Source organism: Polaribacter haliotis (assembly GCF_014784055.1).
In the GTDB taxonomy this organism is placed as follows: domain Bacteria; phylum Bacteroidota; class Bacteroidia; order Flavobacteriales; family Flavobacteriaceae; genus Polaribacter; species Polaribacter haliotis.
Genome location: NZ_CP061813.1, coordinates 1,067,918 through 1,298,603 on the forward strand (window position 1 = coordinate 1,067,918; position 230,686 = coordinate 1,298,603).

Here is a 230,686-nt window from a genome sequence, read left to right on the forward strand (position 1 = left end):
ACCTACAGTTTCCCAATCATTTTTAGAAAAACGCATTACTGTAGTTTTTCCTTCATTTGCTCCATCTTTAAAAGCAATATAAGGCGTATCATTTTTAGAAAATTTTATTTGGTTAAAAATTGCAGAACCAGATGTAACTATTTCAGAAGAACCAACATTCACCCAATTTGTTCCATCGAATTTTTTCACAATTCCTTTATTTCCATTTTCTTTATTGCTGTAAAAAATGTAAACTTCATTTTTAGAATTTATAGCAATAGAAGTGTATTGTGCTTCACCATCAATAAAACCTCCATCACCAACATACACCCAGTTTGTTCCATCGAATTTCATAACAGAAATTTTTGCACTTAAACTTCTATCTTGAAAAGCGATATAAGGTGTTTCATTTGTATCAACAGCAATCGTAGTAAATCTTACAATATTATTTGTAAAAGCAAAATTCCCTACAAATTCCCAAGCTCTTGCTGTGTTATTAAATTTTCTAACGGTTGCACGATTTCTATTGGGTTCGTCTGCATAAACCACATAAGGATTATTGCTCTTTTTAGAAACAACTAAATCCATATAATTTGTTCTTCCTGATGAAAAAACGCCACTTCCTCCACCTAAATCTCTCCATCTATCTGAATATCTTTTCCCATAACCTCTTACTGCTTCGTAAACAACAACTACATTATTATCATTATCTGTTTCAATATTTAATTCAGATTCACTTCCTGGACCAAAACCATTTTCTGGACCATAAGCAATCCAATCTGTTCCATTAAAAATTCTTGCTTTTGCTCTATTACTTTGTCTGTCTTCCTTTAAATAAACAATTGGTTTACCATCTTTAGTAACAGTCATATTAAATATGTTTGCATAGATTGCCCCAGAAAAGCGGTCATCTCCAACATATTCCCAGTTTTGAGAAAAAAGGCTGATTGTTGAAAAAAGTGTAATCGAAATAAATAATATTTTTTTCATGATAAATTGATTTAAACTTATCACAAAAATAATTGAGAATTAGACTCTTAGAAATACGTCATATGTCGTATTTTTAAAATCTCCAACAAACAATTCTAGTTACTTTATTTCCTTGACTTAATGGAATTACCTTAAATTCAGTTGCGCCTAATTTTTTGGATGACTTTTCTAAACTTTCTACGTTTTCCTTTTTAGAAACCAAACTTGTAAACCATTTACTTGAAGTTTTATACAAAGAGCTTTCATACAAATAATTATGTAAAAAAGCTTTTTCTCCTCCAACATACCATAATTCGTTGTTGTTTCCAGAGAAATTTCTGACAGCACTATTTCCTAAATTCCTATTCTTACGTTTATTTGCTCCTTGTGCTTCTTCTGCAGATTTGTAAAAAGGCGGATTACACATCGTTGCCGAAAACGAATCTCCTTCTTCTAAGATTCCTTTTAAAATATTATTTTCATCTTTTTGTTGGCGTAAAATAATATTTTGCTCTAGTTTATTATCATCTATAATATCTTGTGCTGTGTCCAAAGAATCTAAATCGATGTCTGTGGCAACAAAATTCCAATTGTATTCAGCAACTCCCAAAAGTGGATAAATACAGGTTGCTCCTGTTCCAATATCTAAAATTTTTATGTTTTCTTCGGAAGAAAGTAAATCTGCCAAATGATGAATATAATCTAATCGTCCAGGAATTGGCGGACATAAATTTTCATCAGGAAAATCCCAAACAGAAATTTTATCAAAAGAAAAAAGTAACCCTTTATTGAGTTCTTTTACTGCTTTTGGATTGGAAAAATCGATGGTTGTTGTACCATATTCGTTTTCGGAAACAAATTCTTTTATGGCTGGATTTACTTTGATTAATTCATCAAAATTATAACCTTTATTAAATTTATTTTTTGGGTGAAGTCCTTTGTCTTTCATTACATTTCAAGTATTGTAAATTCTAATTCTAAAGGTTTTAACCCTTCTTTTAAAGCCTTTATAAAAGCACTTCCATATTCTAAATAATATTCAGAAAAGTTACGTTGTCTTTCTTCTAAACTTTGGTTTGGTAAAATCTGGTTTTGAAGTTCTGTTATTCTTTCAACCAAATCGTTTTGTCTTCTTTTTTCCGCTGTTAATAAACGTTTCTCTAAATTCTTTAATCCTTTTATTTGTTTTACTTCTTGGGCTTTTACAGCTCCAATAAAAGAAACATCTGTCTTTTCTGCGACTTGTTTTAACTCGGCAAATTGCTCTTCTAAATAATTGATTTTGTCGCCAAAGCTAATTTTAATATCAGAATTTTCTACTACTTTTTTAGATAGTAATTTATGTTGATTCATAAATAACTCCTGATGAGAAATATCTAAATTATGTAACTTTTTTTGTTGCTTTTCAGATACAACTTGTACAGAATTTCGCAATAATAAAATGGGAAAAGGCACATTTACTTTTTCGAAATAGTTTTTCAGCTCAAACCAATAAGCCATTTCTCCTCCTCCTCCAATATAACATAAGTTTGGTAAAATAACTTCTTGGTATAAAGGTCGCATAATTACGTTTGGCGAAAATGCTAAAGGGTTTTCATCAACTTCTTTTAAAATTTCATCTTTCGAAAAAGTGATTTCTGTATTGTTTACTTTATAAACTCCATCTTCAAAAATAATTCGTTCACGAGAATTTTCACTCAAATAAAACAAATTGATTTCTCTCGGATTTACTTGTATTTTATATTCCTTTTCTAATTTAGTAATTGTTTTAGAAACTTCTTTAAAAGAAGTTTCATTGTCTAATTCGTCTTTTACAAACGGAATAAATAACTCTTTTAAATGTTTATCATCGCCATCAATAATTACCAAACCATATTCTTTAAACAATTCGTTGGCAATAAAACGTGTGGCATCTGCTAAATTAGTATGCTCTAAATATCCTTTTTTGAAAAGCTCTTTTAATTGTTCTGCATTTTTAGAATTCCCTAATTGATTAGAAAAAACTTCAAAAACAGTTTCTAATCCTTCCGTAGAAAATCTACCAACTGCACCACCATCTTTTCTGTTCCACAATACTTTTTTCCCTTCAAAATTAAAGTAATTAATTTCATCAAAATCATGGTCTTCTGTTGCCATCCAATAAATTGGAACAAAATTTTTATCAGTAAATTTTTCTGATAATTCTTCAGCTAAATTAATTGCAGAGATTATTTTATATAAGAAGTATAAAGGACCCGTAAATAAGTTTAATTGATGTCCTGTAGTTACTGTAAATGTATTTTGTTGTTTTAATAATGCTATATTCTCAGAAGTTTTTTCTGAAACATCAAATTTTTTGTATTGATTTCCCAAACCATTTACCAAAGTCAATCTAGATTGCAATCTGTAAGATTTCTCTTTTTCTTCAATTTGATTATGAAAACCAGTAATATCAGGGAAATTATTGTAAAACGGCTTTATAGCTTCTTTTTGCTCTAAATAATCGAGCATTGTTTTAGAGAAAAAACCAGTGTCTTTAAAAGGAATTTGTGTTAATTTCATTATATACTAACACTTTTATGGCAACAATCAATTTCTGATGTTAAGTTCATTTGGCACGTTTAATTTTTTATAAAAATACGAATATTTTATGCTTTGTCGGAACTTCATTTTCAATCTAACAAAGTTTTAACAAGTTAGAAAAAGAGTTTTAAAAATTAAAAAAAATAATCCTTACTTTTGGTTTTCTAATCCGTTATTTATATGAAAGTTAAAGCATTTTTACTTATTCTTATTCTTTTTACTGGGACACTATGTTCTCAAGCTCTTCAATCTCCATCTGAATTTTTAGGTTACGAAATTGGATCTCGTTTTACCAGACATCATAGAGTTGTAGACTATTTCCAATACGTTAGTAAAACTTTGTCCAACGTTAAAATGGAAAAATATGGAGAAACAAACGAACACAGACCTTTGTATTTGAGTTATATTTCTTCACAAGAAAACATTAATAATTTAGACCAAATTAGAAAAGACAATCTTTCTCAAACTGGAATTGTTTCAGGAAATGCTACTAATAAAAAAGCAATTGTTTGGTTGAGTTATAATGTTCATGGTAATGAAGCTTCAAGTACAGAAGCATCCATGTTAACACTTTACGAATTGGTTACCAACAAAAAAGCATGGTTAGAAAACACAATTGTAATTATAGATCCATGTATAAATCCTGATGGAAGAGACAGATATGTAAATTGGTACAATCAAGTAAAAAGTACGCCTTTTAACGTGGATCAAAACGCAAAAGAACATAGAGAACCTTGGCCAGGAGGAAGACCAAATCATTATTTATTCGATTTAAATAGAGATTGGGCTTGGATTACACAAGTGGAATCTGCGCAAAGAATTAAAATGTACAACAAATGGATGCCACATATTCATGTCGATTTTCACGAACAATACATTAACAATCCGTATTATTTTGCACCAGCTGCAGAACCTTTTCACGAAATAATTTCTGATTGGCAACGTGATTTTCAAACACAAATTGGTAAAAATCACGCAAAATATTTCGACAAAGAAGGTTGGTTGTATTTTACAAAAGAAAGTTTCGATTTGTTGTACCCAAGTTATGGAGACACCTACCCAACTTATATGGGAGCAATAGGAATGACCTATGAACAAGCAGGACATGGAATGGCTGGTTTGGGAATAAATACAGATGAAGGCGAAATTTTAACGCTAAAAGACAGAGCAATTCATCATATGACAACTGGTTTATCTACTGTTGAAATTTCCTCACAAAATGCAGAAAAATTAAATATCGAATTTAAAAAATTCTTTAATAATAACGATTTAAATTATAAAAGTTATGTTCTAAAAAACGATAACGAAGATAAAATAAATCGTCTAAAAACATTATTGGACAAACACGAAATTAAGTACGAAAATGCTAAAAAAGGTTCTGTAAAAGGGTATAATTACGGAAATCAAATAAATGAAAAATTTGATACTTCTACCAACGATTTGGTGATTCATACAAATCAACCAAAAGGTAAAATGGTAAAAGTTTTATTCGAGCCAAAAGCAAAAGTAGTAGATTCTTTAACCTACGATATTACGGCTTGGTCTTTGCCTTACGCACATGGAATTAATGCTATTGCATCTAATTCTATAGTAAATTCGTCTGTAAAAAACAGTAAAAATTTAATTAATAATAGTATTAATAAATCGGCCTATGCTTACATTTCTAAATGGAATAGTATCGATGATGCTACATTTTTAGCAGATTTATTAAAAAACAATATCGTTCCAAGATTTACACAAAAAACATTTTCTGCGGATGGGAAATCGTACAAAGAAGGAACATTAATCATTTTAAGAAACGATAATAGAGATGAAGAATTTGATTCCCAATTAATAAAAATTGCCGATAGAAATATGCGTCAATTAACGGCTGTTTCTACTGGCTTTTCTCAATCTGGAGTAGATTTTGGTTCGTCTTCTGTAAAACCAATCAACAAACAAAAAATTGCGGTTATTTCTGGTAAAGCAACATCATCTTTAAGTTTTGGAGAAATTTGGCACTTTTTTGAAACACAATTAAAATACCCAATCACAAACATAAATTCTGATAATTTTGGCTATACAGACATCTCTAAATACGACGTAATTGTTATGCCAAGTGGTTATTATAGTTCGGTTTTAAATAAATCTACTTTAGAAAAAGTAAAAAAATGGACACGTTCTGGAGGAACTTTAATTGCCATTGGAAATGCTATAAATAGTTTTGCAGATAAAGAAGGTTTCTCGTTAAAAAAGAAAAAAACAAATATTAAAAAAGATAGCAATAACCTTATTCCTTTTGCAGATAGAGAAAGAAAAGGCGTTGCAAATTTAATTACAGGAAGTGTTTTTAAAAGTACTTTAGACAACACACATCCTTTGGCTTTTGGGTATGGAAAAGAATATTTTTCGTTAAAATTAGGCGGAACTTCTTATGAGTATTTAAAGGACGGCTACAATGTTGGTTATTTCGATGAAAACACGAAAAATGTTTCTGGTTACGCTGGAAGTAAAGCTGTAAAAAACGTGCCAAAATCTTTATTTATTGGCGAGCAACCAATGGGAAGTGGAAGCGTAATTTATATGGTAGACAACCCTTTGTTTAGAGCTTTCTGGGAAAATGGAAAGTTATTTGTTGCAAATGCCGTTTTCTTATTGAATTCAGATAAATTGAAATAAAATTTTTATTTGGGCGTTTTAACGGGCTTTCCACTATATCTTTTTGCTAAAAAGCAAAAAGGATGTCGTTTCAATCCCTAACGCATATTGCTTATTTATAGGCTTAATGTAAGATTTAAAAAGTCTTAAAGTTCTAAAATATAAATACAAAAACAGCTCAAAAACTGAGCTGTTTTTTCAATAAAACACATAATAATAGAATCCCCCAATTCTAAAACTACACGTATTAATTATACTAAAACCCACTTCCTGGGGCTTCTGGACTTGCCGCTTGTGCTTTTTGTGGACTTAATATTAAATAAGTACCTAAAGTAGTTAGAGCAGCATACTTTCCGTATTTTCCTATCTCTTTTAAAGCTTCTTTTCTATCTATATTTTTTTTGTCTTTAATGCTCATAAAAATGATTCTTAATTTATTATTATTTTCTTGGTAGCTGATTTCTTTTCTGAAGTAACTTTTACAAGATAAACTCCTTTTGAAAAACTATTTAAATCGATAGGACTAAACTTATCTACAGACTGTTTTTGATTGAATAACATTTTTCCATTGATGTCAAATAAATCAATTTTAATTGATCCAGAATCTATTCCTTTTATTTGTAAGAAATTATTCTGGTTGTAAATCTTAATATCTGCTATATTAGTATCATTTACACTTAAAGCTTTTCTAGAAAAACGAATACTGAAGCGTCCAAAACCACTTGCATTTTTACTTAATGTTAAAGTGTGTTTTTCTGTTTCACTCAATTCATAAAAATTACTTGTCTCTTTATCTTCTAAAAAGACTTTTAAACCATCAGGCAAATTATTATTAAATGACGAAAAAGTAATTACTTCATTTTCTTTTCCTACAAGATTTAAAGCAATTATTTGATTCTCGTAATTATCTTTAGGTATCGACTGAATTGTGTAGAATTTATCTGAAGAATTATCTAATAGCCTCGTAGTTAAATCGAATTCTGAATAGCCAAAATTTACAATATCTTGATTTTCGTCAAATCCTATAGTTGCGTTTTCGGAAAAAATAACATCCGTATTTACTTTTAAGTTCCCTTTTGAAACATATATTTTTATAAAAGGTGTTGTATTAGAACTTTTATTAAAAGTATTATCTCCTGTAAAAGAAGTTTTTGTTCCTCGTTTTTCATTATTAAATGTAACCATTTCATCTGTTCCTGTAGCTTTCATTTTTATAAAAAATCCTTGTCCAGGAGCCAGTATTTTAGTAATTAAGGTAGATGGTAAATTTGTATATGTTACATATTTATTTTGGCTGTCTTGCCAAACACGTATAGTACCATCTGCGAGTTTAGCATCATTTTCTTGTATAAAGTTTCCAGAACCAACTTTATTTGCGGGATAATATGCTGTAAAAGGATTACCAACTGCAACCCATTTATCATGTGCTGCATCTACATTAAAAGAACTTGTTTGTAGTGTTCCTGTAAAAGAAACTGGACCATTCATATCTCTAGATATTGTATACCCAATACCTTTTTCAAATACTACTGCAGCATCAACATTTTCATCGAAATATTCCCATTTAGTTTCAGCTATTACATTAGCATCATTGTACTTACCAATTGCGTATTTTACAGGTGAAGTTCCTTTTGTTCTGATTTCATTACCTGCGTTTGTAGCAAAACTTTTTACTGTTTGACCAATAACTGGAGATGATATTAAGTTCCATTTTTCTGCCATTGGAATTCCAGATAAAATACCACCTCTTGCGTAAGTTACTTTACCTGTACTAGTTCCTTTTACTATTAATACACCACTTTCACCTGTATCTGAATATATGTTTGTAACACTGTTAGCGGAAGTTGAATCAAAATTCTCTTCAATAGTTAAATCTGCATTTTTTTCAATATATAAAAGACCAGTATCTGCAATTTCTATAGACTTTGCAACTGCACCATTAGAATCTATATACACTTCTTCAGCTGCTTTTATAAAAACATCATCTGTTATTGTAGGCAAAGTTTCTCCTTCCCAACTAGAAGTATCTGACCAAAAAACATTTGCAGGAATAGTATTATCAAAATATTTTTGATCATTATATACCCACATTCCTCTACCAAAAGTACCAATATAAACGTTTCCGTTATTTTTACTCACTTTAATGTCTGTAACAATAACGTTTGGTAAACCTGTTCCTAATTTGGTCCAATTTGTTGAAGTTGGTGTTGTTGTATCATCTGTAAAATACAATCCTAATTCTGTTGCAACATAAATTGTTTCATTACTTTTATTTGGATCTAAAATTATTTTTTTCATGATAATATTTGGCATATTACCACTAATGTTAGTCCAAGTATTTCCATTATCTATACTTTTATATATTTTTTTTGCATCTGTATAACTAGATACTGTTGCGTAAACTACATCTGTATTTGGTACTGCATAAACGCTATTAAAAGTTAACCCTAGTTCAACTGGCATTGCTGAAGGGTTTGCATCTATATTAGTAATGGTTGTCCAATTTGCACCATCATCAATACTTCTTCTTAATGTAATATTACCACCTAGTTCACCTATTGCAAATATTCTAACTGAAGAACTGTTTAAAGAAACATCTAAGAAAGAAGTTTGTGTTAAACTAGAACTAAGTGCTGTAAAACTATTAGGATCCATCGGATATTCTTCAAGATCAGTAGTACCTCCTTTATTTGTTGTTTTTTTTACGTCTCCATGACCTACATAAACTATATTAGGATCTGTTGGATGCAAAGCTATTGGAGAAATAAATGCTGCGTTTGTTTTGTCTTCTTTAAGAATTTTTATAGCAGAAGCATAACCACTTGCATAACCATCATCAGTTCTACTTAACTGACCACTTGTACCTCCTAAATATCTAATCTCAGGGTCATTAATATCTATTGCAGTTCCAGTTCCATCTCCTGCTACTGCAGCAACCCATTGTCTAGTACCATCTTTTTCTATTTTAGAAAAACCATCATTGTCTTGGTTTGCCATCATATAATCATCACCATTTAAACCTTGTGTAATAGCAATATTATAAACTTGCGTAATAATTAAACCACTAGATTTATCTGGAAAATCTGCATCTGAATTTGGTACAGCAAGTCCCATTCTAAGACCTGCATCATTTCCGTTAATAACATGATTATCATCTGTATATAATAAAAAGTGATGGTCTGCATGTACGTGAATTTGACCTGCAGAAAAAGGAGGGTTATCATAGGCATTTAAAGCATTAGAAAAAGTAAGTCCATTATCATTAGACCTCCAACCTTGTACACCACCCACCATTAAATTATTTGCATTTGTTGAAGAAACTGCTATACATTGTATATATCCATCTTGAGAATTAAAGCCTACTATAGTTTTAGAAGCATCTAAATCTACTGAAGTATCAGTAAATGCAAAACGATATTTTTCAAAAATACCAGCTTGATTTATTCCATAAAAGTAATCATTATCTGCAGGTGTAGCTGTAATTCTTAAAATTGCTTGATTATTTCCTCCTGGGAAAGCAGGATGGACTTTAAAGTTATCTCCACCATTTGTCGAATAATATAAACCACCAAAAAAATCTGAAACCACTACTTTATTTCCGTCATTAGGATCAAAAACTATTGATTGAAATTTGGCACTATAAGTAAAACCACCATAGTCAACTGCCATATTACTCCAATTAGCCCCACTATCTGTAGATCTTCTTATTTGATCATTTGTTAGAGCGAATATTGTTGATGGATTTATTGTTCCATTAGGATTTCGTCCAAATGCAATGTCTCTGATATATTCATTATCAGACAAAGAAAAAGAAAACTTTGATGCTACATCTGTTTCTTCTAATAATGTCCAAGTTTCACCAGCATCTGTCGATTTAAATAAACCAATAGAACTAATGTAAGAACTATCTCTATCTCCAGTAGCCATATAAAGAGTACTTGTAGTGGTTGGATCTATTAAAATATCGGTAACACCCATACCAGCAAGATCATCCGTTTTTGGTGTCCAACTTGTTCCTCCATTTATAGTTTTCCATAAACCACCAGAAGGAGTTCCTACATACATGATATTAGAATTATTTGGATCTACAGCAACAACATCTACTCTACCAGGACCTGGGTAATCTAAATTACCATTTTTGTTTACAATTGCAGTTGGTCCTATTTGTACCCAAGGTTTTGTTGTAGATGCACTTGTACTTTTAGCTTGTGCATTAGATTTACTTAAAAGAACATTTAAATATTCTTCTTTATTAACTTGGTTTTTCGGAAAAGTTCCATCTGGGTTAACCCTGTCTTTCCAAATATATACCCAACGTTCAAATTGCTTTCTATATTTTTTTTCTAATCGAGACGCTGCTTTATTTGTTGATTTTTTTTTATTAGAAAACTGTTTCCTAGTTTTCTTTACAATTTCAAAGAAATTGCTATTCTCTTTTGATGCTTCGTTTTTATAATCTAATGTTTGTCCATTTATTTGGAAACAAAAAAATAAAATTAAGCAAAAACTAAATTTGTGTATTGTTTTTTTCATTTTAATCAGAAAATTAATTGTTATTACAAATATCTGCTAAAAGCAGTTATTATTTATTAAAAAAAATAAAACAGAGTTAGAATTAACTACGCATTTACTACTCAAAGCTTAAAAACAAGTGTTTTTAAACGGTTTTACTTCTTTTGTAAAAGTTTTTATAAAACTAAAATATCTCAAAAATTCAATCGAAGAATTGAATTTTTGAGATATTATAATTTAAGAATATTAAAAAATGTGTTAATTATTTTTTCCTAAAACTAATAATTACAAATTCTGTTCTTCTGTTTGCTTGATGTTCTTCACTTGTACATTTTTCTCTATTAGAATGTGTATCATTATCTACACAACCATTTACTAATTGAGTTTCTCCATAACCTTTGTCTGATATTCTATCTGGATTTATACCTCTAGAGATAATATAATCTACAGTTGACTTAGCTCTTCTTTCTGATAATTTTTGATTATAATTTGCATTTCCACGAGCATCTGTGTGTGAGTTCCCTGCAATTATCATATTAGGATACTTTTCCATTACAGCAACTACTTTGTTTAACTCTCTTGCTGCATCTGGCCTAATATCTGTTTTGTTAAAATTGAAATATATAGGATTAATTTTAATAATTAACTCATTTACGTCATTTAAAGTAAACTCTTCAGACATAGATAAATTCAATTTAATTTTAGATGCAATATTTGTTGTAAATGAGGCCGTATCATTTTTATAATATTCTTTTAAACCTGTTATGATATAGTTCTTGTTACACGTTAATTTATATTTAAAATCTCCAAACTCATTTGTAATGGTATCTTTAACTATAATTCCTTTAGCATCTTTTAAAACAATTCTAGCATTTGGTATTTTTTGATTCATTTGATCTCTTACAGTACCTGTAATAACTCGCAAACAAGGTTTTTCTATTATTGGTATTGTTTTTTGTAATTCTATAACTGCATAAATATCATCATCTCCTGCGCCACCTTTTCTATTTGAAGACAAGTAACCTTTTTTGGTGTTCGGGTTTATTGAAAAAGCAAAATCATCTAATTGGGAATTTACAGGTGCTTTTAAATTTGCTGGTTTTTGAAATCTTCCGTTTTCTAACTTACTTGAAAAAACATCTAAAGCTCCAATTCCAAAATGTCCATCAGAAGAAAAATACAACACGTCATCATCAGAGATAAAAGGAAACATTTCTCTACCTTCAGTATTTACTTTTGGCCCTAAATTTTTAACTTCTCCATACGTATTATCACCATTAATAGCCACATAAAAGATATCTGTTTGCCCAATGCTTCCAGGCATATTAGATGTGAAATACAAACGTTTCCCATCTTTACTAACAGATGGATGACCAACAGAATATGCATCACTATTAAAAGGTAATTCTATTATGTTTATCCATTTTTTATTTACATATTCAGCTCTGTAAATTTTAAGATTATTATATCCTTTTTCATCTTTTCTATATCTGCCCTCATTATAATTATTTCTTGTGAAATACATTATTTTTTTATCCGGAGAAAATGATACAGAAGATTCGTGATACTTTGTGTTTATTTCATCAGACAAAGGTGTTTTTTCGTTTGCTGAATTCAATTTATCTTTTGATACATAAAAAATATCTAAAAAAGGTTTATTGTTTCTTGTATGAGTATTCTTTACAAATTTACCTACTTTTCTTGTTGATGAAAAAAAGATAATATTGTTATAATCCGTTACTCCAAAGTCTGAATTCTCTGTATTAATATATACTAAATTTGAAACTTCGTATAATGGCTTTTCATTTTTTATGGCTTCAATATTTGCATTTTTATCTGTAAATTCTTCTCCTCTTGAATCTTTTAATTTTGTTTGATGAAATTTTTGCATCCAAACTTTAGATTCTTTAAAGTTACCAACTGCTCTTAATGCTTGCGCATATTTAAACATATATTCTGATTCTTCGGGTGTAAAATTCTTGAATAATTTAGCATACGCTTCAGATGCTTCTTTCATTTTTACATTGTAGTAATAACTATCTCCCAAACGTTTTAGAACATGTTCTGTAGGATTTTTCTCTGCTAATTCTTTATATTTATTTGCAGCATCTACATAAGAAATATTGTCAAAAAATCTGTCTGCAGTTGCAGTCTGTTTAGTTTGCGAAAATAGAGACAAAGTACTTATTAAAAGTGCGAGTGTAAGTTGTATTGTTTTTTTCATGAGTAACATTATTAAAACTAAAAGAATCTTGGAGATTGTATTTTATCTCTTTTGTAGTTAAAATTATAAAGTAAAAATATTTCGTGAGAACCAGAATTAAAGTCGCCAAGGTTACTTAACGTGTAATCGTAAGCATAACCTATTCTTAAATTGTCTGTTGCTCTAATGTTTGCTAACGCAGATACAGATTCTGTTAACCTGTAAGACAATCCAACTTCAAATTTATCATAGAATAAAACGTTTCCAGAAAAATCTAAAGAAATTGGTGCGCCTTCTGCAGCTTTTAACATCATTGAAGGCTTTAACTTAATATCTCCTTCTAAATCGAACACATAACCAGTTGTTAAAAAGTAATGTTTTGTTTCTGATGCTTTAGATATTTGTCCTCCCTTTTTTTCAAAATGTAATGTTTCTAATAAATTAGGAACAGATAAACCAACATAAAACTTATCTGTATAATAAAATGCACCTACGCCAAAATTTGGCAATACTTTGTTTGCGTTTTGATTAACATAAGATTCATCGCCAATATCTGTTCTTGTTAAACAAGGTATGCAGACATTAAAAAATGTTGCTCCAGCTTTTAAACCAAAAGCTAATTTTCCTTGTTCACTAACATCTATTGTGTAAGAAAAATCGCCATATAAATTTTGTTCTTGAACAGGACCAATCTTATCTATTATAACCGATAAACCTAAACCAACATTTTTCCCTATTGGTGCATTTGCTCCTAAAGTTAAGGTTTCTGGAGCCCCTTCTAAACCAACCCATTGTGTTCTTGCTAAAAAATTTAGATTTAAACCATCATTAGAACCAGCGTAAGCAGGGTTTAAAATATTCATATTATACATGTACTGTGTATATTGTGGATCTTGCTGCGCTTTTGCAGAAAAAGTAAACAATATAACTGCAATGATTCCTAAAATTTGTTTCATTTGTATTGCTTTCATCTTAATTATCTGTTTAAATATACCCATCCTGTAATTGGTTTTCTAACACCATCGTTAAAGTTAATTATGTAATAATATGTGCCAGATGGCAGAGGTTTGCTTTTGTTTAATGTTAATTTTCCTGTGGAATAACCATCCCACCAAATTGGGCTTGTTTTACCATTATTGCTATAATTGTAAAGTTGAGCGCCCCATCTGTTAAAAATTTCTAATTTAAAGTTTGGATATTTATACAATTCTGTAATTTCAAACGTATCATTTTTACCATCTCCATTTGGTGAGAAAGATTCTGGAATTAGACCACAAGTTGTTAAGTCTAAATTATCTGAAATACCATCATTATCGCAATCTGACATAAACTCGTCTTTGGTAAGAATTCCATCACCATCATCATCTTCATCTAAATAATCTGGAATACCATCTTTGTCTGTGTCATCATCTGTTGGATCTCCGTTATTATTTATGTCTTCATCTTTGGTATCTATACCATCTCCATCATCATCTTTATCTAAATAGTTAGGTATTGTATCGTTATCAGAATCATCATTTGAAGGGTCTCCATCTAAAGTTACATCTTCATCTATGGTAAGAATTCCATCACCATCATCATCTTCATCTAAATAATCTGGAATTGAATCTCCATCTGAATTATCATTTGTTGAATCTCCATCATTATTAATATCTTCATTTTTTGTAAGTACCCCATCATTATCATCATCTGTATCTAAATAATTTGGAATTGTATCTCCATCAGAATCATCATTTGTTGGATTTCCATCTACTAAAACTACATCTTCATCTACAGTGTTAATTCCATCACCATCATCATCTAAATCTTGAAAATCTGGAATTATATCTCCATCTGTATCTCGAAGATTGTCTTTAGTTATTCCACTATCTGGTGTAGTTTCAATTCCATCAAACAAACCGTTTGTTCCAGAACCTGAAGCTGCTCCATCAATTACACCATCATTATTTGTGTCTGGTGCTCCAAAGCCAGATTCTGTTAAATCTGTAACTCCATCTGCGTCTGAATCTAAATCTAAATGGTCTGGAATTCCATCTGAATCTGAATCTCTATTAGGGTTTCCATTTTGTTCTACTGCATCTGGTATTCCATCATTGTCATCATCTAAATCTGATACGTCTGCAACACCATCTGAATCTGAATCTATTAGCGTATTAATTGTAACTCTTGCTTTATTTGAAGTTGCGCCAAGATTATCATTTATGGTATAATTTACTATTGCAATTCCTGAAAAAGTTGGAATAGGCGTGAAAAGCACATTTCCTAAAGCGTCAACTGTAAACGTTCCAACATTTGGCACAACCAAAGATGTAGTAGAGTTTCCTGTATTTGAAGGATTTCTTGGATCAATTAAAATAATTGTTGATGGAATTACATTTCCATCTAAATCGGTATCATTTGCACCAATTAATGGAATAGTAACAGGTGTATTTTGAACCGTTGTTACTTCATCATTATTTGCAATAGGAGCATCATCTACTGGTGTTACAGTAATATCTAATGTACTTGTTGCTATTAAATTACCATCTGTAATTGTGTAGGTAATTTGTGGAACATTTCCATTAAAATTTGATGCTGGATTGAATGTGTAACTTCCATCAGAATTAATAATTACAACTCCTTCTGTTATTGAAGTTGCTGTTGCTAAAGGATACGTTGTACCTCCAATACTAAATTCAGTTACTGTTAATGTAGTTCCTTCTGTATCTGTATCATTATTTAACAAACCGTTTACTGCAGTTACATTTAATCTTGTGTCTTCTGCTGTTGAATTTGTATCTGGATTCGCAATTGGTGCATCATTTACAGCTGTAACTTGAATGTTAATTGTTGCTACATTTGATGTTACTCCATCATTATCATTTACTGAATAATTTACATTTGCAGGACCGTTATAATTTATTGCAGGTGTAAATGTTACGTTTCCTAAAGGAGTTGCTGTGTAAGTTCCAATATTAGGAATTACCAAAGGAGTTGTAGAATTACCAACATTTGCAGGATTATTTGGGTCAATTAAAATGATACTTGCTGGATTTACTGTGCCATCATCTGTATCATTTGCAGTAATTGTTGCAATTGTAATTGGTTCATCTTCATTTGTAATATTCCCTGAATTGTTTATTGCAACTGGCGAATCATTTACTGGGCTTACAGAAATATCTAATGTGCTTGATGCAGTTAATTGACCATCTGTAATTGTATAATCAATTTGAGGTACAGTTCCATTAAAATCTTTTTCAGGATTGAAAGTGTAACTTCCGTCAGAATTAATTTTGATTGTTCCTTCTGGGATATGAACTGCAGTTCCTGCTGAATAGCTTGTACTATTTGCATTAAACTGGGTTACTTTTAAAGGTAAACCTTCTACATCTGAATCATTATTTAATATTCCGTTTGCAGTATTTACTGTTAATAAAGTGTCTTCTGCTGTTGCGCCAGTATCTGGATTTGCAACAGGCACATCATTTATAGGAGTTACTGTAATTGCTATTGTTGCTTGATTTTCAGAAACTACACCAAGATTATCTTGTGCTGTATAATTCACGTTTGCTGATCCATTATAATTTGCAACTGGTTCAAATGTTACGTTACCAAAAGAATCAATTGTGTACTTTCCAACATTTGGAATTTCTAAAGGAGTTAAAGAATTACCAATATTTGCAGGATTATTTGGGTCAATTAAAGTAATTGTTGCAGGGTTTACTGTACCATCATCTGTATCATTTAAAGTAATTGTTGCAATTGTAATAGGAGTGTCTTCATTGGTAACATTATCTAAATTGTCAACAACAACAGGTGTATCATTTACTGAAGTTACTGTTATATCTAAAGTACTTGTTGCTATGTCATTTCCATCAGAAATTGTATACATAACTTGTGGTACAATACCGTTAAAATCTTTAGCAGGTGTAAATGTGTAACTTCCGCTTGAAGTAATTACCAGATTTCCTTCTGTTAAATGTGCTGTTTCTCCAGCAGGATAGATGGTTCCTCCAATAGTAAATTGAGTTACAGTTAATGGTGTGTTCTCAACATCAGTATCATTATTTAACAAACCGTTTGTTGCGTTTACTGTAAGTGTTGTGTCTTCTAATGTTGAATTTGTATCAAAAACTGCAACTGGAACATCATTTACTGGAGTTACTGTAATTTCAACTTTTGCAACATTAGATGTAATTCCATCATTGTCATTTATTGTATAATTTACATTTGCAAGACCATTGTAGTTTGCAACTGGCATAAATATAACATCCCCAGAATTGTTAACAGTATAAGTTCCAACTCCTGTAATTACTAAAGGAGCTGTAGAATTTCCTATAATATTTGGATGTGCAGGATCAATTAACGTAATTGTTAAAGGGTCTACAGTTCCATCATCTGTATCATTTAATCCAATTGTCGGGATCGTTATTGCGTTATCTTCTAACGTTGTAAAACCTAAATTATCTACTGCAATAGGTGCATCATTTACAGCATCTACTGTAATATTTAATGTGCTTGTTGCTTCTGCTGTTCCATCTGTAATTGTGTAAGTTACTGGAGGAATAGTTCCATTGAAGTCTTTTGTTGGTGTAAATGTGTAACCTCCATCTGCAAGTATTAACAAATTACCTTGTGTTAAATGGGCAACTTCTCCTTTTTGATAAGTAGTAATTCCTATTTTGAATTCTTTTACTGATAAAACATCTCCATCAATATCTGTATCATTCATTAACAATCCATCTGTTGCAGAAACTGTTAAAACTTCATCTTCATTAATTGTTTTAGAATCTGTATTTGCAATTGGTGCATCATTTGCAGGATTTACTGTAATGTTTAAAGTACTTGTTGCATTTGCTGATACAGTTCCGTCAGAAATTTCATATTGAATTTCAGGAGCTTTACCATTAAAGTTTGGTGTTGGTATAAAAACATAACCTCCATTTACATTTACAGTTATAGAACCTTCTGTAACCACAATAGTTTGTCCTGCATTTTTAGTAACGCCACCGATTGTAAAATTGACAACTGTTATTGGGTCTAAATTTGCATCTGTATCATTTTTGATAATGCTTTTTGTATCACCATCTGCAACAGTTAACGTAACCTCTTCATCAGTAATATTTGTATCTGGATTCGCAATTGGTGCAAAAGAAGATTTAGGAACAATAACTGTTACAACAGCTGTATCAAAACCACCTTGTCCATCAGAAACTTGATAGGTGAAAATATCTGAACCATTATTAAATCCAGCTCCTGGAGTATATTTTATTGTTCCGATTGCATTCGTTACTGCTGTACCTTTTGTTGGTTGAATTATAATTGCACTTACTGATAAAACATCTCCATCTATATCTGTATCATTTGTTAACACAGGAATATCTATAGGTGTATTTGGGTCTGTTGCTGCTGTATCATCTACTGCTACAGGATTATCATCTACAGAAGTTACTGTAATTGTTAATGTTGTATGCGCAGTATTTGTTCCATCTGTTACTGTATAAGTAATTGTTGGTACAGTTCCGTTATAGTTTAATGTTGGTGTGTAAGAATAACTTCCATCTGCACTTATTTTTACAACTCCTGAAGCAATTGTTGCTGAAGTTTCTGCTGGATAATTTATTCCATTAATTGTAAATTGAGAAACCGTAATTACATCTCCATCTAAATCTGAATCATTATTTAGAACTCCATTTGTTGCTGAAACATTTAAAGGAGTATCTTCTAAAGTTGTATTTGTATCCGCAACTACAGTTGGTGTATCATTTACATTGGAAACTGTAATATCTAATGTTGATGTTGCAGTTAGAACTCCATCTGAAATTGTGTACATTACTTGAGGAACAGTTCCTACAAAGTGTGAAGCTGGTGTGTACTCATAACTTCCATCTGCATTTATTTTGATAGTTCCTTCTGTAATTGGTGCAGTTGTTCCTGCATTATAATCTGTTCCGTTAATTTGGAATTTTGTTACTGTTATAGTATCCCCATCTGAATCAGAATCATTTTTAAGAACTCCATTTGCTACATCAATATTTAAAATTGTGTCTTCATTTGTATTGTTTGTATCTGCATAAGCAATTGGTGCATCATTTACATTATCAACAGTTATTGTTAATGTGCTATGAGCTGTATGAACTTGATCTGAAATTGTATATGTAATTACAGGAACAGTTCCTTTAAAATGCAATGCTGGAGTGTAAACGTAACTTCCATCTTGATTAATTCTAACAGTTCCTTCTGCAAGTGTTGCAGTTGCTCCTGCATTATAAGGTATTCCGTTAACTTCAAAATTTAAAACATTTAAAGCATGATTTTCTGGGTCTGAATCGTTCTTTAAAACTCCATCAGCAGCTAATACACTTAATATTGTATCTTCATTTGTATTGTTAATATCTGCTATAGCAAGTGGAACATCATTTACTTCAATTACTGTAATATCTAATGTTGATGATGCTGTTTTATCTCCATCTGTAACAGTATAAGTAATTTGAGGAACATTTCCGTGAAAATGTGAAGCTGGTGTATACACATAACTTCCATCTGCATTTATTTTGATAGTTCCTTCAGTTATTGTTGCTGTTGTTCCTGCATTAGAATCGGTTCCGTTAATTTGGAATTTAGTAACTGATAATGGAAGATTTTCTTCATCTGTATCATTCTTTAAAACACCATTAGCTGCTGAAACATTTAAAATAGTATCTTCATTTGTACTATTTGTATCTGCAACTGCAGTAGGTCCATCATTTGTAGCATTTACGGTAATATCTAACGTAGAACTTGATGTTAACTCACCATCTGAAACAATATAATGTACTTGTGGTACGCTTCCATGGAAATGTGAAGCTGGATAAAAAGTATAACTTCCGTCTGAATTTACAACTAAATTTCCTTCTGTTAAATAAGCTGTTTCACCTGCATTATACGTTGTTGTTCCAATAGAAACTTGTGTTATTGTTTTGGTTACGGTTAATGAATTTCCATCAACATCAGAATCGTTGCTTAAAATTCCGTTTTCCGCAGAAACTGTTAAAACTACATCTTCATTTGTTACACCAAAATCTGCGACAGCAACTGGTGCATCATTTACTGGAATAACAGTAATATCTAATGTTGAACTTGCTGTTAAATTTCCGTCTGAAATTGTATAGGTAACTTGTGGTACGTTTCCGTTAAAATCATGTGTTGGTGTAAATGTGTAACTTCCATTGGCTTTTAGATTTAAAACCCCTTCTGTTAAGTTGATGTCTGCACCAACTGTTCCTGCAGTTCCACCAATTGAAATTGCGCTCACTATAATTGCATCACCATCTACATCATTATCATTTTTTAAAACTCCATTTGCAGCTACAACTGTTAACAACGTATCTTCATTTGTAGAGTTTGTGTCTTTTACTGCAACTGGCGCATCATTTACAGCATCCACTGAAATATCTAAAGTACTGCTTAAAATATCAGTACCATCAGTCATTGTATATGTAATCTGAGGAAAAGCTCCGTTAAAATTAGTTGCTGGGGTAAATACGTAACCTCCATCTGCATTAATGTGAATTGAACCTTCTGTAATATTTGCAGTTGTTCCAACAGGATATGTTGTTCCGTTTATTGCAAATTGAGTAACGTGTTCTGCATCGCCATCAATATCTGTATCATTTGCTAAAACTCCATTTGCAGCAGCTACATTTATAGGTGTGTTTTCTGTTGTTGAATTTACATCTGCTACTAAAACTGGATGATCGTTTAAAGGATTTACCGTTATTTTTAAAGTTGTACTTGCATTTGCAGTAGCAGTTCCATCTGTAATTGTGTAGGAAATATCTGGAACATTTCCGTTAAAATTTGCAACTGGTGTAAATATGTAACTTCCATCAAAATTTAATTTTATTGTTCCAACATTTGGAATTACAACTAAATCTCCAGCATTGTTTGTACCGGTAACTCCGTCTATAATAAAACTAACTAAAGTTAAATGATCTAAATTTCCATCTGTATCATTTTTTAGAACTCCATCGGTTCCATTTACAGTTAAAGTTACATCTTCATTTACTGAATTTGTATCTGCATTTGCAACTGGTGGAAATGGCGAAACAGGAATTGAAATATTTACAACTGCTGTTGTATTGTTTCCATTTCCATCAGAAATTTCATAAGTAAATGTGTCTGTTCCATTTGTTACTCCTGCATTTGGTGTGTAGGTTATTGTTCCATCAGCATTTATAACTGCAGTTCCTCTTGTAGAAGCAACTGTAATATTGCTTACTGTTAAAACGTCTCCATCTATATCAGTATCATTTGATAAAACTGGAATTTTAACGGCAACACCAGGATCTGTACCTGCAACATCATTGGTTGCAATTGGCGCATCATTTATTGGGTTTACTGTTAATTCTAAAGTATTATTTGCTGTTTTTGAACCATCAGAAATGGTGTACACAATTTGAGGAACAGCACCGTTAAAATTGGCAACTGGTACAAACGTGTAACTTCCGTCAGCTTTAATAGCTAAATCTCCTTTTCCTGGAATTGTAGTGGTTCCTCCTGTTGTAGCATTTACAGGAACTGTTGTTCCGTTTACAACAAACTTTGTAACTGTTAAAGAATCGTTTTCTATATCTGTATCATTCTTTAAAACTCCATTTGCTACTGAAACTGTTAAGGTTGTATCTTCATTTACAGAATTCGTATCTGGATTTGCAACTGGCGCATCATCTATCGGGTTTACTGTAATATCTAACATTGAACTTGCTGTTAGCGTTCCATCAGAAACAGTGTATGTAACTTGTGGTACAGCTCCGTTATAATTTAATGCTGGAGAAAAAACATAACTTCCATCAGCATTCATTTTTAAAGTTCCAATAGTAGGAATTGTTGCAGTTGTACCTGCATTTGTTGTTCCTGCAATTCCGTTGATTACAAAGCTTACTACATTTAAAGTGGTTCCTTCATCAACATCTGTATCATTTTTTAAAACTCCATTTAGAGCAGAAACAGTTAATGTAATATCTTCATTAGTAACATTTGTATCAGGATTTGCAATTGGGGCATCATTTACAGCATTTACAGTAATATCTAAAGTTGCATTTGCTGTATTAACATCATCTGTAATGGTATAATGTATTTGAGGTACTTTTCCGTTAAAGTTAGCAACGGGTACAAAAGTATAACTACCATTTCTTGTGATTGTTAACGTTCCTTTTCCTGGAATTAATGTTGAAGCTCCTGCTGGATCATCAACTGGAACATCAACAACTACTCCTTCTACAACAAATTGAATTATGTTTATTCCATGTCCATCAGGATCATTATCATTCTTTAATAAACCATCTACTTCTGCAACTGTTAAGGTTGTATTTTCATTTGTAGTATTTGTATCTGGCAAAGCAATTGGCGCATCATTTACTGGAATTACAGTAATATCTAATGTACTTGTTGCCGTTAATATTCCGTCTGAAATTGTATACGTTACTTGAGGTACATTCCCATTAAAATTAGCAAAAGGTGTATAGGTATAACTTCCGTTTGCACTTAATTTTAAAGTTCCAACATTTGGAATTGTTACTGTACCATTTGCATTTGTAGTTCCTGCAATTCCATCAACAATAAAACTTGAAACTACTAAAGTTGTTCCTGCATCAATATCTGTATCGTTTTTTAAAACTCCGTTTGAAGCAGAAACATTTAAAATAACATCTTCGTTGGTTGTATTTGCATCTGGATTTGCTATTGGTGCATCATCTACATCAGAAACTGTAATATCTAAAGTGCTTGTTGCTGTATTTACACCATCTGAAACAGTGTACATTACTTGCGGAATTGTTCCGTGGAAATTTAAAACAGGTACAAAAGCATAACTTCCATCTCTTCTAATTGTTAATTCTCCTTTATTAGCAATTGTTCTTTTTCCTCCAATATTCGGGTCTACAGTAACTGAAACTCCTTCAACAACGAATTTGGTAACAATCATTGTATTTCCATCTACATCTGTATCATTTTTAAGAATTCCATCTACTGAAACAACATTTAATGTAACATCTTCTGGTGTTGTAGCTGTGTCTGGATTAGCAATTGGTGCATCATTTACAGCATTTACAGTTATATTTATGGTTGCTGAATTTGAAATTAAACCTAAATTATCTTCTACTGTATAATTGATATTTGGATTTCCATAATAATTTGCAACTGGTGTAAAAACCAATGTTCCTGAACCAGTAACTGTATAAGTTCCCACATTTGCAATTACTAACGGAGTTCCTGTCATTCCTACATTTGCAGGATTATTTGGATCTATTAAAATGATAGACGTTGTATCTATGGTTCCATCTACATCTGTATCGTTTGATGTAATTGTAGTAAGCGTTAAAACGCCACCTTCATTAATTGTTCCTGAAACATTATTTGCTATAGGTGCATCATTTACAGATGTTACAGAAATACCAATAGTTCCTTCGTTTGAAGTAATGTTTCGAGTATCTTTTACGGTGTATTTTATATCTGCAGTTCCGTTAAAGTTTGGTTCTGGAGTAAAAATAACATCTCCTGCTGGATTTACAGTATAAGTTCCTTTTCCTACAATTACTAAAGGAGTTCCAGATTTTCCTGTATTTGCAGGATTATTTGGGTCAATTAAAATAATTGTTGATGGAACGATTGCGCCATCTGAATCTGTATCATTTCCAGTAATTGTAGCAATTATAATTGGAGTGTCTTCTGGAGTTGGATTGTTTAAATCGTCAACTGCAACTGGTGGTGTATTATTTACTGATAATTTTCCAGCATCTGAAGTTGTAGGACAAACATAATCTGGTTTAGAAATTACGACTCTAAATAAATAATTATTTTCTGCAATTGTAACATTAGAAATGGTTAATTTAGTTGAAGTTGCTCCAACAAATTGTCCGCCATTTGCAACATTTGTATAAGTTGTACCATTATCTATACTTTGTTGCCATTGAAAAACTGAACCTGTAGAAGTCGCTTCGAAAGTTGTACTTGCACCTACAAATACTGTTTTATTTGTTGGTTGAGAACTTACAACAACAGCTGTACCAGCAGTAGTTACATTGATGTTTCTACCCATATAAGCTGATGCAAAACCGGTAACTTTACCATCTCCACCAATTCCATTTCCTTGAACTTCTCCTGGTTTTGTAGTACTTTCTGTATGGCCAGCTTCTTTAACATCTGGACAACCATCATTATCTGAATCTGTATCTTGATGATCTGGTTTTCCATCTGAATCTCTATCAAAAGTAGAAACGATTCCGCTTGCGTTTAAAGTTCCATAATCTGGATCTTTATAATCTGGAATTCCGTCTAAATCTGCATCTGCATCAGGATTTACATTTCCTGGAGTTTCTTGTGTATCTAAAATTCCATCATTATCATCATCTAAATCTGTAACATCTGGAACACCATCAGCATCTGAATCTACATTTAATGTAATTGTTAAAGTTGATGAAGCTGTTCCTCCTGTTCCATCAGTAATTGAATACGTTGCTACTGGAATTGCACCTGAATAACCTGTTTCTGGAACAAAAACGTAACTTCCGTTTGTGTTAATTTTTAACGTTCCAACTCCAGTAATTGTAGCTGTTTGATTTGCGTTATGCATTGTTGCATCTCCAGCAATTACAAATGTTGTAACTGTTAAAATTGCAGACTCCACATCTGTATCATTTTTTAAAACTCCATGTGCACCATTAACTGTTAATGTAACATTTTGAGTTGTAGAATTTGTATCAGGATTTGCAATTGGGTTGTCATTTACAGCAGTAATTGTAATATTTATAGGAGCAATATTTGATGTAAAATTATCATTATCTTTTATTGTATAATTGATATTTGCAGTTCCGTTAAAATTAGGTTCTGGCGTAAAAGTTAAGTTTCCATTTGCATCAATAGTATAGGTTCCTTTTCCTGCAATTACTAAAGGTGTTCCTGTTTTTCCTGTATTTGTTGCATCTGTTGGGTCTATTAATATAATTGTTGCTGGAACTACATTCCCATCTTCATCTGTATCATTTACATTAATAGTTGCAATATTTACTGGATTGTCTTCTGTTGCTGTGCCAGAATTTGCAACTGCAACTGGTGCATCATTTACAGCAGTTATTGTAATATCTGTTGTTCCTGTAACTGGTGGAGAAATTCCGTCTGAAACTGAATATGTAAAATCTCCAGGATTATCTGTACCATTATAAGCAGTTGGAGCATCATAAGTTAAGCCTACTAATTCTGCAGAAGTTAGGGTAGAACCATTTGTAACAACAGTTCCGTTTGCTTTTTTAACAACTCCTAAAGTTGGTAAACCTGTAACTGTAATTGTTAATGTATTTCCATCTGGGTCAGTTGGTATCGCTAAACCTAAAGAAGTATTTTTGCTTTCTTCTTCAACTGTAATTGCAGAACTATTTGCAATTGGTGGTTTGTTGGTTGATACTGTTAATTTAGCTTGATTAGAAACTATTTCACAAACATAATCCGTTTTAGAAGCGTTTAATCTAAATAAATAATTGTTTTGAGAAGCTGTTACACCAGTAATAGTAATTGTGTTTGTATTCGTGCCACTGTACACGCCATTATCTAATATTGTATGAAAACTTGCTCCATTATCTGTACTTACTTCCCATTGTAAAACATTACCAGTTGTTGCTACAGTAAAAGATGTATTATCTCCAGCATTAACCGTTTTATCTGTTGGTTGATTTGTAATAACTTCTGCAATACCAGCAGTTACAACATTTGTATTTGAACCAGTATAAGCAGTTGTAAAACCTTTTACTTTACCATCTGTTGCATAACCAGTTCCTTGAACTTCACCAGCTTTTACAGTACTTTCTACATGCAAAGATTCTCTAACATCCGGACAACCATCACCATCTGAATCTGTATCAAATTGGTCTATTTTTCCATCTTTATCAATATCAAATCTGTCATCTATATTATCTGAATTTGTATCTACAAACCCTGGAGCTGCAGGGTCTTTATAATCTATAACTCCATTATTATTCGCATCAAGAATTGGATTTGTACCATTATTTTCTACGGTGTCTAAAATTCCGTCATTGTCATCATCTAAATCTATATTATCTCCAATTCCATCATTATCGTTATCATTATCAATAACTAAAATACCTAATGTTCCGTTTTCTGCGTGTAAACCTAAAGTATCTTCAACAGTAAATTTTATAGAAGCATCACCTGCAAAATTTACTACTGGTGTAAAAACTAAACTACCACTGTTTGTTACTGTGTATGTTCCTACATTTGGGATTATCAAAGGGGAACCTACTTTTCCTTGGTTAGCGGTATTGTTTGGATCAATTAACTTCACTGTAGTTAAATCAATATTTCCATCAACATCAATTGCGCCCGTTAAAATATTTCCAGAAAAAGTTGTGCCTATATTTATAGTATTCCCTAAATTATCTACAACTGTTGGGGCAGTGTTTAAAGTTGTAGTTTGTGGATTACTAAAATTAATTTCTTTTAAAAAACTTACAGAATGTAATCTTGCATAAGAAGAGGTTGTTGCATCTCCATTTCTAAATCTAATGGTACTTACATTTTCGTAATCGATTCTTACTACTGCTCTTGGATTTGTAGAAATTCCGTTTATACTTCCAGAAGGCGATTGAAATCTTGTAAATGGAGCATGGGGTTGCGAAACTGTTAAAAGAGAATTATTTCCTCCTTCTAAAACATACGATTTTGCCACAACTGCACTAAAAAATTCTCTACCATCTACATCAATTGCTTCAACAGAAAAATTATTTAAAACAATTGGCGTCCCTATATCTGAAGCATTAGTTACAGTTCCGTCTGCAACAAAATTAATTTCCCATTCTACATAACCTCCACCTTGTGTTATACTTGTTGTAGGTTGAAAACGATCATCTGAACCGTAAGTACTTTCGTCAGTTTCACCAATATTTGCGTGTGAAATATTTACAATAGTTACAACTGCATCTACTGTAATTCCATCTTGATTTACAACTACATTCTGGTAAATGTATTTAGCACCAACTGTATTACTTGCTGGACTCCCAGATAAACGAGTAGGACCTTTTGCTGCACTAAATTTAGGTTTTAATTGTGCACTTAAAGTTAATGTAAAGCAAAAAATGAGAATTGCTAATACTTTTGAAAAAGTGTTTTTTTTGTAGGATTTCATATTAACGTGATTAATGTGAATTTTAGTGGAAAAAATAAAATTTAATTATGTACACAAATATGTAGTAATTCAGTTAATAAGGGCTTGTATTGTACTACTCACTTACCACGCAATAATTAAAAAAAAAGTAATTATCTCATAAAAAGAAAAATGCATCTAAAAATATTATATTATTAATAAGAGATAGTTTAAAGTTAATAATAGCTTTCTTTACTAAACCTTTCTTATTTTTGTTATCTTACATTCATCCCCAAGCAATTCTAAAATTTTGAAATCAAAAAATCTATATAAATTTATTTTAATAAACTTTCTTTTTTTGAGTATTGCATCATATTCTCAAAACAAAGCCTCTAATGTTTTTTTAAGATATATTGATTCTGCTGATGTAAATATTTACGATCGACCAGTTATTGCTAATAATTTTTTAGATTCCATACCTAAACCTTTAGAGAATAGTATTAAAGGGCATATTGCTAAATACTATCACTTTAAAGCAGTAATTAGTAGTTTTTTAAGTGATGATGCAGAAGTGTATCATTACAATATTCTTTCTTTGAAATATGCAGAAAAAGAAAAGAATTATGAAATGGCTGGCGCTTCAAGTATCGAATTGTTTTACAACCTTTTCGTTATAAAAAAAGATTCAACTGCGTTGGATTATTTAGAAAAAGCAGAAAAATTTTACACATTAGATAACAATAAAAAAGGTCTTATAGATGTAATGCAAATGAGAGCTTTTACAGAGTTTAATCGAGATAACTACAAAAAAAGTAACGACCTACTTATACCTGAATTAGCATTTTATAAATCTATTGAAGACGATTCTTTTTACTATATGTATGCTTTGTTTATGTTAACTTCTAACTATATTCATTTAAACGAAGATAGTTCTCGTAAAAAATATTTTAACGAATTTAGAAAATTAGAAAATGACACCACTATTTCTTCATCTCTTTATAAAAAACATAGTGTTACTTTAAACATTTGTATGCAACATTTGCATTTAGAAAGAGAAGAATTAGATTCGACTTTTTATTATTTAAAGAAAGTAGATCAATTGAGAAGCTCTATGAATAATACAGATAAAGAAACTCACTTTAAAAACTACGTTTCTTACTATGAAAAAATAAACAATAGAGAAGCAAAAAACAACTACATTGATTCATTAAAACTACATAATGAAAACTTGATTGAAAAAAATCTTAGTGCAAGTTATAACATTAATGAATCTCTTCTAGAAACCTCTAATAGCTTAAAAATTGAAACTGAAAAAAAATTTATAAATAGATATTGGATTTTATTTTTAGCAGTATTATTAATTGCATTAATTATTTTTATATTAGTAAAGCAAAAAACAATTAGGAAGAAAATTGAAGAATTTTCGAAAAGGAAAAAAGAGTATACCTTTTTACAAAACAATCATGAAAAATTAAAAGTAAAAGTTAAAGGTCTCGAAAATTATATTGTAGAAATAAAAAAAGAAGTCAAAAGCATTTCTTCAATTACTACTCTAGAAGAACAAAAGAAAAGGATTCAAGAACTTCATAAAGGAATACACCATAACTCATCTGTATTACTAGCCAAAGGAGAGAGTCATTTAGACTTAATTAACGAATTAAATGTTGAGTTTTTTAATGAAATATCTATAAAACACCCAGAATTAAATTCTTCTGAAAGAATAATATGTTACTATTTGTTTATGGATTTTAAAAGTAAAGAAATTGCCGCTTTTATAAACACATCTGTAAGATCTATAGAAAGTAAAAGATATAGAATTGCAAATAAATTAAATATAAAAGAGACAAATTACAACCTTACAGAATATTTAAAAGAGACATTTAAACATACTTTATCATCATAAATAGATAACTTGAAATAACATTTTTATTTGGGCGTTTTAACGGGCTTTCCATTATATCTTTTTGCAAAAAAGCAAAAAGGATGTCATTACAATCCCTAACGCAAATTGCTTTTTTGAAAACTTTCTACTAGGTTTTAAAAACTTTTAGCTTACTTATTTCGGAATCAAATCGCAATACCAAAAACTAGTATCGTAGTTTTTTTCTTCTTCTATGTCTTTTGATTGATGGCAATTGTCATCATCATTATCATGCAAAGTATACGAACGCAAAGTTTTCTCGCCAATGGTAAAATCTACAGGTTTGCTAAAATTTGGTCCATCAAAAACAAACGTATGAAACTCACCATTTTCTCCACAAACATCTACATTTTCTGGTAAATCTTTTATAAACTGTTCGTCTATAATTCTACCGACAAATTCTTCGCCTAATAATTTTGCATTCACACAAACTGTAATTGCTTTAAAACCCAATTCTAAAAATTCGTTTATTATTTCTTTCGTGTCTTTTTTCCAAAGTGGATACACTCCTTTAATGCCGACTTCTTTTAATTTTGTATCTCTAAACGCTTTTAAATCTTCCAAAAAAATATCGCCAAAAACTGCATGTTCATATTGTTTTTCAACTAAAGAATCCATTGCTACTTTCATGGTTTCTGAATAAGAATCCATGGTAACATTTGCAGGAAAAGAAATTTTATAAAGTGGAAGTTCTAAAGATGCTGTTTGTTTTTCGAGTAGTTCTTCTCGTAAACCATGCATAGAAACACGTTTATAATCTTCATTTACAGTCGTTACCAACAAGTTGACATCATAGTAAGAATTCTGTTGCATTTTAAACAGTGCCAATGCAGAATCTTTTCCTGAACTCCAATTAAAATAAGTTTTTTTCATCATTTCATTAGGCATAAAAAAATCCTACACAAGTAGGATTTTTAATATTTATTTTTTCCTTTGATTTAAAGGAACTGGTCTTTCTTGCTTTTTAACAGGCGTTCCATGTAAATCGTAATCTCCAGCATCGTGAATCTTTACATCTATAAACTCCCCTATTTTAATATAATGTTCTTTTGCGTCTACAATCACATCATTATCTACATCTGGTGAATCCGATTCTGTTCTTCCGTAGAAATACTCTCCATCTTTTCTATCGAACAAACATCTAAATGTTTTTCCTATTTTTTCTTGATTCAATTCCCAAGAAATTTGAGATTGAACTTCCATAATTTCATTCACACGTTTAAACTTCACTTCTGCAGGAACATCATCTTCTAAAACATAAGCACCAGTATTTTCTTCGTGTGAATATTCAAAAGCTCCCAAACGTTCGAAACGCATTTCTTCTACCCAATCTTTCAATTCTTGAAACATTTCTTCAGTTTCTCCAGGATAACCAACAATTAAAGTTGTTCTAATTGCCATTTCTGGAACAGCTTCTCTAAATTTATGAATTAAAGCCGTCGTTTTTTCGTGTGTAGTTCCACGTTTCATCGACTTTAACAACTCTGTATTTATGTGCTGTAAAGGAATATCTAAATAATTACACACTTTTGGCTCACGTTTCATTACCTCTAAAACATCCATTGGGAAACCTGTTGGAAACGCATAATGCATTCTTATCCATTCAATTCCATCTACTTTTGCCAATGCTTCTAACAAATCTGCCAAAGCACGTTTTTTGTAAATATCTAATCCGTAATATGTTAAATCTTGTGCGATTAACATAATTTCTTTAATTCCTTTTTCTGCTAATTTTGTTGCTTCTGTAACAATATCTTCAATAGGTGTAGAAACGTGTTTTCCTCTCATTAAAGGAATTGCACAAAAAGAACAAGGTCTGTCACAACCTTCTGCAATTTTTAAATATGCGTAGTGTTTTGGAGTGGTTGTTAAACGTTCTCCAATTAATTCGTGCTTATAATCTGCTTCTAAAACCTTTAATAAATTAGGCAAATCGTGCGTACCAAAATACTGATCTACATTAGGTATTTGCTCTTCTAAATCTGGTTTATAACGTTCACTTAAACATCCAGAAACAAAAACTTTATCAATTTCTCCAGCTTCTTTTCTGTTTGCGTAATGTAAAATTGTATCAATAGATTCCTCTTTTGCTTTTCCAATAAAACCACACGTATTTATAACAACGATATTTCCATCATCATTTTCATCTTCATGTACAACGTTTTTACCATTCGCTTTCAACTGTCCCATTAACACTTCCGAATCGTAAATATTTTTAGAACAACCTAAAGTAACAACGTTAATCTTATTTTTTTTGATGGTTTTTGTACGCATATCTATAGCTTTTTGCCTTTTGCTCTTTGCTTTTGGCAGATGTATTTGTAATTTTCTATTTCATTTCTTTAAAAATGAAAACGAGTGCAAAAATACGAGTTTTAAAATGATTAATAATTGCTTCTATTGATAGTTTTTTGGCATTTTTCTAACTTTTGTTAATTGCTCAAAAGCATACCCAATTTCTAATAAGTTTCTTTCGGAAAAAGGCAAGCCAATAAAAGTTAGACTTACAGGTTCTCCAGAATCTTTATATCCCATAGGAACTGTTAATGTTGGGTATTTCGCAACTGCAGCAATTCCTGAATGATAATTGTTTATCGATAAAATAACATCTAATTTATCTTCATTTAAAGCTTGTAAATATTTTTGTCCTTCCGAATTTAAGTTTTTCTTTATTTTTCTAAATTCTTCTGAAGTTGTTTTATCATTTACAATTCCCTCAAACAATTGTTGTCCATAAGGCGCTCTTAAAATAGAGTCGAATTTATTAAAGTTTACAACATCGTTTACATTCTTTACTTCAATATTTTTGTTGGCATTATTTTTTAAATATTTTGGCAAGTCGTGTTTCATGTCAATATTTAACAACGTTACAAAACCATCAAAAGAAATTTCTGGAGGTGTAATTTCTACGATTTCAACGCCTACTTTTTTTAATTTTTCCACTGTTGAATTATAAATTGAATCTAATAATAGTGGCTTTAAAACACCTATTCTTCTGTTTTCTAATTTATTTCTAAATCCGTTTTGAATGTAATCTTCTTCTATATTTTTTGAAGCGGTATCACTTTTATCAAAACCTCTCATGGCATTCATAAAAATGGAATTGTCTATGACACTTTTTGTCATAGGTCCTGGCGTATCTAATGTTGAGGAAATTGGAACAATTCCACTTCTACTTAAAACACCAATGGTTGGTTTTAATCCAACTACCGAATTCTGACTTGAAGGAGATGTAATAGAACCTGCAGTTTCTGTACCAACTGCTGCTACTGCAAAGTTTGCTGCAACTGTAACTCCACTTCCTGCAGAACTTCCTCCTGTTTCGAATTTCCCTCTTCCATAAGGATTTAAGGTTTGTCCGCCAATTGCAGAATAACCCAAAGGACAACCAGAACAGAAAAAATATGCCCATTCACTTAAATTAACTTTTCCCAATATAATTGCGCCATTTTCTCTTAATTTTTTAACGATAAAAGCATCTTCAGATGTTTTATTATCTGCCAAAGCAATTGCTCCTGCAGTTGTTTTCATGTCCTTTGTGTTGATGTTATCTTTTAATAAAATGGGCATTCCGTAGATTGAAAATTCAGAAACATCCGTTTTAATCTTGTCTTTTTCTCTTGCGTCGTTTAAAACATTTGGATTTAAAGCAATAATACTATTTAAAGACAATGTAGAATCACTTTCGAATTTTCGAATTCTGTAGAGATAAAAAAGAGTTAGTTTTTCGTAAGATAACTTTCCTTCTTTTACATTTTTTTGAAGTTGAGGAATTTCTTGTTCTAAAATAAGTGGCTTTAATTCTTCGTAACTCTCTTCAGAAAAGTTATTTAATTCCTTTTGAAATGGCTTAAAAACTGCATTCATATCTAAATATTTAGATTGAATTAGTTTAAACTTCATTCGTCCACTTTCGTTTTCTTGCGATTGTGCTAACGCTTCTGTTTCATTGTATTTTTTGAAAGCATCTTTAAAAACAATTTCTTCTTGCTGACAATTGATAAATAAAATACTTAATAATATTAGAAGAACAATATTTTTCATTTTTTATTATTTTACAATCAAATATAACGCTTTAAACCTTTTAAAGGAATAACTGTCTTATTATAAATCTACATTATGAAAATTTCTTTATACTACTTTGTTTTTTTACTAATGATTACTATTTCTTGTTCTAGAAAACATACTGAAGAAATTGTAGTAGCACCAATAAATGAAGAAATCTACTTTCCTCCTTTAAATTCTGAAATTTGGGAAACCACTTCTTTAAGTAATTTAAATTGGAATGAAAACGAATACAAACCTTTATTAGACTTTTTAAAAGAAAAAAACTCCAAAAGTTTTATAATTCTTTACAATGGCAAAATTGTTGTTGAAGAGTATTTTAATAACCATAATTTAAATTCTTTTTGGTATTGGGCAAGTGCTGGTAAAACTTTAACTACAGCAGTTTCTGGAATTGCACAGAATGAAAACTTATTAAATATAAATAATAAAGTTTCTGATTATTTAGGTAAAAGTTGGACAAGTTTAACTATTGAAAAGGAAGATTTAATTACTTGTAAAAATTTACTCTCTATGAATTCTGGTTTAGATGATTCTTTGGGAGATGATATTTCTAAAGAAAATTTAAAATACAAAGCAGATGCTGAAAAAAGATGGGCATACCATAATGTGTATGTAAAAATGCAAGATGTTATTACAAATGCTACCAACACTACATTTACAAATTATTTTAATACAAAATTAAAAGATAAAATAGGAATGAATGGGTTTTGGAGAAATAGTAACAATTTTAATGTATATTGGAGTAATAGCAGAAGTATGGCTCGTTTTGGATTATTAATTGCTGGCAATGGAAAATGGGAAAACACACAAATTATTTCTGAAGATTTTATAACTGAAGCTACAAATACTTCACAAAGCTTAAACCAATCTTATGGTTATTTATGGTGGTTGAATGGAAAATCTAGTTATCATTTACCACAAAGTCAGGCTACTTTTAATGGAAAATTAATACCTAATGCACCAAATGACTTATTTGCAGCTTTGGGTAAAGACGACCAAAAAATTTATATTGTGCCAAGTAAAAAATTAGTAATTATTAGAATGGGAGAAGCTGCAGATTCTAGCAATTTTGCACTTTCAACTTTTGATGTTGATTTATGGGAAAAGTTGAATTTATTAATCAATTAAAAAAAATAATATTTGCTCTTCTAACAAAGAATAGAAAGTGAAATAAGAAATAATGAAATTTCTTTATTCACTTTATTTAATACAATTAAAATGAAATAGATTAAAGAAACTGTTACAAAAATACTATTATGAATATTTTTTTTTTAACAACGTAATAAAATAATTCTTTAGAGATAAGAGGACTATCTATGCTAAATTTAAGATTATAAGCTACACTTAAGAAACAAGAAATTAAAAATATATTTTAAAAGTCATTTAAATTTATTTTTTTCAGTAAAACACCTACTTAAAAAAAGAATCTACAAATTCAATTTTATTAAAGACTTGTAAATCATCTATTCCTTCTCCTATTCCAATATATTTTACTGGGATTTTAAATTGGTCGGAAATTCCTATGACAACTCCACCTTTTGCTGTTCCGTCTAATTTTGTGACAGCCAAAGAAGTTACTTCTGTCGCCAAAGTAAATTGTTTTGCTTGCTCAAATGCATTTTGTCCTGTAGAACCATCTAAAACTAATAAAACATCGTGTGGAGAGTTGTCTACCACTTTTTGCATTACACGTTTAATTTTGGTCAGCTCGTTCATTAAATTGACTTTGTTATGTAATCTACCAGCTGTATCTATAATTACAACATCTGCATCTTGATTTACAGCAGATTTTAAAGTATCGAAAGCCACAGAAGCTGGGTCAGAGCCCATTTCTTGACGAACAATTGGTACATCTGTTCTGTCTGCCCAAACTTGTAATTGATCTATTGCTGCTGCTCTAAAGGTATCTGCAGCTCCTAAAACTACTTTTAAACCTTGTTTTTTAAATTGACTTGCTAACTTACCAATTGTTGTGGTTTTACCAACTCCATTTACGCCAACTACCATTAAAACATATGGCATTTTCTTACCATTTTTGTCTTTAGGAATTTCTGGAATTGTAAATTCAGTTTCGTTACCAAGATTGGTTTCCGATAATAAACCTGCAATTTCTTCTCTAAGAATTTTATTTAATTCGTCTGTACCAACATATTTATCTCTGGCAACACGATCTTCGATTCTAGTAATTACTTTTAACGTTGTATCTACTCCAACATCTGATGCTACTAAAACCTCTTCTAAGTTATCTAAAACATCGTCATCTACTTTAGATTTACCTGCAACTGCTTTGGAAAGTTTATCAAAGAAATTTGTATTTGTTTTCTCTAATCCTTTGTCTAATGTTTCCTTTTTTTCTTTCGAAAATATTTTTTTAAAAAAACTCATTTTTATCTTTTATACTATAAGAACAGTACGTTAAAAAACGTGCCATTTGTTTGGTTTGGTCAAATTGTCACTAAAAATGCCTTTTGCGTTAGGGATTGAAATGACATCCTTTTTGCTTTTTCTGCAAAAAGATATAATGGAAAGCCCGACCTTTTTAGGTAACGCCCAAAAATACATAATTATAGGGCACAAAAAAAACTACTTTCTAAAATTAGAAAGTAGTTTTTATATTTTATTTGTAAACGATTACTTTTTAGCTAAAAAAGCGTCTACTTCTGATGGATCCATAATTGATTCTACAAATGTGTAAGCTCCTGTTTTTGGAGATTTTACCATTTTTATAGCTTTACTTAATCTTTTTGATCCTGTTTGTAACGATGCTACTGATTTCTTTGCCATTGTCTAAATGTTTTAATCTATATGCTCTGTTCTGAGTTCTAGATATTTAAATTACTTAATTTCTTTGTGAACTGTCATTTTATTTAAGATAGAGTTGAATTTTTTAATCTCCATTCTATCTGGACTGTTCTTCTTGTTCTTAGTTGTAATGTATCTAGAAGTACCTGGTTTTCCAGTTGCTTTGTGCTCTGTACACTCTAAAATTACTTGAACTCTGTTACCTTTTTTTGCCATTGTATAAAATTTTAAATTGCTTGAGCTTATTTAGTTAAAAATCCGTTAGCTCTCGCGTCTTTTATAACTGCAGAAATTCCTTTCTTGTTAATATTTTTTAATGCAGAAGCAGATACTTTTAAAGTAATCCATTTATCTTCTTCTGGAATGTAAAAACGCTTTGTCATTAAATTAGCGTCAAACTTTCTTTTGGTTCTATTTAAAGCGTGAGAAACGTTGTTCCCAACCATTGCTTTTTTTCCTGTTAATTCACAAACTCTAGACATCTTTTCGACAGTTTTTTAGTGTTATCTCTAAACGAGGTGCAAATCTACAAATAATTACAATATTGAACAAAACAATTTTGTGAATTTTTTCATCTTTATAAAAAATAATTTAAATAAGTGCTTAATTGTTGTCTTTATTAGTATTTAAACACTTTAAAATTCCAGAAAAACTACTTTAAGACAATTCTTTCTGCAACATTTCTAAAGCTTTACTTACGGTTCTGTTAATTACCTTCTCTCTTGGTTGCCCAAAGTTAAATTCTTCGACGATTTCCTTATCGTCAGAAATTAATGCAATATAAACAATACCTACACTTTTGTCAGTATCATCGGTTGTTGGTCCTGCGTTTCCTGTAACAGCAATTACATAATCGGTTTTTAACTTTTCCTTGGCTCCTTTTGCCATTTCTAAAGCAACTTCTTTACTTACTACTGTGTGTGTTTTAATTGTTTCTTCGGAAACTCCTAATAAACTTGTTTTTGTTTCTGCTGAATAGGTTACAAAACTTCCTTTATAATATGAAGATGAACCTGCAATTGAAACCAATGTTGAGGCTATTTTACCTCCTGTTACACTTTCTGCTGTTGCTATTGTTTTGTTTTTAGATTTTAACAAAGCTCCTATTCTTTTTTCCAATGAAGCATCATCGTCTAAACCTGTAATTATTTCTGGGATTAGTTTGTAAACCTCATCTACTTTTTCTTGTAATTCTTTTTCTAAAATTTCTTTGTTTTCGCCAAAGGCAGATAAACGCAAACGAACTTTCCCAAATGATGGTAAATAGGCTAGTTTTATATAGGTTGGTAAATTGTTTTCGAAATCTTCTATTCTTTCTGCGATGGTGCTTTCTCCTGCACCATAAGTCATAATTGTTTTATGAAGTATAAATGGTAGTTTAAATTGTTTTTGAATTCTTGGTAAAACTTCATTGGTTATTAAACCTTTCATTTCATAAGGAACGCCTGGAAGTGACACAAAAACGGTATTATTTTCGAAAAACCACATGCCTGGAGCTGTTCCGAAATTGTTCATTAACAATGTTGCTTTGGATGGCAATTGTGCTTGTGTTCTTTGAATTTCTTTAAATGGATGATTTATTTTTTGAAAGAGTCCTTTTATATGAGTTACAACATTTGGATATTCTACAATTTTATCATCTTTAAAGAATTTAGCAATTGTTTTTTTGGTGATATCGTCTTTTGTGGGTCCTAAACCTCCTGTTATTATTACAATATCTGCTCTTTCTTGTGCTTCTTTGAAAGCATTTAAAATATGTTGCTCATCATCTTGAATGGAAGAAATCTGATAAACTGAAACACCTATTTTATTTAATTGCTGACCAATCCACTGTGAATTTGTATCTACAATTTGTCCAATTAAAATCTCGTCTCCAATGGTTATAATTTCTGCTTTCATTTATTTTCCTATTTTTTCTATCTCTTTCTTGTTTGTTTTCTTTTTACGATTCCAAAAAAAATTTAAAAGCTGAAAACTTATCAATATACATATGAAACCTATTGCAAAGGATTTGAAACTTACTAGTGTTAATGAATATTCATCTATATCTTCAACATTAAAAAACCTTAAATAAAGTGGATATATTAGTAAGCTAAGAAAATAAATAGCAATGCCAAGAAAACCAAATAACCATTTATTTTTCTTATGATTTTCTGCAAGTCTATAAAAATAAAAACCGATGTAAAAAATAAAGATATAACCTAAAGCTTTCATAAATAATTATACTAATATTATTTTACAATCTAAATAAGTAATGTAAACATTATGTTTTTCAGGATACAAAGGTACTTGTAAATTACTAAATCAAAAAAGCCATTTTAAAACGAAAACATCGAAATAAAATGGCTATTTATTATTTGTGAAAAAACTTTTATTTTAAAACAATCTTTTTAGAGATGTTTCCTTTTTCTGATTGTAAATTTATAACATAAACACCCGTTTTTAAATTTGGAAGATTTAAAGTGTTTAATCCTTTGGCTTCAAACTTCGAAGAAAAAACTTGTTTACCAACTAAATCGTACATTTTAATATCCGATTTTCCATCTTGTAAACCTGCAATTTGTAACGTATTTCTGTTTGTTGTATAAATACTTACGTTTTGTAAATCTAATGTATTTACATTTAAAGCACTTGAAGTTGTATGGATATAAAAACGTCCAATTCCGTTTAAATCTGTATCTAATTGAACAGTATATTCAGATCCACTTTCGTCTAATTGCGAATACGTACCTGTTGTTTTATCTTCTATAAACAATTTAATTCCAGCTGGTAGATTTAAAGTTTTACTCGAAAAAGTAATGTTAGTATCTTTTACAGCTGTTACACCTACAGGAATTACCATTCTTTCGTATCCTGAATTTGGTAAACATTGAAGAGCTATATTATGTCCTTCACTATTTGAAACCAAATGTGTATAAACGTCGAAATTACTAGGTGTTGCAGAGAATGTTCCTGCATCATAACCAAGATCTAGACCAGTTGTAGTATTTTTTTGATATCTTATTTGTGTCTTTTTTGTTACTCCATTAGTTGTAATAAATAAATCTATCTCTGGATTGGTATTCAATGACTTGAAAAAAGACTTTCCTGTTTGGTGACTCTGCATATCTTCTGTAAAATTAATGGTTTCTCCACCATTTTTAGATTGTATAAAGAAAGCTTGTCCAGGAGCTGCATAATGTGCAACAGTACCAGAATGATTTAAAATGTCATAACCTGTTCCATTCCACATATAAATTGCAATTCTTAAAGGATCTAATTTAGTTGCATTTACAGTTAGGAAGTTATTATTTATATCTGCATCGTCGTTTAAATTGATAAATGCAGTAGATGGGTTTCCAACAATGTTCCATTTATTACTTCCAACTGTTGCAGATGTTCCATCTGTAATTACTGCAGGTGTAGCATCAGTTCTTAACGTTCCAGAAAAAGTAAGAACTCCTGCTGTTGTTTTTTTAATAGAATATCCTTTTCCTATTATAAAATTACCTGCAGAAGTAATTGGGTTTGCACCTCCATCTGTATAATAAGTATAACGTAAATCGTCTGCTAAACTATTATTATATGCTGCTAAAGGATATTTATTCCCTTTTTTAGTTAATAAACCTGCAAATGCACTAATATTTTGATCGATTATTGGGGAAGAAACCAAATGCCAATTTGTAGTTACATATCTATCATAATCTACATTTGCTGTTCCTTTAGAATCTCCTTTTAAAATGAAAGAACCATTATTAGTGTCATCTGACTTTATTTTAAAAGTTCCTTCTTGCGTTAAATCTCTTGTAACTGTTAAAGACCCTGTTGGTGCTATATTTAAAGTTCCACCTGCATTTACATATACATCTTTTAAAGAAACACCTGCTGTTGTAATTTCTGGGTAATTTGCTGCTCCTGTTGGAATGTTAATTGCATACGTATTGTCATTTAAAGGAACTCCTGCACTCCAATTGTCTGCATCTGACCAAGAAGCACTTTCAGAACCATCCCACAAAGTTACATTTGCATCGAACTCTAAAGCTCCTAAATCTGGGACTCCATATCTTGGATCTTCATTATAATCTGTTGTTGGTGCGTTAGAACTTGTATCTGCAATTTCTAAACCTCCAGTTGTTGATGTAATTGATGTTCTATCTATTGCTGGAGATGTTATTTTTAATCGAAAATCGAAATTTGTAGGATCTACAAATTGTGGATCTAACTTAATAGTATTTACATCTATGTCAGTTGTAGCTTGACCTTCATTAATTGAGCCAATAGTTCCTCCATAAGTTGTTCCATAAATTAAGTTATTTTTAACCTCTGCATATGGTTCTCCATTTGCAATTTGTGTTGCAGTAACTGTACTTGTTGCTCTTGTATTTTGTTTTACAGATATCGCAGATTTTTTTAATCTTGAATCTATTACAGATATATTATTAATTATTTTACAATCTTGACCATCACTCATACTAATACCAATATTACCTCCATTATTAGAAGTTGGTGGTGTTGTTCCTGTATCTTCTGTAACCGACTTTGTGTAAGAATTAAAATAGGCTGTATTACTAATAAAATCTACTCGATCTCCATCATTAGAATGAATTCCACTAAAACCATTATAGTAAGCAATATTATTGGCTACTAAAATTCTTCCATTTTCCCAATCTACTTTTATTGTAGTTCCATCATCTTCGTAAGTAGTTCTGTTTCTTTGTAAAGAAATTCCTTTACCTTCATCTATATGTGGGGTAATTTTATCTTTATCTGGCGCCCAAGAATATTGTTCATTATAATTATGATGTATTTTATTTCTTAAAATTCTAATTCTATAATCATCTCCAGTTCGTGAACTTGTTGCTTTTGTTACAACCAAACCATGTGTCCCAGAAAAAGACCTTTTAGAAGAATGAGAAATATCATTTCCTATAATATCTACATCTTCAGCATCTGAAACCCTTAAACCACCTCCAGGCATTTGAGTAATAGTATTGTTTAATATTTGAATATTTTTTATACCACTTAAATAAAAACCTCTAGTATCTACATAAGATGGTCTTGCTTGTTTTTTATCGTTAATTTTATAAAGTGTACCTGCATTCTCTGTTCCATCTGCACAATTAGCTACAACACAATCATCTTCATCTCTTTGACGAATTTGAGCTAAAGTTGGGTTGTAACGATCTATATCATCTGATGTATCTAGAGTTGTTCCATCTGCCAAATAATTTTCATTTAAAGACAAATTTAAATATGCAAATTGTAATTCGTTGGCTAATGATAAAGGAATACTTTCTACCTCACCTTTAATTACTAAATCTTTAAAAATTAAATATTTAGAATTCTGAACCCTTAAAATATTACTTCCATTTCCGTTTAATATTGTAGATGAATTATGTGCTCTAATTGTTATGTATTTCCCTGCCTCACCTTCAAAATTACTAAAAATTAAAGTGTTTTCTGAATTCCATAAGAAAGGAGCGTTAATTTGGCCAGAAGTAAAAGTATGTTTTATTTTGTTTGCTGTATCACTGTAATAACCATCATTTATAAATGTTCCCATTAAAATAATTTCGAATGCCACACCATCATTATCTATAAGAGAAGGTGCACTTGCATCTGCAGAAACTCTTTTAGGAACATTTGCTAATGTTTTAAATGGAGTTGTAGCAGTTAAACCATCATTAGAATCTGATCCAATTTCTTGACTTATGTAATATGCTGGACTTTGAGCATAAGTAACAACAGAAATTAATAATAAAATTAGGGTTTTAAAAGAAGAATTTTTATTCATGGTTATCTATAGTTTTAGATATATAAATAACAAATTTGTTTGCCATTTATAAATGGCAAAATTAATTATTATTTTTTAAAATTTATAAATTATAGTTACTTATGAAGTCTAAAAATTGTCTAAATAGGTTATAATAATTGACAATAATCAATAAAACAAAGTAGAAGTTAGTTTATTTCACTCTTATATTAAAAGCTTCTTTACCTTCAATTACTCCTTTTAAGTTATCATTTTCCACAACTTTACCAACTCCAGCTGGAGTTCCCGTAAAAATAATATCTCCTTTTTTTAATGTGAAGTATTGAGAAACATAAGAAATTAATTCATCTGTTTTCCATAGCATTGCTTTGGTATTTCCATCTTGTACAATTTCATCATTCTTGTACAGTTGAAATTTTAAGTTTTCAAAATCGAATTGTTCCTTCGGATAAAACTCTCCAACAACTGCACTTCCATCAAATGCTTTTGCTTTTTCCCAAGGCAAACCTTTCTCCTTACACTTTGCTTGAACATCTCTTGCTGTAAAGTCGATTCCTAAACCAATTTCATCATAATATTTATAAGCAAATTTTGCATCTATATGTTTTCCTACTTTATTAATCTTCACCAAAACTTCAACTTCGTAATGTACAACATCAGAAAAAGGTGGAATAAAAAATGGATTTTTTCTCGGTAAAATAGCCGAATCTGGTTTTAGAAAAACAACAGGATTATCTGGTTTTTCGTTCGCTAATTCTTCGATGTGTTTTGCGTAATTGCGCCCAATACAGATTATTTTCATAAAAATTACTCTCCTGCTTCTGGAAAAACAATAGCTCTATTTCCTGAAACAATTATTTGATTGTTTAAATGATTTTTAACAGCTCTTGCCAATACCAATTTTTCGATATCTGCACCAATTCTTTTTAAGGTTGTTGGCGTACTTTCATGAGTTACAGGTTTTACATCTTGCTCAATAATTGGACCTTCATCTAAATCTTCGGTAGCATAATGTGCAGTTGCTCCAATTAGCTTCACTCCTCTTTCATAGGCTTTTTTATAAGGATTTGCTCCTTGAAAAGCTGGTAAAAAAGAATGATGAATATTAATTATGCGTTCTGGATAATGGTTTATAAATTCTGATGACAAAATTTGCATATATCTTGCCATAATTACTAAATCAACCTTATTAGAATCTAATAATTTCGTAACTTGAGTTTCTTGCTCTTTCTTTGTTTCTTTTGTAACAGGTAAATAATAATAAGGAACATTAAACATCTCTGCAATATGCCTTAACTTATTATGATTACTGATAATCATTTTTACGTTACAATCTAACCTACCTTCTTTTGCACGTTCCAACAAATCATATAAATTATGACTTGTATGCGAAACCATAATGGCAACATTTTGTTTTTTATCTCCATAATTTACAGACCAATTAAACTGTAAAGGTGTTGCCAACTTTAAGAAATTCTTCTCTAAATCTTCTTTAGAGATAACAGTTCCTTCTGCATTTAAACGAACTCTCATAAAATAAGTGTCTTCTATAGAGTTAACGTATTGCTGACAACTTACAATATTGAATCCTTGCTCATAAAAAAAACTGGTTATTTTAGCTACCAAACCTTTTTGATCTGGACATTTTATTAAAAAAGTTACTATTTGTGATTTCATATAAGCCCCTTTTAATTTCCCCAAAAGGGAAAAACACTCTTGTGTTTAATTTATTCTCTTTAAATTAATTAACTATAAATTATTCCCACAGACTAAATACTGAATTACTAAAAACCGAGACTGCAAACTGAATACTTATTTACTGTTAACTGACTATGGTATCCATTTTTTAGGAAAATTAGGCTTTCTTTTTTCAAGAAAAGCATCTCTTCCTTCTTTTGCTTCATCTGTCATGTAAGCAAGTCTTGTTGCTTCACCAGCAAAAACTTGTTGCCCAACCATTCCATCGTCTGTTAAATTCATAGCGAATTTCAGCATTTTTATAGAGGTTGGCGATTTCTCTAAAATTTCTTGTGCCCATTCATAAGCAGTACTCTCTAATTCCTCATGAGGAATAACTGCATTTACCATTCCCATTTCATAAGCTTCTTGAGCTGAATAATTTCGTCCTAAAAAGAAAATTTCTCTTGCTCTTTTTTGCCCAACCATTTTTGCCAAATAAGCAGAACCATAACCACCATCAAAAGAAGTTACATCTGCATCTGTTTGTTTAAAAATCGCGTGTTCTTTAGAAGCTAACGTTAAATCGCAAACCACATGTAAAGAATGTCCTCCACCAACTGCCCAACCAGGAACAACTGCAATTACAGCTTTTGGCATAAAACGAATTAATCTTTGAACTTCTAAAATATTTAATCTGTGATAGCCATCTTCACCTACATAACCTTGGTGTCCTCTTGCTTTTTGATCTCCACCAGAACAGAAAGAGTAAATTCCGTCTTTTGAACTTGGTCCTTCAGCAGACAATAAAACCACACCAATATTTACATCTTCGCCAGCATCATAAAAAGCATCGTATAATTCTTTAGTAGTTTTTGGTCTAAAAGCATTTCTAACATTTGGTCTGTTAAAAGCTATTCTTGCAACACCATTACATTTTTATAAGTAATATCTTCATACTCTTTAACAGTTTTCCATTCGGGTTGTATCATATTTTTGTATTTTGGTCGTTCTAAAAGAGAACAAAACATTCTTGTTTACAAAAATAAACATTCTAAATGATGATTAAGAAATCACTTCCATTAATATTTTTACTTTTTTCGATTTGTACATTTTCACAGAAAATTATCAAAAAAACAATTGTGTCGGATTTTGTAGATTCGAAAAGAACCATACGAATATATTTACCTGAAGGTTATGATGAAACAAAAGAGAAAAATTATCCTTTAGCCATCGTTTTAGATGCTGAATATTTATTTGATGCTTATGTAGGAAACGCTGTATTATTTGCTTCAAAAGACAAAGCTCCAAAACAAATTGTTGTGGGAATTGAAATGGAAAAAACTCGAAAAATTGATACTTATTTCAATTTAAATGAAGAGAAATTAACAACTAATAACGAGAAGTTTTATCAGTTTATTAAAAACGAAGTTATTTTCGATATCGAAAGCAATTATAAAACTTCTCCTTTTATTTCTATTATTGGAGATGGAACTTCAGCAAGTTTAATTACAAATTTTTTAAGAGAAGGGAAGCCATTTATAAATTCTTATATATGTATAAATCCTACTTTTTCTGATTTTATTGGAAACAAACTGCAATCGTTTAATCTAGGAAGATATCAAAATGAAGATAATACCTTTTACTTTTACACGAATAATTCCAATTCTTTTTCTGATGAAAAACAAATAAAGATTGGAGAAGTACAAAGTGCTTTAACAGGATTAGAAATTAAAAACTTCAACGTAATTAACGACACCATAAATACCTCTAGTAGTATTTCTGCGATGTCAGAAGCAATTCCTAGAGCTTTAGATAAAACTTTCGAAATTTATTCTGCAATTTCTAAAGAAGAATTCGACACCAAAGTAAAAGACCTCTCTCCTATTGATGCAATTGCGTATTTAGAAAACAAATACTTGGAAATTGAATTTCTTTTTGGAACTAATTTAGGAATTAGAGAAAGAGATATTTATGCTGTTGAAAAAATTATTATCGAAAAAGAAAATGGAGATCAATTATTAAATTTTGGTAAAATGATTTTAAAATTATTTCCTACTTCTCCTCTTGGAGATTATTATTTAGGTAGATATTACGAAAAAGGAAACGATATTAGAAAAGCCTTAAAATATTACAAAATTGGATATGGAAAAATGGATCCAGCAGACCCAAATGCAGATGCTTTTTATGAAAACATCTTAAGAATTGGTGGAAGATAATTAGATTTTTTTCGTAGGAATTCTCCAAGTAAATCCTGCACCAATAAAAAGACCATTATTATCTCCAATAAGTGCATCTATTTGAAAGTTATTATTTAAAAGATAATACACTCCAGAATCGATATTAAATTGATAACTATTATTTAAGAAATTTCCAAAGGGCTCTAAAAAAACACCCATTTTCGAATTAATTACATAAGATAAATTAAATACGTAAATCCCGTTATTTAATCCGAAATTATTATCAAAATTAATTCCTAAATTAACAGTATAAGAAAGTTTTTCCGATAAAGAACTCGCTAAAATATAAGTTAATTGTGAATTGCTATTTGTTGCGCCAAAATCATGAGAAAATTGTAAAGTAGAAGCGTATTTACTATTAACATCAGATAGGTTATATCTTGCTCCTATTGAAAAAGAAGCAATTTCATTAGCAAATTTATTTCCTGATAAAATAATACCTGAGTTTAATTCAAGCTTTTCTGAAAGTCCATATCTAAAATAAGAATTTGGAAAAAACTCTGAATTATTTTCAGAGAAATCTATCCCAGCTTGAATTTGAAAAACGTTTTTACCAACAGTGTTTGATGACAAAGCTTGTCCTGGTCTGTCAGAAGACAAGGTTTCTGTAAATTGAGCATTTGCGATTGTTGCACTCAACAGTAAAATACATAAAAACAACTTTTTCACCTTTTTACTATTTTACCAATTCAATTCTATCTTCTTTTATTACGATTAGTTTTTGCTTGTATAAATTACCAACTGCTTTTTTAAATGCTTTTTTGCTCATTTTCATATGAAAACGAATAGAATCTGGCGAACTTTTGTCTGTCAACAACAAAAAACCTTCTCTACTATCTTTTAATTTGCTTAGTACTTTATCAACATCTGAATCTATAACATTTCTAAAACCTTGTGGACGAAGAGAAACATCTACTTTACCATCTTCACGAATTTGTTTTATGTAACCAACAACTTCCATGTTTTCTTCCAATTCTTGAAAAACTTCACTTCTAAAAAGTAAGCCATCAAATTCTTCATTAATCAAAACAGTGTAACCTAAACCAGTTTCAGTCTCAATAACTAAATTTACCTTATCTCCTTCTTTAAAATTATAATCGTGTTCTTGAAAATCATTATCATTTTCCTGCGAATTATTTTCAAACTCTTCAGAATTGTTTTCTTCTTCGTGTAAACTCATTATTTTATATATTTAAAATATTCCTTTAAAATTAAATCATTTTCTTCACTTGGTGTAAAGATTTCTAATATTTTTGGTTTTTCAGATGTTACGAAAAAACCTTGCAATCCTTTTTCTACACTTTCTTTTGAATGTGCTTTTACATATTCAAAATTATACATTTTAGCTAAATGTTCCGCAGTTAAATTATGTGGTGTTTCAAAATACTGGTGTGCATTTGTAGATCTTGGCCCAGGAATTATTTTAAAAATTCCACCACCAGAATTATTAATTAAAATAATTCTAAAATTCTTTGAAATGTTGTTATTCCAAAGTGCATTAGAATCATAGAAAAAACTTAAATCTCCTGTTATAAAAACAGTTGGGTTTTTATTTGCAAAAGCTGCACCAATTGCTGTACTTGTGCTTCCATCTATTCCACTTGTTCCTCTATTGCAAAAAACTGTAAATGAATCTTTTATTGTAAAAAGTTGCGCATATCTAATAATAGAACTGTTGCTAATTTGTAACTGACTATTATTTGGAATACTTTCTAAAATCTGCTCAAAAACAGAAAAATCGGAATATTTAATATTCTCGAAATAACTTGCATGTTTTTTTCTTCTTTCATCTCTAATAGCCAACCATTTTGGCTGATAGTTGCTTTTCGAAGGTGTTATAAAAGTATTAAAATGAGAAAAGAAATCTACTGGTTTTGTTTGAATAAATTCCGACAAACAGAAAAACGTATTTGTTGCTTTTCTTTCATCGATATTCCAGTGATGTTTTGGTGCATAATCTCTTAAAAAACGTTTGATCCTTTTCGAAACAATCATTCCTCCAAAAGTGATTAATATATCTGGTTGCAATTCTTTAAACTCAGCATCTTCCAAAGAAAAAATTAATTGATCTATAGAATCTATTGCTTTCTTATGATGTAAATTAGAAGTTGTTTCTGTTAAAATTAATACAGAATCATCTTCTGCATATAAATCCATTAATTTGTGTAAATCTTCATTTGGATAATTAACACCAACTAAAATCATTTTTTTATCTGAAGTATTCCAAATTCCGGCTAATTCTTCATAATTTATATGAGAATTATCCAATGAACTCATAGAAATATGTGGAAAGTGAAATTCTTCCATTTTTTCTACAGTCTCATACAAAGGCTCATCAAAAGGAACATTTACATGAACAGGACCTTGTTGTGAAATAGAAATTTGTAAAGCTTCGCCAATTAATTGTGCGTTTCTAGCTTTAAATTTCGGGTTTTCAATCAAGTTTGCAGAAAACAAAATATGATTCGCAAACACATTTTCCTGACGAATCGTTTGTCCATCACCAATATCAATTAAATGTTTTGGCCTGTCTGCAGAAATTACCACTAATGGAATATTGCTGTAAAAAGCTTCTGCAATTGCAGGATAATAATTTAACAAAGCAGAACCAGATGTACATAAAACTGCAACTGGTTTTCTGGTTTGTTGTGCGATTCCTAAAGCAAAAAAAGCAGCACAACGTTCGTCTACAACACTTAATGTCTTAATTTCTGGATGATTCGAAAAACCAACAGTTAAAGGAGCGTTTCGTGAACCTGGAGAAATTACAACAGTGCCAACATTAAATTGTTGACATGCAGAAATTACAAGTTGAGCGAGTTCTTTTTTGGGAAAAATGGCCTCTCCTAACCTCTCCAAAGGAGAGGAACTCTTGCTGGATTTCTGAGATGAATCTTTTGTACTATTTTTATTATGCAAAAGTTGTTTCGTTTTGCTAAAAGCTTCTAAACAAGTTTAGCCCTGATTGAAACGACATCCTTTTTGCTTTTTTGCAAAAAGATATAGTGGAAAGCAGGAAACAGCTTCTAATAATTAATTTTAAAATTTAGTTTAGTATTTTTTTAAAGCATGAGTGTTCCTTCCCTTTGGGAAGGTTAGGATGGGCTTATTAGTTCCCTTTCTTGTAATCTGCCAAAAACTTAGCCAAACCAATATCTGTTAAAGGGTGTTTTAACAAACCTTCAATTGCACTTAAAGGACCAGTCATAACATCTGCACCTAATTTTGCACAATCAATAACATGCATTGTGTGACGTACAGAAGCTGCTAAAATTTCAGTTTCGAAACCGTAATTATTATAAATCAAACGAATTTCTGCAATTAAGTTTAAACCATCAGTAGAAATATCATCTAAACGTCCAATAAATGGAGAAACATAAGTTGCACCTGCTTTTGCAGCCAATAAAGCTTGCCCAGCAGAAAACACTAAAGTTACGTTTGTTTTAATTCCTTTCGAAGAAAAATATTTACACGCTTTAATTCCGTCTTTTATCATTGGTAATTTTACCACAATTTGCGGATTCAAAGCAGCCAAAGCTTCACCTTCTTTAACCATACCTTCGAAATCTGTAGAAATTACTTCTGCAGAAACATCACCATCTACCAACTCACAAATTTCTTTGTAATGGTTAATAATATTTCCTTCGCCTGTAATTCCTTCTTTTGCCATTAAAGACGGATTCGTAGTTACACCATCTAAAATACCCAAAGCTTGCGCCTCTTTAATCTGTTCTAAATTTGCTGTGTCAATAAAAAATTTCATCTGTATATTTTTAGTTGTATTTATTCTTTAATTATTTGGGCGTTCCCAAAAATGGTCGGGCTTTACGCACTCGCTTCTCGCAAAAAAGCAAGAGAGCTCAAACAAATGCTTCAATCCCTAACGCAAAGATAGTTACTTGATTATAATATTATGAATTGATATAATAACAATTTATTACTACTTATAAACAAAAAACTAACGTTTTTCTTACAATTTATAATGATTCATTAATAATTTCTCAAACCAAGTATCTGGTAAAATTCGTTTTAAAACAATAGAAAATTTCTCTAAAAATCCACCCACTTTATAATGGATTTTCGGGTTCTTCGTATGTATAATTTTATAGACTTTTTCTGCCATTTCAATTGGGTTTTTCCCAGTATCTACGTGAGCATCCATCAAATCTAAATTGGCTTTATAGTTTTCCTTGTACACAGAATCGTCGAAAAGTGGTGTATGATATCTTCTGGAAATAATATCCGTTGCAAAATCTCCAGGTGCCACATTTACCAAATCGATTCCATATCTTTTTACTTCCATTCTTATGGCCTCTGTAACCAATTCTAAAGCTCCTTTAGATGAAGAATAAATTCCTCTAAATGGCAATCCCATATAACCAGCAATCGAAGTTGTATTTATAATTAGTCCGGATTTTTGCTTACGCATGTGAGGTAAAACCGTCTTAATAACATCAATAGCTCCAAAAAAATTGGTATTAAATGCGTTTCGCATTTCGTCTGTTGGTGTTTCTTCAATTGGACCAGTAACTCCAATTCCTGCATTATTTACGAGAATATCTATTTTACCTTCTAATTTTATAATAGAAGCAATTGCAGTTGTAATGGTTTCGATATTTAAAACATCTAAAGCAATTAATTTGAAGTTAAAGTCTTCAATATTTTTAGGATTTCTACTGGTTCCATAAACCTTATATCCTTTTTCAGATAAAAAAGTAGCAATTGCTTTTCCTATTCCAGAAGAAGCACCAGTAACTAAAACAACTTTAGACATATTAAGGTGTAAGATTCAATGTTTTAAGTTTGGCAAATATCTTAAAAGTAAATGAAGAAATCTAAATTTAGAGCACAAAAAATGGCAAGCTATCTACATCACACTGCTACAACCTAATACCTTTGCTGTGTTCCCACCCTGGAGGATTCAAAGGGAGCTAGTTGTGTAGGACTTGCCACTGCAAATTTACAACAGATTTTTATTTTAACAATTAAAAAAACCTTAAATTTTTTGTAACATTTTTAAATCTTTGAATACTAATTAATTGTTAAGGTAGTTTTAGAAAAAAAACTAAAAACTGAATGCTATTTCAACGAAATGAATATATTTGTATAACTAACTAAATCAGTAAAAAAATGGAAAATCAAGCAAGTAGTAAAAGTATTATTTTAAATTATGGATTATACTATGGAATAGTAGCTGTAGTTTTTAGTTTAATAATGTATGCGTTAGGACAACATTTAGAACAAAATTTAGCAACATCGCTAATTGGCTTTGTTATAATGATTGCTTTTATAGTATTGGCTACTAAGAAATTCAAATTCGAAAATGGTGGTTTTATGTCTTGGGGACAAGGTGTTAAAATTGGAATGGGTGTCGTTCTAATTGGAGTAATTATTTCTGCAATATATACTTATCTATTTACTACTTTTATTGAGCCTGATTTTAAAAATCAAATAATAGAAAAATCAATGGTTCAATGGCAAGATGCAGGTATGTCTTCAGATCAAATAGATATTTCTAAAAAAATGACGGAAGATTACTTTTATGTATCTCTATTTGGAGGAATGGTAATTGGTGGTTTAGTTTTAGGATTTATCTTTTCTGCAATTACTTCTGCAATAATGAAACATTCAGAAGAAGAAACATACTAAATCTTAAAGTTCGTTGTTCCATATTTAATAAAATAGTAACTTTGAACATTCAATTAAGAACTTTGAAACTTACATATGGAAATTTCGGTAGTAATACCACTTCTTAACGAAGAAGAATCTTTACAAGAATTACACGATTGGATTGCAAAAGTTATGCAATCCAATCGTTATTTATATGAAATTATTTTTATAGACGATGGTAGTACAGATACTTCATGGAAAGTTATCGAAAAACTATCGGAGAAAAACAACTCCGTAAAAGGAATTCGTTTTCAAAAAAACTACGGTAAATCGCAAGCTTTAGATGCAGGTTTCGAACTTGCACAAGGAGATGTAGTAATAACGATGGATGCAGATTTACAAGACAATCCAGAGGAAATTCCAGAATTATACGACCTTATCATAAAAGAAGATTTCGACCTTATTTCTGGTTGGAAAAAGAAACGTTATGATAATGTAATTACCAAAAATATTCCTTCGAAATTATTTAATGCTGCTGCTAGAAAAACTTCAGGCTTAAAATTACACGATTTTAATTGCGGATTAAAAGCCTATAAAAATGAAGTAATTAAAACCGTAAAAGTTAGTGGAGAAATGCACAGATACATTCCTGTTTTGGCAAAAAACGAAGGTTTTAACAAAATTGGAGAAAAAGTAGTGCAACATCAAGCTAGAAAATATGGTGTTACTAAATTTGGTATGGACCGCTTTGTAAATGGTTTTCTAGATTTAATTACCATTTCTTTTTTATCAAAATTTGGAAAAAGACCCATGCATTTCTTTGGTTTATGGGGAACTTTTATGTTCTTATTCGGAACCACAAGTGCATTTTATATTGGCGTTTTAAAATTATACAAACTATATAATGGTATTAAAACTATTTTAGTGACAGATAATCCTTGGTTTTATATTGCTCTTACTTCTATGATTTTAGGAACATTATTATTTTTAGCTGGTTTTATTGGTGAATTGATAATAAAGACTAAAAGCAACGAAAAACACTATTCAATAAAGGAAAAACTCAACTTCTAAAATGTATATTTGTATATTATTAGTAAAAATCAACTAAAATGAGCGAAATCTTAGACAAAGCAAAAAAGTGGTTATCTGCTACTTTCGATACTGAAACGCAACAAGAAATTCAACAATTAATAAAAACTGATTCTCCTGATTTGGCAGACAGATTCTATAAAGACATGGAATTTGGAACTGGTGGAATGCGTGGAATTATGGGTGCAGGAACTAACAGAATAAATAAATATACGTTAGGAAGAGCAACACAAGGTTTGTCTAATTATTTAATAGATAACGTACAAACAACCCAACTTAAGGTTGTTATTGCTTACGATTGTAGGCATAACAGTAAAAAGTTTGCAAAGATTGTTGCAGACGTTTTTTCCGCAAATAATATAAAAGTATTTCTTTTTGAAGATTTACGAGCAACTCCAGAATTGTCTTTTGCAGTTCGTCATTTAGGTTGCGATGCAGGTATTGTATTAACAGCTTCTCATAATCCGCCAGAATATAATGGTTATAAAGTATATTGGGAAGATGGTGGACAAATTGTTCCTCCACATGATAGTGGAATTATAAACAACGTAAATTCCTTAGATTTTTCTGAAATTAAGTTCGAAGCAAATGAAAATTTAATTGAAGTTATTGGCAAAGAAGTAGATGATGCTTTTATTGATGCTTCTGTAAAAAACGGAAAACTTTCTAATAAAATAGATCGTAAAAACTTAAAAATAGTATTTACATCTTTACATGGAACATCTATTGTTTCTGTACCAGATGCTTTAGAAAAAGCAGGTTATACAGATGTACATATTGTTGAAGAACAAAGAGCACCAAATGGAGATTTCCCAACAGTAAAGTCGCCAAATCCAGAAGAACCAGAAGCTTTAAAAATGGCAACTGATTTAGCAAATAAAATTGGAGCAGATATTGTTATTGGAACAGATCCAGATTGCGATAGATTAGGTGTAGCTGTAAGAGATTTAGATGGTAATATGAAATTGATGAATGGGAACCAAACCATGGTTGTTATGACTGAATTTCTATTAAGAAAATGGAAAGAAGAAGGTAAAATAAATGGAAAACAGTTTATAGGTTCTACGATTGTTTCTACAGAGTTAGTAAATGAATTAGCAGAAAATTTTAGTGTTGAAACAAAAGTTGGTTTAACTGGTTTTAAATGGATAGCTAAAATGGTTCGTGATTTTCCTGAACTTGACTTTATTGGTGGTGGAGAAGAAAGTTTCGGTTATATGGTTGGCGATTTTGTTCGAGATAAAGATGCTGTTACAGCAACACTTTTAGCTTGTGAAGTTGCTGCTTTGGCAAAACAAAATGGAAGTTCTTTTTATGAAGAATTATTAGCTATTTATGTTAGAAATAATTTCTACAAAGAACATTTGATTTCTATTACAAAAAAAGGGATGGATGGAGCTGCAGAAATTCAGCAAATGTTAAGCGATATGCGTAACAACCCTTTAACTGAAATTGATGGGGAGAAAATAGAAACACTTACTGATTACGATTCTTCTATTCAGAAAAATCTAATTACTGGAAAAGAAACAAAAATCGACTTACCAAAATCGAATGTTTTAATTTATCAAACAGAAAAAGGAACCAGAGTTGCTGCAAGACCAAGTGGAACAGAGCCTAAAATTAAATTTTATTTTAGTGTGAATACTTCTTTAGATACAAAAGAAAATGCAGAGAAAGTAGAAGCTGCATTGGATGCTAAAATTCAACGTATTATTAAAGAAATGAAATTGAATTAATGGGTTATTTTAAGGACATTTTAAAATATGAAAAAAAGTACAGAAAGTTTACTGTTTTAAACATTCTATTTAATATTCTGTATGCTATTTTTAATGTGCTTTCTGTTTTAGCTTTTATTCCTGTTTTAGGAATTCTTTTTGGAACAGATAAAAAAGTAACAAGCAAACCTACTTACGAAGGAATAACAAAAATAGGTTCGTTTTTAAAAGAAAATTTCAATCATTTTATTTCTCAAAAAATTGAAACTAATGGAGAAATAAACACGCTTTTTTTTATATGTCTATTAGCATTATCTTTATTTTTTCTTAAAAATTTATTTCGCTATTTAGCTTCTTATGTAATTACTTTTCTAAGAACTGGAGTCGTAAAAGATTTACGTGATAAATTATACCGTAAAATTATCGAATTACCAATTGCTTATTTTTCAGAGAAAAGAAAAGGAGACATTATTGCAAGAATGACTTCTGATGTGCAAGAAGTGGAAAATTCTATTTTAACTTCTATAGAAGTAATGGTAAGAGAGCCATTAACAGTTATAATTTCTATAAGTATTATGCTGTTTATGAGTGTGAAGTTAACACTTTTTGTATTTGTTTTATTACCTGTTTCTGGATTTATAATTTCTTCCATCAGTAAAAAATTAAAAGCAAATTCTGTAAAAGCTCAAAAAGAAACTGGAAATTTTTTATCATTTATCGAAGAAACTCTTACAGGTTTAAGAATTATAAAAGGATTTAATGCCGAAAACGTAATTGAAAAGAAGTTTAATAATTCTACAAGTAGTTTTAAGCAATTAATGACGAGTGTTTTTCACAGACAGTCGTTAGCATCTCCTATGAGTGAATTTTTAGGTTCTGCAACCATAATTGCTATTCTTTGGTATGGAGGAACAGAAGTTTTGTCTAAAACAAGTGCACTTCAACCAGATGAATTCATGGGATATATTGTATTGTTTTACACTGTTTTAAATCCGATTAAATTAATTACTACTACTTTTTACAACGTTCAAAAAGGAGAAGCATCAGCAGAAAGAATAATGCAAGTTTTAAATACTGAAAACAGTATAAAAGACAAACCAAATGCAATTGTAAAACAAGATTTTACAGATAAAATTGAGTTTAAAAATATTTCTTTTAAATACAAAGACGACTTTGTTTTAAGAGATTTTTCTTTAACTATTAATAAAGGAGAAACTGTTGCTTTGGTTGGGCAATCTGGAAGTGGAAAATCTACTCTAGCAAACTTAATTACTCGTTTTTACGATGTAAATAAAGGCGACGTTTTTATCGATGGCGAAAACATAAAAGACATCACTAAAAAATCGTTAAGAAATTTGATGGGAATTGTTTCTCAGGATTCAATTTTATTTAACGATACTATTGAAAATAATATTAAATTAGGTGCACAAAATGCAGATGAAGCACAAATTTTAGAAGCTTCCAAAATTGCAAATGCTTATGAGTTTATAAAAGATTTACCAGAACAATTCAACAATAATATTGGCGATAGTGGAAACACTATTTCTGGAGGACAAAAACAACGTTTATCTATTGCAAGAGCAGTTTTAAAGAACCCTCCTATTATGATTTTAGATGAAGCAACTTCAGCTTTAGATACAGAATCTGAACAATTAGTGCAAGTTGCGTTAGAAAAAATGATGCAAAACAGAACTTCTTTAGTAATTGCACACAGATTATCTACTATACAAAAAGCAGATAAAATTGTAGTAATGAAAAAAGGAAAAATTGTAGAACAAGGTAAACATGAAGAGTTATTGGCTGTAAAAGGTGAATATTATAAATTGGTTACGATGCAATCACTTGCATAATTTTAATCAATATCTTGGTGCGTTTTAAAACCTAACTTCTTAAAAATCATTTTTTTTGCAATATTAGGAATATCTCTATAAGCCAAGACAGACAAAACAGCTTGGTCTTGCCTATGATTTTCTCTACTACTGCCTTCTGGAGCAATGCAATCTTTGTTTTTAGCACAATCGCTCCAATTTTTAATTAGATTTCGAGCATTTAAATTATTGTAATCTGCGCAAACACAAGCTCCATTTAAATTGCGTTTTTTTAATAATTCTTTATCATTTAAAAGACCTAAACACTTTAAAGTTTTTGGGTGTGTCCAATCTGCAATAATTCCTTTAGAAAACGGAGAATAGAAACCATATAATTCAATGAGCTTTCTAATAGAATTTAAAGGTTTTATCACTTTATTACCTCCATCTAACCAACAAACGGATGTTTTAAATTCATTTAGAACATCGTTAATAATAACTGGTTTCCAAGCATATTCTCCTGCACTTATCTTAATATTAAAATAGGATGGATATTTTGAGTAATCGAACTCTCTAACATCAAATTCAGGAAATTTATTTTTTAAAATCTCATTTTCTTCAACAGTTAAACCTAAATCGTAAACAATTCTTTTAGTGTTTTTTTCGTGAATTTTTAAGCTCTCTAAAAGTTGTAGTAAACTTTTAAAATGAGAGCTATCTGAACCAGTGACAATTATCAAATCTTGTGAAAATGAATGAAATGATAATTGAGCTTGTAAAAAAAGACTTCTAATTTCAGTTAGTAATTTCATAATCTTTTAGCTATTCTCTTTTAAACCCAATTCCTTCCCTTTTTCAATCATAAAATCGTAACAAGCTTTGTGCTCATTTGGTATTTTACCATCCAATATTGCTTCTTTAATCGTTTCTTTTATTTGACCAATTTCTCTACATGGTTTTAAGTTAAAAGCTTTCATAATTTCTTCACCAGAAATTGGTGGCTGAAAATTACGGACTTTATCTCGTTCTTCTACCTCTTTAATTTTAGAGCGAACCAAATCGAAATTACTATGATATCTTTTAAATTTCTTCGGGTTTTTTGTGGTAATATCTGCTTCACAAAGTGTCATTAAAGAATCTATATCTTCTCCTGCATCAAATATTAAACGTCTTACTGCAGAATCTGTAACTTCAGTTGCCAATACAATTGGTCTAGAACTTAACAATACCATTTTCTGTACAAATTTCATTTTGTTATTCAATGGCATTTTTAAACGCTTAAATATTTTGTATACCATTTTAGAGCCTACAAATTCGTGTGCATGGAAAGTCCAACCTACTTTTTTACTGAATTTTTTAGTAGGCGCTTTTCCAATATCGTGCAATAAAGCCGCCCATCGTAACCAAACATTATCTGTATTTTCAGCAATATTATCAACTACTTCAAAAGTATGATAAAAATTATCTTTATGTTTTTGCCCCTCCACTTCCTCTACTCCTTTTAAAGCAACTATTTCAGGAAGAATTTGTGGCAACAAACCTGTTTCATGCAATAACAAAAAACCTATTGAAGGTATAGGAGAAGCCAATATTTTATTCAACTCATCTACAATTCGTTCTCGAGTAATTATTTTTAATCTATTAGAATTTTTAGAAATAGCGGCAAGTGAATGTTCTTCAATTTTAAAATGCAATTGTGTTGCAAAGCGAATGGCACGCATCATTCTTAAAGGATCGTCTGAATAGGTAATATCAGGATTTAAAGGTGTTCTAATAATCTTATCTTCTAAATCTTCAATTCCGTTAAATGGATCTAATAATTCTCCAAAATTAGCTTCATTTAAACTTAAAGCCAATGCATTTATGGTAAAATCTCGTCTATTTTGGTCGTCTTGTAAAGTTCCTTCAGTAACTTCAGGATTTCTACTTTCTTCTGAATACGATTCTTTTCTTGCGCCAACAAACTCAATTTCAACATCTTTAAAACGCAACATTGCTGTTCCATAGGTTTTAAAAACTTGTACTTTTGGTTTGTTTGGTAATAAGGAAGAAACTTTTAGAGCTAATTCAATTCCACTTCCAACAGCAACAACATCAATATCTTTTGCATTTCCTCTTTTCAACAGGAAATCACGTACAAAACCACCAATAACATAGCTTTCGATACCTAATTGTTTGGACGCCTTTGAGATGATTGTAAAAATTTCTGAAGATATTGCTTCTTTGTAATTCATAATTATTAAAAAGTGATGGCAAATTTATTGTTTATATTCCTTTAAACATAAAATTGATGAAAGAAAATTATAATAACATTTGTACTTTTGTTTTTATCTTTTAAAAAGATTTATTTATAATGATAATTGTAAGAATTCTTGGTGGTTTAGGAAATCAAATGTTTCAATACGCATATGCTAAAGCATTGGAACAAAAAGGATTTGACGTGAAATTAGACATTTCTGGTTTTAAAAATTACAAACTTCATGGTGGTTATCATTTAAACAACTATAAAATAGATTTAAAATACGCTTCTAACTTTTCAAATTTTCTATCGAAAATCAACTTTTTTCAATATAAAAAAGAGAAAAACTTATTATTTGACGCCTCTTTAAAGTCTTTAAAAGGAAACGAATATGTAAAAGGATATTTCCAAACAGAGAAATATTTTAAAGAAATAAGAACTATTTTATTAGAACAATTTACAATTGCTGCAGAACTTTCTACAACAACCAAAAAATATAAGAAACAGATTTTGGGGTCTCATATAAGTTGTTCTTTACATATTCGAAGAGGAGATTATGTTTCCGACAAAAAAGCAAATACCATTCATGGAACTTGTAGTTTGGAATATTATAAAGAGGCTATTGAGTTGATAAAAACAGAAAACAAAGGCGTGCAATTTTTTATATTTTCTGATGATATTTCTTGGACGAAAGAAAATTTATCTTTAGAAAATGCTATTTATATCGATCATAAAACAATTCCTCACGAAGACATGTATTTAATGAGTCTTTGCAACCATAATATTACCGCTAACAGTAGTTTTTCTTGGTGGGGAGCTTGGTTGAATAAAAATAAAAGTAAAACCATAATTGCACCAAAACAGTGGTTTGTTAATAAAGAAAATGAAATTGCTTGCGAAAATTGGATAAAAATATGAGTTCATACAAAGTATATTATATCAATTTAGACAAAAGTTTGGAGCGCAGGAATTTTATGGAAAATCAATTTAAAAAATTGAATATTCCATTAACAAGAATGCCTGCAGTTTATGGAAAAGAATTGCCACAAGACTTTCTGAAAAAAGCAAAGAATCAACATAATCTCTTAACACATTATCCATATTTAAATGATGGCGAAATCGGTTTAACAAAAACATATTTCGATTTGTGGAAAATAATTGCTAAACAAAAAGAAGATTTTGCATTGGTTTTAGAAGATGATGCTTTATTAACTGAAGATTTTTTTACGGATTTAAATTCGCTTTTAAAATCAATTTCTGAAAATACTTTTTTAGATATATCTGGGAGAAAAGGTTTTTTTAAGATGAAATCAGATTTATTAACAAGTACTTTTTTAATTCCTTCATTACAAACAACAGGACAAATTATTGGTAAAAAAGCAGCAACAACACTTTCTAAAAATCTAACAACTTATTATTCTCCCATTGATGTTTTAAAGCAAGATGTTTTTAAACACAAAACACCTGTTTTAACAACTAATAAAAGGTATGTAAGTAGTAATGATAAAAATGTTGGTGGAACTACGATTCAGCAAAAGAAAATGCCAAAATTCAAGAAAATGTTCCGAGAAATTATTCGTCCTTTTTGGCAATTAATTACTTTAGTTACCTATAAAACATATAGATTTATTGGTAATTATGCTTTTTACAAAAGCAATTAACTCTCTTTAATTCCTTTATTTAAAAGCCACAATTTTATATATCTGGTTAGCACAGAATATGCTAAGGTTTTTGCTAAAATAAGACCAGCAAATCCATCTAAAAAACCTAGTCTAATTATATAATGAATAAAAAATCTGGCTGGTGGTTTTACCAAAATATGAAACAAACCAACTTTTTTGCCTTGTTTATGTAAATCTTTCGCTTTTAAAGAAGCATAATGATGAATTTTAGCAATAAAATGGTCGTAACTTCTGTACCCAAAATGGTCTATTTTGTACTTAAAAAAACCTAGTTCTCCTGTTGTTTTAATCGTTTCGTGAACAACTCCAACATATTTGCAATGATCTTTTAAAAATAAACGAACTACTTTATCTCTTTGCCAACCACAATAATTTATTTTTTCGCCAGCAAAATAAAAAGTTCTGCGAACATAAAAACCAACAAAACCATTTGGATTTTGCACAGCTTCTAAAATTTCTTTTTCAACTTTTGGAGTTACTCTCTCATCAGCATCTAAAAGATAAATCCAAGAATGGGAAGCTTGCTCTATTGCAAAGTTTTTTTGAGAAGAAAAATCATCAAACTTTCGCTTGATGATTTTTACATTGTATTTTTCTGCTATTTCTACAGTTTTATCTGTACTAAAAGAATCTATAACTATAATTTCATCAGCAAAACTAACAGATTTTATTGCATCTGCTATATGAATTTCTTCATTTAGTGTTGGTATAATTGCCGATATTTTTGTCATAGCATTTTAACTCTTAAACTGCAACGTCATATTCACGTAAAGCATCGTTTAAAGAGGTTTTCTTATTTGTACTTTCTTTTCTTTTTCCAATAATTAATGCACAAGGAACGTTAAATTCTCCAGCTGCAAATTTCTTTGTATAACTTCCTGGAATTACTACAGATCTTGCAGGAACTCTACCTTTCATTTCCACAGGTTCGTCTCCAGTTACATCTATAATTTTAGTGCTCATTGTCAACACAACATTTGCGCCTAAAACAGCTTCCTTCTCTACTCTTACACCTTCCACAACAATACATCTAGAACCAATAAAAGCGCCATCTTCTATAATTACTGGAGCCGCTTGTAATGGTTCCAAAACACCACCAATTCCTACTCCACCAGATAAATGTACATTTTTACCAATTTGTGCACAAGAACCAACAGTTGCCCAAGTATCTACCATGGTTCCTTCATCTACATAAGCACCAATATTTACATAACTTGGCATAAGAATAGTTCCAGCAGAAATATAAGCTCCATGTCTTGCAACTGCATTTGGCACAACTCTAATTCCTCTTTCGGCAAAATTTCTTTTTAGTGGAATTTTATCGTGATATTCGAAGATACCAGCTTCTAAAGTTTCCATTTTTTGAATTGGAAAATACAAAACAACTGCTTTTTTAACCCATTCGTTTACTTGCCAACCATCAGTTGTTGGTTCTGCAACTCTTAATTCTCCTTTATCCAATAAATCGACTACTTTTCTAATGGTATCTATTGTGTTTTGTTCTTTTAACAAATCTCGATTTTCCCAAGCCGATTCTATAATTTCTCTAATTTCTTTCATGGTAATAAATTAATTTCTGCAAATATAAATCTATCTGTAAAAACTGAAAGCGAAGATACATTTTTTAAACAGATATTTCTGCTTTGTTTAAAAAACGTATTTTTGCATCAAAAATTATAAATGTCAAGAATTTTAGCCATAGATTTTGGAAAAATACGAACAGGAATAGCAGTTACAGACGAGATGCAAATTATCGCTTCTGGTTTAACTACGGTTAATACTTCCGAATTAATTCCGTTTCTTAAAGACTATGTTAAACAAGAAAAAGTAAGTCTTTTTCTTGTTGGAGAACCAAAACAAATGGACAATTCCGAAAGTGAAAGCGAAGCCTTAATTCTTCCTTTTTTAAAAAAACTGACACAACAAATCCCTACAATTCCAGTAACAAGAGTAGATGAACGTTTTACTTCTAAAATGGCTTTTCAAACAATGATTGATAGTGGAATGAAGAAAAAACAACGCAGAAATAAAGCTTTAGTAGACGAAATTAGTGCAACCATAATATTGCAATCGTATTTATACAGCAAATAAATGTGTAATTGGGTAATTTTAACTTAAAAAAGCTAGAGAATAATTAAGAGCAGATTTTTAACATGTTTAATTTAAAATTTTGAAACTCTAAATAAACAATTCAAAATTCGTAATTAATTATTCTAAGTTGTACTTTTGCATTCTTTAAAAAAATAAGAAAATGATTTTACCAATTGTTGCTTACGGAGATCCTGTTTTAAGAAAAGTAGCTGTAGATATAGAACCAGATTATAAAGATTTAAACAAATTAATCTCCAATATGAAGGAAACTATGTACAATGCTTCTGGTGTTGGTTTAGCAGCTCCACAAATTGGAAAAGCGATTCGTTTATTTATTATTGATGCCTCGCCTTTTGCAGAAGATGAAGATTTATCTGAAAAAGATAGAGAAACATTAAAAAACTTTAATAGAGTTTTTATTAATGCGCAAATTTTAGAAGAAGAAGGAGACGAATGGGCATTTAACGAAGGTTGTTTAAGTATTCCTGATGTTAGAGAAGATGTTTTTCGTCAACCAAAAATAACCATTGAATATCAAGATGAAGAATTTAAAATGCATACAGAAACCCTAGAAGGTTTGGCTGCAAGAGTTTTTCAGCATGAATACGATCATATTGAAGGAATTTTGTTTACAGACAAACTTTCTTCACTAAAGAAAAGAATTATAAAAAAGAAATTAGACAACATTTCTAAAGGAAAAATTAACGCAGAATATAGAATGCGTTTTCCGAATATCAAAAAAGGTAAATAGTCTTTTTAAGACCTAAAAATATACACATGGAATTTAATAAAATTATCTCTGTTACTGCTAAACCAGGTTTATACCAAGTAGTTTCTCAATCTAAAAATGCAATTATTGTAGAATCGTTAACAGACAAAAAACGTTTGGCAGTTAATGCAACACAAAATGTTAGTTTGTTAGAAAATATTGCAATTTATACTTTCGAAGAAGACAAACCTTTGTTAGAAGTTTTTAAAGCAATGTTCGAAAAAACAGAAGGAAAAGAAGCAATTTCTCACAAAGAAAGTAGTAAAAAACTAGAAGCTTTTTTTGCAGAAGTTTTACCTGATTATGATGATGAGAGAGTGTATACTTCAAATATTAAAAAAGTAATTCAGTGGTTTAACTTATTAGTAAAATCTGGAATGGATTTTTCTAAAATTGAAGCAACTTCTGCTGAAGCAAATTCTGAAACAACTTCAGAAGATAGTGAGTAGTTTTTAGTCTCAGTTTACAGTGTTAATAGAAGTTTAGAGTTTTAAATTCAGTTTACAAAAAAATGGTAGGCTAAAATTTTAGAAATCTTATTTTTAGTTTTTGAGCCTTTATTAATAAACTTTGCGACTTTGCATCTTTGCGTTAGAAAAACACCAATCATGAATACAAGAAAACAGCAATTAGCCGCATTCAATCGTTTGTTAGATATTATGGACGAGCTTCGTGAGCAATGTCCTTGGGATAAAAAACAAACTTTAGAAAGCCTACGTCACTTAACTATTGAAGAAACGTATGAATTAGCGGATGCTATTCTCGATAATGATTTACAAGAGATTAAAAAAGAATTAGGCGATGTATTATTACACATTGTATTTTATGCAAAAATTGGAAGTGAGAAAAAAGCTTTTGATATTGCTGATGTAGCCAATTCAATTTGCGATAAATTAGTTTCCAGACACCCACATATTTATGGAGATGTAAAAGTTGAAAATGAGGAAGATGTAAAACGCAACTGGGAGCAATTAAAACTAAAAGAAGGCAAAGTATCTGTTTTAGAAGGTGTTCCTAAAAGTTTGCCAGCAGTTGTAAAAGCAAGCAGGATTCAAGAAAAAGTAGCTGGAGTAGGTTTCGATTGGGAAAAACCTGAACAAGTTTGGGAAAAAGTACAAGAAGAACTTGGCGAATTAAACGAAGAAATTAAAGCAGGAAATAAAGAAAATACCGAAAAAGAATTCGGAGATGTTTTATTTTCCATGATAAACTACGCTCGTTTTATAGATGTTAACCCAGAAAATGCTTTAGAAAAAACAAATAAAAAGTTTATCAACCGTTTTCAATACTTAGAAAAAGCGGCAAAAAAAGAAGGAAAAAACCTATCTGATATGTCTTTAAATGAGATGGATATATACTGGGAAAGATCAAAAGAATTCTTTAAATAATTTCATCTTAGTATTTTTTACTTAATTCTAAATAAAAATTCTATTTCATTTCCTAAAATTTAGTTTTCATAGAATATCTACATTTATATTTTTTGGTACAAAATCATCAAAAAAGGGTCTTTTTTCGTTAATCTTTACTTTACGACTTTCCATAGTTTGTAACTACATATTTTTTGCAGTAAGTTAGCTTATATTTTTAAAAATATTTAATCATAAAATATTTTTGTCTTTTAGATATATATAAATCAATCCTAACAAATGAACACCAAAAAATCAAACTTTCACTTATTAAAATTACTTACAATTAGCTTTTTACTATTCTTAACTGCTTGTAAAAAAACAGAAAATACAGAAGATTACAATTCACTTAAACTTTGGTACAAACAACCAGCACTTGCCAGTGCAGTAGATAGTCCTAATGGATGGAAAGACGACCCAGAATGGCTAAAATCTTTACCTTTAGGAAATGGTGCTTTAGGTGCAATGGTTTTTGGAGATGTTAATAAAGAACGTATTCAATTAAATGAAGAAAGCATGTGGTCTGGAAGCCCAAATAACGATGACAATCCTGCCGCTTTTCCAGCTCAAGCTGAAATAAGAAAACTACTTTTTGAAGGTAAATATAAAGAAGCTACTTTATTAACACAACAAACTCAAGTTTGCGTAGGTCATGGGAGTGGTCATGGAAATGGAGCAGAAGTTCCTTTTGGTTGTTTTCAAACCATGGGAGATTTATGGATCGATTTTAATAAAAATAGCGATTATGAGGATTATAATCGTGAATTAGATTTAGATGATGCTGTAGTTAGAGTAAGTTATAAACAAGATGGTGTAAACTATAAAAGAGAAATTTTTGTTAGTGAACCAGATCAGGTAATGGTTGTAAAATTAACTGCAGATACCCCTGGTAAAATCTCGTTTAAAAGTACAATGTCGAGACCAGAAAAATTTGAAACTTCTGCAAATGGAGACCAATTAATTATGAAAGGAGCTCTTTCTGATGGAAAAGGTGGAACAAATTTAGAGTATTTAACACGTTTATCTGCAGTAAATAAAAATGGTTCTATTAAATACGAAGGCAAAAATTTAATCGTAGAAAACGCAGATGAAGTTACTTTATTTTTAACTGCTTCTACAGATTATCTATTAGAATTCCCTACTTACAAAGGAAGAGATTATAAAAATATTACAGAAACAAATTTACAAAAAGCTAAGAAAACTAGCTACAAAGAGCTTTTAAAAAGACATAAAAACGAATATCAAAAATATTATAAAAGAGTCGATTTTAAAATAACTTCTAGTGCCTTAGACACAATACCTACAGACGTTCGACTTAAAAATGTAAGAGCAAAGAAAGAAGATTTACGTATGGTGGAACTGTTATTCCAATATGGTAGATATTTATTAATTTCTTCTTCGAGGCCTGGAACTTTACCTGCAAATTTACAAGGAATTTGGGCCAATAAAATTCAAACTCCTTGGAATGGAGATTTTCATACAGATGTTAATATTCAGATGAATTATTGGTTGGCAGAAAGCACCAATTTAGGGGAAATGCATTTGCCTTTATTCGATTTAATGGAAACTTTAAAAGACGCAGGAAAAAGTACAGCAAAAATACATTATAATGCAGATGGTTGGGTTTTACACCCAATTACAAATGCCTGGGGTTTTACTGCTCCTGGAGAAGAATCTAGTTGGGGAATGCATTTAGGTGGTGGTGCTTGGTTAACTACACACCTTATGGAACATTATTATTATACTTTAGATAAAAAATTCTTAGAAGAAAGGTTTCCTATTTTAAAAACTTCCACTCAGTTTTATTTAGATTGGTTAATTCCAGACCCTAAAACTGGTGAATTAATCTCTGGACCTTCTGTTTCTCCAGAAAACAGTTTCTTAGCACCAGATGGTAGTAATAGTAAAATTTGTATGGCACCATCTCACGACCAACAAGTTATTTGGCAACTTTTTAAAAATTACATAGATGCTTCTGAAGCTTTGGGTATTAATGACGAATTACTACAAAAAGTAAAAAAAGCACAGCAAAATTTAGCACAAACACAAATTGGTTCAGATGGACGTTTAATGGAATGGCAAGAAGAGTTTAAAGAATTAGAACCTGGCCATAGACATATATCGCATTTATTTGCTTTACATCCAGGTTATCAAATTGATGTTGTTAAAACCCCAGTATATGCAGAAGCTGCTAGAAAATCTTTAGATTATAGAATTGAAAATGGTGGTGGACATACTGGCTGGAGTGCAGCATGGTTAATTAACCAATATGCAAGGTTAGGAGATGGAGAAAACGCAAATAAAAGTTTAAAAACAGTATTATCAAAAAGTACAAGTCCAAATTTATTTGGTTTACACCCTCCTTTTCAGATGGATGCGAATTTCGGAACATCATCTGGAATTGCAGAAATGTTATTACAGAGTCAGTCTGGCGAAATTAGATTATTGCCAGCGTTACCAAATGACTGGAAAGATGGTTATGTAAAAGGATTAAGTGCTAGAGGTGGTTTTGTTGTTGACCTTAGTTGGAAAGTAGGAAAATTAGAAAGTGTACGTGTATTTTCTAAAAATGGAGGTGCTTGTATCTTAGAACATAATGGAAAGCAAATTTCTATAGAAACTGAAGCTGGTTTAGAGTATTTCCCTTTGAAAGATGGAAAAAATTTCGGAGCTTAATAACGATTTTGAATATCATTTATCTTATATAAAATTAATTTTATGAGAACGCTTTTTGCATCTTTTATAATTACCCTTTTTCTGATGAGTTGCAACTCTTCATCAGAAATTAAAATAATTAATGTGAATGATTTTGGAATTCAACCAAACACAAAAGAAAGCATTACTTCAAAAATTAATAAAATTATTGAAGGTTTAGATAACGAACCTGTAACCATTGTTTTCCCAAAAGGAAGATATGATTTTTACCCAGATTCAACGTATTTTAAACCTTATTTTGAAACAAACACGTATGATATCAATCCAAAAAGATTGGCAATATTTATTCAGAATAAAAAGAATATAACGATTGATGCTAATCATTCGGATTTTGTTTATCATGGACATATACAGCCTTTTACTATTGATAATTCAGAAAATATAGAAATCAAAAATTTAACCATTGACTGGGATCAACCTTTAACTGCAGAAGCAAAAGTTTTAGAAGCAGATTCCGAACATCTTTTAGTAGAAATTGATACAGTTCAATTCCCTCATAAAGTCTTAAAAGATAAAGTTGTTTTTAGTGCGGACGATTGGAAAGCAAATTGGAGATTGTCTGGAGGTTCTTGGTTAATAGAATATGATAAAAACCATATTATACCTGCGTTTACTGGAGATCATGGAACTGTAAATGGAAAATTAAAAGAGGTTGTATATTCTAAAGTTGGTACAAATAAATTGTTAATGAAAGGGGAATTTACAAAAACACCTGCTGTTGGTAATTATTTAATAATGAGACATAGTGATCGCGATCACGCAGGAATTTTCTTATTTCATAGTAAAAATTTAAAGTTAGAAAATATTGATGTGTACCATACTTCTGGCTTAGGAATTCTTTCTCAGTATTGCGAAAATATTACCATGAAAAAGGTTAATATGATTCCGAATCCAAAGAAAAACAGATATTTAAGTGGACATGATGATGGTTTGCACTTTATGGGTTGTAAAGGAGATATTATTGTGGATAATTGTGATGCGCAAGGTTTAATGGACGATGCAATAAACATTCATGGAACTTATGTACCCGTTTTAGAAAGAGTAAATGACACCGTTTTAAAATGTAGTTATGCACATGATATGAGTTTAGGTTTAATTTGGGCAAAAGAAAATGATAAAGTGAGTTTCGTGAATAAGAAAAACATGATTTCATTAGGAACAAGCGTTGTAAAAAGTTTTACTCAAATTGATGAAAAAACATTTACGGTTGAGTTTAAAAATAAAATCCCAGAAGAGCTATCGAAAGATTTTTCTCTGGAAAACATGAGCTGGACACCAACTGCGACTATTACAAATTGTTTTATTGGAAGCAACAGAGCCAGAGGTTATTTAATTTCGACACCTAAAAAAGTGGTGATTGAGAACAACATTTTTGAAACTAGTGGTTCTGCGATTCTTATTGCTGGTGATGCAAATTATTGGTACGAAAGTGGTGCTGTAACAGATATTACCATTCGAAATAACGAATTTAAATACCCTTGTAATTCTTCTGCTTATCAGTTTTGCAAGGCAATTATTAGTATTTACCCAGAAATTCCTGAGGCAGATGCGAACCAACCTTATCATAATAATATTACCATTGAAAATAACAGTTTTAATCCTTCAGATTATCCTATTTTATTTGCAAAATCTGTAGATGGCTTACAATTTAACAACAACAAAATCACAAGAAGTTATGCCTATACACCTTGGCATTCTCAAAAACAAAACTTCTTTTTAGATGCTTGTAAAAATGTAGAAATAAGTGGTAATACTGTTGATAAAAACCTATTAGGAAAAAACATCATATTAAAAAACATGTCTAGCAAAGAACTAGATTTAAAAAATAAAGAATTTAGTTTAGAGCTGTTTAAAGAAGTGAAAAATAATTTAAAATAGTTGATAAAGAGTGGTTACAATTACACCTTTCGAATCTTTTAAAACTGTTGATAGTAATTGCTCTTCTTCTTTCACTTTTAAATTAAAAGGTGGCATTAAAATGTTTAAACCACTTTGTTTTTTCAATCGAATTCCTTGTCCAGAAATAATATCTTTATTAGGAATAAAATCGGCATTTGGTAAATGCTCTGTTAAAATAATGTATTTAAAATTAGAAAATTTTGTTAGTATTCTTGAGACTTCTCCATTAGATAAATGTTGTAAAACTTGTCTCAATATTATACAGTCTCCAGAAGGTAATTTATCTTTTGAGATATCTAAACAATGGAATTCTAAGTTTTCTGCATTAAATTTTACTTTATTTCGATGGATTAAGTTTTCAACAATATCTATCGCAAAATATTTTTTAGAAAATTGCACCAATTCTTTACCAACATTAAAATCGCCACAACCTAAGTCGCAAATAATAAGTTTTTTTTCAAATGATTTTAAAAACGATTTTACAACAGTAATATATGGAGCTAAAATTGCAGAATTATGAGAACCATCTCCAGAATAAAAATCGGTATTATTATCGCCCCAAAGTTTCATTTCATAAACTTGTTCCATCGCATTTTTAGTAGGCCAAGGTTTCTTTAATTTTTTATTTTTATTACTATTATTCATTAAAATTAACACTATTTCAATATAAAAACAAACTTACAAACTATATAATTTTAAACCTATGAAATCCACATTTTACATTTTTATCAGTTTAACACTACTCCTACTTTTCTCATGTACAAAAGAAGATAACAGCCGAAATCCAAAATATCGTTTATTGTACGACCAACCAGCAGGAGACGACTGGATGAAAGCACTTCCTTTTGGAAATGGAAGATTAGGAGGAATGGTTTTTGGAGGAGTCGAAAATGAAAGAATAATGTTGAATGAAAGTAGTATTTGGAGCGGTTGGTACAGAGAAGATAATGACAGAAAAGGCACGTACAAATCTTTAGAAAAATTAAGAGGAATTCTAAGAGAAGGAAAAACTGATGGAGTTAATGAATTAATGATGGACAGTATTTTTACAGATAAAGGATATGGAAGGCCAGATTTTGGACAATATCAATCGTTTTGTGATGTATTAATTAATTTAGACAATCATAAAGGTGAATTAAAAAATTACCAACGAGATATAGATATGTCTAAAGGAACAGCAGTTGTAACTTATGAAATCGATAATATAAAATATCGTAGAGAATATTTTTCGAGCTATCCAGATCAAGTAATTGTTATGAAACTATCAACAGATAGTGATGCTGGTTTAAGTGGTTCAATTGGGCTAAGTTCTTTGCATAAAAAAAGCAATGTAAAAGCAAATGAAAACAAATTAATTTTTAATGGTGAAGTAGACACGAAAAGTAAAGAAAATAAAGGTTTAGAATTTGAGGCACAATTAATTACAATACCTAATGGCGGTTCTATTAAAAGTAAAAATGAAAAATTATGGATAGAAAATTCTAAATCAGTTACTATAATTGTTGCTGGTGCTACCAATTACCAAATGACGTATCCTAATTATTATGGTACTTCTGCATCAATAAAAAATAATAAAACTTTAAAAGCAATTGCTGGCAAAGATTTTAAAGAATTAAAAGAGAGACATTTTAAAGATTTTTCGAACCTATTTTCTAGAGTAGATTTAGATTTAGGACAAGATACTACTTACTTAAATATGCCAATAAATAAGCGTTTGGTTAAATATAGAAAAAATAAAGAAGACAGACATTTAGAAACTTTATTATTCCAATATGGTCGTTACTTATTAATAAGTTCTTCACGACCTGGAGGTTTACCTGCAAATTTGCAAGGTTTATGGAACAATTCTAATACACCACCTTGGAATAGCGATTATCATTTGAATATTAATTTAGAAATGAATTATTGGCCAGCAGAAGTTACTAATTTATCTGAATGTAGTTTACCACTAATCGAATGGACAGACGATTTAAGAAAAGCAGGTGAAAAAACAGCAAAAACCCATTTTAATACAGAAGGTTGGGTAACAACACATACTTCTAATGTTTGGGGTTTTTCTGCTATGGGTCCTGCAAGAGGTATACATATGTTTGAGCCACAAAGTGCAGCTTGGATTTCTTTAAATATTTACGAACACTTCGCATTTACCAACGATGTAGAATTTTTAAAAGAAAAAGGATGGCCTATTTTAAAAGGTGCTGCTCAATTTTGGTTGGAAAATCTACAAGAATATCCAGGTGGAATATTAGTTTCTTCACCAACTTATTCTCCAGAACATGGCCCACTTACAAAAGGTGCTTATTACGACCAACAAGTAATTTGGGAATTATTTACAGATATTATAAATGTTCGTGAGCATCTACCTGAAGAAAAAGAGTTTATAAATAAAGTTACGGAAGCTAGAGACAGACTTTGGCCACTTAAAATTGGTAAATTCGGTCAATTAGCAGAATGGATGGATAACGAAATTATTGAAGAAGATAGCTCCTTAGCAACGTATGTTCCTAATAACAAGCACCGTCATTTATCTCATTTAGTTGGTTTGTACCCAGGATCGCAAATTACAGTTGAAGAAACTCCTGAATTGGCAGAAGCAGCAAAAACCTCTCTAAATTATAGAGGAGACAGTGGAACTGGTTGGAGCAAAGCTTGGAAAATAAATTGTTGGGCAAGATTAAATGATGGAGATCGTGCTTGGAAAATGGCAAGTGAACATTTGGCTAAAAACATGTATGACAATCTTTTAGACATTTGCCCTCCTTTTCAAATTGATGGAAATTTCGGGTACACATCTGGGATTGCAGAAATGTTAATACAATCGCATAATGGAACCATTAAATTATTACCTGCTTTGCCAAAAGCATGGAATAAAGGAAGTGTAAAAGGGTTAAAAGCTAGAGGTGGATTTGTATGTGATATCACTTGGAATAATGGAACAATTACAGAAGCTGTTATTAGATCTGAAAAAGGTGGTAAAATTCCTGTTGTTTATGGAACAGAAAAATTTGTTGTGGATGTAGAAGCTGGTGGAGAATATACTTATCAAAGCAAATAAAATATTGTAACATATTCAATTACCCAACGTCTAATTTACATAGACATTTAAAATTATTATAAAATGAATAAAAAAACAAGTTTCGTAGTTGGGTTATTATCCGGTTTTATAGGTCTTTTAATTTTAACAATACTATTATTAGTGGTCTTTGCAAATCTTACAATAAAATAAACTATGGATAAAAAATCATTTTGGAAAGGTTTCGCTGTTGGTGGAGTCTTATTAATAGCAACACTTACAATTTTATATTTTAAAGTATTTGTACAGCCAGATGTTTCTTTACAACAAGTTGAAGTAGAAAAATTAGATGGAACAAAAACTGAACTAGCACAATATTTAGGAAAACCTTTAGTCGTAAATTATTGGGCAACTTGGTGCCGACCTTGTATTAAAGAATTTCCTTATTTCGAAAAAGTAAAGCAAGAATTAGGAGATGACGTAAATTTTATAATGATTTCAGATGAATCTTTGGAAAAAATAAATAATTTTAAAACGAATAATCCTTATACTTTTAATTTTCTAAGAAGTAAAAAAAGCTTGGGAGATTACGATATTATATTACGACCAACCACTTATTTTTACGATGCAAAAGGCAATTTAATTACAAAACATACTGCAAGTTTAGATGTTGCCAAGATTAAGGAATTAATAGGGAAGATTAAGTAATTAAAATTTAATAGAATCCCCAAGTCTTTGTTATTGCAATGTCTTGGGTATTTTTTTTTTGTGTACACCAAAACATCGAATAGTTGCGAATAATTTAGTTTGTTTCTAAATCTTAAAAAATATAACTTCGCTAACTCCTGATATAAATCATTAAAACGATATCATATCAATATGAAGTTGTAGCCAATTAAAAAAACTGAACTAATTAATGAAAAATGAAATTGAAAATATAACTTTTTCGCGTTTTGTAAAACAAAAAATTCCTTTTGATTTTGTTACAATACAAGAATTATATGAAACAATTTCAGGAAGTAAATTTGATTTATCTAAACCTCATAGAATTGAATTTCATGCTCTAATAATAATTTTAGAAGGAGAAAGCAAACACTTTGTAGATTTTAAAGAAGAAGTTTTATCTTCTGGAACAATTTTACCAATAGCAAAAGGGCAAATTCATTCGTTTAATAAAGAAGTAAACGTAAAAGGTTACGTAATTGGATTTGAAGAAAGTTTTATTACGCAGAATATTAATGAAAAAAACTTATTCCATTTTTTACAAATTTATAATACTTCAAATATTCAAATAGCAAAAAAAAGTATTGATACTTTAAAACCTATTTTACAATTAATAGGAAACTTACATAAAGATATAGACAATAATTTAAAGTCAGAAATTATTCATTCTACTTTTATGACTTTACTCTTTCAAATCAAAAGATTGGCATGTAATGAACATGTTTTTTTTGATAGTGAAAGATTAAAAAATTTCTATCTATTTAAAGAATTAATTATTAAACACTATAGTGAAATACATAATGCAAAAGATTATGCGAAAAGATTAAATGTATCCTACAATTATCTAAATGAAATAAGTAAAGAGATTACAAATAAAACAGCTAAAGGTTTTATTGACAGCTGGTTATTGTTAGAAATAAAACGAAATATTTTAGAAAAAAAATACACTTCTCAAGAAATTTCTTTTAAAATGGGATTTAAAGAACCATCTAACTTTATTCGATTTTTTAAAAAACACACTCAACTAACCCCACTTCAATTTCAAGATAAACTTTAAAAAAATAACTCGATTAGATATTGACTATCTAAAAAAAGAGATTGATAATCCATTCAGCCATATCACTGTCGACATTTGTATTAAATAATAAATGATATAAATTAAAAATAAAGACATGATAGAACAATCAGAAAAAACATTAAAACAAGCAGGTGAAAATTTAATAAAAGCAGGAACAACTTTTGATATAGAACAACTAGATTTAATTTACCATAAAAACCTTAAAGTTTTTATGGTTGACACTAATGGTCAAAGTAACATGTTAGACAAAAATTCCGTTTTAACAATGTTTCAATCAAAACGAGATAATGGAGATGCTCATTTAAATAATTGGGCTGAGTATAGTAATATCGATTTAAATGGCGATTTAGGCCATATAATTGTTGTGCGAAAAGTCAACTTAACAGGTATTGAACAAAAGTTTGTATTTAGTCTTGAATTGGTATGGGAAGAAAATCGTTGGCAAGTAACTAGAGAAGTTGCTGTTATGCAACCTGAAAATTAGTAGATAAATGATAGCCTAAAGTCATCTAAAAAATGACATGAAAACTGGCTACAACAAAGTATATAAAAAATAGCAGTTAAGAGCTTAACCTAAAGTTAGGCTCTTTTCTATTATATTTGTTTTAAAACTGAAAATTAGTCTATATAAATCTGCCACTTTTCATATACAAACCGTTAGCGAAAAACAAAAAAGCCTCCTTTTTTCAAAAAAAAGGAGGCTTTTCAATTCAAAATAAAAAAGTAAAAAGTTACACTAATTTCTTAGCATTTTTTACTTTCTGCTTTGTAAGCGCGATATCAATTACTTGTTTCATATCCGAAACATAATGGAACGTAAGTCCTTTTAAATAACTTTCAGTAATTTCTAAAATATCTTTTCTGTTGTCTTCACACAGAATAATTTCCTTGATATTTGCTCTTTTTGCTGCTAATATTTTTTCTTTAATTCCACCAACTGGCAATACTTTTCCTCGTAAAGTAATTTCGCCAGTCATTGCTAACTTGTTTTTTACTTTTCGTTGCGTGTAAGAAGAAACCAAAGAGGTTAACATGGTAATACCTGCACTTGGGCCGTCTTTTGGTGTTGCGCCTTCAGGAACGTGAATATGGACATTGTACTTCTCCATAATTTCTGGTTTTATACCAAATTCTTCTGCATTAGATTTTATGTATTGCAAAGCAATTGTTGCAGATTCTTTCATTACATTTCCTAAATTACCAGTAATAGAAAGTGTTCCTTTACCTTTCGATAAAATAGATTCTATAAATAAAATATCTCCACCAACGCTAGTCCACGCTAATCCAGTAACCACACCTGCTACTCCATTATTTTCGTATTTGTCTCTATTTCTTGGAGTTCCCAAGATTTTTTCGACATCTTCGCTTGTAATTGCAATGTTATATTCTTCTTCTAAAGCAATCGATTTTGCAGCAAAACGCACCACTTTCGCTACTTTCTTTTCCAAACCACGAACTCCAGATTCTCTTGTATAGCCTTCAACAATTTGTTCTAATTGTTTTTTACCCAACTTTAAATGCTCTGTTGTTAAACCATGTTCTTTTAATTGCTTTGGTAACAAATGTCTTTTCGCGATTTCTACTTTTTCTTCAATTGTATAACCAGTTACATTTATAATTTCCATTCTATCACGCAAAGCCCAAGGAATTTGCCCTAAATTGTTTGCTGTGGCAATAAAAAGGATTTTCGATAAATCGTAACCAACCTCTAAATAATTGTCGTAAAAAGATTCGTTTTGTTCTGGATCCAACACTTCTAACATCGCAGAAGATGGGTCTCCTTGATGACTTTGCCCTAATTTATCAATTTCATCTAACACAAAAACAGGATTCGAGCTTTCGGCTTTTTTCAAATTCTGAATTAAACGTCCAGGCATCGCTCCAATATAAGTTTTTCTATGCCCTCTAATTTCTGCTTCGTCTCGCAAACCACCCAAAGACATACGAACGTATTTTCTTCCTAAAGCTTCTGCAACCGATTTTCCTAACGAAGTTTTACCAACTCCTGGAGGTCCATACAAACATAAAATAGGAGATTTCATATCGTTTCTCAACTTTAAAACCGCCAAATGTTCTATAATTCTGTCTTTTACTTTGTCTAAACCAAAATGATCTCTATTTAAGATTTTTGTTGCTCTTTTTAAATCGAATTTATCAATTGTGTATTCGCCCCAAGGCAATTCTAATAAGAGCTCTAAATAACTTCTTTGAACACCATATTCCGCCATTTGCGGATTCATTCTCTTTAATCGACCTAATTCTTTTTCAAACGTTTTCTCAACCTCTTTTGTCCATTTTTTAGCTTTCCCTTTTTTACGCATTTCTTCCAACTCTTGGTCGTTAGAAACACCACCCAATTCTTCTTGAATGGTTTTTAATTGCTGGTGTAAATAATACTCTTTCTGTTGTTGGTCTAAATCTTCTCTTGTTTTAGACTGAATATCATTTCGTAATTTTAATTTCTGAAGTTCTTTGTTCAGGTTTGTAAGTGTTAACAATGCACGTTCTTTTAGATTGTCTTTTTCTAAAATTACTTGTTTTTGCATCACACTTAAATCCATATTCGAAGAAATAAAATTCACCAAAAAAGAACTCGATTTTATATTTTTTATCGCAAAAGATGCTTCTGAAGGCAACATCGGGTTTTCCTTAATTACCTCTAATGCTTGTTCTTTTATCGATTCTATTATTGCTTCAAACTCTTTTTCATCTGTAATAATTTTATCTTCTACAGCTTCTTTTACAGTCGCTTTTAAATACGGTTTATCTTGTATAAGTGTATCTATTTCGAAACGTTTTTTACCCTGTATAATAACAGTTGTATTTCCATCTGGCATTTTTAAAACACGTAAAATCTGTGCTACAACTCCTGTTGTATGGATATCTTTTAAACCAGGTTCTTCTATTTCTTCATTCTTTTGTGCAACAACTCCAATAACTTTATCGCCTTTGTTTGCATCTTTTATCAACTGAATAGATTGGTCTCTACCAGCTGTAATAGGAATTACAACACCTGGAAATAAAACCGTATTTCTTAAAGGTAATATTGGTAGAATTTCTGGTACACTTTCGTTATTAATAATCTCTTCATCTTCTGGCGTCATTAAAGGAATTAACTCAGAATCTTCATTTAGCATGCTATGAAGCGACATATTGTCTAATCTCATTACTTTTGGTTTGCTCATCTTCTTTATATCTGTCATACTGACATTGATTGATTTTCAACAAATAATCAATATCAAATTTATTTTTATTAAAAAACTGATAATCAGAAATTTAATTATAAAACTTCTTCTTATCTATAATTATTAAGTCAATTGTTATGCCAATATTTATCTTTCAAAGGAATACTTCTGCATCGCAAAACGACTTTATAAATATTAAACACCCCTAAAATGAATGTTATAAAAGATAAACTTCCTAAAATCTTATAAAATCTTATATTTGTTTGAATTCTAAAAATAATATTAAATGCTTTTAGTTTACATATTTCTTGGTTTAGCAGGCGTAATTTTATTATTAATTTCGATTAAGGGAAAAAATAAACGTTATACTAATCTTGTAAATTTCCTATTAACAACAATTGCTACTCTAATTGGTGTAATTATGGCAATAAATGTGAGTGTTAATAATGAAATGAAAAAAGAAAAGGAAGATTTGGTAAAGATTTTAGAATCTGGTGTTTATGTGGTTGAAAAAGTTTCGAAATATGTAGAAAGTACAGATTCTAAAAACACTGATTACAAACAAATCGCCTCTGACCTTACTAAAGCTAAAAATACTAAAGAGAAAGATTCTTTAAAAAATTTAATGTCTTATCAAATAGAAAATGTAAAACCAAATAAACAAAACCATTTTCTTGATTCTATTAAAAAAAGAATAGACAGCTTAAAAATTGTATTCAAAAAAAATACAATAAAACCTGTAGATACCGAAAATGAAAACAATATAGGTGCTATTATATTAGGCGATATGAAATTACCTTTTCCAGATTATATTGGTGCTTTACTAAACAACCCAGATTTTTTAAAGGGTTTAAGTAAAAAAAGCTTGTTAACACTTAATGAAGATTATATTAATTTACAACGTACTTATGAATTTACGAAAGAGTCTGATGGCGAGACACTATTTTATATGATGGCATTAGATAAAGTTAAAAGAACACTACAAATAGAAACCGCATTTCAAGAGGAAAGAATTACTGAAAAACAATTATATAAAAAATTTAATTTGGCTGAGAAAATAAATTCATCTGAATTAATATATAAACATTTACAAAGTAAAAACAAGCCAAAAAAAAACGCTATTCCTTTGGATGAATAATTTTTTTTAAAAATTAAATTTTCTTCAAGATCATCTAAAATATTACCTAAAAATAAAAAGTTTACTTTTATTTCCAGAAAAGTGTCACAAGTTAAAGATAGTTTTGTCTTTAACATAGAAACGTTTTATTGGAAGCTAATCAACCACATATAACCAACCTTATAGAACGCTGCAAAAAGTCGGATAAAAACGCGCAATTAGAAATTTACAAAGCTTATTACAAGGCAATGTACAATGTTTCTTTTCGTATTTTAAAAGATGAATTTGAAGCAGAAGATATAATGCAAGAAGCCTTTTTAACGGTCTTCACAAAAATGCATACCTATAAAGGAGAAGTTACATTTGGGGCGTGGTTAAAGAGAATTGTAATCAATAAAAGTTTAACTCAGTTAAAGAAAAATTCTAGATATAAAGAGGTGAAAATGGAAGTAATTCCTAATGATGATGTTGTGCAGGAGGAAGTAATGGAATACTCTGGTTTAAAAGTAAACACCGTTTTAAATTGTTTGCAAGGTTTAAAAGAAAATTACAGATTGGTATTAAATTTGCATTTAATTGAAGGTTATGATTATGAAGAAATTGCACAAATATTAAATTATACCAACGAAAATGTAAGAACAACAGTTTCGAGAGCAAAGAAAAAATTAAAGCAAGTTTTACTTGCAGAGAATATACAAACACAAGCATATGGAAGATAAATTACATCAATTTTTTTCTGAAAATAATTTTGATTTACAAGAACCACATTCTGGACATTTAGAACGGTTTGAACGTAAATTAAATCGACCAAACAAGAAAGCAAAAACTTCTTGGAAATGGTTAAGTGTTGCTGCTTCTGTGGTTTTAGTTTTAGGTTTTTGGTTAGGAAGCAACCATCAGAAAAAACAAATGGATTTAGCAGATGTTTCTCCTAAAATGGAGGAAGTTCAAAATTATTTTGTTTCTACCATTAACCAAGAAATAAAAACTTTAGAACTAAATAGAAGTTTAGACACCGAATCTATAATAGAAAGTGCCTTAGAAGAATTGGAAGAATTGGAAGATAATTACAAGCTTTTTGTACAAGAACTTACTAAAAACGGAAAACATAGACGCATTATAGCTGCAATGATTAAAAATTATCAAAGACGTTTAGACATTCTAGAACGTACTTTAAAACAAATCGATAAAATTAAAAATTCTAATAATTTTAATAATGAAATCTATATATAAAATTACATTTTTATTGCTCTTACTTCCACTCATTTCTTTTGCAAATGATAACGATAAGAAGCACGAAAAATCGAAAACAATTACAAAAAAATATACCGTAAATTCTAATGCATTAGTAGCCTTAGATAACAAATATGGTGATTTAAACATAACTACTTGGGATAAAAATCGAGTTGAAATTGAAGTGAAAATTACAGTAAAAGGAGATGATTTAGAGGATGTAGAACAAAAATTAAATTCTATAAATATAGAATTTAATGCTAGTAATTCTAAAGTAAGTGCACAAACAGTTTTTGGCGAAAAGAAAAGCAATTGGTCTTGGTGGAAAAGAAGCAAAAATGTAAACTACAAGATTAATTACATTGTAAAAATGCCCAAAACAAACAGTGTAGATTTAGACAACGATTATGGTAGTATTTACTTAGGAAATATTTCTGGATCTGCAGCAATTAATTGCGATTATGGTAAAATAGTTGTGGGCGAATTAACTTCTAATAAAAATGATATTAATTTAGACTACTGCTCTACTTCTACTATTTCTTATATGAAAAACGGAGATGTAAATATCGATTATTCTAAGTTATCTATTGATAATTCTCAAAACATTAGAGCAAATGCAGATTATTCAACATTAAAGTTTGACAAAGCTGGAACTGTCGATTTTAATGCTGATTATGGTTCTATAACCATAAACGAAGCTGATAATATTAATGGAAATTCCGATTATGTAAGTTTGCGTTTTGGAACTGTTAGAAAAAATTTAACAATAGATACAGAATATGGTTCGCTTACAGTAAAAAATTTGGCAAAAAATTTCGAAAAAGTAGATGTTTCTGGACAATATACAGGTATTAAAATTTATGTAGAACCAAAAATTTCTTTCAATTTTGAAATTGATTTACAATATGGAAGTTTCAAAAGAAATAACGATAACATAGAACTTTTTAAAAGCAACTCTAAATCCACAAAAAAATATTACGAAGGGAAATATGGAAAAGGAAATCCAAGTGGAAATTTAAAAATAAATTCTCAGTATGGAAGTGTTAGAATTGAAGAAAACTAAATAAAACAACTACCTAATTTTATAAATCATGAACAATAAAATAATTTTTACCTGTCTAATTTTTGCCATTTCATTTTCTATGAATGCCCAAAATTGGTGGGGAAATAATAAGAAAATAAAAGGAAATGGAAAAGTGGTAACTGTAAATAGAACCACAACCGATTTCGATGGAGTATCTGCTGGCGGTTCTTTTGATGTACAACTAATAAAAGGTAAAGAAGGAAACATTAAAATTGAAGGAGAAGAAAACATAATACCTTATATAGAAACAGAAGTGAAAGGAAATACTTTAAAAGTAAGCTATAAGAACAACACCAATATTAGAACCACAAAAAGGCTAACTGTAACCATTTTTTATAATGATATTGAAAGTGTTGGTTTGGGTGGTTCTGGAAATATTTCTTGTAAAGAAAAAATTGAAGCTAAGAATTTTAATGTAAGCTTAGGAGGTTCTGGAAAAATAGATTTACATATTAATGCCCGAGAAATTAGAGCTTCTATTGGTGGTTCTGGAGATATCGATTTAAAAGGAAATACTACAGAATTTACTTGTTCAATTGCAGGTTCTGGAAGCATAAGAGCTTTCGAATTAAAAACTGATGAAGTAAAAGCAACTGTAGCAGGTTCTGGAAGCATTAAAACAACTGTAAAATCTAAAATTAATGCAAAAATCGTAGGTTCTGGAAGTCTTTATTATAAAGGAAACCCAAGCCATATAGACACAAAGTCTGTGGGTTCTGGAAGTGTAATTGATAGGAATTAGATTTTAGACTTTTAGGCAAATTTAAAAAGCGTAAAAATGATTTTCATTCTTACGCTTTTTTATTTCTTTATTCTTGTCTCTTAAATCAAAAAAACTAGTAATTTCTATATTCCTTCGTAATCTCAAAAACATGATCTAAAATTCGTTGATCTTTATCATCGAAATCTAAATTTTTACGTTTCATTACTGCAGATGCAACTTCCGATACTTTTTTCATTTGAAATGTTGTAAAACCTGCAGCTCCTCCCCAACTAAAAGAAGGTATAAAATTTCTTGGAAATCCGCTTCCAAAAAGATTTGTACTTACACCAACAACAGTTCCAGTATTAAACATGGTATTAATACCACATTTGGAGTGATCTCCCATCATTAAACCACAAAATTGCAAACCTGTTTTTGCAAAACCTCCAGTTTCATATTTCCATAAACGAACTTCTGCATAATTATTTTTAAGATTCGAATTGTTTGTATCTGCACCTAAATTACACCATTCTCCTAAAACGGAATTCCCTAGATAACCATCATGTCCTTTACTTGTAAAACCAAATAAAACAGAATTATTTATTTCCCCTCCAACTTTACAAAAAGGGCCAAGTGTAGTATCTCCGTAAATTTTGGTTCCCATTTTTACAACAGCATTTTCGCTCATAGAAAATGGACCTCTAATGGAAGAATTTTCCATAATTAAAGCATCTTTACCAATATAAATGGGGCCTTTAGATGCATTTAAAGAAGAAAAAATAATCTCTGCTCCTTCTTCAATAAAAATATTTTCTTTATTTATTACTTGAACTCCTTCTGGAATTGGTTGTGAGGTTCTATCTTTTGTAATTAAATCGAAATCTTCTTGAATCGCTTTTCCGTTTAAAGAAAAAATATCCCAATTTTCTTTAATTTGAATTAAATCCTCTTCGAATTCAATTTGAGTATATTCATCAAAATTTACTTCCTCTTGAGAATCGGAAGTAAAAAATGCAATTACATCTTCACCTTTAAAAATGGCTTCGTTTTTAGATAAATTCTTAACTTTTTCTATTAGAGAATTTGTTGGGCAAAAAGAAGCATTAATTAAAATATTTTCTTCCATTTCTACCATTGGAAATTTCTCTTCCAAATATTCTTCAGTAATTGTTGTAGTAGTTAAACCTAAGTGCTTTTCCCATTTTTCTCTAATGGTTAAAATTCCAATTCTAATTTCTGCAACAGGTCTTGTGTAGGTAAAAGGTAAAAGCGAATTTCTAACATCGCCATCAAATAAAATATAATTCATTATAGAATTTTTTTTGCAAATATATAAGAATGCTTGTAATTAGTGAAGAAAAATTTATGCTATATCAATTTAACAATATCGACTAAATACATCTGTGAACATATAAACAACATTTACAAAAAGACGAAATACATATTAAAACACTCTCCAAATATTAAAACCTAAAAAGATTTCTCCCTTGGACCATTCTCCAGTAGAATTCGCTAAATATCCTGCCTCATTCATTAATCTAGAATTAGAAAGATGTAGTTGAAAAACGTGTCCCCCAGTTTCAATATCAACCCCTAAAGAAAGTGGGTTTCTAAAATTCGAATTTTCGGCTCTATTAAAATGAGCATGATACTCTAAGTTAATTGTTATTCGCTTACTAACTTTATATCTCGAACCAAAACCAAGTAAAAATTGCGAATTATTTTGTGTGTCTTCTTCTACAAAGTTCTGATGTAAATAAATAGGCGCAATTTGAAGTGAGAGATTATTATTAATTTTTCTAGAAATTAACAATTCCATTGCATATGAGAAACGATCTTTATTTTCTATTAAAGGATAATTAACTTCTTTTAAACCTGTGTTATATTCTATAGAGTTAAAGCCTACAATATTAAAAGGAAATCCATCTTTCTCTTGTTGAAAAAGCCTATATTTTATATGACCATCATACGTTTTATTAAAGGAGCTCCTAGAAATTCCAGCAGTTAACCATTCAGAAAATCCATATATAAAACTAAAACGAATATTAGAATTATCTAACCCAAACAAATCATCTATACCCGATTTTATAGAACCAAATCTATGAGAAATCATAAAATAAAAATCCTCTTTTGCAGCCAACTTTGTAGACTCCATATTTATAATTTTTATTCCTTTAAAAACAGAAGATACTTTTGTATCGTCAATTAAATCGTTATCTAATTCTTCTAATAAATCTTCTTGAGCAAAAGTTATAAAACTAAAGAAAAATAATGCTATTATGGAAAAGTTGATGTTTTTCATGTGGAAATTTACTAAAAAAAGTCAACCATCTAAAAATGATTGACTTTTGTTTGAATATAAAATAAAATTAATTTTTGATAAATTGTTTTGACCCAACTTTATTATCGGAAGTTATTTTAAGCGTATAAATTCCTTTATTTAAATTAGTTACATCTACATTTTTATCCTTAGAAGTAATTTTTTTCGATAAAATCATTCGCCCAACAACATCAAAAAACTCTACTTTTCCATTAAAATTTTCAGCTGGTAATTGAATATTTAACATTGTCGAAGAAGGATTAGGAAACATTTCAAAATTTAAACGTTTCGCTTCAGGTATTCCTAAAACATTTATAGTATTTGTAGAAGTTAAAACAGTTTGGTCCGAGCTATCAAAAGCACTTCCATTACCATTTGCTGCATTTACTGCTGCATAAAATTTTATTTGTCCTTCGTCAGTCGCAGGAGAATTCCAAGTAAAAGTCCAAGATTTATTATTTGGGCTGTTATGAGTTATCGATGTATTTCCTGCATTTATAGTTCTTGTAGTACTTCCAGGAGTAAAAGTTCCTATTTTAGAATTATTGCTTTCCTTTTCTGCTGTTAATTGAAAACCATGTGCTGGCGCAGAAGAATTTGCAGTTACAGTTATTGTATATGCTGTATTAGTATCGTAACCAGTTGCAGGAATATTAGTAGAAATAGCTGCAGAAGCACCAAAATTACCTCCATTATGGCAAGAGATACAAGAACCTCCATCACCAGGAGAACCTGTAGAAGTTGCATTTACTTTTCCTCCAGCATTAGACATTAAAACTAAAGCTATAAAAGGGATTGACAGTAAAAAGATTTTAAAAATGTAGTTTTTTTTCATATTTTCTATTATTTAGTTAGTAATTGTTGTTTGATCTATTTTAGGGTTTTCCAATAATTCATCATATCCAATACTTCTTCCTTTTACAGTAATTTTTTTTCCAATAAAAATGGCCTTAATAACCAAACTATCTGTGTAAAAAATTACTTTATCGTCCATCATAAAATTATCGGATTCTATCTCTGTTACTGTACCAGTTAACTCAATAGTTTTATCTAAAAATTTTTTAGTCGCAATTTTTGGGCTTTCCTTATAATTTTTATAAAAATTTTCTACATTTAATTTATAGTGTGCATTTTCATTAGAAATGTTCCTATGATTTTTATACATGTAATTATAGCCAAAAAAAACGACTACAAGTAAAACTAATAATGCTATTGATAAATATTTATGTTTCATTTACTTAGCAATTTAATGTTTTTTTAACAATAAAATTGGTACTATTTATTTTTTATTACCTTAACAAATTAAATAATAATTTTTTATGAAACTAATTTACACACTTTTTATAATTCTTTTAGCCTTTTCTAATTGCTCAAATTCCAGTACAGAAGACCTAATAGAACCAGAAAAACCAACGGATACAAGTATAACATACAATAAAGATGTTAAAAAAATTATAGACCAAAGTTGTGCTACTAGTGGCTGCCATAATACTAGTGGAAATTCTGGTGGATTAATTTTAGAAAATTTTAATCAAGTAAAAACTGCTGTACTAAATCGAGGTTTAATTAATAGAATGGAAAGCTCTTCTGCTCCAATGCCAGCATCTGGAAACCTTCCACAAACAACTATAAATATTATTAAAAATTGGCAACAACAAGGTTTTATAGAATAAATTATGCAAAAAAATATTTTAATTTTAATCGTTTTTTTTATATCATTTTCTTTTTTTTCGCAGGATAAATATTATACAAAATCTGGAGAAATAACTTTTGAATCTTCTGTGCCTTCTTTTGAAGAAGTTAAAGCTGAAAATACTAAAGTAACTGCCATTTTAAAAAATAATGGAGAAATTGCAGTATTGGCATTAACTAAAGGTTTTCGTTTTAAAATATCTCTTATGGAAGAGCATTTTAACGAAAATTATATAGAATCAGATAAATTTCCTAAAGCAAAGTTTACAGGGGAAATTATAAATTTTGATGCTAATTCCATCAATATCGATAATAATTATCAAATTAAAGGTAATATAACTTTACATGGAATTGAGCATGAAGTTATAATTAAAGCAAACATAAAAAAGAGTGCAAACGTTATAACATTAGTATCCAATTTTAAATTAAAACCAGAAGATTTTAATATTAAAATTCCGAACATTGTTAGAAAAAAAATTGCACAAGAGGTAGATGTTTATCTTAATTTTCAGCTCTTAAAAAAATAAATACTCTTTTATTTTAAATAAAATCTACTTAAAAATACTAAATTATAATTGTATTTTTGAGTATGAAAAAAATTATAGGAATTTTACTAACTGTTGTAATTTTAATTACGTTATTATATTACGCCTTTATTTATAACATTACTTTTAGTGAAGGTGTTCGTTCTGGCGAATTAATTAAAATAAGCAAAAAAGGTATTATAGTAAAAACTTGGGAAGGAGAAATTAGTCAAGGTATTTCAGGAGCACAAATTTTTGCTTTTTCAGTAGAAGACAAAAACGAAAATGTAGTCGAAAACTTAAAAAAATATCAAGGACGATATGTAAAACTAACCTATATAGAAAGATATGCCACATTTTTCTGGTTAGGTGACACCAAGTATTTTATTACAAAAGTAGAAGAAGATCAATCTCCACATTTTAGAAGAAATTAAACGATGAAAAAGAAATTTAAACATATTAAAGAATCTCAATTAACCATTACTGAGTTAATGTTACCTTCTCATTCTAATTTTAGTGGAAAAATTCATGGTGGACATATTTTAAACCTAATGGATCAAATTGCGTTTGCATGTGCTTCGAAACATTCCGAAAATTATTGTGTAACTGCTTCTGTAAACAAGGTAGATTTTCTAAATCCGATTGAAGTTGGTGAATTAGTAACCTTAAAAGCCTCCATAAATTATACTGGAAGAACTTCTATGGTTGTAGGTTTACGAGTAGAATCGGAAAATATTAGGACTGGCGAAAAGAAACATTGTAACTCTTCTTATTTTACAATGGTTGCCAAAGATGAAGCTGGAAAAAGCGCACCAATCCCTGGAATTATTTTAACTACTAAAGATGAAATAAGACGTTTTGCAAGATCTATTACAAGACAAAATGAAGGTAGACACAGAACATCTCGTTTTAGTAGTAAAATTTTTAAAACGGACGCTTATATTCATTTATTAGAGGAAAGTAATTCTAAAATTGAGTTGAAATAATTATTTTTAAAAATTAGCTATTACTTTCAAATATAAGTATATGTTACTTTTTAAATCATTCTTATAATTTTAATTATAGACACTAAAAAAACATAATACATTCAAAGCAAACATATTGGCTTAAATAAATCTTGTATAATAATTTCAAATATTTTATTTTTAACAAAAAATTAATATTTGTTATGAAATTAATATTTGCAACAATCTTTCTTACGCTTTGTATTGCACATAAAACCAATTCTCAAATAGTTATTATCGAAGCTACATTACAATCTCCTTGTGCTTCACTGAAAATAAAAAATCCTTATATTGAGGAATTGAATATTTTTCCAAATCCTACAAATGGAAAAATCTCTATAAAAGGTATAAATAAGTCACTAACTTCTCAAGTAAAAATTTATGATGTTAAAGGTTCTTTAGTATTCACTAAAAAAATTAGCTACAACAATATTTTAGATGTAAGTAGACTTAATAATGGTTTTTATTTTTTGAAGTATGAAAACTCAGAAAAAAAAGTTACAAAAAAATTAATCATCCAAAAGTAAAAATAGACTTATGAAAAAAAGAAATCTTTTACTTAATTTAGTTTTACTAATAAGTTGCTTTAATATATTGTCACAGGATGTTATAACTTGTACAAATGACACAATAAAACTTAAAACAAAGAATTACAAATACGGCATTATAGAGTGGGAACAATCTATAGATGGAAAAAATTGGCAAAAAATAAAAGGTGAATTTGACACAACTTTTATTTTTAAACCTATAAAGACATCCTATTACAGAGCAGTAAATAAACTGCCAAATTGCGCCCCAATATACTCTTCAAAAACTTTGGTTCAAAGACCTCCTGTTGCAAATGCTGGTAGTGATAGAGCTATTAATGATAATTTTTTATTCTTATCTGGAAATACAGAAGCCAACAGTAAGGGGAATTGGACTGTATTAGATGGAACAAATGGAACTTTTGACGATAAAACAAATGCCGAAACAAAATTTACAGGAGAAAGTGGGAATTATAAACTATTATGGAAGTTAGAAAACTCTTGCGGTTTTAGTACAGATACAGTTTCAGTAGAAATTTTAGAAAACACCTACTATGATAAAATCGTTATTGTAGATGAAACCGATAAAATTTTATCTTCCCAAAATGAAATTGAAAATGGAAATTATACAATAGAATTTAATGACCCTGTTCCAGAAATAGATACAGAAACAATTTTAATTGGAACTACCGGTAATGGCTATTTAAGAAAAGTATCTTCAGTAACAAAAACAGATAATACTTTTACAATGACAACGACTTTGGGGAAATTAGAAGATATTTTAATTAAAGGTGGTTTTGATTTAAGTAAAATATTAAGCTTAGATGCTATTACTAAAAAATCTAAAACAAGTTTTAAACAACTAAGAACACTTCCTACTCGAAAAGATATTCTATCAAAAAAAGAATTAAAATCTGGAATTCATTATTTTTTAATTGATGAGGAAGTTAAAAGTTTAAATAATAATGTCAGGAAGAAAGCCTCAAAAGAAACTGATAAAAAAACTGTTTTAGATTTTACATTAGGTGGAGATTTGGTAGACAAAGATGGTATAAAAATAAATCTGAAAGGCAATTTAAATTTTACTCCAAATTTACGAACTGAATTTAATGAAGATATTTTCAGACCAGATTTCTCACTTCTTTTAGAAAACTCTAAACTAAAAAATACATTTACTTTTAGTTTAACTGGAGACTATGAATCTAATACGCTAAATAATTTTAATTTATTTAGTTATACAAAAGTAGTTTATATATTGGTTAGTGGTGTTCCATTACTGATAACAACTGATATCGATTTTGAAGGAAAAATTACAGCCAACACAAAAGCGAACTTATCATTTGTACACAAATTCACGAATACAATAACTACTAACGCAAGTATATCTTATAAATCTGGTAAATGGGACAAAGAATTTAACAGCTCTACAGTTAATTCTTTAGATAATAATTTAGATATATCAGGAAATTTTATACAGAGTTTAGAAATTGGACCAAAAATTGGGTTTAAAGTTTATGATGTTGTAGGCCCTTATGTAGAGCTTAAACTAACTGAAACATTTAAAATTTGTGCTAAAAGCAATAATTTAGAGCCTATTAATTGGAATGGGAACTTTGATTTAGGAACTAAAGTTACTGCAGGTATAGAAGCTAGGGGTTTTGGTAGAAAACTATTTGATTTTAGTGAAACTTGGGAAAATAGTGGTCTTTATAGTTTAAAATTTCCATATAAATTAAATTATATCCAAGGCAGTAACCAACAATACATTAAAGGTACTACTTTAGTCCATTCTCCAGAGGTTAGAATAACGGATAATAAAGGAAATCCAATTCAATTTGTTTCAGTAAAGTTTGAAACAGATCCAAACAGCTCTGATACTGTTTCTAATGAATATGTTTTAACTGATGCTGATGGTTACGCGATAACAGATTGGACTCCAACTGTAGATAATAGTTCTCAACTTAAAGTTTCTGTGGTGGATTGTAATGATCAAAACATATCAAACTCTCCATTAATATTTAACGCAACAGAAGTAAAAGCTATTGATTGTTCTGAAACTACACTTTCTGCAAGTTACAAAATTGAGGATAATATATTAATACCTTATGCACATAGAGGTAAATCACCTTATACATATTCTATAGATAATGTAAGTTTTTCTAATGAAAAACCAGAAATAGCTTTAGTAGATGGACGAACTTATACTATTTATGTTAAAGACAATAATGGATGTGTAGCTTCTAAAAGTTATATAAGTATTCCTTTTTCTTGTGATGATTCTGATTTAGATCTGGAAATAAGCACTTATGGTAAAAATATTGATGTAAAAGCAACTGGGGGAAAACCTCCATATGAATACTCCACTGTTGCATTACCTGGAACTGGTTTTAAAGCTCTTGGAAACTCTAATTCTAATAATTTTACTTCAGCTACTACCTTTTATAATTTGCCATTAGGTAAACATCAAATTACAATAAAAGACGCAAATGGTTGCGAAAAAAGTAGCACAATAAATTTAGAAACAACAAACACAGAATTATCAGCATATTTTGAGTATGAAAATGACAATGGTTTAGTAACATTTAAAAATTTATCTAATAATGCTGAATCTTATGAATGGGATTTTGGGAATGGTACTACTTCAAATGAACAAAATCCAATAATTTATTTTGAAAATTTAGGTAATTATGAAGTTTCTTTGACAATTATTGATAAAGAAAATAAAGTAGCAAATTTAAAAAGAACGATTGATATTCAGAAAAGTAATTCTCAAAAAATATTTAAAGGAAATTTAGTGCTTAGTACCCAATTTGATATAGATAATTTCAATTATAACGTAATTAAAGGTAATCTTGAAATTAATTTATTAAAAAACACAAATATTACAAACTTAAAAGGGTTGAAAAGCTTAAAAGCCGTTGAAGGCTTCTTAGGTATTGGAAATAGAAATAGTACTGGTTTTTCTCAGGAAAATACAACTTTAAAATCTTTAGATGGGTTAGAAAACTTAATATCAATTAATGAAGGGTTATGGTTAGGTTACTCTCAATTTGCTTTTCCAAACTCCGTACTAACATCTATTAGCGCTTTAAAAAACCTAAAAACTGTTGGAGGTATATATTTATTTGGAAATAGTTCCTTAAAATCTATTGAAGTATTTAAAAATATTTCCTTTTTAAAGTCAGATTTAATAATATCGAATAATTCAAATCTTATCTCCTTAAACGGTTTAAATAATATAAAAAAAATAGTTGGTCGCTTAGAAATTTCGAATAACCCTAATGTCAACTCTTTAGAACAACTAAAAAATCTGAATAATATTGGTAGTAGTTTATGGGTTATTGGAAATGGTAATATTAATTCTATTGAAGTTTTTAAAAATTTAAGTACAATAAATGGTGATTTATATTTTTCAGATATTAATATTAAAAATCTTATAGGGCTCGAAAATATTAAATCTATTAAAGGTAAACTAATATTAACGAATAATAATTTATTAGAAAACATCGAAGATCTTAGAAACATAGTGACAATTGGTGATTTTATAACAATTTCTAATAATAATTCTTTAACTTCCTTTAAAGGTCTTAACATAGAAAAAGTAGAAGGAAACCTATCAATTGAAGATAATTTACTTTTAACTTCCTTATCAGGTTTAGAAAACATAAAAGACATAAAAAAAGATATTATAATAAATAGTAATACTAATCTAAAAACCTTAAAAGGTTTAAGCTCATTATCAAATATTGGTGGCAAACTCTATATTGGAAGAGATTCGAGAGATAATAAAACTGGTAATCCAAAATTGACAAATTTTTGTGAAATATCTAATCTAATAAGAGATGGTATAATATCTATAGATGAATATTTTATAAAAAATAATCTTTATAACCCAACATATCAACAAATACAAAATAATTCTTCTGATGGTTGTAAAGGATAATTCAAAATTATTGTTATGAAAAAATTATTACTCCTATTTATATTAATTCACACTTTGAGTTATTCACAAAATAAAAAAATTGAAAATTTAAGTTGTGCTACAGAATGGACTTCTGAAAACGAGATTTATTTTAAAAATGTAAAAAAAGTAAGAAAAAAACAAACCTTCAAACTTACTTCTAATGCAAATATCCCAATAAAAGTTCATATTGTTAGAAACTCAGATGGAAGTGGTGGTATTAGTGAAACAGGTTTTAACACTATTTTAAGCGAATTAAACGCGGCTTATCTGCCAATGAAAATGTCTTTTTATTTGTGTGAAGATATTAATTACATAGATAACAGCGAATATTACACATTTGATAAAAGCGAAGAAAATGATTTAGCAAATTCTACTGAAGTAATTCAAGTAATTAATATTTACTTTGTAAATTCAATAGCGAAAAATGGAGATTCTGTTGGTGGTTATGCATATATACCTTACTCCTACTTACCTTATAAATCTTCATTAAATAGAATATTCATAGCCAATACAAATTCTAGTACTTTAATTCATGAAATTGGTCATTTCTTCTCTTTACCTCATACACATGGTACTAGCAATTCTACACTAACAAATGAATTGGTTGATGGTTCTAACTGTTCATCTGAAGGTGATAAGTTCTGTGATACTCCAGCAGATCCAAATTTACTTAATAAAGTAAACAGCGAATGTAAATATAATGAAACTACAATAGATGCAAATGGAGATTTATACAAGCCATTAACTAATAATTATATGTCTTACAGTAGAAGTTCTTGCAAAAATTCATTTACACCAGAACAGCAATCTGCAATCGTTGAAACACTTTTAAATGAAAGAAGTTATTTAGCTTATAACAATAATTTTTCAGTACAATTTAATGCTGAAAAATGTGATGAAGAAAATAATCTTGAACCACAAAATAATACACGCCCTTTTCCATTTTACAATTCTGATATAAATAATATTAAAACTTGGGACTGTCTATCATCTTCTAATGATATTGACTGGATTGCAGAAATAAAAGTAAATAATATTAACTATGCAATAAAGGTAGAAAGTGCAAATAATTCTGTTGGTAGATATTTTATAGATATTGAAACCTCTAATAATGTTATAACTATAGAAACAAGACCTGGTGTAATGTTAACTGACACAAAACTTTTTTTATACGACGGAACTAAAACTAAAATTTTAGCTGAAGATGATAATAGTGGTTTATATAATTTTTCTAAAATAGTTTATGACACATCGAATTCTTTAAATTTGATGGAAAATTACTTTTCAGAAACGGTTATTTATCCAAATCCAGCAAAAAATAGACTTTACATTAAGAAACTTCCAAAAAGTTCATTTTATCACATTGAAATTATAAATATTTTAGGAAAGAAAAAAAGTTTAAAATTTAAAGAAGAAAATATCAAAATTAATTTAAACAACTATTCTAAAGGTTTTTACACACTAAAAATAAAGACTGAAATTGGAATAATTACAAGAAAAATAATTATTCAATAATAGTTAAATAACTATTGTAGCCACAAGTATATCAAACAAAAAAGCATCCAATTTCTAAACTGAGAATTGGATGCTTTTTAAATATAAATTAAACCTTACTTATTTATTCAAGTACATTTTTCGTCTTGCATATAAATCGTAAAATTCATCGTCTTTTAAACTATCTATAAATAAGATACTTTCTCCAGTAGATTTCATTTCTGGTCCAAGTTTCTTATTTACATTCGGAAACTTATTAAAAGAAAAAACAGGTTGCTTAATTGCATAACCATCTAATTGCGGATTGAAAGTAAAATCTGTTACTTTATTATGACCCAACATTACTTTTGTTGCATAATTTACATACGGTTCTTTGTATGCTTTTGCGATAAAAGGAACTGTTCTTGATGCTCTTGGGTTTGCTTCAATAATATAAACAATATCATCTTTTATAGCAAACTGAACATTTATTAAACCAACAGTTTTTAATTCTCTTGCAATCGTATGTGTGTGATCTTTAATTTGTTGCATTACAAACTCACCTAAATTAAAGGCAGGTAAAGTTGCATTAGAATCACCTGAATGAATTCCACAAGGTTCTATATGCTCCATTATACCTATAATGTACACATTTCCATCAGCATCGCAAATTGCATCTGCCTCTGCTTCAATTGCACCATCTAAATAGTGATCTAACAATAATTTGTTGCCTGGCATTCTACCTAGTAAATCTACAACATGCTCTACTAATTCTTCTTTGTTGATAACGATTTTCATTCCCTGTCCTCCTAAAACGTACGAAGGTCTTACCAAAATTGGGAAATCTAATTCATCCGCTAATTTTAAAGCCTCGTCTGCAGTTTCTGCGATTCCGAATTCTGGATAAGGAATTTTATTATCTTTTAACATTGCTGAAAATCTTCCTCTATCTTCTGCTATATCCAAAGCTTCAAAAGAAGTACCGATAATTTTAATTCCGTATTTCGTTAACTTTTCTGCTAATTTTAAAGCAGTTTGCCCACCTAATTGTACAATAACTCCTTCTGGTTTTTCATGACGAATAATGTCGTAAATATGTTCCCAGAAAACTGGTTCGAAATATAATTTGTCTGCAGTATCGAAATCTGTAGAAACCGTTTCTGGATTACAGTTAATCATAATTGTTTCATAACCACATTCTGCAGCTGCTAAAACCCCATGCACACAACAATAATCGAACTCAATTCCTTGTCCGATTCTATTTGGCCCAGAACCTAAAACAATAATTTTCTTTTTATCTGTAACAATACTTTCGTTTGCAATGATTATATCTCCATCTGCTGTTTCAATTTCATTTTCAAACGTTGAATAATAATAAGGAGTCTTCGCTTTAAATTCAGCAGCACAAGTATCTACCAATTTAAAAACACGTTGTACTTTTAATTCTTCTCTTTTCGTATATACTTCACTTTCCAAACAGCTTAACATGTGTGCTATTTGTCTATCTCCATAACCTTTTTGCTTTGCTTCTAACAATAAATCTCTCTGAATTGTATCAATTGTATAAGTAGAAATTTCTTTCTGTAATTGAAATAATTCTTCATATTGTTTTAAATACCACATGTCAATTTTTGTGATATCATAAATTTGAGTCAATGGAATTCCTATTGCAATTGCATCGTAAATTGCAAAAACACGATCCCAACTTGCGTTGGTTAATTTCTCTATAATTTGGTTATAATCTGTGTAGCCTTTTCCATCTGCACCTAAACCATTTCTTTTAATTTCTAAAGACTGTGTTGCTTTGTGCAATGCTTCTTGGAACGAACGCCCTATTCCCATTACTTCTCCAACTGCTTTCATTTGTAAACCTAAAGTTCTGTCTGAACCTTCGAATTTATCAAAATTCCAACGTGGTATTTTTACAATTACATAATCTAATGTTGGCTCAAATAAAGCAGATGTAGATTTTGTAATTCCGTTTTCTAATTCATCTAAAGAATAACCAATGGCTAATTTTGTTGCTACTTTTGCAATAGGGTAACCTGTTGCTTTTGAAGCCAATGCAGATGAACGAGAAACTCTTGGATTAATTTCAATTGCAATAATATCTTCTTTTTCGTCTGGCGAAACTGCAAATTGAACGTTACAACCACCTTCGAAATCTCCAATAGAACGCATCATTTTTATTGCCATGTCACGCATTCTTTGATACGTTTTGTCAGACAATGTCATTGCAGGTGCTACTGTTATAGAATCTCCAGTATGAATTCCCATAGGATCCATATTTTCGATAGAACAGATAATTACTACGTTATCGTTTTTGTCACGTAATAATTCTAATTCATATTCTTTCCAGCCCATCATGGCTTTGTCAATCATCACCTCATGAATTGGAGATGCTTCTAAACCACGACTTAATAATTCATCAAAATCTTTTGGATCATAAACTATAGAAGCTCCTGCTCCACCTAAAGTATAAGAAGAACGAATTACTAATGGAAAACCAAATTCTTGGGCAATTTCTTTTCCTTTTAAAAATGAAGTTGCTGTTGCTTGAGGTGCCATTGGCACATCAATCTTTAACATTAACTCTCTAAACTGCTCTCTATCTTCTGTAATATTAATAGCATCTATATCTACACCTATTAATTTAACATCAAAATCTTTCCAAATTCCTTTATCATCTGCTTCAATACAAAGATTTAATGCAGTTTGCCCACCCATTGTTGGTAAAACAGCATCAATTTGCGGATGTTCTTTTAAAATTTGAATGATTGATTTTGTGGTAAGAGGCAACAAATAGATATGATCTGCCATTGAAGGGTCTGTCATAATTGTTGCAGGATTAGAATTTATTAGAATTGTTTCTATTCCATCTTCTCTTAATGAACGTAAGGATTGTGAACCTGAATAATCGAATTCACAAGCTTGTCCAATGACAATTGGTCCAGATCCAATAATTAAAATTGATTTGAGGTCTTTTCTTTTTGGCATGTTAAGTTACTGTGTTTAATGAGTTTGTAAAAATAGTTAGCAGTTAGGTATAAAAAAAGGTGTTACTAAAAATAGTAACACCTTAATTATTAACAATTGTTAATCATTATATTATCTTTTATGTCTTGTTTCCGAAGACACAGAAATTTTCTTTCTTCCTTTTGCTCTTCTACGAGCTAAGACTTTTCTTCCATTAGCAGAAGCCATTCTTTCTCTGAAACCGTGTTTGTTTCTTCTCTTTCTTTTCGATGGCTGATAAGTTCTTTTCGGCATTATATGTATTTTTAAATGACTTCTTTAATATTTTTTTTGCTCAATGAATTTTACCTCATTTAAAGCGTGGGCAAATATACAACTGTTTTTATTTTTGACAAACACAATTTGAAAAAAAATTGAAATATTTTTTACTTGTACAAAACTACAATTTTTAGAAATGTTTTTACCTTTTTTATTTGACAGAATTTTTAGAGTTAGTACTTTTGCGCAAACCTAAGAATACCATGAGTAATACTAAATACGTTTTTGTAACAGGAGGCGTAACTTCATCACTTGGAAAAGGAATTATTGCAGCATCTTTAGCAAAACTATTGCAAGAAAGAGGCTTTTCTGTAACCATTCAAAAATTAGACCCGTACATTAATATAGATCCAGGAACACTAAATCCTTACGAACATGGCGAATGTTATGTAACTGACGATGGTGCAGAAACCGATTTAGACTTAGGTCATTACGAACGTTATTTAAACATCCCAACGTCTCAAGCAAACAATGTTACTACTGGTAGAATTTATCAATCTGTAATAAATAAAGAGCGAAAAGGAGAGTTTTTAGGAAAAACAGTACAAGTTATTCCTCATATTACGGATGAGATAAAACGTAGAATTCAGCTTTTAGGTGAAACTGGCGATTACGATATTGTAATTACAGAAATTGGTGGAACTGTAGGTGACATCGAATCTTTACCTTATGTAGAGTCTGTTAGACAACTTCTTTGGGAAAAAGGAGAAGAAAATGCGATTGTTATTCATTTAACTTTGGTGCCTTATTTAGCGGCTGCAGGTGAACTGAAAACGAAACCAACACAACATTCAGTAAAAATGTTGATGCAAAGTGGTGTGAGTCCAGATATATTAGTTTGTAGAACAGAACACGAAATCTCTGACGATATTAAACGTAAACTAGCATTATTCTGTAATGTAAAGAAAGAAGATGTTATACAATCTATAGATGCAGAAACAATTTACGATGTACCTAACTTAATGTTAGAGCAAGGTTTAGACACAGTTGTTTTAAATAAATTAAAACTTTCTTCGAAAGGTGAGCCAGAATTAAAGGTTTGGAATAACTTCTTAAGAAAACATAAAAACCCAAAACACGAAGTAGAAATTGCTTTAATTGGTAAATATGTAGAGTTGCACGATTCCTACAAATCAATTACAGAAGCATTTATTCATGCAGGTTCTTCTAACGAAACGAAAGTAAAAGTACGTTGGGTGCACTCAGAAAGTTTAACTCCTAAAAATGCCGAAAAGAAATTAAAAGGTGTAAACGGAATTTTAGTGGCTCCAGGATTTGGAGACAGAGGAATTGAAGGAAAAATTAGAGCTGTAAGATATGCTCGTGAAAACAATATTCCTTTCTTCGGAATTTGTTTAGGTATGCAAATGGCGGTTATAGAATATGCTAGAAATGTTCTTAATCTTGAAGGTGTTTCTTCTTCAGAAATGAATAAAAGTGCAAAACACCCTGTTATTAATTTAATGGAAAGTCAAGAAAATGTAACCGAAAAAGGTGGCACAATGCGTTTAGGTGCTTGGGATTGTGAATTAAAGCAGGGTTCTAAAGCATATGATGCATATAAATCAGAAAATATTAGTGAACGCCACAGACATAGATATGAGTTTAACAATGCTTATTTAGAGCAAATTGAAGCTGCTGGAATGAAAGCTGCAGGAATAAACCCGAAAACTGGTTTGGTAGAAGTAGTAGAGATTCCTACACACCCTTGGTTTGTTGGGGTGCAGTATCATCCTGAATATAAAAGTACGGTTTTAAAACCTCATCCTTTATTTGTAGATTTTATTAAAGCTTCTTTAAAGCAGTCGAAACTATAGTTTGTTAGATCGAGCACAGTCGAAACCTAAACTTTTCGACTGCGCTCGAAGAGACATTCTAAAACGGAATACTATTTGAACTATTAAACTCATCAACAATAATCACAGCAAAATCAACATAAAACAATACTGTTTTGCTACATTTGTCGCTTTTTACTTTATTAAGAAGTCTAAAAATGACAAATTGACATTTTAAAATAACACATGGAACAAAAAAAATTCGACTTCAATTCTTTTATTGGAATGATTTTATTAGGAGGAATCATTCTTTGGTGGATGAACACCAATAGTCCTGAACCTGAAATAACTACAGACACAAACACCACACAAATTGTAGATTCTACAAATGCCATAAATAACACAACTACAAGTACAACTGTTAACGAAACCGCTTTCGAAAACGATTCTATAAAGCAACTAGCGTTAAAAAATAAATTGGGTGCTTTCGCTCAAAGTGCAATTAGCGCTACTGAAGGTGTTACTGTTTTAGAAAATGAAGTTGTTAAACTAACAATCGATAATAAAGGAGGACAAATTAAAGAGGCTTTAATTAAGAACTTTAAAACCTACGATTCTCTTCCTTTATATATGATTAAAGACAATAATGCGTCTTTTAACATTAATTTTGGAACGACAGATAATAGAATTTTAAACACGAAAGATTTATTTTTCCAACCAACAGTTACTAAAAATGGCGAAAACCAAGTTGTTTCTTTAAAGTTGAAAGTTTCAGAAACTCAGTTTTTAGAATACAGATACGAAATGAAACCTAAACATTATTTGGTGAATTTTTCTATTCGTTCTCAAGGTTTAGGAAATGTAATTAACTCTTCGAACCCTATTAATTTAGACTGGACTTTAGACGGTTATCGTCACGAAAAAAGTTTAAAAACAGAGAATACCATGTATTCTTACTACTACTACAAAGCAGACGACGAAGTAGATTATATAAATGCTGGAAAATCGGAGGTAATAAACGATTTAGATTGGGTAGCATATAAGCAACACTTTTTTGCTTCGAGTTTACTTTCTGACAAACCTTTTAACAACGCAACAATTACTTCTACAGATTTAGTTAAAAATGAAGAAATTGATACTGTTTTTACAAAAAGATTCGAATTAAAAACACCTTTAGAGCTATCTAATGGAGAGTTAAATTATAATATGAAATGGTTTTACGGACCTAATGATTATAATTTATTTAAATCAAAACAATTCGAAGGAACAGATTTGGCAGATTCATCTGATTTAGGTTGGGGAATTTTCGGTTTTTTAAACAGAACCATCTTTTATCCTGTATTTAATTTCTTAAAAGGATTTTTAGGAAACTATGGTTTAATTATCATTTTAATGACCATTGTTGTTCGTTTAATAATGTCTCCTTTAGTTTATAAATCTTATTTATCTAGTGCTAAAATGAAGGTTATTCGTCCTGAATTAACAGCATTAAATGAAAAATATCCTGGAAAAGAAAACGCAATGAAACGCCAACAAGAAACCATGGCAATACAGCGAAAAGCAGGAGTTAGTATGATGTCTGGTTGTATACCTGCATTGTTGCAAATGCCAGTTTTCTTTGCATTATTTAAGTTTTTTCCAACAAATATTGCTTTAAGACAAGAAAACTTTTTATGGGCAAACGATTTATCTTCCTACGATACTATTTTTAAATTACCTTTTAAAATTCCATTTTATGGAGATCATGTAAGTTTATTTCCAATTTTGGCATCTGTTGCTATTTTCTTTTATATGAAAATGAACCAGAGCCAGCAAGCAAACATGCAAGCACCACCTCAAGAAGGTATGCCAGATATGAGTAAGATGATGAAGTACATGATTTACTTCTCTCCAATTATGATGTTGTTTTTCTTTAACAACTATGCAAGTAGTTTAAGTTTGTATTATTTTGTTTCTAACTTATTAACCATTGCAATTATGTTGGTAATTAAGAATTTTGTTATCGATGAAGATAAAATTCATGCACAAATCGAAGAAAATAAAAAACGCCCAGAAAAGAAAAAAAGTAAGTTTAGAGAACGTATAGATTCTGCTATGAAACAAGCGCAAGAACAACAAGCACAACAAAAGAAAAGAAAATAATTTTCTGCAAATAATGAAAGTCCAAACGTAAAAGTTTGGACTTTTTTTGTGTTCAAATTTTATTGTTTGAAAAAAATGAATATATTAGCATCAATTATAGGATTGTAAAATCTGGTAATAACCCCTAAAATAATTACTTTATGACCCCTAAATCTAAAAGTAAGTGGTATTTCGTACCATTTATAATGCTATTTATTAGTTTAAATAGTTACGCTCAAACAACAATTTTATCGGAAAATTTCTCATCTGCCTCTGGCACAAATCCTCCAACTGGATGGACAAATGTTAGAAACAGTGGAAATACCGGACAAATATGGAATTTCAACGATACAAACCCTAATATAACCACTGGAGGTTTTAGTGGTAATTATGCGATTTTAGATAGTGATGGTTATGGAAATGGAAGCTCTCAAAATGTAACATTAACTTCTCCTTCATTTAACGCAAGTTCTTACAACACTCTAACATTAAGTTTCAATAATCAATTTAGATTTTATACTAATGGAGAAAGTGGAACTATAGAAGTTTTTAATGGTTCTAATTGGATTACAGTCGATACATATACATCTAATACAAATTACCCAACCCCAGCATTAAGAACATATAACATTTTAGCAGCAGCAAATGGAGCAACAAATGCTAGAGTTCGTTTTACATATGTAGGTTCTTGGGGCTATTGGTGGGCGATAGATAATGTTAAAGTGGAAGGCACCTCTTCTACACCAAAAATACCAATTACAATAACTGCAACAGCAAATACAAAGCAAGAAGGAGATGCAGACCCTACTTTAAATTATACAATAACTTCTGGAACTTTAGATAGTGGAGACACTTCATTAACTGGTAGTTTATCAAGAACTGCTGGCGAAGCAATTGGTGCATACAATATTACCCAAGGAACTGTAACTAATGCAAATAACCCTAAATATAACATAACTTTTGTATCTGCATTGTTTACAATTACTGCAAAAGATACTGATGGAGATGGCTATGAAGACAGCGTAGATATTGATGATGATAATGATGGAATATTGGATACAGACGAAAATTGTGTGATTCCAGGAGCAGCAACTCCAACTGTAGATGCTGAAACTTGGGTTGATGGTGATTATAGTATTTTTGGAATTGGAAACAATACAAACGGATTAGGTTATAGAGAATCTGGTTTTCAACAAGCAGCGTATCAAAGAGGAATTGGTTTGACTGTTTTAGACGATTCTTCTACAAATTATGTAACAGAAAGTCCAACCTCTTCTTCTTCTCCCCTTTCTCTGAACGATAAGGTTTATTTTGGAACAAACCCAACAACATCAAGTAACGATGGTGTGGTTACTTTTACCTCTACATACTATTCTCCAGATTACGTAAACAACCCTGGTTCAACACCAGACATTGGTTGTTCTTCAACTCCAAATGGAAGAAATTCCGAATTAAGAACAACTACAAGTAGCGAATTTTCTTCTGGGAATTCATCTAGAGCAATTTATGTAGTTCCAGAAAGAGCCTCAACAACTGGAGATTCCTATTCCGTAAATATTGCATTTAGCACCCCTATTTATGCTTTTAGTTTCGACATAAATGACGTTTTCGATACAAATGGTTCGTCTGACTTAGAATATACTTTAGAAGTTTTTGCAGACGGAAAGTTATTGGCATTTATGAAAGCAGATAATTTCGGAAACGATGTTGCAGGAACAATGGAATTATACAGAGGAAATAAAACAACTTTAGAAAATGGAAGTATAAATATTGGAAATCAAACAGAAGCAACCATCGGTTTTATAAACTCAACAGCAATTAATAATGTTGAAATTAGAACAACTATTGTTAATGGTAGTACAGATGTTTGTGCAAGAGACGCACATGGTTTAGACAATTTTGCATACGGAACTTCTGGTCAATCTTGTTTTGCAGACGATTTAGATGTAGATGGAGATGGAATAACAAACGATAAAGATTTAGATTCCGACAACGATGGTATTCCAGATAATATAGAAGCACAAACAACAATTGGTTATATCGCTCCAAATTATGCATACACTGCAAATGGTTTAGACACTGCTTATGGCACAGGTTTAGTTGCACAAAATACAGACGGAACTGGAAATGCAGATTATGTAGATTTCGATTCTGATGGAGATACTGTTTTTGATATAGTTGAAGTAGGTTTAGCTGCAAAAGACACAGATAGCGATGGTAAATCAAATGGAACTGTTGGAGACAATGGTTTAGATAACAGCCTATATGCTGCAGACGATTTTAGTGATGTAAATGCAAACATAAATAACCCAACTCTTTTACAAGACTCAGATAATGATGCTTTAACTGTTGGAGATGTAGATTATAGAGATGCTCATAGCTCAGGAATTCCTATGATTACTCAAATTTATAACGATGGTACAAGTCGAGTAATAGAAGTTACCAATATTCATACAACAAATTCAATTTTAGCAAACACTGTAAAATTGAATCTTTTCAGAAATAAAAATGGAGATCAAACAGGTATAGTACCAGATGTTACCTATTCAATTCCAACTCAGTTAGCACCAGGCACATCATTTTTAATTACAAATTCAGCTTCTGTATTTTCTGGAACTGTAAATAACGCGATTACGAATTTAAGTGGAGCAAACGATATATTAATATTTTCACATCCAAAAGGAATTTCATCTGGTATTAACGATTGGAAAAATAGATATGAAACAACTTCTAATTTTGCAGATAATACAATTTATGTAAGAAATGATGAAGCTACAGAAAATAATAAAACGTTTACAGAAAGCGAATGGATTGCATTTGTAGAAGACGATTTAAACCCATATAGAGATATAGCTACTGGTGGTCCAGAAAGACATCCACATGCACCTATAATTTCTGAAGTAACAAGTGCTGTTTCCACATCTAATCTAAGTTTAGGAACACATAAAGTAAATCCTACAATTCGATTTGGTAATACTTGGTCTAATGGTTTTCCTGATAAAACTAGACGTGTTATTATCAATCAAGATTATGCAACTACAACAGGTTTAACTGCAAGAAAACTTACCATAAATGCAAATCGAAAATTAACAATTACAAATAATTTATTAGTAGTTACAGAAGATATTGAGTTTGGTGCAGCTTCAAGTGAATTACGGCTTGCAGGAAGTTCTCAACTAATTCAAGTACATAATAATAGTAGTGGAGTTACTGGAAATGGAAAAATGTTTATAGACCAGAATTCTCCTATTGCAAGTAAATACAGATATAATTACATGAGTTCTCCAGTTGGAGGAACATCTTACACATTAGCAGATGTATTAAAAGATGGAACAACACCTACTTCTGCAAATTCTACAGCAACAAATATCGATTTTGTAAGTGGTTATGATGGAGCAACTGATTCTCCGATAAAAATTTCGGATTATTGGATTTATACATATGCAAGTGCCAATGGAAATAGATCTAATTGGAATCAAAAGAAAAGTACTGGAAGTATCCCTGTAACAGACGGTTTTACTCTAAAAGGAAGTGGTGCTGCACAAAATTATACTTTTGTAGGAACACCAAATGATGGTAATTTAAACACTGCAGTTGGTGGAAATGAGTCTTATTTAGTGGGTAATCCTTATCCATCTGCAATTAGCGTACAAAGATTTATAGAAGATAACAGAAATTCTATAGATGGTACTTTATACTTCTGGCAACATGCAGGAGAAAAAGATTCTTCTAGCTCTAATGAAGCTGGGCATTATTATACAGGTTATATTGGTGGTTATGCAACTCGAAATATTTCTATGGGAATTGCTGCAAATTCAGTCTCTAATTCTGGGGCTTTCGATATTTCTATGGAAGCAGAAAATGCATCTCATAATGCTACCACTTCAACAGATTTAGAAAATACAACAGTGGTTTTAGATGCAGCTACAGAATATGTAGATTTTGGATTAATTCCTAGAGGAATAGAAAATTTAAGATTGAATTATAAATCTCTAACTCCAAAAAAAATAAGAGTGCTTGTTAATGGAAGCTCAATTGGCGATTTCGATGTTCCAATTTCTGTACCATATACAGATTTCGATATTCCTGTTTGTATCGAAAGAAATAGCTCCGTAAGAATAGAGTCTTTAGATCTTAATATCTTGTATTTAAACAAAATTGTAATAAAAGACGATGATGGTAAAATACCTTGTGCTCCAAGTGTTGGAACAGGATACACTTACACTTCTCCTCTAGAATACATTGCAATTGGGCAAGGTTTCTTTATAAGTGGAGATACAGATGGTGGGGCAATTCAATTTAATAATAGCCAAAGAGAGAGTATTGCAGAAGGTGCAAAATCTACCTTCTTCAAGCCGAATGCAAAACATAAAAAAGGAACAAACAGAAGAAAAAAATTACCAATTATAAAATTAGGATTAAATTATACAGATCACTTGAACTCTAAAATGCATCGTCAAATTGGTATTTCTTTTAAAGGAAGTAATAGTTTTAAATTCGATAAAGGTTATGATAGTTATCTTTTTGATTTATCTGCAACAGACTTTTATTGGAAATTTCCAAAACAAGACCAACCTTATGCAATTGCTGGTGTAGAAAATATTTCGGAAGATTTACAAATACCTTTAGAAATTGTTCTTGCTAAAAAAGACAGTATTAGCATAGAAATTGATGAGTGGACTTTAGAAAACACATCATTATATATTTTAGATAAACTAACAAATATTAGTTACGATTTAACAAATGATAAAGTAAACTTAGAATTGGAGAAAGGAACGTATTCGGATCGTTTTTATGTGACTTTCAAAAAAGCACAGACATTAAGTACAGACGATGAAATTGCAAATAAAAATGTTTCTATCTACTATTCGAAACCAAATCAAGAAATTCACATTAATACAATTAACGGAACAATAGTTCAAAAGGCATTTTTATATACAATTTTAGGACAAGAAATTAATTCTTGGAAATTAATAAAAGATGAAGCTCTAGAGAGTAACATTCTTAAAGTAAATAATCTTTCTAAAGCAGTGTATATCTTAAAATTAAAAACAGATAAAGGAGATGTTTCCAAAAAAATACTTATTAACTAGTATTTAATTTTCCTTTCTTAAAAGAGAGCCAATTATGGTTCTCTTTTTTTTTTCATTTTATTGCATTTTTTTTAAACCATAACTTACTTTTTTGCGTAGATGTTCATAGTAACAAACTATACATTATTTATGCAAACAAAAATTACATTAAAAAAATATAACCTATACTTATTATTAGTTCTTTTATATTTCTTACCTAAAACTACTTTAGGGCAAGAAAACAACATAGAATCAAATACTTATGAATTCAGTTGGAATAGAATTTCCAATAATGTAGATAAATTCGATTGGAAAGATGGGCAGTTAGAAAAATCTTTAATAAACGTTAATAATTCTAATGTTGATATAGATTTTGCTTTAACAGGAGAAACAAATACACTTTGTAAATGGCCATACAGTAAAACTACAAGAGATGCTCCAGCAGTTGGAAATGACGCAAATGGTGAAAACAATTTACAGTTTTACACAAACGGATTTTACAAAAAACAAGGTGTAACTATAACTATTAATTTTAGTAAACCCTTAGAACAAATCTCATTTAATCTTTTGCATGTGAACAAATCTTACAAAAATGGAGATAAATTTATCATTAAAGGAATTACTGAAAATAATAAAGAAATCGTTCCAAAGTTCATAAGCGCTTCTTATCCTTCATATAAAACTTACGAAAACGGAATTGTAGATGCTAAAAAATCTAATACTGGTGATAAAGCACAAGTTGGTGTTGAATTTTCTTCAACAGATAAAATTAAATCAATTAAAATTCAATGGAAAGATTGTGATACTTGTTATTCTCGAAAAAATCATGGTTTTGGAATGTCTGGTTTGACTTTTTCAGTTGAAAAAGCACCGAAATTAGATTCAGATAATGATGGTATTTCAGATGATGTAGATATTGATGATGATAATGATGGAATTTTAGACGAAATAGAATCTAAAATAACTACCATTCCAAAAGGAACAGCAATTGGAAGTCCTTTATTTACTGTAAACAATGGTGTTAGTTATTCAGAAAACATAATTGATGGAATAAATTATAAAGGAGCTAAATTCGATAGAAATAAAGATGAATTGGTTATTAATTTAGGAAAGAAAATTCCTGCAAATACCTATATAAGATTCAAATCTTTTGCAAGTGGTTATAACTTTAAAGCACTTTCTATAACAGAATCTAATGCTTCTGGAACTAGTAATTCTAACAAATCTTACATTTTACATTATGGATATTATGGATGTTTTCCAAAATACACCTATTATAAATTAAAGGAAACAACTCAATATTTAAAAATTGAAATGGTTCGTAATTTTGGAGGTTCTATTGTTATAGATTATATGGAACACCAATCTTATACTACTCTTACAGATATAGATACAGATAAGGATGGCATTCCAAACAGATTGGATTTAGATTCCGATAATGATGGTTGTTCTGATGCTGTAGAATCTTGTGTGCCAGATATTTTAGTTGCTTCAGAAAATACTGAAGACTATTTAACTGAAGCTTATATCAATGGATCTTTTGGTAAAAATGGTTTTTCTAATAATTTAGAAAATTCTGATGATACAGACACGAATCCTAATTTCAGAAACGCATATCATTATGCTTTAGATAAAGATATTAATGCATGTGGAATTCCAATGATAACTCAGGTATTTAAATCTAAAACAGATAATTCTATCGAAATTACAAACATTCATCCAACAGCAATTATACCTGCAAATGCAATCGTAATTGCTCTATTTTCTAATGCTGAAGATAATTTAACAAAAACAATTCCAAAAGCTTCAACAAGAAATTCAGAAATGTTGAATCCTGGAGAATCTTTAGTCATTCAAAACAGCAGTGCTTTAATTACATTATTAAAAGGATTGCCTGTAATTAATAACTCTCTAACAAATTCATTAGATAATAATAGTTTAATTACAACTTCTAGAGCATCAGGAAATTTAACATGGGAAAGTAGAATCGATGTTTCTAAAAATTTCGATACATATACATCTTATGTTAGAATTGATGAAGTTACAAAACCAAATAGAGATTATATTGAAAATGAATGGGTTGTGTTTGTAAACAACAATCTAAATCCTTATAAAGATTTATCTATTGGTGGACCTGAAAGGCATCCTCATGCACCACTTTTAACTGAAGTAATTACAGCAAATCCAGAATCTAATACACTATTAGGTTTGCATAGAATTCTTCCAACAGAAAGAATAAATGGAGCTTGGAGTAATGGATATCCAGACAGATCTAGATATGTAATTATTAAAGAAGATTACAAAGAAAACAATACCTCTTTAAAAGTAAGAAAATTAAAGGTTGAAAATAATAGCACATTAGTTATTGACAATAATAACTTATTAATTGTTTCAGATGATATTAATTTGCCACAAACTAATGATGAAATTAGATTGGCAGGAAGTTCTGAGTTAATACAAGTACATAAAGATTTTAGTGAATATGCTGGATTAGGAAAAGTATTGATAGACAGAAAAACAGCAGTAGCAAGTATTTATAGATATAGTTATTTAAGTAGTCCTGTAAATACTATTGGTAAAAATAATTATGCAATTGCAGATGTTTTAAAAGATGGTACAAACCCACTTTCTATGGACTCTAATATTGTGGATATTAATTTTGTTTCTGGTTTTGATGGAAGTGCAACAAGCCCAATATCTATTGCAGACAATTGGATTTATACGTTTTCAAGTAGTAGTGGAACAAGATCTAATTATGTTCAAAAAAGAAGTACTGGAATTATAAAGGAAACCAGCGGTTTTTTAATTAAAGGAACTGGTGTAAAACAAAATTATACGTTTGTTGGTAGCCCAAAAGATGGAAATTTAGCAACAAATATTGGTGCAGAAGATTCTTATTTAGTTGGTAATCCTTACCCATCTGCAATTAGTGCAAAAAAGTTTATCGAAGACAATATTAATTCTATTAGTGGAACGCTTTATTTTTGGCAACATGCAGGAGAACAAGATATTGCTTCTTCTAATAATGCTGGTCATACCTTTGGTGGCTATGTTGGTGGTTATGCAACTAGGAATATTGCAATGGGTATTGCTGCGAATCAAGTTCCAAGTAATAATAATCAAAACCCAAATACTCCTTCAGTTGGCAACGAAGCTTATGTAAGTCCTGGAAACTATATTCCTGTAGGAACTGGTTTTTTTATTGGAGGTAGCAAAACTGGTGGACCTGTTGTTTTTAATAACAGTCAACGTGAGTTTAGAAATAATGAAGTTAAAGAATCTGTGGAAGAAAATACTGGTATAAATGGAGGTTTATTAAGTAATATTTTAGACATCATCCCTATTATCGATTTTAAAGATCCAAACGAATTACCAATTATAAAATTAGGTATGGATTATAAAAACGATTCAAACGTTATTCTTCACAGGCAAATTGGTATTTCTTTTAATGAGAATAATTCGTTTAGTAACGAAGTTGGTTATGATAGCGAATTGTTCGACCAAAACACTACAGATTTTTATTTTAAATTCGAAGGAAATGAAACAAAGTATTCGATTGCTGGAGTACAGAATATTACATCTAATTTAGAAGTTCCACTTGAACTTATTATGAATTACGATGGAGAAATTACAATACAATTAGATGAAGTAAAAAACGTAGATTCATCTATATATTTAACAGATAAAGTAACAGGAGCTGTATACGATTTATCAGAAAATGCAACTTTAACGCTAAATTCTGGAACCTATTCTAATAGATTCTATTTAACTTTTTCTAATAATGAAAGTATAATAGATAGTGTTGTAGATGTTATTTTACCTGAAAATTTAATTTCATTTTATTACAATTCTCAAGAAGGTACTATAGACGTTAATAAAGAAGGTGATATAAATATTACTAAAATAGGTCTTTATAAAATATTCGGAAGCGCTTTAGGAACTTGGGATATAAATAAACAAAAAGAAACCTATAAATTAAACCCTAAATCGGAAATTAAAAATGGATTATACATTGTTAAACTCGATACAGATAAAGGAGCAATAAATAAAAAAATAGTTGTAAAAAGATAAACCATTTTAGGTTAGTGTTGGTTGATTGCGAAGGAGTTGCTTTTTTATAAAAGCAACTCCTTTATTTTTGAAATCGTAAAATCTAAATCTTCTTTGGTGGTAAATTTAGAAAACGAAAAACGAATAGAGGTTTTATCTTCTTCTCCATTAAATAGTATTTCTGATAAAACATGCGACCCTTTATTACTTCCACTTTGGCAAGCACTTCCTCCAGAAACTGCAATTCCTGCCATATCTAAACTGAACAACAACATATCGTTTTTCACTGGAAAACGAACATTTAAAATGGTGTAACTACTTTTATCTAAATTTGAAGAAAGACCGTTAAACTGAATATTTTCTGATACTTTTTTAAGCTCAGAAATAAAGTAAACCTTTAAACTTTCTATATAATTTTTGTCTCTATTCAAATTAGAAATCGCAACATCTAAGGCTTTACTCATTCCTAAAATAGCGTGCACATTTTCTGTACTCGACCTTGCTCCTCTTTCTTGATCTCCTCCATGAAGCATTGGTAAAATGCCAAATCCTTTTCTAAAAAATGCAAAACCAACTCCTTTTGGCCCATGGAATTTGTGTGCGCTTGCAACTAAAAAATCAAGATTTAGTTTTTGTAAATCTAAATTGTAATGTCCAACTGCTTGTACAGCATCTGTGTGAAATAATGCATTATTCGATTTACATAAATTGCCAACTTCTTCTACAGGAAGTACATTACCTATTTCGTTATTTATCAACATTAAACTAACCAATGTTTTTTCTTTTGTAGATTTTAAAATACGTTCTAAATCTGTTAAATCAATAGTTCCAAACTCATCAACATTTACAAATTCTAAAGAAATATTATTTGTTTTCTGTAAATATTCACAGGTATGTAAAACTGCATGATGCTCTATTTTCGAACTTATAATTCGAGTAACTCCTAAATTTAAAACAGCGTTCTGTAAAATTAAATTATCGGCTTCTGTTCCACTAGAAGTAAAAACAATTTCGCTGGCAGTTACATTAAAGTGTTTGGCAATGGTTTTTCTAGCAGTTTCCACAGCAGACTTTGCTTTTCTACCAAATTGATGTGTAGAAGAAGGATTACCAAAGTTTTCTGCCATTGAAGTTTGCATTACTTCTATTACTTCTTTGGCTATTGGTGTTGTGGCAGCATTGTCTAAATACACTGTTTTCATCTTACAAAAATACGTTTTCTATTTTACTGCTGTACATTTTGATATATATAAACTTCAGTTGCGCCCAAACCATATTTTTTATAGGAAGCATCGTAATATTTTACAGGATATCTATTTAAAAGCGATTGCAATTCCGATTTTAAAACCCCTTCTCCAACTCCATGAATAAAGACAATTTTAGAAATACGCTTGTTAATTGCGTATTCTACTTTTCGTTTTGCTGTATCTAATTGAAGATTCATCATATCGTAATTATCTAAACCTCTGGTAGATTTTATAAGCTGATTTATATGCAAATCGACTTCCATAATTACTTCTTGTTTCTCTTTTTTAAAATGAGTCGGTTTCTTTTTTACATGAGAAATTTTCTCTTGTAAAATTGGGTTATTAATGTCGGAAAACTTCGATAGATTGTATTGTTCTGTATCGATTCTAACCAATTCTTTTTTATCAAAAATAAAAACCATACCATCTTCTGTTTCAACAGAAATGGTATCTTTAGCAATACCAACAACTTTTCCTTTTAAAACATCGTCTAAAACAGCTACTTTATTTCCAATTTCTAAACGCATCCTTAACTTTTTATTAATTTAGGCTAGCCTAATAATCTTTATTTTTGTTGCAAAAATAGTCATATGCTAAGTACTTCTAGAGTTTCCACCGAAAATTTCTTTAAAAATGCAGTAAAAAATGTGCATATAACTGAAGAAAGAAAAAATTTACTCGTTAAAATTTCGGAAGGAATTGCAAAAGAATACTTAAAGAGTGGCGTTGTAAATCTTAATTTTATTTGCACTCATAATTCTAGAAGAAGTCAGCTTGGGCAAGTTTGGAGTTTTTATACAGCACATTACTTCAAATTAAATATCCATTCTTTTTCTGGAGGAACAGAGGTTACTGCATTTCATAGAAATACTGTAAAAACATTACAAAAAGCAGGTTTCGATTTTCAGGTTTCAGATTTTTCACATCAAAATCCTAAATATTTAATTTCATTTGCTGGCAACAGAAAAACCATTCTTGGGTTTTCTAAGAGATTCGATCATCCAGAAAACAACGAGCCTTTTATAGCAATTACAACATGTAATAATGCTGACAAAAATTGTCCATTTATACCTACTGCCATTGAAAGATTTCATTTACCTTTTGTAGACCCAAAAGCGTCTGACGATACTCCTGAGAGAAAAGAAACGTATTTAAAAACGAATCGACAAATTGCTACAGAAATACATTTTATCTTTAGTTTCGTTAAAAAACAAATCTCTTAAACTTCTAAATCTCTATCGTAAGGAATGCTATTTAAAACGTGATTTATAACGTTTACTCTGGCTTCTGTTTTTCTATTTGCTCTAATAATTTTCCAAGGCGAATTTTCTGTATTTGTTTTTTGAAACATTACATTTTTGTATTCTGTATATTGGTCCCACAAATCTTGCGCTCGCTCATCTAACTTCGTCATTTTCCATTGTTTTAATGGATTACTTTTAATTTCTGCAAAACGTTTTGCTTGTTCTTTTTTAGAAATAGACATGTATATTTTAACTAAATGAATTCCAGATTCTAAAATCATTCTTTCGAAATCGTTTACCTGATTCATAAAAATATCGTACTCTTTTTGTGTACAAAAACCGTTAACAGGTTCTAAAACAGCTCTGTTGTACCAGCTTCTATCGAAAAAAACAATTTCTCCTGCTTTTGGAAATTGCTCTACATATCGTTGGAAATACCATTGAGTTTCTTCGTCTTCTGTAGGTTTAGAAAGCGCTACAATTCGCATATGACGTGGATTAATACGTTCTGTTAATCTTCTAATCGCTCCTCCTTTTCCTGCAGCATCTCTTCCTTGAAAAACAATTATTATACGTTCGTTATTATTAATTGCCCATTTTTGTAAACGGATTAATTCTACTTGAAGTTTTTTTAATTTCTTCTGGTAATCTACATATCGTAAACCTCTTTCAATATTTAAAGGATCTTTAGACAAAAGTGCTAAAAGTCCTTTTTTTGTATTTAATTTTTTTACTTCTTGTGTTGTTAACTTGTCTTCCATTACTTAATCTATATTGTTATTAGAACGATAAAATCTCATTACTACATTAGGATCTGGTGTAATGGCCGTTTTTGCATCTTTTTTTCCATCATAATCAAACTGAGAAATTACATGTCTAATCGCTTCTAATCTTGCTACTTTTTTATCGTTTGTTTTCACCATCATCCAAGGACTGTAAGATGTGTGGGTTTTAGAAAACATTTCTGCCTTATAATGTGTGTATTTATCCCACAGATTTTGCCCTTGTTTATCAACAGGGCTAAATTTCCAACGCTTTAATGGGTTTTCTTTACGTTCTTCGAAACGTCTTAATTGTTCGTCTTTAGATATCGATAACCAAAATTTTATAATTATTAAACCATCTTCGTACATCATGTGTTCGAACTCTGGAACTTGCACTAAAAACTCTTTATACTGTTCTTCTGTACAAAATCCCATAACTGGTTCTACAACTGCTCTATTGTACCAACTTCTGTCGAAAAAAGCAATCTCACCTGGGTTAGGAAGTTCTTTTATATATCTTTGAAAATACCATTGTCCTTTTTCTACTTCTGTAGGTTTATTTAAAGCCACTAATCTACTAGATCTAGGATTTAAATGCTCCATAAATCGTCTAATATTACCTCCTTTTCCAGCAGCATCTCTTCCTTCGAAAATAACAGCTACACGTTTATTCTCTTTGGAAATCCATCTTTGCAACTTTACCAATTCGATTTGAAGTAATCTTAACTCTTCTGTATAGGAAAGTGTTTTACTTACCTTATTATATAATTCACTTTTACTTTCTATAAGCGATAATAGTTCTTTATTAGTAACAGTATTCTCAAAATCTTCGGCAGTTAAACCTTTCTTCATATTCATCTTTATTATATATTGGTCTAAAAATAACTATTTTTTTTATTTAGAGAGTTAAAAATACATCAATTAACAGAAGTTTTATCACATTCAATTATATTTGCTTATTATGAAAAAAATTAGCTTCATTCTCTTTCTTTTAACAACTTTAACTATTTGTTCTCAACAGAAATTTTCTCAAGAAATTAGTTTTATTACAGAAAACGATTTATATACTTCGTTAATTGACGATCACTATTATACCAATGGAATGTTTTTATCGTACAAATACCTCTCAAAAAAGAAAAAAAAAAAATTAGAAAAGCGTATTTTAGAGTGGAGTATTGGACACGAAATGTATTCACCTTACAAATCGGTTATAGCTTCAGTAGAAGAACATGATAGATCTTTTGCTGCTTATTTGTATGGAAGTTTTGGTATTAATAGAATTTATAATAATAACCAAAATTTTAAAACTTCTGTTCAATTAGGTATCCTTGGTTCTTATGCTTATGGAGAGGAATTACAGGATTTTATTCATAATATTTATGGTTTTAGGGAAGCTGTTGGTTGGGAATATCAAATAAAAAATGCTTTGGGATTAAATTTTAATCTAGAATTTAATAAGCATTTACTAAAAGACAATTCTAATCATTTCGATGTTTCTTGGATAAACATGGCAAATGCAGGAACAGTTTATACAAACATTTCTACTGGAGTTTATGGTAGAATTGGTTTTAAACCTTTACAAGATTTAGCAAATTCTATTGGTTTTAATTCTAATATTAATAATACTGACACGAATTATTTTAGAGAAATAGAATCTTTTTTATTTATAAAACCAACGATAAGATATGCACTTTATGATGCTACACTTCAAGGAAGTTTTTTAAATAAAAATAGTGAAGTTACAAGCGAACTCGTTCCTATCGTTTTTGATTTAGAAATCGGTTTAAAATTTACCTCAAATAGATTTAATTTTGGGTACACATTTAACTATAACACGAATAAATCTAAAGGGTTACGATTTGATAATGGTCATAAATATGGCTCTATAAATATTGCTTATTTGTTGAAATAGAGATGTTGGAAGTTGGAAGTTGGAAGTTTGATTTTTTTTTTTAGATTTTCTTTAATAAACTCTTTCAGGAATTTAGTAAATATTTTGAATTACGATTTAAAAAGATAAACATTTAAAATAAAACTCTTTTCGACTTTAAAAACCCAAACCTTTTTAAATTTGAGACTTTGCGAGAAAATTTTGAACCTTTATACCCAGAAACCTAAACCCTATTCAATAAAAAAATCATCCTTAAAACCAATTAAATACAATTTTTCTTGTGCCCTTGTCATGGCAGTGTATAACCATCTAAAATATTCTTTAGAAACACCATCTGGTAAATAAGGCTGCTCTATAAAAACGGTTTTCCATTGTCCACCTTGAGATTTGTGACAAGTCATAGCATAGGAGAATTTTACTTGTAAAGCGTTGAAGTATTTGTTCTTTTTAATGGCTAAAAATTGTTTGTATTTCGATTTTTCATGTGCGTAATCTTCTTTTACAGCTTCATAAAGCTTATTAGATTCTTCGTATTTTAGAGACGGACTTTCACTGGTTAGTGTATCTAAAAGCAACACAGTTTCGAAAGGTTGCATGTCAGGATAGTCAATCATTTTTATTTCTACTTCTGCAAACTTAAAACCATATAGCTCTTTGATAGAAAAGATTTTTAAAACTCTGCAAATATCTCCATTTGCAATAAAACCAGCTTTCGACGATTCATCTAACCAATAATAATTATTTTTTACAATCATAATATAATCTCCAGCAGAAATTTCATTTTCTTGCCCTCTAATATTATAACGTATTTGTTGGTTGTATTGATTGGCTCTTTTGTTTGAACGCACTATAAATGCAGTATCTTCTACACCTTCGTTTTCGTAAGCATTAACAATAGCATCCTCAATATCATAACCATCTTCCAATCTTTTTATGTCTGGAAAATTCACATCAAATTGAAAAGAATCTCCTTCATTTTGTAATAAAAGCCTTAAACTAGTTGCATTGGCTAAAATTCCTGAGTTTTCATGTTGACGCATTACTTCGTCTAACTCTATTTCTTCTACATTTTTTTGATAATCGTACGTTAGTGTATCTAACTCCAAAGCAGGGCTAACATCTAATTTAACTGGTGGAAGCTGTGCTGTATCTCCGATAAAAATAAGTTTACAATTTTTACCAGAATATACATAAGAGATTAAATCGTTTAATAAAGATTTCGAATCGAACAAATTCTGATTCTGTTTCCCATCTGGAATCATAGAGGCTTCATCTACAATAAAAATAGTATTTGTGTGCTTATTAATTTGTAAAACAAAATCTACAGAACCATTAGATTGCTTTTTTGGGAAATATATTTTTTTATGAATTGTAAACGCAGGTCTTTTCGAATATAAGGCAATTACTTTTGCAGCTCTTCCTGTTGGTGCTAATAAAACCGCTTTTTTACCTGCAGACGACAAACAATTTACAAAAGTACTTATTGTAGTAGTTTTTCCTGTTCCTGCATATCCTTTTAATAGAAATAGGGCATCTTTATCTTCATTAAAAATAAAGTCGCTTAAAAGTCTTAATAATTTCTCTTGCTTAAAAGTAGGCTCATGTGGAAATTTTAGAATAAGTTCTTTATTAAATTCACTAGGTTTCTCTATCATATAGCATTTAAAACATCAAAGATACATCGATTTGTAAATAAAAGTTTTTATCATTAAAAAAAAATTGTAGATTTGCGATAAGACTATTAAAAAAATATTAAAATGGGATTAATTGGAATGATTTTAGCAGCAGTATTAGTAGCTGTGCTTTTAGCTATAGTTATAGTTAAGTTTTTACCTTTAAAGTTACGTTGGTTAGCTTCTTTATTATTGCTATTTTTAGCAATATTTATAGGGTCACAAATTTATAATGGAATTATGGAACCCATTAATTTTAACAAGGGTAAAGTAAAAAAATATGCTAAAGTTGTAGAAAATCTTAAAATAATTAGAGATGCTCAAGTAAAACATTACGAAGCAACTGGAAGTTACACAAAAAATAAAACTGCTCTTATTAGTTTTGTAGATACTGCTAAATTAGCATTAACAAATACAAGAACTGAGGTGGTAAAAGAAAATAGAGGTGGTGGTATTATTGTAGATGTAGAAAAAAGAGTTACAGACACAATTGGTTACGAACCAGTTTTAAAGTACTTTAAAGGTAAAGATTATAAAAATATGTTTAAAGTTCCTGGTCTTGAAGGAAAAGAGTTTGAATTAGAAGTTGGAACCGTAGAAAAAGTACCTGGTTTAGTAGTACCTACTTTCTTAGCAAAAACACCTAAGGCAGATCTTTTAAAAGGAATGAACGAATCTTTAATTAAACAAGAATTAGAAGCAATTGCTACTGATCAAATTAAAGGTGAATATATTTCTGTAGGTTCTTTAGATGAAGTAACTACAGGAGGTAACTGGCCTACTTATTACGATAAAAAAGGTGAGAAAAAAGAATAGTACTCCTATTTTGAAAAACACAAAAGATAATAAATTATCCATCCAATTTAATTTGGATGGATTTTCTTTTTCTATCCAAGATAGTATATCTAAAAAGGATATTTACTTTTGTGCTTACACTTTTAAAGAAACACAAGCAACTCCAGAAAATTTATTATTAAAAATTGATGATATTTTTAAAAATGACACTCATTTACAGCAAGATTTTTCTACTGTAATCGTAATTCATCAAAATAACCTTTCTGCTTTAGTACCCAACCAATATTTTAATGAAGATAAGTTAAGTTCTTATTTAAATTTTAATATAAAAACGCTCTCAACTGATTTTATAACATTTGATGAAATTTCTTCTATAGATGCAAAAAATGTTTATGTACCTTATGTAAATATTAACAATTATTTATTTAACAATTTTGGGGAGTTCGATTATAAACATCATAGCTCTGTTCTTATAGATAAACTAATTCTACGAAACAAAAACGAGTCAAAAACTATGTATGTAAATGTTTCTAAAACAACATTCGACATTGTAGTTTTGGAAAATAAAAAACTAGTATTATACAATTCGTTTGCATATACTTCTAAAGAAGATTTTTTATATTATATTCTTTTTGTAGCAGAACAATTACAATTAGACACTAACGAATTTCCTTTATATTTAATGGGAGATATAATTTTTAATTCGGAATTATACAAAATAACCTACACTTACATTAAAAATTTGAACTTCTTAGGAAGTAAAAACCCTATTTTTAAAGAATTAAATTTAGAAACACACACGAATTTTATACTATTAGGCTAATGAGAATTATTTCTGGAAAATTAAAATCAAGACGTTTATCTGCGCCTAAAAACTTACCTGTTAGACCCACAACAGACATGGCCAAAGAATCTTTGTTTAATATTTTAAACAATACTTATTATTTCGACGGTATTTCTGTAATCGATTTATTCGCAGGAACAGGAAATATTAGCTACGAATTTGCTTCTCGAGGAACCAAAACTATTTATGCTGTAGATGCACATTTTGGATGTATAAAATATATTAACGAAACCTCTAAAGCTCTTGATTTAGACATTAACACGTTAAAAAGTGACGTTTATAAGTTTTTAGAAAAAACTTCTTTAAAGGCAGATGTAATTTTCGCAGACCCACCTTATGATTTCGAAGAAGAACAATTTTTAAAAATTGTGAATTTAGTTTTCGAAAAAGAAATGCTAAATAAAGATGGAATTTTAATTGTAGAACATTCTAAACATACAGATTTATCTAAGCACGAAAGACATAGTTACGATAAACGTTATGGAGGAAACGTGTTTAGTTTCTTCGAAAATGAAACAACGGAAGAAGAATAAATTAAATTTTAAAGCAAAAAAAAAATACGGACAAAGCCGTATTTTTTTTTTATTATGTAATAATTCGTTTTTATAATAACGAATTTATAATTTTTTGAATGGTTACCCCTTCTGCTTCCGCTTTATAATTCTTTACAATTCTATGAGATAAAATAGGAATCGCAACCGCTTTTACATCTTCTATATCTGGAGAAAACTTACCATGAACTGCTGCATGAGCTTTGGCTGCCAAAATTAAATTTTGTGAAGCTCTTGGTCCTGCACCCCAATCTAAATAAGATTTCACTAATTCTGTAGCTTCTGGAGATTTTGGTCTTGTTTTACCAACCAAACGAACTGCATATTCTATTACATTATCTGCAACCGGTATTTTACGAATTAAATTCTGAATTTCTACAATTTCTGCTCCAGAGAAAATAGAATTTATTTTATTTTTAAAACTTGAGGTTGTATTTTTTACAACTTGTACTTCTTCATTAAAAGTTGGGTATTCTAAATTAATAGAAAACATAAACCTATCTAACTGCGCTTCAGGTAAAGGATATGTTCCTTCTTGCTCAATTGGGTTTTGAGTTGCCAATACAAAAAAAGGCAATTCTAATTTATAATGATTTCCAGAAATTGTTACAGAACGCTCTTGCATTGCTTCTAATAAAGCTGCTTGGGTTTTTGGTGGTGTTCTATTAATTTCGTCTGCTAAGATAATATTAGAAAAAATAGGGCCTTTTATAAATTTAAACTGTCTGTTTTCATCTAAAATTTCACTTCCTAAAATATCTGAAGGCATTAAATCTGGTGTAAACTGAATTCTCTTAAAATTTAAACCTAATGCATCTGAAACCGTATTTACCAATAATGTTTTTGCCAATCCTGGAACACCAATTAATAAAGAATGTCCACCACAAAAAACAGATAACAAAGTAAAATTTACTGCTTCTTGCTGTCCAATAATTACTTTTCCAATTTCAGATTGTAGTTGTTCATATTTACCAACTAAATTCTTAACTGCTTGCACGTCTGACATTACTTATTATTTATTTCTTTTTTCCAATTCTTTTTAAACTTACATTTAGCATGATCTTCCGAAATTTTAATATAAGTATCTTTAATTTTATCTTTAGACCATTTCTCTATAATTTCTTCCTTCTTTTTCTTTAAAGCTAAATCTTGTATTTTTACATAATCATTTACAATATCTGCAGTATGCGTATCTGTTCTTTCTTTCATTAAGATAAACTTATACATTTTTTCTCCATTTCCAGACTCATCATAAAAAACATCGGTAATTTCTCCTGTTTTTAAATCGTTAACTCTTGCATAAAATGCAGGATCCATTCTTGTTAAATCGAATTTAGATTCTCCTGTATATGGATTTAAAATAAGACCTCCATTATTTTTAGAATCTTTGTCTTCGGAATATTTTTTAACAGCATCTTCGAAACTAATTTTACCATCTTTAATCTCTTGCTTAATTTCTTCTAATTTATCTTGAGTTTCTTTTAACTTACTATCTGGTATTAAAGGTTTCATTAAAATATGTGAAGCAACTCTAGTATTTCCTTTAATTTCGTGTAATTGCATTAAGTGATAACCAAAATTAGATTTAAAAGGCTCCGAAATTTCGCCAACTTCTAAACTAAATGCCATTTCTTTAAATTCTTTAATAAAGTTAGATTCTTTTGTGATTGGGTATCTACCTCCATTTTGTACAACTCCAGGGTCTTCAGAATTAATAACGGCTTTCATTTTAAAACTTGCGCCATCTTGTATTTCTTTTTTAATTGCATTTAACGATGCAATAACTCTATCTACTTCTTCTTTCGTTGGTTCCGCATTTAATACAATTTGAGCCAATTCTATCTCTGCTGTAAATTCTGGTAATTCTCCAGCATCTTTTAAGCCATTATAATACAAACGAACTTCTTCTGGAGTTACATCTACTTTTTCTGTTATATTTAATTGTTCTTTTTCTATTAATGCATTCTCTTTTTGTACGTTGTATAATTCTCCTTTTAAATCATCTAAATCATTAAAACCATAAGATTTTATAACTTTATCTATGGATCCAAGTTGCTGTGTAAAATATTGTATACTTCTATCTACTTTTGCATTTACTTCTGCATCTGAAACTGTAACACTATCAATTACTGCATGATGAGATAATAGCTTTTGCTGCATCAACTCCTCTAACATTTCACAATCTGTAAATGTAATTTTTCCTTCGCTTCTAAGTTCTACTTCTTGTTTAAATTTGGCAATGTCGGAATCTAAAACAATATTTTTACCAACAACAACTGCTACACCATCTATTTTCACTTTCTGTGCGTGTAACGTTTGTGAGCTTATTAAAAGAAAAGCTATAATTGGTAAGAATTTAATATATTTTAAAATTGTTGTTTTGTGTGGCATCTTTTACTATTATTTTTTCAATATCTCTAATTAATTCGATTTTACGCTTGTGCAAAATCATTTGTTTTATTTTAGATTCTATATAACTTAATGGTGCTATTTCGTTTCTAAGTAAAACATCTTTTATAGCCACCAAATATAAACCTAATGAATCTTGTTTTTGAGTGAATTTTGTTTTTTTTAACAGATTTTCTTTAGAAAAAGGCACTTTTAACAAAATCTTATCTACTTCTGTCCAAACTGAGTCATTTAAACTGTAAATTTTAAAACTTAATTGCTTTCTTTCTAATTCCTCTTGGTCTTCAATTTCATTTGATTGAAAGAGTTTTATAATTTCTTCTTTGTTCTTTAAATCTTTATCAAAAGTTAAATATTTGGCTTTTATCAACTCTTCATTTAACTTAAAGTTTTCTTTGTTTAAATTATAATAGCTCTCCACTTCTTCATCAGATATAATAGTATCTAATTTTTGATTTATAATTTCTGATTTATAATTATTTATCAACAAACTTTCCTTATAATCGTTTACTAAAACATCAATTTCCTTTAAGTTTTCTAGCGAACTATTGTTTACTGCTTTTTTTAAAAGCAGTTTTTTAATTGCCCAATCTTGGATATAGCTTTGTACCAACACCAAACTGTCTTCTTTAGAAATATTTGTTGGTAAAATGTTTTTTAAATCTTCTCTAAATAGCTTATCTGTATTTACAATGGCAACGATTTCCGAAGAAGAAGTTTCCTTTTCTTTCACGCCAAAATAATCGCAAGAAATAAACGCAAATACACAAAAAACAATTAGTAAAAATCTCATTATTTTTTCTCGTAAAATTTAATTAGTTTTTTTAACTCCCTTTTCTTTATATTAATTTTACTCTTCTTTCTTAAATCTGCAATCCAATTTTTTTCTAAAAAGTTTTGGTAATCATTCATTACCTCTCCTTTATTATTTTTCAATTCTTTAGATGGATATTTATTTCTATTGGCTTCGAAATAATTTTTTAATCCTAAAGTATCTTTAGAAGAAGCATTCCAAATTTTTTGTTGCATTAATTCAAACAATAATAAACCATCTTCATATTCTTTTAAAGTATATGCATATTCTGGCTCTGTATTTACCAAATTCTCTTTATAATAAGATAAAATTTCGTCATTTTTAAACATATCAAAGAGCAAATACACAGGTTTATGCCTTCTATTTCGAATAAAATTGATAAAAGATTCTTGGGTAAGTTCTTTATCGTTAATTTTTAAAATAACATTTTGTAAAGAATCTTTCGGAATTGCTCTTATGTTTTTTCTATCCAATATTTTCTTTGCTTCTTCATTTTCTTTAATCGAATATGTTGCTTTTAATTTATTGATAACAGCAATTTCCGATAATTGCATTCTAGAACTTCTTTTAATTTTATTTGTAAGTTCGTTTTTCAATTCATTAAATGGTTTTACTGGATACTTTCCAACTAATTTTATAATGTGCCAACCAAAACGAGTTTTTACAGGTACTGCATATTCTCCAACATTTTTAAGCGAAAACCCAGCATCTTCTATAGGTTTTAACATCTTTCCTTTTCGAAACTTCCTTAATTTCCCTCCACTCTGTTTTGTATTTCCATCATCTGAATATTGTTTCACTAATTCTTCGAAATTTCCGTTATTTTGAAGTTTTGCATACAATTCGTCAATTTTCTTTTTACCAATTGCTGTTGTATCAGATACTAAAATATGTGCAACTTGTATTTCTCCTAATGATGGTCTTTTTGCATCTACTTTTAAAATATGATACCCAAATTGTGTTCTAAATGGTTCTGAAACTTCACCAACTTTCGTTTTATAAGCACTGTCTTCGAATTCTGAAACCATATCAAAAGCAGAAAAATACCCCAAATTTCCTTTGTTTCCTTTTCTACCAGATTTAGGGTCGTCTTTGGCTGAGTTGTCTTCAGATGCTACAAAAGCAACTTCTTCAAAATCTTCGCCATTAATAATTCTATTTCTAATATCTGTTATTTTTTGATAAGCTATTAGAGTATCTTTTGGAGTCGCATCTTTTGGGATTCTTACCAAAATATGCTTCGCTTTAACCTCATTTTTAGTTCTTACATATAATTCTTTTACCAAATCTTCGATAAAAGTAGTGTCTTGTAAATAAGGTGCAGAAAGCTGGTTTCTATACGTTTCTATTTCTCTTTTATAAGATGGTAACGTATCTAATTTTATTTGATAAGCTTCTTTTACTTTTAATTTATAATTGATAAAAAGCTCTAGATTTTTAGTAACATCTTTAGATTCTTCATTATCTATGGCATCTAAATTCTTTTCGTAAACACGTTTAAAGTCTTCGATTGTTATTTTTTCTCCATCTATAGTTAATAAAGTTTTTGACTTATCTTGTCCTAAAGTTGTTAAGGTTAACAATAAAAAAATAATTGATAAAACACTGTTTTTCATAATAATAACATTATAAAGATATAATTCCTTCTATTTTTTCTGCTTTTTTGTAAAACGAAATTACTTCGTCTGAATTTGCTACTTTTAAGATAATAGAAACACTTACGTATTTCCCAGTTTTCGATTTTTTCGTAGTAATTACTGCTCCTCTATTATCAAAAATATCTTCTACTTCAGTAACCTGATTTTTAGTAGTAGGCACAATAAATTTATACAAGTAATCTGCAGGAAAGCTTGTAGTATCATCTAATTGAACTTTTAATTTGCTATAAAATTCGCTTTTTTCACTCATAATTTTCTTAAAAATTTATTAAACTATTTACAAATAGCAAGCCACAAAATTACATTAAAAATTAGTTTTATAAAGGGAATGATTTATTTTTGTAAAATGCAGAAAAAAATTGTGCTTATTGGAGGCCCTGGAACTGGCAAAACAACTGTTCTTAACAACCTTATTTCCAGAGACTTTTTTTGCATGGAAGAAGTTTCTAGAGAAGTTATTCTAAAAGCAAAGGAACAGGGTGTAGATCAGCTTTTTTTAACAGAACCACTACTTTTTAGTACTATGTTACTAGAAGGAAGGGAAGAACAGTACAAAACTGCTTATAAAACAAAACACGAACTTGTTTTTTTTGATAGAGGAATTCCAGATGTGCATGCATACATGAATTATTTTAAAACTTCGTATCCACCTGTTTTCTTAGAAAAAAGTAAAAAATATAAATACGACTGCATTTTTCATTTTTCTCCTTGGGATGAAATTCACACCACTGATAACGAACGTTACGAAACTTTCGAGCAATCTGTAATCATAGATAAATTTTTAGTAGATGCCTACAAAGAATTGGGTTACAAAATTATAAATGTTCCTTTTGGAACTATTGAAGAAAGAACAAATTTCATTTTAAATTCGCTTTCTTGCGATTTATGATGTCTCCTGAAAAAATACTCGCCCAATATTGGGGTTTTTCGGAATTTAGAACACCTCAAAAAGAAATAATTACAGCAGTTCTAGAAAAAAAAGATGTAATTACTTTATTACCAACTGGTGGTGGAAAATCTTTGTGTTTTCAAGTTCCTGCCTTAGCAATAGAAGGTACTTGTTTAGTAATTTCTCCATTAATTGCTTTAATGCAAGATCAAATAGAAAATCTTAAGAAGCTAGATATAAAGGCGGTTACAATTCCCTCTGGAAATAGCCCAGATGAAATAATTACACTTTTCGACACAATAAAATTTGGGAATGTAAAATTTCTTTACATTTCCCCTGAAAGATTGCAATCTCACTTAATTCAGCAAAAATTAAAGGAAGTAAATTTGAATTTGGTTGCGATTGACGAAGCACATTGTATTTCGGAATGGGGCCACGATTTTAGACCTTCTTACAGAAACATAAAAATTCTAAGAGAAATAAATACTAAGGTTCCTTTTATTGCCTTAACTGCAACTGCAAATAAAAAAGTTCTAAAAGATATTGAAGAAAATTTAGAACTAAAAAATGTAAATATATTCCGAAAATCTTTTTCAAGAAAAAATCTAGCTTATCAAATTTTTAGGGTTGAAGATAAATTACAACGCTTGTTACAAATTTTTACTAAAACAAAATCGCCAGCGATTGTTTATGTAAATTCTAGAAAAAAAACAGAAGAAATCTCCAATTTCCTAAACGCAAACGGATTTAAAAGTAGTTTTTATCACGCTGGTTTATCTAAGATTGAAAAGCAAATTTCTTTTGACAATTGGATGACAGAAAAAAAACCCATAATTGTGGCTACTAATGCTTTTGGAATGGGCATAGACAAACCAAATGTTGGTTTGGTAATACATTATAATTTGCCTTTTAGCATAGAAAATTACGTACAAGAAACTGGTAGAGCTGGTAGAGATAATAATAAATCGTTCGCAGTACTTTTGTATAACGAGCACGATATTTTAATGTTTAAAGAGCAGTTGAAAAAATCGCTTCCAACAATTAAAGAAATTAAAGAAATTCATAAAAAATTATATCAATATTTTAGAATTTCAAATGGCGAAATTTTAGAAACTGCTTTTGATTTTAATATTTTAGAATTTTCTAAAAAATATAATTTTTCTGTTTTAAAAACAGATGCTGTTCTTAAAATAATTTCTAATTACGGTATTATAGAACTAACAGATAATTATAACAAAAAATCTACATTAAGATTTACTACACACCATTCTTCTATTTTAAAACTTGGAGAAAAAAATACTTATTTAAAGAATTTTATTGGTGTTTTGTTACGAACTTATGGAGGACTTTTCGAAAATGAAATAAAAATTGATGAGTTCTTTATCGCTAAAAAAGCAAGTATTACTTCAAGAAAAGTAATCGAAAATTTAAAAAAATTACAAGAACTAGAATTTGTAGAATATGTTTCTGTGCAAGCAGCTTCTTCTCTTTTATTTCTAGTTCCTAGAGAAGATGATATAACAATTAATCGCTTTTCGAAAGACATGAAACAGTTTCTAGTTCAAAAAAGTAAAAAAGCTACAGATTTACTCAGTTTTATAAAGAACGACAAACTTTGTAGAAGTATACAACTTCTCTCCTATTTCGATGAACATACCTCAGAAAAATGTGACGTTTGTGATGTTTGTTTGTCAGAAAGAAAAACAATTAAACGAAAAGATCTTTCAGAAAAAATAATTAATCTTTTAAAGGTTGAAAAAATGCTGACTTCAAAAGAAATAAGCGATTCTTTAAATAGTAATGAGAAAGACATTTTAATACATTTGCGAAACCTTTTGGCTTTGGATAAGGTATTTTTAAATCATCAAAATAAATTTCAAAATAAATAGCATGAGAGATATACGCATCGTTTTTATGGGAACTCCAGATTTTGCAGTGACTATTCTTAAAAATTTAGTTGAAAAAAATTATACAATTGTTGGGGTTATTACTGCTCCAGACAAACCTGCAGGTAGAGGAAGGAAACTAAATGAATCTGCAGTTAAAAAATATGCGAAGTCTCAAGGTTTAAACATTTTACAACCTACAAACCTTAAAAATGATGAGTTTACACAAGAATTAAAAGATTTAAATGCCAATCTACAAATTGTAGTTGCATTTAGAATGTTGCCAAAATCGGTTTGGCAAATGCCAGAATATGGTACTTTTAATTTGCACGCTTCTTTATTGCCAGAATACAGAGGTGCAGCTCCAATACATTGGGCAGTTGTAAATGGAGAAACGAAAACTGGGGTTACCACCTTTTTTATTGATGATAAAATAGATACTGGAGAAATTATATTACAACAAGAAATTGAAGTTGCCAAAGACGAAACTGTTGGAACGTTACATGACAAATTAATGTTCTTAGGTGCAGATTTGGTTACAAAAACTGTGGACATAATAAAGGAAGGAAATGTAAAAACGACAAAACAACCAGGTTTAAAAGAAAAATCTGCTCCAAAATTAAATCCTGAAAATTGTAGAATCGATTGGAACGATTCCTTAGACAATGTTTACAATAAAATTCGTGGTTTAAATCCATTTCCAGCTGCTTGGACAATTATATATAATAATAACGAAGAAATTTCTGCAAAGATTTATGGAATTCAAAAAGAAGAAGAAGAAAACCATAATTTTGAGTCTGGAAAAATAATAAGTTCTAAAAAACAGTTGAAAGTTGCTGTAGATAAAGGATATATTATTATAGACGAAATTAAACTTTCTGGAAAGAAAAAAATGGATGCAAAAAGTTTGCTAAATGGGTTTCATTTTAGCTCAGAAGCAAAAATGATGTAAAGCCTTTATTCGTAAGGTTTTTAGGGTTTTTGGAATTTCAACACTTGCTTTATTAACAATTTGTATACTTTTATTAACAAAAAGGCACTTTTTTAGGGGGCAAATTTGCGTAAGCCCACAATCCGTCTATATTTGTTAAGCTTTTAAGCGAAAAAATATTTTATTCAATTAATTTTAAAAATCAATTTATTATGAACAAGTCAGATTTAATCGATGCAATGGCTGCAGATGCAGGAATTTCTAAAGTAGCAGCTAAAGCAGCTTTAGAGTCTTTTACAGGTAACGTAACTTCTTCTTTGAAAAAAGGTGAAAAAGTTGCTTTAGTAGGATTCGGAACTTTTTCAGTATCTAACAGAGCTGCAAGAAGTGGAAGAAACCCACAAACTGGAAAAACTATCCAAATTGCTGCTAAAAATGTAGCAAAATTTAAAGCTGGAGCTGGATTAAGCGATGCTGTAAACTAATTATTATAGTTTCAAATAATATAAAACTCTCTTTTTAAGAGAGTTTTTTTTTTGCCACATTTTTCCTATCTTACATATCAAATATAATTGATGAAAAAAGTAAAACTACAAAAGGGTAAATTATTAGTTGCTGAGCCTGCCATTTTAAACGATAGTTCTTTTAATAGAGCTATAATTTTGCTAGCAGAACATACTAAAAGTAATACAGTAGGTTTTATTTTAAATAAACCTTTGGAATATACTGTTAATGACTTAGTACCAGACGTTCGTTGTAATTTTAATGTATATGAAGGTGGACCAGTTGAACAAGATAATTTATATTTCGTTCATAAAATTCCGGAATTATTGGAAGATAGTTTAGAAGTTGCGAATGGTATTTTCTGGGGAGGTAATTTTAAACAACTTAAAAACTTATTAAACGAAGGTTTGTTAGAGGAAAGTGATATTCGTTTTTTCTTGGGTTATACTGGATGGAGTGAAGGCCAATTAGAAAATGAAATTAAAGAAAACTCTTGGTTTGTTTCCGAAAATGATTTTGAAAACGTTTTTACATTAGAGGAAGAAAATCTTTGGAAAAATAAACTCCTTCAAAAAGGAGGGAATTACAAATTGTGGGCAAATGCTCCTGAGGATTTTAATTTAAATTGATTGTTTTTTTCTTTATTGTTTTGAGAGAGTGCGTTAGGGATTGAAGCATTTGTTTGAGCTCTTTTATTGCCCAAAGGCAAATAAAAAGCGAGTGTGTAAAGCCCGCTAGAACGCCCTAAAAATTTTAAGAAATTAATTTCCTGCTATTTGTAACACTTTTAAATTATTATTCAGTTTCTTTCCAAACTCAGTTGTAAAAGATTTCTTTTTGTAATTGGTTATTGGTTGAACTCCCATAATTGCGTTCGTAATAAAAACTTCGTCTGCTTTTTGAATTTCAAATGGAGAAATTACTGTTTCTTCTAAAGTAAATTCTTTATTATTTGTAATGATTTCTATTACTTTACTTCTTGCAATTCCTTTAATGCAACCCTCTGTTAATGCAGGTGTTTTAACAATATTTCCTTTAACAACGAAAATATTTCCGTTCGTAACTTCTACGACTCCTTTTCTTTCGTTTAGTAAAATGCAATTATCTAATTCGTTTTCTTCTGCAAAAATACTTGCCAAGGTATTTACCATTCTGTTATTGGTTTTTACTGTTGATAAAAGTCCAGAATAATTATAAAAATCTTTAAAAACATCTATTTGATATGTTTCTTTCGTTTGGTAATTGCTTGGAGAAACTTCGATTATATAATCTATTTTATTAGTTTTTGGTGTGTACAAACCACCCTCTTTTCTATATACATTTAATCGTGCTCTAAAGGAAAACGCTTCATCTTGTACTTTTACGGTTTTTAAAATTTCTTTTTCTAAAAATTCTAAGGTAAATTCCATAGGAATTTTCATTCGCAACATTCTCATAGAAGCCATTAATCGAAAATAATGGTCTTCCCAAAAAACAACTTTTTTGTTTACGATTTTAATGGTTTCGAAAATTGCGTCTCCATATTTAAACCCTCTATTATCAGTAGATAACTGTACGTTTTCTTTAAAAAGTAATTCGCCGTTAAAATTAATCATTGGTAGTTTTTTACAGATGCAAAACTACTATAATTTAGAAGATTTTTTGCATAAAAAAACCAGCAATTCTGCTGGTTTATATATTTGTAAAAGCTAACTAAGCTCCTATAGTATGTCTTAATTCATCTATTTGATTTTCCCAGAGTTGTTTTGCTTCTTCTACTTCATCTTCGTCATCTGCAAAATCGGTAACAATTATAGAAACATCTTTGGTTAATGGATCTACTTGAATCTTTAATTCGAAAAAACTTTCATCATCTTCGCTTTCTAACCATTTCCAACGGATTCTTTCGTCTGTTTTTTTTGTAATTAATTCTGCTTCTTCTTCTACTCCATCCCAAATAAAACTGAATATTTTTCCTCTAGAATTCACTTTATCTGCAAACCATTCTTGCAAATTAGAAGGTGAAGATACATACTGATACAGCATGTTTGGCGAGGCATGAATAGGAATTTCCAATTCGAATTTTACTTTTTCCATTATTGATTTTGTTAGGTTGACAAGATAGGTATTAATTCTATTTAAAAAAAATTAAAAACACCTCTTGCTTATCTATAAAATTCAATTATATTTGCACCCTCAATAAATTAGGCGAGGTAGCTCAGTTGGTTAGAGCGCAGGATTCATAACCCTGAGGTCACGGGTTCAAATCCCGTTCTCGCTACAGATTTTAAATAAAAAATGCACTTTAAAAAGTGCATTTTTTTGTCTTAAGTTATTTTTAAAAGTAAATTCACTTCTCATCTCCATTCACAAAAAAATACCGAATTCGACAGGCGTTTCCTTTACTAGATGGATTTTTTTCTGTTAAAACTTTTATTTTTAAAGTATGGTTTCCTTCATCTAAACCAGCTACCAATGTTTTATACCAAGGTAAGTGTAATCCAGCACTCCATTTTGTAAATAGGTCTTGTTTTATCCAAGGACCTCCATCAACTTTCCATCCAATTATTCCTGCATCTGGCCCTGCTGCAATTGCAATTCCTACTGCATCTCCTTTAAATTTGAACTTCAGTATTTTTCCAAAACCATCATTTACCAACATTGGTACATTTGTATAATTTTCTCTAGTTCCTTTTCCGTCAGAAGGTTTCCAATTCTCTATATATTTCCAACCTTTTTGTTTCCTATATTTTTTTGTTGAAAATAAGTTTCCACTATTATAATTACCTTTTATTAAAATGTTTGGTAATTTATATGAAGTTATTTTTTCATGAACATTAATATTTTTTTGCCAAGCGTTTTCTAGAAATTGCTTAATAGAATTATAGTAAATTCCTTGTCCAAATGGTGATGGATGTAAATTTATAAAATCTTCTTTCCAAGTGAATTCTTCATTATCGATTCTTTCAGTTACTTCTTTTGCTAAATTGATTGAAGGAATGTTATAATGAATTGCTATTTTTTCATGATTTTGTATTACTATGGGTGTTTTTCCATTTCTGTAAACTTCCATTTTTCTAGGGTTTACAAAATGCATCAATAAAATATCTACAGCAGGATTATCTTCTCGAACATGTCTTACAATGCCTTCCATGGCTCTTATTTGTTCTGCTGAAGTTCGTCCATTTAACTCGTCGTTAACTGCAGCTTCTTCGAATAATAAATCTATGTAGCCTTTATTTAAAACATCTCGATTTAATCGAAATGCTGCAGGAGTACTTCCCATTGAACTGATACCAGCTGCGATAAATTCGAATTTGGTATCTGGAAAACGTTGTGTAAGATAATTACAGATAGAATCTCGCCAACCTCCATTATACGTTATTGAGCCTCCTACAAAAGCGACACGTCCTTTTTTTTGTTGTTTAAATTTGATAAACGAATTTCGAATGCCTCCACGTAAATTATGGTAATTAGAGGCTTTTAACTTTAATTGAGAAATATTATTTTCGTCTTTTACAACAACTTCGACTTCTTTTTGTGCCAATATTGTAAAAACACACATAGAAAAAATGAGTGCTAATAATATTTTATTATTAATGATTTTTTTAAATTTTATCACTTCAATTTTACTTTTCGTTAAATTAATTATAATATTTATTGAAGAAAAAACACTCATAAAACAATTAATATTTTAGTAAATCTGCACTCATTCCTGGTTCTTGAGGTACTTGATAATAACCACCTTTTATATTTACAGGGTTTTTAAAATACTGTTGTAAATGTGGTATATGCTCTAAAAAAATTGCTTCATGATCCATTGAAATATGGTTGAATAATACTAAATGTTGATGAATTTGACCCATATCTCCAACATGAGGAACTACTGGAACACCAAATTTCTTAGACATTAAACTAATGGTAATAAATTCCGAAATACCTCCAACTCTTACAGCATCAACTTGATTAAAGCTCATACAGCCAGATTGTAAAAAGTTTTTGAATATGATTTTATTTGGTACATGCTCTCCGAGTGCTAACTTTATCGGTGCTAATTTATTTGCCAATTTTACGTGTGCTTCCACATCATCTGGATGTGTAGGTTCTTCAATCCAGTAAGGATTTATTTCTTTTAACTGAGTACAAATCTCTATAGCTTTGGGTAAATTCCATTGTTGGTTGGCATCTAACATAATTGTTGCTTTATCTCCAGCAACTTCTCTAACCAAATGTGCTCTTCTAATATCTCTTTTTATATCTGCAGAACCCACTTTTAGTTTCATTGCTGTAAAACCAGCATCCATAGCTTTTCTGATATTTTCTTTTACTTTATCATCACTATAACTAAACCAACCTATTGAAGTATCGTAACCTTTATAACCAGTTTTAAGAATTTGTTCTCTGTTTTTTTTTGTTTCTGATGCTTTATTTAGAATTTCTAAAGCTTCTTCTCTTGTTAAAACATCTTCTAAATAAGAGAGATCTAATGTATTTACAATGTCTTTAGGAGGTAAATCTATTAATAATTTCCATAATGGTAAACCCTTAGATTTTGCCCAAAGATCGTAACATGCATTGGTTACTGAAGCCAATGCTAAATGCACCACTCCTTTGTGAGGACCTAACCATCTAAAATTAGGATCGTCTGACATTGCTTTGTAAGTTTTTCCGAAATTAGCCATTAGCTCGTTAATTTCTTTACCCTCAACATGCCTTACCAAATAATCAATCGCTTGACAAACCAAATTATTTCCCACACCTAAAGTAAATGAGAGTCCAATTCCTTCTATATTTCTATCGGTTTGTAATTTACAAACTGCATATGCATAAATTGGTGTGGTATGAATGGCATCTGAACCTGCACCATCTTTCAGTTTAAATTGACTGTCTGAAGAATATGCTTTTGTAATTGTTACTGTTTGATTCATTATTTTGAATTTTTTCTATTTTTTTTTAGTTAATCTTTAAATAAAACTCCTCCTTTTTCACTTGATTGATATGCTTTTTCTACTAGTTTCATTGTATCAAAAGCGTCTTCTGTACTGTGTAGAAGTGGAATATTTTTATCTAATACATGATTTTGAAGTCCAGCCATTGTACCTATAAATGCTTCTGGAAACCAACCACCATTTATTTTAATTTCTTTCCAGTCTTTACTTTCATTATCTAATAATTGATACTCAAATTTTGCTGGCACACCTTTTGGATAATCCATAGACAAACCAATTCTTATTAATATTACACCATTTGTACCTTCTATTTTAAAATAAGATTGTTGCTTTTCTAAACCGAAATCGTGTCCGTGATTTGTAGTAATTCTCGCTTGTGTAAACTCATTATAATCTAAAATTATTGTGGATCGAGTAGATGCTAAATCCCTCATTTTTGGGTGCTTAATTGTACTTGCATATATTTTCTTAGGATTTCCTAAAAAACTTCGAATTAAATCTAAATAATGCACACTATGATATAATATCTCTACTCTTGGTAGTTCGAACAAAAAAACCCACAAATGCCAAGGTGTGTAGACACAAACTTTAAGCTCCATATCATATATTTCGCCAATTAAACCTTTGTCAATCATCTCTCTTGCTGCGATTATGTAAGGTGCATATCGCAATTGAAAATTTACTGCAGATATAAGCTTTTTTCTATTACAAATCTCTAAGATTTGCTTGGCATCTTCCAAGTTTTCGCCCATAGGTTTTTGCATTAAAACTGCTGCACCATCAGGAAGTTGTTCTAATATTTTTACGTGAAGATTTGCAGGCAATGCCAAATCGAAAACTGCTTTATACTTTATAGCATCTATTATTAAATCTTCTAAAGTTTCATGAACTTTTTCTATAATATCGAACTCGTCTTTTAAGGCTTTTGCTTTAGATTTTACTTTATCATAAATACCAATAACCTTAAAATTTGCTAAAGTATATGCAGGCAAATGTGCATCTTTAACAATACCTCCAGCTCCAATAATAACAATTGGAAGTGGATTTTTAGGTAGTTTTGGTTGTTGATTTAACTCCATTACTTTAGATTTTTTTATTTTTCATTATAAGTTATTAATAAAAAATAACATAAATAACGATCATAATTCCAACGAGTAAAAAAGTTAGATTATTAACTATCTTTGATGGTGCTTTTACTTTTAAGTAGAAAGAATCTGGAATGTTTTGTTCAGACTTATCAAAATAAGAAATCGTTAAATAAATTAATGTTGAAATTATAAAATAAATATACGTTTGTCTTAGCCAGTTAATTCCTAAACCATTTGCACTTGAGATATAATTTTGAATGCCATGTATTGTTCCGTATTTTTCAATTAAAAATACAATTCCAGCAAATAAACTTCCTAATAGAAGTGTCCAAAAAGATGCGTTTGCAGTTCCTTTTTTGGTTAAAATTCCCCATAAGAAAACAACAACAATAGAAGGTGCAAAGATGCTAAACATTTGATTTATCAATTCGAAAATACCACCCAAATCCCCCAAAAAAGGAGACCATATAACTGCTAAAATTAATACGGATATTCCTGTTATTCGACCAATTTTAATTTTAGTTTTATCTGATAATCCTGGTTTTAATTTATCAAAAACATCGTAAACAATTAAGGTAGAACAACTGTTTAAAGCGGCTGCAACACTACTCATAACTGCCGCTAATAAAGCTGCAATCATTAATCCTTTTAAACCAATTGGCATTAATTTCATAATCATTATTGGTAATACACTTTTTGTGTTTTCTCCAATATCGTCCTTAAAAAGTGCAAAAGCTAAAATACCAGGAACTACCATAATGAATACTGGAAGAATTTTTAGAAAACCTGCAAATATTGCTCCTAATTTTGCTTGTTTTTCCGACTTTGCTCCCAATACTCTTTGTACAATTGTTTGGTCTGTACACCAATACCAAATACCCAAAATTAAATGTCCAAAAAGCATGTCTAAGAATGTAAATCCTTTTTTAATTTCATCGAAACTTACTGCTTTTAAACGGTCTGGATCTACTGCTTCTTTTAACGCTTCATAAGAATGAACTCCAACTTCTGGAAGTTTAATTATTGCTAATAATGTTATGATTAGTGAGCCTAAAATTAAAATAACGGTTTGTACAGATTCTGTAATTACAACCGAAGTTAAACCTCCAATAACTGTATAAATCCCTGTTGCTATTGCAATTATTACGATAGAAACTAAAATATTTATTCCAAATATTTCTTCGAAAACCACGGCTCCTGCATAAAAACTTACACCAATATGCATAAATAGTGCAGCCATAATACTAAAAATGGCTAAGACCACTCTAGAACGACTGTCGTATCTTTTTTCGAGAAATTCTGGTAATGTGGTTATCTTGGTTCGTAAATAAAATGGAATAAATATAAATGCTAAAATAATAAGTTCGAAAGCAGAAAACCACTCGAAATTACCCCAAACAATACCATCTTTAAAACCAGATTCGGATAAACCAACTAAATGAACCGTAGAAATATTAGACGCAAATAATGAGGCTCCAATAACTCCCCAAGTAAGAGATTTACCAGCTAAAAAATAACCTTTACTTGTTTTATTTTTCTTTCGAGAAAACCATAAACCAATAAAAACAATACCTAAAATATATACTGTAATTACTAAGATGTCTATTATAGAAATATTATTCATATTTTATTTTTTTGAAAAATTTTTATAGGCAATTAATCCTTTTTCAGTCATATGAGGTAATAACAGTTCCCAGATGTAAAATGTCATATTTTCACTTTCGCTTACTGTATAATTGGATAAAATTTCTTGTTGAGATCTCCAAAATGTAATTAAGATTCTCATGGTATGTTGCAATCGCATATACATACCTTCGTTTTTTTCTGGTTTAAAGTAATCATATTCTTTAAATAATTTAATAAAATAAGTTACTTGCTCTTTACGTACTAAAAGTGTTTTTTTAAGCAAGGCATCCACTTCTTTAAAGTTTCTGGAAATTTCTAATAAATCTAAATTGAAGAAAGAATATTTATTATGCGACTCCTCTAAGGCATTTAAAAGTTCGTTAAAATGTAAAAAAGGATCGCTGTTGTCTATTTGGTAAATACCAGAAACATCTTTAACCATTTGTTCGTAAATAGCAATTAAGAGTGCTTCTTTGTTCTTAAAGTGGTAGTCTAAATTACCAACACTAATATTTATAGCTTTTGCAATATCTCTGTGGGTTACATTTTTAATCCCATGAATATTGAAGGACTTTATCGCCTGATTAATTATTTTTTGTTTTGTTTTCAAAAATCTAAAGTTTGAAAAACAAATATACAAAATTAGGTCTAATGACCTAATTTTGTATTAAATATAGTTTTAAACGCCACTAAAAGCACTAAATCCTCCATCAATTGGAATGACAACTCCTGTTACAAATTTAGAAGCATCTGAACATAAAAAATGAATCGCCCCATTTAATTCCTCGGCTTCACCAAAACGTTTCATTGGTGTATTATTTATAATTGTATTTCCTCTATCTGTGTAAGATCCATCTGGTTTCAATAATAAATCTTTATTTTGTTTTCCAATAAAAAATCCTGGAGCAATTGCATTTACACGTAAACCATCACCGAATTTTAAAGCCAATTCTACAGACAGCCATTTTGTGTAATTATCTATCGCAGCTTTTGATGCGGAATATCCAACAACCCTCGTAATTGCACTTTGAGCCGCCATTGATGAAATATTAATAATAATTCCTTTCTTATTTTTCACCATTTCCTTTCCAAAAACTAAAGAAGGCTGAATGCTACCAAACAAATTCAGGTCAACTACTTTTTTGAAATCGTCCATTTTCAAATCAAAAACGGTTTGATCTTCTCTAATCGTTGCGCCAGGCATATTACCACCAGCAACATTAAGTAGCACATCTATTTTACCAAATTTATCTACAATTTTTTTAGAAACTTCCTCTAAACTTTCTTCGTCTAAAACACTACATGTATAACCAGCTACAGTAGCTCCTATTTTTTTCAACTCTACTAAACCATTGTCTACAGTACTTTTGTTGTGACCTAAAATAACTACAATCGCTTTATTTTGAAGTAAATGTTTTGCCATTGAAAGCCCTAAAACACCACCTCCACCAGTAATAATTATTACTTTATCTTTTATATTGAATAAATTCATATTTTCTATTTTTAATCTTTAAACTATTAACCTTTAAAAAAATCACTCATAAATAAAATTTGATATTTAAGAGAATTTCTCCAATAATTAGGGCTGTGACCTCCAGGACGTTCTATATAATCGTGTGGAATATTACGCTCTAATAATTTTTTATGCATTCTCTTATTGGCATCGTAAAAGAAATCTGAAGTACCACAATCGAAAATTAATTTTAAATGGCTTCCTTTTAAAAGATGAATCATATTTATGACTGTGTTGTTTTCCCAAACTTCTTTGTTTGTTGCATAATCGCCCAAACGTTTGCTCAAATCCCAATTTTTCGGAAAGGGTCTAATATCAAGTCCACCACTCATACTACCTGCTGCCCCAAAAACATCTTGATTTCTAAAGGATAAATAAAAAGCTCCATGACCACCCATGCTTAAACCCAAAACTGCTCTTCCTTTTCGGTCTTTTATTGTATTGTAATTAGCATCGATATAATTTACCAATTCCTTAGTTACATAGGTTTCGTATTGCACGTTTTTGTCAATAGGACTATCGAAATACCAGCTTGTAATTGCATCCGGACAAACAATAATCATATGATGTTCGTTCGCATATTTTTGAAGGTTTGGAAACCTCTTTACCCAAATTGAAAAATAACCTCCAGCTCCATGCAACATATAGAGCACTGGTAATTTTGCGTTTTGTTTTTGATATCCTTTAGGAAGAATAATTAAGTTTGAAATCTCTTTATTCATCACCTTACTTTTAACAGTAAGCGTATCTATTTCTGCTTTTGCAGTAAAAATATTTACTAAAAGAAATAAAAATGTAAATGCTACTTTCATTAGTTGTTTTTCTTATTTAATTGGAACTATTCTTATCGCATTTCCACCACCAGATGCTAATTTTAATTCTAAAATAGTTTTAGAATTTACTACTAATTCTTGGGTTGTATATGCTTCTCTATTATTTATATAATGGGTGTCTGGAGCATCTTCATATAAAAATGCTTTGTACTTTGTATTTGGTTCTAAAAAATTAAAATTTAAAGTGATTGTTCTCGGTTCACGAGTTGTTAAACTCCCTACAAACCAATTTTTTCCTTGACGACGAGCGACAGAAATATAACTTTCTATATCTCCACCTAAAACTTTATATTCATCAAACTGATTAGGGATATGTTTTACAAAATCGAATAAATCTGCTTTTTCGTTATAATTTTCTGGAGCATCTGGTAAAACCGATAAACCACTAAAAATAACAACCAATTTTGCATTTTCTGCAGCAACTGTTCCTGGAATAAACTTAAATACTCTTGGGCGAACCTCATTTCCCTCAAAACCATACCAACCATTACACATATCTATCGGGCCAGAAATCATATTGATAAAAGCCTGAGAAACCACAGTTTCTGGATAATAAGAATACTTCGCATCTGCCTGACTGTGGCAATATTCACGTGTAAATGTATTTGGCCACGTACGTTCATCTCCACTTGGAGGAATTGGGCTGTCGTGAAAATTAACCATTAATTTATACTTGGCACATAATTCAATTACTTTTCGAGTTTGCAACACTTTTTCTTGCCCGCCAGAAGTCATAAAACCATATTTTACGCCAACAGCACCCCAATCGCTAAATTGTTTTAAAACACGTTCCATACCAAACTTTTTTGCTCCAATATCATTCAAATATAAAATAATTCCGACTCCTTTTTCTTTCGCGTATCTTAAATTTTCTTCAATATTAATTTCTTTGTTAGATTTTGTTGGGTCTGAATTATCACTAAATTCTGGCCCATACCAATCTGCATCCATTAAAAGAAAATCTACATTATTTTTAGAGGCAAAATCAATTAATTTTTTATGTGAAGGTGTATTTAAACCATACGTAAAACCGTCTTTATTTTTGAAACCCCAAACTCTCCAGTCCCACATAGAGACTCCAGATTTTATCCAGGAAGTATCTTCTATTTTTGAAGGTGGATTCAAATTAACTAACAAATTGCTTTCCACCAACATTCCTGGACTTGTACCTATAAAAAGGGTTCTCCAAGAAGTTTTCATGCCAGTTTTTGCTTTTGAAGCCCCTTGAACTTCACATTGAAAAGTATCTGGTTTTCCATTTTTTCTCAATTTAAAGTTTGAAAAATCATAAATACCTGCTTCATGAATCGCTAAATATAGGTTTTTTGAAGCTTGTAAAACCAGTGGCGTATGTATAGAGCTTTCAATAGTAACTGCTGCATTGATGGATAATGGTCCTAAATTATCACGTTCTGCATTTGCAGACCACCAAGTAAAATCATCCGTAAAAGAAAACTCGGAATAATCTTTTTCAATACTAAATTCTGATAAATTTTCTTGTTTTGGAACCCCATATCTAAACGCAATACCATCGTTATAAGCTCTAAAAATGATATTTAGTTTTTTAGGGTTTTCTGATACATCTTCTAAACTTACTGTCAGTTCATTATAATGATTTTGAATATTTTTATTCTTCCACCATTTCATTTCATAGTTTTCAGTAAACTCCTTAGAACTACTTTTTAGTGCTTTAAACTCATCAGCAAAAGCGGTATTTAATTTTAAACCCAGTTTAGAATTCTGAATAATTTTAGTACCATTTACCACTACATTATAAGTAGGTGTTCCTTTATTTAGATTAAAAGTTATTGCTATATTTTTATCTGGAGAATTTACCTGATAACTTTGAGAGTTTGCAAAAAAAGGTAACCCCAGTAAAAGGATATATATAAATTTCATCTACTATTATTTTTTGATTAAGCTAATCGCAAATCCACCACCTTCAGCTAATTTTAAAGTCAGTTTTGTTTTATTATTGATGCTTATTTTTTCAATAGCTAAATCTAAAGGGTTTTTATTCCAATGTGCATTTTTTCCATCTTTATAGATTGTTGCTTCATATTCTTGGTGATCATCTAAGAAACTAAAAGACATATCTATATCTCGTTTATTTTGATCTGTAATACTTCCAACAAACCAATTTCCTGTTTCGCGTTCCTTTCTTGCAATCGTAACAAAATCGCCCACTTCTCCGTTTAAAACTTTGGTTTCTTCCCAATTAACCCCAACATCTTTAATAAATTGAAATACTGCAGGATTCGCTTCATAATGCTCAATTAAATCTGCTGCCATTTGCACAGGGCTGTAAATAACAACGTACAAAGCCAATTGTTTCGCTAAAGTTGTATTTACTTGATTATTTGGTCGAAAACCATCTAATTTTATGTTGAAAATCCCAGGTGTAAAATCGATAGGTCCAGAAAGCATTCTCGTAAATGCAACGATTGGCAAATGTTCTGGCGGATTTCCTCCATCTGGACTCCAAGCATTAAATTCTTGTCCACGAACGCCTTCTCGAGAAATTATATTTGGGTACGTTCTTCTTAAACCTGTTGCTTTAATAGGTTCGTGGGCATTTACAGCTATTTTATATTTTGCCGCTTTTATAGCTGCATTATTATATTGATTCACCATATATTGTCCATGATGATAACCGCCTTCAATTTTACCAACATAACCAGATTTTAGTGAATGCATACCATGTTTTTTCATTAAAGCATAGGCTGTATCTTGTTGTTTTTCGTAGGTTGCTACTGCTGCTGAAGTTTCGTGATGCATAATAATTTCTACTCCTTTTTCTTTTGCATATCGAGAAACCTCTTCTAAATCGTAATCTGGATATGGAGTTACATAATCAAATAATCCTACTTTAATTTTACGATCCCAACCTGTATTCCAGCCTTCTACTAAAACACCTTTCATGTTATTTTTTGCTGCAAAATCGATAAACTTTTTAGTGTTTTCTGTAGTTGCTCCATGTTTTGGATTTCTTTTTCCAGTATCTATCCAGTTTTCGTTCTCATCTAAACTCATTCCATAAGCCCAAGAAGATTTTTTCAAATGCATTTCCCACCAAATACCAACATATTTCATCGGTTTTACCCAAGAAACATCACCCAGTTTATTAGGCTCATTCAGGTTTACTATTAATTTAGATGCTATTAAATCTGGAGCATTATCTGCTATTTGAACAGTTCTCCAAGGTGTTGTAAAAGGCAAACTTCGTTTTACTTTATAATTTGCATTTTTAGCACCAACTAAATGACTTTTTAAGTCTAAATTTTTAGTATCAATACTTAAAGTCATTCCAGAATAATCCACTAATGCTGCTTCGTGAAAACTTAAATGCAATCCGTTTTTACCCACCATTGTTACAGGCGTATTTACAGCATTTACAGGAACTGTAACTACTGGCAAACCTTCTTTTTTTGCTACTTCTACTGCATTCACCTCAGAAAGTTGTGTTGTTTGATATAAATTCTCATAACTATCCCAATTTGCAGGAATCCAAAATGTTTTAAAATCTTGGGTTAAATTGAATTCTGTATTTTCTTCCCTTATTAAAGCTTCTTTCCAATTTTCTTGTTCTGGAAATTCATATCTGAAACCTATACCATTATTATAAGCTTTAAAAACAATATTTAACTTTCTATTTGGAGTTGATTTTTCTTTTAATTCAACCTTTAATTCGGTATAATTATTTACAACATCTAATTGCTCTCCCCAAGGCATTTGCCAAGTTTCATTAAAAGTACTTGTTTTAGTATTTACAATTTCGAAATTGTCTTTTAAAGATTTTTTATCTATAAAATCGAAACCTAAAAAAGAGGTATCAATTACAGTTTCATTTTTAAATTTGACATAATAAAATGGGCTACCGTCTTTTGATACATTAAAATTTATTTCCAAATTATTATCTGGAGATGCTATTTTACTTGTTTTATGCTGAAGATTATTGCAAGAAACTAAACAAAATACTGCAATTACTAATGTTACTATTCTCATGATTTTATGGTTCATAATTTAAATTTGAAAAGTGTTTTCTCCCTTTTTAACGATTATTTCTTTTGCTATTTTGCCATGATTAATTTGTAACGTGTATTTTTTATCTGAAGTTACTTTTAAAGTCAATTTATTATTATTTGGTATGGCAATCAAACTTGTTAAAACACCATTAAATTTATAGTTTTTACAACCTGATTTCTGCTCCGAATTAATGTTCCAAACCAATGTATTTGTTTCTGCATTTGGTTTTAATCCTATTGCATATTCCATTAAATATAAAATAGGGCCAATTCCAGACCAACCTACAAAATCTTTTCTTGAAGGACGACCTTGAGTGATGTCACTTGCAGCATAATTTTCCCAAATTGTTCCAGTGTTTTTGTAGACTGTATTTACACTTGTTAAATGGTTTAAAGCGATTTCACGTGCTAATTCTTTGTAACCATAATTCTCTAAACCTCTTAAAACCATGGTTTCGGTTGGTGCCCAAACAGATCCTTTCCAATAACCACCATCTGGATGATACCCTTCTTGGTCTGCTGCCAATGTAGGTACTCTATGTTTTGTTTTAAAAGTTTTTGGATTGTTTAACTCATCTACAAGTAATTGTGCTCTTTCTTTTGTTGGAATTTCGGCAAGCATTGTCCAAAAACCTGCAATTGTTTTTACAGGGACCAATTCTCCTTTTAATGTTAGGTCATAATAGAAGTTTTCTCGTTCATTCCACATTAAGTCGTTTACTTTCGAGGCTATTTCTTTATATTCTTTTTGATAAGAAATAGCTTCTTTTGATTTCCCAATAATTGTTGCAATCGTGGATAAATCTTTGGCAACCATCGCCATTTCCGAAGAAATATCGATTCCACAACCTCCACCTTTTAAATAAGGATTTCTTGTGGAATTATCCATACTTGCCCAATCTGTAATGTAAAGTCCATTTCCTTGTTTCAAATACAGTTTTAATGCTTCAAAATATTTAACCAATGGTAAATACACCATTTTTAAACGTTTTACATTTCCACTATATTTAAAATGTTCTAATTCTGCCCAACTTGTAATTGGATGATCTAAACGATCTAAAGTAAGATAAGATGGTGGTGGAACTTCTCGTCCAACATAAGTTACAGGATTATAACCTTCTACTTTATTTTCTAAATCCCAACCAGTGTAAGAGTAAAAAGGTCGTTTTAATTTATTTAGATTGTGTTCAGGCACACCTCCATTTGTTTCGTAAAGCTGACAAGATATTTCTCCGTTTTCGAACTGATGTGCGTAAAAATTATCCAAACTACTAATTCCAGGAACTAAATCGTAAGCTACATTGCAAAACATGGTCATAAAAGAAGTATCCCACAAATAAAAGCGTTCGTTAAAAGCTTCATCTATATAATTGGATACATTTCCAGAACCTTCCTGTGGTTGTCTAAAATGATCGAAGGCCAGTTTCCAAGCACCCCAATATAAATCGACAAACTCTTTTTGCTCGTCAAAAATAGGACTTGGCATTTGATCCTTTATTCCAACAAAAGTTGGAATGCTTTTTTCTACATATTCTTTTTTGCTGAAATACAATCCTCCTTTGGGTAAATCTGGATGATTTTTTTCAATATAAACTTGTTTATTTGAGGAACAACTCACAAACAAACTAAACATTGATAATAATATAAAACCTACTTTTATCTTTTTTGTTACACTCATTTTTTCTAACTACTATAATAGATTTAATTACTTTACTTTCTCGAAATCACAAGTGCCAAACCAGAATCCTTTTCTAATTTTCTACTGAATGTTGTCGTTTTATCAATATTCATTTTTTCTATTGCAACTTTGTTTTCTTTTAATCCTTTTGAATCTTGTGAATACAAAATAGCTTCGTAAATTGCATCAGCTTCTAAAAAATCAAAAGTAATGTTTAAGGTTCGCTCTTTATTGGCTGCTAAAGAACCTACAAACCAATTATCGTCACTTTTTCTTGCAATGGTTGCATAATCTTCCATGTGACTTTCTAAAATCTTAGTATCATCCCAAACTGTTGGTAAAGCATCATAAAATTTAAGTGCATCACTTTCGCGTAAAACTTTATCATTTTCTCCTGCACCACCTACTTTATGAGGTGAATTTTCTGGACGATCGTACCAAAACAAAAACTGCCAAGGCGAATACAGCATAATAGACTTTGCCATTTGTGCTGATTTTCCTCCCATTTTTTCTGATACTCGTGCTGCTAAAAAGCAATTGGTATTATCTCCTGCTCCTACTAACATTCGTGTAAAAAGCGTAGTAATACTGTGTGAAACTGACGGACTTTCCTCATCTCCTCTAATGCCTTCTTGTGTCATTAAATTTGGATACGTTCGTGAGTAACCTGTTGGTCTATAATCGTCGTGAATATCTACCATTAAATGATGTTTTGCCGCTTTTCGAATCGCTTCATGTAACCAAATTGTCCATTTTTGCGAGCCTACATTTACAAAACCATATTTTACACCTGCAATTCCCCAAGATTCGTATAAAGGTAAAACTTGGTCTAATTGTTTTGACATCGCTCTTTGGTTGATGTATAGTAAAACGCCAATTCCTTTTTCTTTTCCATAAGCAATCACTTCATGTAAATCTAAAGGCCCAGGAGACCTATCTGGATCTACAGTTATGGTTGATGCATCTTCTGCATCGTCATATTCGTGGCCATACCAACCAGCATCAAACTCTATATATTGCAAATTATGTTTTACTGCAAAATCTACACAAGCTTTTCCTCCTTTTGTGGTTAATGTTACTTCGCGAATAACCTTTCCTGGCTTTATCCAAGAAACATCTTCAATTTGATTTGGCTCATTTAAATTCTCTAAAAAGTAATTGTTTTCCAATAAATTTCCTGGAGTTTTGCCTACCATTACATAACGCCAAGGTGACTTGTAATTTGCTTTTTTCAAATCTACTTCTCCATCTAATTCTATTTGTAATGCGTGCGATTTATTTGCATGTTTTTTAAACTTTCCTCTTGCATAATTTACCAATGCAGCTTCTCCTAACGCTAAATACGAAGAATCGTTTTGTTTGATTACAAAAGGTCTTTCAGCAACAGTTCCAATGGAATTAATTGTTGTTTTTGAGTAATGCCCTTGAGATACATCTGTTGCCCAAGTTTGGTAATCTTTATCAAACTCAAAGGCAGTCGATTCTTGTTTTAGCACCACATTTTCAAAAGCTTTTCCTTTAAAAATATAGCGAAAAGCAACACCTTCATCATACAAACGACATTCTATTTCTAAATCGCTGTTAGCATTATTTGTATCAGCGATTGTTATTAGTGCATTGTTATAATTGTCGATAATTTTGTTGCGTTCTCCATACAAAGGTTCCCACATTTCTTTGTGTGAAGTTTTTGTAATTTCCTTTACTTCGAAACCATTTTTAAAAATCTCAGTATCTTTTAAAATACCTGCTAAATCAATATTTAATTTTTCTAAGTTTGATTGCTTTAGAACTAAGTTTAAAGTTGTTGCTTCTTTATGAATTTCTAAAGACAAGTTCTCAGAAGGACTTGTTAATGAAATTTCATTTTTATTCACTTTCTCTGTTTGACAAGAAGTGAAAATTAGCATCGCTAAAACTAAAATGGTTGATGAGATATATTTCTTCATTATTTTTATTGATTTAATAAACGTTTACCAAAAATTGTTGCTGTAGGATTCGTTTTTAGGTGATTTTTTAACTGCAATTGACAAACTATAAAACTTCCTTTTCCGCTTTTTAATTCTACTGCTGCTGCACTCTCACCAGCAATACCAACCCAAGTTGTTTTTCCTGATTTTAAAATAGGAACCCAACCGTCTTTTACTTCTATTAAAGTTGATAAAAATGCAGACGCAAAACCTTTAGATTCGTTATACCAAAATTTAAAATCAAAAGGTTTAAATCCTTTCGTTAATGGATGTCCACTAAGTGGATTGACAAAATAATATTGCCCCATCACAGTTTTTTCTATAAGAATATTTTTGTTCCCAATTTTATGTTCTCCAACTGGAAGCTCTAAAAACACCAACGTTTTTCCTTGACTAACCATTTTATCTAAAGCTTCTTTGTTTTTGTTATAATCTTCTAAATTATCAATAACAATTGTGCTTGCTTCATCAGCATTATTTACTGATTTGACATCTAAATCTTCAAATAAATGTGTCGATAAACCATTTTTTGAAGGGGAATATACTTTAGATGTCTTCTTTTTTTCTGGCTCTGGAAAAACATCTAAATCAATCATAGATTCTGATACTGCTTTTCCGTTTTCGTCAAACAAGCCTAATCTTAATTGGTATTTCGCTCTTTTAGAAACTTTTGGGGCTTTTATATCGATATACCCTTGAAATTCCGAGCTATTTAACGAATTTTTAGGTTCTTTTTGTGCTGTAGAAACTACTTTACCATTTTTTTCCAATTGCCATTTTAGCATATATTGTTTTGGAATTTTATTTAAATCGTTACTTAACCAAGCTTCAATAGAAATATTTTCGCTTTCGTAAAAATGATAACGATCTGTTCTAAGGCTTACCATTAAGGGAGCCAATGCATCTCTATAAGCATAAAATGCTTTTTTAGGGTTACGATCTACATCCATAATTGCTTTCATCCAACCTGCAGGCCACGCATCAATAAATAAATGGATTGCAAAAGACATCATTCTATTGTCTCTACGAAATGCTTCTGTTACAAAACGTGTTGCCCAAGCTTGATGATTCTGACTCGCATCAATCCAATCTTTTACAGTAACTGGTGTTGGATACCACATGTAATGGAATCTATTCGTTTGTGCTTTTGACACCTTGTCTGGAAACCATTGTTGATTTTTATTCTTTGGCAACCATTCTTCTGGCCAATATTTTTGAACTGCTGTATAATTGTCGAAACCTTCTGCCCCAAATTCTCCACAAGCATAATACCAATCTGGTTTTGTTTTTTGCCAATATCCTTTGTGTAATTCACCCAAACCTAAAGCATGTCCATTGTACCAAACATTGTACATGTGACTGTCTGGTAATCCTGGAGTTGGTGGATCGTAATCGCCATCTCCTGGTTTTATAACACGATCTGGGTTCCAGTAATTTACTATTTGGTCGCAAGCTTTAAAGAATTTCATATAATCGTCTGCACTTGCCATACTTCTTTGCGGATGCCCTTCCCCATTTGGGAAACGCTCGTTAATATAAGTAACCATTATATTACTAGGATGATTACGCACCAAACGTTCCATTTCTCCTGCTTGCTTCACCCCTTCTGCAAATAAATTCTGACGAATACTACCAAATAAAGGCAAATCCGTTTGTAGCATAATTCCCAACATATCTGCATAATCATAAATTTCTGATTGTACAGGACGTTGTGTTAATCTTATAAAATTCATATTGCTGACTTTCGCCAAAAGAATATCATCAATTAGTTGATCCCATTTTTTATTTTTGACATCTTGTTGTAAAAAGCCCATTGTATTGGCTCCCCTCAACTTTATTTTATCGCCATTCAAATACATCTGTCCTTTCGGAATTGAAATGGTATCTTGTGTAAAAGAACGCATTCCAAAATGTGTTGCTTTTGCATCGGTTAAGTTTCCATTTTCGTCAAGAACTTCCGTTTGTAATTGATATAACCAAGGTGTTTCGTTATTCCATAATCTTGGCGATTCAATTGGAATTGTTACTTTTAGATAATTGGTTTCATAGCCCATCATCAAACGACTTTTTAAGCCATCTTGTGGTTTTGCCAAATCTCCAACTCCAGGAATATAGGTTGTCATTGGAATGTATTCTAAATCCTTAATTATAGTTTCCTTAAAATTTTGTCCATATAAATTAAAACGTAGTTTAATATTTTTAAAATCTTCGTAATAATTGTTGATTTCTAACCAAACCTCAGCTTCATTTTTATCTAACATTGGCCTTACAAAAACATCATTTATGTGTAACGGATCACGAGCTTCTATATAACAATCTTGATAGATTCCCATTCCTGCAGGGCAATGATGCCAACCTAATTTTGGGTCGTCCCAACCTAAACCAGAAGCAGCGTAAATTTTATTTCCGATTTTACGTTCGTTTCCACCATCAAAAGAACCTAAGGTTGTATAATCATTATCAACTTGAACGATTAATGTGTTTTTTCCTGGTTTTAGGTATTTTGTAATATCAAATTCAAAAGGTGCAAAAAAACCAGTATGTTCTCCTACTAAATTACCGTTTATAAAAACCTTTGCCCAATAATCTACTCCTTTAAAATGTACAAACTGGCTTTTATATTGTAACATTTCTGGAGTCAATTCAAACTCTTTTCTGTAGTATGTTGTTGCTTTTCCTTCTGGTGGCCCATAATGTGGAACACTAACAGATTCCCAAGAACCATTTCCTGCAATTACTTTAGAAAAATCTGTTTTATCTTCAGCAGTTCCAAGACGCCAGTCGAATTTTGTTAAATCTAATCGTGCTCTCGTTTTTTTAACTTTGGGTGCGTAATTTTTCATAAAAGGAATAAATTTATTCCTCATTTTCTGTAATTCCGCTTGCAGTTCTGCTTTTGTGTCCATTTTATTCATGGGACTAAAAGCAGCTTTTTTTCCTTTCATTTTAGGCAAGTGCAAATCTGGAAGTACAGGTGGTAATTTATCTTCTAATAAATGTAATCTGGTACCTTGAACTTTGTTTCCTATTTGTGCAAATTGATCCTTTTCCTGTGCCATAAAAGCACTAAAAGATAAACACAATAGTAGTGTAATTAGCTTACAGTTTTTATACATCTTCTTCTTATTTTATTTTGATTCTTTTCTTTTTTGAACACCAATTTTATCAAATGGAATGTTTTTAAAACCTGGAATTTTTTCAAATGCTTTTGCATCTTTCTTCAAATTGAAATTCTGTGCTTCTTCATTTACAAATCCTGGGTTTTCATCTGTAATCCAATTATCATCTAAAAATGGCATCCACTCCTCTTTACCATTATGAACTTTCTTCACTTTATAAAAAATATTTTTAGAAAATGTATTGCGTTTTGGCAAGGCAGGATTATCCTCCCAATATTTCGCTAAATTCGGGTAAGCAACACTGTAAGGTGGATTTTTAAAATTAACTGCCTGTAAACGTTTATCGTAAACTGCTCCTTTATCAAGAGTTCCTTTCGACCAATTTTGTAAACGGTTATCTATATGAACTGCAAGATTCATATCTACAAAAATATTATTGGTGTATGGGTTGTCCATTCCACCTCCAATTAAAATAGGAAGACTTCCTGGTTTGTAGAAAATATTTCCGAAAACTTCCATTCCACAAGCCCCATCATCATGATAAACAGCTGATGTAGCATGCTCTCCATCTATATGATGAAAATAGTTATAATAAACTTTATGGCCACTTTCAGCAGGATCTCGACCATAATACAAAGCTCCTTGATCGTGTACTTCTTGACACACATCATGGATGTTATTATATTCAATTAAATGGTTATTACCATGCAATAAAATCGCCATACTTGGTGCGTTATAAAGCTCGCAGTTAGAAATCCTATTCCCAACACCTGTAATTAATATTCCTGCTCTATAAGATTTTTCAATTCGATTAAAATCGTGAATTGTTGTGTTTTCTACATAATTATTAGCAGGTACTAAGGTTAATCTATCTCCACCACCCAAATGTACTCCACCTGCACCTGTGTTAAAAATTGTACAATTTACAACTCCGTTATTATGACCTCCCATTCTATTAAAGGTTGCGTCTTCATAAATATGTTGTAAATAACTACCAATAACTTCGGATGCAGCTTTACCAGTTCCATCGTGCCTTAAAGTTTCGAATGGTGCAATTCCTTTACCAATACAAACACCTACAATTCCTAAATTGGTAAATGTACAGCTGTCCACAAGGTTATTTTCTGTCTGTTCCATATAAACTCCCATTCCTCTGGAACATGTAAAAGTTATATTCTTAAATTGAATGTTTGAAGCTTTTATTAAACTAACCATTGGTCTTTCTAAAATTGAAATTTCCAATAATTTTATTTCTTCTGAAGGATAAAAATATAAGATGCCTTTTTTGCGGTCTAAATAATATTCTCCAGGAGCATCCACTTCTTCCAAAACATTATAAACAAACCATTTTTGAAACTTTTTACCACTACCAAAACCGTATAAAGAAGGTTGTTTGGTGGTAAATGTTTTATTTTTGAAATCAATTTCTTTTAACTCTACAGCATCTTCTGCCCAACCTTCTTTAAAATACCCAGAAATCCAAACATCTTCAAACGTTTTCCAAGTTGAAGGACGATCGTTATCATACGTAAATTTACCTCCTCTATTGCTATGATCTCCATTTCTTGGAATTGAGCCAGCATCAATAATTTTACCCATTGCAAGTGTAGAATCATTTGGCCATTTTGCTAATGATAATGGTTTTCCGTTTACAAATAACTCAGCCCAAGTAGGTCCAAATGGCCTTGCAAAACCAACAGGACGCAAAGTTCCATAATCTGTTACGTTTATGTTTTTTAAATTTATTTCTCTAATTTTTGATCTTACAGATGCTGAAAATCTCTCTAAAGTTTCAGTATCTTTTACAGGTAAAGCTTTATCTGTTGGAATAGAAAGTCCTCCATGAAAAACTACTTTTTCGTTTTTATAAGCAGTATAAATAATTGGGTATTCTTTGGAGCCAGAATCTTCGTTTCCTAATTCTAAAGTTTGTGTTCTGTAATAAGTTCCTTCACGAAGATTTACATGAAAACTTCCATAGCTTTTATCCTCGTTTTTTAATTTTCTAATTTCGTCTCTTGCTCTTTCTATAGACGCAAAAGGTTTTGATATGGAACCATCTCCTGAAGTATCATTTCCTGTGGTCGCTACAAATATCTCAGTAGTTTTTTTTGTACAAGCAGTAAAAGACACTATTGTAAAGAACAATAAGAATACAATACTAAAACTTGTTATTTTTTTGAATGGTGATAAGGTGTTTTTCATTTTGATGAGAATTTATAAAAACGATATAAAGTTAAAATGATGAATTTAAGAAGAATGTTTTAAATATAAAGGTGCCATAATTTTTTACTTTTATGACACCTTTAACAAACTAACTCAAATAATATTATTTATATAAAAGTATATTAATTATTGTAACCAGGGTTTTGCTCTAATAGAGCTTCTTTATTCCTTTCTATTTCTCCATTTGGAATAGGCCATTTGTTTATATAATCTGGAATTGTTCTTCCTTTAACAACAGTTTCTTCATGATATTTATTCAAATATTCTACCAGTTTACCTGTTCTTAATAAAGTATTTAACCTAAACTCTTCTACATGTAATTCTCTTGCTCGTTCATCTAAAATTAAATCGATATTAACATCACCTGCAGCAACTAAAGTTGCGTTTACTCTTCTTCTTATTGCGTTAATGTCATTCGCTGCTAATCCTGTTGCTCCATTTAACATATGAGCCTCAGCTCTAAGTAAGTAAACTTCTGGTAAACGCATTATATACCAATCTTTATAAATAGTACCTCCATCGTGTTTTTGCTGACTAGAAGTTTCAAAACGGAAACCATAATGATCTACCATCGTATTTTTCTGAAAATATGGTCCAACATATCTTTTATCCCAATTTGATTCTACATTATCTTCTGTAATTGGCTGTCCATAAAAAGCACTAGCTGGATTTGTCCAATAATGCGTTCTTTGAATATTATATTTTGAATTACGCATGTCTCTATCAAAATCTCCTTTATAATTCCAAATCTTTTTGTCTAAATATGGGTTTGCTAACCCATGACCTACAGGACGCCCCATTAAAGTATCTTTCAAGAAATTTGAAGTTGCATTTTTATCTTTTAAAGCCCAAGGAATTGGCCCCCACCATCTTTCTAAGTTAAAACTTGTACTACCTCCAACAAATCCACCTCCTTCAACTCCAACATCGAATTGAGTGTTCCAAATAGTTTCCATGTTTCCATCTCTTCTATTAAAGTTTCCATCACGAAATAAATCCCAGTATACATCGCCCCAAGCCTCATCATTTGGCCCTTTATGATCGTAACCTTGCCATTTGAAATCTTTATATTTTCCAAAACGTGCAGTCATTAATTGTAATTTACCTCCATTAATTACTTTATTAGCTGCTGCAATCGCTGCAGGATAGTCACCTAATTGTATGTTAACTTCTGTAAGTATTGTATATGCTGCTTCCTGAGATGATTGCCCACCTTTTACCTGATCTACTGAAGGCATCCAAGTTATAGCAAATGTTAAATCTTCTTTACACTGTTGGTAAACTTCTTCTTTAGTTGCGCGTACATAATCGAACTTAGGTTCTGTTGTTTCTTTAAGAACAATAGGCACTCCACCCCACATGTTCGCTAAAAAACGATATGCAAAAGCTCTTAAAAACTTAGCTTCACCTACAATTGCATTTTTTTCTGCATCGGATTTCCATTCAACTCCATCTTGCTCAGCTCTATCGATAATTACGTTTGTCTTACCAATTATAGAGTAAAATCTACCCCACCATTTACTAACAGTACCATTATCTGCGTTAAAAGTATCCCAGTTGTATATTTGTCTTTCGTAATTTCCTTGTTCAACAAGTACAGTTACTAAATCTAAATCCATTCCTAACATATCAAAATTATCCCAATTATCTCTATTTGCGTAGAAATAAGATCTAACATCTAAATAAATATGAGCTAAAGCTCCTTCAAAACCTTTTTTATCTTTAAAAGAATTTTCTGGACTTAAGAAATCTTTAGGCTTTTCCGTAAGGAAATCGTCACTATTACAAGATATTAATCCTGATAGCATAAGCGCTAATACTATTAATATTTTTGTTGTTATATTTTTCATTTTTTATATGTTTAAAAATTAAATGAGCATGTCAATAAATAGGTTCTAAGTGAAGGCCTAGAAGTCCAAGTATTTCCTTGATTGGTTTCTGGATCTAATCCTTTCCAATGAGGAGCATATGTAAATAAATTATCTCCACTTAAAGTAAGTCTTAATCCTTGTAGTCCAATTGGTTTTACAATTTCAGACATATCATATGATAAAGCAACTTTTTGTAATTTTATAAAACTTCTGTCTACATACTTACTTGCTCTATATCTTGCTGTATTTCTATATCCTGGTCTTGGATAATATGCATTTGTGTTAGTTGGTGTCCAATAATCATAGACTGGATGATTTAAATCACGACGTCCTGCAGTAAAATCGAAGTAAGGTGTATCGCTATTAGATAAGAAATGTCCATTACCACCCCAAATTGAATAAAAATAAGTTAACAAAGAAAATTTCTTGTATTTAAGAGTATTTGTTAAACTCCATCTAAAGTTAGGGTTTGTATCCCCTAAAAATTGACGATCCTTGTCTGAAGTAATTCTTCCATCGCTATCTACATCTTCTAATATGTAATCTCCAGGACGCATTCCGTCTAAGATTGTACCATTATCTACATCACTTTGTTGATAAATACCTTGATTTTCATACCAATAAACTGTCCCTAGTGTTTTTCCAATGAAATAACCACTATTAATCAAATCATCTTCTACTCCATCACCATCATTATCTTCACCTAAAATACTTACTACTTTATTTCTGTTTAAAGAAAAAGCGAAGTCAGATGTCCATCTAAAATCTTCTTTATCAACATTTATAGTACTTAAAGCTATTTCAAGTCCTTTATTATCAATTTGTCCTATATTAGATAAAATACTACCTGCACCAGAAGCGGCTGGTAGCCCTAAATTGAAAATTAAGTCGTTTGTTTGGGTTTTATAACCCTCTACATATCCCGAGATTCTATCATTAAAAAAACCAAAATCTAATCTTAAGTTTAATCCTGTAGTTTTCTCCCAACCTAAGTTGTTTTGAGCTAAAGATGAAATTCTTTGTGTTACTGTATAAGAGTTATCACCTGCATATACAAACTTACTTGTAGCAACTTTTGCTAATGTTTGGTAAGGATTAATCGCTTGATTACCTGTTGAACCATAAGAAGCTTTTAAAGATAATGCGCTTAAAACATTAGAATTATTTAGGAAACTTTCTTTGTAAATATTCCAATTTGCTCCTACAGAATAGAAGTTTCCATATTTTTTATTCTTACTAAAACCTGAAAAACCATCTCTTCTAAAAGTTCCTGTAAGAGAATATTTATCGTCATAAGTATAATTAAGTCTTGCCATTTGACCTACTCCTCCATATTCTCCACCACCTGTAGATACTGATTGGTTTTGTGCGTCTTCTAATTTATAATCACCAAGAACAGAATTATCAAAACCAGAACCTGAAGCATTTACACTTTCGTACTTAGTTGATTCTTTAGAATGTAATAATGTTAAATTGATTCTGTGTTTATCAAAAGTTCTGTTATAATTAATAATATTATCTAATAATTGATCGCTTGTTCTGCTATAAGATCTACTTCCTGTTCCTCTTGGACTTAAACCTTGCACTGTCTTTTCATTGTAAAAAACATTATTTTCACTCCATCTTAAAGAGTTGGAAAAATTAACAGTATACTTTAAACCTTCTATTCCTGGTATTTTAAACACTCCAGAAACTAAACCTGTAAGATTGTTTCTAAAATCTCTGTCCGATGTTGGAATAAATAATAATGGATTACGTAAAGAAGTAGTTGTTTGTGGAAAAAACACTGGAGTAGTCCCATCTTCTTCATATAAACTAGCATATGGACTTAATGATGTAGCTTGGTCTAAAGGTGGAGAAATTCCTGAAAAATCTCTAAAACTGTAAGATGTTTTTACACCTAATGTAAACCAGTCTGTTAAATCGCTATTTAAATTTATTCTACCCGTTAAATTCTTAAAATTATCATTTAAAACAACTCCTTGTTGATCTGTAACTGAAGCAGAAATATAATAATTAGACTTTTCTGTACTGTTAGAAATACTAAGATCTGCTTTTGTACTAAACCCAGTTCTAATAAAAGGGTCAAAAGGCTGAGATAATGTTGGAGTATGGTTTGGTGTAGCTTCATAATTTTCTCTTTCAATATCCGTTAAATAGGTATTGATTAAATTAGGATCTGCATCTAAACCTGCATCTGCACGCATATCCAAAACTCTTTGCAAATATCCTGGTCCATCATATAAATCTAAACGATTTAATTCTTTAGTGACACCAGTAGTTACATTTACACTAAATAAAGGTTTACCATCTTTACCTCTACCTCTTTTTGTTTGAATTAAAATAACTCCATTTGCAGATCGTGAACCATAAACAGCAGCTGCACTTGCATCTTTTAAAACTGTGAAACTTTCAATATCATTCGTAGGTACGTCTGATAATGATCCATTGTAAACAACACCATCCAATACTATTAAGGGTCCATTTCCTGCACCAACAGAGTTTTGTCCTCTAATACTTAAACTTGCTACAGCTCCAGCACTATTGATAGAACCAACATTTAATCCTGCCACAGTTCCTTTTACCGTTTCTAAAATGTTATTTACAGGAACATCTTTATACGTTTTTAAATCTGCAACAGCGACTGAACCAGTTACTTCTTGTCTCTTTTGAGTACCATACCCAACTATAACAATTTCGTCTAGTTGTGAAGCATCTTCCTTAAGAGTAACATTAATTTCCTGCTGATTAGATACTGTTACCTCCAAGGTCTTATAACCTATATAAGAAAATACTAAAACAGCACTTTCTTTAGTGTTTATGGTATAGTTACCATCAAAATCTGTAGACACACCATTTAAAGTCCCTTTTTCAAGAATATTAACTCCTGGAATTGGCACTGAGAATTCGTCTACAACCGTTCCTTTTATTGTCTTGTTTTGTGCAACTGTATTAGTTATTGCTAAAAAACAAATACCAATAAATAGTAGATACATTTTTTTCATAAAATTGAATTGATTTTAGTTAACGTTTATTTAACATTACAATAGTACACAATATGCTAAGCCAACTATAATACGGATTCCGTTTTCCATAACACTTTTTCGTTTTATTAACACATATTCGAAATTTTATGACACAAATTCGGAATTTTATAATAAATGCTGATTAAATTCTTAATTTAGCAATTAACATAAATTTTCATGCGTAAGACAGTTCAAATATTATTTTTATTCTTATTAATATGCTTTGAAGGAAACTCTCAGTTTCTTAATTATGATATTCAAGACGGATTATCTTTCCACATTGTAGATGATGTATGTGAAGATGATGAAGGATATGTTTATGCGGCTACAAGTGAAGGATTAAATGTTTTTGACGGAAGTAAATTCAAAATCTACAATCAATTTAATACCAATGGTTTTAGCAACAAAATATCCAGTGTATTGCCTTTAGAGAAAGGTTATGTGATTATAGGTAGCCAAGATAAGGGACTGTTTCTATTTGATAAATTCAAAAACATCATTATACCTTTAACATTAGTGACAGATATATTACAAAAAAACCTCTCTATTTCTTCGTTAGCTTTAAGTTCTGATAAAAAGACCATTTGGGTCGCAGATAAAAGTGGCAAACTATTTTCCTTTAAAACGTCTGAAATTGATTCTTTAAAATTAGCACCATATACTGTAAAAGCAACTAAAGTCACAGAAATAAATACTGGAATATCTGTTATTTATCCTTTAGAAGGATTTATTTTAATTGGTGGAGGTCAATCAGAAATTACGAGAATAGCTACAAATTCTACTAAATATATTATTGACACACCTTTTGAAGCGGAAGGAGCCACAAGAGTTCATAGTATAAATTCTACTAATAATAGTTTATTTATAGGTACGAATGTTGGAGTATATAAGTTTGAAAACAACCATACAAACTCTAAACAAATTTCTAAAAAACCTTGGACTTTAGCTGAAATTATTATTAGAACCATTACCAGTTACAATAATTTTGTTTGGGTAGGAACTGAAGGAAATGGACTTTATAAATTTTCCATTGATGGTGGTTTAATAGAACATTATATAAACGAAAAAAATAAAAAAAATGGTTTAAACTCTAAATATATATTATGCTCTTTTGTTGATAGCAATGAAAACCTATGGTTAGGAACTTGGCTTGGAGGCATGCATGTATTGGATCTTAAAAAATATAATCATTCTTTTGTTTATGATAAAGACAATGAAAATGATCTTTTTTCTAATATTATATGGGCAATTGCCAAAACTTCTGACGGAGAAATAAAATTAGGAACCCATGGAAACGGTTTAACAACTTATAAATATGCTGATAAAAATTATAAATCTATACTATCAGATATTGAAAATAAATCTATTAGTTCTCTTTATTGGGATGCTGACACCAGTTATTTATTCATTGGGACTTGGGGATTTGGCGTAAAAATTTATGATACTTCTAAAAATAAACTTGTTACCAATAAATTCAATTTTAACAAAGTAAAAAACAACCGAATTTACTCAATAGCCAGAGGTCCAAACAATCAAATATGGATTGGTACTTTTAAAAATGGACTTTTTAGATATTCTGAAAAAAAACAAGAATTAGAGTCTATAAGACTACTAAAAAATATGCTTCCGGAGGACGATAATGTAGATATAAGACAAATTTTAATTGACAAGAATAACAAAAGCCTATGGGTTGGTTCTACAAAAAAAGGGTTATTCCATGTAAACATGTCTAATAATGGCGAAATAAACACGGTTACTCATTTTGAGAAATTTAAAAATACAAATGAAAAAATACAAGTAGACAATTTATATAAAGACAAAGAAGGTACTATTTGGATACTTTGTAGAGATGGAATTGGTATTTTAAAAGGAAAAAGTAACCCACAACAACTATCCATATTAAAAGGATATGTTGCTACAGGAATGATTACCGATAATCATAAAAAATTATGGGTAAGTACTTATAAAGGGTTACACAAAATTAACTCAGACACTCTTGTGGAACAATCATTTATAAAGGATTATACTTTTTATGATATATTTTATGATGAAGAACAAGATATTATTTTAGGAGGCTCTAACCATGGTTTGTTAAAAGTGAATCCGAATTTTACTAAAAAAACATCAAATTCTCCACGAATTTTATTCTCCTCTTTAAAAATATTAGACCAAACAATACATCCTGATAAAAAAATAAAAAACACCAACGTACTCTCAAAAAAACTTAATTATAACGATTCTATCGTTTTGCCACATTTTGCACAAACCTTTTCAATAGGACTTAATATTTTACCAGATAATAAAATTAATAATTATAAACTTCGGTATAGATTAAATGGTTTTGAATCGCTTTGGAATGAAGTAGATAATATTGCAACAACAGCTTCTTACACGAATGTTCCACCTGGTTTATATGAGTTAGAAGTTCAAGTTGCCAACCAAGAAAACATTTGGCTTCCAACTGCAAGAAAGCTCACAATAACAAAAGCTAAACCTTGGTGGACAAGCTATTGGGCGTTTTTTGCATACATTTTAATTTTTGCAAGTATTATTTATTTTATTGTAACTGAAATAAATTCCAGAGTACAAATAAAACAAGAATTAAAAATTGAAAAAATAAAACACGAGCAAGACAGTGAACTTCATGAACAAAAATTAGCCTTTTTTACTAATATATCTCACGATTTAAGAACGCCTTTAACCTTAATTATTGGCCCTATTGAAGAAATTATAGAAAATAATCAGGGAGATAAAATTGTTCAAAAAAAGCTAAAAAGGGTTTTAAAAAATTCTAAAATGTTGATGAATCTTGTAAACCAGATTTTAAATTTTAGAAAAGCAGAAACAGAAAACTTAACACTTAACACAAAACAAATAGAACTTAATTGTTTTATTAAAAACGTATATAAACAATTCCACGAACTATCGAAAACAAAAAAAATAGATTTAGAACTTTCTTTATCCGAAAAAAATATAATACTTACAGCAGATCCTGACAAATTACAGTCTATACTTTTTAATTTATTATCAAATGCGATTAAGTTTACTCCAAAATATGGAAATATTAATATTGAAACTCGTTTAGATGAAGACCATATTATAATAAGTGTTAAAGATTCTGGCATCGGTATTTCTAACAGTGATTTGAAAAATATTTTTACCCGATTTTTTAGAGCCAAAAACAACAAGGCTAAAGGTACAGGAATAGGTTTAGCGCTCACAAAAAAATATATCGATGCTCATAATGGTCACATAGATGTAATCTCTCAAGTAGATGTGGGGTCTGAATTTACCATTTATTTTCCCATTTTAAACGCTTTAAATTCTAATAAAAATACGCCAACATTTAACACAAATGAGATAGAAAACAGTATTCCTTTTAATAAAAGTAACAATAAACACAAAAAACCAAGAATTCTAATTGTAGATGATAGTGAGGATATTAGAGATTATTTAAGTGAAATTCTACAAGAAGATTATAAATTATACACTGCAGAAAATGCAAAAGATGGGTTGGCCATAACAAATAAAAAAATACCCGATTTAATTGTAAGTGATGTTATGATGGATGGTATGGACGGAATTGAAATGTGTGGTATCATAAAATCTAATATAAACACCTCTCACATTCCTATTATTTTATTAACCGCCAAAAATAGTATCGAATCTAAATTAGATAGTTTTCAAAAAGGAGCCGATGCTTATATTGAAAAACCATTTAATAGTAAATTATTACTGCTTAGAATCAAGAAAATTATAGAACGTAGAAGTTTATTAAAAAAGAAATTTCTTTTATCAGATAACCTTGAATCTGCAGAAGCGCCAACTTCGGTTGATAAAGAATTTTTGAAAAAAATAATTAGTGTTATAGAAGAAAACTTTACAGATTCTCAATTTTCAGTTCAACATTTAACTAAAAAATTAAATTTAAGTCAAGATCAACTTTATAGAAAAATCAAAAGTCTTACTGGATTGTCTATCAACCATTTTATACGATTAGTGCGATTGAAAAAAGCAGCTAAATTATTGGTAGAAAACAAACACACAGTTAGCGAAATAGTTTACCTCGTTGGTTTTAATAATGCTTCCTATTTTACCAAATGTTTCAAGTTAGAGTTTGGTGTACTGCCAAGTGATTATAAAGAGGAGATTGGTATATCTGAAGTCTTTTAAAAATATTCTTCAAACTTTACATTAAGAAAAAACAACTATATAACTTACTGGTTTTAATCGAGGTGGCAGTTCCTAAGTTCCGGAAGAACCAGCTAACTTCAATTTTATTTTACTTCCTAAGTAAATTTATTCCATAAAAAAAACCAGTAACAAAAGTTACTGGTTTTTAGTCGGGGTGGCAGGATGATAACTCAACCGCCACTATGCAGTAAAATCAATACTTTAGGAAAAAGACTAAAACAGTGTGAACCGAATTGTTGACCTATTAGTTAAATTGAAATAGTATATTTTGATAGAACGTCTTTAACAAATTTACGAATTTAACTTCATTAAAACCAGATAAATAGCATCAAATATTATGGTTAATCTATTAAGTATTTATTAATAATTTCTTCTTCAATACCACTATAAATAGCAAAATCCTTTACTGTTATAAATTGATGAGGTTCTTTGTCTAAATACTCTTTTATGATGTTAATAAGCTTGCGACAATAACGCTCACTTCGTCCTGTGATACGTTGAATGTCCTTTGGGTATATACAAGCTCTTTTTGTAATCATCATACTTTATCTATGCTTTAACCATACTTAAAACCAGTAGTGTCATTTTAGGAGTATTTAGGTTTAATCGGTAAGAATGGTTTTAATCGGTTTCTCTTTTTCTTTAGTAAGTCATAAAGTTACGTGATTTGAAAGATTAATCATAAAAAATGTAAAATTATGGCAAAACAAACAGGAATTATTAAACTAAAAGGAACTATCGGAGGTATTTCTTTTTACAAAACAGCAGATGGACATTTAGCTCGAGAAAAAGGCGGTGTGGATAAAAATAGAATCCAGAATGATCCTGCGTTTCAAAGAACTCGTGAGAATGGTTCTGAATTTGGAAGAGCTGGTAAAGGTGGTAAAGTATTGCGAAATGCAATTCGTGTGCTTTTGCAAAATGCAAAGGACAAAAGAGTTGTCTCTCGTTTGACAAAATCTTTAGTGGCTATCACAAAGACAGATACGACTAATGAAAGAGGTTTAAGAACGTTGCAAGATGGAAATTTAAGCCTTTTAGAGGGTTTTGAATTCAATTTGAATGGAAAGTTAGGAGCAACTTTATTTGCTGCATTTACAAAAACATTTGACAGAGTTTCTGGAGATGCAACTTTAGATTTGGCTGCATTTTCACCAACTGTTAGAATTGCTGCACCTGCAGGAACTACCCATTTTAAAGTAGTAATGGGGGCTTCTGAATTAGATTTTGTAAATGAAACTTCAACATTTGAAAATGATGAAACAGCAATTTTGCCTTATACTGCTGCAAATACTGCTGCAATTGCATTATCTGCAACAATTACTGCTAATTCTACATTACCAGTAGTACAGGTTTTAGGTGTAGAGTTTTATCAAGAAGTAAATGGAGAAATGTATGCCCTTAAAAATGGTGCTTACAATGCTTTATCTGTTGTTACAATTGATACTCCATAATAATGGAGTTAGTGCTTCAAAGAGCTTATTTTAAAGAGGGTACTAACGGTACTCTCTTTTCTTCTGATAATTTTCTTTGTCATACCATTGAGTTACCCTGGTTAAATAATAAGAGAAATGTTTCTTGTATTCCTGAAGGAGCCTATGAAGTTGTTCCTAGATTTTCGAAACGATTTCAACATCATTTGATTTTGAAAAATGTCAAAGGGAGAAGCTATATTTTATTTCATCCAGCAAATAATGCCTTAAAAGATTTACAAGGCTGTATTGCTCCTGTAACTTACTTAAATGGTATTGGTAGAGGTGTATATTCCAAGGATGCACTACAGAAACTATTATCATTAGTTTATCAAGCTAAAGACCGAAAAGAAAAAATAATATTAAAAATTAAATCACAGAATTATGAAAATTATAGAACGTTATAAAAAACCAACTCCGAAATTTTTTAGAGTATTAAGAAATATAGGCATTGCATTAGCTACTGCAGGAGGTGCTATTATTGCAGCTCCTGTTAGTATACCTGCTGCAATAATTACTGTGGCAACCTATATGACTGTTGCTGGAACTGTAGCTACAGCAGTTAGTCAAGCTGTTGTTTCTGACGAAAAAAAGGATGAATAAAATATGTTTCAGAACGATATTCAAATAAAGTCAGGTGTTGTTGGGGGAACATTACTTTCTACAGTTTTTACTATTAGTTTAGACGATATCCTTTTTACTGTTATTATGGCTGTTATTGGAGCAATTGTTAGTTTTTCTGTTTCTACATTATTAAAGTGGTTGTTTTTTAGAAAGCAAAAAAAGAATACCTAGTTTTAGTACTGGGTATTTTTTGTTTTCATTGACTAGATAGTCAGAATTTCGTTTTCAAAGAGAATTATTCTAGTTTTTAAATGTCTTTGTTTAGCAAGTTGAATTATGTTTTTTGTTCCTTTACTTTTTCCATCCCAAAAAGCAATTAATACGTCTGCATATATTGCCATTTGATTATTTCTTTTTGGACCAGCAACTTTTCCGTATTTTATCCAATCAGCCGGAAATTTTATGATTTTGATTTTTTTTTCGGATGCGTATTTCTCTCCTAATTTGTCTGCACCTTTGTAATGAGCTCCAGATACAATCTCGATATTTTTATAATCCTGGAGAAATTTATCACATTCTTGTTTTAATTTTTGATAGTTGTTGAAGTTTCTGCTCCCAGCTATAATTATTTTCATAGTTTCATTTGTTAAGATCTTAGTAAGGCTATTTTTAGTTTTGAAATAGTTGACAATTGTTGTTGTAAGTTTTCTTCGAAAGCAGTTATTTTTTTGAGTTTTTCAACTTTCAATTGCCATTGTTGTTCTTCATAGTTCTGCAGCGCAGTATTGATTACTTTTTTTACGTCTGAAATACCTATAAATGGAATGACAGAACCTTTTAAATAATACCCAAAGTATTGACCAACTTTTAAGGATAAACACAGGTAATACAAAGACTCTCTATTTGCTCTAGAAGTTGTGGAAATTACAAAGCAGTTTGGACAAGGTTTGTCTAATGGTTTTCCAGAATTTAATCCTTTATTCAAAATAAAAAAATGTGGGTTTGGGTAAGTTCGTCCAATTTTGTGGGTTTTGATTTCAAAAATTTGCATAAGTATCCATTTTTAGGTTTAGATTCTTTTGCTATTTTTTTTGCCCATAAAATTTTGGAAAGGAAAACAACAAAAAGAAAGCTGTTTCTAAATGGAGAGGATAGACTATCAAGGTTTTTGAAAAAAATACTACCAACTGCTGAATGTTGAATTTTAAGTATTAAGTTGTTAGTTGGTGGAGATTTTTTTCAAAACCCGAAGGGCTTGACCTTTATAGGCTAAAAGCGGAGGCTTTTAAATGACAAATTTTATACAATTACATTTTTTCTTGAATGAAACAGATGCTGAAAGTATTGCAACATTAAGGGAGCCATTTGTTTTGCTGTCTTTTTTTTGTTTTTCTTTTTATCCTTTACTTTTTATTATATCTAAAATGATAGATTTTATCTGGATTTTTTTGTGATTACTTAATGAAATGAAACAAACAAAGACTTGAGATAAGGAATGCTTGGACTTAGCGATGGTTTTGTGCAGTTGAATGAGGTAAGGAATTATAAAAAATTAAAAGACCTAGTGCGTGGGCAGAAGCGAGAATAAGTGTATTGTTTTTTATTTGTTTTGTTCCAATTTCCTTGATTGGTTTTGTTAAAAGTGAATGCTTTATATTTTTTTTTGCAAGACTTAATGTTGAGATTTTATACGTAATTTTAATAAAACACTATTTGCATTTGCTTTTAGTGAAACCAATATTAACTTCATTTTATAGCAAATAAAAAACAATAATCTTATTGGTTTTTTTTGATTTTATGGGTGCTTTATAATTGTAATATAAACTGAAATTATAATAGTTTTAGTAATGTTAATTTAAAATTACAAATAAGCACTTATAAAAACAATGCAACAATTACGGAATATTGTTAAAATAACTAAATTTTATTATTAATAAAGGATTTGCGAGATGGAAGAGCGGCTATTTTACATAATGGCGTTATAGACCAGAAAGTGAATGAATGTGTATATAACTGCGCATTATGTAAAGATAGCTTTGGGGAGTTTTGTGTTTTATGAAATAATAAAAACGTGTTGCTTTTTAGAGTTATGCAATGAGAGTGCGAATGAAATAAGCTTTAAAATGCAACTACCTATAGCGTTTTAAAACGCTAAACTTGAGTTGGTGCGCGGAATAAACTAAAAGACAGCCATTTTTTGCTTTTGCAACAAACTGGATTTTGGTTTGTGGGGAATTTTGAAAAGACTATTTACGATGTCTTTTGTTTACAAGCTTTTTCCTTATTAATTCAATTTTATTTATCTCTCTAGTGTCAAGATTTAGTGAATTATTTAAAATCTGATGATTGTACTTTTTTAAAACATCTTCAATGTTTTTCTTGTTTTTAAAATCTTTTTTATAGGTGGTAAAATTATTATGCAAAGACATTGGTATAGGTAGAATTCTAAATTCATTTGGAGTAAGCTCCAAAACACCACCACCATAATAACGACCTTCTAACTCAGCAAAAGCTAAAGTTAACGAATTATAAAAAGAGAATATAAAATCATTTAATTTAAAATCATCTTTTATAGCTATGTTATAAGCGCTATCAGTTACAAAAACATTGGCTTCATTCTTTAATAATTTAGGGTATTCGTGAGCTCTTTTAAAAAAGAAAGCTTGCGATTGTTTTGCAATATTTGGAACTTGATACCAGTTATTACGTTGTTTACATTTAAATCTATTTTGAAGTTTTTCTTCTTCACCTAATAATATATATTCTTTTACATTAGTTGGTAAATTACAAGTATCTAAATTGTTAAAATCTAATAAATATGCAGGTTTATTATCTTCTATTAATTTGGAATAATCATATTTATTAAAAGCTACAGAACCATTCACAAAAACTCCTTTTTGAACAATAGGTTTAGCATATTCTTCTAGTGCATATTTACCCAAGGTATCTTTATCAATTATAAAATAATTATTAGCAGCTGTAACAATACCAGCTTTATTATCTACATAGTCTGAAACAGTGAGTAATTCTTTTTTTACATTCTCTAAAAAAGAATGTTCTTCTGGAGTAATATAATGATGAGTCCATTTTTTGTTAGACTCAGATACTGAAATATTCTGCATCAATACAAAATTTCTAGTTTCTAAATCAATAAGATTTTTGATAGTTGTATAAAAAGTACCTGGAGTAATGTGTTGCTTATAACCTATAATAAGCACAGTGTCTTGACCTTTACATTCTTGAAACTGTAGCTCGTCAAACATAAAAACTTCTAAACGTTGAAAGCTTGATTGCAATAAATCTCTTATTTCTTCTGAAAACTTAACCTGCAGTAGTTCTAGAGGTAAGACAAATGCTAAAATACCGTCTTCTTCAAGTTTTTGAATACTACTAACTAAAAAAGCAGTCCAAATATTATTTATTCTCTTATCTTTTAAACCACTATTTGTATGAATTGAATTACATATATCTCTTTGTTTTTCTGAAAGTAAATTACTCTTTATATAAGGCGGATTACCAATAATAAGTGAAAATAAGTTAGTATTTGAATTGTGAAAATCTAAGTAATCACAATTGAATGAATGTAAATTAAACTCTTTATTACATTTTTTGATAGCTTTATTTAATTCATCAACCTCTCTTTCTACAATAGTTAATGATATATTTTGAAACCTTTCTATTTGATTATTTTTAGAAATAGCAGCAACAAAATTACCATCACCTACACTTGGTTCAAGTATAGAAATGGTATCTTGATTTAAGCTTTCAAGACAATAATCTGCAATGAAATCTGACAACCTAATTGGTGTATAATATGAGCCTAAATTTTTTTTATTCATTTCCTAATTTCTGCAAGTTTATATGGACGAATTTGACTACGTTTTTGTAAAGTTTTGTTTAATGCTAATATCCCAGATAAAGATTCTTTTAATAGATTTATATCGTCAATCTTTTCTTGAAGAAATTCAATTGCTTTAGAAACTTCTTCCTCTCTTTGTTTTAAAAATGATTCTCTTCTTTCATATAAGAGTTGTGGTCTATTTAAATATAATCTTTCTGTCATATATCGTGTACTAGCATAGATGCCACTAACTTTGTAATTTATTGGACTGACTGCAAATAAATCAGAATAATTATAAACTGAAGGATTGGGGTAACAAACTTTTTCTAAATCCTCTTCATCATTAGGCCAATCATAACTTTTAAACCTATTGCAAATAGGACAACTGTAAAATAAATTACAAATGTCATTTTCTAAAGCCTTAAATCGCTCAATTGATTTAGGTTTATAATGCTCAATATGATAATGGTCTATACCTCCAAATTGAGCCTCATTAATAGAGCAATAAATACATTGATAAAAGCATTCTTCTGCAATTTGTTCTTTCCAATCTGAATATGTTCCAACTGTTGGTTGTTTTTCTTTATCTTTTATAATCTTCTGCCAGTTCACTATTCTGTGATTTTTGATTCAATTTTTTTCTGTAATTCTTCTAAAAATTTGATTTGATTTTCATATTCGTCTAACCAATCTTTCCTTTCACCAAGACCACTATCTAAAGGCAGGTTAAGTTTTAATTGTAATGCACGTAGCCTAATTAAATCTTTTTTATCGTTCTTCCCAGATGCTACCAATTCTGATAGTTGTTGAAACTCTTCAAGTTCACTTGTATTCTCGTCTAGATACCTTTGTGAAGCCCTAATAAACCTATCTACATATCTTTCTCCTTCATCTGTAAATTCTTGTCGATCAATAATGTCTTCAAATTCACTAAACTTTTCTTGCAAATCTTCATCACTTTTGTTTGAAGTAATTACATAGATTGGAATATCTTTAAATTTGTTTCTGACAATGGTAACTAATTCGTTGCCTCTATATCCTACGGGACCAATATTATTCTCAGACTCATTATGCATTCTTTCGTCGAATATTAGACAACAAATGTCATTTTCTTGAATCCATTCAAAATATTCCGTAAAGTCTTCAGTATCAAAAGGGAAAATATCAACAACTTCTAAAGAAGAGTCCCTGTTTTCTAGGTGTGCTTCTAAAGCTAATTGTAAAGTTTCTCTTTGGTCTTTATTATCATCAATAATTCCTATCTTATTCATTCTTTTTTTCTAATGGTAGCCACACTTTAAAACGAGCCCCTTTTAATATTGGATCTTGATCAAAGGATATTTCCCCTTTCAAATCCCTAACAATTGAACTAACTACAGTTAAACCTAATCCTGTACCAATACTTTTACTACCTTTTGACGGATTAAGTTTAGTTGAAAATAAGGGTTCAAATACTCTATGACTGAATTCTTTTGAAACTCCTGGACCAGAATCTGAAACAGTTATCATATAACCTTCTAAATATGTTTTTTTTGATTTTTTCTTATCTTCGAAAGAAAGAGTGATTACTATTTTTCTTTCTCCAGGTTTTTGAGTAGCAGCAGTATAAGAATTAGTTAATAGATTAATTAGAATAGTTTCAATATCCATTTGATAAGTATTAGAAAACATATTCTTTAATATGGTGTTTATTGAAATAGAAGCTGCTGAAAATGCAGGTTTTAATTCAGTTACAACTGACTCTATTGTTCGTTTTATATTAGTGTTTTTTTTGTTTCTTTTTTCACGTTGAACTCTTGTTAATGCATATGCACCCCAAGCTGCTACTCTTTTAGAATAACGGATTGCTTTATCTAATTCAGAAACAGCCTTTTCAATATTTGGCTCTTTTCTATTTAATAATAATTTAGCTGTAGAAACAGACCCTTTAAATTGAGTTATTGAACCTTCTGTTTCGTGACCAAATACAGCTGATGATATACCAATTGTGGCTAAACCACTTAGAGTTCTATTCCAGTTAAGTAAATCTGTAATAGTTTTTTCAACTTTACTAGTTGTACGGCTTAAGTTTGTAATGTTCTTTTGAACTTTAACCTTTGTTTCATTGTCAATATCTTTACTTCCTTGAATATTTGAATTAATATCATCTAAATCTTGTTCTATATTAGACAAGGCTTTTATTAATTTATCTGTTTGAGTTTCTGTTGAAACTTTTTTGTTTAATGCTTTTGAACTTTTAATTTTAGGAATTAGTTTTGTTCTATATGATTCAAGCATATTGATTGAACCTAAAGTTAAACTTCTTAAATCATAAAAAGCCTCAGATTCTACTAACCCTTCTCTTGCTGCGCTATCTGCTAACGCAACATTAGAGTCTCTTGTAATGAAAACACCTCCTACCAATTGATTAGGTGTTACTCTATAATTTTCAGCTCTACTTAAACCTGCAGGGTCTTTTGCCTTTCTATCTGCTAATTCTAACCAATCATAACCAAATTGAGAGCTAGGAAAACCATAAGGTTTGACGACAATTTTATCTCTATAAACCTTGATTCCTGCATTATTATCTAAAAATTCTCTAAGAGAACTTAGATTAAAATCCATATCTCTAACAGATGCTGATTCTCTTAAAAAGAAATATAATTTTAGCGTGACTGGACCACATCTTAAAGAGTCTGATAACTCTTGCTTGTCATTAAAATTTGACTTTGAAATAAGATTTTGCCAATCTATTTTTTCAATTATTTCTTTTTTATTGTATTTATCCCAATAGGTATAAACTATTTCCGAACCTTTTCCATCATAATAAGCTTCGATTTCAATTTCTGCTGCATTTAAATAGTTAGTGTCTATTTTTTCAGAAATGGTTGGTTGGATATCATTAGTTAATGAAATACCAAAATCAACAACATCTTCAAATGGTGGAGTTAAAGCTGATAATTCTTGATATAGGTTTTCAATATTATTTTTACTCCAAGGTTGTCTTTGTTTAGAGATAAGAATTTCAGTTCCAGTTTTAGCAACCTCTCCTAATAACTTAGGTAAATTTATTGAGTCAGGTTTAAATAATTGTACTCTAATATCAGATATGTTTTTACCTTCAACATCGAAATCATCCCAATTTAATTTTATACCAGTAAGTTCAGAATCTTTTGATTTTGTTCTTATTTCTAGTTGAGAACCTAGTCTATCAGTTGAAATTCTTCCAATACCTTTTTCTCCAGTTTTTCTTCTTCCTAATTTGCTTTTTTTCTGCTGACGTTTCTCTGAAAAACCAATTCTTAACCAATTATTTTTCAACTCATCTTCGGTCATTCCGAAGCCATTATCAGCTACTCTTATCAAATCTGTTGTTATAGAGAATATTTCAATGTCTACATTTTTAGCATCTGCATCATAACTGTTCTTTACTAATTCTAGTAGCGCAGTTGAATGATCTTTAATACTATCTCTTCCTAAGTGTATTAGAGTTTTTGCATCAACAAAAAATCTTTGATGTTCTGGATCTAATTTAGCTAATTCATTAGAAAGAGATAAAATTTTACCAAAATCAGGAGGATTTTTAGATAGCAAAGCTGTAAGCTCTAATTTTACATTGTCAATTTTACTACTCATTAGTTTTCATTGAATTAATTAATTCTCTTACGTCCACATCTATAACATTAGCTATATCAATAAGGGTTTCTAAAGATGGTTGACTTTCATTAGTACACCAATTTGAAATGGTAGATTGACTTTTACCAAGTTCTTGAGCTAACCATTTATTCTTTTTATTTTTTTCAGCTAAAACTACTTTTTTACGATTTATAGTCATAGAAGTACAATTAATTAGTGTATTAGACAAATATATTGAGTTGAAACCGAATAGCAATGCAGGTTTATAATTCTTTTAAACTCTCTTATCAATACTTTCCTTTTCAAAAGCAACTAAATTAAATAATTCACGCATTCTTGAACGTACTCGAATACCATATCTATTTTCTAATTCCTGAGCGTTTAAGTTAGTCGTAGCGTGAGTTCTTAGTTTTCTTTTTAGGAATAAATCGTAACGTGATAAAAGGATTTCTCCCATTACATTGCAATCTTTACCAAAATGACGACCTGTAGTTTCTACTCCTAAATCATCAAAACAATAAAAGCCATTATTGCCATAATCTTCAATAATTTTATAACCATTTTTATTAAAACTGAACGTGATATTTCTTGCTGGGATTAGACTATGTTGATTTTGATGAGGTACTATGAATGGTAATAATTTCATTAAACTAGTTTTGCCACAACCTACTGGACCAGATAATAAAATTCCTTTATTAGGATCTATTTCTAATTTCTTACAAGTTTCGATATCACGAATAAAGTAAATACACAGTTTGTATAAAATTATTTCGTCTTCTGGGTAAATTTTAAAGTTTCTACCAAATAATAACTTCCCTTTTGCTTCTAAATAGATTAACATTTTTGGAAAATCGTATATTATTTGATTTCCTTTTTGATTTCCTATTTGGTACTGGACACTTCCTTCTTGAATTATGTGGGGTGTATTATTCATAGTTTTTGATAATGAGATTGCCACGTCGTAAACGCCTCGCAATGACATTTAGAGAGGTTCATTGTAATTTTTATTTTTACTTGTCTTTAGGTTGTCTTGATTTTGGCTAACTGGATTTTGGTTTTCTTTGTTTTTTATTTCTTCTGCTTTTATCATCCAATTTTTTGCTGTTGCTTGCCAATTGACAATTTTTGTTTTTCCGCCAACTTTCCATCCTATTCCTTGGTAATGGTTGAAGAATTTTTGAGCTTCAATTGTTGGCCATTTTTCTTTTTTAAAAAAATCAATTACTATTTTTTCATTTTTTGGCTGGTCAAGTTTAATACTGTTTTTATTGTTTCTATTAGTTTGTATATGTTTATTAATAGATACCAGTGCTTGTCCAGTACTTGTCTCATTTTTGGTACTGTTGTGTACCACAACTTGTCCAGAACTTGTCTCGAATTTGAACATCTTAATTTTACTCCCTTTGTAAGGATTGTGTGAAGGGTAGTAAATGATATATTTCCAATGACTTAAATCTTTTATGCATTTATGATATGTTGATTTTGAGCCAATTTTAGAAAAGCACATTACCTCTTCACGATTGATATAAAATTCTTCAGGAAATCGATTATTATTCCAGATTTGGAATAACCCTACATACAAGCTTATATGTGTTGGGTTTAAACGATTGTCTTTTGAAAATTGAAAGAGAACTCCTTTTAGGTGTTTTATGAAGTTTACGTTTTGCATAATTTATATCAATACTTTTTTGCTTGATCAAAAAGTATTCAAAAAATCAAGACTCACTTTCATTTTCTTTGAATTCTACTTTTTATTACACTTACGAATCCAGACCGTAAACTCTTTGGATTCACCAGTTCCATAAAAATTGAATTTCTACTAAAAATAAAATAGGTCGGATTTAGATTCTGACTATATATAATATATTCCTTTTTTTTATGATGAGATTGCTTCACTTTGTTCGCAATGACGTTTAGAACTTGTTGTGAATGCGATTTTCTTCTAGTACTTTTTGAATTTCTTCGTAGTCGTAATAAATAACACCACCAACTTTAGAATAGGGGAGTGTTCCATTGATTCTTAAATTTTGTAATGTACCTGGAGAAATACTTAACAAGTCTCTAACCTCTGGAGATTTTAACCATTTTTTAGGTGCGAAACCTGATTGATGGTTAATCATTGCTTTAATGTCTTCTAATAATTCTTCTTTGAACTCTCTTAAATCTTCTGTAGTAATAATAGTTGCTGCCATTTTCTAACAATTTTAGTAAAGAAGCTGTTGAATGCCCCCACATTCAAGCAGCTTCTTTTGGTTAATTTAGTTCACGATTTTTCTGTTATTATGTGAGTGTGAACCAACGATTTGACTTTCGTTAGGCAAATATGATATGATTTATTGAAGTTTATACACAAGTAAAACCCAACTTGGGTAATTTTATATCTACATTTTTAATACGTTGTATTGACATTGATTGCTATTCTCATTATTTTTTTTTGGTAACAAAAAAGTGCAAATTATATGTAAATAATTTGCACTTAAAAACACCCAACTTGGGTATTTATTCATCAGAATCTAACATCTTATTTTCTAAGGATTGTTTAAGTTTATCTATGAATTTGGTTTGATTAATTTTGCGTGAACGAATTTCTAAAAATGTCCTATAATAATCACCAAGGTCTATATTAAACATTTGCTCGCAAGCTGATGCCATTTCTTTAATATCTGCAGTACCACTATTTACGGAACCAGAACTATGAAGTGCATAGATAAGCTCTATTAAATCGGTTTTATTTCCAGTCCAAAAAAGTTTTGACTGCTTTTTAAATGCATTGAAATTGGTTTCCATACTATTATTGTTTTCAAGTTTATCTATTTCTCTTTTTAGATAGATGATTAACATATCATATGCCATAATAGTAGCCACAGTTGTATCGTGACTCGTAGAAAATTTATCATCTGTAAAAAATGATAATGAGTCTGGAAATAGCCTAATATCTGCTTTACCTCTCATAAAATATTCTTCATCTAAAAAAATGGCTCCTCTTCTGAAATAATGATAAAATTCTAGATTATCATTAAAATAGTTTTGAAGCCTATCTATGTGATTATTGAAGTATTTTACTTGAGATTTATTACTACTTCTTGGTCTTTTACTTTCTATACTAAATAATTTGACATAATATATTAATTTACTAAAAACATAAGGTTTAATGCTTTTGAAAAAACCAATCTCTTCGTTTTTCGGGATTAATTTTTTCCTTAAAAAAAGTATTCTTATTTGTTCTAATGCTCTTTTTGTTATTCTAATACTTTCTTCTGCTTTTTCTAATACTCCTTCTGTTTCTTTTTCTAAAAAATCTAAATTATAGTCTAATTCTTTAACAATTTTTTCAATCTTTTTCAATTTTTTTCATCTGTAAAAAATCATACCAATATCTAAATTAGTATGATTTTAGTTATCACTTTATTTATCGCACATATTTATATTTCATTAATATTTAATTTATGGAGTTGTTTTTTAATTCACACTCCATTTCATTTTCTGTAATCTCACAGCATTTAAAATAGCTAATAACGCAACACCTACATCTGCAAAAACGGCTTCCCACATTGTAGCTAATCCACCAGCTCCTAAAATTAACACAATCACTTTTACACCAAATGCTAATCCAATATTTTGCCATACAATTTTTCTTGTAGAACGACCAATTTGAATTGCTTTTATCACTTTTGAAGGTTGATCTGTTTGAATAATAACATCTGCTGTTTCAATAGCAACATCGCTACCTAAACCACCCATTGCAATACCAACATCACTTGCAGCCAAAACAGGCGCATCATTAATTCCATCACCAATAAAAGCAATCTTATTTTCTGAATTTTGTTTTAATTTTTCTACTTCATTCAATTTATCTTCTGGCAATAAACCGCCTTTAGCTTTTTCAATATTTAATTCTGCTGCTACTTTTTGCGTAATAGAATCCTTATCCCCAGAAAGCATCATTATTTTTTTAATACCTACTTTATGTAAATTGGTAATTGTTTCTTTTGCATCTTCTTTTAGTTCATCTGCTATCACAACATAACCTGCAAAAGCGTTATCAATAGACACTAAAACAATAGACTCTACAATCGTCTCAATTTCTTTGAAAACTTCGATATTATTTGTTGTCATTAAGGCTTTATTACCCACTAAAACAGGTTTGCCATTTACGTTTCCTTTTAATCCTTTACCTGCAATTTCCGATACTTCTGAAGCTTGAAAATCTTTACCATCTGCTTTATATTCTAAAATAGCTTTTGCAATAGGATGTGTAGATTGTTCTTCCATTGCCATTAGGTATTTCATAAACTCTTTTTCTTCCCAATTAATGGCTTTAATTTCTTTAATTTTAAACACTCCTTTTGTTACAGTGCCAGTTTTATCCATTATCAATGTATTTATCTTGGTCATAGCGTCTAAAAATGAAGCGCCTTTAAACAATATTCCATTTTTTGAAGCTGCTCCCAAACCACCAAAGTATCCTAAAGGAATAGAAATAACCAAGGCACAAGGACAGGAAATTACTAAAAATATTAATGCACGATATAGCCAATCTCTAAACACATAATCATCTACAAAAAAGTATGGTAAAAATGTTATCGCAATAGCCAAATAAACCACAATAGGAGTGTAGATACGAGCAAATTTTCTAATGAATAATTCTGTTTTAGATTTACGAGCTGTTGCGTTCTGCACCATATGTAGAATTCGAGAAATTGAACTATCCTTAAATTCTTTTGTAGTTTCGATTTCTATTACACCATCCATATTAATGCTACCGGCAAATACTTTTTCACTTTTTGAAATCGTATCTGGCTTGCTTTCACCAGTTAAAGCTGCTGTATTGAAAGACCCTTTTTCGGATAATAAAATACCATCTAAAGGAATTTTCTCACCAACACGAACCTTTACTTTTTCGCCTATTTCAACTTCTTCAGGGTTAACAGAAACATAATCATTATTCCGATAAACCAAGGCTTCCTTTGGACGAACGTCGAGTAAAGCTTTGATATTACCCTTGGCTTTATTTACTGCTGCAGCTTGAAATAGTTCTCCAACTGCATAAAAAAGCATTACTGCCACACCTTCAGGAAATTCGCCAATTACAAATGCGCCTATTGTTGCTATCGACATTAAGAAAAACTCAGTAAAAACATCGCCTTTTTTTATGTTTTTCCAACCTGCTTTAACCACAGGGAAACCAACAGGGAGATAAGCAACTCCATACCAAATAATTCGTTGCCAATCATTAAAGAATAATACCTTAAAATAATCTAAAGCTATCCCTATTATTAGCATTGTAAAACTAATTATGGCAGGAAAATACTCTTTGAAATTATTTGATTGATTATTATGGTTGTGACCATCATTGTGATTATGTTCTTTTTCTGAATCAGGTTTTAAGTCATTTAAACTAACTTTCTTTTTATTTATCATTTTTTAATTCTTTAGATTAGAAAAATTTATAACCAACGTCTTACTTTTTTTGCATACTCTAAATAAACGTTCCCAAATTCTCGTTTTAAAAACTCTTCTTCTAATCTAATTTGCGTATTAATGCTTATTGTAGATAAAGAGAGTATCAATAATGTAAAGGCATTTGGAATTACTAAAAACAAGCCAATATTTGCCATCATAATTCCGAGAAAAATCGGGTTTCTTGAAATTGAAAAAAATCCTTTGGTTACTAATTTTGTTTTGTTCTTCTCATCAATACCAATTCTCCAGGAATTAGCCATTTGTGATTGAGCAAACCAAACTACAAATAGAGAAATAATTAATAATATCCAACCTACTTTAAATAAGGTATCACTTTCTAAATACCAAAAAATTAGTAAATACTTGTACCATTCAATTTTAAAAGCATAAATACCTACAACAAATAGTTCCAATAAAGATATTATAGTAAATACTTTACCGTTATAACCGTGTGCATCATCTGTTTTGTTAAAAGTTAATGGATTGATGCCAGTCTTTATCTTTAACAAAACTGACCTAATTACAAAAACTAATAAAAAATATATTAGAAAGTATATAAATAACATCATTGCGTTTTTATTTAAATATTAAAAGGTAAAAATGCTTAAAAAAAAGATGCAATGGAAGTGCAATTATTGTCCACTACATTTATCGCAAACCCCTTTTACTACTAAATTTACATTTTCTGAAACAAAACCATCTGGCACTTTTATCTGCGGTATTTTATGTTCTGTTAGGCACACTGTTTCGTTACAATTATTGCAATGAAAATGTAAGTGTAAATCTGTTTCAATTTCACAATTGCATCCGTTTTCACATAAGGCATATTTAGTAATACCTGTACCATCATCTATTTGATGTACAATCGCTTTTTCTTCAAAGGTTTTTACTGTTCTATACAATGTAGTTCTATCTGCTTTTTCAAAAGCATTTTCTATATCACTTAATGTAACTGCTACTTGTTTATTAGCAAGGAATTTATAAATTAATAGACGCATTGCTGTAACCCTTATCTTTTTTGATTCTAAAAGTTGTTCTATTGTTTTCATAGTTTAATGTTCGTGTTCTGCGTCTCCTTTTTTCATTTCAGCCATTAAATAATATGCATTGTTGTATGCAAATTTTGTGGATTTGTCTAATTTTCGAGTAAATTGAACAGCTAGCCAATTACCATCTTTAGCTCCTAAAATTACTTCAACAGGCTTAAAACTCCAATCATCATTTTCTTTTTTTACTGAAAAAACATAAAATTTATCACCTTCTTTTATGACAGCACTTTCTGGTAATGCCCTTGATGCTGTATTGTCGACTTGAATTTTACCTTTTATATACATACCTGGAATTAAATTTCCTTTTTTGTTTTCAATTTCTGCGTGAACGTGAACAGCTTTAGGATTATCTTCAAATGTTTTACTTACAGAATAGATTTCTGCAGATAAATCTTCTTCTGTATTGGATTGTAGATTGAATGTCACTTTCTGACCTTTTTTAACTTTATAAACATCTTTTTCAAACACCATTAAATCTGCGTGCACGTGATGTGTATTTACAATTTCGAAAAGCTCTGTTTGTGGTTCTACATATTGCCCTGTTTTAACTTCAACTTTTTGAACAAAGCCTTCTATTGGACTTCTTAATGATATTCTTTGAGCAATTGTACCATTTTTTACCAATGATGTATTTACATTTAATAGTTTTAATTGTGCTTCTAAGCCGTTTGCCATCGCTTTAGAAGCATCATATTCTGCTTCAGCTTTTTGAAAATTTGCACCAGAGCCAACTCCTGCATTATATAATTTTTGTTGACGTAAGTAGTTCTTCTTTAAAAAATTACTGTTACTATAAGCATTCAAATAATCAGTTTGCATTTTTATGATATTAGGATGTGATAAATAGGCAACTACTTGACCTTTGTTTACTTTGTCGCCTTCAATAACATTTATAGATACTACATTTGCACCAACTACTGAAGTTATTGCAGCTTCGTTTTGAGGAGGTACTTCTAATGTACCATTAGCTTCTACATACCCAACCAAATTTCTTAAGGCTATTGTGTCAATTTTCATTTTTAAAGTTTCAAATTGCTTTTGTGAAAGCAGAACTTCTTCCTCATCACTATGAGCTTCTTTGGTTTCTGACTTTATATTATCGCTGTGCAAATGTGCATCTTCATTCTTTTGATTCTCCTTATTTCCACAAGCAGTAAGTAAAAAAGAAACAGTTAGTAATGTTAAGATTATATATCGTGTGTTTTTCATTTTCTTAAAGTTTAAAATATTGTAATTGGAATGTGCTTTCTAAATAATTTATTAATGCTTCTTGTGCTTCTATTTCAGATTGAATAGCTTCTTTTATGAGTAGTGTAAACCTCGTGTAATCTATCTCTCCTTCTTTATAAGCAAATAAAGCTCCCACTTTTTGTTCTTTTACAAGAGGTAACACCTCCATTTTATAGAAGAACCAAGCTTTTTTCCATTTTTGATAATTCTCTTTTGATTGTTTAAACTTCGATTGTACTTCTTGTTTTTTAAACTGAATGTTGGTGTCAGCAATTTCCTTATCTATTCTTGCAGTTTTAACTTTTGCTTTATTTGTACCTGATAAAAAAGGAATTGAAATACCTGCTTGATATGTGTAAAAACCTGAATTTCCATTTACTTTTTGTAAACCACCTTGTAGGTTTAGTTTTGGTAAATTATCTGCTTTTGCTGCCTTATAATTTGCTTCTGCTTCTGCAAATTGTGATTGTGCCAAAGCATACAAAGGATGTTTTTCTGGGTTAAAAGCGTCAACATCTATTTCAGGCGATATTTCAAAATTATTAGGAACGGTATAGAAAGTATTAGTAACTAGCCATAAATTTAGTTGTTGTAATGCAATCCTAAATTCTCTTTTTGATTGCATCAACTTGTTTTTAATCTTTAGTACTTGAGTTTTAGCTGCAGAGTATTCTAATTTAGAAATAGCTTCTACTTCATAATTTAATGCTACTGCTTTTTCAAAAGTTGAAAAAATAGAATCTAACTCTTTGAATAAATGATAATTCCTTTTACTTTGTAGTGCATTTGCCCACGCTTTTTTTACTTCCAATTCTAAATCTAATTCTGAAAGAATAAATGCTTTTTGAGCTAATTGAATGCGTTGTTTTTGCAAATGTTTTTTTACAGAAATACCAAACACATCAATGTTGTTTTGACCAATACCTATAGTTGTATAAATGCCATTCCCATTATTAACTTCTTCACCTCCTGTAAAAATTTGAGTAGTACCAAAATCGTAAGCTGTATTTTTAAGCTGCTCTTGTTTGTTGATTTCTAATTGCTTTTGTTTCAATAAAGGGTAGTTTTCTTTGGCTAAATTCACAGCTTCTTGCATCGAAATAACTGGCAACGTATCATTGATATCTTGTGCGTTTCCTTTTGTAGGTAACAAAAAGAGAAAAACTACCATAGCTGTTGCTGCAATCATTTTTTTGTTAGCTCTCAATTTGAATGATTTGTTTTCTACCCAATGATATAAAATTGGTAAAACGAATAATGTTAACAGTGTAGAAGTTAGTAAACCACCAATTACAACCGTTGCTAAAGGTCGTTGCACTTCTGCACCAGCTGATGCCGAAATTGCCATCGGTAAAAAACCTAAAACATCTGTAAAAGCAGTTAACATAATTGGTCTAATTCTTCGTTTTGTGCCTTCTATAATTCTATCTTTTAAATTGGTTACACCTTCTTCTTTTAGTTCATTTAAACCACTAATCATAACCAATCCGTTTAAAACTGCAACACCAAATAACACAATAAAACCTACACCTGCAGAAATACTAAAAGGCATATCTCTTAACCATAATGCAAAAACACCTCCAATAGTTGCCATTGGTATTGCGATATAAATCATTAAAGTTTGAGGTAATGATTTTAAGGCAAAATAAATAAGTACAAAAATTAATAATAATGCAATTGGTACCACTGTTAGTAAACGATTACTTGCGCGTTCTAAATTCTCAAAAGCACCACCATAACGTATAAAATAACCTGTTGGTAATTCTAATTGGGCATCTAACTTTGATTTTATTTCCATTACTAATGATTTTACGTCACGTCCTCTAACATTTATTCCAACATAGGTTCTCCTATTTGTATTATCTCTACTTATTTGCATTGGGCCAGCTTTATAACTTACATCTGCAATTTCACGAAGAGGAATTTGATTTCCAGAAGGTAAATTGATGTATAAATTTTGAACATCAGAAATATTTTTACGATTGGTAGCATTTAATCTTACTACTAAATCAAATCTTTTTTCTCCTTCAAAAATGATACCTGCAGTACCACCAGCAAAAGCAGATTGTACCAATTGGTTCATTTTATTTATTTGAAGGCCATATTGAGCTAATTTATTTCTATTATACGTTATTGTAATTTGTGGTAAGCCAGTTGTAGCTTCGGCTTTCATATCTCCAATACCTTCTGTACCTGCAATAATTTTAGATATTTCTTCTGCTTTTTGAGATAATACATTTATATCTTCACCATAAATCTTTATAGCTATATCTTCTCTAACACCTTCTAATAATTCATTAAAACGCATTTCAATTGGTTGGGTAAATTCGTAATTTACACCAGGAATTATTTCAACAGCTTCTTTCATTTGCTCAATGAGTTCTTCTTTAGAATTAACTGAAGTCCATTCACTTTTTGGTTTTAAAATCACAAAAATATCTGCAATATCCATAGGCATAGGATCTGTAGGTATTTCTGCAACACCAATTCGACTTACAATTTTTTCAACTTCTGGAAACTTTGTTTTAACAATTTGCTCAATCTTTGTTGTCGTTTCAATAGTTTCAGTTAATGAACTACCAGGTTTTAAAATAGCGTGAAAAGCAATATCGCCTTCATCAAGTTGAGGTATGAACTCGCCCCCCATTCTTGTAAACATAAAAACAGTAATTCCAAATAAAATAACAGAAACACCAATTATTAGTTTTCCCTTTTTTAATGCTTTTTCTAATATAGGTTGGTATTTATGTTCAACCCAATGCACAAATTTATCTCCATAAGATTTTTTTTCTGATTTTGGAGCTCTTAAAATTAATGCGGACATCATTGGTACATAAGTCAAACACAGCACCATTGCACCAATCATTGCAAAAATGAAAGTCAATGCCATAGGTTTAAACATTTTCCCTTCAATACCCTCTAATGCCAATATTGGCAGAAATACGATTAGAATAATAAGCTGACCAAAAAAGGCAGCATTCATCATTTTTTTTGAAGCATCTGCTGCAACGCCATCACGTTCTTTGGATGTTAATTTCCTTTTCTTTAATATTTTTGATGCAATGAGAAAAACGGTGCTTTCTACAATAATTACTGCGCCATCTACAATAATACCAAAATCAATTGCACCTAAACTCATTAGATTCGCCCAAACATCAAATCCATTCATCAATATAAAAGCAAATAATAATGATAGCGGAATGGTTGATGCAACGATTAAGCCACCACGCCAGTTTCCTAATAAGAAAATAAGGACAAAAATGACTATCAATGAACCTTCAATAAGGTTTGTTGCTACAGTTGATGTTGTTTCAGCTATTAGTTTACTTCGGTCTAATAAAGGTTCAATTATCACACCTTTTGGCAAAGATTTTTCAATTTGAGCCATTCTAACTTTAACATTTTCTATTACATCATTAGAATTAGCGCCTTTAAGCATCATTACCAAACCACCTACAACTTCTCCTTCGCCATCTTGTGTTAATGCACCATAACGAATAGCAGCACCAAATTGTACTTTGGCAATATCGCCAATAGTAATAGGAATATTATTAGTGTTTTTTACAACAATTTTTTTTATATCATTTAAACTACGAGCTAATCCTTCTCCACGAATGAAATTAGCTTGATGATTTTTTTCGATATACGCACCACCAGTATTTTGGTTGTTATTTTCCAGTGCTTCAAAAACGTCGGTAATGGTTAGTCCAATCGCACGTAATTCGTTAGGGTCAACAGCGACTTCATATTGTTTTATTTTACCTCCAATTGCATTTACTTCTACAACACCTTCTACCATCGCCATTTGACGTTGTACAATCCAATCTTGCATCGTACGTAAATCAGTTACAGAATATTTATCTTTAAATTCAGGTTTTACTTTTAATGTATATTGATATATTTCGCCTAAACCTGATGAAATTGGACCCATAGAGGGTTCACCAAAACCAGCAGGTATTTGTTCTTTGATGTCGTTCAATTTTTCAGCAACTAATTGACGAGGTAAATATGTCCCCATATCATCGTTAAAAACAATAGTAACTACAGACAAACCAAAACGAGATACAGAACGAATTTCTTGAACATTAGGTAGGTTACTCATAGCAATCTCTACAGGATAAGTAATAATTTGCTCAATATCTTCTGTACCTAAATTTGGTGCTTGAGTAATGACCTGTACTTGGTTATTTGTAATATCTGGAACTGCATCTATTGGTACTTGGGTCATACTCCAAATACCAGCTCCGATAATGGTAAGCGTTAGCAAACCAATTATAAATTTGTTATTGATTGAAAAATCAATGATTTTATTAATCATAGTGAATATGTTAATTCAGTTAAACTTATTGATATAATTCGTAAAAAAAATAGAATTACACGAGATTTAAAGAACCTTTAGGTTCTAAATTGGATATAATTATCCTTTGAAAAACTGAATTAAGCCCTTGGTGGCTGTAAAATTGAAGAAGTAAAGTCTTTTTCTGTACCATTTTGGTAGAAAAAGTCTTGGGTAGAAATGTAGTATGAGATAATATTTACATCTACAAATTTGAAATCTATTGTATTAATATGACAACATTGACAAATACAAAAAGGAGAGCATAAGTCTAAATCTTGATGTTGATGATCACTGTTTGTTGCTTGTAAATTTTCTGTTTTAACCTCATTATCAAGCGCAGCATAATCTTCGCAAGGTGCTAAATTAAGAGCTAAAATATAAAGCGATAATATGAAGGTTAAATATTTCATTATAGCAAAGATATAAATAAATTAATGCAATGGTTGTGCAAATAATAAAGCTTAACTAATAGTTTTGGAAGAAGTGCTTTTTTATAAAAAAAAATACACTTCTTCCCTAAACAGTTTTATTGGTTCATTTCCATAGAATGATCATATTTACAACAACCAGGTAGCCCCTCATAAGCATCTAAATCTCCATTCACTTTTTCAGTATCATAACCAGAAGCTGCAATTGCTTTATGAATTGACATTACATCTGTTTTTCCTTCATCAAAGGATACTTTTATTAGCTTTTTATCTTTATCCCAATTTGCATTTGCTATACCCTCAACACTATTTGCTGCTTTTTCAATTGTTCTTTTACACATTCCACAGTTACCTCTAACACCAAAAGAAATATCTTTCATTGCCATTTCTTTAGACATTGTAGTAGTTGCTGAATTTGATTCTTTTTTGGCTTCGTTTTTACAACTAGTAAACACTATTGCTATAATAACTACCATACTTAAAATTACTTTCTTCATTGTTTTAAAATTTAATTATTGATTGACTTTATTACTCTAATATTTGTTTTACTTCTCCACAGCTTAACATTGCCTGACCATAATAAGGATTTGTTATTTTTTGCTGTTTGCTTAACCAATATGCCCCTTTATTGTTATTTGCCATTGGGCAAAATTCTACAAAGACTTTTTTATTAACTCCAAATAGTTTTATTGCACTAATTAAGTGCGATGAAAGATGCTTAAAATGCTCTCTTTGTATTTTGATATCAGAATTTTTTGAAATTGAGTTGGCAGAAGTTTTTATTTCTTTTTCTAATGACATCCAATGATTATGAGCGTTCTTATCCGTTAATTGTTTCATATCAACTTTAGATATATTTTCTAATATTTCTGTTGATGCTATGATTGCATTATTAGCATCCTCATTAACCAATTCATCTTTTAATTTTATGTAGCTATTAAATACATTTTCTAACTGATTTTGAAAAATCTTTGAAACTTTGATACGCTCATTCATTTTAGAGTGGTCTTTTTTATTGGTTTTGGTAGTTTCCATACCTAAATGACCTTCGTGACCTGTCATTACTTTACCACCCACTTTATTCATCATAGATTTCTTACCTTGTAATTGCGCTGCTGCATCAATAGTGAAAACACCATTTGTTACAATTTCATCACCATTACTTAAGCCCTCTAAAACTTCATAACTATCACCTAATTTTTTTCCTAACGTAATTTCACGCATTTCAAAAACTGGCTTAGTTGTATTTTGTTTTATATAAACAACAGATCTTTTTCCTGTCCATAAAACAGCAGAAGAAGGTATGCTTACAGTATTATTTTTGTTACCTGTTCTATTTTTGATTTTAGCTTCAACAAACATTCCTGGTTTAAACTTATTATGCTTGTTATTTAAAACAACTCTTAATGTTACTATTCTTGTTTTGGTATTTAAAATTGGGTCTATAAAATCTACTTTCCCTTTAAACTCTTCATTAGCATAAGCATTTGTTGATACCATAACTTCTTGCCCTTTTTTAAAGTTGTTTATTTGATTTTCATACACATCAAAATTACCCCAAACTGTACTTAGTTTTGAAATCTTTAAAAGTGGTTGCCCTTGTTTTATATAATCACCTTGCTCTACTAATTTTGCTGAAACTGTACCAGAAACTGTTGCATACACAGGGAAGTTCTCTATTACTTTTCCTGAAGCTTCAATTTGGGTTATTTGCATATCATTTAGTTTCCAAAGTTTTAATTTACTTTTTACAGCTTTATATAGAGTAGGTTGTGATTCTTTTAAATTAGCTGCAGTAATTAGTTCTTGTTGAGCGGCATATAACTCTGGAGAATAGATAGTTGCCAAAAGTTGTCCTTTATTAATTTTTTCACCAGTAAAACTGACATTTAATTTCTCTATCCTTCCAGAGAAATAACTAACTTGAACTGCATTTGATTCTTCATTTTCTACAATTTTTCCTGACAGTTTTATAAAATTGTCTTGCTGATTGCCTTTGTCTACTATTGAAGTTTGAATGTTTGCCAGTGCCATTGCATTATTTGATAACATAAATTGATCTGCCAATAAACCATCTGAATTACTTGCAGCTGGAATTAAATCCATACCACAAATTGGGCAATCTCCAGGTTCTGATTTCATAATTTGAGGATGCATAGAACACGTCCATTTTTGGTTTGTATTTGTTGTTTCATTATGATTGTGTTGAGGTTCTTGAGTTGATGAATTACCAAAAAGTATCCACCCTAATACTAGACCAATAGCTAATATTCCGATATAAATTGCGTATTTTTTCATTTCTAAATTGATTGTTTTTTTAATTTTTTTCTAATTGTAGGGGATGAAGTAAACCATAATAAAAACCCACTTAAAACTGTGATTAATCCTAAAAGTGAAAAGGCTCTTAAAACGATAGTATTAAAATTATCTCTACCTTCATAATCCATTGTGTGAGTCATCCATAAAAAATCAAACCATCTCCAACTTTGATGTCTAACAGTTTGAAATTTTCCATCTTTTATGGATACATAGGCTTTTATGTTCTCATCATTTGCGTAGGTAATTACATAAGCAGGTAGTAGTTTTTCTCTGTATTCGTGATGTTTTCCTGTTTTATCAATTAAATTGATGTCAACTACTTCTAAACCCTTTTTCATATAGTTTTTAGCTACATAAAGGGCTTCTTCTTTAGTGATTTCAGCTTTTAAACTACCATCAATAGCATTGTATAATTGTTCTTTGTTAATCCAATAAAATGGGGAATTATTAATGTCTCTCAACTCTATAGAATTGATACCATTTTGAATTTTTAAATCTGATGGACTAATAAGATTGTTAAATGCCTGTGGTTGATATTTTAAATTTTTGAATTGATCTCCGTGAATTTCATCAATATCTGACCAACTAAAATATAAACCACTAATTGTCCAAAATAAAAATTGAACTCCTAAAAACAAACCTAAGTAACGATGTGTCTTTCTAATTTTTAATGCTGCTCGTCTGTTTACCATTGTTATAATTTAATATTTCTTAACCTTAAAGAGTTTACAATTACAGAAACTGAACTAAAACTCATAGCTGCAGCAGCAATCATTGGAGATAGTAAAATTCCGAAAAATGGAAATAATAAACCTGCAGCTACTGGAACACCCAGAATGTTGTAAATGAAAGCAAAAAACAGATTTTGTTTGATATTTTTCATTACTCCTTTACCTAGGTTTATTGCTTTGACAATACCGAGTAAATCGCCTTTAACTAATGTTACTTCACTACTTTCTATAGCTACATCAGTACCTGTTCCCATTGCAATACCTATATTAGCTTGTGCTAATGCAGGAGCGTCATTAATACCATCACCTGCCATTGCAACTATTTTTCCTTGAGATTGTAATTCTTTAATGACATTTAATTTATCTTCGGGCAAGCATTCTGCTTGAAAACTAGCTAAATTTAATTGGTCTGCAACATATTTTGCAGTTCGCTTATTATCGCCAGTTAACATAATTACTTCTATGCCTTGTTTTTGTAATAAGCTTATTGCTTGTTTACTGGTAGCTTTTATAGCATCAGTTATGGTAACATAACCTACCACAATTTGATTAATAGCTATGTAAGAAACTGTTTTACCTTGTTCTTGTTCTGTAATAATTTTAGTATCAAATTCAGAAGTAATTTTTGCTTTTACTAACTCCATTAATTTTTTATTACCAAGCGCAATTTTCTTATTTCTAACCGTACCAATAACACCTTTGCCCATAACAGCTTCAAAATCTTTTGATTCTAGAAGTTTTATATTTTTTGATTTTGCAAAATTTACAATAGCTTCAGCCAAAGGGTGTTCACTGTATTGGTTTAAGGAAGCAATACCTTGTAATAAGTTTTCATCAAATGTGCCAGCTGTATTTATTACTTTTTCTACAGATGGTTTACCTTCTGTTATTGTTCCTGTTTTATCAGTGATTAGTACATCTACTTTATTTAAGTTTTCTAAAGCTTCAGCATTTTTGATTAAAACACCATTTTGAGCACCTTTACCCACACCTACCATTACTGACATTGGTGTTGCTAAACCTAAAGCACAAGGACACGCAATAATTAATACTGCAATAGAATTTACAAAAGCAAAAACCATTGCTGGTTCTGGTCCAAAATAACGCCAAATGATAAAAGTAATAGTGGCAACAAGAATAACTACTGGCACAAAATATTTAGATATTTTATCTGCTAATTTTTGTATAGGAGCTCTTGAACGACTTGCATTGTTAACCATATGGATAATTTGAGATAACAAGGTTTCTGACCCTACTTTTTCTGCAATCATCACAAAAGATTTTGTACCGTTAATTGTACCAGAACTAACAGCATCATCTATCTTTTTATCCACAGGAATAGGCTCTCCAGTTATCATAGATTCATCTATATTACTATGACCTTCTGTAATTTTTCCATCAACAGGAATTTTATCTCCTGGTTTAACACGAAGGAAATCTCCTTTTTTAATATTATGAATTGAAATAATCTCGTCACCTGATTCTGTAACTAAAGTTGCTTCTGTTGGTGCTAATTTTAATAGTTCTTTAATTGCACCATTTGTTTGACTATGTGCTTTCGCTTCTAACAATTGACCTAATAAAACAAGTGTAAGAATTACTGTTGTAGCTTCAAAATAGACGAATACTGTACCACTTTCCGTTTTAAATTGATCTGGAAATACATCTGGAAAAAACATTGCGACTAAACTGAATAACCAAGCAACCCCTGTACCTATACCAATTAGTGTGAACATATTAAGATTCCAAGTTTTTATACTTTTATAGGCACGTTCGAAAAACATCCAACAAGTATAACATACTACAGGTAGGGATAGAATTAACTGTATCCAATTCCAAGTAAATTGAGAAAACATTTTTGTTAATGGGTTTCCTGGAATTAAATCTGCCATTGCAATTATGAAAATAGGCACAGTAAATAGTACAGAAATTTTCATTTTTTTAAGCAAATTTTGGTAGGTTTTATCTTTTTCGTTTTCTGAAGGTTCTATTGCGACTAAATCCATTCCACAAATAGGACAGTTTCCTTGTTTATCCTTTATAATTTCAGGATGCATAGGACACGTATATTTAGTTGTTACTTGTAGTTTTGGTTGTTCAACTAAATCCATTCCACAAACAGGGCAACCTACTTGAGAATTATATGTTTTATCATCTTCACAATGCATTGGACAATAAAAAATACCATTACCTTCTTCAATAATTTTTACTTCTTTATGCTTTTTATGACCAGGCATTTCAATTGTATAATGTAACCCAGCATTCAATAAAGTTTCTTGTAATTTTTCTAAAGAAATATGTGAAGACATTTCTATAGCAACTGTTTTTTCTTTTAAAAATGCTTCTACTTTTGTAATCTCCTTTAGATTACTTAAAGCATTCTCTACATTGGTTTTACAACCATTGCAAGTCATTCCTTGTATATTATATGTATGTTTCATAATTTTTAAAGTTTTACATTTTCATCATTTCTTCATCACCCATTTTCATTTCCATATGCATATTCCCATTTTTATCTGTATGAGATTTCATAAAAATAAATTGAAAAAGAAAAACAAGAACAAATCCTATACCCGCTACTATGAGTACAAAAGGATCGTTTACATATTTTAAATAAATGAATGCTGATAAAATAACGATATCCATAAATATTGCTATTATTGGAATAATTGGATTAAATTTCACTTCTTTTTTAAGGTACCTGAAAAGCCCCCAATGAATTGCAATATCCATTATTAGATAAAAGATAGCACCAATAGAAGCTATTCGAGTTAAGTCGAATAGAATTGTTAAAAGTATTGCCAAAGAAACCGTAAAAATTAGCGCAGGGTTTTTGAGATTTTTAATTCTATTTAGGTTATGTATTTGTTTCATTTTACTTAACATTCCTAACATTCTTGAAGCAGAATAAACGCTAGCAATTACTCCAGAAACTGTAGCAATAATTGCAAGAAAAATAGTTAAAATAGAACCCCATTCGCCAAATATTGGTTTTGCAGCCGCTGCCAATGCATAATCTTTTGCTATAATAATTTCATCAATACTTAATGCACCTGCAACTGATAATGCTAAAATAACATAGATAATTGTACAAACTGCAATTGAAATAATTATAGAGCGACCAACATTTTTGTGTGGGTTTTTAATATCTCCTCCTTGATTTGTAATCGTAGTAAATCCTTTAAAAGCAAGAATTGATAGTGCCAATGCAGCTACAAACCCAAATCCTTCAGGTAAAGGTTGACTATTGGTTGGTAAATAATTTCCTGTTATTGTAGGTAAGCCTGAAATAATCAATCCAGAAATTGCTAATAATGCAATACCCACTATTTTAATAATTGCAGTAAAAGTAGCAGTTGCTTCAATAATTTTATTACCAGAAATATTTATGATATAAGCTGTACCAATAAGAACTACTCCTAATATGGATGTATACCCTGTATATTCTTGTGGGAATAAACGTAAAGTATAAGCACCAAAAGTACCAGCAACTAAACTTTCTGCAACCACCATTGATATATACATTAATAGAGAGAAAGAACCAGCAGCAGTTCCAGGCCCATACGCTTTTGTTAGAAATTTTGCGACACCACCAGAAGATGGATAGGCATTTGAAAACTTAACATAAGAATAAGAACTAAAACCTACTACAACTGCACCTGCAATGAATGCAATTGGAAACAAATCACCTACTAATTCTGCAATTTGCCCCATTAGTACGAATATACCAGCGCCAATCATTACTCCTGTACCTAACGAAACAGAGCCTAATAAAGATAGTTTTTGAGTATTTTCTTTTAACATTTTAAAGATGTGTTATGATTATCGGTTTTTTTGAATGGTTTGTCACACTTTCTGCAATGCTTTTAGAAAAAACACTGAAAACACCATCCCTCATATGACTATTCATTGCAATTAAATCCATATCATTTGATTCTTCAAAATTTTCAATACCACCTAGTACAGTAGATGAATTATAAATATGCATTTCAAAATTTTCTAATTTTGGAAATTGTTTAACAAATTTCTTTATGGATTGTAATCCATTATTTACGTTATTAGAAATTGAATCTGTATTTATATGAAGTAAATGAAGCTTAGCATTGATTTTTTTTGCTAAATTCAAAACCCTTTCAAAAGCATTAACCTCATCTAGGTTGTAGTCTGAAACAAAGACTATATTTTTAAAAGGGAATGTTACTTGTTCATCTTTCACAATCAAAATAGGCACGTGTGCTTTACGAATAATTTTTTGGACATTACTACCTAAAATTTCATTCAGAAAACCTTTTTCTGTTCCTTTACTACCAGTTATTATAAAATCGTGCTGAAAATCGTGCGTATGTGTGGCAATAGCATTGTTATCTGAGATGAATTCTAAAAAAGTTCTAGAGGTTAACCCCTTATCTACTGCTTCTTTATTAAATACTCTTAGGTTATTTTTAGCTTTCCCAATTTTTTTAAGTATTTCTGGGTAATTATGTTCATCAGTTTTATTAAGTTTCACCCAATCTACTGGTGTATGTAGTTGGTGTAGAAAATGAATTTCAGCCTTGTAAAGAACAGCCATTTTTATTGCTAAATGTGCTGCTTTTTGACAGTTATCTGAAAAATCTGTTGGAACTAAAATGTTTTTCATAATCAATTAGATTTTTAGTTTTTTAAACGAAGTATGAGAATGGATTATCTTCCATTTTCCATCAATTTTTTGCAATATTGATGTAGCTACTCCCTTACTTTTAATGGTTCTTTCTTTTGTGCCTTTGGTTTTATTCCCTTTTAGAACTATAGTATAGATATAATTTTCAGTTGTATAAGCGTATGGCGAATTTACAGTTGTCTGAATCTCATAATCAGAAAAAATAAAACTTTTAAAATGTCCTAATTCTGGCCCCAAATGGTGAGATATGTATTCTTTGTATGTACCTTCTAATTTTCCTTGTTCAAATATGATAGCATCTGGTGTAAAGAGTTCAAAAGTACCTTCTGTTGTTAAATTTTGTATTGCATCTTTATAAGCTTTCATTACAGCTTTTACTTCTTTTTTGTCTTTAGTGTAAGAGGTGTCCTGTGCATTCGTAAGATTAACTGTTAAAAGGAAAACAGTTAATAGTGTAATTAATTTAAGTATTTTCATGATTTAAGTTTTAAAAAGGATTATTTATTTACGTGAATTCTATTAATGTTTGCAATACCAAAAACTAAAACGAAAAAGCTTAAAACAACTTCTAAAATAACAATTAGTTTTCCTGCTATAGAAATGGGTACAATATCTCCATAACCAACAGAAGAAAAAGTTATAAAACTGAAATACAAAAACTCGAAAAATTGTAAGAAAAACGAGTTATTGGGAATCGTTTCGAATTTAAAATTTTCTGAATTTACTATATATAATGCCTGGTAATCTGCTGAAAATGATAGCACAATTAAAATAATTAAGATTCCAAATAAAGTAAGAATGTGTGTCAGTTGATGACTTTCTCCTATTATTTTACTTAATTGTGTAAAAGTTAACTTTACAATAAAAATGGTTTTAAAAAATGCCAAACTAACAATTAAAAAAGGTAGAAATATACTGTCAGAATCTACAACAATCCATAAGGTATAACTTAAAGATGAAGCAATAACTATACTGGTTGTAAGTATGACTTTTTTAAATAGTTGTTTATAAAAGTCTGTACTTTTAGATTTTTCTACAGTGTTTTCTTTAGGCATTTTAACTTATTTATTAACTAAATAATTGAAGTACAAATGCACCACCAACTATTAAAAATAATATTATATATACTATATAATTGAACCATTTTTTTATATTAGACTTATTTTCTGTGTCTTGAAAACCGTTTTTACAACATTCTTTCATTTTAATATTTTATTAAAATAATACCCAAAAATGAGAGTTAGACTGTATCCAATCAACCAAAAAAAATAAGACTTTCTCTCAAGTTCAAGTATCTTCTACTAATTTTTTATTTTTATAAACTATCTTTTAATTGGGCGATAAAATTGATTATTTCATTCGTTTCTTCGCTTGAGAACTTTGCATCTTTATGAATTAACGTGTAAGAATTTAATGGCATTTCTCCGCTTTCTATTTGTTTAATAATTGATTGTAATTTGCTGGCTTTTCTTCTGCTTGACAACGAACCCCATTCACTAAAATTCAATTCTGCTTTTCCGTTTTTAACATGATTTTCTAAAAACCAAGCCACTGGCTGTATTTTATTATACCAAGGATAGGCAGTATTATTACTGTGGCAATCATAGCAAGAAACTTGCAACTTATCTTGAATTTTTTTTGGCACATTATGAACCAACATAAAATCTGTTTTTGGCACAATATCACTTTGGTTGCGTTCTGTGGGAATAAATTGAATTCCCAGAAGAACTACCAATGCAACAATTGCTATGATTTTTAGAATTCTCATCTAGTTAAATTCTCTTTGCACTTTTCCGCATTTAAGCATTTTACTACCATAATAAGGGTTACGTACTTCTTTATTCATACTTAACCAAGCACTTCCTTTGTCATACATTGGGCAATATTGCTCATATAATTTATTAGAAGCACCAGTTATAGCAACCATATCTATAATGTCTTTACTTAAAACCTTAAAGTGTTCTCTTTGATGTGCTATTGGGCTTTTTGAAATATGCTCTGCGTGTTCTTTAGCATCAATAATAATATCTTTTAATTCTAATTTTTGAGCATCCGTATATTTAGAAACATCAAAATTGCTTAAACTTTTTTCTAATGAAGCACCCAATTCTTTTGCTTTTGATTCATCATCTGCAACTAAAGCATCTTTTAAATTGAAATAAGCGGTTAAAATTGCTTCGGATTCGATGTTTTCTTTTTGATTCACTGAAATTACGGTTTCTTTTTTATCCTTACTATGATGACCATCATTAGCATTGTGATTCATTTCTGAATGATTTACTTCATTTTTACTTTGTTCTTTCTTGTTGTTTTTACAAGAAATTGCTGTAAATGTTATTAATACAAGTGCTAAAATTGCTGTTGTTGTTTTTACTGTTTTCATTTTATTTGTTTTTAATTTTATATTTGATTTACTACTATTCATTCTTAAAATCTTACTGACAATCCACCTCCACCGCCAAAACGATTGTCGTAACTCGCCATTAAAGAGAAATTTCTTGATAGCATATATTCTGCTCCTGCGCTCCAAACTGTTTCTGAAGTAAAGTCTTTATTCATTGGTAAAGTGTCCACAAAGCCTAAATCTATTTGATATTCATAATAACCGAAAACAGATAGTTTAGGGAATATCATTATACTTCTTCCTAATCCAATTCTTGGTCTTAATTTATTATCTACTCTAACATCTAAATTGAATAAGTAAGGTGTTAAATAACGAAGACCAACAACTGCTGTAGTATTTAATTTATCTAAACTACCACGTGTTTCATTTTCTATATTTACCCCACCAAATACTCTTAAATAATCGTGTAGATAGCGTACATAAGTAAATTCTCCTTCCAAATTTTTGTTCCATCCGTATTCGAAAGATGCATTAAATTGATTTCTTAAATTAGATGTTGTTAAGTTAATTGCTGTGTTATTTGAAGCAATATCTGCCAATCCCCAAGAATACCATTTATCTGTTTCTGCGATAATTTTTGAAGCTGGAAATTCATCCATTCGTGGGTCTCTTGGCGTGTCATAAGACATTACTCTTGCCATACCACCCATCATATGGTAAAGAATATGGCAGTGGAAAAACCAGTCGCCAGCTTCATCTCCATTATTTCCATAAAACTCTAAAGTTACTTTTTGCATTGGTGGCACATTTACTGTATGCTTTAATGGTGAATAGTCTCCATTTTCATTTAATACTCTAAAAAAGTGACCGTGTAAATGCATTGGATGGTGCATCATTGTAAGGTTATTCAACGTAATTCTTGTTACCTCTTTATTATTTATTTTGATATTATCAGCTTCAGATAACGGAACACCATTCATACTCCAGATATAACGATTCATATTTCCTGTAAGGTTCAATAGAACTTCTTTTACAGGAACATTTTTATCGTAGTTGGTTTTCTCTGGCGACTTCAAATAATCGTAATTATATTCAGCAAATAAATCCATTCCTTCCATTTTCATTGCTGGCATAGTATTCTCTTTTTTCATACCCATTCCTCTCATATTAGAATGGTTCATTTTACTCATTGCTATAGTATCTTTTGGTTTGTTCATTTCCATCCCAGACATCTTTGAATGATCCATCTTCATCCCTTCCATTTTAGAGTGATCCATTGGCATAGTATCTTTAGGCATCTCCATTTTCATTTCAGGCATAGTCTTATCTTTCTTCATATTCATTCCTTTCATTTTATCCATCTGCATCCCATATTCATCTTTCATTTTAAATCGTTCATCTTTATTTGGATGATATTTTAATGCGTGTGCACCCATTTTCATATCCATTTTAGCCATTTTCATCATCATTCCAATTTTGTCTGGCTTCGGAATTTCTTGTGCTTTTAAAACTTTACCAGTACCCAAAAATGCGGATGCTGTTCCAGAACCATCTTGTGCTGTAATTCTGAATTCTATTTTTCCTTCTTCTGGAATAGTTACTATAAAATCATAAGCTTCTGCTATACCTATAAAAGTTTTATTCTTTTTAATAGGTACTACATCAAGGCCATCCGCCGAAACTAATAATGGATCTCCACCACCAAAAGTCATCCAAAAAGAAGTTGAAGCACCACCATCAATAATTCGTAATCTTACTTTTTCGCCCTGTTTAAATTCTGGATACTCAATGCTTTCTTCCCCATTAATTAAAAATGCTGGATAATAGACATCTGCAATATCTGCACCTTCCATACGTTGTCTCCAAAAATTAAGTTGTGCACCAAATGCACCACGAGCAATTACTTTGTTCAGCGGAGTAGCTGTTCCTTTTTTAACACCATACCATTCGTTTCCTCTTTTCAAATTTCGAAGCACGCTCATTGGTTTTTCATTTGTCCAATCTGATAGCATCAAGACTAACTCTTTGTCATAGTCTAAGACTTTTTCTTTGGGCTGAATAACAATGGAACCATAAACACCACTTTGCTCTTGTAACATTGTATGCGAGTGATACCAGTACGTTCCTGATTGTTTGATAGGAAATTCGTATTTCTGTGTATGTCCTGGTTCTATAGGTGGTGTATTTAAGTACGGTACACCGTCGTAAAAATTAGGAAGTAAAAGTCCGTGCCAATGTACAGAGGTTTCTACACGCATTTCATTTTTTACATAAATAACTGCATATTCTCCTTCTGTAAATTCTAAAGTTGGACCAGGAATTGTTCCGTTCACAGTCATACCCATAACATCTTTTCCGGCTTTATTTACGGTTGCTTCACGCAAAATTATTGTGTGCTCTTTTACTGGAAGGTTATTTATATTACCTTCTGTTGCACGTTTCTCTTGTGCAAAAACAACTGTAGTTAAAGCAATAAGAAAAATTGTAATTATTTTAGTTTTCATTTTAGTTTTCATTTTATAAGTAATCAAAGTTACTACAGAACAAAAAGGTGTTTTATTCTAATTATGGTTTATGTTTATACAATTTGGTCTAAAGATTTTCTATACCAAGTTTGTGATTTTTTATAAGCTGTCATAGTAATTCCAGTGCTATTTTTAAATTGTTTTGCCAAATGACTGCTATTTTTATAATTTAAACTGTATGCTATTTCAGAGAAATTCAATTGGTTTAACTGTATGTATTCTTTTACTTTTTCAATTTTAAGGTCTATAAAATATTTTTCAAGTGTTATGCCTTCAGATTTACTAAAAGACTTACTCAATAAAGAATAGGTTTTCCCCAATTCATTTGCTAATTCAGAAAGTATATAATCTGTATCATTTATATCTATATGCTTAATAAGTGCAATTTTAATTTTTTCAATCAGTTCTACAGAAGTTTCTTTTATAAGTTCAAAACCTTCTTTCTTTAAAGCTTCTTCAAGTTTGATAAAATTGTTGTTTATATTTTCTTCAACTACCACTTTACCAAGTTCTAAAGTTATAACCTGAAACCCTTCATTATTAAGTGTTTGTCTAACAACTGTTTTACAACGATTACAAACCATATTTTTTATATTTAATGTTTGCATCATCTTAATTTGTTAAATAATTAATAATTGTCGATTGTATGTAATACTTTCTAATAGACTCTACTTGATTTAGTTGAAACTTTAATTGCAATTCCTGAATGTCTAAAACATCATTGAAATCTATTTTTCCTGTTTCGTAGCTCTTCATTAGAATGTCCTGAGCATTTTTTGCTTGTTTTAAATTTTTTGATTGTGTTTTGTAACTAATACGAGCTGAAACTCTATTATTAACAGCTTTATCTAAACGAGTTATAAGTTTATTAAGACGTTCTTGCTTTTGTGATAATATCTCTTCCTGTTGTAATAGATTTTGTTTTGTTTTCGATTTGTATTTGTTGTTGAATATTGGAATTGATATAGACACCATTGGCATTATAATATCCTTACCATTGTCGCCAAAATCTAAATTTGGGCGTTTTTCTACATTTATATAATCTAATCCAAAACCAATCATTGGACTGCTCTCTTTTTGGTTTAACAATTCAGATTGTTCTACAGAATAATAAAGCTTATCGAATTTTAATAACTCTGGATGTAACTCCAAAACTTTCGAATTATCCTCAAAAGATTCTGAAGGAATTATTAACTCATTAATAACAGTAACTTTTACTGCTTTCTCACGATTTAAGAGTTTGTTAAAAACAGTCTGTTCTGCAATAAATTGTTGAATCAAAACATCTAGTAATTGCTGCAATTCGTTTTGACGCATTTGTAATCTTAAAACATCAACTACAGAAGCATTACCAACTTCAACCGATGTTAAAGCTAATGTTTCGTAGGTTTTTAATAATTCTATATTTTCTATCAATACTTTTTGTTTCGCTTTGTTAGCATACAAATTGTAATACGATTGTGATACAGAAGTCATTAATTTGCGCTTTGCAATTACAATATCTTCATACTTTGCTTTGGCTAATGAACCTACATAATTCTCACGAGCAGCAATCGTGTTAAACCAAGGTATCATTTGCTTTGCAGATACCTTAAAGCGTTGAGCACCTGTTCTTGTTTCTGGTTCACTCACAAAATAACCTACACCAAATTCAGTATTCGGAATTGTATTCACTTCATTTATTTTTTCTGAAGCAATTTTATACCTCAATTCAAATTTTTGAATTTCTGGATTATTGGCCAATGCTACTTCTATAAGGCTTTCTAACTGTTGTGCTTTTACAGACACAGAAACAAATAGAACGAATATTAAAATTTTTATATGTTTCATTTTGCTGATTTTTTAAGTTGAATTTCAGCTTTCCAGCTGTATAGTACAGGAACAACAAATAAGGTAATTAGAGCAATTAACATTCCTCCAAAACTTGGAATAGCCATAGGAATCATAATATCACTACCACGACCTGTTGAGGTTAAAACGGGTAATAATGCTAAGATTGTTGTAGCTGTAGTCATCAAACAAGGTCTGATTCTTTTTTCTCCAGCTTCTACAATAGATGCTCTAATTTCTTTTTTGTTTTTAGGTGTATCTCTATCAAAAATTTGAGTTAGGTATGTTGCCATTACAACACCATCATCCGTAGCAATACCAAACAGGGCTATAAAACCTACCCAAACGGCTACACTCAAATTAATTGGGTGCATTTGGAATAGTTCTCGTAGATTCTCACCAAAAAAATTAAAGTTTAAAAACCAACCTTGACCATATAGCCATATCATTATAAAACCACCTGCAAAAGCAACTGCAATACCTGTAAAAACCATTAAAGATGTTCCTACTGAACGAAACTGGAAATACAAAATCAGAAATATAATTGCTAACGCAAGAGGAACAACTACAGACAATGTTTCTTCTGCTCTTAATTGATTTTCATAGGTTCCTGTGAATTTGTAGTTAATACCTTTTGGTACAATTAGCTCACCATTATCTATTTTTTCTTGAATTAGTGCTTGTGCATTTTCTACTACGTTTACCTCTGCAAAACCATCTAACTTGTCAAATAAAACATAACCTACCAAAAAAGTATCTTCACTTTTAATTACTTGTGGTCCTTGTTCATATCTAATAGTAGCAACTTCACTTAATGGAATAGAACTTCCTTTTGCAACAGGTATGTAAATTTGTTTTAAATCTTCCGGATTGCCACGTAATTCTCTAGGATATCGAACACGAATACCATAACGTTCTCTACCTTCAACAGTTTGGGTTAATACCATACCACCAACAGCTACTTTAAGAACGTTTTGGACTTCTTCAATAGTAATACCATAACGTGCTATTTTCTCTCTATCTATATCAATCAATAAATAAGGTTTACCAACAATACGATCTGCAAAAACGGCTTCTTGTTTAACACCTTCAGCTTGCTTTAAAATATCTTCCAATTGAATGCCAAAATCTTCAATTTGTTTTAAATCTTGCCCTTTTACTTTTATCCCCATTGGTGCACGCATACCAGTTTGTAACATTACCAAACGTGTTTCAATAGGTTGTAATTTTGGAGCAGAAGTAACACCAGGAAGTTTTGTTACTCTAACAATTTCTTTCCAAATATCATCAGGTGATTCAATTTTTGGACGCCAGTTTCTATAAAATTCCCCATCATTATCTTCAACTAATTGAGAGCTTTTAATACTACTGAAAGTAGTATTCTCAGAATTGTTTGGGTTTGCTATGAATTGACCATTTTTTAAAGCGAATAAACCTTCTTCATTTACTTTATATCGTTGTCTTTTTCCGTTCTCATTCAATGCGTATTCTGATTTGTATTGAATAACGTTTTCATACATTGATAATGGAGCAGGGTCTAAAGCAGATTCTGTTCTACCCGATTTACCAACAACGGTTTTTATTTCTGGAATAGTTGCAACAGCCATATCTAATTGTTGCAATACTCTTTTATTCTCTTCAACACCAGAATGAGGCATTGAAGTTGGCATTAAAAGAAATGAACCTTCATTTAATGATGGCATAAATTCTTTACCTGTATTTTTCATAATGAAAACACCTGCAATTACGATAGCAGTAGGAACAGATAAGAATAATAATTTATGATCTAAACACCACTTTAAAATACGGGTATAAAACTTTATGAATAATGAGAAAAGACCTAGTAAACCAAAACAAATAATACTTACAAAAATGAGGTTCCAAAAGATACTTTTATCAACTCCTAATGGTCTCCAATATTCAGCTAATAGAATTACAATTGCTGAAACAGAAATAATGATGTTTGCAAGGTTAGCATTCTTCTCATTTATTTTTTCTTGAAGTTTTAATACTCCAGTAACTCCAAAACTTATTAAAATTACACCTAACCAATATCCATAGAATAGAGCTATAAAACCGACAATAATTAGGGCGCTATTTACTACATAATTAAAACTCTTTTTTAGAGTCTTCTTTCTGAATAAAAATGCTGCAAAAGGTGGAATTAAAAATAGGGCAACAATTATTGAAGCCGTTAAAGCAAAGGTTTTTGTGAAAGCTAAGGGTCTAAATAATTTACCTTCTGATCCAATCATTGTAAATACAGGAATAAAACTGATAATGGTTGTCATTACTGCAGTAATAATTGCACCAGAAACTTCTGCGGTTGCATTATAAACAACTGTATTTATGGGTAGTGTGCCATCATCTTCATCTAGGTGACGAATAATATTTTCTGAAAGTATGACGCCGACATCAACCATCGTTCCAATAGCAATTGCAATACCTGAAAGTGCTACAATATTTGCATCTACATTAAAAAGTTTCATCGCAATAAATACCATTAACACAGCAACAGGAAGTAGGCCAGATATTAGAATTGAAGCTCGAAGATTAAAAACCATAATCATAATCACCAAAATTGTTATTAGAATTTCTAATGTTAAAGCTTCGTTTAACGTTCCTAAGGTTTCTTGGATAAGTTCTGTTCTATCATAAAATGGAACAATAGTTACTTGTGAGGTTCTACCATCTGCTAAAACTTTGGAGGGTAAACCTGCACTTAATTCGTTAATTTTTTCTTTAACGTTATTAATAACTTCCATAGGATTTGCCCCATACCTTGCTACTACAACAGCACCAACAACCTCAGCACCTTCCTTGTCTAATAATCCTCTCCGAGTTGCTGGACCTAAAGAAACTTTTCCTATATCTTTAATTTTTATAGCTGTAAAGTTTTCGGAAGTTACTACTGCATTTTCAATATCTGAGATTGATTTGACATAGCCTAAACCACGAACTAAATATTCAGCTTGATTGATTTCTAAAGTTTGAGCACCTATATCCTTATTACTTTGTTTTACAGCTTTTACCACTTGACTTAAAGTAATATTATACTGTCTCATTAATTCTGGATTGACATCCACTTGATACTCCTTTACATACCCACCAATAGAAGCTACTTCAGAAACTCCACTTGCAGATGATAAAGCATATTTTACATAGTAGTCTTGAATACTACGTAACTCTTGTAAATCCCAACCACCAGTAACATTTCCTTTTTCATCACGACCCTCCAAGGTGTACCAAAATATTTGACCTAAACCTGTTGCATCTGGACCCAAAGCAGGGTTTACACCTTCGGGTAATAATCCGCTAGGTAATGAATTTAGTTTTTCTAGAATTCGGCTTCTACTCCAGTAAAACTCAATATCTTCTTCAAAAATGATGTAGATACTAGAGAAGCCAAACATAGAAGAGCTACGTATTGTTTTTACTCCTGGAATACCCAATAAAGAAGTTGTTAAGGGATAGGTAATTTGGTCTTCAATATCTTGAGGTGAACGACCATCCCATTTGGTAAATACTATTTGTTGATTTTCGCCAATATCGGGAATTGCATCAACAGCAACAGGATCACTTGGTAAAATTCCGGTCTCCCAATTAAAAGGCGCATTTACAGTTCCCCATCCTATAAATAGGAAAAGTAATAGAACTGCTACTAGTTTATTTTCTATTAAAAATTTTATACTTTTATTTATCATTTTTTGATAATTAAACAATTAGACTATGGTGTTTAAAAAAAACACCGAATACAGCAAATTATCCTTATAACTATGCAGTTATAGGATAAAACGGTCTATTGTTTAAAAATCAAATTAAATAACTCTCGTCAATCTTGTAGATATGATTCGTGACGATGGGTGGGACGTATTCTTGAAAAGAAGATACATTTTTATCTAAACCTTCAAATAGATTTACATAAGAATAAATGAATGAAGCAATAAATACTTTTTGCTCAAAAGAAATTTTATCAAATTGAATTTGAACTTCATCTTGTCCATCAATTAAAATTTGTTCATCATTGCAACAGTTTTCTTTTATTACAGAACAACCCTCAACAGTAGAAGCGAGGTCCATTTCCATACCACAGGTTTCAGCTTTGTTAAAAACTGCTGTATCAATAAGAGTATCACCACAATAATGTTTTGTGATTGCAAATGAAGTTGTAGAAAATAAAACTACAAACGACATTAAAATAGCTAATATTTTATGAGAAAACTCTTTCATTCGTACTGCAAAGGTACAATAATGAAATAAAAAAGATTAAATTTTATGTTAAAAAAAAGAACAACTCACTTTGTTTGACTATTTATTGATTTTGAGACTTGTAATCTTTATACACTGATTTTTCTAATTTATTTCTTAATGAAGCCATATCATCACTAACTTTTCTTTCGATAACTTTAGCATAAATTTGAGTAGTAGCAATTTTAGTATGTCCTAATAATTTTGAAACAGTTTCTATTGGAACACCATTGCTTAAGGTAATAGTAGTGGCAAAAGTATGTCTAGCAATATGGAATGTAAGGTTTTTCTTTATTCTACATAAATCTGCAATTTCTTTCAAATAAGAATTTAATTTTTGATTTGAAATGTTAGGAAATAGCGTTCTAGTTTTCTTAGTTTTAATGTGACCATTATATTTGTTAATTAACATTTCTGCTATTGGTAGTAGAGGTATTTTTACTTTATTATGTGTTTTTTGTCTGTAAGTAATAATCCACCTACCACCATCTATTCCTAAAGCAATATTATCCTCATTTAATTGCATAACATCAATATATGATAAGCCAGTATAACAACTAAAAATAAACAAATCTTTGACTAGGGTTAATCTTTCTATGCTAAATTCTTTTTCTATAATATCTTGCAGCTCATCTTCTCTTAAAAATTCACGTTCATTTTTAATATAAGTAGGCTTGAACTTTATGAAAGGGTCTTTTTCAATCCATTCCATTTTATAAGCTAATGTTACCATTTTACGAAGTCTTTGAATATGTTTCATAACTGTATTGTTTTCCATTTGTTTTTGATGGTCTTCAGGAGCATAAGAGCGAAGGAACTTTTCAAAGTCAACTATAAAACGATACGTTAATTGTGATAAATAGACATCTTGAATTTTCCTTTTCTTTGTTAAAAATAACTTGATGTATTTTTGAGTTGTAAAGTAATTTTTTAAAGTACCGTAGGTTAAAGATTCACTCATTTGGGTGTTATGATAATCAACTAATGTTAGTAATGAGTATTCTTCATTATCTTCTCCTAAAAAACGAGCTTTGATACTTTGAGAACAAATGAAAGCTTTTTCTTTTACTAATTCTTGATGGGCTTCATAGATTCTATTTTTTACATTATCTAAATAACGATTTAATAATCGAGAATCTTGTTTAGTTCCCCTAGCTCTTCCTTTGTTAGAATTCCATTCAGAAACTGTTACTTTTCTTTTTAGGCTAATATTAGCTCTTTTACCATTTACTGTTATTCTTGCGTAAACTGAAACAAGATTATTTTTAGCACGTGAAGCATTAACCCAGAATAATAGGTTGAAATTGGTTTGTGGTTGCATAGTTGTCGTCTTTTAATTAAACATTCATTTAAGACGAAAGTCAAATCAACTATTTCAATTACAGATTTTTAAGTTTTCATTCGGTTCACACTTTTGGTTTTTAAAAGTGTGAACCGAATTGTTAACCGAATTAAATCATTTTGATTCAATTCTTATGATAGCCTAAAAACTACAAAACCTTGTAAATCATACGATTTACAAGGTTTTAGTTTCTATTGGTATTACTTTTAGTCGGGGTGGCAGGATTCGAACCTGCGACCTCCTCGTCCCAAACGAGGCGCGATGACCGGGCTACGCTACACCCCGAAAGTGTAAAAAAAATTGCGGAGAGACAGGGACTCGAACCCTGGCGACAGTTACCCGTCGACAGATTAGCAATCTGCTCCATTACCACTCTGGCACCTCTCCTATTTTATTTAGAACTTAACATTTCCTTAAAAATGCGAGTGCAAATGTAATATTAGATTTACAATTTAGCAAGATGTTTTTAAGTTTTTTTATTTTTTATTTATTCAGGATATTCTACTCTTAAATGATAGATATTCATTAGCTTTTTCTTTATCACTTTTTTTATAGTTTCTATCTCTTTTAAAGTAATATTTGAGTTTATAAATTGGTTATCTGCCATTTGTTTATCCGTAATTTTATCAATTAAATCGCTAATAGATTGAGCAGTAGGTTTTCCTAAACTTTTAGATGCCGCTTCTGCAGCATCACACATCATTAAAATAGCTGTTTCTTTTGAAAAAGGTAAAGGCCCTTGATATTGGAATTTTTTAACATCAACCATAATATCTGGGTTTTGTTCTTGCTCTTTCATATAAAAATAATACGTTGTGCTTGTTCCATGATGAGTTCTAATAAAATCTATAATTCTATCTGGAATATTATATTTTTTTGCAACCTCTACTCCTTTAATAACATGATCTGTTATTATTTTTGCACTATCTCTTGGCGATAAATCGTTATGAGGGTTTACTCCAGTTGTTTGATTTTCGATAAAATACATTGGATTTACAATCTTTCCAACATCGTGATATAATGCACCCGTTCTTACCAACATCGAATTTGCGCCAATTTCGTTAGCTGCTGCTTCTGCTAAATTAGCTACTTGCATAGAGTGTTGAAAAGTCCCAGGAGCTTTTTCATTTAATTCTCTTAGTAATTTAGAATTTGTATTTGAAAGCTCTAATAAAGTAACATCTGAAACTAAACCAAATACTTTTTCGTACATATAAATTAAAATTATTGCTAAGAATGATAAAAGTCCATTAGCTGCGAATAACATAAAATAATCTAAATTTATTTGAGAAGCATTTCCTTCTTTAATAATAGAAAATGCAAAATAAGTAATCATATAAATTAAAGTAATCTGTGCCACTGAAATAAACAAGTTAGCTCTCTTATAAAGTTCGGAAACTGTTAAAATGGTAACAATACCCGCAATTATATGTAAATAAATAAACTCAAAACTATTTGGTACAATATATCCTAACAATAGAACGGTTAATACATGTGTAAAGAGTCCTAAACGTGCATCAAAAAATGCTTTCAAAACTATTGGCAATACACTTAATGGAACTACATATAAATAATCTGGATTGTATTTTATAACCAATGTTTGTATAAAAATCATCGAGAATACATTAAAGAATATAAATGTTACTATGTTATTATTATTGTAAATTTCAACTCTGTATTTCTTCAAAAACAATAACAACATTAACATCGCTAATGCCACCAGAATTGTATAACCTAGAATAATCCAATTGTAGTTGGAATCTGTCCAAACTTTAGATTCAGATTCACTTTTTAGAGAATTTAACATCTCTAATTTTTTTCCTTCGACAATGCCTCCTTTTAGAATTATTAATTCTCCAGCAGATACTTTTCCCTTTGTGTAGGTAATATTTTTAGTTTCTGTATCTATAATTTTATTGGTAAAATCGGCATCATAAAAAACATTGGGCTTTATAATTTCTGATAAAATATCTAAAACCTGAATTTGCTCATTGGAATAAGTATTAACACCTAAATTCTTTTTAATAATATTTAAAATTTCTGAGGAATTGTATAAGTTTTTAAACAATACATCTTCAACAACATTATTCTTTCGAATGGTAACCAATTCATTTTTATTTGAAACCCTATCTTGACTAATAACTTCTAAAAAGCCCGTTTTATAAACTTCCTCAATAGTATTTAATCCGCTTGTTTTTAGCTTATTAATTTCTCCAAGAGATAAAGAATCACTTTTATTTAGCAAAGTCATTCTTTTACTAAAGGCTATTTTTACTTCATCAATTACATTAGAATCAAAATTAAAATACAACTTTGCATTTACTTCAATTTCTTTTTTTTCAATTGCTATTTCCTCTTCCGATTTCTGAATAGCAAAATCGAATGGCGCATATAAATTATCATATTTCCATAATTGCCCATTGTTAAAATCGTATTTAAACTGCCCTCCTTTTGGAAATAAGTAAACAATCGCAATTGTTGTAAGTAAGAATAGGATTACTTTATAAATAATCGTGTTATTCTGATATAATTTATTGACTAAGTCCTTCATATGAATTCTCTTCAAACAACAAACTTACTGTAAAATATTTTAGATGAAAAATTCAACCTATAGAATCGCAGAAAAATTGATTAAAAATGGTTAATTTAGCCTCATAAATCTTACACGAAAAAAACTCAAATAATATATGAAAGAAGTAGTTATTGTATCGGTTGCAAGAACACCAATTGGAAGTTTTATGGGAAGTTTATCAACAATTTCTGCCACAAAATTGGGAGCTGTTGCTATTAAAGGAGCTTTAGAAAAAATTAATTTATCTCCGAGTTTAGTACAGGAAGTTTTTATGGGAAATGTAGTTTCTGCTGGTTTAGGACAAGCCCCAGCAAGACAAGCAGCGATTTACGCAGGAATTCCAGACACAGTACCTTGTACAACCGTTAATAAAGTGTGTGCCTCTGGGATGAAATCTATAATGTTAGCTGCACAAACTATTGCTTTGGGAGACGCAGATATCGTAGTTGCTGGTGGTATGGAAAATATGAGCTCAATTCCTCATTACCAACATGTAAGGAATGGTGTTAAATTTGGACCAATTACAATGGAAGATGGAATGCAGAAAGATGGTTTGGTAGATGCTTACGAGAATGTTGCAATGGGTGTTTGTGCAGATGCTTGTGCTACAGAGTATAGCTTTTCGAGAGAAGACCAAGATGCATTTGCTATTCAATCTTATAAAAGATCTGCGAATGCTTGGAGTGAAGGAAAATATGCAGATGAAATTGTACCAGTAGAAATTCCTCAAAGACGTGGAGAACCAATTATTTTTTCTGAAGATGAAGAATATAAAAATGTTAAAATGGAGAAAATTCCAGCATTAAGAGCTGCTTTTACAAAAGACGGTACTGTAACAGCTGCAAATGCTTCTACAATTAACGATGGTGGAGCTGCATTGGTATTAATGTCTGCCGAAAAAGCAAAAGAATTAAATATTACTCCATTGGTAAAAATAAAAAGCTATGCAGATGCTGCTCACGAACCAAAGTGGTTTACAACTGCTCCTGCAAAAGCATTACCAAAAGCTTTAGCAAAAGCAAACCTTTCGATTAACGATGTAGATTATTTCGAATTAAATGAAGCTTTTTCTATTGTTGGTTTGGCAAATATGAAAATCTTAGGAATAACAGACGATAAAGTAAATGTAAATGGTGGTGCAGTTTCTTTAGGACATCCTTTAGGTGTTTCTGGAGCAAGAATTGTAATTGCTTTAACGTCTATATTAAAACAAAATAATGCTAAAATTGGTGCTGCAGCGATTTGTAATGGTGGTGGTGGTGCAAGTGCATTAATTGTTGAAAGAATTTAATCTTGAATTTAGCATTTAAACTTTGAGTAATTTATTTGGTATTTGTAATTTGAGCATTGTTCCTTTGAGAGCAGAAGCATCCGACATTTCTGAAATGACGAATCAGCTTTTATTTGGTGAATATTTCGAAATTATTGAGAAACAAAAAAATTGGAGTAAAATCCGTTTAAGTTTCGATAATTTTGAAGGTTTTATAGATAATAAACAGTACCTAGAAATTACCGAAGATTTTTATAAAGAAGTTTGCAATGAAACGCCTAAATATTCTGCAGAAATTTTAGATTTTGTAACAAACAAAAATAACGAATTAACAACAATACCAATTGGTTCTAATTTACCATTATTTAACGATGGAAAACTAAAATTAGGAACCTCCGTTTTTTCTTATGAGAATGCTATATTTTCTGATAAAAAAACGAAAAACGAAATTTTAAAAATTGCATTTACTTTTTTAAATTCTCCTTTTCTTTGGGGAGGAAAAACACCATTTGGTATCGATTGTTCTGGTTTTACACAAACAGTATACAAACTTTGTGGTTATAAATTATATAGAAATGCTAAAGAACAAGCTACACAGGGTGAAGTTTTAAGTTTTATCGAAGAAAGTGAACCAGGAGATTTGGCTTTTTTTGATAATAAAGAAGGTGAAATTATTCATGTTGGTATTATTTTGAATGATTATAACATCATTCACGCACATGGAAAAGTTAGAATAGATACATTAGATCACAGTGGTATTTTTAATGCAGATTTACAAAAACATACCCATAAATTAAGAGTCATAAAAAAAATGATATAAAAAAAACCGAAACTTAAAAGTTTCGGTTTTTTTTTATGTTTTATAGGAAATGAAATTAGTTTCCTGATCTCATTTTTTTATAAATTTCTCTTAATGGACTTGATTTATCTTCCATTTCTAAAGTATCGTAAATATTTAATAAAGAACGAACTGTATCTTCTGTTCTCTGAATTTCATCAGCTTTCACTAAAAAAGGTAAGGCCTCTTTATATAATTCTTTTTGTTTTGTTTGTAGTTCATCATACTTTTTAAAGTTCGATAAATTTTTATTCATTTCTTCTACAATCTCTTTTTCTTTACTTAATATAGTTGCTGCAATATTCATGTAAGCATCCCCATAATTAGGATCTAATTCGATAGCTTTTTTGTAATAATTAATAGCTTCCTCTACTTTATTTTCGTTTGCATTTACTACACCTAAGTTAAAGAATAAGACAGGGTTTGTAGGGTCTAATTTTACAGCTTCTTCCATTAAAGCACCAAACTTATCCATTTTATCTAGCTTTATATACATTTGAGCTTCATTCAATAATAAATTTATGTCTTTTGGATTCGATTTTCTTGCCTCTTGTAAAGCAAGAATAGCTTCTTCTGTTTTTCCTTGGTTCACATAAATATATCCAATATTTTTAATAATATCTGCTTTTTTAGATTCAGAAACTTTAGTAGTTGGATTAATAAATTGACCAAACTTAACCATAGAATCTCTATTCGATTTTGACCCCAAATTTTGCACCTCTCCAGAAGCTTTATTCGTTGCTAAATATTGTGTTTCAATTCCAGTATACCCAACATCTTTCAACTCTTTATAGTATTCTAAAGAAGTATCGTAATCTTTAGCTAATGAAGCACTAACTGCAGCATTATAAAGAAAAGAAGTGTCTTTAGGACTTAATTTATAAGTAAGGTAAAACTGTTTTGCAGCATCTTTATAATTTTTATCTTTATTGTATAAATTAACAGCAAGATTAGAAACTTTTTCCACCAAACTATTTAACATTGGTTTTGCCTCTTTTGTATATTTACTTTTACCTATTTCTTTTTCGTATGAAATTAACTTATTAAATGCTTCTGCAGCTCCTTCGTAATTATTTTTACCTGCTAAAACTTGTCCTTTTAAAAAGTAATATTGTGCTTTGTATTTAGAATCCATACTAGATAGCATCCCTTCTACTGAGTTCACTTGAGCCATGGCAGTTGCAAAATCATTTTTCTTTATTGCTTTCTCAGCAGCTCTAAGTTCTTTTTTTTGCCCAAAAGCTATCACAGACATTAATCCTAATGAAAGCGCTATGATTTGTTTTTTCATTTTATTCGTTTTTAATTATTATTTTTATTCTTCTGTTTTATCATTTTCAATTTCCGTGCCATTTTCTGATTTACCTTCAGATTCGTCTAAAGAGTCGTCTTCCACTTCTTCGTCTTCATGCATTACTTTAGCAACAGCTGCAATACTATCGTCTTCTTTAATGTTAATTAAACGAACACCTTGTGTTGCACGTCCCATAACTCTTAAATCTTCTACAGCCATTCTAATAGTTAATCCAGATTTGTTAATGATCATTAAATCATTAGAATCATCAACATTCTTAATTGCTACTAAATTACCTGTTTTTTCAGAAATGTTTAAAGTTTTTACACCCTTACCACCTCTATTGGTAACTCTATAATCTTCTAATTTAGAACGTTTACCATAACCTTTTTCGGAAACAACTAAAATATTACTTTCCATGTCGTTTACAGCTACCATACCAATTACCTCATCTTTGTCATGCTGTAAAGTAATTCCTCTAACACCAGATGCAGTTCTTCCCATTGGTCGTGTTTTCGCCTCTTCGAAACGAATAGACTTCCCAGATTTTAATGCCAACATTACTTGGCTATCTCCGGTTGTTAATTTTGCTTCTAATAATTCATCACCTTCTTTAATGGTAATTGCATTAATACCATTTGTTCTTGGGCGAGAATATTGCTCTAAAGAAGTCTTTTTAACTTGACCTTTCTTTGTTGCCATAATCACATAATGGCTATTGATGTATTCTTCGTCTTTTAAATCTTGTGTTACCAAAAATGCTTTTACAGAATCGTCTTGTTCAATATTGATAAGGTTTTGCATTGCTCTACCTTTGGTATTCTTCCCACCTTCTGGAATCTCGTAAACGCGCATCCAGAATACTTTTCCTTTTTGTGTAAAGAACATCATATATTGATGATTGGTTCCTACAAATAAGTGTTCTAGGAAATCTTCATTTCTAGTTGTTGCTCCTTTTTGACCTCTTCCTCCTCTATTCTGAACCTTATATTCATCTAGATTTGTACGTTTTAAATAACCCGCATTCGAAATTGTAACTACAACTTTGGTATCAGGAATCATATCTTCAATACGCATGTCTCCTCCAGCATATTCTATAACAGATCTACGCTCGTCTCCATACTTTTCTTTGATATGTAGTAATTCTTCTTTTATAATTTCGTAACGTCTTGGCTCGTTTGATAAGATATCTTTTAAGTCTGCAATCGTTAACATAATTTCGTCATACTCTGCACGTAATTTATCTTGCTCTAAACCTGTTAACTGACGCAAACGCATTTCTACAATTGCCTTCGCTTGAATTTCTGTCAGTTCGAAACGCTCAATTAAGCTTTCTCTTGCTTCATCTGCATTAGAAGAAGCTCTAATAATTTTTATTACTTCGTCTATATTATCAGAAGCAATAATTAATCCTTCTAAAATATGGGCTCTTGCTTCTGCTTTCTTTAATAAAAATTCTGTTCTACGAACAATAACTTCATGTCTATGTTCAACAAAATAATGTATTAATTGTTTTAAATTTAATTGCTCTGGCCTACCTTTAACCAACGCAATATTATTTACACTAAAAGAAGTTTGTAATTGTGTGTATTTGAATAGTTTATTTAAAACGATATTTGGAATTGCATCACGTTTTAATATATAAACGATACGCATTCCATTTCTATCAGATTCATCACGAATATTGGCAATTCCTTCTAATTTCTTTTCGTTAACAAGATCCGCAGTTTTTTTAATCATATCTGCTTTATTGACTTGGTAAGGAATTTCTGTGACAATAATACACTCACGTCCCTTTACCTCTTCAATAATTGCTTTAGCACGCATTACAATACGTCCACGACCAGTATGAAAAGCATCTCTTACACCATCATAACCATAAATAATTCCACCTGTTGGAAAATCTGGTGCTGTTACGTGTTGCATTAACTCGTCTATTTCAATATCATTGTTTTCGATATATGCAATGGTTCCATTGATAACTTCTGTTAAGTTATGAGGCGCCATATTTGTTGCCATACCTACTGCAATACCAGAAGCTCCATTTACTAATAGATTAGGAATACGAGTTGGTAATACAGTTGGTTCTTGTAAAGTATCATCAAAATTTAAACGATGATCTACAGTATCTTTTTCAATATCAGCTAACATATCTTCTGATATTTTCTGCATTCTAACCTCTGTATAACGCATTGCTGCAGGCGAATCTCCATCTACAGAACCAAAGTTTCCTTGGCCATCTACCATCATGTAACGTACACTCCAATTTTGCGCCATACGCACCATTGAATCGTAAACAGAAGTATCTCCATGAGGGTGATACTTACCTAAAACTTCCCCAACAATTCTTGCTGATTTTTTATACGAGCCTGTCGCTTTAATTCCTAATTCATGCATCCCGAACAAAACCCTTCTATGTACTGGTTTTAAACCATCTCTTACGTCTGGTAATGCTCTGGAAACAATTACTGACATCGAATAATCGATGTATGCAGCTTTCATCTGCTCTTCAATATTAATCGGAATTAACTTTTCTCCGTCTGCCATATATATTTTCTATTAATATTTAGTCATTTTTTTAAAACAAGGCAAGATACTATTTCTCTTAGTATTTACAAAGATTTCTGGAAGCTCAATTAAAGAGAGTTATCAACATTTTTTGATAATTTTTAACAGTATTTTATTTGGCTGACTTTCAATTGTTTTATAATTTAGTTTCGAAGTCAAACTGTCAGATATACAGCCTTGGCATCTTTTTTGTAATTATTCACAAAAAAAAGGACTAAATTTACATCAATAAGATAAAAATATGGACGATAATTTTTCACCGAAAGTTAGAGATGTTATTGCTTTTAGTAAAGAAGAGGCACTTAGATTAGGGCACGAATTTATTGGAACAGAACACTTAATATTAGGTCTAATAAGAAAAGGAGAAGGAAAAGCAATGGAGATTTTAACTGCATTTGATGTAGATACAACTTTATTACGTAAGAAATTAGAACAATTAAATCCTGCAAATCCTGCTTTTACAGAAACTTCAGAGAAGAAAAGCTTGCATTTAACAAGACAAGCAGAAAAAGCGCTAAAAACTACGTTTTTAGAAGCCAAACTATACCAAAGCGATTCAATTGACACTGCTCATTTATTACTTTGCATTCTTAGAAATGAAAATGACCCAACTACAAAGTTGATTCATAAATATCATGTAAACTACGACGAAGCAAAAGCATTGTACAAACAATTGCATGTAGATGATGTAGATTTACCTACGAATCCTATTGCAGAAACTCCGTCTGATGATGAATTTGCATCAGAAAAACCAAATCCTTTTGAACAACCTCAAAAAGGAAAATCGGTTAAAAAATCGAAAACTCCAGTTTTAGATAATTTTGGAAGAGATTTAACTTTATTAGCCGAAAATGGAAAGTTAGATCCTGTTGTTGGAAGACAAAAGGAAATTGAACGTGTTTCTCAGATTTTAAGTAGACGTAAAAAAAACAATCCAATGTTAATTGGAGAACCAGGTGTTGGAAAATCTGCCATTGCAGAAGGTTTAGCTATAAGAATTGTAGAGCGTAAAGTTTCTAGAATTTTGTTTGACAAAAGATTAGTTTCGCTTGATTTAGCTAGTTTGGTTGCAGGCACAAAATACCGTGGGCAATTTGAGGAGCGTATGAAAGCGTTAATGAATGAGTTAGAAAAGAATGACGACATTATTCTTTTTATTGATGAAATTCATACCATTGTTGGTGCAGGTGGAGCAACTGGCTCTTTGGATGCCTCCAACATGTTAAAACCTGCTTTAGCTAGAGGAGAAATACAATGTATTGGTGCGACTACGTTGGATGAGTATAGAACAAACATCGAAAAAGATGGTGCTTTAGAACGTCGTTTTCAAAAAGTAATTGTAGATCCAACTTCTGTTGAAGAAACAATACAGATATTACAAAATATTAAAGGTAAATATGAAGAACATCATCATGTAAATTATACAGACGATGCCTTAGAAGCATGTGTAAAATTAACAAATAGATACATGACAGATAGATACCTTCCAGACAAAGCTATTGATGCATTAGATGAGGCTGGATCTCGAATTCATATTACCAATATTGTAGTTCCTAAACAGGTTTTAGAGTTAGAAACACAATTAGAAGTTATTCGTGAGCAAAAAACGAAAGCGGTTAACGGACAAAAATATGAAGAAGCTGCTAAATTACGTGACGATGAAAAGAACATGGAAGCCGCTTTAGATTCTGCCCAAAAACAATGGGAAGACGATTCTAAATTAAATCGCGAAGTGGTTACAGAAGACAATGTTGCAGAAGTAGTTTCTATGATGACAGGAATTCCTGTAAATAGAGTTGCAGAAGCAGAAAGCCATCGTTTACACGAACTTCCTGCAATGATTAAAGGTAAAGTTATTGGCCAAGATGAAGCAGTAACCAAAGTTGTAAAAGCGATTCAAAGAAATAGAGTTGGGTTAAAAGACCCCAACAAACCAATTGGTTCTTTTATTTTCTTAGGACAAACTGGTGTTGGTAAAACGCAATTGGCAAAAGTTTTAGCGCGTGAATTATTTGACTCAGACGATTCTTTAATTAGAATTGATATGAGTGAATACATGGAAAAATTTGCAATTTCAAGATTAATTGGAGCACCTCCAGGTTATGTTGGTTATGAAGAAGGTGGACAATTAACAGAAAAAGTTCGTAGAAAACCGTATTCTGTTATTTTGTTAGATGAGATTGAAAAAGCGCATCCAGATGTATTTAATATGTTGTTACAAATTTTAGATGATGGACATATTACTGATAGTTTAGGTCGTAAAATTGATTTTAGAAATACCATTATTATAATGACTTCTAATATTGGTGCTCGTCAATTAAAAGATTTTGGTGGTGGAGTTGGTTTTGGAACCGCTACAAAAACTGCACAAGCAGACGAACATGCAAAATCTGTTATTGAAGGGGCTTTAAAGAAATCTTTTGCGCCAGAATTCTTAAACAGAATAGATGATGTTATTGTATTTAACGCATTAGAACGTGAAGACATCCACTCTATAATAGATATTGAATTAGATAAATTATTGCTTAGAATTTCTGATTTAGGATACACTTTAAATTTAAGCGAGAAAGCAAAAGATTATATTGCAGACAAAGGTTTTGACAAAAAATATGGTGCAAGACCATTAAAAAGAGCCATTCAAAAGTATATCGAAGATGCTTTAGCTGAAGAGATTGTAAATTCTAAACTTTCAGAAGGCGATACAATTGCCATGGATTTAGATGAAGAGAAGAACTCTCTTACTATTAAAATTGAAAAAGGCGATAAAAAACCTGAAACTCGAACAGAAACTGAGTCTTAAAAGAATAAAATTTTGAACATAAAAAATGCAAAGCTTTAAAAAAGCTGAACCATTAAATAATTATAAAGAGCTCGATATTTTATCGGGCTCTTTTCATTTAAAGTTATTTTACTATTTGTATAATTATATTATAATAAAAAAGGCCCTTAAATTGTTGAACACAATTTAAGGGCAATTACTTTATAATAAATATTTATTTTCTATCTAAATGCGTAACGTTCTGTTTCTCCTTTTAAATTAATTACTTCAATGTAAACTGGTGCTCCTTTACTTGAAGAAAAGTCTAATCTTCTTGATGCATCAGCTGCGTTTTTCACCGCTTTTTTATTAATTTTAGTAATTATAAAGCCTTCTTTCACACCATAATAATCTAAACTTTTATTCCCATTTTGGATTATTTTAGCTCCGTAAGAAATATCATATTTTTTCTTTTCTTCTTTCGATAAATCTTTTAAAACTACTTTAAAAACGTTAGATATAAAAGAATCTTTTTTACTTAATTTAACTTCTTTTATTAGTGATTCTCCATCTCTATCTACAGTAATATTAACAGATTCTCCAGGTCTTTTCGCTGTTAATTGCCCTCTTAATTCAGAAAATTTAGATATTCTTACATTATTTACTTTCGTAATAATATCTCCAGATTGTAAACCTGCTTTTTGTGCTCCTCCACCATCTGACGTAGATTTAATTTTTACACCATCAATATCTGCATCACTTGCATCTATATTAATTCCTAAAATAGCTTCTTGTACAGCACCAAATTCTAAAATATCATCAATAATTTTTTTAGCAATGTTAGAAGGCACTGCAAATGAATATCCAATAAAAGAGCCTGTTTTAGAAGAAATTGCAGTATTTATTCCCACTAATTCTCCACGAGTATTTACCAAAGCTCCTCCACTATTCCCTGGATTCACTGCAGCATCTGTTTGAATGAAGGACTCAATATTTCTGTTTCCTTCTAAATCTCTACCTTTTGCAGAAACAATTCCTGCTGTAACTGTAGATGTTAAATTATAAGGATTACCAACTGCTAAAACCCATTCTCCAACTTTTATATTATCAGAATTTGCAAAGGGCACATATGGTAGATCCATATCTGCATCGATTTTTAACAATGCAATATCATTCTCTGCATCTGTTCCTATTAATTCTGCTTTGTATTTCCTTTTATTATTCAATGTTATTTCTAGTGCAGTTGCTCCATCAATTACGTGATTATTCGTAACAATATAACCGTCTGCAGAGATAATTACACCACTTCCTGTTCCTACTTGCTCATATTTTCTCTGTCCATTTCCATTTCCAAAGAAAAGATCTAGTGGATTGGTTTGCGTTCTTACAGCCGTATTTTTAACATGCACAACAGCATGAATACTATTCTCTGCAGCCGTTGTAAAATCTATTGTATTTGCAACTGCATTTGCTTTATTTAAAGCTGGATTATAACTTGCTGTAACTGTTTGCATAGGTTGCGAGATTGTTCTCTCCACAACTACTTCTTCGTCGAATAACATTTTGTAGCCACCTAATGTAATTGCACCTCCTAAAAGTGCCATTCCTAAAAAACCAAAAAATTTCTTCATAATTTTAAATTTTATTTACTCAAATATACAATTTTAACAAATCCACAAAATCTGTTTAACTTGTTTTTAACGGACTTTAACCGCTTTTTAACAAATCGTTTTTCCTATTGAAATTCTTATCTTTGTCTTATGAAATTGACTTTTTTTAAATATCAAGGAACTGGAAACGACTTTGTAATGATTGATAATAGAACAAAAATCTTTCCAAAACAAAATACTGACAAAATTTCACAAATTTGTGACAGACATTTTGGTGTTGGTGCAGATGGAATAATTCTAATTGAAGAAGATGAGAACTTTGATTTTAAAATGATTTATTTCAATGCAGATGGAAGTGAAACTTTCTGTGGAAATGGAGGAAGATGTGCTGTTGCTTTTGCAAAACAATTAAATTTAATTGAAAACAAAACTACTTTTCTTGCTTTTGATGGAAAACATTATGCAGAAATTAATAATGATATTATTTCTCTACAAATGATAGATGTTGAAGAAATTCAAGTAAAAGAAAACTCTGTTTTTGCTTACACAGGAACGCAACATCATGTAGAATTGGTTGACAATTTAGATGAGTATCCAGTTTTCGCAAACGGAAAAAAAATACGTTATTCTTACAGTGACCCTGGAAGTAATGTGAATTTTGTTCAGCAAATAAACGAAAACACTTTTAGAGTAAGAACTTATGAAAAAGGTGTAGAAGATGAAACTTTAGCTTGTGGAACTGGTGTTACTGCAGTTGCAATTGCAATGCACAAAACGAATAAAACGAGTAGCAATTCAATTTCTTTACCTGTTGAAGGTGGGAACTTAGCAGTTTCTTTTACTGAAGAAAATGGCGTTTATAAAAATGTCTTTTTAAAAGGTCCAGCTGCATTTGTTTTTGAAGGGATTATTGAAGTATAGTTTTTTGCCTAATTAAGTTAGGAATATGACTCTTAAGATAAAATAACTTGAGAATTAAAAATTTTCATAAAATTACTGAAGATTTATTGAGTTTTTTATTTACTCTCTATGGATTCCTGTTTTCACAGGAATGACAAACTTGAATTTTATAATATGCTATTAAAAAATAAAAACATCAACTTAAGAGCCCTAGAACCAGAAGATTTAGAATTTCTATTTCAAATAGAAAACGACGAGTCTTTTTGGGAGGTAAGCCATACCCAAACACCATTTTCTAAATTTGTTTTAAAGCAATATTTAGAAAATGCGCATTTAGATATTTATGAAGCAAAACAATTACGTTTAATTATCGAAGAAAATTCTTCAGAAAAAGCGATTGGAACCATCGATCTTTTCGATTTTAATCCACAACATAAAAGAGCAGGAATTGGAATTTTAATTCATCCTGATTTTCAGAAAAACGGATTTGCTTCTGAAGCTTTATCACTTTTAATTAGCTATGCTTTTTCTCATTTAAACCTACATCAATTGTATGCGAATATTACTGTTGATAATGCAAAAAGTATTTCATTATTTAAAAAATATCACTTCAAAAAAATTGGGGTAAAAAAAGATTGGATTTTATCTGAAGGAAAATATAAAGATGAAATTTTATTTCAGTTGATAAAAGAGTAACTTTGTCATCTTTTAAAACCAAAAAACATTGAGTAAAAAAATCATTTATATTATAGCATTCTTCCTTTTATTAGGTGGGATTTTAGCTTATAATTATTATCAAAAAATATTTGGTGCAGCAATTACAAAAGATATTGAACTTTTTGTGGATTCATCAGACAGTTTAATAGACGTTAAAAAGAAATTAGAAGATTTCTCTAAAAGCCCCGAAACATTTCTTTGGGTAGCTGCGAAAAAAAACTTTGAGAAGCCAAAAGCAGGACGTTATCTTATAAAAGAAGGAACATCGAATAACGACCTTGTAAATATGTTACGAAGTGGAAGACAAACTCCTTTAAAAGTCTCTTTTAACAACCAAGATACATTAGAAAAATTCGCCGGAAGAATTTCGGAACAAATTCAAGCAGATTCCATTTCTTTATTGGAAGTCTTTAAAGATGAACAGTTTTTATCAAAAAATATACTGACAAAAAAATCGGTTCTACAAATTTTTATGCCCAATACATATGAAGTGTATTGGACGATTTCACCAGAAAAATTCAGAACAAAAATGTTGGTTGCATATAAACGTTTCTGGAATGAAAGTCGTTTGAAAAAAGCGCAAAAATTAGGTTTAACAAAAGACGAAGTAATTACATTAGCTTCTATTGTTCAAAAAGAAACTGCTCAAAATTCCGAAAGACCAATTGTTGCTGGTTTGTATTTAAACAGACTCGAAAAAAAATGGCCTCTACAAGCAGATCCCACAATAATTTATGCAATTAAACAGTTAAAAGGGCAAGATTATGTGGTAAAAAGAGTGTTGACTGTAGATTTAGAAATAAACTCTCCTTATAATACATATAAAAACAGAGGGTTACCTCCAGCATTAATTTCGATGCCAGATGTAAGTGCTATTGACGCAGTTTTAAATGCAGACAATCACGATTATTTTTACATGTGTGCAAGCGTAGATAAAATTGGTTATCACGATTTTGCAAAAACGCTTACACAACACAATAGAAACGCAGCTAAATATCAAAGATGGTTGAATTCGCAAGGTGTAAATAGGTAAGTTGGAAGTTGGAAGTTGGAAGTTGGAAGTTGGAAGTTGGAAGTTGGAAGTTGGAAGTTGGAAGTTGGAAGTTGGAAGTTAAAAACTATGAAATTGAGTTACACAAAAAATATAATTTTCTGTTTTTTAATCGTTTTTTTGGTCTCTTGTGGAGATAAAAGTGCCAAAGTAAAGAATAGTAAAAAAATTGAATTTTTCAAGAAACTTGAAAACCTAGACGAATTTAAAATTGCCGAAAAAAGAATTGATTCTTTGAAAAGTGAAGGAATTGAAGCAGAAATTTCTATCAGTATTTTAAAAAAATCTTATTACAAAGAAGATTCCTTAAAAAACATTTCTTTGGCTTTTATAAATGAAGGTTTAGACTATTCAAGTAATATTTTATACACCATAAAATTTAACAGAGACAATTACAAAATACTCTCTATTATTCCAAATTAACGCAAATGTTTGCTATTTTAAAAAAAGAATTCAACTCGTTTTTTGCTTCTCCAATCGCCTACTTAGTGATCGGAGTTTTTTTGCTGATAAATGGGTTATTTCTTTGGATTTTTAAAGACGATTTTAATATTTTAAATGCTGGTTTTGCAGATGTAAATCCGTTTTTTTATTTAGCTCCTTGGGTATTTTTATTTTTGATTCCTGCAATTACTATGAAAAGTTTTGCAGATGAATTCAGCAATGGAACCATCGAACTTTTAAAAACAAAACCACTTTCCGATTGGCAAATTGTAATGGGCAAATTTTGGGCTTCACTCCTATTGGTTGTTATTGCTCTAATTCCTACTTTAACGTATGTTTATACGGTTTATCAATTAGGAAGTCCTGTTGGAAATCTCGATTTCGGAAGCACCATTGGTTCTTACATTGGGTTACTTTTTTTTGCATCCACATATACTGCTATAGGTTTGTTTACCTCAACGATTTCTAAAAACCAAATTGTGGCTTTTATCTTAGGCGTTTTAATTTCGTTCTTATTGTTTTATGGTTTTGATTCCATTTCTAATTCTTTTGGAAGTAATTCTTTAACTATTAAAAAACTCGGAATTAACGAACATTTTAAAAGTATTTCACGAGGCGTAATTGATACAAGAGATATCATCTATTTTTTAAGTATTACTTTTTTCTTTTTATTCATTACTAAAACAAGATTAGACAATGAATAAAAACATAAAATACATCGCATTTTTAATTGTTGGTTTGGTTGTTTTAAACATTGCAAATCAATCTTTTTACAAACGTTTCGATTTAACTGCAGACCAACGTTACACACTTTCGGAAACAACAAACAATATAATTTCTAATGTTGATAGAAACTTATTTATAACGGTTTATTTGGAAGGAGAATTTCCTTCAGAATTTAAAAGACTACAAGTTGAAACGCGACAATATTTAGAAGAATTGGCTTCTGAAAATTCATTGATACAAATCAATTTCGAAAATCCTGATGACCAAAGAGAGGCTTTAATCAAAAAAAGAATGATGCCAAGCCAATTAACGGTTGAAGAAGATGGCAAACTTTCGGAAGCAATTATTTTTCCTTGGGCTGCACTTTCTTATGGTAAAAAAACAACCATTGTTTCTTTGTTACCAAACGCAATTATGGCTTCGCAAGAAGCACAATTGACAAAAGCAATCGAGAATTTAGAATATAGTTTTTCGAATGCAATTAATTCTATATCAAGAAATAATGAGAAAAAAATAGGGATTATCACTGGAAATGGAGAGTTGGAAGATATTTACCAATATAGTTTTTTAAGTGAAGTGGCTAAAAAATATCGTTTAGCGAAATTTACTTTGGATTCTGTGGCTATAAATCCGCAACAAACTTTGCAAGATTTAACAGGTTTAGATTTGGCAATTATTGCAAAACCAACTCAGAAATTTTCTGAGAATGAAAAATTTGTTTTAGATCAATTTATTGCAAATGGAGGAAAAACTTTGTGGATGATAGACAATGTGCAAGCAGACCAAGACAGTTTATTTAATGGTGGAAAAATGCTAGCATACCCAAGAGATTTAAACTTAACAGACTTGTTTTTCTCTTACGGAATTCGTGTAAACACAACATTGATAAAAGATTTATACGCATCAAAAATTCCTTTAGCAACTGGCGCAAGTGGAAATCAACCTCAGTTTCAAAATTTAGATTGGTATTTTCATCCCTTGGTTGGAGGAAACCCAAATAATCCAATTACCAAAAACATATCTCCAGTAAGGTTACAATTTGCAAACCAAATTGATACACTTAAAAACAACATCAAAAAAACACCTTTGTTAGTTAGTTCTGTTCTCACTCAAAAAGTAGGAACTCCTACATTTATTGAATTACAATCTATTGCTGAAGAAGTTGTAGAAACGGATTATAAAGATGGAAATCAATTATTTGCTGTTTTGTTGGAAGGGAATTTTAATTCAGCTTATAAAAACAGAATAAAACCTTTTAAAACGCCACTTTATAAAGAGAATGCAACTAACAATAAAATGGTTTTTATTGCTGATGGTGATGTTGGGAAAAATCAGATTTTAAAAGGACAACCTTTCGATTTGGCAAGAGACAAATGGACAAACGAACAGTTTGGAAATAAAGATTTCTTACTAAATACAGTCGATTATTTATTAGACGATGCTGGTTTAATGAACTTAAGAAACAAGTCTTTAAATATTAGAATGTTAGACAAACAAAAAGCATTTAAAGAACGTACTTTTTGGCAATTTTTAAATGTTGCTTTGCCTTTAATTTTGTTGTTCGGATTTGGGATTATTTTTAATTATTTGAGAAAAAAGAGGTATAGTAAATAGTGGTTAGTGGTTAGTGGTTAGTGGTTAGTGGTTAGTGGTTAGTGGTTAGTGGTTAGTGGTTAGTGGTTAGTGGTTAGTGGTTAGTGGTTAGTGGTTAGTGGTTAGTGGTTAGTGAAAATAAAAAGTTCTCGATACAATTTTCTCAAAAAAATGGAAAATCACTAAAATTAGCAAATCCTGAAACTTTGAAACTTAAATAGAAAGCAAATTATCATGAATAAACTCATACCCCAAAACATTCTCTAATTTACTTGAACTAATAATTTTCCATTCGTATTTTTCATTTTCCTCAAAAACTGGAGCTTCTAAACCTTTACTCATTCTTGCATTTACGTAAAACTCTTCTCTTGTTGGATGATGTGTTGAGCACGCATTAAATGTTTCGTTCCAACAATTCTGATTGATAATTGTATGAATAATCTCCATGCAATCTTCTCTGTGAATCATATTTACAAAACCTTTTGGTTGTGGGATTTTCTTTCCACCTTTAAACCAATTTGCTGGATGTCTTTGTCCCCCAAATAATCCTGCAAAACGAATTATTGTGGTTTCAAAAAACGTGTTTTCTTTGAATAAATTTTCAATTTCTACTAATGGATTGTTCTCTATAATTGCATCTTCTTCTGTCATTATTTTATTAATCCTTGGATATACAGAAGTAGAACTTATAAAAATTACTTTTTGGATAGTCGAATCTTGAATTTGAGAAATCAGGTTTTCAAAACCATCTACATCTTTAGAAGTGATTGCAATTATTAAAATATCAGAATTTAAAAAATCGTCAAACTCTTCGAATTCGGAGATATTTACCAAATAGGGTTCAATTCCAACAGACTCTAAATCAGTTATTTTTTCTTCTGAAGTTGTAGAACCTTTTACTGTAAAACCATCTTCCAAAAAAGAAACTGCTAATGGTTTTCCTAACCAACCACAACCTAAAATACTTATATTTTTCAATATTAATAATTTTTAAAATTCAATAATTAAAATTAGCAGTTTGGAGTGTCGCAACAATTATCGTCCTTAATTAATTTACAAGATATAACTGCCAATATTGCTCCTAAAATTGGCGCTAAAATATACATCCAAAGATGTTGTAAATTCCCTGAAACTACATTTGGTGCAATTGAACGAGCAGGATTCATGGATGCATTTGTTATTGGGCCAGCAAACATTGCTTCTAATAAAACAACTGCTCCTACTGCAATTCCAGCAATAATTCCCATTTCTTTACTTCCTGTGGAAACGTTTATAATTACAACCATTAAGAAAAAAGTAAGTAACAATTCCAATACAAAAGCACGCCAAACATCTACAGTTGGTATGGTTGCTCCAAGGTTTTCACTTGCTGGAAATAAAAACCATAAAATGAGACTTGCTAAAAATGCTCCTAAAATTTGAGCAACAATATATTTAGGAACTTCTTTCCAAGAAAACTTTTTGGCATATGCAAAAGCGATGGTAACAGCAGGATTAAAATGTGCTCCAGAAGTTTCGCCAAAGGCATAAATCATAGCCATAACTATTAAACCCCAAGTAATTGCAATTCCTACATGTGTAACTTCTCCACCAGTAACTTCGTTAATGGTCATTGCTCCTGTTCCACAGAAAATCATGGAAAATGTTCCTATAAATTCAGCGATGTATTTTTTCATAATTTGTCTTAAAAACGCAAAGATACATACCTTAATTTAAGATTTTGTTAACATTTGCCGTTTTTTGAAGTCGTAATTTTGATGTTATTACTAACTAATTATAATAACGAATCATGAAAAAAATTTCAATTAAATTTTTAAGTACACTTACTGTACTTACTTTGGTTTTCTTTACAAGTTGTCAAAATAAAGAAACAAAAGAAGAAACTCCAAAGGTGGAGACTAAAGAAGAAACCAAACCTGCTCCTGCTGCAAGAATTGCGGCTCCTGCACCAAGTCCGTTTTCGACTTTAGAGCAAAAAGTAGGTTTAACTGATGTTACTGTAGAATATTCTAGACCAAACATGAGAGGACGTACTATTTTTGGAGATTTAGTGCCTTATGGAAAAACTTGGAGAACAGGTGCCAACGCAAATACAAAAGTAACTTTTGGAACAGACGTTACTGTTAACGGAAAAAATGTTGAAAAAGGTACGTATGCATTATACACAGTTCCTAACCAAAAATCTTGGGACATTATGTTGTACAAAGATGCTGACAATTGGGGAAATCCAAAAGAATGGGATGATGCAAAAGTTGTAGCAAGTGTTGCTGCAGACGTTGTAAAAATGCCAATGAAAATTGAAACATTTACAATTACATTAGACGATTTAACAAACAATTCTGGAGTAATTGGTATTCTTTGGGAAGATGTGTATGTAGGGCTACCAATTGAAGTTCCTACAAGTAAAATGGTAATGGCTTCTATTGACGAAGTAATGAAAGGTTCGCCAAATGCAAGAGCATATTACGATGCTGCTGTGTATTTAAAATCTGAAAATAAAGATATCGACAAAGCAGTTACTTGGGTAGACAAAGCTATTGAAATGTCTAAAGACGATCCTAAATTTTATATGTTAAGACAACAGTCTTTAATCCATGCAAAAGCAGGAAAAACAGCAACTGCAATTGCAGCTGCAAAACAATCTTTAGAATTGGCTAAAAAAGCTGGTAATGACGATTATGTAAAAATGAACGAAGATTCTTTAAAAGAATGGGGAGCAAAATAAATTGATTTCCTTTCTTAAAATATTTAAAATCTCAAGTTTCGACTTGAGATTTTTTTTTTAATTTATGATAACTGAGTTTCGCTAGGAAGCTTTACAATCCTCAACTCCCCACTTATCTAAACTTCTCAAAATACTTTCAAGTGATTTCCCTCTATCGCTTAAACTGTACTCCACTTTAGGAGGAACTACAGGAAATATTTTTCTAAAAATAAGACCATCTTTTTCTAAATCTCTTACAGTTTGAGTAAACATTTTATTTGAAATACCCAGAATTTTCTTTTGTAATATTCCTGAACGTAAACCACCTTCTAACAAGTGAAACAGAACTAAAGGTTTCCATTTAGTCCCTATTAAATTCATGGTATAATTTAATGGACAACTATTTTCTTTATTCAAAATTTTATATTTATTATACTGATTTTCATTATTTTACTCGTTTTGGTAACTATACTACTTTTAAGTAAGTTATTGCCAACTAAGCAAATATAGATTAATTTTGTAATCTAAAATATAAATTATGACAATTAATAAAAATTATCCAAAATCATTTTCACATATCGGAATAACAGTTCCAAATATAAAAGAAGCTGTAAAATTCTATTCAGAAGTAATGGGTTGGTACATAATTATGGAACCTTCAGTAGTTAAAAAAGAAAAAGAAACCGCTATTGGTCAAATGTGTATTGATGTTTTTGGGAATGACTGGAAAGAATTTGAAATTGCTCATTTAGCAACTTCAGATGGTATAGGAGTAGAATTATTTTCTTTTTCAAATGGAATTAAAGAAGCACCTGAATTCAATCCTTTTAATACTGGTCTATTTCACTTTTGTGTACAAGACCCAAATATTGAAGAACTTATAACAAAAATTTTGTCCTATGGAGGAAAACAAAGAATGCCAATAAGAGAATATTACCCAAATGACAAGCCTTTTAAAATGTGTTATGTAGAAGATCCATTTGGAATTGTTTTTGAAATATATACACATAGTTATGAACTTACATATTCTTCTGGTGCTTATTCAAAATAGCGTACTTAATTACTCAAATATATAGAAATACTCAAACGAAAAAATCCCAAGCAAAGCTTGGGATTTAGTATATTTCAAAAAAGAAAAAACTCTACTGCACTTTAATAGAACAACCAATAGCTCTCGTCTCAGTTTTTTCTACTTTTTTTCCAGCTAATAAAGCATCCACAGCATTTTCTACATATTTTTCTGTAACAGAATCTTCATCTCTAGAACTGTTATCAATCGCTCCAATATATTGTACTTTCATATCTTTTTTAGTAACGATATAAACATGTGGTGTTTTTGTGGCTCCGAATTTTGGATACACTTTTTGTCCATCATCAAATAAATACGGAAATGTAAATCCTTTTTCGTCTGCTCTTACTTTCATTTTCTCGAAACTATCTCCAGAAACTGCTACAGGATCATTTGGGTTAATGGCAATTACAGGAAAACCTGCCTTTTTATATTTTTGGTCTAAAGAGATAATTCTATCTTCATTTGCCACAGAATAAGGGCAAGTATTACAGGTAAATATGATAATAAAACCTTTCGCAGAAGAATAATCTGATAAAGAAACTATTTTATTATCGATATTTTTTAGGCTAAAATCTTCAATTTTATCTCCGACTTTATAACCGTCTTTCTTGTCTGTTTTTAGGGTAAATGCAGTCAATGCAAATACACAGATTATTAATATTACTTTTGTAAATTTCATTTTCTAAGGATTTAAAAAGGTTTGTACTTCTTTCTCTAAAGTGTCGTATTCAAAAGATTGTTCGTAAAACATTCTTTTATTTTTATTATATATTAAAGTTGCTGGAATGGCTCCAGACCAATTTTTGTCAATTGCTTTTATCCAAACATCTTCGTTAATATCGTCTAATAAAATAACTTCCGATTGTAAATTTTTCTTCTGAATAAAAGGAATCAGTTTTTTATCTACCTGTTTTGGGAAATCTAAACTCACTAAAATAACTTCTACATTTTTATTAGCATATTCTTTTCCTAACTTTTCGAAAGATGGCAATTCTTTTACACAAGGTCCACACCAAGTTGCCCAGAAATTTATAACGTAAATTTTATCGTCATTTTTTTCTAACAAAGGTTTTAGTTCGTTGTAAGAATAGGATTTTACTGTCGTTTTGTTTTCTTGAACAACAGCTTCCTTTTTCACTTCTTTTTCTGTTACTTTTTCTTTTTTACAAGAAAATGATACTGTTACTAAAAGTCCAATAAATAATGCTTTCCACTTCATGTTTTAAAATTAATCATAAATAAAATAGGTTGTTAGTATTTAACGCATTCTTAACAAAAAAAGCTTCAAAAATAAATTTTGAAGCTTTTAAATATTGTATTAAAAACTGATTAACAAAAAATATCGTTCAATATTTTTGCCAAACGAATTCCTCCTATTTGTAGTTGATTTCTAACGGTTCCAAAATGGTCGTAAGAATATTTGTAGCGCAAGTTCTCTCCTACTTTAACAGACTTGTAAATTTCTTTGGTTAGTTCGTGCACTTCATTTACCCAATCTTCAATAGTTCCTTTTTCAATGGCTTCTATTTGTTTTTTAGATAAATATTTTGCGTTATCTGCCAACTCTAAATAACTCATATTCCATTCTTCAATCATTTTTGTGTCCCAAACTGCGTGTAAGTTTGTTCCATTTCCAAACCACTGAACCTGTATTGTATTGCCTCCTTTATCTTCTCTTTGACCAATATGCATTGGCTGATGCAAGTCTCCAATAAAATGAACCAACATTTTTAAATAGAAAACTTTGTCTGCTTCCGAGCTATTTTTGTTTTTTAAAACTGCGATACTTTTTTTAATCCCTGTAACCAAATCTCCTTCTGGATTCTTTTCTGCTTCTGCATATGTTTGGTCTAAATTCATATTTACATAATGCCAAGGATAAAATTCGTTATATTTTCTGTCGGATTTTATTTCGTCTGCAAATGTAGATACGAATGCCAAACTTTGCCCTTTTAACAATTTATCTATTTTCTTTTTTGCTCTGCGATTTAAATGATTTTCAGCAATTTTCCCTGTAGCTCTATGTCCATTTTGCCCCCAAAAGAGAGTTTCTTCTTTTGCAGATTTCGAAAAGAAAAGGAAAGATAAAAGAATAATTATTTTAAGCTTCATTTATAGGAATATTTATAATTCTGTGCGAAGTTATAAAAATAAATAGCATAATTATTTGGAAATATCAAAAATTTATTCATATCTTTATGATATCAAATTAACATCACTTTAAATCAACAACTCATGAAAGCAGAAAAAATCATCAAATTAGCAAACGGTTACTTAATGTTAGTAATTATTGCACTTTTATTCTTTGGAGGAATTGCAATGGTTATAAATACCGAAAACCCTATTTTCCTATTAGCGACATTGGTCGGTTTTATTGGTTTCTTTGGATTTATCCTTGTAAACCCAAATACTTCTAAAGTTATTTTATTATTTGGAAAATATGTTGGAACGATTAAAGAAAACGGATTATACTGGGCAAATCCTTTATATAGAAAAAAATCTATTTCTTTAAGAGCGAGTAATTTCGATAGTGAGCGTTTAAAAGTAAACGACAAATTAGGAAACCCAATTATGATTTCTACCATTTTAGTTTGGCGAGTTACAAACACATACAAAGCCGCTTTTGATGTAGATAATTACGAGAATTTTGTTCGTGTACAAACAGATGCAGCTGTTCGTAAATTGGCAAGTATGTATCCTTATGATAATTTTGCAGACGAGGGTCATGATGAAGATATTACTTTACGTTCAAGTGTAAACGAAGTTTCGGAAGCTTTAGAAAAAGAAATTGACGAACGTTTAACTATCGCAGGAATAGAAGTTTTAGAAGCTAGAATTGGTTATTTAGCCTATGCAAATGAAATTGCTTCTGCCATGTTAAAAAGACAACAAGCAACTGCAATTGTAGCAGCAAGACATAAAATTGTGCAAGGTGCAGTGGAAATGGTAGAAATGGCTTTAGAAGAATTAGATAAAAAACAAATTGTTGAATTAGATGATGAAAGAAAGGCTGCAATGGTTAGTAATTTATTAGTAATTTTATGTGGAGACAAAGAAGCTTCTCCTGTTGTAAATGCTGGAACTTTAAGTCATTAATTGGATTTTAAATCCCATCTTAATTTTCCCAAAGGGAAGAAACACTCAAAACTAAAAATATTAGAAATGTTATTTCGACCTTGTGGAGAAATCTCAACTTTGAAACTAAATTAAATTAAAAAATGAAAGAATATAAAGTAGTAACCTTAAAATTAGGTTTTAGAAATAGAGTTCAAAATTTTGAAGATTTATTAAACCAGTATGCAAGAGAAGGTTGGACTTTAAAAGAAATGCCAACAAATTGGAATGCTATAGTTTTAGAAAGAGACAAAAATAGATAAAAATGAAAGTTTTTAAAGAAGAACAACGTTTTACGCAAACTTGGCTAATTGTCTTAATGGTAGTGAGTTTAATTGTTCCTGTTGCTATTATTGTTCAAGAATATTTAAAAGATAACACTAAAATGACAACAACTTCTTTTGTATTAACACTAACAGGTATTTTTGCTTCAGCTCTTTTTATTTTTGCTTTTAAACTAAAAACAAGAATAGATGAACAGGGAATTCAGTATCAGTTTTTTCCTTTTCATTTTAAATACAGAAAAATTAATTGGACAGAAATAACTTCTGCAAAAGTTAGAATTTACGATCCTATTGGAGAATATGGTGGTTGGGGATTAAAAGGTGGCTCACTTTGGAACAAAGAAAAAGGAAAATGTATTAATGTTTCTGGTGATATTGGCATTCAATTAATATTTAAAAATGGAAAAAAATTATTAATTGGAACTCAAAAAAAAGAGGACGCAATTAATGTTTTAAAAACATATTTAACTAAAATCGATGCTTAAAAAACATAGGAATATTATTATTTTCTCTGCCATCATTAACATATTGTCTTGGTTTTATGTTATTTTTTCATACAATTCTTTACCAAATAAAATTGTTGGTCATATGGATTTTTCTGGACATGTAACAAGATATGATGACAAGAGTATAATTTGGATTTTATTGCTAATTTTTACTGCTTTAGGAATTTTTATTTTTTGGATCACCAGAAATCAGAAACAAATTAATTACAATATGAAAAGTTTAGATTCACAAAAAACAACAACACTCATCTCACTTCCTTACATATCAATATTAATGTTTTTATTAGTTTTTTCTATTATTAAAAAATCTAAATTTCCGTCTATAACTATACAATGGTTATTTCCTTTAATAATAATTATTACTATAATATTCTTAATTTTTTTATTTTCTGGTGTTTATAAAAATTTAAAATCATGAATAAATTTATATTACATATCGTTTTAAGCATTCTGAATACTTTTGTTGCATTTAACCAAATAAATACAGAAGAAATTCTAATTAAAAATGATAGTATACAATTACCAGGAACGTTAACATTTTCAGCAGAAAACCAACCTTTAATTATTTGGGTACATGGTTCTGGACCTATTGATAGAAATGGAAATCAGCCAGCGCAAAACGTAAAAGCAAATTACATTCAACAATTTCGAGAAGCTGTAAATAAAGAAGGAATTGCATTTTTTAGTTATGATAAAAGAACTGCAAATCCTAAAAACAGCAATTTTCTAAAAAATACCCTAGTTCGAGATTTTGCTTTAGATGCAGAGGAAGTTGTAAATCATTTTAAGAATGATAAGCGTTTTTCCAAAATCGTTTTAGCTGGGCACAGTCAAGGTTCGTTAACTGCAATGTTGGCATCTAAAAATGTAGATAAATATATTTCCATTGCTGGTGCAGGAGAAACAATTGATAAAACGATTGTTAAACAAATAAGTAAAAACAACCCAACTTTAGGTGAAGCTGCAAAAAAACAATTCGATACACTTAAAATCAAAGGAAAAATTGAAACTGTAAATCCGTTTTTAATAAGTGTGTTCTTAAAGAGAAATCAGCCCTTCTTATTATCTTGGATGGAAATTAACCCAATTACTGAAATAAAAAAATTAGAAATCCCTGTTTTAATTTTAAATGGTGACAAAGACATACAAGTAAAAATTGAAGATGCAAACGCATTAAAAAGTGCAAAACCAAATGCAGATTTTGCAATTATAAAAAACATGAATCATGTTTTGAAAACAATCGAAAAAGAAGAAGATAATTTGAAATCGTATTTTTCTCCAGATTTTCCAATCTCTGAAGAATTAATTAAAACAGTGGTTTCATTCGTAAAAAAATAAGATGGCAAAGAAAAAAGCTTTCGCATTGCGAGTTAACGAAGATATGATTAAGGCTATTGAAAAATGGGCAGCAGACGAATTTCGTTCCACAAACGGACAAATAGAATGGATGTTAATGCAGGTTTTAAAAGATGCTAAAAGAGATCCTAAAAAAAAGGAAGAATAAACCAAACAAGGTTTTAAATTTATAGTAAAAATAGAGATTTCTCAATTCCACTTCATTTCATTCGAAATGACATAATAATTGTCATTTCGACCTTGTGGAGAAAACTAATTAAACAAATTTGTTAAAATAATCGCTCAATTTTTATTGAGCGTTTTCTATTTTGTATATTGTTGGCTATTATTAAAAATCTACAAACTTATTATAATGAAAAAACTAATCACACTACTTTTTTTATGCACCACTTCTCTACTCTTTTCACAAGAGTTTTCTATGGATTTGGTAAAAAATATGAAACCAAGAAATATTGGTCCTGGAGGAATGTCTGGACGTGTAACTACAATAGATGTTGTGGAAACTAACCCAGAAATTATGTATGTTGGAACAGCCTCTGGTGGAATTTGGAAATCTACTTCTGGTGGCGTAAAATGGGAACCAATTTTCGAAAAAGAGTTAACAGCTTCTATTGGTGCAATCGCAATTCAGCAATCGAACCCAAGTGTAATTTGGGCAGGAACTGGAGAAGGAAACCCTAGAAATAGTTTAAATGGTGGTTTTGGAATCTACAAATCTTTAGATGCTGGAAAAACTTGGAAAGCAATGGGTTTAGAAAAAACACGTCATATTCATAGAGTTATAATCGACCCAACAAACCCTAATGTTGTTTACGCAGCTGCAATTGGCTCTCCTTGGGGCGAACATAAAGAACGTGGCGTTTACAAAACTGTGGATGGTGGAAAAACTTGGAAACAAATACTATTTACTAATATTAGATCTGGAGCTGCAGATTTAATTATGGACCCAAAAAATCCGAATAAAATAATCGCTGCAATGTGGGAACATAAACGTGATCCATGGTTTTTTAAATCTGGTGGAGAAGGAAGTGGATTATATATTACACATGATGGTGGAGATAATTGGAAAAAAATTACAGACAAAGAAGGTTTTCCAAAAGGTGAATTAGGAAGAATTGGTGTTGCAATTGCACCAAGTGAACCAAATGTAATTTATGCTTTGGTGGAGGCTAAAAAAAATGCACTTTATAAAAGTGAAGATGGAGGTTTTAAATGGAAAAAAATAAACGACAAACCTGGTATTGGAAATCGTCCTTTTTATTATTCAGAAATTTATGTAGATCCACAAAACGAAAATAGAGTTTATACGGTTTTCACTTACGTAAACGTTTCTCAAGATGGTGGAAAAAACTTCAACCAATTAATGCCTGCTTATGGTGTAGATAATGGTGTACATCCAGACCATCATGCTTGGTGGATTCATCCAAATAATGGGAAATTTATGATCGATGGAAATGATGGAGGATTAAATATCACAAAAGATGGTGGAAGATCTTGGCGATTTATAGGAAACATTCCTGTGGCACAATTTTATCATATTAATGTGGATAATGAATTCCCATACAATGTATATGGAGGAATGCAGGATAATGGTTCTTGGAGAGGTCCAGCTTATGTATGGAAAGCGCAAGGAATTAGAAATTCGTATTGGCAAGAAATTAGTTTTGGAGATGGTTTTGATGTAGTTCCAGATAAAGACGATTCTAGATATGGTTGGACAATGAGCCAGCAAGGTTCAGTTTCACGATTCGATTATTTAACAGGAAACAATTATGGAGTAAAACCAACTCATAAAGATCCTAATGTAAAATTACGTTTCAACTGGAATTCTGCCATTAATATCGATCCTTTCGATAATAGTACATTATATTTTGGAAGTCAATATGTACATAAATCGACAGACAAAGGGTTAACTTGGAATGTTATTTCACCAGATTTATCTACCAATAATCCAGAAAAATTAAAACAAAGCGAAAGTGGTGGTTTAAGTATGGATGCAACTGGTGCAGAAAACCACTGTACAGTTTTAGTAATCGAACCTACTCCTTTAGAAAAAGATGTTTTATGGGCTGCTACAGATGATGGGCAGGTTCACATAACAAAAAATGGTGGAGAAAGCTGGACAAATGTTGCCAAAAACATTAAAGGTTTGCCTGAATTTTCTTGGATTACACAAATAAAAGCATCCAATAAAAATAAAGGTGAAGCACTTTTAGTTGCCAATGATTATAGGCGTTTTAATTATACACCTTATGCATACAGAACTAAAAATTACGGAAAAACTTGGGAACGTATAGTAGATGAAAACGATGTACAAAGTTATACTTTATCTATTATTGAAGATCCTGAGAACGAAAATTTACTGTTTTTAGGAACTGACGATGGTTTGTATATTTCTGTAAATGCAGGAGAAAAATGGACAAAATGGACCAATGGTTTTCCAACTGTTCCTGTAAAAGATTTGGTAATTCATCCTAGAGAACAAGATTTAGTAATCGGAACTTTTGGACGTGCAGCATGGGTTTTAGATGATATTCGTCCTTTAAGAGCACTCGCAACGAATAACAAAACTTCAAAAAGGTTACAATTGTTTCAACCTCCAATCGCATACCAAGCAGCATCTCAACAACCAACTGGAAGTAGATTTGGTGCAGATGCTTTGTATCAAGGAGAGAACCGAAAAAGAGGCGCTATTATTTCTTATTATA

At 30.2% G+C, this 230,686-nt stretch carries 177 protein-coding genes, 3 tRNA genes, 1 other RNA gene and 1 pseudogene (2 of these 182 cut by a window edge); 70 read left to right on the plus strand and 112 right to left on the minus strand.

Annotated elements, in window-relative coordinates:
- From H9I45_RS04510 to bshC, 3 genes are all read right to left on the minus strand, one after another.
- Positions 1–969 carry the 5' portion of a T9SS type A sorting domain-containing protein gene (locus H9I45_RS04510; protein WP_088352878.1) on the minus strand. 384 nt of this gene lie to the left of the window's left edge, so the window shows 969 of its 1,353 coding nt (coding positions 1–969); the start codon lies at positions 967–969; its stop codon lies beyond the left edge, outside the window.
- A gap of 73 nt (positions 970–1,042) precedes the next feature.
- Positions 1,043–1,897: a 23S rRNA (adenine(1618)-N(6))-methyltransferase RlmF gene (gene rlmF / locus H9I45_RS04515; RefSeq protein ID WP_088352879.1), complete on the minus strand. Its 855-nt coding sequence runs from the start codon at positions 1,895–1,897 to the stop codon at positions 1,043–1,045.
- On the minus strand, positions 1,897–3,489 hold the full coding sequence (gene bshC, locus H9I45_RS04520) for a bacillithiol biosynthesis cysteine-adding enzyme BshC (RefSeq protein WP_088352880.1): 1,593 nt from the start codon (positions 3,487–3,489) through the stop codon (positions 1,897–1,899). The genes rlmF and bshC overlap by 1 nt, the downstream gene beginning before the upstream one ends.
- A 201-nt stretch (positions 3,490–3,690) precedes the next feature.
- On the opposite strand from bshC, the gene H9I45_RS04525 reads away from it, so the two are divergent.
- Positions 3,691–6,168 (plus strand): M14 family metallopeptidase, encoded by a 2,478-nt coding sequence (locus H9I45_RS04525; protein WP_088352881.1) that lies wholly within the window; start codon positions 3,691–3,693, stop codon positions 6,166–6,168.
- Between the two features lie 235 nt (positions 6,169–6,403).
- Here the strand turns inward: H9I45_RS04525 and H9I45_RS04530 are convergent, their stop codons facing one another.
- The 5 genes from H9I45_RS04530 to H9I45_RS04550 form a co-directional block, all read right to left on the minus strand.
- Positions 6,404–6,565 (minus strand): hypothetical protein, encoded by a 162-nt coding sequence (locus H9I45_RS04530; RefSeq protein WP_176397524.1) that lies wholly within the window; start codon positions 6,563–6,565, stop codon positions 6,404–6,406.
- Positions 6,566–6,576: 11 nt separating this feature from the next.
- Positions 6,577–10,680, minus strand: a complete 4,104-nt coding sequence (locus tag H9I45_RS04535; RefSeq protein WP_088352882.1) for a DUF8693 domain-containing protein — start codon at positions 10,678–10,680, stop codon at positions 6,577–6,579.
- Between the two features lie 241 nt (positions 10,681–10,921).
- Positions 10,922–12,883 (minus strand): OmpA family protein, encoded by a 1,962-nt coding sequence (locus tag H9I45_RS04540; RefSeq protein WP_088352883.1) that lies wholly within the window; start codon positions 12,881–12,883, stop codon positions 10,922–10,924.
- A gap of 17 nt (positions 12,884–12,900) precedes the next feature.
- Positions 12,901–13,833 (minus strand): PorP/SprF family type IX secretion system membrane protein, encoded by a 933-nt coding sequence (locus H9I45_RS04545; RefSeq protein WP_228455043.1) that lies wholly within the window; start codon positions 13,831–13,833, stop codon positions 12,901–12,903.
- A 5-nt stretch (positions 13,834–13,838) separates the two neighbouring features.
- Positions 13,839–27,014 (minus strand): cadherin-like domain-containing protein, encoded by a 13,176-nt coding sequence (locus H9I45_RS04550; protein ID WP_088352884.1) that lies wholly within the window; start codon positions 27,012–27,014, stop codon positions 13,839–13,841.
- Positions 27,015–27,330: 316 nt separating this feature from the next.
- On the opposite strand from H9I45_RS04550, the gene H9I45_RS04555 reads away from it, so the two are divergent.
- Positions 27,331–28,875, plus strand: a complete 1,545-nt coding sequence (locus H9I45_RS04555) for a helix-turn-helix transcriptional regulator (RefSeq protein WP_140422722.1) — start codon at positions 27,331–27,333, stop codon at positions 28,873–28,875.
- Positions 28,876–29,028: 153 nt separating this feature from the next.
- Here H9I45_RS04555 and H9I45_RS04560 read toward each other — a convergent pair whose 3' ends face one another.
- From H9I45_RS04560 to H9I45_RS04570, 3 genes are all read right to left on the minus strand, one after another.
- A complete protein-coding gene (locus H9I45_RS04560; RefSeq protein WP_088353029.1) occupies positions 29,029–29,766 on the minus strand; it encodes a Dph6-related ATP pyrophosphatase in 738 nt (245 codons plus the stop codon).
- Positions 29,767–29,814: 48 nt separating this feature from the next.
- Positions 29,815–31,167, minus strand: a complete 1,353-nt coding sequence (rimO, locus tag H9I45_RS04565; protein ID WP_088352886.1) for a 30S ribosomal protein S12 methylthiotransferase RimO — start codon at positions 31,165–31,167, stop codon at positions 29,815–29,817.
- Positions 31,168–31,290: 123 nt separating this feature from the next.
- Positions 31,291–32,937 carry an amidase family protein gene (locus tag H9I45_RS04570; RefSeq protein WP_088352887.1) on the minus strand — a complete coding sequence of 549 codons (1,647 nt, stop codon included), beginning with the start codon at positions 32,935–32,937 and terminating at the stop codon, positions 31,291–31,293.
- A 75-nt stretch (positions 32,938–33,012) separates the two neighbouring features.
- On the opposite strand from H9I45_RS04570, the gene H9I45_RS04575 reads away from it, so the two are divergent.
- Entirely contained in the window at positions 33,013–34,089 is a 1,077-nt protein-coding gene (locus H9I45_RS04575) for a serine hydrolase domain-containing protein (protein ID WP_088352888.1), read from the plus strand.
- A gap of 282 nt (positions 34,090–34,371) precedes the next feature.
- Here the strand turns inward: H9I45_RS04575 and ftsY are convergent, their stop codons facing one another.
- From ftsY to H9I45_RS04625, 10 genes and pseudogenes are all read right to left on the minus strand, one after another.
- On the minus strand, positions 34,372–35,346 hold the full coding sequence (gene ftsY / locus H9I45_RS04580) for a signal recognition particle-docking protein FtsY (protein ID WP_088352889.1): 975 nt from the start codon (positions 35,344–35,346) through the stop codon (positions 34,372–34,374).
- A gap of 246 nt (positions 35,347–35,592) precedes the next feature.
- On the minus strand, positions 35,593–35,745 hold the full coding sequence (locus H9I45_RS04585) for a DUF4295 domain-containing protein (RefSeq protein WP_088352890.1): 153 nt from the start codon (positions 35,743–35,745) through the stop codon (positions 35,593–35,595).
- Positions 35,746–35,796: 51 nt separating this feature from the next.
- Positions 35,797–35,979: a 50S ribosomal protein L33 gene (rpmG, locus tag H9I45_RS04590; RefSeq protein ID WP_077809620.1), complete on the minus strand. Its 183-nt coding sequence runs from the start codon at positions 35,977–35,979 to the stop codon at positions 35,797–35,799.
- Between the two features lie 26 nt (positions 35,980–36,005).
- Positions 36,006–36,245: a 50S ribosomal protein L28 gene (gene rpmB, locus H9I45_RS04595; protein ID WP_088352891.1), complete on the minus strand. Its 240-nt coding sequence runs from the start codon at positions 36,243–36,245 to the stop codon at positions 36,006–36,008.
- A gap of 175 nt (positions 36,246–36,420) precedes the next feature.
- Entirely contained in the window at positions 36,421–37,662 is a 1,242-nt protein-coding gene (locus H9I45_RS04600; RefSeq protein WP_088352892.1) for a competence/damage-inducible protein A, read from the minus strand.
- Positions 37,663–37,977, minus strand: coding sequence for a hypothetical protein (locus H9I45_RS04605; RefSeq protein WP_088352893.1), 315 nt, complete (start codon positions 37,975–37,977; stop codon positions 37,663–37,665).
- A 157-nt stretch (positions 37,978–38,134) separates the two neighbouring features.
- Positions 38,135–41,536, minus strand: coding sequence for a T9SS type A sorting domain-containing protein (locus H9I45_RS04610; RefSeq protein WP_088352894.1), 3,402 nt, complete (start codon positions 41,534–41,536; stop codon positions 38,135–38,137).
- A 172-nt stretch (positions 41,537–41,708) separates the two neighbouring features.
- Positions 41,709–42,317, minus strand: coding sequence for a fumarylacetoacetate hydrolase family protein (locus H9I45_RS04615; RefSeq protein WP_088352895.1), 609 nt, complete (start codon positions 42,315–42,317; stop codon positions 41,709–41,711).
- Between the two features lie 5 nt (positions 42,318–42,322).
- The gene (purU, locus tag H9I45_RS04620; RefSeq protein WP_088352896.1) at positions 42,323–43,192 is read right to left on the minus strand and encodes a formyltetrahydrofolate deformylase; all 870 of its coding nucleotides are present in this window, start codon (positions 43,190–43,192) and stop codon (positions 42,323–42,325) included.
- 153 nt (positions 43,193–43,345) lie between these two features.
- Positions 43,346–44,184: pseudogene (locus tag H9I45_RS04625) on the minus strand (1,4-dihydroxy-2-naphthoyl-CoA synthase).
- Between the two features lie 66 nt (positions 44,185–44,250).
- Between H9I45_RS04625 and H9I45_RS04630 the strand changes: the two are divergent.
- Positions 44,251–45,411, plus strand: coding sequence for an alpha/beta hydrolase-fold protein (locus H9I45_RS04630; protein ID WP_228455046.1), 1,161 nt, complete (start codon positions 44,251–44,253; stop codon positions 45,409–45,411).
- On the opposite strand, the gene H9I45_RS04635 is transcribed toward H9I45_RS04630, so the two are convergent.
- From H9I45_RS04635 to ffs, 6 genes are all read right to left on the minus strand, one after another.
- Positions 45,412–46,101, minus strand: a complete 690-nt coding sequence (locus H9I45_RS04635; protein ID WP_140422723.1) for a transporter family protein — start codon at positions 46,099–46,101, stop codon at positions 45,412–45,414. It lies immediately after the preceding gene.
- Positions 46,102–46,108: 7 nt separating this feature from the next.
- Positions 46,109–46,612 carry a S1 RNA-binding domain-containing protein gene (locus tag H9I45_RS04640; RefSeq protein WP_228455049.1) on the minus strand — a complete coding sequence of 168 codons (504 nt, stop codon included), beginning with the start codon at positions 46,610–46,612 and terminating at the stop codon, positions 46,109–46,111.
- Positions 46,612–48,270 carry a 2-succinyl-5-enolpyruvyl-6-hydroxy-3-cyclohexene-1-carboxylic-acid synthase gene (gene menD, locus H9I45_RS04645; RefSeq protein ID WP_088353032.1) on the minus strand — a complete coding sequence of 553 codons (1,659 nt, stop codon included), beginning with the start codon at positions 48,268–48,270 and terminating at the stop codon, positions 46,612–46,614. Before menD ends, H9I45_RS04640 begins: the two co-directional genes overlap by 1 nt.
- Before the next feature lie 271 nt (positions 48,271–48,541).
- Positions 48,542–49,195: a fructose-6-phosphate aldolase gene (gene fsa / locus H9I45_RS04650; protein WP_088352899.1), complete on the minus strand. Its 654-nt coding sequence runs from the start codon at positions 49,193–49,195 to the stop codon at positions 48,542–48,544.
- Between the two features lie 207 nt (positions 49,196–49,402).
- Entirely contained in the window at positions 49,403–50,206 is an 804-nt protein-coding gene (locus H9I45_RS04655; RefSeq protein ID WP_088352900.1) for an SDR family oxidoreductase, read from the minus strand.
- Positions 50,207–50,285: 79 nt separating this feature from the next.
- Positions 50,286–50,384, minus strand: an RNA gene (gene ffs, locus H9I45_RS04660) — signal recognition particle sRNA small type.
- 178 nt (positions 50,385–50,562) lie between these two features.
- On the opposite strand from ffs, the gene H9I45_RS04665 reads away from it, so the two are divergent.
- The 4 genes from H9I45_RS04665 to H9I45_RS04680 all read left to right on the plus strand — a co-directional run bounded on the left by H9I45_RS04665 (position 50,563) and on the right by H9I45_RS04680 (position 55,696).
- Positions 50,563–51,081, plus strand: a complete 519-nt coding sequence (locus H9I45_RS04665; protein ID WP_088352901.1) for a DUF4199 domain-containing protein — start codon at positions 50,563–50,565, stop codon at positions 51,079–51,081.
- A 75-nt stretch (positions 51,082–51,156) separates the two neighbouring features.
- Complete coding sequence (locus tag H9I45_RS04670) at positions 51,157–52,113, plus strand: glycosyltransferase family 2 protein (protein WP_088352902.1); 957 nt, start codon at positions 51,157–51,159, stop codon at positions 52,111–52,113.
- Positions 52,114–52,151: 38 nt separating this feature from the next.
- On the plus strand, positions 52,152–53,867 hold the full coding sequence (locus H9I45_RS04675; protein WP_088352903.1) for a phospho-sugar mutase: 1,716 nt from the start codon (positions 52,152–52,154) through the stop codon (positions 53,865–53,867).
- Positions 53,867–55,696 carry an ABC transporter ATP-binding protein gene (locus tag H9I45_RS04680; protein WP_088352904.1) on the plus strand — a complete coding sequence of 610 codons (1,830 nt, stop codon included), beginning with the start codon at positions 53,867–53,869 and terminating at the stop codon, positions 55,694–55,696. Before H9I45_RS04675 ends, H9I45_RS04680 begins: the two co-directional genes overlap by 1 nt.
- 2 nt (positions 55,697–55,698) lie before the next feature.
- Here the strand turns inward: H9I45_RS04680 and H9I45_RS04685 are convergent, their stop codons facing one another.
- Both H9I45_RS04685 and H9I45_RS04690 read right to left on the minus strand, forming a co-directional pair.
- Entirely contained in the window at positions 55,699–56,466 is a 768-nt protein-coding gene (locus H9I45_RS04685; protein ID WP_088352905.1) for a DUF1647 domain-containing protein, read from the minus strand.
- A 6-nt stretch (positions 56,467–56,472) separates the two neighbouring features.
- Positions 56,473–57,888 carry a CCA tRNA nucleotidyltransferase gene (locus H9I45_RS04690; RefSeq protein ID WP_088352906.1) on the minus strand — a complete coding sequence of 472 codons (1,416 nt, stop codon included), beginning with the start codon at positions 57,886–57,888 and terminating at the stop codon, positions 56,473–56,475.
- Positions 57,889–58,007: 119 nt separating this feature from the next.
- On the opposite strand from H9I45_RS04690, the gene H9I45_RS04695 reads away from it, so the two are divergent.
- Both H9I45_RS04695 and H9I45_RS04700 read left to right on the plus strand, forming a co-directional pair.
- On the plus strand, positions 58,008–58,811 hold the full coding sequence (locus H9I45_RS04695) for an alpha-1,2-fucosyltransferase (RefSeq protein ID WP_088352907.1): 804 nt from the start codon (positions 58,008–58,010) through the stop codon (positions 58,809–58,811).
- On the plus strand, positions 58,808–59,554 hold the full coding sequence (locus tag H9I45_RS04700) for a glycosyltransferase family 25 protein (RefSeq protein WP_228455052.1): 747 nt from the start codon (positions 58,808–58,810) through the stop codon (positions 59,552–59,554). Before H9I45_RS04695 ends, H9I45_RS04700 begins: the two co-directional genes overlap by 4 nt.
- Here the strand turns inward: H9I45_RS04700 and H9I45_RS04705 are convergent.
- The gene (locus H9I45_RS04705) at positions 59,551–60,306 is read right to left on the minus strand and encodes a glycosyltransferase family 2 protein (RefSeq protein WP_088352909.1); all 756 of its coding nucleotides are present in this window, start codon (positions 60,304–60,306) and stop codon (positions 59,551–59,553) included. The two genes, H9I45_RS04700 and H9I45_RS04705, sit on opposite strands and share 4 nt — an antisense overlap.
- A gap of 13 nt (positions 60,307–60,319) precedes the next feature.
- Positions 60,320–61,135, minus strand: a complete 816-nt coding sequence (locus tag H9I45_RS04710; RefSeq protein ID WP_088352910.1) for a 2,3,4,5-tetrahydropyridine-2,6-dicarboxylate N-succinyltransferase — start codon at positions 61,133–61,135, stop codon at positions 60,320–60,322.
- A 120-nt stretch (positions 61,136–61,255) separates the two neighbouring features.
- On the opposite strand from H9I45_RS04710, the gene ruvX reads away from it, so the two are divergent.
- From ruvX to H9I45_RS04740, 6 genes are all read left to right on the plus strand, one after another.
- A complete protein-coding gene (ruvX, locus tag H9I45_RS04715) occupies positions 61,256–61,666 on the plus strand; it encodes a Holliday junction resolvase RuvX (RefSeq protein ID WP_088352911.1) in 411 nt (136 codons plus the stop codon).
- Between the two features lie 160 nt (positions 61,667–61,826).
- Positions 61,827–62,417 carry a peptide deformylase gene (gene def, locus H9I45_RS04720; RefSeq protein ID WP_088352912.1) on the plus strand — a complete coding sequence of 197 codons (591 nt, stop codon included), beginning with the start codon at positions 61,827–61,829 and terminating at the stop codon, positions 62,415–62,417.
- 26 nt (positions 62,418–62,443) lie between these two features.
- On the plus strand, positions 62,444–62,884 hold the full coding sequence (locus tag H9I45_RS04725; RefSeq protein ID WP_088352913.1) for a DUF5606 family protein: 441 nt from the start codon (positions 62,444–62,446) through the stop codon (positions 62,882–62,884).
- Between the two features lie 159 nt (positions 62,885–63,043).
- On the plus strand, positions 63,044–63,823 hold the full coding sequence (gene mazG / locus H9I45_RS04730) for a nucleoside triphosphate pyrophosphohydrolase (RefSeq protein WP_088352914.1): 780 nt from the start codon (positions 63,044–63,046) through the stop codon (positions 63,821–63,823).
- 258 nt (positions 63,824–64,081) lie between these two features.
- Entirely contained in the window at positions 64,082–66,517 is a 2,436-nt protein-coding gene (locus H9I45_RS04735) for a glycoside hydrolase family 95 protein (protein ID WP_088352915.1), read from the plus strand.
- A gap of 42 nt (positions 66,518–66,559) precedes the next feature.
- The gene (locus H9I45_RS04740; protein WP_140422724.1) at positions 66,560–68,434 is read left to right on the plus strand and encodes an alpha-1,3-galactosidase-related protein; all 1,875 of its coding nucleotides are present in this window, start codon (positions 66,560–66,562) and stop codon (positions 68,432–68,434) included.
- Here the strand turns inward: H9I45_RS04740 and H9I45_RS04745 are convergent.
- The gene (locus H9I45_RS04745; protein WP_088352917.1) at positions 68,426–69,100 is read right to left on the minus strand and encodes a class I SAM-dependent methyltransferase; all 675 of its coding nucleotides are present in this window, start codon (positions 69,098–69,100) and stop codon (positions 68,426–68,428) included. The genes H9I45_RS04740 and H9I45_RS04745 overlap by 9 nt on opposite strands.
- A gap of 154 nt (positions 69,101–69,254) precedes the next feature.
- Between H9I45_RS04745 and H9I45_RS04750 the strand changes: the two genes are divergently transcribed.
- From H9I45_RS04750 to H9I45_RS04765, 4 genes are all read left to right on the plus strand, one after another.
- A complete protein-coding gene (locus H9I45_RS04750) occupies positions 69,255–71,510 on the plus strand; it encodes a glycoside hydrolase family 95 protein (RefSeq protein WP_191141248.1) in 2,256 nt (751 codons plus the stop codon).
- A 174-nt stretch (positions 71,511–71,684) separates the two neighbouring features.
- Positions 71,685–72,176: a TlpA family protein disulfide reductase gene (locus tag H9I45_RS04755; RefSeq protein ID WP_088352919.1), complete on the plus strand. Its 492-nt coding sequence runs from the start codon at positions 71,685–71,687 to the stop codon at positions 72,174–72,176.
- Between the two features lie 208 nt (positions 72,177–72,384).
- Complete coding sequence (locus H9I45_RS04760) at positions 72,385–73,248, plus strand: AraC family transcriptional regulator (RefSeq protein WP_088352920.1); 864 nt, start codon at positions 72,385–72,387, stop codon at positions 73,246–73,248.
- Between the two features lie 115 nt (positions 73,249–73,363).
- Positions 73,364–73,753, plus strand: coding sequence for a hypothetical protein (locus tag H9I45_RS04765; protein ID WP_088352921.1), 390 nt, complete (start codon positions 73,364–73,366; stop codon positions 73,751–73,753).
- Positions 73,754–74,000: 247 nt separating this feature from the next.
- Here the strand turns inward: H9I45_RS04765 and lon are convergent, their stop codons facing one another.
- A complete protein-coding gene (gene lon, locus H9I45_RS04770) occupies positions 74,001–76,472 on the minus strand; it encodes an endopeptidase La (RefSeq protein ID WP_088352922.1) in 2,472 nt (823 codons plus the stop codon).
- Positions 76,473–76,740: 268 nt separating this feature from the next.
- On the opposite strand from lon, the gene H9I45_RS04775 reads away from it, so the two are divergent.
- The 5 genes from H9I45_RS04775 to H9I45_RS04795 all read left to right on the plus strand — a co-directional run bounded on the left by H9I45_RS04775 (position 76,741) and on the right by H9I45_RS04795 (position 80,630).
- Positions 76,741–77,592, plus strand: a complete 852-nt coding sequence (locus tag H9I45_RS04775; protein ID WP_088352923.1) for a hypothetical protein — start codon at positions 76,741–76,743, stop codon at positions 77,590–77,592.
- Positions 77,593–77,720: 128 nt separating this feature from the next.
- On the plus strand, positions 77,721–78,290 hold the full coding sequence (locus H9I45_RS04780) for an RNA polymerase sigma factor (RefSeq protein WP_088352924.1): 570 nt from the start codon (positions 77,721–77,723) through the stop codon (positions 78,288–78,290).
- A complete protein-coding gene (locus H9I45_RS04785; protein ID WP_088352925.1) occupies positions 78,280–78,804 on the plus strand; it encodes a hypothetical protein in 525 nt (174 codons plus the stop codon). Before H9I45_RS04780 ends, H9I45_RS04785 begins: the two co-directional genes overlap by 11 nt.
- Complete coding sequence (locus H9I45_RS04790; protein WP_088352926.1) at positions 78,788–79,867, plus strand: hypothetical protein; 1,080 nt, start codon at positions 78,788–78,790, stop codon at positions 79,865–79,867. The genes H9I45_RS04785 and H9I45_RS04790 overlap by 17 nt, the downstream gene beginning before the upstream one ends.
- Positions 79,868–79,895: 28 nt before the next feature.
- On the plus strand, positions 79,896–80,630 hold the full coding sequence (locus H9I45_RS04795) for a head GIN domain-containing protein (RefSeq protein WP_088352927.1): 735 nt from the start codon (positions 79,896–79,898) through the stop codon (positions 80,628–80,630).
- 94 nt (positions 80,631–80,724) lie between these two features.
- Here the strand turns inward: H9I45_RS04795 and H9I45_RS04800 are convergent, their stop codons facing one another.
- The 4 genes from H9I45_RS04800 to H9I45_RS04815 form a co-directional block, all read right to left on the minus strand.
- Positions 80,725–81,900: a GlmU family protein gene (locus H9I45_RS04800; protein WP_088352928.1), complete on the minus strand. Its 1,176-nt coding sequence runs from the start codon at positions 81,898–81,900 to the stop codon at positions 80,725–80,727.
- A gap of 135 nt (positions 81,901–82,035) precedes the next feature.
- Positions 82,036–82,893, minus strand: coding sequence for a DUF5777 family beta-barrel protein (locus H9I45_RS04805; RefSeq protein ID WP_088352929.1), 858 nt, complete (start codon positions 82,891–82,893; stop codon positions 82,036–82,038).
- Positions 82,894–82,960: 67 nt separating this feature from the next.
- A complete protein-coding gene (locus H9I45_RS04810) occupies positions 82,961–83,746 on the minus strand; it encodes a choice-of-anchor V domain-containing protein (RefSeq protein ID WP_088352930.1) in 786 nt (261 codons plus the stop codon).
- A gap of 12 nt (positions 83,747–83,758) precedes the next feature.
- Complete coding sequence (locus H9I45_RS04815) at positions 83,759–84,145, minus strand: OB-fold protein (protein ID WP_140422725.1); 387 nt, start codon at positions 84,143–84,145, stop codon at positions 83,759–83,761.
- A gap of 85 nt (positions 84,146–84,230) precedes the next feature.
- On the opposite strand from H9I45_RS04815, the gene H9I45_RS04820 reads away from it, so the two are divergent.
- From H9I45_RS04820 to H9I45_RS04850, 7 genes are all read left to right on the plus strand, one after another.
- Positions 84,231–84,584, plus strand: a complete 354-nt coding sequence (locus H9I45_RS04820; protein ID WP_088352932.1) for a hypothetical protein — start codon at positions 84,231–84,233, stop codon at positions 84,582–84,584.
- A 3-nt stretch (positions 84,585–84,587) separates the two neighbouring features.
- Positions 84,588–85,130 carry a YceI family protein gene (locus tag H9I45_RS04825; protein ID WP_088352933.1) on the plus strand — a complete coding sequence of 181 codons (543 nt, stop codon included), beginning with the start codon at positions 84,588–84,590 and terminating at the stop codon, positions 85,128–85,130.
- A 62-nt stretch (positions 85,131–85,192) separates the two neighbouring features.
- Complete coding sequence (locus H9I45_RS04830) at positions 85,193–85,561, plus strand: DUF8785 domain-containing protein (RefSeq protein ID WP_088352934.1); 369 nt, start codon at positions 85,193–85,195, stop codon at positions 85,559–85,561.
- A 3-nt stretch (positions 85,562–85,564) separates the two neighbouring features.
- Positions 85,565–86,113 (plus strand): acyl-CoA thioesterase, encoded by a 549-nt coding sequence (locus H9I45_RS04835; protein ID WP_088352935.1) that lies wholly within the window; start codon positions 85,565–85,567, stop codon positions 86,111–86,113.
- 182 nt (positions 86,114–86,295) lie between these two features.
- Entirely contained in the window at positions 86,296–86,658 is a 363-nt protein-coding gene (locus H9I45_RS04840; RefSeq protein ID WP_088352936.1) for a T9SS type A sorting domain-containing protein, read from the plus strand.
- 10 nt (positions 86,659–86,668) lie between these two features.
- Positions 86,669–90,601 carry a PKD domain-containing protein gene (locus H9I45_RS04845; protein WP_140422726.1) on the plus strand — a complete coding sequence of 1,311 codons (3,933 nt, stop codon included), beginning with the start codon at positions 86,669–86,671 and terminating at the stop codon, positions 90,599–90,601.
- 15 nt (positions 90,602–90,616) lie between these two features.
- Positions 90,617–92,137, plus strand: a complete 1,521-nt coding sequence (locus H9I45_RS04850) for a T9SS type A sorting domain-containing protein (protein WP_088352938.1) — start codon at positions 90,617–90,619, stop codon at positions 92,135–92,137.
- Between the two features lie 99 nt (positions 92,138–92,236).
- On the opposite strand, the gene carB is transcribed toward H9I45_RS04850, so the two are convergent.
- The gene (gene carB / locus H9I45_RS04855; RefSeq protein ID WP_088352939.1) at positions 92,237–95,092 is read right to left on the minus strand and encodes a carbamoyl-phosphate synthase large subunit; all 2,856 of its coding nucleotides are present in this window, start codon (positions 95,090–95,092) and stop codon (positions 92,237–92,239) included.
- A gap of 111 nt (positions 95,093–95,203) precedes the next feature.
- Positions 95,204–95,365 carry a 50S ribosomal protein L34 gene (gene rpmH / locus H9I45_RS04860; protein ID WP_088352940.1) on the minus strand — a complete coding sequence of 54 codons (162 nt, stop codon included), beginning with the start codon at positions 95,363–95,365 and terminating at the stop codon, positions 95,204–95,206.
- 227 nt (positions 95,366–95,592) lie between these two features.
- On the opposite strand from rpmH, the gene pyrG reads away from it, so the two are divergent.
- The 4 genes from pyrG (at position 95,593) to H9I45_RS04880 (ending at position 108,428) form a co-directional block, all read left to right on the plus strand.
- Positions 95,593–97,206, plus strand: a complete 1,614-nt coding sequence (pyrG, locus tag H9I45_RS04865) for a CTP synthase (protein ID WP_088352941.1) — start codon at positions 95,593–95,595, stop codon at positions 97,204–97,206.
- A 204-nt stretch (positions 97,207–97,410) separates the two neighbouring features.
- Positions 97,411–99,306: a membrane protein insertase YidC gene (yidC, locus tag H9I45_RS04870; protein WP_088352942.1), complete on the plus strand. Its 1,896-nt coding sequence runs from the start codon at positions 97,411–97,413 to the stop codon at positions 99,304–99,306.
- 140 nt (positions 99,307–99,446) lie between these two features.
- The gene (locus tag H9I45_RS04875) at positions 99,447–104,378 is read left to right on the plus strand and encodes a DUF8693 domain-containing protein (protein ID WP_140422727.1); all 4,932 of its coding nucleotides are present in this window, start codon (positions 99,447–99,449) and stop codon (positions 104,376–104,378) included.
- Positions 104,379–104,507: 129 nt separating this feature from the next.
- Positions 104,508–108,428 (plus strand): DUF8693 domain-containing protein, encoded by a 3,921-nt coding sequence (locus H9I45_RS04880; protein ID WP_088352944.1) that lies wholly within the window; start codon positions 104,508–104,510, stop codon positions 108,426–108,428.
- A 44-nt stretch (positions 108,429–108,472) separates the two neighbouring features.
- Here H9I45_RS04880 and H9I45_RS04885 read toward each other — a convergent pair whose 3' ends face one another.
- Positions 108,473–109,609: a cysteine desulfurase family protein gene (locus tag H9I45_RS04885; RefSeq protein ID WP_088352945.1), complete on the minus strand. Its 1,137-nt coding sequence runs from the start codon at positions 109,607–109,609 to the stop codon at positions 108,473–108,475.
- A 23-nt stretch (positions 109,610–109,632) separates the two neighbouring features.
- Positions 109,633–110,181, minus strand: coding sequence for a DUF8465 domain-containing protein (locus H9I45_RS04890; RefSeq protein WP_088352946.1), 549 nt, complete (start codon positions 110,179–110,181; stop codon positions 109,633–109,635).
- A 63-nt stretch (positions 110,182–110,244) separates the two neighbouring features.
- On the opposite strand from H9I45_RS04890, the gene H9I45_RS04895 reads away from it, so the two are divergent.
- A complete protein-coding gene (locus H9I45_RS04895) occupies positions 110,245–110,877 on the plus strand; it encodes a low molecular weight phosphatase family protein (protein WP_088352947.1) in 633 nt (210 codons plus the stop codon).
- Here H9I45_RS04895 and ppk2 (H9I45_RS04900) read toward each other — a convergent pair.
- Positions 110,874–111,659, minus strand: coding sequence for a polyphosphate kinase 2 (gene ppk2, locus H9I45_RS04900; RefSeq protein ID WP_088352948.1), 786 nt, complete (start codon positions 111,657–111,659; stop codon positions 110,874–110,876). The two genes, H9I45_RS04895 and ppk2 (H9I45_RS04900), sit on opposite strands and share 4 nt — an antisense overlap.
- A 3-nt stretch (positions 111,660–111,662) precedes the next feature.
- Positions 111,663–112,514 (minus strand): polyphosphate kinase 2, encoded by an 852-nt coding sequence (gene ppk2, locus H9I45_RS04905; protein ID WP_394364903.1) that lies wholly within the window; start codon positions 112,512–112,514, stop codon positions 111,663–111,665.
- A gap of 109 nt (positions 112,515–112,623) precedes the next feature.
- Here ppk2 (H9I45_RS04905) and H9I45_RS04910 point away from each other — a divergent pair, with 109 nt between their 5' ends.
- Positions 112,624–113,574, plus strand: coding sequence for a lipid A deacylase LpxR family protein (locus tag H9I45_RS04910; RefSeq protein ID WP_088352950.1), 951 nt, complete (start codon positions 112,624–112,626; stop codon positions 113,572–113,574).
- A 209-nt stretch (positions 113,575–113,783) separates the two neighbouring features.
- Here the strand turns inward: H9I45_RS04910 and H9I45_RS04915 are convergent, their stop codons facing one another.
- Positions 113,784–115,208, minus strand: coding sequence for an ATP-dependent DNA helicase (locus H9I45_RS04915; protein ID WP_088352951.1), 1,425 nt, complete (start codon positions 115,206–115,208; stop codon positions 113,784–113,786).
- Positions 115,209–115,310: 102 nt separating this feature from the next.
- On the opposite strand from H9I45_RS04915, the gene H9I45_RS04920 reads away from it, so the two are divergent.
- The 3 genes from H9I45_RS04920 to H9I45_RS04930 are packed head-to-tail and all read left to right on the plus strand — an operon-like array spanning position 115,311 to position 117,398.
- Positions 115,311–116,042: a hypothetical protein gene (locus tag H9I45_RS04920; protein WP_088352952.1), complete on the plus strand. Its 732-nt coding sequence runs from the start codon at positions 115,311–115,313 to the stop codon at positions 116,040–116,042.
- Positions 116,026–116,844, plus strand: coding sequence for a DUF3822 family protein (locus H9I45_RS04925; RefSeq protein WP_088352953.1), 819 nt, complete (start codon positions 116,026–116,028; stop codon positions 116,842–116,844). Before H9I45_RS04920 ends, H9I45_RS04925 begins: the two co-directional genes overlap by 17 nt.
- Positions 116,844–117,398 carry an RsmD family RNA methyltransferase gene (locus H9I45_RS04930; protein WP_088352954.1) on the plus strand — a complete coding sequence of 185 codons (555 nt, stop codon included), beginning with the start codon at positions 116,844–116,846 and terminating at the stop codon, positions 117,396–117,398. The genes H9I45_RS04925 and H9I45_RS04930 overlap by 1 nt, the downstream gene beginning before the upstream one ends.
- Positions 117,399–117,468: 70 nt before the next feature.
- Here H9I45_RS04930 and H9I45_RS04935 read toward each other — a convergent pair whose 3' ends face one another.
- From H9I45_RS04935 to H9I45_RS04955, 5 genes are read right to left on the minus strand one after another with little or no spacing between them, the layout of a single operon-like run.
- A complete protein-coding gene (locus H9I45_RS04935; protein ID WP_088352955.1) occupies positions 117,469–118,422 on the minus strand; it encodes an AAA family ATPase in 954 nt (317 codons plus the stop codon).
- Positions 118,422–119,807 (minus strand): peptidylprolyl isomerase, encoded by a 1,386-nt coding sequence (locus H9I45_RS04940; RefSeq protein WP_088352956.1) that lies wholly within the window; start codon positions 119,805–119,807, stop codon positions 118,422–118,424. Before H9I45_RS04940 ends, H9I45_RS04935 begins: the two co-directional genes overlap by 1 nt.
- Positions 119,773–120,618 (minus strand): hypothetical protein, encoded by an 846-nt coding sequence (locus tag H9I45_RS04945; protein WP_088352957.1) that lies wholly within the window; start codon positions 120,616–120,618, stop codon positions 119,773–119,775. The genes H9I45_RS04940 and H9I45_RS04945 overlap by 35 nt, the downstream gene beginning before the upstream one ends.
- Positions 120,618–122,255, minus strand: a complete 1,638-nt coding sequence (locus tag H9I45_RS04950; protein ID WP_088352958.1) for a peptidylprolyl isomerase — start codon at positions 122,253–122,255, stop codon at positions 120,618–120,620. Before H9I45_RS04950 ends, H9I45_RS04945 begins: the two co-directional genes overlap by 1 nt.
- A gap of 10 nt (positions 122,256–122,265) precedes the next feature.
- Positions 122,266–122,547, minus strand: coding sequence for a DUF493 family protein (locus H9I45_RS04955; protein ID WP_088352959.1), 282 nt, complete (start codon positions 122,545–122,547; stop codon positions 122,266–122,268).
- Between the two features lie 96 nt (positions 122,548–122,643).
- Here H9I45_RS04955 and H9I45_RS04960 point away from each other — a divergent pair, with 96 nt between their 5' ends.
- The 5 genes from H9I45_RS04960 to H9I45_RS04980 all read left to right on the plus strand — a co-directional run bounded on the left by H9I45_RS04960 (position 122,644) and on the right by H9I45_RS04980 (position 127,136).
- A complete protein-coding gene (locus H9I45_RS04960; RefSeq protein WP_088352960.1) occupies positions 122,644–123,186 on the plus strand; it encodes an AAA family ATPase in 543 nt (180 codons plus the stop codon).
- Positions 123,183–125,075: a RecQ family ATP-dependent DNA helicase gene (locus H9I45_RS04965; RefSeq protein ID WP_088352961.1), complete on the plus strand. Its 1,893-nt coding sequence runs from the start codon at positions 123,183–123,185 to the stop codon at positions 125,073–125,075. The genes H9I45_RS04960 and H9I45_RS04965 overlap by 4 nt, the downstream gene beginning before the upstream one ends.
- A gap of 1 nt (position 125,076) precedes the next feature.
- Positions 125,077–126,024 (plus strand): methionyl-tRNA formyltransferase, encoded by a 948-nt coding sequence (fmt, locus tag H9I45_RS04970; protein WP_176397525.1) that lies wholly within the window; start codon positions 125,077–125,079, stop codon positions 126,022–126,024.
- Positions 126,025–126,215: 191 nt separating this feature from the next.
- Entirely contained in the window at positions 126,216–126,488 is a 273-nt protein-coding gene (locus tag H9I45_RS04975) for an HU family DNA-binding protein (RefSeq protein WP_088324842.1), read from the plus strand.
- A 90-nt stretch (positions 126,489–126,578) separates the two neighbouring features.
- Complete coding sequence (locus tag H9I45_RS04980) at positions 126,579–127,136, plus strand: YqgE/AlgH family protein (RefSeq protein ID WP_088352962.1); 558 nt, start codon at positions 126,579–126,581, stop codon at positions 127,134–127,136.
- A 132-nt stretch (positions 127,137–127,268) separates the two neighbouring features.
- Here H9I45_RS04980 and H9I45_RS04985 read toward each other — a convergent pair whose 3' ends face one another.
- Both H9I45_RS04985 and H9I45_RS04990 read right to left on the minus strand, forming a co-directional pair.
- Positions 127,269–128,102, minus strand: a complete 834-nt coding sequence (locus tag H9I45_RS04985) for an aminotransferase class IV (RefSeq protein ID WP_088352963.1) — start codon at positions 128,100–128,102, stop codon at positions 127,269–127,271.
- Positions 128,103–128,199: 97 nt separating this feature from the next.
- The gene (locus H9I45_RS04990) at positions 128,200–128,583 is read right to left on the minus strand and encodes an START-like domain-containing protein (RefSeq protein WP_088352964.1); all 384 of its coding nucleotides are present in this window, start codon (positions 128,581–128,583) and stop codon (positions 128,200–128,202) included.
- A 110-nt stretch (positions 128,584–128,693) separates the two neighbouring features.
- Between H9I45_RS04990 and H9I45_RS04995 the strand changes: the two genes are divergently transcribed.
- Positions 128,694–128,767 (plus strand) — tRNA-Met (locus H9I45_RS04995).
- Between the two features lie 69 nt (positions 128,768–128,836).
- Here the strand turns inward: H9I45_RS04995 and H9I45_RS05000 are convergent.
- The 15 genes from H9I45_RS05000 to H9I45_RS05070 all read right to left on the minus strand — a co-directional run bounded on the left by H9I45_RS05000 (position 128,837) and on the right by H9I45_RS05070 (position 154,386).
- Positions 128,837–130,165 carry an SGNH/GDSL hydrolase family protein gene (locus H9I45_RS05000; RefSeq protein WP_088352965.1) on the minus strand — a complete coding sequence of 443 codons (1,329 nt, stop codon included), beginning with the start codon at positions 130,163–130,165 and terminating at the stop codon, positions 128,837–128,839.
- Positions 130,166–130,172: 7 nt separating this feature from the next.
- Complete coding sequence (locus H9I45_RS05005; RefSeq protein ID WP_088352966.1) at positions 130,173–131,414, minus strand: enolase C-terminal domain-like protein; 1,242 nt, start codon at positions 131,412–131,414, stop codon at positions 130,173–130,175.
- 29 nt (positions 131,415–131,443) lie between these two features.
- A complete protein-coding gene (locus H9I45_RS05010) occupies positions 131,444–132,514 on the minus strand; it encodes a Gfo/Idh/MocA family protein (protein WP_088352967.1) in 1,071 nt (356 codons plus the stop codon).
- Positions 132,515–132,548: 34 nt separating this feature from the next.
- Entirely contained in the window at positions 132,549–134,147 is a 1,599-nt protein-coding gene (locus H9I45_RS05015; protein ID WP_088352968.1) for a sodium:solute symporter family transporter, read from the minus strand.
- 3 nt (positions 134,148–134,150) lie between these two features.
- A complete protein-coding gene (locus H9I45_RS05020) occupies positions 134,151–134,759 on the minus strand; it encodes a TetR/AcrR family transcriptional regulator (protein WP_217896852.1) in 609 nt (202 codons plus the stop codon).
- Between the two features lie 69 nt (positions 134,760–134,828).
- Positions 134,829–135,641: an SDR family oxidoreductase gene (locus H9I45_RS05025; protein ID WP_088352969.1), complete on the minus strand. Its 813-nt coding sequence runs from the start codon at positions 135,639–135,641 to the stop codon at positions 134,829–134,831.
- Between the two features lie 26 nt (positions 135,642–135,667).
- Positions 135,668–136,474 carry an alpha/beta hydrolase gene (locus H9I45_RS05030; RefSeq protein WP_088352970.1) on the minus strand — a complete coding sequence of 269 codons (807 nt, stop codon included), beginning with the start codon at positions 136,472–136,474 and terminating at the stop codon, positions 135,668–135,670.
- Positions 136,475–136,486: 12 nt separating this feature from the next.
- On the minus strand, positions 136,487–138,394 hold the full coding sequence (locus tag H9I45_RS05035) for a glycoside hydrolase family 97 protein (RefSeq protein WP_088352971.1): 1,908 nt from the start codon (positions 138,392–138,394) through the stop codon (positions 136,487–136,489).
- 6 nt (positions 138,395–138,400) lie between these two features.
- The gene (locus tag H9I45_RS05040; protein WP_228455056.1) at positions 138,401–140,515 is read right to left on the minus strand and encodes a glycoside hydrolase family 97 protein; all 2,115 of its coding nucleotides are present in this window, start codon (positions 140,513–140,515) and stop codon (positions 138,401–138,403) included.
- A gap of 3 nt (positions 140,516–140,518) precedes the next feature.
- Positions 140,519–142,198: an MGH1-like glycoside hydrolase domain-containing protein gene (locus H9I45_RS05045; RefSeq protein ID WP_088352973.1), complete on the minus strand. Its 1,680-nt coding sequence runs from the start codon at positions 142,196–142,198 to the stop codon at positions 140,519–140,521.
- A 32-nt stretch (positions 142,199–142,230) separates the two neighbouring features.
- Positions 142,231–144,144 (minus strand): glycoside hydrolase family 97 protein, encoded by a 1,914-nt coding sequence (locus H9I45_RS05050; RefSeq protein ID WP_088352974.1) that lies wholly within the window; start codon positions 144,142–144,144, stop codon positions 142,231–142,233.
- 5 nt (positions 144,145–144,149) lie between these two features.
- The gene (locus H9I45_RS05055; RefSeq protein WP_088352975.1) at positions 144,150–147,281 is read right to left on the minus strand and encodes a glycoside hydrolase family 2 protein; all 3,132 of its coding nucleotides are present in this window, start codon (positions 147,279–147,281) and stop codon (positions 144,150–144,152) included.
- Positions 147,282–147,293: 12 nt separating this feature from the next.
- Positions 147,294–149,489: a right-handed parallel beta-helix repeat-containing protein gene (locus H9I45_RS05060; RefSeq protein WP_217896853.1), complete on the minus strand. Its 2,196-nt coding sequence runs from the start codon at positions 149,487–149,489 to the stop codon at positions 147,294–147,296.
- Between the two features lie 143 nt (positions 149,490–149,632).
- Complete coding sequence (locus H9I45_RS05065) at positions 149,633–151,360, minus strand: RagB/SusD family nutrient uptake outer membrane protein (protein WP_088352976.1); 1,728 nt, start codon at positions 151,358–151,360, stop codon at positions 149,633–149,635.
- Positions 151,361–151,371: 11 nt separating this feature from the next.
- The gene (locus H9I45_RS05070; RefSeq protein WP_088352977.1) at positions 151,372–154,386 is read right to left on the minus strand and encodes a SusC/RagA family TonB-linked outer membrane protein; all 3,015 of its coding nucleotides are present in this window, start codon (positions 154,384–154,386) and stop codon (positions 151,372–151,374) included.
- A 198-nt stretch (positions 154,387–154,584) separates the two neighbouring features.
- On the opposite strand from H9I45_RS05070, the gene H9I45_RS05075 reads away from it, so the two are divergent.
- The gene (locus H9I45_RS05075) at positions 154,585–158,580 is read left to right on the plus strand and encodes a hybrid sensor histidine kinase/response regulator transcription factor (protein ID WP_088352978.1); all 3,996 of its coding nucleotides are present in this window, start codon (positions 154,585–154,587) and stop codon (positions 158,578–158,580) included.
- A gap of 362 nt (positions 158,581–158,942) precedes the next feature.
- Here H9I45_RS05075 and H9I45_RS05080 read toward each other — a convergent pair whose 3' ends face one another.
- On the minus strand, positions 158,943–159,140 hold the full coding sequence (locus tag H9I45_RS05080) for a hypothetical protein (protein WP_088353037.1): 198 nt from the start codon (positions 159,138–159,140) through the stop codon (positions 158,943–158,945).
- Positions 159,141–159,299: 159 nt separating this feature from the next.
- On the opposite strand from H9I45_RS05080, the gene H9I45_RS05085 reads away from it, so the two are divergent.
- Genes H9I45_RS05085 through H9I45_RS05100 form a run of 4 tightly spaced genes read left to right on the plus strand, consistent with a single transcriptional unit; the run spans position 159,300 to position 160,868 of the window.
- On the plus strand, positions 159,300–160,055 hold the full coding sequence (locus tag H9I45_RS05085; RefSeq protein ID WP_088352979.1) for a hypothetical protein: 756 nt from the start codon (positions 159,300–159,302) through the stop codon (positions 160,053–160,055).
- A gap of 2 nt (positions 160,056–160,057) precedes the next feature.
- On the plus strand, positions 160,058–160,480 hold the full coding sequence (locus tag H9I45_RS05090) for a DUF5675 family protein (RefSeq protein ID WP_088352980.1): 423 nt from the start codon (positions 160,058–160,060) through the stop codon (positions 160,478–160,480).
- The gene (locus tag H9I45_RS05095) at positions 160,458–160,676 is read left to right on the plus strand and encodes a hypothetical protein (protein ID WP_088352981.1); all 219 of its coding nucleotides are present in this window, start codon (positions 160,458–160,460) and stop codon (positions 160,674–160,676) included. The genes H9I45_RS05090 and H9I45_RS05095 overlap by 23 nt, the downstream gene beginning before the upstream one ends.
- 3 nt (positions 160,677–160,679) lie before the next feature.
- Positions 160,680–160,868, plus strand: coding sequence for a hypothetical protein (locus H9I45_RS05100; RefSeq protein ID WP_068704837.1), 189 nt, complete (start codon positions 160,680–160,682; stop codon positions 160,866–160,868).
- Between the two features lie 32 nt (positions 160,869–160,900).
- Here the strand turns inward: H9I45_RS05100 and H9I45_RS05105 are convergent, their stop codons facing one another.
- The 36 genes from H9I45_RS05105 to H9I45_RS05280 all read right to left on the minus strand — a co-directional run bounded on the left by H9I45_RS05105 (position 160,901) and on the right by H9I45_RS05280 (position 203,152).
- Positions 160,901–161,272 (minus strand): DUF2493 domain-containing protein, encoded by a 372-nt coding sequence (locus H9I45_RS05105; protein WP_088352982.1) that lies wholly within the window; start codon positions 161,270–161,272, stop codon positions 160,901–160,903.
- A gap of 11 nt (positions 161,273–161,283) precedes the next feature.
- Complete coding sequence (locus H9I45_RS05110; protein WP_088352983.1) at positions 161,284–161,688, minus strand: DUF6943 family protein; 405 nt, start codon at positions 161,686–161,688, stop codon at positions 161,284–161,286.
- Positions 161,689–162,883: 1,195 nt separating this feature from the next.
- On the minus strand, positions 162,884–164,476 hold the full coding sequence (locus H9I45_RS05115; RefSeq protein WP_088352984.1) for an Eco57I restriction-modification methylase domain-containing protein: 1,593 nt from the start codon (positions 164,474–164,476) through the stop codon (positions 162,884–162,886).
- Entirely contained in the window at positions 164,473–165,090 is a 618-nt protein-coding gene (locus H9I45_RS05120) for an HNH endonuclease family protein (RefSeq protein ID WP_088352985.1), read from the minus strand. The genes H9I45_RS05115 and H9I45_RS05120 overlap by 4 nt, the downstream gene beginning before the upstream one ends.
- Entirely contained in the window at positions 165,090–165,749 is a 660-nt protein-coding gene (locus H9I45_RS05125) for a response regulator (protein WP_088352986.1), read from the minus strand. Before H9I45_RS05125 ends, H9I45_RS05120 begins: the two co-directional genes overlap by 1 nt.
- Complete coding sequence (locus H9I45_RS05130; protein WP_088352987.1) at positions 165,742–168,093, minus strand: sensor histidine kinase; 2,352 nt, start codon at positions 168,091–168,093, stop codon at positions 165,742–165,744. Before H9I45_RS05130 ends, H9I45_RS05125 begins: the two co-directional genes overlap by 8 nt.
- A complete protein-coding gene (locus tag H9I45_RS05135; RefSeq protein WP_422897666.1) occupies positions 168,086–168,322 on the minus strand; it encodes a helix-turn-helix transcriptional regulator in 237 nt (78 codons plus the stop codon). The genes H9I45_RS05130 and H9I45_RS05135 overlap by 8 nt, the downstream gene beginning before the upstream one ends.
- 45 nt (positions 168,323–168,367) lie before the next feature.
- A complete protein-coding gene (locus tag H9I45_RS05140) occupies positions 168,368–169,027 on the minus strand; it encodes a P-loop NTPase family protein (RefSeq protein ID WP_088352989.1) in 660 nt (219 codons plus the stop codon).
- A 48-nt stretch (positions 169,028–169,075) separates the two neighbouring features.
- Positions 169,076–169,762, minus strand: a complete 687-nt coding sequence (locus tag H9I45_RS05145; RefSeq protein WP_088352990.1) for a hypothetical protein — start codon at positions 169,760–169,762, stop codon at positions 169,076–169,078.
- A gap of 244 nt (positions 169,763–170,006) precedes the next feature.
- A complete protein-coding gene (locus tag H9I45_RS05150; RefSeq protein WP_088352991.1) occupies positions 170,007–170,285 on the minus strand; it encodes a helix-turn-helix domain-containing protein in 279 nt (92 codons plus the stop codon).
- 307 nt (positions 170,286–170,592) lie between these two features.
- Positions 170,593–171,438 (minus strand): RteC domain-containing protein, encoded by an 846-nt coding sequence (locus tag H9I45_RS05155; RefSeq protein ID WP_088352992.1) that lies wholly within the window; start codon positions 171,436–171,438, stop codon positions 170,593–170,595.
- Positions 171,439–171,552: 114 nt separating this feature from the next.
- A complete protein-coding gene (locus H9I45_RS05160) occupies positions 171,553–173,511 on the minus strand; it encodes a heavy metal translocating P-type ATPase (RefSeq protein WP_088353038.1) in 1,959 nt (652 codons plus the stop codon).
- A gap of 29 nt (positions 173,512–173,540) precedes the next feature.
- Positions 173,541–174,065 carry a methyltransferase family protein gene (locus H9I45_RS05165; protein ID WP_228455058.1) on the minus strand — a complete coding sequence of 175 codons (525 nt, stop codon included), beginning with the start codon at positions 174,063–174,065 and terminating at the stop codon, positions 173,541–173,543.
- A gap of 123 nt (positions 174,066–174,188) precedes the next feature.
- Positions 174,189–174,605, minus strand: a complete 417-nt coding sequence (locus H9I45_RS05170) for a Fur family transcriptional regulator (protein WP_088352994.1) — start codon at positions 174,603–174,605, stop codon at positions 174,189–174,191.
- A 3-nt stretch (positions 174,606–174,608) separates the two neighbouring features.
- A complete protein-coding gene (locus H9I45_RS05175) occupies positions 174,609–175,814 on the minus strand; it encodes an efflux RND transporter periplasmic adaptor subunit (protein ID WP_088352995.1) in 1,206 nt (401 codons plus the stop codon).
- A 4-nt stretch (positions 175,815–175,818) separates the two neighbouring features.
- Positions 175,819–180,153, minus strand: a complete 4,335-nt coding sequence (locus tag H9I45_RS05180; protein ID WP_088352996.1) for a CusA/CzcA family heavy metal efflux RND transporter — start codon at positions 180,151–180,153, stop codon at positions 175,819–175,821.
- Positions 180,154–180,272: 119 nt separating this feature from the next.
- Positions 180,273–180,584 (minus strand): DUF6660 family protein, encoded by a 312-nt coding sequence (locus H9I45_RS05185; protein WP_088352997.1) that lies wholly within the window; start codon positions 180,582–180,584, stop codon positions 180,273–180,275.
- Positions 180,585–180,700: 116 nt separating this feature from the next.
- Positions 180,701–181,099 carry a heavy-metal-associated domain-containing protein gene (locus H9I45_RS05190; protein WP_088352998.1) on the minus strand — a complete coding sequence of 133 codons (399 nt, stop codon included), beginning with the start codon at positions 181,097–181,099 and terminating at the stop codon, positions 180,701–180,703.
- A gap of 31 nt (positions 181,100–181,130) precedes the next feature.
- Positions 181,131–182,900 (minus strand): efflux RND transporter periplasmic adaptor subunit, encoded by a 1,770-nt coding sequence (locus tag H9I45_RS05195; protein WP_088352999.1) that lies wholly within the window; start codon positions 182,898–182,900, stop codon positions 181,131–181,133.
- 2 nt (positions 182,901–182,902) lie between these two features.
- Complete coding sequence (locus H9I45_RS05200) at positions 182,903–183,613, minus strand: PepSY domain-containing protein (RefSeq protein ID WP_088353000.1); 711 nt, start codon at positions 183,611–183,613, stop codon at positions 182,903–182,905.
- Between the two features lie 2 nt (positions 183,614–183,615).
- Positions 183,616–186,093: a heavy metal translocating P-type ATPase gene (locus H9I45_RS05205; RefSeq protein ID WP_088353001.1), complete on the minus strand. Its 2,478-nt coding sequence runs from the start codon at positions 186,091–186,093 to the stop codon at positions 183,616–183,618.
- A 13-nt stretch (positions 186,094–186,106) separates the two neighbouring features.
- Complete coding sequence (locus tag H9I45_RS05210) at positions 186,107–187,456, minus strand: APC family permease (RefSeq protein ID WP_088353002.1); 1,350 nt, start codon at positions 187,454–187,456, stop codon at positions 186,107–186,109.
- 1 nt (position 187,457) lies between these two features.
- Positions 187,458–188,291: a universal stress protein gene (locus tag H9I45_RS05215; RefSeq protein ID WP_088353039.1), complete on the minus strand. Its 834-nt coding sequence runs from the start codon at positions 188,289–188,291 to the stop codon at positions 187,458–187,460.
- 6 nt (positions 188,292–188,297) lie between these two features.
- Positions 188,298–188,789 (minus strand): YybH family protein, encoded by a 492-nt coding sequence (locus H9I45_RS05220; RefSeq protein WP_088353003.1) that lies wholly within the window; start codon positions 188,787–188,789, stop codon positions 188,298–188,300.
- A 20-nt stretch (positions 188,790–188,809) separates the two neighbouring features.
- A complete protein-coding gene (locus tag H9I45_RS05225; RefSeq protein WP_088353004.1) occupies positions 188,810–189,367 on the minus strand; it encodes a potassium channel family protein in 558 nt (185 codons plus the stop codon).
- Between the two features lie 260 nt (positions 189,368–189,627).
- On the minus strand, positions 189,628–190,080 hold the full coding sequence (locus H9I45_RS05230) for a heme-binding domain-containing protein (RefSeq protein WP_088353005.1): 453 nt from the start codon (positions 190,078–190,080) through the stop codon (positions 189,628–189,630).
- Entirely contained in the window at positions 190,081–190,695 is a 615-nt protein-coding gene (locus tag H9I45_RS05235) for a DUF3347 domain-containing protein (RefSeq protein WP_088353040.1), read from the minus strand. It abuts the gene before it with no gap.
- A 44-nt stretch (positions 190,696–190,739) separates the two neighbouring features.
- Positions 190,740–193,160, minus strand: coding sequence for a multicopper oxidase domain-containing protein (locus H9I45_RS05240; protein WP_088353041.1), 2,421 nt, complete (start codon positions 193,158–193,160; stop codon positions 190,740–190,742).
- Between the two features lie 74 nt (positions 193,161–193,234).
- Positions 193,235–193,792: a helix-turn-helix domain-containing protein gene (locus H9I45_RS05245; protein WP_088353006.1), complete on the minus strand. Its 558-nt coding sequence runs from the start codon at positions 193,790–193,792 to the stop codon at positions 193,235–193,237.
- 1 nt (position 193,793) lies between these two features.
- Positions 193,794–195,011 carry a TolC family protein gene (locus tag H9I45_RS05250; protein ID WP_088353008.1) on the minus strand — a complete coding sequence of 406 codons (1,218 nt, stop codon included), beginning with the start codon at positions 195,009–195,011 and terminating at the stop codon, positions 193,794–193,796.
- Positions 195,008–198,715: an efflux RND transporter permease subunit gene (locus H9I45_RS05255; RefSeq protein WP_088353009.1), complete on the minus strand. Its 3,708-nt coding sequence runs from the start codon at positions 198,713–198,715 to the stop codon at positions 195,008–195,010. Before H9I45_RS05255 ends, H9I45_RS05250 begins: the two co-directional genes overlap by 4 nt.
- Before the next feature lie 109 nt (positions 198,716–198,824).
- Positions 198,825–199,241, minus strand: a complete 417-nt coding sequence (locus H9I45_RS05260; protein ID WP_088353010.1) for an HYC_CC_PP family protein — start codon at positions 199,239–199,241, stop codon at positions 198,825–198,827.
- An 82-nt stretch (positions 199,242–199,323) separates the two neighbouring features.
- On the minus strand, positions 199,324–200,580 hold the full coding sequence (locus H9I45_RS05265; RefSeq protein ID WP_088353011.1) for a site-specific integrase: 1,257 nt from the start codon (positions 200,578–200,580) through the stop codon (positions 199,324–199,326).
- Positions 200,581–200,811: 231 nt separating this feature from the next.
- A tRNA-Pro gene (locus H9I45_RS05270) sits at positions 200,812–200,886 on the minus strand.
- A gap of 18 nt (positions 200,887–200,904) precedes the next feature.
- A tRNA-Ser gene (locus H9I45_RS05275) sits at positions 200,905–200,988 on the minus strand.
- Positions 200,989–201,088: 100 nt separating this feature from the next.
- Positions 201,089–203,152 carry an HD family phosphohydrolase gene (locus H9I45_RS05280; protein WP_088353013.1) on the minus strand — a complete coding sequence of 688 codons (2,064 nt, stop codon included), beginning with the start codon at positions 203,150–203,152 and terminating at the stop codon, positions 201,089–201,091.
- A gap of 136 nt (positions 203,153–203,288) precedes the next feature.
- Here H9I45_RS05280 and H9I45_RS05285 point away from each other — a divergent pair, with 136 nt between their 5' ends.
- Positions 203,289–204,464 (plus strand): acetyl-CoA C-acyltransferase, encoded by a 1,176-nt coding sequence (locus H9I45_RS05285; protein WP_088353014.1) that lies wholly within the window; start codon positions 203,289–203,291, stop codon positions 204,462–204,464.
- A 22-nt stretch (positions 204,465–204,486) separates the two neighbouring features.
- Positions 204,487–205,263, plus strand: a complete 777-nt coding sequence (locus H9I45_RS05290; RefSeq protein ID WP_228455063.1) for a C40 family peptidase — start codon at positions 204,487–204,489, stop codon at positions 205,261–205,263.
- Positions 205,264–205,318: 55 nt separating this feature from the next.
- Here the strand turns inward: H9I45_RS05290 and H9I45_RS05295 are convergent, their stop codons facing one another.
- Both H9I45_RS05295 and gyrA read right to left on the minus strand, forming a co-directional pair.
- A complete protein-coding gene (locus H9I45_RS05295; RefSeq protein WP_088353015.1) occupies positions 205,319–206,572 on the minus strand; it encodes a tetratricopeptide repeat protein in 1,254 nt (417 codons plus the stop codon).
- Between the two features lie 24 nt (positions 206,573–206,596).
- Positions 206,597–209,122, minus strand: a complete 2,526-nt coding sequence (gyrA, locus tag H9I45_RS05300) for a DNA gyrase subunit A (RefSeq protein ID WP_088353016.1) — start codon at positions 209,120–209,122, stop codon at positions 206,597–206,599.
- A gap of 262 nt (positions 209,123–209,384) precedes the next feature.
- Here gyrA and H9I45_RS05305 point away from each other — a divergent pair, with 262 nt between their 5' ends.
- The gene (locus H9I45_RS05305; RefSeq protein ID WP_088353017.1) at positions 209,385–211,943 is read left to right on the plus strand and encodes an ATP-dependent Clp protease ATP-binding subunit; all 2,559 of its coding nucleotides are present in this window, start codon (positions 209,385–209,387) and stop codon (positions 211,941–211,943) included.
- Between the two features lie 200 nt (positions 211,944–212,143).
- Here the strand turns inward: H9I45_RS05305 and H9I45_RS05310 are convergent, their stop codons facing one another.
- On the minus strand, positions 212,144–213,532 hold the full coding sequence (locus H9I45_RS05310) for a trypsin-like peptidase domain-containing protein (protein ID WP_088353018.1): 1,389 nt from the start codon (positions 213,530–213,532) through the stop codon (positions 212,144–212,146).
- Between the two features lie 129 nt (positions 213,533–213,661).
- On the opposite strand from H9I45_RS05310, the gene dapF reads away from it, so the two are divergent.
- From dapF to gldG, 6 genes are all read left to right on the plus strand, one after another.
- Positions 213,662–214,432, plus strand: coding sequence for a diaminopimelate epimerase (gene dapF, locus H9I45_RS05315; RefSeq protein ID WP_088353019.1), 771 nt, complete (start codon positions 213,662–213,664; stop codon positions 214,430–214,432).
- Positions 214,433–214,585: 153 nt separating this feature from the next.
- Positions 214,586–215,107, plus strand: coding sequence for a GNAT family N-acetyltransferase (locus H9I45_RS05320; RefSeq protein WP_088353020.1), 522 nt, complete (start codon positions 214,586–214,588; stop codon positions 215,105–215,107).
- A 28-nt stretch (positions 215,108–215,135) separates the two neighbouring features.
- The gene (mltG, locus tag H9I45_RS05325; RefSeq protein WP_088353021.1) at positions 215,136–216,161 is read left to right on the plus strand and encodes an endolytic transglycosylase MltG; all 1,026 of its coding nucleotides are present in this window, start codon (positions 215,136–215,138) and stop codon (positions 216,159–216,161) included.
- Between the two features lie 15 nt (positions 216,162–216,176).
- Positions 216,177–216,602 carry a hypothetical protein gene (locus tag H9I45_RS05330; protein ID WP_088353022.1) on the plus strand — a complete coding sequence of 142 codons (426 nt, stop codon included), beginning with the start codon at positions 216,177–216,179 and terminating at the stop codon, positions 216,600–216,602.
- A 5-nt stretch (positions 216,603–216,607) separates the two neighbouring features.
- Positions 216,608–217,327, plus strand: coding sequence for a gliding motility-associated ABC transporter permease subunit GldF (gene gldF, locus H9I45_RS05335; RefSeq protein WP_088353024.1), 720 nt, complete (start codon positions 216,608–216,610; stop codon positions 217,325–217,327).
- A complete protein-coding gene (gene gldG / locus H9I45_RS05340) occupies positions 217,320–218,963 on the plus strand; it encodes a gliding motility-associated ABC transporter substrate-binding protein GldG (RefSeq protein ID WP_088353025.1) in 1,644 nt (547 codons plus the stop codon). Before gldF ends, gldG begins: the two co-directional genes overlap by 8 nt.
- Before the next feature lie 192 nt (positions 218,964–219,155).
- On the opposite strand, the gene H9I45_RS05345 is transcribed toward gldG, so the two are convergent.
- A complete protein-coding gene (locus H9I45_RS05345; protein WP_088353043.1) occupies positions 219,156–219,920 on the minus strand; it encodes an NAD(P)-binding domain-containing protein in 765 nt (254 codons plus the stop codon).
- Between the two features lie 32 nt (positions 219,921–219,952).
- The gene (locus H9I45_RS05350) at positions 219,953–220,618 is read right to left on the minus strand and encodes an MIP/aquaporin family protein (protein WP_088353044.1); all 666 of its coding nucleotides are present in this window, start codon (positions 220,616–220,618) and stop codon (positions 219,953–219,955) included.
- A gap of 113 nt (positions 220,619–220,731) precedes the next feature.
- Between H9I45_RS05350 and H9I45_RS05355 the strand changes: the two genes are divergently transcribed.
- The gene (locus H9I45_RS05355; protein WP_088353045.1) at positions 220,732–221,667 is read left to right on the plus strand and encodes a DUF2911 domain-containing protein; all 936 of its coding nucleotides are present in this window, start codon (positions 220,732–220,734) and stop codon (positions 221,665–221,667) included.
- A gap of 81 nt (positions 221,668–221,748) precedes the next feature.
- On the opposite strand, the gene H9I45_RS05360 is transcribed toward H9I45_RS05355, so the two are convergent.
- On the minus strand, positions 221,749–222,027 hold the full coding sequence (locus H9I45_RS05360) for a winged helix-turn-helix transcriptional regulator (RefSeq protein WP_088353046.1): 279 nt from the start codon (positions 222,025–222,027) through the stop codon (positions 221,749–221,751).
- Positions 222,028–222,184: 157 nt separating this feature from the next.
- Between H9I45_RS05360 and H9I45_RS05365 the strand changes: the two genes are divergently transcribed.
- Entirely contained in the window at positions 222,185–222,697 is a 513-nt protein-coding gene (locus tag H9I45_RS05365) for a VOC family protein (RefSeq protein WP_088353047.1), read from the plus strand.
- Positions 222,698–222,788: 91 nt separating this feature from the next.
- Here the strand turns inward: H9I45_RS05365 and H9I45_RS05370 are convergent, their stop codons facing one another.
- The 3 genes from H9I45_RS05370 to H9I45_RS05380 form a co-directional block, all read right to left on the minus strand.
- Positions 222,789–223,397 (minus strand): thioredoxin family protein, encoded by a 609-nt coding sequence (locus H9I45_RS05370; RefSeq protein WP_088353048.1) that lies wholly within the window; start codon positions 223,395–223,397, stop codon positions 222,789–222,791.
- Between the two features lie 3 nt (positions 223,398–223,400).
- On the minus strand, positions 223,401–223,937 hold the full coding sequence (locus H9I45_RS05375) for a TlpA disulfide reductase family protein (RefSeq protein WP_088353049.1): 537 nt from the start codon (positions 223,935–223,937) through the stop codon (positions 223,401–223,403).
- Between the two features lie 110 nt (positions 223,938–224,047).
- Positions 224,048–224,830 (minus strand): S1/P1 nuclease, encoded by a 783-nt coding sequence (locus H9I45_RS05380; RefSeq protein ID WP_088353050.1) that lies wholly within the window; start codon positions 224,828–224,830, stop codon positions 224,048–224,050.
- 123 nt (positions 224,831–224,953) lie between these two features.
- Here H9I45_RS05380 and H9I45_RS05385 point away from each other — a divergent pair, with 123 nt between their 5' ends.
- The 7 genes from H9I45_RS05385 to H9I45_RS05415 form a co-directional block, all read left to right on the plus strand.
- On the plus strand, positions 224,954–225,814 hold the full coding sequence (locus tag H9I45_RS05385) for an SPFH domain-containing protein (protein ID WP_088353051.1): 861 nt from the start codon (positions 224,954–224,956) through the stop codon (positions 225,812–225,814).
- 122 nt (positions 225,815–225,936) lie between these two features.
- Positions 225,937–226,095, plus strand: coding sequence for a DUF4177 domain-containing protein (locus tag H9I45_RS05390; RefSeq protein WP_088353053.1), 159 nt, complete (start codon positions 225,937–225,939; stop codon positions 226,093–226,095).
- A 2-nt stretch (positions 226,096–226,097) separates the two neighbouring features.
- Positions 226,098–226,601, plus strand: a complete 504-nt coding sequence (locus H9I45_RS05395; protein WP_176397527.1) for a hypothetical protein — start codon at positions 226,098–226,100, stop codon at positions 226,599–226,601.
- Entirely contained in the window at positions 226,594–227,040 is a 447-nt protein-coding gene (locus H9I45_RS16475) for a DUF1648 domain-containing protein (protein ID WP_088353054.1), read from the plus strand. Before H9I45_RS05395 ends, H9I45_RS16475 begins: the two co-directional genes overlap by 8 nt.
- The gene (locus H9I45_RS05405; protein WP_088353056.1) at positions 227,037–227,960 is read left to right on the plus strand and encodes an alpha/beta hydrolase family protein; all 924 of its coding nucleotides are present in this window, start codon (positions 227,037–227,039) and stop codon (positions 227,958–227,960) included. Before H9I45_RS16475 ends, H9I45_RS05405 begins: the two co-directional genes overlap by 4 nt.
- A gap of 1 nt (position 227,961) precedes the next feature.
- On the plus strand, positions 227,962–228,126 hold the full coding sequence (locus H9I45_RS05410; protein WP_088353058.1) for a type II toxin-antitoxin system antitoxin: 165 nt from the start codon (positions 227,962–227,964) through the stop codon (positions 228,124–228,126).
- Positions 228,127–228,330: 204 nt separating this feature from the next.
- A protein-coding gene (locus tag H9I45_RS05415) for a WD40/YVTN/BNR-like repeat-containing protein (protein WP_088353059.1) crosses the window boundary here: on the plus strand, positions 228,331–230,686 show its 5' portion. It continues 842 nt past the right edge of the window; 2,356 of the gene's 3,198 nt are visible here — the first part of the coding sequence; it begins with the start codon at positions 228,331–228,333; the stop codon falls past the right edge of the window.

What these genes read in the sequence shown, in the direction of transcription:
- H9I45_RS04765 (WP_088352921.1), top strand. Translation starts at nt 73,364, where the DNA reads ATGATAGAACAATCAGAAAAAACATTAAAACAAGCAGGTGAAAATTTA.
- H9I45_RS05235 (WP_088353040.1), bottom strand. Translation starts at nt 190,695, where the DNA reads ATGAAAACAGTAAAAACAACAACAGCAATTTTAGCACTTGTATTAATA.
- H9I45_RS04545 (WP_228455043.1), bottom strand. Translation starts at nt 13,833, where the DNA reads ATGAAAGCAATACAAATGAAACAAATTTTAGGAATCATTGCAGTTATA.
- H9I45_RS04990 (WP_088352964.1), bottom strand. Translation starts at nt 128,583, where the DNA reads ATGGAAAAAGTAAAATTCGAATTGGAAATTCCTATTCATGCCTCGCCA.
- H9I45_RS04875 (WP_140422727.1), top strand. Translation starts at nt 99,447, where the DNA reads ATGACCCCTAAATCTAAAAGTAAGTGGTATTTCGTACCATTTATAATG.
- H9I45_RS05375 (WP_088353049.1), bottom strand. Translation starts at nt 223,937, where the DNA reads ATGAAGTGGAAAGCATTATTTATTGGACTTTTAGTAACAGTATCATTT.
- H9I45_RS04895 (WP_088352947.1), top strand. Translation starts at nt 110,245, where the DNA reads ATGCTAAGTACTTCTAGAGTTTCCACCGAAAATTTCTTTAAAAATGCA.
- H9I45_RS04575 (WP_088352888.1), top strand. Translation starts at nt 33,013, where the DNA reads ATGAAAATTTCTTTATACTACTTTGTTTTTTTACTAATGATTACTATT.
- H9I45_RS05105 (WP_088352982.1), bottom strand. Translation starts at nt 161,272, where the DNA reads ATGAAAATAATTATAGCTGGGAGCAGAAACTTCAACAACTATCAAAAA.
- H9I45_RS04820 (WP_088352932.1), top strand. Translation starts at nt 84,231, where the DNA reads ATGAAACTAATTTACACACTTTTTATAATTCTTTTAGCCTTTTCTAAT.
- H9I45_RS04890 (WP_088352946.1), bottom strand. Translation starts at nt 110,181, where the DNA reads ATGCGTTTAGAAATTGGAAATAAAGTAGCTGTTTTAGACGATGTTTTA.
- yidC (WP_088352942.1), top strand. Translation starts at nt 97,411, where the DNA reads ATGGAACAAAAAAAATTCGACTTCAATTCTTTTATTGGAATGATTTTA.
- ftsY (WP_088352889.1), bottom strand. Translation starts at nt 35,346, where the DNA reads ATGAGTTTTTTTAAAAAAATATTTTCGAAAGAAAAAAAGGAAACATTA.
- H9I45_RS05370 (WP_088353048.1), bottom strand. Translation starts at nt 223,397, where the DNA reads ATGAAATTTACAAAAGTAATATTAATAATCTGTGTATTTGCATTGACT.
- H9I45_RS04980 (WP_088352962.1), top strand. Translation starts at nt 126,579, where the DNA reads ATGAAAAAAGTAAAACTACAAAAGGGTAAATTATTAGTTGCTGAGCCT.
- H9I45_RS05040 (WP_228455056.1), bottom strand. Translation starts at nt 140,515, where the DNA reads ATGAACCATAAAATCATGAGAATAGTAACATTAGTAATTGCAGTATTT.
- H9I45_RS05055 (WP_088352975.1), bottom strand. Translation starts at nt 147,281, where the DNA reads ATGTATAAAAACTGTAAGCTAATTACACTACTATTGTGTTTATCTTTT.
- H9I45_RS05240 (WP_088353041.1), bottom strand. Translation starts at nt 193,160, where the DNA reads ATGAAAACTAAAATAATTACAATTTTTCTTATTGCTTTAACTACAGTT.
- H9I45_RS04795 (WP_088352927.1), top strand. Translation starts at nt 79,896, where the DNA reads ATGAACAATAAAATAATTTTTACCTGTCTAATTTTTGCCATTTCATTT.
- H9I45_RS05295 (WP_088353015.1), bottom strand. Translation starts at nt 206,572, where the DNA reads ATGAAAAAACAAATCATAGCGCTTTCATTAGGATTAATGTCTGTGATA.
- H9I45_RS05385 (WP_088353051.1), top strand. Translation starts at nt 224,954, where the DNA reads ATGAAAGCAGAAAAAATCATCAAATTAGCAAACGGTTACTTAATGTTA.
- H9I45_RS04880 (WP_088352944.1), top strand. Translation starts at nt 104,508, where the DNA reads ATGCAAACAAAAATTACATTAAAAAAATATAACCTATACTTATTATTA.
- H9I45_RS04745 (WP_088352917.1), bottom strand. Translation starts at nt 69,100, where the DNA reads ATGAATAATAGTAATAAAAATAAAAAATTAAAGAAACCTTGGCCTACT.
- H9I45_RS04585 (WP_088352890.1), bottom strand. Translation starts at nt 35,745, where the DNA reads ATGGCAAAGAAATCAGTAGCATCGTTACAAACAGGATCAAAAAGATTA.
- H9I45_RS05125 (WP_088352986.1), bottom strand. Translation starts at nt 165,749, where the DNA reads ATGAATAAGATAGGAATTATTGATGATAATAAAGACCAAAGAGAAACT.
- H9I45_RS05360 (WP_088353046.1), bottom strand. Translation starts at nt 222,027, where the DNA reads ATGAATTTAATAGGGACTAAATGGAAACCTTTAGTTCTGTTTCACTTG.
- H9I45_RS04845 (WP_140422726.1), top strand. Translation starts at nt 86,669, where the DNA reads ATGAAAAAAAGAAATCTTTTACTTAATTTAGTTTTACTAATAAGTTGC.
- H9I45_RS05305 (WP_088353017.1), top strand. Translation starts at nt 209,385, where the DNA reads ATGGACGATAATTTTTCACCGAAAGTTAGAGATGTTATTGCTTTTAGT.
- H9I45_RS05010 (WP_088352967.1), bottom strand. Translation starts at nt 132,514, where the DNA reads ATGGAGTTAAATCAACAACCAAAACTACCTAAAAATCCACTTCCAATT.
- H9I45_RS05090 (WP_088352980.1), top strand. Translation starts at nt 160,058, where the DNA reads ATGGAGTTAGTGCTTCAAAGAGCTTATTTTAAAGAGGGTACTAACGGT.
- H9I45_RS05185 (WP_088352997.1), bottom strand. Translation starts at nt 180,584, where the DNA reads ATGAAATATTTAACCTTCATATTATCGCTTTATATTTTAGCTCTTAAT.
- H9I45_RS05190 (WP_088352998.1), bottom strand. Translation starts at nt 181,099, where the DNA reads ATGAAGAAAGTAATTTTAAGTATGGTAGTTATTATAGCAATAGTGTTT.
- H9I45_RS04785 (WP_088352925.1), top strand. Translation starts at nt 78,280, where the DNA reads ATGGAAGATAAATTACATCAATTTTTTTCTGAAAATAATTTTGATTTA.
- H9I45_RS04540 (WP_088352883.1), bottom strand. Translation starts at nt 12,883, where the DNA reads ATGAAAAAAACAATACAACTTACACTCGCACTTTTAATAAGTACTTTG.
- purU (WP_088352896.1), bottom strand. Translation starts at nt 43,192, where the DNA reads ATGAAATCACAAATAGTAACTTTTTTAATAAAATGTCCAGATCAAAAA.
- H9I45_RS04755 (WP_088352919.1), top strand. Translation starts at nt 71,685, where the DNA reads ATGGATAAAAAATCATTTTGGAAAGGTTTCGCTGTTGGTGGAGTCTTA.
- H9I45_RS05030 (WP_088352970.1), bottom strand. Translation starts at nt 136,474, where the DNA reads ATGAAAGTAGCATTTACATTTTTATTTCTTTTAGTAAATATTTTTACT.
- H9I45_RS05310 (WP_088353018.1), bottom strand. Translation starts at nt 213,532, where the DNA reads ATGAAGAAATTTTTTGGTTTTTTAGGAATGGCACTTTTAGGAGGTGCA.
- H9I45_RS04605 (WP_088352893.1), bottom strand. Translation starts at nt 37,977, where the DNA reads ATGAAAGCTTTAGGTTATATCTTTATTTTTTACATCGGTTTTTATTTT.
- H9I45_RS05205 (WP_088353001.1), bottom strand. Translation starts at nt 186,093, where the DNA reads ATGAAACATACATATAATATACAAGGAATGACTTGCAATGGTTGTAAA.
- H9I45_RS05405 (WP_088353056.1), top strand. Translation starts at nt 227,037, where the DNA reads ATGAATAAATTTATATTACATATCGTTTTAAGCATTCTGAATACTTTT.
- H9I45_RS05180 (WP_088352996.1), bottom strand. Translation starts at nt 180,153, where the DNA reads ATGATTAATAAAATCATTGATTTTTCAATCAATAACAAATTTATAATT.
- H9I45_RS04945 (WP_088352957.1), bottom strand. Translation starts at nt 120,618, where the DNA reads ATGAGATTTTTACTAATTGTTTTTTGTGTATTTGCGTTTATTTCTTGC.
- H9I45_RS05000 (WP_088352965.1), bottom strand. Translation starts at nt 130,165, where the DNA reads ATGAGTGTTTTTTCTTCAATAAATATTATAATTAATTTAACGAAAAGT.
- H9I45_RS04955 (WP_088352959.1), bottom strand. Translation starts at nt 122,547, where the DNA reads ATGAGTGAAAAAAGCGAATTTTATAGCAAATTAAAAGTTCAATTAGAT.
- H9I45_RS04935 (WP_088352955.1), bottom strand. Translation starts at nt 118,422, where the DNA reads ATGTCAGACGTGCAAGCAGTTAAGAATTTAGTTGGTAAATATGAACAA.
- H9I45_RS04600 (WP_088352892.1), bottom strand. Translation starts at nt 37,662, where the DNA reads ATGAAAGCAGAAATTATAACCATTGGAGACGAGATTTTAATTGGACAA.
- H9I45_RS04685 (WP_088352905.1), bottom strand. Translation starts at nt 56,466, where the DNA reads ATGAAATTACTAACTGAAATTAGAAGTCTTTTTTTACAAGCTCAATTA.
- H9I45_RS05215 (WP_088353039.1), bottom strand. Translation starts at nt 188,291, where the DNA reads ATGAAAAACATTTTAGTTCCAACAGATTTTTCAGATAACTGTCAAAAA.
- H9I45_RS05225 (WP_088353004.1), bottom strand. Translation starts at nt 189,367, where the DNA reads ATGCCTAAAGAAAACACTGTAGAAAAATCTAAAAGTACAGACTTTTAT.
- H9I45_RS05175 (WP_088352995.1), bottom strand. Translation starts at nt 175,814, where the DNA reads ATGAAAAACACACGATATATAATCTTAACATTACTAACTGTTTCTTTT.
- carB (WP_088352939.1), bottom strand. Translation starts at nt 95,092, where the DNA reads ATGCCAAAAAGAAAAGACCTCAAATCAATTTTAATTATTGGATCTGGA.
- H9I45_RS04535 (WP_088352882.1), bottom strand. Translation starts at nt 10,680, where the DNA reads ATGAAAAAAACAATACACAAATTTAGTTTTTGCTTAATTTTATTTTTT.
- fsa (WP_088352899.1), bottom strand. Translation starts at nt 49,195, where the DNA reads ATGAAATTTTTTATTGACACAGCAAATTTAGAACAGATTAAAGAGGCG.
- H9I45_RS04920 (WP_088352952.1), top strand. Translation starts at nt 115,311, where the DNA reads ATGGGATTAATTGGAATGATTTTAGCAGCAGTATTAGTAGCTGTGCTT.
- H9I45_RS04665 (WP_088352901.1), top strand. Translation starts at nt 50,563, where the DNA reads ATGGAAAATCAAGCAAGTAGTAAAAGTATTATTTTAAATTATGGATTA.
- H9I45_RS04810 (WP_088352930.1), bottom strand. Translation starts at nt 83,746, where the DNA reads ATGAAAAAAAACTACATTTTTAAAATCTTTTTACTGTCAATCCCTTTT.
- H9I45_RS04805 (WP_088352929.1), bottom strand. Translation starts at nt 82,893, where the DNA reads ATGAAAAACATCAACTTTTCCATAATAGCATTATTTTTCTTTAGTTTT.
- H9I45_RS04570 (WP_088352887.1), bottom strand. Translation starts at nt 32,937, where the DNA reads ATGAAAAATATTGTTCTTCTAATATTATTAAGTATTTTATTTATCAAT.
- H9I45_RS05070 (WP_088352977.1), bottom strand. Translation starts at nt 154,386, where the DNA reads ATGAAAAAAATGTATCTACTATTTATTGGTATTTGTTTTTTAGCAATA.
- H9I45_RS05095 (WP_088352981.1), top strand. Translation starts at nt 160,458, where the DNA reads ATGAAAATTATAGAACGTTATAAAAAACCAACTCCGAAATTTTTTAGA.
- H9I45_RS04525 (WP_088352881.1), top strand. Translation starts at nt 3,691, where the DNA reads ATGAAAGTTAAAGCATTTTTACTTATTCTTATTCTTTTTACTGGGACA.
- ppk2 (WP_394364903.1), bottom strand. Translation starts at nt 112,514, where the DNA reads ATGAAGAAAGGTTTAACTGCCGAAGATTTTGAGAATACTGTTACTAAT.
- H9I45_RS05245 (WP_088353006.1), bottom strand. Translation starts at nt 193,792, where the DNA reads ATGATGCAAACATTAAATATAAAAAATATGGTTTGTAATCGTTGTAAA.
- H9I45_RS05110 (WP_088352983.1), bottom strand. Translation starts at nt 161,688, where the DNA reads ATGCAAATTTTTGAAATCAAAACCCACAAAATTGGACGAACTTACCCA.
- H9I45_RS04615 (WP_088352895.1), bottom strand. Translation starts at nt 42,317, where the DNA reads ATGAAAATAATCTGTATTGGGCGCAATTACGCAAAACACATCGAAGAA.
- rlmF (WP_088352879.1), bottom strand. Translation starts at nt 1,897, where the DNA reads ATGAAAGACAAAGGACTTCACCCAAAAAATAAATTTAATAAAGGTTAT.
- H9I45_RS05285 (WP_088353014.1), top strand. Translation starts at nt 203,289, where the DNA reads ATGAAAGAAGTAGTTATTGTATCGGTTGCAAGAACACCAATTGGAAGT.
- H9I45_RS04630 (WP_228455046.1), top strand. Translation starts at nt 44,251, where the DNA reads ATGATGATTAAGAAATCACTTCCATTAATATTTTTACTTTTTTCGATT.
- H9I45_RS04885 (WP_088352945.1), bottom strand. Translation starts at nt 109,609, where the DNA reads ATGAAAACAGTGTATTTAGACAATGCTGCCACAACACCAATAGCCAAA.
- H9I45_RS05350 (WP_088353044.1), bottom strand. Translation starts at nt 220,618, where the DNA reads ATGAAAAAATACATCGCTGAATTTATAGGAACATTTTCCATGATTTTC.
- bshC (WP_088352880.1), bottom strand. Translation starts at nt 3,489, where the DNA reads ATGAAATTAACACAAATTCCTTTTAAAGACACTGGTTTTTTCTCTAAA.
- H9I45_RS04655 (WP_088352900.1), bottom strand. Translation starts at nt 50,206, where the DNA reads ATGTCTAAAGTTGTTTTAGTTACTGGTGCTTCTTCTGGAATAGGAAAA.
- H9I45_RS04960 (WP_088352960.1), top strand. Translation starts at nt 122,644, where the DNA reads ATGCAGAAAAAAATTGTGCTTATTGGAGGCCCTGGAACTGGCAAAACA.
- H9I45_RS05230 (WP_088353005.1), bottom strand. Translation starts at nt 190,080, where the DNA reads ATGAGAATTCTAAAAATCATAGCAATTGTTGCATTGGTAGTTCTTCTG.
- H9I45_RS05380 (WP_088353050.1), bottom strand. Translation starts at nt 224,830, where the DNA reads ATGAAGCTTAAAATAATTATTCTTTTATCTTTCCTTTTCTTTTCGAAA.
- H9I45_RS04965 (WP_088352961.1), top strand. Translation starts at nt 123,183, where the DNA reads ATGATGTCTCCTGAAAAAATACTCGCCCAATATTGGGGTTTTTCGGAA.
- pyrG (WP_088352941.1), top strand. Translation starts at nt 95,593, where the DNA reads ATGAGTAATACTAAATACGTTTTTGTAACAGGAGGCGTAACTTCATCA.
- H9I45_RS04675 (WP_088352903.1), top strand. Translation starts at nt 52,152, where the DNA reads ATGAGCGAAATCTTAGACAAAGCAAAAAAGTGGTTATCTGCTACTTTC.
- H9I45_RS05260 (WP_088353010.1), bottom strand. Translation starts at nt 199,241, where the DNA reads ATGAAAGAGTTTTCTCATAAAATATTAGCTATTTTAATGTCGTTTGTA.
- H9I45_RS05220 (WP_088353003.1), bottom strand. Translation starts at nt 188,789, where the DNA reads ATGAAAATACTTAAATTAATTACACTATTAACTGTTTTCCTTTTAACA.
- H9I45_RS05410 (WP_088353058.1), top strand. Translation starts at nt 227,962, where the DNA reads ATGGCAAAGAAAAAAGCTTTCGCATTGCGAGTTAACGAAGATATGATT.
- H9I45_RS05200 (WP_088353000.1), bottom strand. Translation starts at nt 183,613, where the DNA reads ATGGTAAACAGACGAGCAGCATTAAAAATTAGAAAGACACATCGTTAC.
- mazG (WP_088352914.1), top strand. Translation starts at nt 63,044, where the DNA reads ATGAATACAAGAAAACAGCAATTAGCCGCATTCAATCGTTTGTTAGAT.
- H9I45_RS04800 (WP_088352928.1), bottom strand. Translation starts at nt 81,900, where the DNA reads ATGAATTATATTTTATTTGATGGCGATGTTAGAAATTCGCTTTTACCT.
- H9I45_RS05140 (WP_088352989.1), bottom strand. Translation starts at nt 169,027, where the DNA reads ATGAATAATACACCCCACATAATTCAAGAAGGAAGTGTCCAGTACCAA.
- H9I45_RS04530 (WP_176397524.1), bottom strand. Translation starts at nt 6,565, where the DNA reads ATGAGCATTAAAGACAAAAAAAATATAGATAGAAAAGAAGCTTTAAAA.
- rpmG (WP_077809620.1), bottom strand. Translation starts at nt 35,979, where the DNA reads ATGGCAAAAAAAGGTAACAGAGTTCAAGTAATTTTAGAGTGTACAGAG.
- H9I45_RS04775 (WP_088352923.1), top strand. Translation starts at nt 76,741, where the DNA reads ATGCTTTTAGTTTACATATTTCTTGGTTTAGCAGGCGTAATTTTATTA.
- H9I45_RS05250 (WP_088353008.1), bottom strand. Translation starts at nt 195,011, where the DNA reads ATGAAACATATAAAAATTTTAATATTCGTTCTATTTGTTTCTGTGTCT.
- H9I45_RS04930 (WP_088352954.1), top strand. Translation starts at nt 116,844, where the DNA reads ATGAGAATTATTTCTGGAAAATTAAAATCAAGACGTTTATCTGCGCCT.
- H9I45_RS05145 (WP_088352990.1), bottom strand. Translation starts at nt 169,762, where the DNA reads ATGCAAAACGTAAACTTCATAAAACACCTAAAAGGAGTTCTCTTTCAA.
- H9I45_RS04835 (WP_088352935.1), top strand. Translation starts at nt 85,565, where the DNA reads ATGAAAAAGAAATTTAAACATATTAAAGAATCTCAATTAACCATTACT.
- H9I45_RS05265 (WP_088353011.1), bottom strand. Translation starts at nt 200,580, where the DNA reads ATGCAACCACAAACCAATTTCAACCTATTATTCTGGGTTAATGCTTCA.
- H9I45_RS05075 (WP_088352978.1), top strand. Translation starts at nt 154,585, where the DNA reads ATGCGTAAGACAGTTCAAATATTATTTTTATTCTTATTAATATGCTTT.
- H9I45_RS04735 (WP_088352915.1), top strand. Translation starts at nt 64,082, where the DNA reads ATGAACACCAAAAAATCAAACTTTCACTTATTAAAATTACTTACAATT.
- rimO (WP_088352886.1), bottom strand. Translation starts at nt 31,167, where the DNA reads ATGCGTACAAAAACCATCAAAAAAAATAAGATTAACGTTGTTACTTTA.
- H9I45_RS05365 (WP_088353047.1), top strand. Translation starts at nt 222,185, where the DNA reads ATGACAATTAATAAAAATTATCCAAAATCATTTTCACATATCGGAATA.
- H9I45_RS05005 (WP_088352966.1), bottom strand. Translation starts at nt 131,414, where the DNA reads ATGAATCAAACAGTAACAATTACAAAAGCATATTCTTCAGACAGTCAA.
- H9I45_RS04910 (WP_088352950.1), top strand. Translation starts at nt 112,624, where the DNA reads ATGAAAAAAATTAGCTTCATTCTCTTTCTTTTAACAACTTTAACTATT.
- H9I45_RS04915 (WP_088352951.1), bottom strand. Translation starts at nt 115,208, where the DNA reads ATGATAGAGAAACCTAGTGAATTTAATAAAGAACTTATTCTAAAATTT.
- H9I45_RS05390 (WP_088353053.1), top strand. Translation starts at nt 225,937, where the DNA reads ATGAAAGAATATAAAGTAGTAACCTTAAAATTAGGTTTTAGAAATAGA.
- H9I45_RS05080 (WP_088353037.1), bottom strand. Translation starts at nt 159,140, where the DNA reads ATGATTACAAAAAGAGCTTGTATATACCCAAAGGACATTCAACGTATC.
- H9I45_RS05065 (WP_088352976.1), bottom strand. Translation starts at nt 151,360, where the DNA reads ATGAAAAATATAACAACAAAAATATTAATAGTATTAGCGCTTATGCTA.
- H9I45_RS05170 (WP_088352994.1), bottom strand. Translation starts at nt 174,605, where the DNA reads ATGAAAACAATAGAACAACTTTTAGAATCAAAAAAGATAAGGGTTACA.
- H9I45_RS04825 (WP_088352933.1), top strand. Translation starts at nt 84,588, where the DNA reads ATGCAAAAAAATATTTTAATTTTAATCGTTTTTTTTATATCATTTTCT.
- H9I45_RS04840 (WP_088352936.1), top strand. Translation starts at nt 86,296, where the DNA reads ATGAAATTAATATTTGCAACAATCTTTCTTACGCTTTGTATTGCACAT.
- H9I45_RS04725 (WP_088352913.1), top strand. Translation starts at nt 62,444, where the DNA reads ATGGAATTTAATAAAATTATCTCTGTTACTGCTAAACCAGGTTTATAC.
- H9I45_RS04610 (WP_088352894.1), bottom strand. Translation starts at nt 41,536, where the DNA reads ATGAATAAAAATTCTTCTTTTAAAACCCTAATTTTATTATTAATTTCT.
- def (WP_088352912.1), top strand. Translation starts at nt 61,827, where the DNA reads ATGATTTTACCAATTGTTGCTTACGGAGATCCTGTTTTAAGAAAAGTA.
- H9I45_RS04760 (WP_088352920.1), top strand. Translation starts at nt 72,385, where the DNA reads ATGAAAAATGAAATTGAAAATATAACTTTTTCGCGTTTTGTAAAACAA.
- H9I45_RS05115 (WP_088352984.1), bottom strand. Translation starts at nt 164,476, where the DNA reads ATGAATAAAAAAAATTTAGGCTCATATTATACACCAATTAGGTTGTCA.
- H9I45_RS04985 (WP_088352963.1), bottom strand. Translation starts at nt 128,102, where the DNA reads ATGATTAATTTTAACGGCGAATTACTTTTTAAAGAAAACGTACAGTTA.
- H9I45_RS05050 (WP_088352974.1), bottom strand. Translation starts at nt 144,144, where the DNA reads ATGAAGAAATATATCTCATCAACCATTTTAGTTTTAGCGATGCTAATT.
- gyrA (WP_088353016.1), bottom strand. Translation starts at nt 209,122, where the DNA reads ATGGCAGACGGAGAAAAGTTAATTCCGATTAATATTGAAGAGCAGATG.
- H9I45_RS04705 (WP_088352909.1), bottom strand. Translation starts at nt 60,306, where the DNA reads ATGACAAAAATATCGGCAATTATACCAACACTAAATGAAGAAATTCAT.
- H9I45_RS05255 (WP_088353009.1), bottom strand. Translation starts at nt 198,715, where the DNA reads ATGATAAATAAAAGTATAAAATTTTTAATAGAAAATAAACTAGTAGCA.
- H9I45_RS04680 (WP_088352904.1), top strand. Translation starts at nt 53,867, where the DNA reads ATGGGTTATTTTAAGGACATTTTAAAATATGAAAAAAAGTACAGAAAG.
- gldF (WP_088353024.1), top strand. Translation starts at nt 216,608, where the DNA reads ATGTTTGCTATTTTAAAAAAAGAATTCAACTCGTTTTTTGCTTCTCCA.
- H9I45_RS04740 (WP_140422724.1), top strand. Translation starts at nt 66,560, where the DNA reads ATGAGAACGCTTTTTGCATCTTTTATAATTACCCTTTTTCTGATGAGT.
- H9I45_RS04790 (WP_088352926.1), top strand. Translation starts at nt 78,788, where the DNA reads ATGAAATCTATATATAAAATTACATTTTTATTGCTCTTACTTCCACTC.
- H9I45_RS04850 (WP_088352938.1), top strand. Translation starts at nt 90,617, where the DNA reads ATGAAAAAATTATTACTCCTATTTATATTAATTCACACTTTGAGTTAT.
- H9I45_RS04550 (WP_088352884.1), bottom strand. Translation starts at nt 27,014, where the DNA reads ATGAAATCCTACAAAAAAAACACTTTTTCAAAAGTATTAGCAATTCTC.
- H9I45_RS16475 (WP_088353054.1), top strand. Translation starts at nt 226,594, where the DNA reads ATGCTTAAAAAACATAGGAATATTATTATTTTCTCTGCCATCATTAAC.
- H9I45_RS05395 (WP_176397527.1), top strand. Translation starts at nt 226,098, where the DNA reads ATGAAAGTTTTTAAAGAAGAACAACGTTTTACGCAAACTTGGCTAATT.
- H9I45_RS05060 (WP_217896853.1), bottom strand. Translation starts at nt 149,489, where the DNA reads ATGAAAAACACCTTATCACCATTCAAAAAAATAACAAGTTTTAGTATT.
- ruvX (WP_088352911.1), top strand. Translation starts at nt 61,256, where the DNA reads ATGTCAAGAATTTTAGCCATAGATTTTGGAAAAATACGAACAGGAATA.
- H9I45_RS05025 (WP_088352969.1), bottom strand. Translation starts at nt 135,641, where the DNA reads ATGAATTTATTCAATATAAAAGATAAAGTAATAATTATTACTGGTGGA.
- H9I45_RS05150 (WP_088352991.1), bottom strand. Translation starts at nt 170,285, where the DNA reads ATGGCAGCAACTATTATTACTACAGAAGATTTAAGAGAGTTCAAAGAA.
- H9I45_RS05085 (WP_088352979.1), top strand. Translation starts at nt 159,300, where the DNA reads ATGGCAAAACAAACAGGAATTATTAAACTAAAAGGAACTATCGGAGGT.
- ppk2 (WP_088352948.1), bottom strand. Translation starts at nt 111,659, where the DNA reads ATGGAAGACAAGTTAACAACACAAGAAGTAAAAAAATTAAATACAAAA.
- H9I45_RS05355 (WP_088353045.1), top strand. Translation starts at nt 220,732, where the DNA reads ATGAAAAAAATTTCAATTAAATTTTTAAGTACACTTACTGTACTTACT.
- H9I45_RS05015 (WP_088352968.1), bottom strand. Translation starts at nt 134,147, where the DNA reads ATGAATAATATTTCTATAATAGACATCTTAGTAATTACAGTATATATT.
- H9I45_RS04710 (WP_088352910.1), bottom strand. Translation starts at nt 61,135, where the DNA reads ATGAAAGAAATTAGAGAAATTATAGAATCGGCTTGGGAAAATCGAGAT.
- H9I45_RS04700 (WP_228455052.1), top strand. Translation starts at nt 58,808, where the DNA reads ATGAGTTCATACAAAGTATATTATATCAATTTAGACAAAAGTTTGGAG.
- dapF (WP_088353019.1), top strand. Translation starts at nt 213,662, where the DNA reads ATGAAATTGACTTTTTTTAAATATCAAGGAACTGGAAACGACTTTGTA.
- fmt (WP_176397525.1), top strand. Translation starts at nt 125,077, where the DNA reads ATGAGAGATATACGCATCGTTTTTATGGGAACTCCAGATTTTGCAGTG.
- lon (WP_088352922.1), bottom strand. Translation starts at nt 76,472, where the DNA reads ATGACAGATATAAAGAAGATGAGCAAACCAAAAGTAATGAGATTAGAC.
- H9I45_RS05100 (WP_068704837.1), top strand. Translation starts at nt 160,680, where the DNA reads ATGTTTCAGAACGATATTCAAATAAAGTCAGGTGTTGTTGGGGGAACA.
- H9I45_RS05130 (WP_088352987.1), bottom strand. Translation starts at nt 168,093, where the DNA reads ATGAGTAGTAAAATTGACAATGTAAAATTAGAGCTTACAGCTTTGCTA.
- H9I45_RS05035 (WP_088352971.1), bottom strand. Translation starts at nt 138,394, where the DNA reads ATGAAATTTATATATATCCTTTTACTGGGGTTACCTTTTTTTGCAAAC.
- rpmB (WP_088352891.1), bottom strand. Translation starts at nt 36,245, where the DNA reads ATGTCTAGAGTTTGTGAATTAACAGGAAAAAAAGCAATGGTTGGGAAC.
- H9I45_RS04640 (WP_228455049.1), bottom strand. Translation starts at nt 46,612, where the DNA reads ATGAGTTTACACGAAGAAGAAAACAATTCTGAAGAGTTTGAAAATAAT.
- H9I45_RS04815 (WP_140422725.1), bottom strand. Translation starts at nt 84,145, where the DNA reads ATGAAACATAAATATTTATCAATAGCATTATTAGTTTTACTTGTAGTC.
- H9I45_RS05280 (WP_088353013.1), bottom strand. Translation starts at nt 203,152, where the DNA reads ATGAAGGACTTAGTCAATAAATTATATCAGAATAACACGATTATTTAT.
- H9I45_RS04670 (WP_088352902.1), top strand. Translation starts at nt 51,157, where the DNA reads ATGGAAATTTCGGTAGTAATACCACTTCTTAACGAAGAAGAATCTTTA.
- H9I45_RS04975 (WP_088324842.1), top strand. Translation starts at nt 126,216, where the DNA reads ATGAACAAGTCAGATTTAATCGATGCAATGGCTGCAGATGCAGGAATT.
- H9I45_RS05195 (WP_088352999.1), bottom strand. Translation starts at nt 182,900, where the DNA reads ATGAAAAAATACGCAATTTATATCGGAATATTAGCTATTGGTCTAGTA.
- H9I45_RS04940 (WP_088352956.1), bottom strand. Translation starts at nt 119,807, where the DNA reads ATGCCACACAAAACAACAATTTTAAAATATATTAAATTCTTACCAATT.
- rpmH (WP_088352940.1), bottom strand. Translation starts at nt 95,365, where the DNA reads ATGCCGAAAAGAACTTATCAGCCATCGAAAAGAAAGAGAAGAAACAAA.
- H9I45_RS04950 (WP_088352958.1), bottom strand. Translation starts at nt 122,255, where the DNA reads ATGAAAAACAGTGTTTTATCAATTATTTTTTTATTGTTAACCTTAACA.
- H9I45_RS04695 (WP_088352907.1), top strand. Translation starts at nt 58,008, where the DNA reads ATGATAATTGTAAGAATTCTTGGTGGTTTAGGAAATCAAATGTTTCAA.
- H9I45_RS05320 (WP_088353020.1), top strand. Translation starts at nt 214,586, where the DNA reads ATGCTATTAAAAAATAAAAACATCAACTTAAGAGCCCTAGAACCAGAA.
- H9I45_RS05210 (WP_088353002.1), bottom strand. Translation starts at nt 187,456, where the DNA reads ATGTTAAAAGAAAATACTCAAAAACTATCTTTATTAGGCTCTGTTTCG.
- H9I45_RS05045 (WP_088352973.1), bottom strand. Translation starts at nt 142,198, where the DNA reads ATGAGTGTAACAAAAAAGATAAAAGTAGGTTTTATATTATTATCAATG.
- H9I45_RS04690 (WP_088352906.1), bottom strand. Translation starts at nt 57,888, where the DNA reads ATGAATTACAAAGAAGCAATATCTTCAGAAATTTTTACAATCATCTCA.
- H9I45_RS04830 (WP_088352934.1), top strand. Translation starts at nt 85,193, where the DNA reads ATGAAAAAAATTATAGGAATTTTACTAACTGTTGTAATTTTAATTACG.
- H9I45_RS04560 (WP_088353029.1), bottom strand. Translation starts at nt 29,766, where the DNA reads ATGAAAAAAACTTATTTTAATTGGAGTTCAGGAAAAGATTCTGCATTG.
- gldG (WP_088353025.1), top strand. Translation starts at nt 217,320, where the DNA reads ATGAATAAAAACATAAAATACATCGCATTTTTAATTGTTGGTTTGGTT.